The organism is Achromobacter sp. CSND-B12 (assembly GCF_052906545.1).
Map to the genome: position 1 here is coordinate 1 of NZ_JBREGJ010000001.1, position 224,597 is coordinate 224,597.

General features: G+C 68.9%; 202 protein-coding genes and 1 pseudogene (1 of these 203 running past the window's edge). 100 read left to right on the forward strand and 103 right to left on the reverse strand.

Annotation, left to right across the window (positions count from 1 at the left end; translation table 11 throughout):
* Window positions 1-534 (reverse strand): serine hydrolase (locus ACUTAG_RS00005; RefSeq protein ID WP_446649925.1); only part of this gene is annotated, 534 nt, incomplete at its 3' end.
* Window positions 535-700: 166 nt separating this feature from the next.
* Between ACUTAG_RS00005 and ACUTAG_RS00010 the strand changes: the two genes are divergently transcribed.
* A complete protein-coding gene (locus tag ACUTAG_RS00010; RefSeq protein WP_020927978.1) occupies window positions 701-1,675 on the forward strand; it encodes a tripartite tricarboxylate transporter substrate-binding protein in 975 nt (324 codons plus the stop codon).
* Between the two features lie 84 nt (window positions 1,676-1,759).
* On the opposite strand, the gene ACUTAG_RS00015 is transcribed toward ACUTAG_RS00010, so the two are convergent.
* Complete coding sequence (locus ACUTAG_RS00015; RefSeq protein WP_223821418.1) at window positions 1,760-2,323, reverse strand: TetR/AcrR family transcriptional regulator; 564 nt, start codon at window positions 2,321-2,323, stop codon at window positions 1,760-1,762.
* Window positions 2,324-2,427: 104 nt separating this feature from the next.
* On the opposite strand from ACUTAG_RS00015, the gene ACUTAG_RS00020 reads away from it, so the two are divergent.
* Window positions 2,428-2,964 carry a carboxypeptidase-like regulatory domain-containing protein gene (locus ACUTAG_RS00020; protein ID WP_006384564.1) on the forward strand — a complete coding sequence of 179 codons (537 nt, stop codon included), beginning with the start codon at window positions 2,428-2,430 and terminating at the stop codon, window positions 2,962-2,964.
* A gap of 114 nt (window positions 2,965-3,078) precedes the next feature.
* Entirely contained in the window at window positions 3,079-3,612 is a 534-nt protein-coding gene (locus tag ACUTAG_RS00025; RefSeq protein ID WP_049055420.1) for a hypothetical protein, read from the forward strand.
* 110 nt (window positions 3,613-3,722) lie between these two features.
* Here the strand turns inward: ACUTAG_RS00025 and ACUTAG_RS00030 are convergent, their stop codons facing one another.
* The 3 genes from ACUTAG_RS00030 to ACUTAG_RS00040 form a co-directional block, all read right to left on the reverse strand.
* The gene (locus ACUTAG_RS00030; RefSeq protein WP_020927981.1) at window positions 3,723-4,049 is read right to left on the reverse strand and encodes a hypothetical protein; all 327 of its coding nucleotides are present in this window, start codon (window positions 4,047-4,049) and stop codon (window positions 3,723-3,725) included.
* Window positions 4,039-4,545: a DUF523 domain-containing protein gene (locus ACUTAG_RS00035; RefSeq protein ID WP_148318746.1), complete on the reverse strand. Its 507-nt coding sequence runs from the start codon at window positions 4,543-4,545 to the stop codon at window positions 4,039-4,041. The genes ACUTAG_RS00030 and ACUTAG_RS00035 overlap by 11 nt, the downstream gene beginning before the upstream one ends.
* Before the next feature lie 120 nt (window positions 4,546-4,665).
* A complete protein-coding gene (locus ACUTAG_RS00040) occupies window positions 4,666-4,923 on the reverse strand; it encodes a hypothetical protein (protein ID WP_024069077.1) in 258 nt (85 codons plus the stop codon).
* Window positions 4,924-5,053: 130 nt separating this feature from the next.
* Between ACUTAG_RS00040 and ACUTAG_RS00045 the strand changes: the two genes are divergently transcribed.
* Window positions 5,054-5,860, forward strand: a complete 807-nt coding sequence (locus tag ACUTAG_RS00045; protein WP_110134686.1) for an AraC family transcriptional regulator — start codon at window positions 5,054-5,056, stop codon at window positions 5,858-5,860.
* Between the two features lie 144 nt (window positions 5,861-6,004).
* On the opposite strand, the gene ACUTAG_RS00050 is transcribed toward ACUTAG_RS00045, so the two are convergent.
* Window positions 6,005-7,528 carry an NYN domain-containing protein gene (locus tag ACUTAG_RS00050; protein WP_110134685.1) on the reverse strand — a complete coding sequence of 508 codons (1,524 nt, stop codon included), beginning with the start codon at window positions 7,526-7,528 and terminating at the stop codon, window positions 6,005-6,007.
* Window positions 7,529-7,650: 122 nt separating this feature from the next.
* On the opposite strand from ACUTAG_RS00050, the gene ACUTAG_RS00055 reads away from it, so the two are divergent.
* From ACUTAG_RS00055 to ACUTAG_RS00110, 12 genes are all read left to right on the forward strand, one after another.
* The gene (locus tag ACUTAG_RS00055; protein ID WP_054471378.1) at window positions 7,651-8,220 is read left to right on the forward strand and encodes a GNAT family N-acetyltransferase; all 570 of its coding nucleotides are present in this window, start codon (window positions 7,651-7,653) and stop codon (window positions 8,218-8,220) included.
* A 177-nt stretch (window positions 8,221-8,397) separates the two neighbouring features.
* On the forward strand, window positions 8,398-9,264 hold the full coding sequence (locus ACUTAG_RS00060; RefSeq protein ID WP_006384312.1) for a motility protein A: 867 nt from the start codon (window positions 8,398-8,400) through the stop codon (window positions 9,262-9,264).
* Complete coding sequence (locus tag ACUTAG_RS00065; protein ID WP_148318744.1) at window positions 9,261-10,259, forward strand: OmpA family protein; 999 nt, start codon at window positions 9,261-9,263, stop codon at window positions 10,257-10,259. The genes ACUTAG_RS00060 and ACUTAG_RS00065 overlap by 4 nt, the downstream gene beginning before the upstream one ends.
* Before the next feature lie 128 nt (window positions 10,260-10,387).
* Window positions 10,388-10,774: a hypothetical protein gene (locus tag ACUTAG_RS00070; RefSeq protein WP_006384314.1), complete on the forward strand. Its 387-nt coding sequence runs from the start codon at window positions 10,388-10,390 to the stop codon at window positions 10,772-10,774.
* Window positions 10,771-10,962, forward strand: a complete 192-nt coding sequence (locus ACUTAG_RS00075) for a helix-turn-helix transcriptional regulator (RefSeq protein WP_148318742.1) — start codon at window positions 10,771-10,773, stop codon at window positions 10,960-10,962. Before ACUTAG_RS00070 ends, ACUTAG_RS00075 begins: the two co-directional genes overlap by 4 nt.
* Window positions 10,963-11,070: 108 nt before the next feature.
* Window positions 11,071-11,424, forward strand: coding sequence for a YciI family protein (locus tag ACUTAG_RS00080; protein WP_006384316.1), 354 nt, complete (start codon window positions 11,071-11,073; stop codon window positions 11,422-11,424).
* 157 nt (window positions 11,425-11,581) lie between these two features.
* The gene (locus tag ACUTAG_RS00085; RefSeq protein ID WP_020927989.1) at window positions 11,582-11,995 is read left to right on the forward strand and encodes a YciI family protein; all 414 of its coding nucleotides are present in this window, start codon (window positions 11,582-11,584) and stop codon (window positions 11,993-11,995) included.
* A complete protein-coding gene (locus ACUTAG_RS00090; protein ID WP_446649926.1) occupies window positions 11,992-12,444 on the forward strand; it encodes a VOC family protein in 453 nt (150 codons plus the stop codon). Before ACUTAG_RS00085 ends, ACUTAG_RS00090 begins: the two co-directional genes overlap by 4 nt.
* Complete coding sequence (locus ACUTAG_RS00095; RefSeq protein ID WP_148318740.1) at window positions 12,441-13,730, forward strand: RNA polymerase sigma factor; 1,290 nt, start codon at window positions 12,441-12,443, stop codon at window positions 13,728-13,730. Before ACUTAG_RS00090 ends, ACUTAG_RS00095 begins: the two co-directional genes overlap by 4 nt.
* 93 nt (window positions 13,731-13,823) lie before the next feature.
* Entirely contained in the window at window positions 13,824-14,714 is an 891-nt protein-coding gene (locus tag ACUTAG_RS00100) for an AraC family transcriptional regulator (RefSeq protein WP_080684540.1), read from the forward strand.
* Between the two features lie 110 nt (window positions 14,715-14,824).
* Window positions 14,825-15,778 (forward strand): DMT family transporter, encoded by a 954-nt coding sequence (locus tag ACUTAG_RS00105; protein WP_446649927.1) that lies wholly within the window; start codon window positions 14,825-14,827, stop codon window positions 15,776-15,778.
* Window positions 15,779-15,860: 82 nt separating this feature from the next.
* The gene (locus ACUTAG_RS00110) at window positions 15,861-16,244 is read left to right on the forward strand and encodes a c-type cytochrome (RefSeq protein WP_024069084.1); all 384 of its coding nucleotides are present in this window, start codon (window positions 15,861-15,863) and stop codon (window positions 16,242-16,244) included.
* A 51-nt stretch (window positions 16,245-16,295) separates the two neighbouring features.
* On the opposite strand, the gene ACUTAG_RS00115 is transcribed toward ACUTAG_RS00110, so the two are convergent.
* Entirely contained in the window at window positions 16,296-16,964 is a 669-nt protein-coding gene (locus tag ACUTAG_RS00115; RefSeq protein WP_054471375.1) for an HAD family hydrolase, read from the reverse strand.
* 72 nt (window positions 16,965-17,036) lie between these two features.
* Complete coding sequence (locus ACUTAG_RS00120; RefSeq protein ID WP_148318738.1) at window positions 17,037-18,245, reverse strand: MFS transporter; 1,209 nt, start codon at window positions 18,243-18,245, stop codon at window positions 17,037-17,039.
* Window positions 18,246-18,352: 107 nt separating this feature from the next.
* Here ACUTAG_RS00120 and ACUTAG_RS00125 point away from each other — a divergent pair, with 107 nt between their 5' ends.
* A complete protein-coding gene (locus tag ACUTAG_RS00125; protein WP_020927996.1) occupies window positions 18,353-19,255 on the forward strand; it encodes a LysR family transcriptional regulator in 903 nt (300 codons plus the stop codon).
* 70 nt (window positions 19,256-19,325) lie between these two features.
* Here ACUTAG_RS00125 and ACUTAG_RS00130 read toward each other — a convergent pair whose 3' ends face one another.
* The 3 genes from ACUTAG_RS00130 to ACUTAG_RS00140 form a co-directional block, all read right to left on the reverse strand.
* On the reverse strand, window positions 19,326-20,144 hold the full coding sequence (locus ACUTAG_RS00130; protein ID WP_020927997.1) for a DUF169 domain-containing protein: 819 nt from the start codon (window positions 20,142-20,144) through the stop codon (window positions 19,326-19,328).
* A gap of 85 nt (window positions 20,145-20,229) precedes the next feature.
* Window positions 20,230-20,658: a GNAT family N-acetyltransferase gene (locus ACUTAG_RS00135; RefSeq protein WP_020927998.1), complete on the reverse strand. Its 429-nt coding sequence runs from the start codon at window positions 20,656-20,658 to the stop codon at window positions 20,230-20,232.
* Window positions 20,659-20,738: 80 nt separating this feature from the next.
* Entirely contained in the window at window positions 20,739-21,614 is an 876-nt protein-coding gene (locus ACUTAG_RS00140; RefSeq protein ID WP_148318736.1) for a LysR family transcriptional regulator, read from the reverse strand.
* A 197-nt stretch (window positions 21,615-21,811) separates the two neighbouring features.
* On the opposite strand from ACUTAG_RS00140, the gene ACUTAG_RS00145 reads away from it, so the two are divergent.
* Both ACUTAG_RS00145 and gstA read left to right on the forward strand, forming a co-directional pair.
* Window positions 21,812-22,939 (forward strand): retroviral-like aspartic protease family protein, encoded by a 1,128-nt coding sequence (locus tag ACUTAG_RS00145; protein WP_148318734.1) that lies wholly within the window; start codon window positions 21,812-21,814, stop codon window positions 22,937-22,939.
* 131 nt (window positions 22,940-23,070) lie between these two features.
* The gene (gene gstA / locus ACUTAG_RS00150) at window positions 23,071-23,676 is read left to right on the forward strand and encodes a glutathione transferase GstA (protein WP_148318732.1); all 606 of its coding nucleotides are present in this window, start codon (window positions 23,071-23,073) and stop codon (window positions 23,674-23,676) included.
* Window positions 23,677-23,739: 63 nt separating this feature from the next.
* Here the strand turns inward: gstA and ACUTAG_RS00155 are convergent, their stop codons facing one another.
* Both ACUTAG_RS00155 and ACUTAG_RS00160 read right to left on the reverse strand, forming a co-directional pair.
* A complete protein-coding gene (locus ACUTAG_RS00155) occupies window positions 23,740-24,510 on the reverse strand; it encodes a DNA alkylation repair protein (protein WP_446649928.1) in 771 nt (256 codons plus the stop codon).
* Window positions 24,507-25,040 (reverse strand): MarR family winged helix-turn-helix transcriptional regulator, encoded by a 534-nt coding sequence (locus ACUTAG_RS00160; RefSeq protein ID WP_054449361.1) that lies wholly within the window; start codon window positions 25,038-25,040, stop codon window positions 24,507-24,509. Before ACUTAG_RS00160 ends, ACUTAG_RS00155 begins: the two co-directional genes overlap by 4 nt.
* Before the next feature lie 135 nt (window positions 25,041-25,175).
* On the opposite strand from ACUTAG_RS00160, the gene ACUTAG_RS00165 reads away from it, so the two are divergent.
* Both ACUTAG_RS00165 and ACUTAG_RS00170 read left to right on the forward strand, forming a co-directional pair.
* Window positions 25,176-25,985 (forward strand): nucleotidyltransferase domain-containing protein, encoded by an 810-nt coding sequence (locus ACUTAG_RS00165; RefSeq protein ID WP_049054960.1) that lies wholly within the window; start codon window positions 25,176-25,178, stop codon window positions 25,983-25,985.
* A 65-nt stretch (window positions 25,986-26,050) separates the two neighbouring features.
* Window positions 26,051-26,347, forward strand: a pseudogene (locus ACUTAG_RS00170) (GNAT family N-acetyltransferase); the annotation flags it as partial.
* A 194-nt stretch (window positions 26,348-26,541) separates the two neighbouring features.
* Here the strand turns inward: ACUTAG_RS00170 and ACUTAG_RS00175 are convergent.
* Window positions 26,542-27,342 (reverse strand): IclR family transcriptional regulator, encoded by an 801-nt coding sequence (locus ACUTAG_RS00175; RefSeq protein WP_047990978.1) that lies wholly within the window; start codon window positions 27,340-27,342, stop codon window positions 26,542-26,544.
* Window positions 27,339-27,971 (reverse strand): flavin reductase family protein, encoded by a 633-nt coding sequence (locus tag ACUTAG_RS00180; RefSeq protein ID WP_053498443.1) that lies wholly within the window; start codon window positions 27,969-27,971, stop codon window positions 27,339-27,341. The genes ACUTAG_RS00175 and ACUTAG_RS00180 overlap by 4 nt, the downstream gene beginning before the upstream one ends.
* Before the next feature lie 230 nt (window positions 27,972-28,201).
* On the opposite strand from ACUTAG_RS00180, the gene ACUTAG_RS00185 reads away from it, so the two are divergent.
* From ACUTAG_RS00185 to ACUTAG_RS00215, 7 genes are all read left to right on the forward strand, one after another.
* Window positions 28,202-29,164 (forward strand): Bug family tripartite tricarboxylate transporter substrate binding protein, encoded by a 963-nt coding sequence (locus tag ACUTAG_RS00185; RefSeq protein WP_054471368.1) that lies wholly within the window; start codon window positions 28,202-28,204, stop codon window positions 29,162-29,164.
* Window positions 29,165-29,172: 8 nt separating this feature from the next.
* Window positions 29,173-29,589, forward strand: coding sequence for a RidA family protein (locus ACUTAG_RS00190; RefSeq protein ID WP_148318730.1), 417 nt, complete (start codon window positions 29,173-29,175; stop codon window positions 29,587-29,589).
* 9 nt (window positions 29,590-29,598) lie between these two features.
* Complete coding sequence (locus ACUTAG_RS00195; protein ID WP_047990981.1) at window positions 29,599-30,471, forward strand: amidohydrolase family protein; 873 nt, start codon at window positions 29,599-29,601, stop codon at window positions 30,469-30,471.
* Complete coding sequence (locus ACUTAG_RS00200; RefSeq protein ID WP_047990982.1) at window positions 30,468-31,331, forward strand: fumarylacetoacetate hydrolase family protein; 864 nt, start codon at window positions 30,468-30,470, stop codon at window positions 31,329-31,331. The genes ACUTAG_RS00195 and ACUTAG_RS00200 overlap by 4 nt, the downstream gene beginning before the upstream one ends.
* A 9-nt stretch (window positions 31,332-31,340) precedes the next feature.
* Window positions 31,341-32,123 (forward strand): 2-oxo-hept-4-ene-1,7-dioate hydratase, encoded by a 783-nt coding sequence (gene hpaH, locus ACUTAG_RS00205; protein ID WP_054484247.1) that lies wholly within the window; start codon window positions 31,341-31,343, stop codon window positions 32,121-32,123.
* 11 nt (window positions 32,124-32,134) lie between these two features.
* Window positions 32,135-32,911, forward strand: coding sequence for an aldolase/citrate lyase family protein (locus tag ACUTAG_RS00210; protein ID WP_047990984.1), 777 nt, complete (start codon window positions 32,135-32,137; stop codon window positions 32,909-32,911).
* A 144-nt stretch (window positions 32,912-33,055) separates the two neighbouring features.
* A complete protein-coding gene (locus tag ACUTAG_RS00215) occupies window positions 33,056-33,535 on the forward strand; it encodes a DUF6882 domain-containing protein (RefSeq protein ID WP_020928004.1) in 480 nt (159 codons plus the stop codon).
* A gap of 72 nt (window positions 33,536-33,607) precedes the next feature.
* Here the strand turns inward: ACUTAG_RS00215 and ACUTAG_RS00220 are convergent, their stop codons facing one another.
* Complete coding sequence (locus tag ACUTAG_RS00220) at window positions 33,608-34,819, reverse strand: citrate synthase family protein (RefSeq protein ID WP_054449356.1); 1,212 nt, start codon at window positions 34,817-34,819, stop codon at window positions 33,608-33,610.
* A 183-nt stretch (window positions 34,820-35,002) separates the two neighbouring features.
* Here ACUTAG_RS00220 and ACUTAG_RS00225 point away from each other — a divergent pair, with 183 nt between their 5' ends.
* Entirely contained in the window at window positions 35,003-36,436 is a 1,434-nt protein-coding gene (locus tag ACUTAG_RS00225) for a CoA transferase (protein ID WP_054484246.1), read from the forward strand.
* A gap of 54 nt (window positions 36,437-36,490) precedes the next feature.
* Here ACUTAG_RS00225 and ACUTAG_RS00230 read toward each other — a convergent pair whose 3' ends face one another.
* Both ACUTAG_RS00230 and ACUTAG_RS00235 read right to left on the reverse strand, forming a co-directional pair.
* Window positions 36,491-37,717 carry an SMI1/KNR4 family protein gene (locus ACUTAG_RS00230; protein ID WP_148318727.1) on the reverse strand — a complete coding sequence of 409 codons (1,227 nt, stop codon included), beginning with the start codon at window positions 37,715-37,717 and terminating at the stop codon, window positions 36,491-36,493.
* Window positions 37,718-37,817: 100 nt separating this feature from the next.
* Window positions 37,818-38,039, reverse strand: coding sequence for a hypothetical protein (locus tag ACUTAG_RS00235; protein WP_053498435.1), 222 nt, complete (start codon window positions 38,037-38,039; stop codon window positions 37,818-37,820).
* Window positions 38,040-38,343: 304 nt separating this feature from the next.
* Here ACUTAG_RS00235 and ACUTAG_RS00240 point away from each other — a divergent pair, with 304 nt between their 5' ends.
* The 6 genes from ACUTAG_RS00240 (at window position 38,344) to ACUTAG_RS00265 (ending at window position 46,067) form a co-directional block, all read left to right on the forward strand.
* On the forward strand, window positions 38,344-39,561 hold the full coding sequence (locus ACUTAG_RS00240; protein WP_148318725.1) for a helix-turn-helix domain-containing protein: 1,218 nt from the start codon (window positions 38,344-38,346) through the stop codon (window positions 39,559-39,561).
* 37 nt (window positions 39,562-39,598) lie between these two features.
* Window positions 39,599-40,243 carry a Vgb family protein gene (locus tag ACUTAG_RS00245; RefSeq protein WP_148318723.1) on the forward strand — a complete coding sequence of 215 codons (645 nt, stop codon included), beginning with the start codon at window positions 39,599-39,601 and terminating at the stop codon, window positions 40,241-40,243.
* A gap of 222 nt (window positions 40,244-40,465) precedes the next feature.
* Complete coding sequence (locus ACUTAG_RS00250; RefSeq protein ID WP_058664619.1) at window positions 40,466-41,368, forward strand: DUF3348 domain-containing protein; 903 nt, start codon at window positions 40,466-40,468, stop codon at window positions 41,366-41,368.
* Window positions 41,369-41,378: 10 nt separating this feature from the next.
* Window positions 41,379-44,678, forward strand: coding sequence for a DUF802 domain-containing protein (locus ACUTAG_RS00255; protein ID WP_054449400.1), 3,300 nt, complete (start codon window positions 41,379-41,381; stop codon window positions 44,676-44,678).
* Window positions 44,675-45,331, forward strand: coding sequence for an OmpA family protein (locus ACUTAG_RS00260; RefSeq protein ID WP_024069100.1), 657 nt, complete (start codon window positions 44,675-44,677; stop codon window positions 45,329-45,331). The genes ACUTAG_RS00255 and ACUTAG_RS00260 overlap by 4 nt, the downstream gene beginning before the upstream one ends.
* The gene (locus ACUTAG_RS00265) at window positions 45,321-46,067 is read left to right on the forward strand and encodes a DUF2894 domain-containing protein (protein WP_308196600.1); all 747 of its coding nucleotides are present in this window, start codon (window positions 45,321-45,323) and stop codon (window positions 46,065-46,067) included. Before ACUTAG_RS00260 ends, ACUTAG_RS00265 begins: the two co-directional genes overlap by 11 nt.
* 116 nt (window positions 46,068-46,183) lie before the next feature.
* Here the strand turns inward: ACUTAG_RS00265 and ACUTAG_RS00270 are convergent, their stop codons facing one another.
* From ACUTAG_RS00270 to ACUTAG_RS00350, 17 genes are all read right to left on the reverse strand, one after another.
* Window positions 46,184-47,518 (reverse strand): carotenoid oxygenase family protein, encoded by a 1,335-nt coding sequence (locus tag ACUTAG_RS00270; protein WP_054517733.1) that lies wholly within the window; start codon window positions 47,516-47,518, stop codon window positions 46,184-46,186.
* A 77-nt stretch (window positions 47,519-47,595) separates the two neighbouring features.
* Entirely contained in the window at window positions 47,596-48,507 is a 912-nt protein-coding gene (locus tag ACUTAG_RS00275) for a DUF6708 domain-containing protein (RefSeq protein ID WP_233639532.1), read from the reverse strand.
* 249 nt (window positions 48,508-48,756) lie between these two features.
* The gene (locus ACUTAG_RS00280; RefSeq protein WP_053500771.1) at window positions 48,757-49,494 is read right to left on the reverse strand and encodes a putative type VI secretion system effector; all 738 of its coding nucleotides are present in this window, start codon (window positions 49,492-49,494) and stop codon (window positions 48,757-48,759) included.
* An 87-nt stretch (window positions 49,495-49,581) separates the two neighbouring features.
* Window positions 49,582-50,619: a hypothetical protein gene (locus tag ACUTAG_RS00285; protein ID WP_238867193.1), complete on the reverse strand. Its 1,038-nt coding sequence runs from the start codon at window positions 50,617-50,619 to the stop codon at window positions 49,582-49,584.
* A gap of 7 nt (window positions 50,620-50,626) precedes the next feature.
* A complete protein-coding gene (locus tag ACUTAG_RS00290) occupies window positions 50,627-51,622 on the reverse strand; it encodes a hypothetical protein (protein WP_230846664.1) in 996 nt (331 codons plus the stop codon).
* A gap of 88 nt (window positions 51,623-51,710) precedes the next feature.
* Window positions 51,711-52,787, reverse strand: a complete 1,077-nt coding sequence (locus ACUTAG_RS00295) for a hypothetical protein (RefSeq protein WP_238867191.1) — start codon at window positions 52,785-52,787, stop codon at window positions 51,711-51,713.
* On the reverse strand, window positions 52,772-55,936 hold the full coding sequence (locus ACUTAG_RS00300) for a toxin VasX (RefSeq protein WP_148318719.1): 3,165 nt from the start codon (window positions 55,934-55,936) through the stop codon (window positions 52,772-52,774). Before ACUTAG_RS00300 ends, ACUTAG_RS00295 begins: the two co-directional genes overlap by 16 nt.
* Window positions 55,920-56,906, reverse strand: coding sequence for a DUF4123 domain-containing protein (locus ACUTAG_RS00305; RefSeq protein ID WP_187378317.1), 987 nt, complete (start codon window positions 56,904-56,906; stop codon window positions 55,920-55,922). The genes ACUTAG_RS00300 and ACUTAG_RS00305 overlap by 17 nt, the downstream gene beginning before the upstream one ends.
* Complete coding sequence (locus tag ACUTAG_RS00310; protein ID WP_446649929.1) at window positions 56,899-59,592, reverse strand: type VI secretion system Vgr family protein; 2,694 nt, start codon at window positions 59,590-59,592, stop codon at window positions 56,899-56,901. The genes ACUTAG_RS00305 and ACUTAG_RS00310 overlap by 8 nt, the downstream gene beginning before the upstream one ends.
* 16 nt (window positions 59,593-59,608) lie before the next feature.
* On the reverse strand, window positions 59,609-62,293 hold the full coding sequence (gene tssH, locus ACUTAG_RS00315; protein WP_148318713.1) for a type VI secretion system ATPase TssH: 2,685 nt from the start codon (window positions 62,291-62,293) through the stop codon (window positions 59,609-59,611).
* A 19-nt stretch (window positions 62,294-62,312) separates the two neighbouring features.
* Window positions 62,313-63,413, reverse strand: a complete 1,101-nt coding sequence (tssG, locus tag ACUTAG_RS00320; protein ID WP_187378316.1) for a type VI secretion system baseplate subunit TssG — start codon at window positions 63,411-63,413, stop codon at window positions 62,313-62,315.
* Entirely contained in the window at window positions 63,377-65,215 is a 1,839-nt protein-coding gene (gene tssF, locus ACUTAG_RS00325; RefSeq protein ID WP_054517727.1) for a type VI secretion system baseplate subunit TssF, read from the reverse strand. The genes tssG and tssF overlap by 37 nt, the downstream gene beginning before the upstream one ends.
* 53 nt (window positions 65,216-65,268) lie before the next feature.
* Window positions 65,269-65,754 (reverse strand): type VI secretion system baseplate subunit TssE, encoded by a 486-nt coding sequence (tssE, locus tag ACUTAG_RS00330; RefSeq protein WP_006384075.1) that lies wholly within the window; start codon window positions 65,752-65,754, stop codon window positions 65,269-65,271.
* 70 nt (window positions 65,755-65,824) lie between these two features.
* The gene (locus ACUTAG_RS00335; protein WP_006384074.1) at window positions 65,825-66,328 is read right to left on the reverse strand and encodes an Hcp family type VI secretion system effector; all 504 of its coding nucleotides are present in this window, start codon (window positions 66,326-66,328) and stop codon (window positions 65,825-65,827) included.
* A 40-nt stretch (window positions 66,329-66,368) separates the two neighbouring features.
* A complete protein-coding gene (gene tssC, locus ACUTAG_RS00340) occupies window positions 66,369-67,859 on the reverse strand; it encodes a type VI secretion system contractile sheath large subunit (protein WP_148318709.1) in 1,491 nt (496 codons plus the stop codon).
* Entirely contained in the window at window positions 67,852-68,376 is a 525-nt protein-coding gene (gene tssB, locus ACUTAG_RS00345; RefSeq protein WP_006384072.1) for a type VI secretion system contractile sheath small subunit, read from the reverse strand. Before tssB ends, tssC begins: the two co-directional genes overlap by 8 nt.
* Before the next feature lie 67 nt (window positions 68,377-68,443).
* On the reverse strand, window positions 68,444-69,136 hold the full coding sequence (locus ACUTAG_RS00350) for a hypothetical protein (protein ID WP_232066894.1): 693 nt from the start codon (window positions 69,134-69,136) through the stop codon (window positions 68,444-68,446).
* A gap of 156 nt (window positions 69,137-69,292) precedes the next feature.
* Between ACUTAG_RS00350 and tssJ the strand changes: the two genes are divergently transcribed.
* The 5 genes from tssJ to ACUTAG_RS00375 all read left to right on the forward strand — a co-directional run bounded on the left by tssJ (window position 69,293) and on the right by ACUTAG_RS00375 (window position 77,875).
* Window positions 69,293-69,910, forward strand: a complete 618-nt coding sequence (tssJ, locus tag ACUTAG_RS00355) for a type VI secretion system lipoprotein TssJ (RefSeq protein WP_223308493.1) — start codon at window positions 69,293-69,295, stop codon at window positions 69,908-69,910.
* Window positions 69,911-69,987: 77 nt separating this feature from the next.
* The gene (gene tssK / locus ACUTAG_RS00360) at window positions 69,988-71,334 is read left to right on the forward strand and encodes a type VI secretion system baseplate subunit TssK (RefSeq protein WP_020928029.1); all 1,347 of its coding nucleotides are present in this window, start codon (window positions 69,988-69,990) and stop codon (window positions 71,332-71,334) included.
* A gap of 68 nt (window positions 71,335-71,402) precedes the next feature.
* Complete coding sequence (gene icmH, locus ACUTAG_RS00365) at window positions 71,403-72,182, forward strand: type IVB secretion system protein IcmH/DotU (protein ID WP_024069116.1); 780 nt, start codon at window positions 71,403-71,405, stop codon at window positions 72,180-72,182.
* Window positions 72,183-72,207: 25 nt separating this feature from the next.
* Window positions 72,208-77,253, forward strand: coding sequence for a type VI secretion system Vgr family protein (locus tag ACUTAG_RS00370; RefSeq protein WP_148318707.1), 5,046 nt, complete (start codon window positions 72,208-72,210; stop codon window positions 77,251-77,253).
* On the forward strand, window positions 77,234-77,875 hold the full coding sequence (locus tag ACUTAG_RS00375) for a hypothetical protein (protein WP_049057663.1): 642 nt from the start codon (window positions 77,234-77,236) through the stop codon (window positions 77,873-77,875). The genes ACUTAG_RS00370 and ACUTAG_RS00375 overlap by 20 nt, the downstream gene beginning before the upstream one ends.
* A 12-nt stretch (window positions 77,876-77,887) precedes the next feature.
* Here the strand turns inward: ACUTAG_RS00375 and ACUTAG_RS00380 are convergent, their stop codons facing one another.
* From ACUTAG_RS00380 to ACUTAG_RS00405, 6 genes are read right to left on the reverse strand one after another with little or no spacing between them, the layout of a single operon-like run.
* Window positions 77,888-78,652 (reverse strand): DUF3304 domain-containing protein, encoded by a 765-nt coding sequence (locus ACUTAG_RS00380; protein WP_080944985.1) that lies wholly within the window; start codon window positions 78,650-78,652, stop codon window positions 77,888-77,890.
* 20 nt (window positions 78,653-78,672) lie between these two features.
* Window positions 78,673-80,973, reverse strand: a complete 2,301-nt coding sequence (locus ACUTAG_RS00385) for a DUF2235 domain-containing protein (protein ID WP_026382006.1) — start codon at window positions 80,971-80,973, stop codon at window positions 78,673-78,675.
* Window positions 80,966-81,745: a DUF3304 domain-containing protein gene (locus ACUTAG_RS00390; RefSeq protein ID WP_054484236.1), complete on the reverse strand. Its 780-nt coding sequence runs from the start codon at window positions 81,743-81,745 to the stop codon at window positions 80,966-80,968. The genes ACUTAG_RS00385 and ACUTAG_RS00390 overlap by 8 nt, the downstream gene beginning before the upstream one ends.
* Window positions 81,738-82,715, reverse strand: coding sequence for a DUF4123 domain-containing protein (locus ACUTAG_RS00395; RefSeq protein ID WP_112957680.1), 978 nt, complete (start codon window positions 82,713-82,715; stop codon window positions 81,738-81,740). The genes ACUTAG_RS00390 and ACUTAG_RS00395 overlap by 8 nt, the downstream gene beginning before the upstream one ends.
* An 11-nt stretch (window positions 82,716-82,726) precedes the next feature.
* Window positions 82,727-85,597 (reverse strand): type VI secretion system Vgr family protein, encoded by a 2,871-nt coding sequence (locus tag ACUTAG_RS00400; RefSeq protein WP_148318705.1) that lies wholly within the window; start codon window positions 85,595-85,597, stop codon window positions 82,727-82,729.
* A 26-nt stretch (window positions 85,598-85,623) separates the two neighbouring features.
* Window positions 85,624-86,550: a hypothetical protein gene (locus tag ACUTAG_RS00405; protein WP_148318703.1), complete on the reverse strand. Its 927-nt coding sequence runs from the start codon at window positions 86,548-86,550 to the stop codon at window positions 85,624-85,626.
* 191 nt (window positions 86,551-86,741) lie between these two features.
* Between ACUTAG_RS00405 and ACUTAG_RS00410 the strand changes: the two genes are divergently transcribed.
* The 5 genes from ACUTAG_RS00410 to ACUTAG_RS00430 all read left to right on the forward strand — a co-directional run bounded on the left by ACUTAG_RS00410 (window position 86,742) and on the right by ACUTAG_RS00430 (window position 94,668).
* Window positions 86,742-87,593, forward strand: coding sequence for a M15 family metallopeptidase (locus tag ACUTAG_RS00410; RefSeq protein ID WP_026382340.1), 852 nt, complete (start codon window positions 86,742-86,744; stop codon window positions 87,591-87,593).
* A 70-nt stretch (window positions 87,594-87,663) separates the two neighbouring features.
* Window positions 87,664-89,061, forward strand: a complete 1,398-nt coding sequence (locus tag ACUTAG_RS00415) for a hypothetical protein (protein WP_070668538.1) — start codon at window positions 87,664-87,666, stop codon at window positions 89,059-89,061.
* Window positions 89,062-89,180: 119 nt separating this feature from the next.
* On the forward strand, window positions 89,181-92,891 hold the full coding sequence (tssM, locus tag ACUTAG_RS00420) for a type VI secretion system membrane subunit TssM (RefSeq protein ID WP_045953190.1): 3,711 nt from the start codon (window positions 89,181-89,183) through the stop codon (window positions 92,889-92,891).
* Window positions 92,888-93,871: a type VI secretion system-associated protein TagF gene (gene tagF / locus ACUTAG_RS00425; protein ID WP_006385166.1), complete on the forward strand. Its 984-nt coding sequence runs from the start codon at window positions 92,888-92,890 to the stop codon at window positions 93,869-93,871. Before tssM ends, tagF begins: the two co-directional genes overlap by 4 nt.
* Before the next feature lie 2 nt (window positions 93,872-93,873).
* On the forward strand, window positions 93,874-94,668 hold the full coding sequence (locus ACUTAG_RS00430) for an OmpA family protein (protein ID WP_020928045.1): 795 nt from the start codon (window positions 93,874-93,876) through the stop codon (window positions 94,666-94,668).
* A gap of 89 nt (window positions 94,669-94,757) precedes the next feature.
* Here the strand turns inward: ACUTAG_RS00430 and tssA are convergent, their stop codons facing one another.
* Window positions 94,758-95,870 carry a type VI secretion system protein TssA gene (tssA, locus tag ACUTAG_RS00435; protein ID WP_053497257.1) on the reverse strand — a complete coding sequence of 371 codons (1,113 nt, stop codon included), beginning with the start codon at window positions 95,868-95,870 and terminating at the stop codon, window positions 94,758-94,760.
* Between the two features lie 175 nt (window positions 95,871-96,045).
* On the opposite strand from tssA, the gene ACUTAG_RS00440 reads away from it, so the two are divergent.
* From ACUTAG_RS00440 to ACUTAG_RS00465, 6 genes are all read left to right on the forward strand, one after another.
* Window positions 96,046-96,297, forward strand: a complete 252-nt coding sequence (locus tag ACUTAG_RS00440; protein WP_020928047.1) for a hypothetical protein — start codon at window positions 96,046-96,048, stop codon at window positions 96,295-96,297.
* Between the two features lie 36 nt (window positions 96,298-96,333).
* Window positions 96,334-97,494 carry a PAAR domain-containing protein gene (locus ACUTAG_RS00445; RefSeq protein WP_024069127.1) on the forward strand — a complete coding sequence of 387 codons (1,161 nt, stop codon included), beginning with the start codon at window positions 96,334-96,336 and terminating at the stop codon, window positions 97,492-97,494.
* An 87-nt stretch (window positions 97,495-97,581) separates the two neighbouring features.
* A complete protein-coding gene (locus tag ACUTAG_RS00450) occupies window positions 97,582-97,827 on the forward strand; it encodes a ParD-like family protein (protein ID WP_006385163.1) in 246 nt (81 codons plus the stop codon).
* The gene (gene map, locus ACUTAG_RS00455; protein ID WP_053497256.1) at window positions 97,828-98,619 is read left to right on the forward strand and encodes a type I methionyl aminopeptidase; all 792 of its coding nucleotides are present in this window, start codon (window positions 97,828-97,830) and stop codon (window positions 98,617-98,619) included. It begins immediately after the preceding gene.
* A 100-nt stretch (window positions 98,620-98,719) separates the two neighbouring features.
* On the forward strand, window positions 98,720-99,940 hold the full coding sequence (locus ACUTAG_RS00460) for an MFS transporter (RefSeq protein WP_054473543.1): 1,221 nt from the start codon (window positions 98,720-98,722) through the stop codon (window positions 99,938-99,940).
* 183 nt (window positions 99,941-100,123) lie between these two features.
* Complete coding sequence (locus ACUTAG_RS00465) at window positions 100,124-100,765, forward strand: glutathione S-transferase family protein (RefSeq protein WP_070781451.1); 642 nt, start codon at window positions 100,124-100,126, stop codon at window positions 100,763-100,765.
* Window positions 100,766-100,815: 50 nt separating this feature from the next.
* Here ACUTAG_RS00465 and sodC read toward each other — a convergent pair whose 3' ends face one another.
* The 3 genes from sodC to ACUTAG_RS00480 form a co-directional block, all read right to left on the reverse strand.
* Window positions 100,816-101,343, reverse strand: coding sequence for a superoxide dismutase family protein (sodC, locus tag ACUTAG_RS00470; protein WP_049055431.1), 528 nt, complete (start codon window positions 101,341-101,343; stop codon window positions 100,816-100,818).
* A 191-nt stretch (window positions 101,344-101,534) separates the two neighbouring features.
* On the reverse strand, window positions 101,535-102,779 hold the full coding sequence (locus ACUTAG_RS00475) for a DUF445 domain-containing protein (protein WP_109433421.1): 1,245 nt from the start codon (window positions 102,777-102,779) through the stop codon (window positions 101,535-101,537).
* 150 nt (window positions 102,780-102,929) lie between these two features.
* Window positions 102,930-103,799 carry a LysR substrate-binding domain-containing protein gene (locus tag ACUTAG_RS00480; protein WP_047991631.1) on the reverse strand — a complete coding sequence of 290 codons (870 nt, stop codon included), beginning with the start codon at window positions 103,797-103,799 and terminating at the stop codon, window positions 102,930-102,932.
* Window positions 103,800-104,020: 221 nt separating this feature from the next.
* Here ACUTAG_RS00480 and eno point away from each other — a divergent pair, with 221 nt between their 5' ends.
* Both eno and ACUTAG_RS00490 read left to right on the forward strand, forming a co-directional pair.
* Window positions 104,021-105,301, forward strand: coding sequence for a phosphopyruvate hydratase (gene eno / locus ACUTAG_RS00485; protein ID WP_020928054.1), 1,281 nt, complete (start codon window positions 104,021-104,023; stop codon window positions 105,299-105,301).
* A gap of 85 nt (window positions 105,302-105,386) precedes the next feature.
* Entirely contained in the window at window positions 105,387-105,833 is a 447-nt protein-coding gene (locus tag ACUTAG_RS00490) for a DUF2000 family protein (RefSeq protein ID WP_024069134.1), read from the forward strand.
* A gap of 28 nt (window positions 105,834-105,861) precedes the next feature.
* Here the strand turns inward: ACUTAG_RS00490 and ACUTAG_RS00495 are convergent, their stop codons facing one another.
* The 4 genes from ACUTAG_RS00495 to ACUTAG_RS00510 all read right to left on the reverse strand — a co-directional run bounded on the left by ACUTAG_RS00495 (window position 105,862) and on the right by ACUTAG_RS00510 (window position 109,795).
* On the reverse strand, window positions 105,862-106,614 hold the full coding sequence (locus ACUTAG_RS00495; protein WP_446649930.1) for a hypothetical protein: 753 nt from the start codon (window positions 106,612-106,614) through the stop codon (window positions 105,862-105,864).
* An 85-nt stretch (window positions 106,615-106,699) separates the two neighbouring features.
* Window positions 106,700-107,263 carry a hypothetical protein gene (locus ACUTAG_RS00500; protein ID WP_035181746.1) on the reverse strand — a complete coding sequence of 188 codons (564 nt, stop codon included), beginning with the start codon at window positions 107,261-107,263 and terminating at the stop codon, window positions 106,700-106,702.
* 26 nt (window positions 107,264-107,289) lie between these two features.
* Complete coding sequence (locus ACUTAG_RS00505) at window positions 107,290-108,588, reverse strand: hypothetical protein (protein WP_020928058.1); 1,299 nt, start codon at window positions 108,586-108,588, stop codon at window positions 107,290-107,292.
* Window positions 108,589-108,868: 280 nt separating this feature from the next.
* Window positions 108,869-109,795, reverse strand: coding sequence for a LysR family transcriptional regulator (locus ACUTAG_RS00510; RefSeq protein WP_020928059.1), 927 nt, complete (start codon window positions 109,793-109,795; stop codon window positions 108,869-108,871).
* Between the two features lie 282 nt (window positions 109,796-110,077).
* Between ACUTAG_RS00510 and ACUTAG_RS00515 the strand changes: the two genes are divergently transcribed.
* The 6 genes from ACUTAG_RS00515 (at window position 110,078) to ACUTAG_RS00540 (ending at window position 118,791) form a co-directional block, all read left to right on the forward strand.
* Window positions 110,078-112,198 carry a 3-hydroxyacyl-CoA dehydrogenase NAD-binding domain-containing protein gene (locus ACUTAG_RS00515; protein ID WP_148318699.1) on the forward strand — a complete coding sequence of 707 codons (2,121 nt, stop codon included), beginning with the start codon at window positions 110,078-110,080 and terminating at the stop codon, window positions 112,196-112,198.
* A gap of 25 nt (window positions 112,199-112,223) precedes the next feature.
* Window positions 112,224-113,405, forward strand: coding sequence for an acetyl-CoA C-acyltransferase (locus ACUTAG_RS00520; protein ID WP_148318697.1), 1,182 nt, complete (start codon window positions 112,224-112,226; stop codon window positions 113,403-113,405).
* An 11-nt stretch (window positions 113,406-113,416) separates the two neighbouring features.
* Entirely contained in the window at window positions 113,417-114,613 is a 1,197-nt protein-coding gene (locus ACUTAG_RS00525) for an acyl-CoA dehydrogenase family protein (protein ID WP_148318695.1), read from the forward strand.
* Between the two features lie 9 nt (window positions 114,614-114,622).
* Window positions 114,623-115,756, forward strand: coding sequence for an acyl-CoA dehydrogenase family protein (locus tag ACUTAG_RS00530; RefSeq protein WP_054515047.1), 1,134 nt, complete (start codon window positions 114,623-114,625; stop codon window positions 115,754-115,756).
* A gap of 17 nt (window positions 115,757-115,773) precedes the next feature.
* A complete protein-coding gene (locus ACUTAG_RS00535) occupies window positions 115,774-117,717 on the forward strand; it encodes an acyl-CoA synthetase (RefSeq protein WP_148318693.1) in 1,944 nt (647 codons plus the stop codon).
* An 87-nt stretch (window positions 117,718-117,804) separates the two neighbouring features.
* Entirely contained in the window at window positions 117,805-118,791 is a 987-nt protein-coding gene (locus ACUTAG_RS00540) for a tripartite tricarboxylate transporter substrate binding protein (RefSeq protein WP_006385083.1), read from the forward strand.
* A 56-nt stretch (window positions 118,792-118,847) separates the two neighbouring features.
* Here the strand turns inward: ACUTAG_RS00540 and ACUTAG_RS00545 are convergent, their stop codons facing one another.
* The gene (locus ACUTAG_RS00545; RefSeq protein ID WP_148318691.1) at window positions 118,848-119,909 is read right to left on the reverse strand and encodes a D-cysteine desulfhydrase family protein; all 1,062 of its coding nucleotides are present in this window, start codon (window positions 119,907-119,909) and stop codon (window positions 118,848-118,850) included.
* Window positions 119,910-120,188: 279 nt separating this feature from the next.
* Between ACUTAG_RS00545 and ACUTAG_RS00550 the strand changes: the two genes are divergently transcribed.
* Both ACUTAG_RS00550 and ACUTAG_RS00555 read left to right on the forward strand, forming a co-directional pair.
* A complete protein-coding gene (locus ACUTAG_RS00550; protein WP_148318689.1) occupies window positions 120,189-120,875 on the forward strand; it encodes a GntR family transcriptional regulator in 687 nt (228 codons plus the stop codon).
* A gap of 133 nt (window positions 120,876-121,008) precedes the next feature.
* The gene (locus tag ACUTAG_RS00555) at window positions 121,009-121,455 is read left to right on the forward strand and encodes a universal stress protein (protein ID WP_020928068.1); all 447 of its coding nucleotides are present in this window, start codon (window positions 121,009-121,011) and stop codon (window positions 121,453-121,455) included.
* 74 nt (window positions 121,456-121,529) lie between these two features.
* On the opposite strand, the gene ACUTAG_RS00560 is transcribed toward ACUTAG_RS00555, so the two are convergent.
* Entirely contained in the window at window positions 121,530-122,405 is an 876-nt protein-coding gene (locus ACUTAG_RS00560) for a LysR family transcriptional regulator (RefSeq protein ID WP_006385087.1), read from the reverse strand.
* 152 nt (window positions 122,406-122,557) lie between these two features.
* On the opposite strand from ACUTAG_RS00560, the gene ACUTAG_RS00565 reads away from it, so the two are divergent.
* The gene (locus tag ACUTAG_RS00565) at window positions 122,558-124,096 is read left to right on the forward strand and encodes an MFS transporter (RefSeq protein ID WP_020928069.1); all 1,539 of its coding nucleotides are present in this window, start codon (window positions 122,558-122,560) and stop codon (window positions 124,094-124,096) included.
* A 127-nt stretch (window positions 124,097-124,223) separates the two neighbouring features.
* Window positions 124,224-124,691, forward strand: a complete 468-nt coding sequence (locus tag ACUTAG_RS00570; RefSeq protein ID WP_148318687.1) for a MarR family winged helix-turn-helix transcriptional regulator — start codon at window positions 124,224-124,226, stop codon at window positions 124,689-124,691.
* 96 nt (window positions 124,692-124,787) lie between these two features.
* On the opposite strand, the gene ACUTAG_RS00575 is transcribed toward ACUTAG_RS00570, so the two are convergent.
* The 4 genes from ACUTAG_RS00575 to ACUTAG_RS00590 all read right to left on the reverse strand — a co-directional run bounded on the left by ACUTAG_RS00575 (window position 124,788) and on the right by ACUTAG_RS00590 (window position 130,988).
* The gene (locus ACUTAG_RS00575; protein ID WP_006385090.1) at window positions 124,788-126,104 is read right to left on the reverse strand and encodes an MFS transporter; all 1,317 of its coding nucleotides are present in this window, start codon (window positions 126,102-126,104) and stop codon (window positions 124,788-124,790) included.
* Window positions 126,105-126,313: 209 nt separating this feature from the next.
* Entirely contained in the window at window positions 126,314-129,259 is a 2,946-nt protein-coding gene (locus ACUTAG_RS00580) for a c-type cytochrome (protein ID WP_446649931.1), read from the reverse strand.
* A complete protein-coding gene (locus ACUTAG_RS00585) occupies window positions 129,256-129,786 on the reverse strand; it encodes a (2Fe-2S)-binding protein (protein ID WP_047991022.1) in 531 nt (176 codons plus the stop codon). Before ACUTAG_RS00585 ends, ACUTAG_RS00580 begins: the two co-directional genes overlap by 4 nt.
* Before the next feature lie 44 nt (window positions 129,787-129,830).
* Window positions 129,831-130,988, reverse strand: coding sequence for an FAD-dependent monooxygenase (locus ACUTAG_RS00590; RefSeq protein ID WP_020928074.1), 1,158 nt, complete (start codon window positions 130,986-130,988; stop codon window positions 129,831-129,833).
* A gap of 314 nt (window positions 130,989-131,302) precedes the next feature.
* Between ACUTAG_RS00590 and ACUTAG_RS00595 the strand changes: the two genes are divergently transcribed.
* From ACUTAG_RS00595 to ACUTAG_RS00610, 4 genes are read left to right on the forward strand one after another with little or no spacing between them, the layout of a single operon-like run.
* Window positions 131,303-132,136, forward strand: a complete 834-nt coding sequence (locus ACUTAG_RS00595) for an alpha/beta fold hydrolase (RefSeq protein WP_020928076.1) — start codon at window positions 131,303-131,305, stop codon at window positions 132,134-132,136.
* A 36-nt stretch (window positions 132,137-132,172) separates the two neighbouring features.
* On the forward strand, window positions 132,173-133,246 hold the full coding sequence (locus ACUTAG_RS00600; RefSeq protein WP_148318683.1) for a 2,5-dihydroxypyridine 5,6-dioxygenase: 1,074 nt from the start codon (window positions 132,173-132,175) through the stop codon (window positions 133,244-133,246).
* Window positions 133,243-133,896 (forward strand): isochorismatase family protein, encoded by a 654-nt coding sequence (locus tag ACUTAG_RS00605; protein ID WP_047991025.1) that lies wholly within the window; start codon window positions 133,243-133,245, stop codon window positions 133,894-133,896. Before ACUTAG_RS00600 ends, ACUTAG_RS00605 begins: the two co-directional genes overlap by 4 nt.
* A gap of 38 nt (window positions 133,897-133,934) precedes the next feature.
* Window positions 133,935-136,247 (forward strand): xanthine dehydrogenase family protein molybdopterin-binding subunit, encoded by a 2,313-nt coding sequence (locus ACUTAG_RS00610; protein ID WP_148318681.1) that lies wholly within the window; start codon window positions 133,935-133,937, stop codon window positions 136,245-136,247.
* 33 nt (window positions 136,248-136,280) lie between these two features.
* Here the strand turns inward: ACUTAG_RS00610 and ACUTAG_RS00615 are convergent, their stop codons facing one another.
* Window positions 136,281-137,567: a cystathionine gamma-synthase family protein gene (locus ACUTAG_RS00615; protein WP_024069149.1), complete on the reverse strand. Its 1,287-nt coding sequence runs from the start codon at window positions 137,565-137,567 to the stop codon at window positions 136,281-136,283.
* 179 nt (window positions 137,568-137,746) lie between these two features.
* Between ACUTAG_RS00615 and ACUTAG_RS00620 the strand changes: the two genes are divergently transcribed.
* The 5 genes from ACUTAG_RS00620 to ACUTAG_RS00640 all read left to right on the forward strand — a co-directional run bounded on the left by ACUTAG_RS00620 (window position 137,747) and on the right by ACUTAG_RS00640 (window position 142,862).
* Window positions 137,747-138,226, forward strand: coding sequence for an Lrp/AsnC family transcriptional regulator (locus tag ACUTAG_RS00620; RefSeq protein WP_026385073.1), 480 nt, complete (start codon window positions 137,747-137,749; stop codon window positions 138,224-138,226).
* A gap of 137 nt (window positions 138,227-138,363) precedes the next feature.
* Entirely contained in the window at window positions 138,364-139,482 is a 1,119-nt protein-coding gene (locus tag ACUTAG_RS00625) for a porin (RefSeq protein WP_070541254.1), read from the forward strand.
* Window positions 139,479-140,192 (forward strand): ABC transporter ATP-binding protein, encoded by a 714-nt coding sequence (locus ACUTAG_RS00630; protein WP_054444553.1) that lies wholly within the window; start codon window positions 139,479-139,481, stop codon window positions 140,190-140,192. The genes ACUTAG_RS00625 and ACUTAG_RS00630 overlap by 4 nt, the downstream gene beginning before the upstream one ends.
* A 43-nt stretch (window positions 140,193-140,235) precedes the next feature.
* The gene (locus ACUTAG_RS00635) at window positions 140,236-141,165 is read left to right on the forward strand and encodes an ABC transporter substrate-binding protein (protein ID WP_197602761.1); all 930 of its coding nucleotides are present in this window, start codon (window positions 140,236-140,238) and stop codon (window positions 141,163-141,165) included.
* Between the two features lie 41 nt (window positions 141,166-141,206).
* A complete protein-coding gene (locus ACUTAG_RS00640; RefSeq protein ID WP_148318679.1) occupies window positions 141,207-142,862 on the forward strand; it encodes an ABC transporter permease in 1,656 nt (551 codons plus the stop codon).
* A 42-nt stretch (window positions 142,863-142,904) separates the two neighbouring features.
* Here ACUTAG_RS00640 and ACUTAG_RS00645 read toward each other — a convergent pair whose 3' ends face one another.
* The 11 genes from ACUTAG_RS00645 to ACUTAG_RS00695 form a co-directional block, all read right to left on the reverse strand.
* The gene (locus tag ACUTAG_RS00645; protein ID WP_020928086.1) at window positions 142,905-143,948 is read right to left on the reverse strand and encodes a response regulator; all 1,044 of its coding nucleotides are present in this window, start codon (window positions 143,946-143,948) and stop codon (window positions 142,905-142,907) included.
* 36 nt (window positions 143,949-143,984) lie between these two features.
* Window positions 143,985-145,001, reverse strand: a complete 1,017-nt coding sequence (cheB, locus tag ACUTAG_RS00650) for a chemotaxis response regulator protein-glutamate methylesterase (protein WP_024069154.1) — start codon at window positions 144,999-145,001, stop codon at window positions 143,985-143,987.
* Entirely contained in the window at window positions 144,998-147,259 is a 2,262-nt protein-coding gene (locus ACUTAG_RS00655) for a hybrid sensor histidine kinase/response regulator (RefSeq protein WP_054500190.1), read from the reverse strand. Before ACUTAG_RS00655 ends, cheB begins: the two co-directional genes overlap by 4 nt.
* Window positions 147,256-147,945 carry a chemotaxis protein CheW gene (locus ACUTAG_RS00660; RefSeq protein WP_006385139.1) on the reverse strand — a complete coding sequence of 230 codons (690 nt, stop codon included), beginning with the start codon at window positions 147,943-147,945 and terminating at the stop codon, window positions 147,256-147,258. The genes ACUTAG_RS00655 and ACUTAG_RS00660 overlap by 4 nt, the downstream gene beginning before the upstream one ends.
* Window positions 147,938-149,248 carry a CheR family methyltransferase gene (locus tag ACUTAG_RS00665; protein ID WP_081005719.1) on the reverse strand — a complete coding sequence of 437 codons (1,311 nt, stop codon included), beginning with the start codon at window positions 149,246-149,248 and terminating at the stop codon, window positions 147,938-147,940. The genes ACUTAG_RS00660 and ACUTAG_RS00665 overlap by 8 nt, the downstream gene beginning before the upstream one ends.
* The gene (locus ACUTAG_RS00670) at window positions 149,245-149,760 is read right to left on the reverse strand and encodes a chemotaxis protein CheW (RefSeq protein ID WP_006385137.1); all 516 of its coding nucleotides are present in this window, start codon (window positions 149,758-149,760) and stop codon (window positions 149,245-149,247) included. Before ACUTAG_RS00670 ends, ACUTAG_RS00665 begins: the two co-directional genes overlap by 4 nt.
* A 4-nt stretch (window positions 149,761-149,764) precedes the next feature.
* Window positions 149,765-151,384 carry a methyl-accepting chemotaxis protein gene (locus ACUTAG_RS00675; RefSeq protein ID WP_006385136.1) on the reverse strand — a complete coding sequence of 540 codons (1,620 nt, stop codon included), beginning with the start codon at window positions 151,382-151,384 and terminating at the stop codon, window positions 149,765-149,767.
* Window positions 151,385-151,659: 275 nt separating this feature from the next.
* Complete coding sequence (locus tag ACUTAG_RS00680) at window positions 151,660-153,132, reverse strand: amidase (RefSeq protein WP_058664652.1); 1,473 nt, start codon at window positions 153,130-153,132, stop codon at window positions 151,660-151,662.
* Window positions 153,133-153,264: 132 nt separating this feature from the next.
* The gene (locus tag ACUTAG_RS00685) at window positions 153,265-153,816 is read right to left on the reverse strand and encodes a PaaI family thioesterase (protein WP_020928093.1); all 552 of its coding nucleotides are present in this window, start codon (window positions 153,814-153,816) and stop codon (window positions 153,265-153,267) included.
* A 107-nt stretch (window positions 153,817-153,923) separates the two neighbouring features.
* Window positions 153,924-155,501, reverse strand: a complete 1,578-nt coding sequence (locus ACUTAG_RS00690; RefSeq protein WP_058666060.1) for an enterochelin esterase domain-containing protein — start codon at window positions 155,499-155,501, stop codon at window positions 153,924-153,926.
* 168 nt (window positions 155,502-155,669) lie between these two features.
* A complete protein-coding gene (locus ACUTAG_RS00695) occupies window positions 155,670-156,554 on the reverse strand; it encodes a LysR family transcriptional regulator (RefSeq protein ID WP_020928095.1) in 885 nt (294 codons plus the stop codon).
* Window positions 156,555-156,740: 186 nt separating this feature from the next.
* Here ACUTAG_RS00695 and ACUTAG_RS00700 point away from each other — a divergent pair, with 186 nt between their 5' ends.
* Complete coding sequence (locus tag ACUTAG_RS00700; protein ID WP_054507371.1) at window positions 156,741-158,270, forward strand: MFS transporter; 1,530 nt, start codon at window positions 156,741-156,743, stop codon at window positions 158,268-158,270.
* A 125-nt stretch (window positions 158,271-158,395) separates the two neighbouring features.
* The gene (locus ACUTAG_RS00705) at window positions 158,396-158,800 is read left to right on the forward strand and encodes a group III truncated hemoglobin (protein ID WP_006384516.1); all 405 of its coding nucleotides are present in this window, start codon (window positions 158,396-158,398) and stop codon (window positions 158,798-158,800) included.
* A gap of 69 nt (window positions 158,801-158,869) precedes the next feature.
* On the opposite strand, the gene ACUTAG_RS00710 is transcribed toward ACUTAG_RS00705, so the two are convergent.
* The 3 genes from ACUTAG_RS00710 to ACUTAG_RS00720 all read right to left on the reverse strand — a co-directional run bounded on the left by ACUTAG_RS00710 (window position 158,870) and on the right by ACUTAG_RS00720 (window position 163,386).
* Window positions 158,870-161,140: a helicase C-terminal domain-containing protein gene (locus ACUTAG_RS00710; RefSeq protein WP_020928097.1), complete on the reverse strand. Its 2,271-nt coding sequence runs from the start codon at window positions 161,138-161,140 to the stop codon at window positions 158,870-158,872.
* The gene (locus tag ACUTAG_RS00715; protein WP_058664653.1) at window positions 161,137-162,801 is read right to left on the reverse strand and encodes a VRR-NUC domain-containing protein; all 1,665 of its coding nucleotides are present in this window, start codon (window positions 162,799-162,801) and stop codon (window positions 161,137-161,139) included. Before ACUTAG_RS00715 ends, ACUTAG_RS00710 begins: the two co-directional genes overlap by 4 nt.
* A 66-nt stretch (window positions 162,802-162,867) precedes the next feature.
* Window positions 162,868-163,386: an AAA family ATPase gene (locus ACUTAG_RS00720; protein WP_054436511.1), complete on the reverse strand. Its 519-nt coding sequence runs from the start codon at window positions 163,384-163,386 to the stop codon at window positions 162,868-162,870.
* A 243-nt stretch (window positions 163,387-163,629) separates the two neighbouring features.
* On the opposite strand from ACUTAG_RS00720, the gene ACUTAG_RS00725 reads away from it, so the two are divergent.
* Both ACUTAG_RS00725 and ACUTAG_RS00730 read left to right on the forward strand, forming a co-directional pair.
* On the forward strand, window positions 163,630-164,145 hold the full coding sequence (locus ACUTAG_RS00725) for a GNAT family N-acetyltransferase (RefSeq protein ID WP_054445042.1): 516 nt from the start codon (window positions 163,630-163,632) through the stop codon (window positions 164,143-164,145).
* 93 nt (window positions 164,146-164,238) lie between these two features.
* Window positions 164,239-164,484, forward strand: a complete 246-nt coding sequence (locus ACUTAG_RS00730; RefSeq protein ID WP_026382867.1) for a hypothetical protein — start codon at window positions 164,239-164,241, stop codon at window positions 164,482-164,484.
* A gap of 47 nt (window positions 164,485-164,531) precedes the next feature.
* On the opposite strand, the gene ACUTAG_RS00735 is transcribed toward ACUTAG_RS00730, so the two are convergent.
* A complete protein-coding gene (locus ACUTAG_RS00735) occupies window positions 164,532-164,966 on the reverse strand; it encodes an SgcJ/EcaC family oxidoreductase (RefSeq protein ID WP_058664654.1) in 435 nt (144 codons plus the stop codon).
* A 151-nt stretch (window positions 164,967-165,117) separates the two neighbouring features.
* Here ACUTAG_RS00735 and ACUTAG_RS00740 point away from each other — a divergent pair, with 151 nt between their 5' ends.
* The 3 genes from ACUTAG_RS00740 (at window position 165,118) to ACUTAG_RS00750 (ending at window position 166,873) form a co-directional block, all read left to right on the forward strand.
* Window positions 165,118-165,855, forward strand: coding sequence for an SDR family oxidoreductase (locus tag ACUTAG_RS00740; RefSeq protein WP_058664655.1), 738 nt, complete (start codon window positions 165,118-165,120; stop codon window positions 165,853-165,855).
* Window positions 165,856-165,920: 65 nt separating this feature from the next.
* Window positions 165,921-166,238 (forward strand): DMT family transporter, encoded by a 318-nt coding sequence (locus tag ACUTAG_RS00745; protein ID WP_054506321.1) that lies wholly within the window; start codon window positions 165,921-165,923, stop codon window positions 166,236-166,238.
* Window positions 166,235-166,873, forward strand: a complete 639-nt coding sequence (locus tag ACUTAG_RS00750; protein WP_058664656.1) for a TetR/AcrR family transcriptional regulator — start codon at window positions 166,235-166,237, stop codon at window positions 166,871-166,873. Before ACUTAG_RS00745 ends, ACUTAG_RS00750 begins: the two co-directional genes overlap by 4 nt.
* A 108-nt stretch (window positions 166,874-166,981) precedes the next feature.
* On the opposite strand, the gene ACUTAG_RS00755 is transcribed toward ACUTAG_RS00750, so the two are convergent.
* From ACUTAG_RS00755 to ACUTAG_RS00765, 3 genes are read right to left on the reverse strand one after another with little or no spacing between them, the layout of a single operon-like run.
* On the reverse strand, window positions 166,982-168,298 hold the full coding sequence (locus ACUTAG_RS00755) for a c-type cytochrome (RefSeq protein WP_148319507.1): 1,317 nt from the start codon (window positions 168,296-168,298) through the stop codon (window positions 166,982-166,984).
* Window positions 168,299-168,308: 10 nt separating this feature from the next.
* A complete protein-coding gene (locus ACUTAG_RS00760; protein WP_020928105.1) occupies window positions 168,309-170,084 on the reverse strand; it encodes a GMC family oxidoreductase in 1,776 nt (591 codons plus the stop codon).
* Between the two features lie 3 nt (window positions 170,085-170,087).
* Complete coding sequence (locus ACUTAG_RS00765) at window positions 170,088-170,801, reverse strand: gluconate 2-dehydrogenase subunit 3 family protein (protein WP_054470405.1); 714 nt, start codon at window positions 170,799-170,801, stop codon at window positions 170,088-170,090.
* Between the two features lie 345 nt (window positions 170,802-171,146).
* Between ACUTAG_RS00765 and ACUTAG_RS00770 the strand changes: the two genes are divergently transcribed.
* Window positions 171,147-171,746, forward strand: a complete 600-nt coding sequence (locus ACUTAG_RS00770; protein WP_148319505.1) for a hypothetical protein — start codon at window positions 171,147-171,149, stop codon at window positions 171,744-171,746.
* Between the two features lie 59 nt (window positions 171,747-171,805).
* Here ACUTAG_RS00770 and ACUTAG_RS00775 read toward each other — a convergent pair whose 3' ends face one another.
* Genes ACUTAG_RS00775 through ACUTAG_RS00785 form a run of 3 tightly spaced genes read right to left on the reverse strand, consistent with a single transcriptional unit; the run spans window position 171,806 to window position 175,769 of the window.
* Entirely contained in the window at window positions 171,806-172,564 is a 759-nt protein-coding gene (locus ACUTAG_RS00775; RefSeq protein WP_020928107.1) for a GntR family transcriptional regulator, read from the reverse strand.
* Window positions 172,561-174,282 (reverse strand): glycerol-3-phosphate dehydrogenase/oxidase, encoded by a 1,722-nt coding sequence (locus ACUTAG_RS00780; RefSeq protein WP_047991046.1) that lies wholly within the window; start codon window positions 174,280-174,282, stop codon window positions 172,561-172,563. Before ACUTAG_RS00780 ends, ACUTAG_RS00775 begins: the two co-directional genes overlap by 4 nt.
* Window positions 174,279-175,769: an FGGY family carbohydrate kinase gene (locus tag ACUTAG_RS00785; protein ID WP_026382874.1), complete on the reverse strand. Its 1,491-nt coding sequence runs from the start codon at window positions 175,767-175,769 to the stop codon at window positions 174,279-174,281. The genes ACUTAG_RS00780 and ACUTAG_RS00785 overlap by 4 nt, the downstream gene beginning before the upstream one ends.
* A gap of 190 nt (window positions 175,770-175,959) precedes the next feature.
* Between ACUTAG_RS00785 and ACUTAG_RS00790 the strand changes: the two genes are divergently transcribed.
* The 6 genes from ACUTAG_RS00790 (at window position 175,960) to ACUTAG_RS00815 (ending at window position 183,611) form a co-directional block, all read left to right on the forward strand.
* A complete protein-coding gene (locus ACUTAG_RS00790; protein ID WP_020928110.1) occupies window positions 175,960-176,994 on the forward strand; it encodes a substrate-binding domain-containing protein in 1,035 nt (344 codons plus the stop codon).
* Entirely contained in the window at window positions 176,991-178,514 is a 1,524-nt protein-coding gene (locus tag ACUTAG_RS00795; RefSeq protein WP_148319503.1) for a sugar ABC transporter ATP-binding protein, read from the forward strand. Before ACUTAG_RS00790 ends, ACUTAG_RS00795 begins: the two co-directional genes overlap by 4 nt.
* Window positions 178,515-178,549: 35 nt before the next feature.
* Complete coding sequence (locus tag ACUTAG_RS00800; RefSeq protein WP_047991049.1) at window positions 178,550-179,542, forward strand: ABC transporter permease; 993 nt, start codon at window positions 178,550-178,552, stop codon at window positions 179,540-179,542.
* Window positions 179,539-180,519 carry an aldo/keto reductase gene (locus tag ACUTAG_RS00805; RefSeq protein WP_020928113.1) on the forward strand — a complete coding sequence of 327 codons (981 nt, stop codon included), beginning with the start codon at window positions 179,539-179,541 and terminating at the stop codon, window positions 180,517-180,519. Before ACUTAG_RS00800 ends, ACUTAG_RS00805 begins: the two co-directional genes overlap by 4 nt.
* 32 nt (window positions 180,520-180,551) lie before the next feature.
* Window positions 180,552-181,403: a class I fructose-bisphosphate aldolase gene (locus ACUTAG_RS00810; RefSeq protein ID WP_020928114.1), complete on the forward strand. Its 852-nt coding sequence runs from the start codon at window positions 180,552-180,554 to the stop codon at window positions 181,401-181,403.
* Between the two features lie 105 nt (window positions 181,404-181,508).
* Window positions 181,509-183,611 carry a DNA/RNA non-specific endonuclease gene (locus ACUTAG_RS00815; RefSeq protein ID WP_054506314.1) on the forward strand — a complete coding sequence of 701 codons (2,103 nt, stop codon included), beginning with the start codon at window positions 181,509-181,511 and terminating at the stop codon, window positions 183,609-183,611.
* Between the two features lie 20 nt (window positions 183,612-183,631).
* Here the strand turns inward: ACUTAG_RS00815 and ACUTAG_RS00820 are convergent, their stop codons facing one another.
* Entirely contained in the window at window positions 183,632-185,032 is a 1,401-nt protein-coding gene (locus ACUTAG_RS00820) for an MFS transporter (protein ID WP_148319501.1), read from the reverse strand.
* A gap of 172 nt (window positions 185,033-185,204) precedes the next feature.
* Between ACUTAG_RS00820 and ACUTAG_RS00825 the strand changes: the two genes are divergently transcribed.
* Window positions 185,205-186,095, forward strand: a complete 891-nt coding sequence (locus tag ACUTAG_RS00825) for a LysR family transcriptional regulator (protein ID WP_020928117.1) — start codon at window positions 185,205-185,207, stop codon at window positions 186,093-186,095.
* Between the two features lie 128 nt (window positions 186,096-186,223).
* Here ACUTAG_RS00825 and ftrA read toward each other — a convergent pair whose 3' ends face one another.
* Entirely contained in the window at window positions 186,224-187,186 is a 963-nt protein-coding gene (gene ftrA, locus ACUTAG_RS00830; RefSeq protein ID WP_006387130.1) for a transcriptional regulator FtrA, read from the reverse strand.
* A 127-nt stretch (window positions 187,187-187,313) separates the two neighbouring features.
* Here ftrA and ACUTAG_RS00835 point away from each other — a divergent pair, with 127 nt between their 5' ends.
* Window positions 187,314-187,721 carry a rhodanese-like domain-containing protein gene (locus ACUTAG_RS00835; RefSeq protein ID WP_006387128.1) on the forward strand — a complete coding sequence of 136 codons (408 nt, stop codon included), beginning with the start codon at window positions 187,314-187,316 and terminating at the stop codon, window positions 187,719-187,721.
* Window positions 187,722-187,840: 119 nt separating this feature from the next.
* On the opposite strand, the gene ACUTAG_RS00840 is transcribed toward ACUTAG_RS00835, so the two are convergent.
* On the reverse strand, window positions 187,841-188,875 hold the full coding sequence (locus ACUTAG_RS00840) for a helix-turn-helix transcriptional regulator (RefSeq protein WP_148319499.1): 1,035 nt from the start codon (window positions 188,873-188,875) through the stop codon (window positions 187,841-187,843).
* A 382-nt stretch (window positions 188,876-189,257) separates the two neighbouring features.
* Between ACUTAG_RS00840 and ACUTAG_RS00845 the strand changes: the two genes are divergently transcribed.
* Window positions 189,258-189,749, forward strand: coding sequence for a GNAT family N-acetyltransferase (locus tag ACUTAG_RS00845; RefSeq protein ID WP_006387124.1), 492 nt, complete (start codon window positions 189,258-189,260; stop codon window positions 189,747-189,749).
* 38 nt (window positions 189,750-189,787) lie between these two features.
* Here ACUTAG_RS00845 and ACUTAG_RS00850 read toward each other — a convergent pair whose 3' ends face one another.
* The gene (locus ACUTAG_RS00850) at window positions 189,788-190,765 is read right to left on the reverse strand and encodes a Bug family tripartite tricarboxylate transporter substrate binding protein (RefSeq protein WP_148319497.1); all 978 of its coding nucleotides are present in this window, start codon (window positions 190,763-190,765) and stop codon (window positions 189,788-189,790) included.
* A 49-nt stretch (window positions 190,766-190,814) separates the two neighbouring features.
* Window positions 190,815-192,335: an argininosuccinate lyase gene (gene argH, locus ACUTAG_RS00855; protein ID WP_020928124.1), complete on the reverse strand. Its 1,521-nt coding sequence runs from the start codon at window positions 192,333-192,335 to the stop codon at window positions 190,815-190,817.
* Window positions 192,336-192,443: 108 nt separating this feature from the next.
* Between argH and ACUTAG_RS00860 the strand changes: the two genes are divergently transcribed.
* A complete protein-coding gene (locus tag ACUTAG_RS00860) occupies window positions 192,444-193,343 on the forward strand; it encodes a LysR substrate-binding domain-containing protein (protein ID WP_026382886.1) in 900 nt (299 codons plus the stop codon).
* Between the two features lie 14 nt (window positions 193,344-193,357).
* Here the strand turns inward: ACUTAG_RS00860 and ACUTAG_RS00865 are convergent, their stop codons facing one another.
* Window positions 193,358-194,584, reverse strand: a complete 1,227-nt coding sequence (locus ACUTAG_RS00865; RefSeq protein ID WP_109842609.1) for an MFS transporter — start codon at window positions 194,582-194,584, stop codon at window positions 193,358-193,360.
* 110 nt (window positions 194,585-194,694) lie between these two features.
* On the opposite strand from ACUTAG_RS00865, the gene ACUTAG_RS00870 reads away from it, so the two are divergent.
* Window positions 194,695-195,675 (forward strand): LysR family transcriptional regulator, encoded by a 981-nt coding sequence (locus tag ACUTAG_RS00870; RefSeq protein ID WP_054436526.1) that lies wholly within the window; start codon window positions 194,695-194,697, stop codon window positions 195,673-195,675.
* Window positions 195,676-195,709: 34 nt separating this feature from the next.
* Here ACUTAG_RS00870 and ACUTAG_RS00875 read toward each other — a convergent pair whose 3' ends face one another.
* The 6 genes from ACUTAG_RS00875 to ACUTAG_RS00900 all read right to left on the reverse strand — a co-directional run bounded on the left by ACUTAG_RS00875 (window position 195,710) and on the right by ACUTAG_RS00900 (window position 201,050).
* Window positions 195,710-196,120 carry a MerR family transcriptional regulator gene (locus tag ACUTAG_RS00875; RefSeq protein WP_049052543.1) on the reverse strand — a complete coding sequence of 137 codons (411 nt, stop codon included), beginning with the start codon at window positions 196,118-196,120 and terminating at the stop codon, window positions 195,710-195,712.
* A 98-nt stretch (window positions 196,121-196,218) separates the two neighbouring features.
* Window positions 196,219-196,986, reverse strand: coding sequence for a hypothetical protein (locus ACUTAG_RS00880; RefSeq protein ID WP_020928129.1), 768 nt, complete (start codon window positions 196,984-196,986; stop codon window positions 196,219-196,221).
* Between the two features lie 471 nt (window positions 196,987-197,457).
* Window positions 197,458-198,798 (reverse strand): ATP-binding protein, encoded by a 1,341-nt coding sequence (locus tag ACUTAG_RS00885; protein ID WP_148319495.1) that lies wholly within the window; start codon window positions 198,796-198,798, stop codon window positions 197,458-197,460.
* Between the two features lie 136 nt (window positions 198,799-198,934).
* Complete coding sequence (locus ACUTAG_RS00890) at window positions 198,935-199,495, reverse strand: PaaI family thioesterase (RefSeq protein ID WP_148319493.1); 561 nt, start codon at window positions 199,493-199,495, stop codon at window positions 198,935-198,937.
* Between the two features lie 119 nt (window positions 199,496-199,614).
* Window positions 199,615-200,340 (reverse strand): siderophore-interacting protein, encoded by a 726-nt coding sequence (locus ACUTAG_RS00895; RefSeq protein ID WP_187378336.1) that lies wholly within the window; start codon window positions 200,338-200,340, stop codon window positions 199,615-199,617.
* A gap of 5 nt (window positions 200,341-200,345) precedes the next feature.
* Complete coding sequence (locus ACUTAG_RS00900; protein WP_026382891.1) at window positions 200,346-201,050, reverse strand: O-methyltransferase; 705 nt, start codon at window positions 201,048-201,050, stop codon at window positions 200,346-200,348.
* A gap of 144 nt (window positions 201,051-201,194) precedes the next feature.
* Here ACUTAG_RS00900 and ACUTAG_RS00905 point away from each other — a divergent pair, with 144 nt between their 5' ends.
* Complete coding sequence (locus tag ACUTAG_RS00905; protein WP_054445057.1) at window positions 201,195-202,028, forward strand: AraC family transcriptional regulator; 834 nt, start codon at window positions 201,195-201,197, stop codon at window positions 202,026-202,028.
* Window positions 202,029-202,073: 45 nt separating this feature from the next.
* Here the strand turns inward: ACUTAG_RS00905 and ACUTAG_RS00910 are convergent, their stop codons facing one another.
* Window positions 202,074-203,048 (reverse strand): alpha/beta fold hydrolase, encoded by a 975-nt coding sequence (locus ACUTAG_RS00910; protein ID WP_054506310.1) that lies wholly within the window; start codon window positions 203,046-203,048, stop codon window positions 202,074-202,076.
* Window positions 203,049-203,131: 83 nt separating this feature from the next.
* Here ACUTAG_RS00910 and ACUTAG_RS00915 point away from each other — a divergent pair, with 83 nt between their 5' ends.
* Window positions 203,132-203,575 (forward strand): RrF2 family transcriptional regulator, encoded by a 444-nt coding sequence (locus ACUTAG_RS00915; protein WP_148319489.1) that lies wholly within the window; start codon window positions 203,132-203,134, stop codon window positions 203,573-203,575.
* Between the two features lie 24 nt (window positions 203,576-203,599).
* Here ACUTAG_RS00915 and ACUTAG_RS00920 read toward each other — a convergent pair whose 3' ends face one another.
* On the reverse strand, window positions 203,600-204,463 hold the full coding sequence (locus ACUTAG_RS00920) for an SDR family oxidoreductase (RefSeq protein WP_006387112.1): 864 nt from the start codon (window positions 204,461-204,463) through the stop codon (window positions 203,600-203,602).
* Between the two features lie 168 nt (window positions 204,464-204,631).
* On the opposite strand from ACUTAG_RS00920, the gene ACUTAG_RS00925 reads away from it, so the two are divergent.
* Window positions 204,632-205,570, forward strand: coding sequence for an AraC family transcriptional regulator (locus ACUTAG_RS00925; protein WP_006387111.1), 939 nt, complete (start codon window positions 204,632-204,634; stop codon window positions 205,568-205,570).
* Between the two features lie 4 nt (window positions 205,571-205,574).
* Here ACUTAG_RS00925 and ACUTAG_RS00930 read toward each other — a convergent pair whose 3' ends face one another.
* The 6 genes from ACUTAG_RS00930 to ACUTAG_RS00955 form a co-directional block, all read right to left on the reverse strand.
* On the reverse strand, window positions 205,575-206,783 hold the full coding sequence (locus tag ACUTAG_RS00930; RefSeq protein WP_446649932.1) for a hypothetical protein: 1,209 nt from the start codon (window positions 206,781-206,783) through the stop codon (window positions 205,575-205,577).
* A 75-nt stretch (window positions 206,784-206,858) separates the two neighbouring features.
* Window positions 206,859-207,872 carry a hypothetical protein gene (locus ACUTAG_RS00935; RefSeq protein ID WP_054498783.1) on the reverse strand — a complete coding sequence of 338 codons (1,014 nt, stop codon included), beginning with the start codon at window positions 207,870-207,872 and terminating at the stop codon, window positions 206,859-206,861.
* Window positions 207,873-207,875: 3 nt separating this feature from the next.
* The gene (locus ACUTAG_RS00940) at window positions 207,876-208,469 is read right to left on the reverse strand and encodes a hypothetical protein (protein WP_054444000.1); all 594 of its coding nucleotides are present in this window, start codon (window positions 208,467-208,469) and stop codon (window positions 207,876-207,878) included.
* A 110-nt stretch (window positions 208,470-208,579) separates the two neighbouring features.
* Window positions 208,580-209,239, reverse strand: a complete 660-nt coding sequence (locus ACUTAG_RS00945; protein ID WP_006387107.1) for a glutathione S-transferase family protein — start codon at window positions 209,237-209,239, stop codon at window positions 208,580-208,582.
* Window positions 209,236-209,715, reverse strand: a complete 480-nt coding sequence (locus ACUTAG_RS00950; protein ID WP_006387106.1) for an SRPBCC family protein — start codon at window positions 209,713-209,715, stop codon at window positions 209,236-209,238. The genes ACUTAG_RS00945 and ACUTAG_RS00950 overlap by 4 nt, the downstream gene beginning before the upstream one ends.
* On the reverse strand, window positions 209,712-210,092 hold the full coding sequence (locus ACUTAG_RS00955) for an ArsR/SmtB family transcription factor (protein ID WP_148319487.1): 381 nt from the start codon (window positions 210,090-210,092) through the stop codon (window positions 209,712-209,714). Before ACUTAG_RS00955 ends, ACUTAG_RS00950 begins: the two co-directional genes overlap by 4 nt.
* Before the next feature lie 146 nt (window positions 210,093-210,238).
* Between ACUTAG_RS00955 and ACUTAG_RS00960 the strand changes: the two genes are divergently transcribed.
* Both ACUTAG_RS00960 and ACUTAG_RS00965 read left to right on the forward strand, forming a co-directional pair.
* Window positions 210,239-210,541, forward strand: a complete 303-nt coding sequence (locus ACUTAG_RS00960) for an ArsR/SmtB family transcription factor (protein WP_026382898.1) — start codon at window positions 210,239-210,241, stop codon at window positions 210,539-210,541.
* Window positions 210,542-210,701: 160 nt separating this feature from the next.
* Window positions 210,702-211,664, forward strand: coding sequence for a zinc-dependent alcohol dehydrogenase family protein (locus ACUTAG_RS00965; protein ID WP_049053418.1), 963 nt, complete (start codon window positions 210,702-210,704; stop codon window positions 211,662-211,664).
* A gap of 166 nt (window positions 211,665-211,830) precedes the next feature.
* Here the strand turns inward: ACUTAG_RS00965 and ACUTAG_RS00970 are convergent, their stop codons facing one another.
* Window positions 211,831-212,727, reverse strand: coding sequence for a methylenetetrahydrofolate reductase (locus ACUTAG_RS00970; RefSeq protein WP_148319485.1), 897 nt, complete (start codon window positions 212,725-212,727; stop codon window positions 211,831-211,833).
* A 56-nt stretch (window positions 212,728-212,783) separates the two neighbouring features.
* Window positions 212,784-213,701, reverse strand: coding sequence for a LysR family transcriptional regulator (locus tag ACUTAG_RS00975; RefSeq protein WP_026382901.1), 918 nt, complete (start codon window positions 213,699-213,701; stop codon window positions 212,784-212,786).
* 125 nt (window positions 213,702-213,826) lie between these two features.
* On the opposite strand from ACUTAG_RS00975, the gene msuE reads away from it, so the two are divergent.
* The 4 genes from msuE to ACUTAG_RS00995 all read left to right on the forward strand — a co-directional run bounded on the left by msuE (window position 213,827) and on the right by ACUTAG_RS00995 (window position 217,982).
* Window positions 213,827-214,408, forward strand: coding sequence for an FMN reductase (gene msuE / locus ACUTAG_RS00980; RefSeq protein ID WP_148319483.1), 582 nt, complete (start codon window positions 213,827-213,829; stop codon window positions 214,406-214,408).
* Between the two features lie 171 nt (window positions 214,409-214,579).
* Window positions 214,580-215,563, forward strand: a complete 984-nt coding sequence (locus tag ACUTAG_RS00985; protein WP_006387099.1) for a DUF1852 domain-containing protein — start codon at window positions 214,580-214,582, stop codon at window positions 215,561-215,563.
* Between the two features lie 39 nt (window positions 215,564-215,602).
* Window positions 215,603-216,631, forward strand: a complete 1,029-nt coding sequence (locus ACUTAG_RS00990) for a methionine synthase (RefSeq protein ID WP_047991068.1) — start codon at window positions 215,603-215,605, stop codon at window positions 216,629-216,631.
* Between the two features lie 163 nt (window positions 216,632-216,794).
* Window positions 216,795-217,982, forward strand: coding sequence for a TonB-dependent receptor (locus ACUTAG_RS00995; RefSeq protein WP_251200915.1), 1,188 nt, complete (start codon window positions 216,795-216,797; stop codon window positions 217,980-217,982).
* A gap of 288 nt (window positions 217,983-218,270) precedes the next feature.
* Here ACUTAG_RS00995 and ACUTAG_RS01000 read toward each other — a convergent pair whose 3' ends face one another.
* The 4 genes in view from ACUTAG_RS01000 to ACUTAG_RS01015 are tightly spaced (at most 22 nt apart) and all read right to left on the reverse strand, a layout consistent with a single transcriptional unit that may run on beyond the window.
* Window positions 218,271-219,227 carry a COG2958 family protein gene (locus tag ACUTAG_RS01000; RefSeq protein ID WP_148317911.1) on the reverse strand — a complete coding sequence of 319 codons (957 nt, stop codon included), beginning with the start codon at window positions 219,225-219,227 and terminating at the stop codon, window positions 218,271-218,273.
* 22 nt (window positions 219,228-219,249) lie between these two features.
* Window positions 219,250-222,318, reverse strand: coding sequence for a type I restriction endonuclease subunit R (locus ACUTAG_RS01005; protein WP_251200914.1), 3,069 nt, complete (start codon window positions 222,316-222,318; stop codon window positions 219,250-219,252).
* Window positions 222,318-223,427 carry a PDDEXK nuclease domain-containing protein gene (locus ACUTAG_RS01010; RefSeq protein ID WP_148317915.1) on the reverse strand — a complete coding sequence of 370 codons (1,110 nt, stop codon included), beginning with the start codon at window positions 223,425-223,427 and terminating at the stop codon, window positions 222,318-222,320. Before ACUTAG_RS01010 ends, ACUTAG_RS01005 begins: the two co-directional genes overlap by 1 nt.
* Window positions 223,414-224,597 carry the 3' portion of a restriction endonuclease subunit S gene (locus tag ACUTAG_RS01015; protein WP_148317917.1) on the reverse strand. It continues 187 nt past the right edge of the window, so the window shows 1,184 of its 1,371 coding nt (coding positions 188-1,371); the start codon falls outside the window, past its right edge; its stop codon occupies window positions 223,414-223,416. Before ACUTAG_RS01015 ends, ACUTAG_RS01010 begins: the two co-directional genes overlap by 14 nt.

Genomic DNA, 224,597 nt, shown 5'->3' on the forward strand with positions numbered 1-224,597 from the left:
GTTGATGCGCACGTCGTTGTATTCCCAGTACGTGCCGGGCGCTTGCAGCGGACGCGCCTCGCCCTTCCTGCCGTCGGGCGGCGCGCCGAAGGTGACGGCGCGGTAGCGGTCGGCCTGGTCGGAGACGCCGAAGCGCTCGCCTTCCCATTCGCTGGTCTGCTGCAGCAGATGGCGCCAGGTGATCCGCGCATTGCGGCCGTGGTCGAAGCCGATGCCGGGCACGCGCTTGCCGACCGGTTCATCGACATCCGGCAACAGGCCGCGGTCGTGCGCCAGTCCGGCCAGGATCGCCAGGTACAGCTTGGCCACGCTGAAGGTCAGGTCGGCGCGGTCGGGCTCGCCCCACGATGCGATCTCGCGGCCCTCGCGCAGCACCACGCCCGAGACCGGGCCACGGTCGTGGATCGGCCCCAGCAGGCGGTTCCAGGGCGGCGGATCGTTCTGGTGCACGCCGAAGACACCATCGACGCTGCGGTCCCAGGCGGTTTCGTGATCGTTGGCGAACTCGATCGCCTGCTGCATGAGCGCGTTCATTGATTTCCCTTGTCTTGTCGTAGGCCAGTGGCCCTGGGAGTATATCCATCCGCCCGCCGGGCGATATCGCCTGCGGCAATAAGCAAGGCGTGAATCAATCGTTGGCGCGGCGGCGCGCGGCCGGTAGAGTCCAACGCCCCGCATCATCGAACCCGTTGCCAATTCCATGTCCCTTGCCGCCCGCGTGCCTTCCCGTCTTTCCGCCCTGCTCCTGGCCATCGCCGCCACCTGTGCCGGCGCCGCCCATGCCGAACAACGCGTCATCCGCATCGTGGTGCCGTATGGCACGGGCGCGGTGCAGGACACCATCGCCCGCGCCATCGGCGACGAGCTGGGCCGGACCCTGGACGCGTCGATCGTGATCGAGAACCGCGCGGGCGCCGGCGGCACCGTGGGCACCGCCCAGGTGGCGCGCGCCGCGCCCGACGGCAATACGCTGGTGCTGGCCGCGGCCAGCCACCACATCGCCGGTTATCTGTACAAGAACCTGAGCTATGACCCCTACAAGGATTTCACCGGCGTGGCCTACCTGGGCAACACCGGCTACGTCATCCTCGCGTCGGCCGGGCTGAAGGTGGCCAACACGGCCGAGTTCATCCAGGCGGTCAAGGCAAAACCGGGCGCCTACGATTACGCCTCCGCCGGCAACGGCAGCGCCTCGCACCTGGGCATGGCGTCGTTCCTGAGCGCCGCCGGCGCGCAGATGCAGCACATCCCCATGAAGTCCACCGGCGACGCCGTGACCGAGCTGCTGGCCGGCCGCGTGCAGGCCGTGACCGCCGCCACCATCGGCGTGACCGGCTACCGCAACGATCCGCGCGTGACGTTCCTGGCCTACACCGGCAAGCAGCGCTCGCGCTTCGCGCCCGACCTGCCAACCGTGGCCGAGAGCGGCCTGCCCGGCTATGCCTTCGATTCGTGGCTGGGCCTGCTGGCCCCCGCCGGCATCGCGCCGGCCGAGCGCGACAAGCTCAACGCCGCCGTCAACAGCGTGCTGGCCGATCCCAAGGTGCAGGCGCGCCTGGCGGCGCTGGGCGTGGAGGCCGAAGCCAGGTCCCCGGCGCAGTTCCAGGAACTGCTGAAAGCGGATTGGGACGCGGCCGGCAAGCTGGTGGCGGCCTCGGGCGCGCGGGTGGAATAGGCGCCGGGCCACGGGCCGGCCACGGCGTCAAGCGACGCGGCCGGCACAGGCGGCCTGGACCCGGGCGGCGGCCGGGCCCGCCTGTCAGCGCTGGCGCACGCCTTCCAGGAACATGTTGGTGATGAATTCGGCCAGCGCCTCGCGCTCCTCGGCGTCGGGACCGCGGCGCGCAAAGCGCTCTATCACGCCCATGAAGGCGTGCGACAGCCATGCCGGCGGGATGTCCTTGCGAAACACGCCGGCGCGCTGGTCGATGCGGATGTTCTCGGCAATCATCTCGACCAGCTCGTCCTTGAGCGACTCGGCCGCATCGACCTGGAAAAAGCCGATGCGCGTCAGGTTGGGGTCCTCGCCCAGGATGTCCAGCCAGTTGGTCACGCCCCGGCGCACGCGTTCCTCGACGGGCAGATTCTGCTGATCCTCATAGAGGCGCGCCTGGCAGACTTCCTGCCGCAGGCGCTGGGCGAACATGCCCACGAGTTCATCGTAGGCCGCCTGCTTGCCGGCGAAATACTGATAAAACACCGGTTGCGTCACGCCCGCCCGGGCGACAATGTCGCTGATCCGGGTGTGCTGGAACCCGCGCTCGGCGAACTCCGCCGCCGCGACCTCCAGAAGTTGCAACCGGGTGCGCTCACCTTTCGTCAAACGCTTTTCTTGCGGTACAGAGGGGGGTAGTGCCGTCGTCATCGCGTGAAAATACTATCCTTCGGCCCTTTTAGCCATACATTCCTGCATACATAGAAACCCTGATGATCCGATTGCCGCGCCTGCTTCGCCTTGGTTGCGCCGCCGCGTTCACGCTGGCCCTGTCTGGCTGCATACCCTACCCGGCCCACAAGACTCTGCAGCCGCAGTCCGCCATCACCGTCCAGGACGAAGCCGGACGGCCGGTGGCCGACGCGCGGGTGGTGCTGATCGCCGCCGCCTATCCCTATGGCTATGACCGGTTCCGCAACGAGCAGCGCACCGACGCCGAGGGCCGCGCCAGCTTCGAGGCCCGCCATGAGTGGCGTGTCGAAATGCTGGCGATCCATGGCGCGGAGGTGTTCTTCTGGAACTGGTGCGTCGAGAAGCCGGGTTACGTCACCCACGCCACCCATGACCGCAATGCCGAGGCCTTCGACCCGCGCCCGGTGGTCCGCCTGCGGGCCGGCGAATCGACGACTTGTGACAATCCGCGGGGATCGCCCTTCATGCGCGACCAACCGGCGGCGCCCAGGCCGGCCCAGGCCGCGCCCGCGCGGGAAACGGCAGGCGGCAGCGCCGGCCCGTCGCCAAGCCCCTGAAATCACTTGAAATCTTCATAAATCTTGACACACCTGCCGCGTGGCGGCGGCGGTACATTACGGTATCGCCAGCCTGCGCAGCACGCGCACGCCTGGCGGCTCAGGAGCAAGATCATGAAGCGGTTCACGGGTCGCATGGTCGGCGTTGCGCTGGCCCTGGCCTTGGCAAGTTCCCCCGCCCTGGCGGGCGGGTATCGCGGTGGCCACCATGGGGGCTACCACCATCATCACGGCGGCGGTGGCGGCGGCAGCGGCTGGTGGATCGGCGGCGCCTTCGCGCTCGCGGCCACCGGGCTGATCCTGGCGGCCAATTCCGGCCCCTCTTACGCGCAGACCGGCGTCTATGCGCCGGGCGTGTCCTACACCAGTCCGCCGGTGTACGCGGCGCCCGTCTATGAGACGCCGCCGGTGTACAGCGCGCCCCCGGTCTACCAGGAGCCGGCGCAATACGCGCCGGTGCAATACGAGGCGGCGCCGCCCGCCAACACGGCGCAGGCCAGCGCCTCGACCGATTGCCAGCGCTGGGCCATGAACCAGAGCGGCTACGACCCGGCGACCATCTCGCAATGGACCACCCAGGTCATGGTGGACAGCTACAACCACGCCATGGATTCCTGCATGAACAGCCGCGGCTACCGCGCCAACTGAGGCTGGCTTGCCCGGACACGACGAGCGCCCCGCGGGGCGCTCGTGGCAATTGGCGCCGACGCCGCGGCACCGCGAACGGCCGCGGGCGGCACGGCGGACAGCCGTGGGCCTCAGGCCCGCCGGCCGCCCCAGCCGCGCCAGGCGAAGAACAGGCCGGCCGCCAGGGCCAGCGCGGCCGGCAGAATCCAGACGAAACCGCTGTCGGTGTAGACCACCTGGTCGACCGGGTCGTAATAGCGGCCCAGTTCGTTGAAGTCCCATTTCAGGTATTGCTGATACCAGAGCCAGCCGAAAAAGGCCGCGCACGACAGCGACACCACCGCGCCGACCCGCGCCAGCAGGCGCCCGCGGCCAAGCCCCGCGAGCAGCCGCCAGGCCGACAGCACACCGGCCGCCACCGCCACCAGCACCAGCCAGTCGCCGACGTTAAAGCCCATCGCCGGCCTCCAGCCGTGCCAGACAGGCGTCGGCCTCGGCCCATTGGTGTTCGCTGAATACCCGCAGGCCCGCGTCCGCCAACAGCCGCGCGGTGACGCCGACGCCCGCCTGCCGCTGGCCGGAGAAGCTGCCGTCGTAGACGTAACCGCTGCCACAGGAAGGGCTGCCCTCCTTGAGCACGGCGATGCGGATGCCGCGTCGCCGCGCCGCCTCCAACGCCTGTTGCGCGCCGTCGACGAAGGGCCGGGTCGCGTCCTCGCCGGACACCGTCATCACCCGAGCGCGCCCGGACAGAACCGCGGTCGCGTCGGCGCCGGGTTCGATCTCGGCCGGCGGACGCGGGATCGGCAGGCCGCCGGCCACCTCGGGACAGACCGACACCACCCGGCCGGCATCGAGCCAGCGGGCCAGCACGTCGTGGCCGCCGGTCACCGAGCGGCCGTCGTAACGCACGGGATGGCCGAGCAGGCAGGCACTGACAAGAACGTATTGCATGGGGATTTCCGGGCTGACGAGGCGGGCGCATTCGGATATGCGCCCATGGCAGGCGTCATCATAGAACAGCCCGGCGCCGTGCCCGGCACGGCTGATCGCCGGATGCCGGCCCGCGCGGGCTCACTCCCGGGCCGTCTCCAGCCATTGCCGCAGCGCCGGGTCGCGCACCTGCAGCACCTCGAACAATCCCAGCGCGCGCAAGGCCGGCAACGCCTCGCGCAGGTCGGCGGCAGCGCGTTCACGGGCCGGCGGCGTGGTGGCGGCGTCGCACCACAGGCGCGCGTTCGCCAGGAACGCGCCCACCGTGCCCTTGCGCACGGTCACGCCCTGGAACTCCGCGCTGTCGCGGTCGTCGGGCAACACATCCTGAGCTTTCATGGTTTTCTCCAGTGGGTGGGTACGGAAACCAGCTTAGTCGCGCGCGGCCGGCAAATCTGCGGTATTTTGGTCAATCCATACCGTTTTTTTGCCATTCATCCATGCCGTCCCTGCCCCGCCGCCCTTTCGCATGACACGTCCCGACGATCCCGCCTCGCCCCTGGTCGCCCCCGGGCTGGCCGCCGCTGGCGGCGGGCCGCGCCTGCTGGCGGTGCGCCGCCAGGACAAGGCGGTGCGCCAGACCGCCTTGCACCGGCATGCGCGCGGGCAATTGTTCGGCGCCTACCAGGGCTTGCTGACGGTGCAGGCCGGCGACCGCCAATGGGTCGCGCCGGCCGCGCACGCGCTGTGGGTGCCGCCCGATTGCCCGCATGGGTTGCGCTCGCATGGCCCCTATGCCGGCTACAGCGTCTACCTGAGCGCGGCGGCGTGCGCAGGCCTGCCCGATGCGCCGTGCGCCTTGCAGGCCTCCGCGCTGCTGCTGGCGGCGGTCGAGCGCGCCGCCGCTTGGCGCGACGAAACGTGGGATGCGGCGCGCCTGCGCATCGTCGAGCTGATCCGCGACGAGATCCGCACCCTGCCGCGCGCCGGCGACGGCCTGACGCTGCCACGCGATCCGCGGCTGCAGCGGCTGGCGCGAGCGCTGTCGGACGCGCCTGCCGACACGCGCCCGCTGGCGGCATGGGCGCACTGGATCGGCATGGCGCCGCGCACGCTGGCGCGGCGCTTCCAGGCCGAGACCGGCCTGACGCCGGGCGCCTGGCGCCAGCGCGCCCGCTTGATGCGGGCGCAGCAGATGCTGGCGGCCGGCCGCGGTGTGACGGCGGCCGCGCTGGAAGCGGGCTACGACAACGTCAGCGCCTTCATCGCCATGTTCAAGCGCGAACATGGCGTCACGCCGGGTCGTTATGCGGAGCAAGCGCCGCTGTCCGAATGAACGCGGCGCCCGATCGCGGCGATTGCCGCGAACCCGGATACCGGGCTTGGCGGCAGCGGCGTCCCGGCCGCTGACCCGCCCCGGCGGCAGGCGTGGCCGGCGAGGACAAATCGCCATGCCGGCCACGCCTGCCGCGCGGGCGGCTTATTCGGGATCGGCGCTCTTGCTTGCGGCGGTCTTGCGGGGCCGGCGGGCGCCGGTGGCCGTCTTGCGGGCGATTTTGCGAGCGGGTTTGGCGGGCGCGGCCTCGACGGCCTCGGCGCCCGCTTCGGCCGGGGCGGCTGGCGCGGCGACGCGATCTTCCGCCGCCCCGGCTTGGGCCGCGCTGTCGGCCTCCGCGCCCTTCGCGCGTGCCGAGCGCGTCGCGCCGCGGCCGCCACGGGCGCCGCGACGGCCCTTGGCCGGGGCCGCGTCGGTCGGCTCGACCGGTTCGTCTGGCACCTGCGCGTCGGCTCGCTCCGGTGCGCCTATCGCGTCGACCACCGCTTCCAGCGGCGGCGCGTCGGGCAACGCGGGGGCCGCCGGCGAAACGTCGAACAGCGGCGCCTGCGCCGTTGCCACCTCCGGCCGCCCCGGTCCGCCCTGCCATGCCTGGCCGGCATCGTGGAATTGCGACTCATCCACGGACGCGCCGCGCTGGCCATCCGACCGCGCGCCCTCCTGGCGGCCGCCCCGGCTGTTGGCGCCCGCGTTCTTGCGGCCGCCGCGCGTGCCGCGCGCCGGCCGGGTCTCGGTGGTATCGGCCATGGAACCGGCCGGCTGCGCGTCGGCGGCGTCATGCGCCTCGACCGCCTGGACCCGCGCGGCGGGCCTGCCGCCCGCGCGCGCGGCCGCGCCGCCGGCGCTGTCGCGATACACGTAGGTGCCGGATTTTTCCTCGCGCCCGACCTCCAGGAAGCCGCGCGACTGCGCCTCGTCCAGCAGGTTGCCGAAGGCGCGAAAGCCGTAGTACGACTCGTTGAAGTCCGGCCGGCGGCGCTTGAGCGCGTCCTTCAGGGCCGAGGCCCAGATCTTGCCGCTGTCGCCGCGCTCGGCCATCAGCGCCTCGAAGGTCTCGACCACCATGTCGACCGCCTGGGTCTTGCGGGCCTCCAGTTCTTCCTTGCGGCGGCGCTCCTCGTCGGGCGAACGGCGCTGGCCGGCGTTGCCGCCGCCGCGATTGTCGCGGCGCGCGTCGGCGGCGCGCTGGCCTTCGCGGGCCAGGTCGTCATAGAAAATGAACTCGTCGCAGTTGGCGATCAAGAGGTCGGAGGTGGACTGCTTGACGCCCACCCCGATCACCTTCTTGTCGTTCTCGCGCAGCTTGGACACCAGCGGCGAGAAGTCGGAATCGCCGCTGATGATGACGAAGGTGTTGACGTGCGACTTGGTGTAGCAGAAGTCCAGCGCATCCACCACCAGCCGGATGTCGGCGGAATTCTTGCCCGACTGGCGCACGTGCGGGATTTCGATCAGCTCGAAATTGGCCTCGTGCATCGGCGCCTTGAATTCCTTGTAGCGCTCCCAGTCGCAATAGGCCTTCTTGACCACGATGCTGCCCTTGAGCAGCAGGCGTTCCAGCACCGGCCGGATGTCGAACTTCTGGTACTTGGTGTCGCGCACGCCAAGCGCCACGTTCTCGAAGTCGCAAAAAAGCGCCATGCTGACGTTTTCGTTGGCTGCATTCATGTGTTTTTCTCCGTTGCCGCGGCCGCCCCGAGCCGGTAGCCCGGGGGACGATTGGCCGCCGATTGGCTGTGTCCAGGCCGACCATGATATACATTCCCGTCCCTCCCCCCACCCGGACCGCCATGCCCGCCGTGCCCGACCTGCCCGCCCTGGACACCCGACGCCTGCTGCTGCGCCCCTTGAGCCTGGACGATGCGCCCGCCATCCAGCGCATCTTTCCGCAATGGGAAGTGGTGCGCTACCTGGCGGACCAGGTGCCCTGGCCCTATCCTGAGGACGGCGCCCGTACCTACGTGGAACAGGTGGCGCTGCCGGCGATGCGGCGCGGCATGCAGTGGCATTGGTCGCTGCGCCCGCGCGCCGAGCCGCAACGCCTGATCGGCATCATCAGCCTGATGCGCGACGAACCGGGCAACAACCGCGGTTTCTGGCTCGACCCGGAATACCGCGGCCAAGGCTACATGACCGAGGCCAGCGAGGCGGTCACCGCCTATTGGTTCGACGTGCTCGGGCAGCCGGTGCTGCGGGCGCCCAAGGCGGCGGCCAACGAGGGCTCGCGCCGGCTGTCGGAGCGGACCGGGATGCGGCTGGTGGCGACCGAGGAACGCGGTTTCGTCTCGGGCCGCCAGCTGGCCGAGATCTGGGAGATCACGCGCGACGAATGGCGCGCCCGGCATCCGCCGGCCGTCTGAAACCAAATCCGGCCCCGATTATTCTCCTGGGGCCCCGCGCCCGGACGCCGGTTCAAGCCGGCGCTTACCGCCCCTTTCGCCCCGTTTTCCGACGGATTGGCGCGACCCGCCCGTGGCTAGAATTTGCCACCATCCCGCATTCCGTGAACCGGATGCGCTAGCTATCGGGCAAGATCCATGAATCCGTCTACCGTCATCGGCGCCGTTGTCGGCCTGCTCACCCTGGTCATCGTCATCGCGCTGGCCGCCACCAACCCCGGCATGTACTTCAACCTGCCGGGCCTGGCCATCGTGCTGGGCGGCACCTGCGCCGCGCTGTTCATCGCCTACCCGCTGTCCGAAGTGATGCGGGTGTTCAAGCTGGTGGTCACGGTGTTCCGCAGCGACCAGCACGACCAGCAGCGCGACATCGAGGAGCTGGTCAACATGGCGCAGCTGTGGATGAACACCGACGTCCACAAGGTCGAACAGGAACTCAAGAAGGTCAGCAATCCGTTCCTGCGCACCGGCGTGCAGCTGATCATCGACAACACCCCCGAAGACCAGATCATCGAACTGCTGCAATGGCGCGTGGCGCGGCTCAAGGCCCGCGAAATGGCCGAAGCGCAGATGTTCCGCGTGATGGCCACCTTCGCGCCGGCCTTCGGCATGCTGGGCACGCTGGTCGGCCTGATCAACCTGATGTCGGTGCTGGGCGACGGCAGCATGACCACCATCGGCCAGCAGCTGGCCATCGGCCTGATGACCACCTTCTACGGCATCCTGCTGGCCAACCTGGTGTGCAAGCCCATCGCCGTCAAGCTCGAACGCCGCACCGCCCGCCGCGTCGAGTCCATGAACATGGTGCTGCAGGGCATCTCCATGATGTGCGAGAAGCGCGGCCCGGCCGTGGTGCGCGAAACCCTGAACTCGTTCGTCATGCACGTCGAGGACGAAATCTACGACGGCGGCGCCGCCGCGCCGCGCGCCAAGGCCGAGGGCCAGGTGTCCGCCGCCGCCAACAAGCCCGTGTCCATCACCCGCCCCGCCGCCGCGCGCCAATGAGCCTGATTTCCCCCTCCCTGGCGCAGCGGATCGAGCAGGCCCGCCAGGCCCAGTTGCGCGCGCAGAAGGCGGCCGCCAACAGCGGCTGGCGCCCCAGCAAGAGCGACCGCAAGGATCGCTACGCCCGCTGGCACGTCGATGAAACCGTCGAAAGCGATGCCGAGAACTGGCTGCTCAGCTACCTGGACCTGATCACCCTGCTGCTGGCCATGCTGGTGGTGATGCTGGCCGTGGCGCGCCTGCACGGCGGCTTTCCCGAGCCAGGCGAAACGCAGGTCGACATCGTCGGCAGCCTGGCGGCCAAGGGCCTGCCCGCCTACGACGGCGAATACGCCGAATTCGACATGCCGGCCATCCCCGCCAACTGGGCCGAACCCACGGCGCCGGCCGCGACGGCCAGCGCCGCCGCCGATGCCGCGGACAGCGATGGCGAGGTGGTGGCGCAAGCCGCCCCGCCCCTGAAGGCGCCGTCCAAGGAATCGCTGGGGCTGGCCGACCTGGGCAATTCGGTCGACGTCATCATCAACGAACAATCGGTCAGCTTCCGCATCAGCAACGAGCTGCTGTTCCCCTCGGGCCAGGCCACCCTCAGCCCGTCGGGCCTGGACGTGATCAAGCGGCTGGCCGCCATCCTCAACAAGAACGACTACCAGGTCTCGGTCGAGGGCCACAGCGATCCGGTGCCGATCCAGACGCGGCAGTTCGCCTCCAACTGGGAACTGTCCAGCAGCCGCGCCACCAGCGTGCTGCGCGAACTGGTGCGCGACGGCGTGGCCGGCAGCCGCCTGCGCGCGGTGGGCTACGCCGAGACCCGCCCGATCGAGTCCAACGACACCCCGGCCGGCCGCGCCGCCAACCGGCGCGTGGAACTGATCATGGACATCACCGCGCCGGCCAAGCCGGCGCAGGCCGAGGCCAAGGGGGACGCGGGCAAGCCGGCCAGCGCCGCCAACGGCAAGGCCGGCGCCCCCGCGCCGGCCGCCGGCAAGTCCTGACGCGCCAGCGTCTACCCCGAACCGGCCGCGGCCGGTTTTGTTTGACCGCGGATGTAAAGCAAACTTGACATCCCGTTCTGGCCCCGCCACAATGTCAAGCACGCTTTACACACCCGGAGAGGTCCCCCATGAATCAAACCCAGGCCAGGCGCCGCTACCTGAAGGAATTCGGCGCCGCCATCGCGCTCTACGTGGCCCTGGTGGCGCTGTCGGTGTATGCCGCCACGCTGCTGGAGCCGGGCGCGCCGCGCACCGCCCTGCTGGCCAGTCCGGTGCTGGCGATCCTGCTGGTCATCCGCGCGGTGGCGCGCCAGGTCCGCCGGGCGGATGAGTTCGTGCGCAAGATCACCGCCGAACACCTGGCCATCGCCGCCGCCGTGACCGCCGCCATCACCTTCGCCTACGGCTTCCTGGAGCTGGCCGGCTTTCCGCGCCTGAGCATGTTCTTCGTCTGGCCGCTGATGGCCGTCGCCTGGCTCGCCACCACTATCATCGACTACCTGCGCCATCGATGAAGAACCGGATCCGCGACCTGCGCGCCGAACGCGGCTGGAGCCAGGCGGCGCTGGCCGAGCAATTGGATGTCTCGCGCCAGACGGTCAACGCCATCGAGACCGGCCGCTACGATCCCAGCCTGCCACTGGCCTTTGCCATCGCGCGCGTGCTCGGCCAGCCCATCGAGGCCATCTTCCAGGAAGGCTGACGCGAACCTGTCCGGCGCGCCGCAAACAGCGTAATCTGGCGGCTGCCGGCGGGGCGCGACGCGCGCCAGCGCCGGCACATACGCCGACCTTGCCACCAGGAACCGTCCATGCCGTACATGCTTCTCATCGTCGAGCCCGCCGGCCAGCGCGCCGAGCGCACCCCCGAGCAAGGGCGCGACGTCTACGCCCAGATGGTGCGCTACGCCGAAGGATTGCAGGCGCGCGGCCTGCTGGCGCGCGCCGAATCCCTCAAGTCCGACGCCGACGGCGTGCGGCTGCGCGTGCGCGACGGCCAGCGTACGCTGGTCGACGGCCCCTTCGCCGAGGCCAAGGAGATGATCGGCGGCTTCTTCCTGCTCAACTGCGAGGATCGCGAACAGGCGCTGGCGCTGGCCGCCGAATGCCCGGCGGCGCGCTGGGCCACGGTGGAGGTGCGCGAGCTGGGGCCCTGTTTCATGTAGCGCCGGGTCGCTGCCGCGCGGGCTGGCGTAGCGGCCGGACTAGGTGTTTACCCTGATCCGCACGTCTCCCTGTCGATTCGCGCCCGCCTCATGCGTCGTGCCAGTACCGACCCTGCCGCGCCTTGTGGCCGGGCCCATCGATACCAGGAGATCCCCGATGCGATTCATGATCATCGTCCGCGCCAACGCCGACAGCGAGGCCGGCAAGCTGCCCGAGGCCAGCCTGCTCGACGCCATGGCGACCTACCACGAAGGCCTGGCCAAGGCCGGCGTGCTGCTCGACGCCAGCGGCCTGCAGCCTTCGTCCAAGGGCTGGCGGGTGCGCTACGACGAGCGCGGCCAGCGCCAGGTCATCGACGGGCCGTTCGCCGACACCAAGGAGCTGGTGGCCGGCTACACCATGATCCAGGTGCGTTCGCGCGAGGAAGCCCTGCAATGGACGCTGCGCTTTCCCGACCCCTTCCCCGGCCAGCCCTGCGAAATCGAGGTGCGCCAGCTGTATGAACTGGACGATTTCGGCCCCGGCAAGGAAATCGACCGCTTCCGCGAACTGCCCGGCAACGGCCAGTGAGCCGCGCCGCCCCTTCAACGCCCCACGCCACGAGACCCATCACGCACAAGCAGATCTTCGTCAATCTCCCCATCGCCGACATGGCCAAATCGCAGGCCTTCTTCAAGAGCCTGGGCTTCAGCTTCAATCCGCAGTTCACCAATGACCAGGGCGCCTGCATGGTCGTCAGCGACAACATCTACGTCATGCTGCTGGTAAAGGACTTCTTCCAGGGCTTCACCAACAAACCGGTCGTCGATGCCAAGGGCGCCACCGAATCCCTGATCGCGCTTTCGTGCGAAAGCCGCGCCGAAGTCGACGACCTGGTCGCGCGCGCCAAGGCGGCCGGCGGCACGGCGCCGCGCCCGCCGCAGGACCATGGCTTCATGTACGGACACGGCTTCGACGACCTGGACGGCCACATCTGGGAAGTGTTCTACATGGAACCCGGCGCGACGCCGCAGGCATGACCACGACGGCCGGATCGGCGGCAACCCACCGCGCCATCGAAGCCGTCTGGCGCATCGAGGCCGCCAGCGTCATCGCCGGCGTCGCGCGCCTGGTGCGCGATGTCGGCCTGGCCGAGGAACTGGCCCAGGACGCGCTGGTGGCCGCGCTGGAGCGCTGGCCGGCGACCGGCGTGCCGGACAACCCGGGAGCCTGGCTCATGACCACCGCGAAGAACCGCGCCCGCGACCGCTTGCGGCTGGACGCCATCCATCGCCGCAAGCACGAGCAGATCGGCCACGAACTGGAGGCGCTGCGGGCCGACGTCGAACCCGATTTCGTCGAGGCGCTGGACGCCGCGCGCCAGGACGACATCGGCGACGACCTGCTGCGCCTGGTGTTCACCGCCTGCCATCCGCTGCTGTCGACCGAGGCGCGCGTGGCGCTGACGTTGCGGCTGCTGGGCGGGCTGTCCACCGCCGAGATCGCGCGCGCCTTCTTGGCCTCGGAGTCGACCATCGCCCAGCGCATCGTGCGGGCCAAGCGCAGCCTGACGGCGGCGCGCGTGCCGTTCGAGGTGCCCGGGCCGCAGGAACGCGCGGCGCGGCTGGCCTCGGTGCTGGAAGTGATCTACCTGATCTTCAACGAAGGCTATGCCGCCACCGCCGGCGAAGACTGGATGCGCCCGGCGCTGTGCGACGAAGCGCTGCGGCTGGGCCGCATCCTGGCCCAACTGACGCCCGACGAGAGCGAGGTGCACGGGCTGGTGGCGCTGATGGAACTGCAGGCCTCGCGCCTGCATGCGCGCAGCGACGCCGAAGGCCGGCCGGTGCTGCTGCTGGAACAGGATCGCGGCCGCTGGGACACGCTGCTGATCCGGCGCGGCCTGGCCGCGCTCGCGCGCGCCGAAAGCCTGGGCGGCGCCAGCGGCCCGTACGCGCTGCAGGCCGGCCTGGCGGCCTGCCACGCCCGCGCGCGCCAGCCGCAGGACACCGACTGGGCGCGCATCGTGGCGCTGTATGACGCGCTGGCGCAGGCCATGCCGTCGCCCGTAGTGGAACTGAACCGCGCCGTTGCCGTGGGCATGGCCTTCGGCCCGCAAGCCGGGCTGGACCTGGCGGATGAGCTGGCGCGCGACCCGGCGCTGGCCAACTACCACTGGCTGCCGAGCGTGCGCGGCGACCTGCTGGCCAAGCTCGGGCGCCATGCCGAAGCGCTGGCCGAATTCGAGCGCGCCGCCGGTATGACGCGCAACGCCCGCGAGCGTGAAATGCTGCTGGCGCGGGCGCGGGCCATGCGCGCGCCTTGATGCCCCCGCCGCGCCGGATCGCCGCGGCCCGCCCGCCGGTCGGCGCCCGCGATGGCGCATGCCGATCCCGGGCGGACGTGCTTAAATCCCGCCATGGCCTCATCCCATCCCGCCGCCGGCGGCCTCCGCGCCGCGCCTGACACGCACGCCGAACCGCCGCTCGCGGGCGTGCCGCAGGCCTTCGACCATGCCGATGACCGCGCCGAATTCCGGCGCCTGGCGCAGCGGCCCGGCATCGAGCTGTACCGCGCCCACATCATCCGCCACGCCTTCGAGCCGCATACCCACGAAGCCTTCGGCCTGGGCGCCATCGAAGCCGGCGTGGAGCGTTTTCGCTACCGCGGCGCCGAGCACCTGGCGCCCTCGGGCTCGGTGGTGCTGATGAATCCCGACGAACTGCACACCGGCCGCGCCGAGACCGCGGGCGGCTGGCGCTACCGCATGGCGTACATCGACCCCGACGTGGTCGAGCAGGTGACGGGCGAGGCCGCCTGGTGGTTCGATTGCGCGGTGGGCCACGACCCCGCCGGCGCCCAACGCGTCACCGCCCTGCTGGACACCCTGTGGCGCGCGCGCGAGCCGCTGGCGTTCGATAGCGCCTTGTTCGCGTTGCTGGCCGAATTCCGCCGCCACGCCCGCGTGCCGCGACCGCCGCGCGCGCAAGGCGCGCCGCGTTTCGCGCCGGTCATCGACTACCTGCGCGCCAACCTGGCGCGCCGCCTGACGCTGGAGGAACTGGCCGCCGTCGCCGGCCTCAGTCCGTTCCACTTCCTGCGCAGCTTCCAGGCGCACTACCACGCCACGCCGCAGCAGACGCTGATGGCGCTGCGCCTGTTCGAGGCCAAGCGCCTGCTGGCCGCCGGCGAAACGCCGGCCCAGACCGCCCTGGCCGCCGGCCTGACCGACCAGGCCCACCTGACCCGCGCCTTCACCCGCCGCTACGGCGTCACGCCCGCCCGCTACCAGAAGCAGGTGCGGGCCTGAGCCGCCCGGCAGCCGCGCCAGGGTCGCGGCGCGCAGCAATCTGGTACAAGACCGGCCTCGCCAGCCGCCGCTAGACTGCCCCGTCTATCGCATACACGTAGGGAATCTTCATGTGGGCAGGAACCTTGTACGCCCTGGCGGCCGGATTGATGTGGGGGCTGGTTTTCGTCGGTCCGCTACTGCTGCCGGAATACCCCGCCGCCCTGCAATCGGTGGCGCGCTACCTGGCCTTCGGCCTGATCGCCCTGCCGCTGGCCTGGCTGGACCGCAAGGCGCTGCGCCAGCTCAGTCGCGCTGACTGGATCGAGGCCCTGAAGCTGGCCGCCATCGGCAACCTGCTGTACTACCTGTGCCTGGCCAGCGCCATCCAGCGCGCCGGCGGCCCGGTGCCGACCATGATCATCGGCACGCTGCCAGTGGTGATCGCCATCTGCGCCAACCTGCGCAACGCGCGCCGCGACGGCCGGCTGCCCTGGAAGCGGCTGGCGCCCTCGCTGGCGCTGATCGCGCTGGGCATCGCCTGCGTCAACCAGGCGGAACTGCAAGCCCTGCGCCAGCAAGCCGATGCCGACCTGTCGCGCTACGCGATCGGCGCCGTGCTGGCGCTGGGCGCGGTGGCGTGCTGGACCTGGTATCCGCTGCGCAACGCCGACTGGCTGCGCGACCATCCTGGCCGCAGTCCGCGCACCTGGGCCACCGCCCAGGGCGTGGCCACCCCGCCGCTGGCGCTGGCCGGCTATGGCCTGTTGTGGGGCGGCATGGCCGCCACCGGCAGTGGCTTCGACATGCCGCTGGGCCCGCGTCCCGAGGTGTTCCTGGGGCTCATGATCATCATCGGCCTGTTCGCCTCGTGGCTGGGCACGCTGTGCTGGAACGAAGCCAGCCAGCGCCTGCCGACCGCGCTGGCCGGGCAACTGATCGTGTTCGAGACGCTGGCCGCGCTGGCCTATGCCTTCATCCTGCGAGGCAGCCTGCCGCAGCCGTTGACGCTGGCCGGCATCGTGCTGCTGATGATCGGCGTACTGCGCGCGGTGCGGGTCAAGCCCGAGCCGCTGCCCGCCTAGCATCGGCGCGTGGCGAGGCCGGCGGCCACGGTCTAGAATGCCGGGCGCCCGTCCTGGGGCCCGATCGATACGACACGACGACATGAAAACAAAAACAGCATGCATCGCCGCGCTGGGATTCTCCGCGCTCATTCAAACGCCGCCGGCCCTGGCCGAGAACATCAACGGCAGGAATCTCTTCCAGCAGCGATGCGCCATGTGCCACGGCGCGGACATCAAGGGCACCGGGCCATTGGCCAGGAAAAGCAATCCGCCTACCCCGGACCTCACCACCGCGGCGTTCAAGAAGCGGCTGATCGACTATCCGGGTGTCATCGTGTCCTCGGTCATCCTCCGCCCCAACGGCGACCTCATTCCCAGGACATTGCGCGAGAATGGCGTGAAGGTGCCTCCGCATGCCTGGACGGTCAAGGATTTCCGGGATCTGCACGAATACATGACGGGCGTGATCGCCAAGAGCCGCTGATGGGCGCGTCGCCACCGCGCCCATGCCAGGCGGCCCGGGCGCGTGGCGGCCCTAGATGATCTCCGACAGGCGCTGCAGGTCGCTGATGACCTCGAACGCGCCTTCGTCCAGCAGGCGCTTGCGCTGGTCCGGCCCGTTGTGCGAGGCGCCGATGTAGCCCACCGCCCGCATGCGCGCGGCGCGGGCGGCGCGCACGCCGGGCACGCTGTCCTCGACCACCACGCATTCCAGGATCGCGGTGCGCATCTGGCGCGCGGCGAACAGGAACACATCCGGCGCCGGCTTGCCATGCGCCACCTGCGCGGTGCTGAATACATTGGGCGCGAACGCCTCCCACAGCCCCACCAGCTTGAGCGCCGCTTCCAGCTTGGACGGCGTGCTGCTGGAGGCCACGCAATACTCGATGCCGCGCTGGCGCAACGCCGCCAGGGTCTCGTGCACGCCGGGCAACGCGCGCAATTCCTGGCGGAAGGTGTCCTGCAGGCGGTCGGCGTACTGGCGCGGGAATTCCGGCGGCAGCGGCCGCGCGTTCTCTTCCTGCAGGGTCTGCCACATGTCGGCATCGGGGATGCCGGCGAAGCGCCGCGCCGCTTCCTGCGGCGTGATGGCGATGCCGTGTTCGGCCAGCGCGCGCGACTGGGCGCGCGCGGCGATGATTTCGCTGTCGATCAGGACGCCGTCGCAATCGAAAATGACCAGGCGCGGGGCAGGCGTAGGCATACGGACTCCACGGAAGACGAAGCCCCATGATAGGCCGTCCGCATGACAGTCGGCGCAGCCCCCCGGTGCCGCCTACAGGCGCGCGCCATTCAGCCGTCGCAGGCGCCAGGCGATGGCCACGCCGCCCAGCGCCGCGGCCGCCACGATCAGCGAAGCCTGCGCCCAGCCATAGCGGTCGATCACCCCGCCCACCGTCACCGGGCCGATCACCTGCCCCAGGTTGCTGCCCATCATCACCAGGCCCACCGTGGCCGCCGTGAGCGTCGGCCGCGGCGCCACCAGTGGCGCCGTGCCCAGCAGCGTCGCCGGGATCAGGCCGCCCACGGCCGAGAACAGCACGCACAGCAGGAACGTCGGCATCGCCGCGAACACCGATCGGAAGATCAGCAGCGCCACCACGCCCATCGCCACGCTGGCGCAGGCAATCAGGGTCGAACGGCGCCAACCGCGCGACAGCAGCACGCCGGCGCCCAGGTTGCCGATGATGTTGGCGGCGCTGGCGACCGCGCTGTAGAGGCCGGCGGTGGCCAGCGGCAGGCCCAGCTTGTCCATCAGCAACACCGGCAGGAAGGTGAACAGCGCGAAGAACATCAGGCTGTAGAGCGTGAACGAGGCCGCCAGCAGCATCGGCCCGGCCGCGCCCAGGGTGTCCGTGGTGTCGCGGCGCAAACCGTTCCAGGACAGGGCCGCGCCGCCCGGCACCGGCGGCGCCAGCGCGGCGATACAGCCCAGCGCGATCACCGCGGCGGCGCCGGCGCACCACCAATAGGCGTGCCAGTCTCCAAACGCCTGCGAGGCCAGCATGGCGATCGCCATGCCCGCCGGCATGTAGCAGCTCCAGAGCGCGAACGCCAGGTCGCGGCTGGACGGCAGCACCAGGCGCTGCAAGGCCGCCGGCCCGGCCACCGTGATCAGCAGGAAGCCCAGGCCCTCGACCACGCGCGAGGCCAGCAGCACGCCATAACCCGGCGCCAGCGCGCCCGCCGCCGTGCCCGCCGCGACCGTGGCCAGGCCCCACAGCAGCATGCGGCGCGCGCCAAAGCGCGCAATGACGCCGCCGGCGGCGATACCGCCGACCATCCCCAGGATGGAGAACACCGCCGTCAGCGTGCCGATCGACGCCAGGTCCAGTCCCAGGTCGCGGCGCAGCAGCGGCGCCGCGATGATCACCTTGCCCACCTGCAACGACGCCACCACCCCGGCGCCCACGATCGCCAGCACCGCCCCCCAACGGGTCGCCGCCGGCCGGCCGGCCCGCGCCGCGCCTTCCACCTTGTCCATCCTTGCCTCTCCTCGCTTGCAATGCCGCCAGCATGCCGGCCGGAACCGATTCTGATAAGTGATAATCTTTTGATGGAACCGATCTTGAAAATAGATCAGGACGCACGATGATAGACGCCCTCACCCTGGATCAGCTACGCGTGTTCGCCGCCGTGGCCGACACCGGCAGTTTCCGCGCCGCGGCCAAGCAGCTGGCGCGGGTGCAGTCGGCCGTCAGCCACGCCATCGCCAACATGGAAACGCAGCTGGGCGTGAAGCTGTTCGACCGCGGCGGCCACCGGCCCGTCATGACACCGGAAGGCCAGGCGCTGCTGGCCAACGCGCGCGACATCCTGCTGCGGGTGGACGCCATGCGCGCCCGCGCCCAAGGGCTGGGCGAAGGGGTGGAGCTGGAACTGTCGCTGGTGGTGGACACCCTGTACCCCATCGCCCAGGTTGGCGCCGCGCTGAACCGCCTGCGCGCCGCCTATCCGTCCGTGGCCACGCGCGTCGCGGTGCTGCCGCTGGGCGGCCCCATCGCCGCGCTGCTGGACGGCAGCCATCAACTGGGCATCATCGCCGGCGAGCATTTCCGCCATCCGCGCATCGCCATGCAGGCCTTGTCCTCGGTGCAGATGGTCGCCGTGGTCGGCGCCAGCCATCCCCTGGCCGCGCGCGTGGCCGACGGCGCGCCGCTGGCCACGCCCGAACTGGCCGACCACCTGCAGGTGGTGCAGATCGACCCATCCACCCTCAGCGCCGGCCGCGACTTCGCGGTGCTGTCGCCGCAGACCTGCCGGGTCAGCGGGCAGGACACCAAGCATGCGCTGATCCTGGCCGGCGTCGGCTGGGGCCGGCTGCCGCTGTGGCTGGTCGAACGCGACCTGGCCGAGGGCCGGCTGCTGCGCCTGCCCACCGGCAGCCTGGGGCGCGGCAGCCAGGTGGCCACCGAGGTCTACCTGGCGCACCGCATCGACCAGCCGCTGGGGCCGGCCGCGCGCACGCTGGCGGCGGCGCTGGCGGGCGCCTGACGGCCAGGGCCACGGCCCGGTCCGGGGCCAATTCAGGCCAGGCGCGGCGCCCGTGGCTGGCGGCTTCGCCTCAGGCGCGCGGCGGCTGCGCGTAGCTCACGCCCATGCCGGCGCGCACGTCGTTCTGGATGCCATACGGCGGAATCGGATAGCGCAGGCCATTGGCCGACAAGGCCTTCATTCCCTCGATCGCCATGGGCAGGTAGCGCGGCGGCAGCGCCATCAGCATTTCCTCGTCCGGCACGCCGCCGTAGCGGCGCTCGGCATAACAGGGCAAGGACAGGCTGGGCTCGCCGGTGGCCAGCGCCCGCCCCCAGGAATCGGCACAGGCGGTCTCGCCCACCACGCTCCAGTCGAAGCGCCGGTAGTTCTTCCATTGCAGGCCGTTGATCAGAATGATCATCTGCCCGGGCGTGGCGTACACCAGGCAGATGTCGGGCGGATCGAGCCGGCCCGAGGCCAGCGGCGACACCACCATGGCCCGATACCTGCCCGCCGGCACACAGGACAGGGCTTCCTGGCGGGCGCGCGCGTCGGCCTCGGTGGCGTGCCAGACGCCGACGTATTCCTTGCCGCTGCGCCAGGCCTCGTCCTGCGGCCCCAGGCCGATCACCGCGCGGCACTGCGCCCCGACCAGGTCATCGCCGGTGATGCCGACGGTCCAGCCCAGCCGCGCCGCCATGCCGACGATCTGGTCGGTGGTGTGAGTGGCCTTGGGCCGCCGCAGTCCCTTCACGCCGGCCAGCGCCGCTTCGTCCTGGTAGAGCTTCATGCCGATGACCGTGGTCTTGAGCCGCAGCAGGCGGTTCAGGTCGTCGACCAGCGCCGCCCAGTCGAGCGGCTGGCCTGGGATGGCCTCTTGATTTGTCTGTTGGGTTGTCTCTTCCATGCCCGTCCTTTGGACTTGTCGTTGGTACGGGCAAGACTACACGAGAGCAAGGCCGGCAGGCCAACCTGTCCGCCCCCGCCGCCGCTCAGCGGCGGCAGGACTTCATCAGGTACTTGGGCGATTCCGCGTAGCCCTGGCGATGGTAGAAGCGGTGCGCGTCGACGCGGCGCTCGTGGCAATGCACCTCGATGCGGTCGCAGCCGCGGGCGCGCGCCAGCGCTTCGGCCGCCTCTTCCAGGGCCCGCCCCACGCCGCTGCCGCGGGCCGCGTCGCTGACGCAGAAATAAGTGATGCGGCAGAAGTCCCCCGGCAGCGCCAGCTGCACCATGAAATGCAGGCCGATGAACCCCAGCAGCCGGCCGCCGTCCTCGGCCACCAGCAGTTCGGCGTCGCGGTGCCCCAGCAGGCGCTCGATCTTCTCCGGCACGAAACCCGCGGTGCCGGGATAGCCCAGCTGGGCCAGCAGTTCAACGATGTCGGCGCTGTCGCCGGCTTGCGCATTGCGGATGATCATAGGGCCTCGGCCAAAAGCGCTGATCGTAGGCGGCCACGATGTCGCCGCGATGACCGCGCGCGGCGCCGCGCCCCGCCGCGTCAGGCGCGGCTGTCATCCTGGCGCAACATTGCGAACAAGGCCTGCACCGCCGGCGAGCCGGCGGCCTGTGGTGATGCCGCCAGCGCGAAACGCCGCCGCACCGGCGCCGCCAGGGGCAGCACCCGCAGGCCCCGGCGATTCCCCGGCAGCGTCAGTTCGGGTACCAGGGCCACGCCGACGTTGTCGCGCACCAACGCATAGGCGCTGGACCACTCCATGACCGTGGCGCGCACGTCGGCCAGCGCCAGGCCAGCGTCCGCCGCGACGCTGGCCGCGTGCACGCTGCAACCGCCCGTGGCCAGCACGAACGGCTGCGCCGCCAGTTGCGCCAACTCCACCGAGGCGCCGCGCGCCAGCGGATGTGAGGCCGGCAGCACCGCCACCCAGTCGTCCTCGCCCAGCGGACAGGTGGCGCGTCGCGCGGGCGGATTGAGCACCACCCCCACGTCCACGGTGCCGGCCGCCAACAAGGTCTCGATCTCGGTGTCGCTAGCCTCCAGCGGCACCACGTCGATGGCCGGATGCAATTGCCGGAAACGCCGCAGCACCGACGGCAGGATGGTCGAGAACACCATCGGGAAACTGGCCAGCCGCAGGACGCCGCCGGCCAGGCCGGCGTTTTCGCGCGCCAGCGACTGGATGCGGCCCAGCGAGGCCAGCATAGCGCGGGCCTCGTGCGCCACCCGCAGCCCGAGCGCGGTCGGCACACTCTGGCGCCGTTCGCGCGTGAACAGCGGCGCGCCCAGATGGTGTTCAAGCTGGGCAATGGCCTGGCTGGCGCCCGACTGCGTCATGCCCACCTGCCGCGCGGCATGGGTGATGTTGCCGGCGTCCACCACCGCCAGCAGTAGCCGCCAATGGATCAGGTTCATCATGGCATGGAAAAGATAACGGATCGTCTCGAGACCGGAAATTCTACCCACGCCCGCCGCAGGATGAGTCAAGTAGACAGCGCCCCGGGCAGCGGCGCCCCTGGTCTGTCTTTTTGCGGCCATTCGCATGGCATCATCAAAACGTTATAACGTTTTCATATACTTTCCAGGCTCACGCAATCGTCAACGGAATACTGGAAATGCGGTTCGACCGGCCTGCCTCCCGCCTGGTGGCGCGCTTCGCTCTCATCGCCATGGGCGTTCTCGCCTCGGGTTGTGATTCATCAACGCCCGTTGCCCCGGCGGCGCCAGCCGCGAATGTGCCCGACCCGCTGCGAGCACCGCTAGCCCGGCTGGGCATGCTGGGCATCGCCCGCGGCGACTTGGCCAAAGCCGAGATCCAGCGAGCCCTGCAACAGTTGGCCACCGTGCCCTGCAACAGTCAGGCCATGGGCACGCTGGCGCCGCAACTCAAGGCCATGGGCTACCGCAAGGAGGCCGCCCAGGCATTGATCACGTTCGCCGACGAATGCGGCAATGCCGACGGTTTCCTGCTGTCCGCCGTGGGCGATCTGCTGATGATCCGCGACTATCCGCAAGCCATTGCCGTTTCCAACCGGCTGGTCGCTGCCCACCCCACCGACATGCGCATGCGATACACGCGGGCGCAGGCCTATAGCCAGACGCAGCAATACGAGCAGGCGCTGGCTGATTACCTGGAAGTCATCGCACTGTCGTCCAACCCCCAGCGGCTGGCCTCGGGCGTGTTCACCGACACCGCTCAGGCGCAGGCGAAGCTCGGGCGCTATTGCGAAGCCGCGAGCACCGTACGCATGTGGATGTCGCTCGACCCCACCCACACGCAAAACCCGCAAGGCAAGCGGCTCGTCGCCGAGTACGAACGCCAGCGCGATTGCCCCGCCTCCTATGCCTCGGGCAAGGACGCGTTCCCCCGCAAACCCGACCAGGTCATCCTGGCGTCCGTCGAGATCAACGGCAAGAAAGGCACGTTCGTCGTCGATACCGGCGCCAGCGTGGTCGCCCTGACCCGGGCCTTCGCCGAGCGCGCGGGCATCGACTATCGCAGCGGCCGAAAGATCGCCGTACAAACGGCCAATGGAAACGCCGAGGTGCATACCGGCATGGCAAAACGCATCCAGCTTCGCCACGTTGCCGCCACTCAGGTCTCGGTCGTGGTGCAGGCCGGCACGGAATCCGCGTTCGGTCCCGGTATCGACGGCTTGCTGGGCCAATCGTTCCTGTCGCGTTTCGATACCCACTTCGGGCCTCGCCAATGGTCCATCGCTGCCCCGGCAGTGGATGGCTAGCGCGATTGCGGGTAGCCCTTCAGCAATCAGTAATACTTATTTCTTGTTGCTGAAGAAGTAATTTTACGAATATTCCGTACCGGGCGATCCTGGGCTTCCTTTCCCTGATCGGGACACTCCCGAACGATCCCATGAAGCTCTACTACGCCCCCGATACCTGCTCGCTGTCGCCCCACATACTGCTGCGTGAACTGGACCTGCCGTTCGACCTGGTCCGTGTCGACAACCGCGCCAAGCGCACCGCCGACGGCCGCGATTTCCTGACCATCAACCCCAAGGGCTACGTTGCCGCGCTGGAGGTCGAGGACGGCCGGGTGCTGACCGAAGGCCCGGCCATCAGCCAATACCTGGCCGACCTGCGGCCCGAAGCCGGCCTGGCGCCGCCCCCTGGCAGTTGGGGCCGCAGCCAGTTGCAGGAATGGTTGAATTTCATCTCGGCGGAAATCCACGGCGGCTTCGGCCCGCTGTTCAACCGCGATCTGCCCGAGGCGGCGCGCGCGTGGTGGCAGACGCGCCTGGAAAAGCGCCTGGACTACGTCGCCGCCGCGCTGCACGCGCGGCAGGCCCTGGTGCAGGACCGCTACGGCGTGGCCGACATCTACCTGTACGCGGTGCTGCGTTGGGCGCCCCAACTCGGCGTGGACCTGGCGCGCTGGCCGGACCTGGTGCATTTCCAGCGCCGCATCGAATCGCGCCCCGCCGTGCAGGCCGCGCTGGCGGCCGAAGCGCAGGCTTGAGCGGCGCGCGGCCGGTCCGTAATGGCGATCGATAGCCGCGTGGCCTGCGCGGCCCGCGGCGCGCTACGCCCCGATGGTGCGCAGCGCCCGCTGGCAGATGCGCCGCGTCGCCGCGACCGGGCTGTGCGTCAGCCAGCGCGCGCACACCCGCCGGACCCAGTCCGGCTGGTCCTTGCTGGCGTCGTTCAGCCAGTTCGCCACCGAATCCTGCACATAGACCGCCGGATCGGCGCGCAGCGGCTCCAGCAGCGGCAGCGCCTGCCCCGGATCCGCCTTGAGCGCGGCGATGTGCGCGCACCAGACACCGCGCGGCCGCAACGCCTCGCTGGCAAAGCGGCGCAGGCGCTCGGACGGCAATGCCGTCCACGCCTGCAGTTGCGCGATGGCCGCGTCCAGGTCCGCCGCCAGCGCCGGCCGCACCGCCAGCCAGGCCCATTCGCGCACGCCGAAATGCGCGTCGTCGGCCAGCGGCCGGATCCGCGCCAGGCGCTGCGCCAGCGACAGGCCCGGCGCGGCCCCGACCATGAAGCAGGCCCAGCCGCGCGCGGTATCCGACGCCTGCGCCGCCATGCGCGCCATGCCGGGCTCGCCCAGGCTTTCCCCCAGGATCCGCGCCGCCAGCGCCATGCGCCGGGAAATTCCCAGCGCCGCCGCGGCCCGCATGCGCGCGATGCCTGCGGCGCCGACCTCGGGCGCCAGCGCCTGCATCAGGCGGGCGAAGTCCACCGCCAGGCATTCGGTCAGGTGCGTGGCCGGCGCGCCGGCGTTCAGTTGCGCGAGGCGATCGGCGCCGATGTCCTTGACGCCGCGGCCGGCGGGTTTCGCGGCGCTCATGGCGCGGCTCCGGCCGGCGCCGCGCGCCCGCTGTCGGTGCCGCGCCAGACCTTGGCCAACAGGTCGCCAAGCTGGCGCCGCTCGGCTTGCGACAGGCCGTCGAACAGCGAGCCGATCCATTGCGCGTGCTCCTTGAACAGGCGCGCCGCCGCCGCCCTGCCCTTGGGCGTCAGCGTCACGGTAACGCGGCGCCGGTCGTCCTGGCCCGGCTGGCGCAACACGAAGCCATCGCGTTCCAAGCCGTCGAGCAGGCCCGTGACGGTGGCGCGGGTCACGCCCGCGCGCGCCGCCAGCTCGTGCGGCGACAGGCCGCCGGCCTGGGCATGCAGCAGGAACAACAGCACGAACTTGCCTTCGGACAACTGCCGTGGCGCCAGGCGCGCGGCGCAGTCGCGGTCGATGGCGCCGGCCAGGGCCAGCACCTGGAAGCACAGCCGGATACCGTCGGACGAAGGCAGCCCGCGACGGGCGGCCTCGTCGAGCAAGGCATGGTGCTTGGGTTCCAACATGGCGGGATGAACGGCTGGCATGTGCTTTCGGAAAATTTATATGGAGGCATATGATATGCCGCCTAATCATTGAATGGCAAACGCGCGCGGGACCGCAACGCGCCGCCCCTAGCCACGCGCATCGCGCCCGCGGGACGAAGTGCTAGCATTGGACGCATGACCTCGATCCTGCATGCCCATCCCATCGATCCGGCCGTCCGCGAACGCGTCATGGCCACGCTGGAACACATCGAACAGCGTCACGACGTGCGCGTCCTGCTCGCCTGCGAATCCGGCAGCCGCGGTTGGGGCTTCGCCTCGCCCGACAGCGACTACGACGTGCGCTTCCTGTACGTGCACAAGCTGGACTGGTACCTGCGCGTGGCGCCCCAGCGCGACGTGATCGAACTGCCCATCGACGACGAGCTGGACGTGTCCGGCTGGGAATTGCGCAAGGCGCTGCAACTGCTGCGCGGCTCCAACCCCACCCTGTTCGAGTGGCTGGATTCGCCCGTGCTGTACCGCCAGGACGAGGCCACCAGCGCCTGGCTGCGGCACTTTCGCAGCGCGTATTTCTCGCACATGAAAGGCCGCTGGCATTACGTGTCCATGGCCGGCCGCAATTTCCGCGAATCGCTGCAGGGCGACACGGTGCGGCTCAAGAAATACCTGTACGTGCTGCGTCCGGTGCTGGCCGCGCAATGGATCGACAGCGGCCGCGGCATCCCGCCGATGCGCTTTGCCGACCTGGCCGATGCCATGGTCACCGACCCCGCGCTGCGCGACGAGATCAACGCGCTGCTGGCCATCAAGATGCAGGCCGGCGAGGCCGAGCACGGCCCGCGCTTCCCGTTGATCCACGCCTACCTGGAAACCACGCTGCCGGCTTTGGAAAAAGCCCCCTTCTTCGACCGGCCCGATGGCCAGACCGAGCGGCTGGACCGGTTCCTGTACGAAGTCGTGACCGGCGCGCCGCTGACGTATTGAGCGCCGCCACAATGCCGCCCGCCCCGACCGTCACGCTGCGCCGCCTGCGCGAAAACGACGTGCCCATGATCCTGGCCCTGGAATCCGACCCCGAGGTCATGCGCCACAGCACCGGCGTCAAGCCCGCCACCCAGGCGCGCCGCCAGGAACTGCTGGATTGGCTGAAGACGCCGCCCGACGCGATCGGCCACTGGGCGGTCGTCGATCCTGACGGCGTGGCGGTGGGCTGGATCAGCCTGACACGGCTGGAAGACACTGGCGCGTTGCAGCTGGCCTACCGCCTGCAACGGTCGGCCTGGGGACGCGGCTATGCCACCCGGGCGGCGCGCCAGCTGTGCGATTACGCCTGGCGCGCGCTCGACTGCGCGGAGCTGCTGGCCGTCACCTGGCCCGACAACCTGGGATCGCAGCGCGTGCTGCAAAACTGGGCTTCACCTTCCGCGCCGTCGAAACGCATTACGGACGCGCTACCCGCGTCTACGCGCTGGCGCGTCCCCCAGGCTGACCGCAACCGCCGCTTACGCCAGGGCGGTGCGCGCCTGAGGCTCCGGCCCGCTCACCGCCGCCGCTCGCTGACCTCCGCATGGCGCCGCGCGATCGCCTGGGCGCGGTCGCGCATGCGTTCGACCACCTGCGCCAGCCGCCCGCCTGCCAGGCGCTCGGCCATCGCCGTCACCGTCACCGCGCCCAGCGGCTCGCCGCCTTCGGCGCGGATCGGCAGCGCCACCGCGCTGGTGCCCGGCATCAAGCCGGCGGGCGCGTGGGCGATGCCGCTGGCGCGCGCCTGCGCGACCCGCGCCAGAATGTCCTCGGCCCGCTCCCCGGCCACCGCCAGCCGCGCGGCATTGGCCTGCACGATGGCGGCGCTCTCGGCCTCGGGCAGGCACGACAACAGCGCCACGCCGGACACGCCCAACCCCAACGGCCGGCGCACGCCCACTTCGATCGACAGCACCTGGATCGGATGATGGCCGGTCTTGCGGCCGATGCAGATCGAATCGTGCCCATGCCGCACGCTCAGGAACACCGTGTCGCCGACCTGGTCGGCCAGTTCCGCCAGATAGGGATCGGCCAGCGTCAGCAAGGGAAAACGGCGCGTGCGCGCCAGGCCCAGCAGGCTGATTTCCGGACCGATCAGGTAGCGGCGCGTGGCCGCGTCCTGCTCCACCGCGCCTTCCTGGATCAGCGTCTTGAGCAGGCGATGCACCGTCGGCCGGTTCAGCCCCGACATGCGCTGCAGGTCGATCAGGCGCACGCCGCGTTCCTGGCCACAGGCCACCAACCGCAGGATGGCCATGGCGCGGCGCACGGTCTGCGCGCCCGGCTGCGCCTCGTCGGCCGCGGCGTCGACGCTCATGCCGGATCCTTGCCCATGACGGATTTCGGCGTCTGGCGCAGCGCCTGCTTGGTCACCAGGGGGCCCAGCAGCGCGTAGTTCGGCCCGGCGATGCGGCATACCGGATCGAGGGCCAGCGTGTCGATCTTGCCGTCGCGCGCCAGGCCGTCGCGGATGTGGAACAGCTTCACCTCGCCGACGAAGAACTCCGCCCCCGTCTCGCCGAACGGGATCACGCTGTGCAAGGTGCATTCCAGGCTGACCGGCGCCGCGGCCAGCCGCGGCGTGGCCACGCTCTCGCCGGGCAGCACCGCCAGTTGCAGCACCTCGGCCTCGCTGACCTCGGGCGGGTGTTCCTCGGCGCTGGCATGGATGGCGTCGAGCAGGCTGGCGTTGCCGATGTTCACCACGAAGTGGCCGTGTTCCAGGATGTTGTTGGCGGTGTCCTTGCGCCGGCCGGCCTTGCGGCCGATGTTGATGCCCAGCATCGGCGGCGTGTTCGACACGAACGTGAAGCAGCTGAACGGCGCCAGGTTGACCTTGCCCGCCGGCCCGAGCGTGGTGATCCAGGCGATCGGGCGCGGCACCACGATGCCGCTCATGAGCTTGTAGGTCTGTTCGGGATTGAGTTCCGGGGCGGCGATACGCATCAAAGGGACGTCCATATGTTGAACCTGGCTGGGCGGCGCGGCATTGCCGCCGGCCCAGGCTTTCACGGCATTTTCCCGGGTTTTCGGCTGGCCAGTGAATCGGGGCAAACCGCGATTGCCGCAATAAGTCCAACATCCGGACTTTTTCGGATTTTTGGCGTTGTCGCCGCGCGGCCAAGTTTCTAGAGTCTCCCAAAACAACAACACACCCACGCACTGGAGACAAAACCATGACCCCGCTTGCAAAGGCCGGCGCCGCCCTGGCGCTGATGGCCGCGACCACGCTGGCACACGCCTGGCCGGACAAACCCGTGAAGATCGTGGTGCCCTACCCGCCCGGCGGCAACGTCGACGTGGCCGCGCGCCTGATCAGCCCCGGCCTGCAGGCCGCCTTCGGCCAGCCCTTCATCGTCGAGAACAAGCCCGGCGCCGGCGGCATGATCGCCGGCGAGCAGGTGGCGCGCGCCGAGCCCGACGGCTACACGCTGTTCATGGCCGCCAACGGCCCGCTGCTGTTCAGCCCGCTGATCTTCAAGCGCCAGGCCTACAAGTGGGACAAGGACTTCGAGCCCATCAGCTCGGTGTCCTACACGCCGCTGGTGCTGCAAGTGCGGCCCGGCCTGCCCGTGAAGACCCTGGGCGAACTGCTGGCGCTGGCCAGGAAGGAACCCGGCAAGCTCAACATGGCCTCGCCCGGCGCCGGCACCACCAACCACCTGGTGAGCGAACTGCTGCAATCGCTGACCGGCGCGCGCTGGACCACCGCGCAATACAAGGGCAACGCGCCCGCCACCACCGATCTGCTGGGCGGCCAGGTGGACTTCAACTTCGACCAGATCTCGGTGTCGCTGCCCTACATCAAGGAAGGCCGCACCCGCGGCCTGGCCGTCACCACCGCCAGGCGCGTGCCGTCGCTGCCCGACATCCCCACCTTCGCCGAGGCCGGCGTGCCGGGCATGGAAGCGGCCACCTTCACCGGCCTGCTGGCGCCCAAGGGCACGCCGCCCGAGGTGCTGGCGCGCCTGAGCCAGGCGCTGGAGAAGATACTGAGCCAGCCCGAGATCATCCAGCGTTTCCAGGAGCTGGGCGCCGACGCCCAGGCCAGCTCGCCCGCCGACTTCACCCGCTACCTGGCCGCCGAGGATGCGCGCTGGACGCCCATCATCGAGCGCGCGGGCATCACCGCCAACTAAGGTCCGCCATGACACGACAAAGCACACGACAAAGCACACGACAAAGCACACGACAGAGCATCTACGCCGAAGGCTTCAGCCACAAGAACCCCATTCCCGCCGCCTGCCGCGTCGGCGGCATGCTGTATTCGGGCAGCATCCAGGGCACCGACCCCGCCACCGGCGCCTATGGCGACACGCTGGAACGGCAGTGCGAACTGATGTTCGGCCACGTGCGCCGCATCGTCGAAGCCGGCGGCGGCTCGCTCGCCAACATCGCCAAGATGACCGTGTGGATGCGCGACCGATCACAGCGCGCGGCGCTCAACGCCGTCTGGCTGCGAGCCTTCCCCGATCCCGCCGACCGGCCCGCGCGCCACACCATGCAGGCCGACCTGGACGGCGACAAGCTGATCGAATGCGACTTCGTCGCCGTGCTGGACTGAGGAAGCGACATGCCGCAATACCTGCCCTTCAACCCGCATCCCACCGCGCCGGCGCGGCGCCTGCCGCCCGGCGCCTGCGACAGCCAGTTCCACGTGTTCGGCCCCGCCGAGCGCTACCCGGTGCGCCCCGGCGCCGCCTACGAAATGCCCAGCGCCACCATCGAAACGGCGCTGCGCCTGCACCGCCTGCTCGGCATCGAGCGCGGCGTCATCGTGCAGGCCACCACCTACGGCGCCGACCACCAGGTGGTGCTGGACGGCCTGGCCGCCGCCGGCCCCAACTATCGCGGCTGCGCCAACGCGCTGGTGCTGGCCGAGCGCGACGACGCCTACATCGCCCGGCTGCACGACGCCGGCGTGCGCGGCGCGCGCTTCACCCGGCAGGGCCTGGGCATCAGCATGGAGCCGGCCGTGTTCGAACGCGCCATCGCCCGCATCCGCGAGCTGGGCTGGTACGCCAAGTTCCAGCCCGAGCCCGACGGCATGATGGCCCAGGTGACGCAGTTCGAGCGCCTGGACATCCCTGTGCTGATCGACCACATGGGCCGCGCCGACCCCACCGCCGGCGCCGCCGATCCCACCCGCCGCGCGCTGCTGGACCTGCTGGCGCGCGGCAACTTCTGGGTGATGCTGTCGCTGACCGAAAAGCTGTCGCGCAGCGGCCCGCCCTGGGACGACGTGGTGCCGCTGGCGCAGGCGCTGATCGCCGCCAACCCCGACCGCGTGGTCTGGGGCAGCGACTGGCCGCACCCGGTGTCGGTCAAGCAGCCGCCCGACGAAGGCCGCCTGCTGGACCAGTTGGCGCGCTACGCCGGCGACGACGCCATCCTCAAGAAAATCCTGGTCGACAACCCGGCCCGCCTCTTTGGATTCGACGCATGAAATTCCTGTCCTTTGAACACCAGGGCCGCGCCGGCTTCGGCCTGCTGCGCGGCGACGCCGTGGTCGACCTGGGTGGTCAAGGCCACGCTGACCTGCAGGCGGCGGTGGCCGCGGGTGCCCTGCCGCGCCTGGCTGCGGCCGCCGAACGCCTGGACGCCACGCTGCCGCTGTCCGCGCTGATCCTGCTGCCCCCCATCGCCAACCCCGGCAAGATCATCTGCGTAGGCGTCAACTACGGCCACCGCAACGAGGAATACAAGGACGGCAGCGCGCCGCCGCAATACCCCAGCGTGTTCCCGCGCTTTCCCGAATCGTTCGTGGGCCACGGCCAGCCGCTGCTGCGCCCGCCCGAATCCGAGCAGCTCGACTACGAAGGCGAGATCGCCATCGTCATCGGCAAGGCCGGCCGCCGTATCGCCGCCGAGGATGCCTGGTCGCACATCGCCGGCCTGACCTGCCTGAACGAAGGCACGGTGCGCGACTGGCTGCGCCACGGCAAGTTCAACGTGACGCAGGGCAAGAACTGGGATGCCAGCGGCTCCATGGGGCCATGGCTGGTCAGCGCCGACGCCTTCGATCCGCAGGCGCCGCTGACGGTCACCACGCGCGTGAACGGCGAGGTGCGCCAGCACGACAGCACCGCCAACCTGATGTTCCCGTTCGCCGAACTGATCCGCTACATCTCGATCTGGACCACGCTCAAGCCGGGCGACGTCATCTCGACCGGCACGCCCATCGGCGCCGGCGTGCGCTTCGATCCGCCGCGCTTTCTCAAACCTGGCGACGTGGTCGAAGTGGAAGTTTCCGGTATCGGCACGCTCTCCAACCCCGTGGCCGACGAAACGGCCGCGCGCCCCTGAGGACACCCCATGTTGAACGACGCACAACGCCAGCAGGCGGCCACGCTGCTGATCGAGGCCGAACGCACCGGCGTGCCCACCACGCAACTGGACCAGGCCTTTCCCGGCATCGAGATCGCCGACGCCTACGCCATCCAGCAGCACATCATCGCCAGCAAGCTGGCCGCCGGCGCGCGCCTGCGCGGCCACAAGATCGGGCTGACCTCCAAAGCCATGCAAAGCACCGTCGGCATCGACGAACCCGACTACGGCCATCTGCTGGACACCATGTTCTTCCAGGACGGCGACACCATCGCCACCGAAAAACTGATCGTGCCACGCGTCGAGGTCGAGCTGGCCTTCGTGCTGGGCAAGCCGTTGCGCGGTCCGGACGTGACGCTGTTCGACGTGCTCGACGCCACCGACTACGTGGTGCCGGCGCTGGAACTGATCGACGGCCGCAGCAAGTACCCGCGCCGCATCGTCGACAACATCGCCGACAACGCCGCCTGCGCCGGCATCATCCTGGGCGGCCGCCCGGTCAAGCCGCTCGATGTCGATCTGCGCTGGGTCGCGGCGCTGCTGCTCAAGAACGGCGTGATCGAGGAATCGGGCGTGTCGGCCGCGGTGCTCGGCCACCCGGCCATGGGCATCGTCTGGCTGGCCAACAAGCTGGCGGCGCACGACACCGGGCTGGAAGCCGGCCAGATCGTGCTGGCCGGTTCGTTCACCCGCACCGTGGCGGTGGCCAAGGGCGACACCATCCATGCCGACTACGGCCCGCTGGGCAGCATCTCGGTGCATTTTTCCTGAAGAGGCCGCCGATGCAACTTCCCGCCAATCCCTTCAAGCGCGCGCTGCGCGAACGGCGCCACCAGACCGGCCTGTGGGTCACGCTGGCCAATCCCAACAGCGCCGAATTGGTGGCCGGCTCCGGCTTCGACTGGCTGCTGCTGGACACCGAGCACACGCCCGCGCTGCTGCCCACCGTCATGGCGCAACTGCAGGCGGTCGCGCCCTATCCCACCCACGCGGTGGTACGCCCGACCTGGAACGACAACCTGCAGATCAAGCGCTACCTGGACATCGGCGCGCAGACCCTGCTGCTGCCTTATGTGCAGAACGCCGACGAGGCGCGCCAGGCCGTGGCCGGCACGCGCTACGCGCCGCGTGGCGTGCGCGGCGTCGGCGGCACGGTGCGCGCCACCCGCTATGGCCGCGTCGCCGACTACATGCGGCATTGCGAAAACGAACTGTGCCTGCTGATCCAGGCCGAAACCGGCGAAGCACTGGAGCAACTGGACGCCATGGCCGCGGTCGACGGCGTGGACGGCATCTTCATCGGCCCGGCCGACCTGGCCGCCAGCCTGGGCTATCCAGGCGAGCCCGGCCACCCGCAAGTCGTGGCCGCGGTCGAAGCCGCCATCGCCCGCATCCGCAAGGCCGGCAAGGCGCCCGGCGTGCTGACCGTGGACGAAACGCTGGCGCGGCGCTACATGGCGGCCGGCAGCCTGTTCACGGCGGTCGGCGTGGACGCCGCCCTGCTGGCGCGGCACTGCGATCAATTGGCGCAGCGCTTCGCCTCGCCAAACGCCGGTTAACGCGGGCCAAGGCGCGGACGATCGAACCGGCGGGCTGCCACGCCGCCTGCCCGCGCCAATTGCCCCGCTCGCCATCAGTGCCAAGCGGCGGCGCCAGACCTTTGCGGGTACCCTATCGGTTTTCCATCACCCGCAAAGCCCCGCATGTCCGACACCACGCAGCCCTTCGACGTTTCCGCCTACATCGCCCAGAGCCTGGAAGGCATGCGCGCCGCCACCTCGGCGCACTGCGCCACCTGGCACCTGGACGAGGCCGGGCAATGGTCCGTGGACATGGACAGCGGCCTGATCGTGTTCCAGCTGCCCGGCGGCATCACCGCGCAAGCGCCGGTGCAGATCGTCGGCACCTCCAACAGCGAGGACGGCAGCTTCCTGTGGGGCTGGGATCATCCCTCCGTGCCAGCCGAACTGGCCGAACACGCGCAGCTGGCGCTGGCCTTCGGCAAGGCCCATGGCCTGGAGGCGTACACCCACCGCAAGGTGCCCTGCGACGACGCCCTGGCCTGGGAATTCACCGCCGTCGCCATGCGGCTGGGCGAGGCCAGCGGTTCCTACCGCGCGCAGGCCTCGGACACCGCGCACGTCTGGATGACGTTTGGCCAGGTCACGCTGTCCAAGGCCTGACGCCCGCGGCGCGCGCCGTACCGCGCCCCACGGCGCCGACACGGCATGCCGTGTCAGCGCCGGACGCCGCGTTCAAGCCGCGTCGGGATGCGCGCCGGTATAGGCCGCGCGCGGCCGGATCACATCCTGGCTGCCGCGCTGCTCCAGCCCGTGCGCCAGCCAGCCGATGGAGCGCCCCAGCGCGAACAAGCCGAAGGCCGCGCCCAGCGGCAGCCCCAGGTGGCGCCGCACCGCCACCAGCGCGAAGTCCACCGACGGCCGCTGCCCGGCCAGCTGGAACGCCTGTTCGATCAGCGCCTGCCAGTCGGGACGCCGCGGCAGTATCCGCGCCAGCAAGGCGCTGGCGCGCGGATCGCCGGCCGGATACAGGTGATGCCCGAAACCCGGCAGATCCTCGCCCCGCGCCAACCGTTCGCGCAAGCCACGCGCCAGCCGCTGGCCGGCGTCCGCGCCGGCATCGCCGCGTTCCAGTTCATCCCACATCGCCTCGGCGCGCGCCGTGGTGCCGCCGTGGCGGCCGCCCGTCAGCGCCGCCAGCCCGCCCACGATGCCGGCGCGCAGGCTGGCGCCGGTGGACGCGATGCAGCGCGCGGTGAAACTGGAGGCGTTCAATTCGTGGTCGGCGCACAGCACCAGGGCCATGCGGATCAGGTCCGCGCCCGCCTCGTCCACGCCCCAGGCGCGGGCGCATTGCGCGTGGATCGGCGCGTCGTCTGGCGGGGTCTGCAACAGGCAGGCCGCCAGCGTGCGCACCAGCGCGCCGCAGCCCTGCGCCTGGCGCTCGGGCGAGCGCTGCCACAACGCGGTGGCGTCGTCATCGCTGGCCGCCGTGAATAACGGCAACAACGCGGCCTCGGCGCGCTGGCCGCGATGCCGCGCGAACAACGCCGCCAGGTCGCCCGGCAACACCGGCGCGGGCGCGCCGAACGCCATGGCTTGGTCGCACTGCCAAAGATGCGCCGCCACCGCCTCCACCGAACGCGAACCGGCCAACGCCACGGCGCTTTCCCCGCGATAGAACAGCTGCCCGTCATCGATCAGCGTGATGGCGGACTCCAGCACCGGCAGCCCCCAATTCAGCGTGGCCTTGGCCACCTCCCTGGGCTTGCGCCCGCGCGTGCGCTGCGCCGCCAGCCGGTCCACATCCTCGGCCAGGTAGCGGCTTTCACGCGGGGTGGCGCCGGACTCGGCGTGCAGCAGCCCGCGGCTCACATAGGCATACAGGGTCTGGCGCGATACGCCCAGACGGGCGGCCGCGGCGGCGGAAGTCAGGTAATCGGGCATGAGGGCGGACGGTGGCAGACAGCGTTCAGCTAAGGGGGAAACGAAGGGGAAACGAGGCCCGGGCACGGCATGGCGACCGCGATGCCGTGAGGCTGAACCAATAAGTTGATTAGATTAATCAATATTGACAATTAATACGAGAAGAATAATCCTGGCGGCATTCTCAGACGACCAGGAAGCCTCATGTCCGCCAACGCCCTCCCGCCCTCGCCCGCCATTGCCGACTATCTGCGCCAGTTCTGGCTGGCGGCCGGCGGCGCCCCCGCGCACCTGGCGCGCGTGGCCATCACCGGCGAAGGCGCCTTGCCATCCGTCTTCGCCGTCACCGAATTCGCCACCGCCGCCATTGGCGCGGCCGGGCTGGCCATGGCTGAATTCGCGGCGGCCGGCGCGACCGGCCCGGATTCGACCGGTCCTGGCGCCATCGGCCAGGTCACGGTCGACCGCCGCCTGGCCTCGATCTGGTTCGGCACCACCTTGCGTCCGGTCGGCTGGAGCGCGCCGCCGCTGTGGGACGCCGTGGCGGGCGACTACCGCGCCGCGGACGGCTGGATCCGGCTGCATACCAACGCGCCTCATCACCGCGACGCCGCCCTGGCGGTGCTGGGCGTGGCCGCCGACCGCGACGCCGTGGCCCAGGCCGTGTCGCGCTGGCGCGCCGACGAACTGGAAGCGGCCGTGGTCGCCCGCAACGGCTGCGCCGCGGCCATGCGCGGCATCGACGCCTGGCGCCAGCACCCGCAAGGCCGCGGCGTGGCCGAGGAGCCGCTCCTGCACCGCGACGCCGGTCCCGCCGCGGCCAGGCCGCAATGGCGCGTCCGCCGGCAACGGCCCCTGCAAGGCCTGCGCGTGCTGGACCTGACCCGCATCCTGGCCGGCCCCGTCGCCACCCGCTTCCTCGCCGGCTATGGCGCCGACGTGCTGCGCATCGATCCGCCCGGCTGGGAAGAGCCCGGCACCGTGCCCGAAGTCGTGCTGGGCAAGCGTTGCGCGCGCCTGGACCTCAAGTCCGCTGAGGGCCTGGCCACGCTGGAACGCCTGCTGGTCGGCGCCGACGTGCTGATCCACGGCTACCGCGCCGACGCCCTGGCGCGCCTGGGCCTGGACGCCGAGCGCCGCCGCCAGCTGAACCCGACACTGGTGGACGTGTCGCTCGACGCCTATGGCTGGAGCGGCCCCTGGCAGGCGCGCCGCGGCTTCGACAGCCTGGTGCAGATGAGCACCGGCATCGCCGAGGCCGGCATGCGCGCCAAAGGCGCCGACCGTCCGGTGCCGCTGCCGTGCCAGGCGCTCGACCACGCCACCGGCTATCTGATGGCGGCCGCGGCGATCCGCGGGTTGACCGAACGGCTTGCGACGGGCGCCGGCGGCAGCGCGCGCGCGTCGTTGGCCCGCAGCGCGCAATTGCTGATCACGCATGGCGGCATGCTGGAAGGCGGGCCGGCGCTGGCCCCGGAAAGCGAAGCGGACTGGTCCGCGGCGATCGAGGAAACGTCATGGGGCCCGGCCCGGCGCGTCAAGCCGCCCATGTGGATCGAAGGCACGCCCGAGTCGTGGGATTACCCGGCGAGCGCGCTGGGCTCATCCGAAGCGGCCTGGCGGGACGCGGCGCGATAGGGATACGTGGGATGCGCGGGATGCGCGCAAGATGCGCGGCGTCCGCGCACAGCCTCAGATCGAAAACGCGCGCAGGTTCGCGATGCGCTCGGCCAGGCCGTCCGCGCCCAGGTAGTGCCCCAGCTTGCCGGCGCGCACGCGGCGCAGGTCTTCCTCGTAGCGTGTCAGCATGGCGTCGCGCGCCTCGGCATACGCGGCGCCCATCCCCTCGCCACCGGCGGCAACGATGAGGCGCGCGGCATCGGGCGTGCCGCATGCCACGCAACGCGCCGCGCCCAGGCCGTCGGCCCGCGCCCCGCGCGCCAGCAACTGCGCCACCAACTCGGCGGGCGGCTGGCGATCGAAGCGATGCAACGCATCCGCGCTGACCGGCGCGTCGGCCCGCAACAGCGCCTGCGCCGCCGCGTGGGCATGCTGCATCAATGCCACATCCAGCGCCGTCGCGCTGCCACGCAACGGCTGATCCAGGCGCATGCCCTGCGCCGCCAACTGGCCGACCAGCGCGCCGTCATCGTTGGCCAGCGCGTGCCTCAATGCCAGATTGGCCAGCCGCGGCGATCGCCCCAGCGTCCCGGCCGCCAACGGTCCGCGCCAGTCCACCAAGGCGCGCCGGTAGAACGCCGTCAGCTTTTCCGCCAAAGCCTGCGGCATGCCGTGATCCGCCACGCGCTCGCCCAGATACTCCAGCAGGCGTATCCCGGTGCTGTCGGGGTCCTCGGGATCTTCCTCCAGGCACAGCTCGGCAAACGCGCCACGCAGATCGGCCGCGATCGTCGCAACGCCATCCTGTTGCAGCGCGTGCGTCCAGCCCGGCAGCCCCTGCTTCCAGGCCACGATGCCGCCGGCCTGCGCGCCCGGCTCCAGGCACACATAAATGCGGTCGCAATATTCGAAACCGCCGATGGGCAGATAACGCAGCTTGCCGTCCCAGGCCTCGCCGCTTTCCCCGGCGGCCTCTTCGGCGCATTCCTGCTCGTGCTCGATCCAGCCCGCCAGGTCGCGGTAGTGGTCGCTGCCGTCATAGAACAGTTCGGACCAACTAAGCGCTTCTTCGTTGCCGTCCATCCGCGCATGCAGGTCATAGGCCAATTCACCGCCGGCGGTCAGGCGCCACAATTCGCGCAGCGCATCGGGCAAGGGGCCGGCGCACATCGCTTCGATCTCATCGATGCGCGCCTCGCTCATGGGCGGTTGGACCGCGATCAGGACACGGTCGGAGAACAGGGCGATGCCGTGTTGTCGAAGCGACTGGATTTCGTCGTCGGAAAAATGCTCGCTCATCTTGGATGCTTCATGGATATGGCGTATCGGATTCTACCCGTGGCTGCCGCGGGGATACCGCCGCGGCTGACGGACTCCGCGCCAGACCAGCACCATTCGGCTAGCCGTCGCCGCGGTGGGTCGTTCCCGGGCAATCCAGAATGATCTGTGCCGGCCAGGCGTAGTCGGCTGCCTCGGCCGCATCGCACGCTTGGTCGGCGCTCAACGCATCCGGCTTGCCCTTGCCTTTCGAGGCGGGCGTCTTGCCATCGGCGGGCTGCAACTGGCGGAACCGCAGGCACGCCTGGGGGGTTTTCCAGCAAAAGACTTTCAAGACATGCATGGGTTTGATACACCTTCGATATTTCCTGGTTTTCCCCGGCCACCGGCCTGCGCCGCGGCGATGCGCGATTGGCGGAACGACGCGCGGGCATGCGGATTTCGCAATAAGTGATTGCCCGCCCAACTTATCGAACGCCTCCGCGGCCGACGATAGGAACGGGTCCGAGAAGCCGCGCGATAGACCTCGCTATCCGGCCGCCGGCCGCAATAGCGGACCAACTCCCCGCGCCCGCAGCGCGGTGGTAGATTGGCGGCATCCACGGATGGACGTGGCAAGGGGGAGCGGCAACGATGGCGGGATCGTCATGGACGGGCTGATCATGGCCGCGGCGCGGGCGCTGGCCAGCGGCGACCCGCTGGGCGCGCTGGCGCGGGTGGCGTTGCGCGACGACGCGCCGGGCCTGGCGCTGCGCGGCATCGCGCTGGCGCAGTTGGGCGATTTCGACCGCGCCCGCGTCCTGGTGCGGCGCGCCGCCCGCGCGTTCGGCGCCCGGGAACCGGTGGCGCGGGCCCGCTGCGTGGTGGCCGAGGCCGAGATCGCGCTGGCCTCGCGCGACCTGGGCTGGCCCGCGGCGGCGCTCGATGCCGCCCGCGCCACGCTCGAGCGCCATGGCGACCGGCGCAATGCGGCCTATGCCGGCTACCTGGCCGGCCGCCGCCTGATCTTGATGGGACGCCTGGAGCAGGCCGAACAGGTGCTGTCGGACCTGAACCCCGCCCCCTTTCCGCCCGCCTTGCGGGCGGTGCACGAGCTGGCCCTGGCAGGCATCGCGCTGCGGCGCGTGCAAGCCACGGCGGCGCGCGCCGCGCTGGCCCGGGCCGCGCGGGCCGCGCGCGCGGCCGGCATCCCGGCCCTGCGGGCCGAGGTGCGCCAGGCGTCGCTCGTGCTGAAGGCGCCGGCCGCCCACCTGCACCGCGCCGGCGACACGCAGGTGCTGCGCCTGGAGCAGGTGCAAGCGCTGCTCGCGTCCGACACACTGGTGATCGACGCCTGCCGCTATGCCGTGCATGGCGCGGGCCGCACCCTGGCCCTGGCCAGCCGGCCCGTGCTCTTCACCCTGGCGCAGGCGCTGGGCCGGGCGTGGCCGGGCGACGCGCCGCGCGACGCATTGATTGCGTTGGCTTTCCGCACCCGCCATCCGGATGACTCGCACCGCGCGCGGCTGAGGGTGGAAATCGGCCGTTTGCGGGCGGTCCTGGCACCCTTGGCCGAGATCCGGGCGACACGGCAAGGCTTCGCATTGACGCCCGCGGCGGGCGCCGTCGCCGTGCTGACGCCCCCGGTGCAGGACCGCCACGCCGCCGTGCTGGCGCTGCTGGCCGACGGCCAAGCGTGGTCCAGTTCGGCGCTGGCGCTGGCCAGCGGCGCCAGCCAACGCCAGGTGCAGCGCGCCCTGGATGCGCTGGCGGCCTCCGGCCAGGCGCATTCGCTCGGCCGCGGCCGGGCGCGGCGCTGGATCACGCCGCTCCTGCCCGGTTTCGCGACGACATTGTTACTCCCGGCTCCGCTGCCGAATGCCTAGCATGGAAGTGTCATTCCCCCCGAACAAGGACACCGTCATGAAAACCAAGCCCGCAGAAATCCTCCGTGAATACGGCCCGTTCCCTGGAGTCACCGACGTACACGGCGTCTCGTACGACGGCAGCCGCATCTGGATCGCGGTCGGCGACAAGCTGCACGCCCTGGACCCGGCCAGCGGCGACGTGGTTCGCACGATCGACGTCATCGCCCGCGCCGGGACCGCCTTCGATGGCAAGCACCTCTACCAGCTGGCCGACAGCATCATCCAGAAAATCGACCCGGCATCGGGGCGCGTGCTGGCCACCGTGCCGGCCCCGGAAGGCGGCGGCAATTCGGGCATGACCTGGGCCGAAGGCTTGCTCTGGATCGCCCGCTACAAGGACCGCAAGATCCACCAGGTCGATCCCGCCACCGGCGCCATCCTGCGCACCATCGAGTCCGACCGCTACGTCACCGGCGTCACCTGGGTCGATGGCAGCCTGTGGCACGGCACCTGGGAGGATGACGCCAGCGAGCTGCGGCGGCTGGACCCCGCCAACGGCGAGGTGCTGGAACGCTTGGCGATGCCGCCCGGCGCCTACGTGTCCGGCCTGGAATCGGACGGCGGCGATGTGCTCTATTGCGGCGGCGGCTCCAACAGCAGCCGGGTCCGCGCGGTGCGCCGGCCGCGCGCCGGCGCCTGATCTTCGCCACTCCGCGACGCCCGCCGGCATCCCCGGCGGGCGTTCTTCTTTGCCTCGCTTATCGTCCACTTCCGAGATCGCGGCGCCAGCGCCGCGGGTTTCCCGCGACCCCTGCCGCCGCGCTGTCCTGACAAATTGTTGCAGGCGCTAGCGCGGCGGCCGCTTTCCGACCCAGCGAGCCCCCGCCAGCGTGTAAACTCCCCCCTTTTTGACTCTGGTGGTATGTTGCAAGCCCCACAGCGCACAGGTTTAAGCGGCCCGACGCTCATTCGCTTGCTGACTCGCCTGACGGATGTCGACGTGCCGCAATCGCGGCAACCGTTGTCGGATCATCTGAGCCAATGGCTCGGCTGGACGGACGCGATTGCCCTGTCCGCCGCCCTGAACAACCGCCCGCCGGCGATCGCGCCCGGCGCGCGCGCGTTCGGCAGCGCCGAGGAGCGCGAGTGCGAGCGCGTGCGCACTACGCTGGCCGATGCCATCGCCAGCGACACCGCGGCCACGGCCGCCAAGCGGCTGCTGCCGGGGCAGGTGCCCGCCAAAGTGGCGGCGCTGCAGGCCGACGACGCCGATTACTCGAATTTTCGTCAGCGCTATCTGTCGTTGCAGCACACGATGGAGACCAGCATCGGCAACCTGCGCAGCCGCCTGCGCGGCATGGTCGCGGCCAAGACGCCCGAGATGACGCGGCTGGCGGTGGTGGACGCCATCATGGACCGCGCCCTGCTGCCGCGCGAGCGGACGCTGCTGGGCGCGATTCCGAAGCTGTTGCAAGGACATTTCGACCGGCTGCGGCAGGCCGAACAAGCCGCGCTGGAGGCGGCGGCGCAAGCGCAAGCCGAGGCGCAGGCGCACGCCGAGGCCCAGGCCGGAAGCGGGGACGAGCCGCGGGCCGATGCCCAGGCGCAAGCCGCGCCGGGGGACAGCGCGCCTGATGACGCCCCCACCGGCGCCGCCGCGCCCGCGCAGGCCGCGGTGGCGGCGCCGCAACCCGCTTTACCCGCGCCCACGCCGGGCGCGTGGCTGGAAACGTTCCGCAAGGATATGCGTAGCGTGCTGCTGGCCGAACTGGATATTCGTTTACAACCGGTGGAGGGGCTGCTTGCCGCCCTTCGCGCCAGCTAACCGGGACACTATGTCCAAGTATCTGATCAATATCGTTGTTTTCCTCAGCGGCCTGGCCGTGGCCGGCTGGATCGGCGCGGGCTATGCGGGCACCAACCCGCTGGCGCTGGCCGTCACCCTGCTGATCTGCGCCTGCTACCTGGCCGGGGCGCTTGAATTGCTGCGCTACCAACAGGCCACCTCGTCCTTGAGACGCGCGGTCGGCAACCTGTCGGAAGCCCCCGCCAGCCTGGGCGGCTGGCTCGAGCAACTGCCGGCCGGGCTGCGCAACGCGGTGCGGCTGCGCGTCGAGGGCGAGCGCGTGGGCCTGCCCGGCCCGGCGCTGGCGCCCTACCTGGTCGGCCTGCTGGTGCTGCTGGGCATGCTGGGCACCTTCCTGGGCATGGTGGTGACGCTGCGCGGCACCGGCACCGCCCTGGAAAGCGCCACCGACCTGGCCGCCATCCGCGCCTCGCTGGCCGCGCCGGTCAAGGGCCTGGGCTTCGCCTTCGGCACCTCGATCGCCGGCGTCGCCACTTCGGCCATGCTGGGCCTGCTGGCGGCCCTGTGCCGCCGCGACCGCATCCAGGCGGCGCAACTGCTCGACGCCAAGGCCGCGACCACACTGCGTCTGTACACCCAGGGCCACCAGCGCGAAGAAAGCTTCAAGCTGCTGCAACGCCAGGCCGAAGTGCTGCAACGGCAGGCCGAGGCCATGCCGGCGCTGGTCGACCGCCTGGACGCCATGATGCGCAACCTGGAACAGCAGAACCACACGCTGAACGAGCGCCAGCTCGCCAGCCAGGACGCGTTCCAGGGCAAGGCCGAGGCGGCCTACGCCCGCCTGGCCGCCGTGATGGAACAATCGATGAAGGAAAGCGTGGCCGAAAGCGCCCGCTCGGCCGGCGCGGCGCTGCAGCCCGCGGTCGAGGCCACCATGGCCGGCCTGTCGCGCGAGACCGCCTCGCTGCACGAAAGCGTGACCCAGGCGGTGCAACGGCAGCTGGACGGCATGACCGCCGGCCTGCAGGCCGCCACCAGCAACGTGGCCGGCATCTGGAACCAGGCGCTGGCCGGGCAGCAGCGCGCCAGCGAAACCCTGGCGCAGGACCTGCGCGATTCGCTGGACCGCTTCGCCCAGACCTTCGAACAGCGCTCGGCCGCCCTGCTGGACAGCGTGTCCGAACGCCTGGAGGCGTCCTCGGGCAGCATGTCCGAGGCCTGGAACGTGGCGCTGAGCCGCCAGGAGCGCGCCAGCGAGAAACTGGCCGGCGACAACCTGCAGGCGCTGACGGCCGCCGCCGCCAGCTTCGAGCAGCATTCGGCGTCGCTGCTGCGCACCCTGAACCAGTCGCACACCGCCCTGCAATCCGAACTGGCCTCGCGCGACCAGCAACGCCTGGCCGCGTGGACCGAAACCCTGGGCGCCCTGTCGGCCACCCTGCGCCAGGAATGGCAGCAGGCCGGCGCGCAGGCCGCCGAGCGCCAGCTGGAAATCAACCAGGCCCTGGCCCGCAGCGCGCAGGAGCTGACCGAACACGCGCAGACCCAGGCCGGCCTGCTGGAGAACGTCTCGGCGCGCCTGGAAAGCGCCGCCGGCAACGTCTCGGCCCAATGGCATGAGGCGCTGGAGCGCCAGTCGCAGGTCAGCGACAAGCTGGCCGGCGACAACCGCGAAGCCCTGGCCGCCGCCGCCGCCACCTTCGAGCAGCACGCCTCGACGCTGCTGCGCACGCTGGACCAGTCGCACGCCGACCTGCAGGCCGCCCTGGCCTCGCGCGACGAGCAGCGCCTGGCCGCCTGGGCCGGCACCCTCGGCGCCCTGACCGACAAGCTCGGCCGCGAGTGGGAACAGGCCGGCGCGCAAGCCGCCGCCCGCCAGCAGGAAGTCAGCCAGACGCTGGCGCGGACCGCGCAGGACCTGGCGAGCCGCTCTGAAGCGCAGGCCGCGCTGCTGGACACCGTGGCCGCCCGCATCGAATCCGCCGCCACCGGCGTGACCCAGGCCTGGACCGAGGCGCAGGTGCGCCAGGAGCTGACCAGCGAGAAGCTGGCCGGCGACACGCAACAGGCCCTGGCCACCGCCGCCGCCGCCTTCGAACAGCATTCCGCGTCGCTGCTGCGCACGCTGGACCAGTCGCATGCCGACCTGCAGGCCGCCCTGGCCTCGCGCGACGAAGCGCGCCTGGCCGCCTGGCACGCCTCGCTGGGCGACATGGCCGCCGAACTGGGCCGCCAATGGCGCCAGGCCGGCGAGCAGACCGCCGCCCGCCACCAGGAACTGGAACAGTTGCTGGCCCGCACCGCGCACGACCTGACCGCCCAGACCCAGGCGCAGGCCGCGTTGCTGGAGAACCTGTCGACCCGCCTGGAAACCGCGGCCGGCGGCGTGACCCAGGCCTGGACCGAGGCGCAGGTGCGCCAGGAACTGGCCAACGAGAAACTGGCCAGCGACAACCAGCAGGCCCTGACCACGGCGGCGTCCGCCTTCGAGCAGCATTCGGCATCGCTGCTGCAGACCCTGGGCCAGTCGCAGGCCGGCCTGCAGGCCGAACTGGCCGCGCGCGACCAGGAACGCCTGGCCGCCTGGACCGGCGAGCTGGGCCGCATGGCCGAGGCGCTGCGCCAGGAATGGGAACAGGCCGGCGCCCGCAGCGCCGCCCTGCAGCAGGAGATCTGCGCCACCCTGGCCCGGACCGCGCAGGACATCGCCACCCAGACCGAAGCCCACGCCAGCGGCACCATCGCCGAGATCGGCCAGCTGGTGCAGGCCGCCTCCGAAGCGCCGCGCGCGGCCGCCGAAGTCATTGGCGAATTGCGCCAGAAACTGTCGGACAGCCTGGCCTACGACAACGCCATGCTGGAAGAACGCAACCGCCTGCTGGACACGCTGGCGACGCTGCTGGATGCCGTCAACCACGCCTCCAGCGAACAGCGCAGCGCGGTCGATGCGCTGGTGTCGTCGTCGTCGGACCTGCTGGACCGGGTCGGCGCGCAGTTCACCGAGCAGGTCGAATCCGAGACCGCCCGCCTGGACGACGTGGCCGCGCAAGTGACCAGCGGCGCGGCCGAAGTGGCCAGCCTGGGCGAAGCCTTCGGCGCCGCGGTGCGCCTGTTCGGCGAGTCCAACGACAAGCTGGTGGCGCACCTGGAACGCATCGAGGCGGCGCTGGACAAGTCCATCGCCCGTGGCGACGAACAGCTGGCCTACTACGTGGCGCAGGCGCGTGAAGTGGTCGACCTGAGCACCATGTCGCAGAAGCAGATCGTCGAGAACCTGCGCGAGCTGGCCAGCCAGCGCGCCGCCACCGCCGGAGCGCAGGCGGCATGAGCGCGGGCGAGGACATCGACGGCGGCGTGGAACCCGCGGTGCCGGCCTGGGCCGTCTTCGGCGACCTGATGTCGGTGCTGCTGGGCGCCTTCGTGCTGATCCTGGTGAGCGTGGTGGCCGTGCAGCTGGAGCTGTCGACCCAGCTGGAACAGGAGGTCAAGCAGCGCCAGGAAGAGACCCAGCGCCGCCAGACGCTGGAGCAGGCCCTGGCCGCGCCGCTGGCGGCCGGCCGCGTGACGCTCATCAACGGCCGCATCGGTATCAGCGGCAGCGTGCTGTTCGCGCTCAATTCCGACCAGTTGCAGCCGGAAGGCCGCGAGGTGCTGAAAAGCCTGATCGAACCGCTGTCGGCCTACCTGAAGGCCAATGACGAGATCCTGATGGTCAGCGGTTTCACCGACGACCAGCAGGTGCGCGAAGGCAACCGGCGCTTTGCCGACAACTGGGACCTGTCGGCGCAGCGCGCGCTGACGGTGACCCGCGCCCTGATCGACGAAGGCGTGCCGTCGTCCCTGGTGTTCGCCGCCGCCTTCGGCGCCGAGCAGCCGGTGGCCTCGAACGCCGACGAGGAAGGCCGCGCGAAGAATCGCCGGGTCGAGATCATGCCCCTTCCCAAGCCGTCCAACGGCACGGAGGCCGCGCGTGGCCAGTGATGGCGGCCTGGGCCTGGCGCTGACGGCCGGCGCGGATGCCGCGCCCGACGCCGCCCCGCCCGCCGACGCCACGTCCGCCATCTTGCAGGCCTGGCGCGAGCGCGGCGACGACCGGCTCGATCCGGTCGGCTTCCAATTCATCGAGGCGCTGGCCCGGCGCGCGGCCGCCCACGCCGGCGCCGCCCGCGCCCGGCTGGACGAGCGACTGGCGCAGTTGCTGCAGGCGTATGCGGCGCGCATCGCCGCGGCCAGCGCGGCCAACACCGCCGCCGAAGGGCTGGACGATGCCGCTACGCCCGACGCCAGCCCCGCGCCGGCCATGGCGGTTCCCAAGCCCGCGCGCGGACCGCTGGCCGAGCTGGCGGCGTATCTCGCCTACCCTGGCGCCCCCGGCGAAGATCCCGACGCCATCGCCGCGCAGGCGCGCCGCGACGCTTATCCGGACATGCCGGTGCTGGACGGGCTGCGCGAGATCTGGTCCGGCCTGAGCGCCGACCGCCAGGTGCGCCAGTCGCAGGAGCAGGTGCACAAGAACGCCGGCCCGCTCAATTCCAACCAACTGGTGCACCGCGCCCTGTCGCTGATGCGCGAGCTGTCGCCGGGCTATCTGCAGCAGTTCGTGACCTACACCGAGGCGCTGGCCTGGATGGAACAGGTAACGGCGGCCGCCGCGCCGCCGGCCAAGGAGACGTCGCGCGCGCCCGCCAGGAAAGGCGCGCGCGCCAAGGGCCGCTAGGACACCTCCCGCCCGCAACCGCGACAGGCAACGCTGGCCATGCCGGCCCAATGCCCCGCCGGCGCGCGCCTTCAAGCGGCCTCCCGGCGCGGACCGCCCCCGCGCCGCCCTCGCCTTCAGCCCGCCTCGCGTGGCAGCCAGGCGCCATGGAAACCCGCCGGTATCCGCCGCGGCAGGCGCACCGTGGCCAGCGGCCCGGCCGTCAGGTCGCGGGCATCGAGCACCACCACGTCGCTGCGGTCGCCCTCCTGTCGATAGACGCACACCAGCACCCAGCCGTCGTCCTCCGACTGCGCGCCGGGGCGCGGCACGAACACGGGTTCGCTGTTCTGGTCGCCCGGCGGCACCTCGTACCGCTGCCGCGCGCCGGTCTCCAGGTCGTAGCGCACCACCCCGCGCATCTCGCGATTGTTGGGTTGATGCACGGCGTAGGCATAGCGGTAGGCGTGGCCGGTGCGGCCATCGTTGATGCGCGGCAGTTCGATGCCGGCGTCGTCCAGCTGGCGCTCGCTGACGCCGCCGCCGGCCAGGTCGATCACGTAGCGCCACAGCACCCCCAACGGGCTGTCCTCGAAGCCCGCGCCGTCACGCGACAGCCGCAGGTATTCCGGATAGCGCACCACGTCCAGCACCAGCGTGGCGTCATCGGCCTCGTAGGCGTTGACCACGTGCTGGATGAAACACGGCGCCACCTCGAACCAGCGTACCGGCCCGCCATGGCGCGGGATCACGCCCAGCCGCGATTGCCGCTCGTCGTGCCAGCGCAGCGGCATGCGGTAGCCGCGTGACAGCATCGAGAAGTCGTAGGCCACGTTCAGGTCCAGCAGGATGCTGTGGCGGGCGGTGATGGCCATGTCGTGCATCATCGACGGCCCGGGCACCTCGATCAGCTGGTCCAGCAGCGGCCGACCGTGGGCATCCGTCACGCCATAGCGCAGCCAGGGTCGCTCCCAATGGGCGCGAAAGCTCATCAACTCGCCGGTCGCGGGATCGATCTTGGGGTGCGCGGTCATGCCGCCCGCCAGGCCGGGATGGCGGCCGCTGGCGCCCAGGAAGTCCAGCCCCGCCGTCATCGCCAGCGGCGCGCCGCCTTCGGCCAGCGCCAGGGTTTCGCCGGCATGGCGCAGCACGTTGACGTTGGGATTGGTGTCGGGCAGGTCGGCGGCCAGCGCGGGCGCGTATTCGCGCGCCCACAGGCGGGTGCGAGCCCAGCGGTTGCGGTAGCCCGTGGCGCGGCCGTCGCGCAAGGTGATGGCGTGCAGCATCGCCGGCTGCGGCCACCAGGACAGCACGTCGTTGCCCTCGAAACGGCCGCGCAGGGGGTTGGGACCGTTGCGCACCAGCGCGCCGTCCAGCTCGGGCGGCAACGTGCCCGTCACCGGCAGGTCGGTCAGGTCGGTTTCATCGGCAAGCGGCGCGGTGGCGCCGGTGTTCAGGTCGAATCGGGTCATGCCTTGCATCCTTCGGGTTGGAGAAGGATGCAATTTTTACCCGGATTAAATTATTCGTCAATATTACCCGGGTTTAATTAACGCAGGTCTTCCGGGTTCATCGAGGCGTCGCGAACATACGGATCGCCTGGCTCAGGCCGCAGCGTCGCCTCGATCTCGGGCGAAAACGCCGGGATCCTGCTGGTGCGCATGACAGCCCAACGCATGATCGCGTGCAGGTAGTTGACGGGCGCCAAGATCAGGCAGGCCAGGCCCGGCTGTTGGGCATCGTTGGCGAAGATGCGCTCCTTGCTGAAGGCGAAACTCTCGCGCTTGCCGTCGACCGGCATGCAGAACAGCACCGCGTCCAGCACCGCTTGCGGGCCCTCTTCCATGTAACGGCGCAGGAACTCCCAATGCGAATATGCGTTTTCGATGCGGCTGGTGGCGATGCAGAACGCAAAGGTCTCCCTGACCGTGACCCCGTCCTGATCGAGGATCAGTCCGCGGATATCCCAGTTGAGCAAACCGAAGCTGCCCCTGCCCCGTCCCAGCGTGAAATGGATCTTGTCCCACGCTGCGGTCAGCACGGTGCCGTCCAGCCGGAACACATGCACCAGGCGGCGCTTGCGATCCAGCGCGATGGGATAGTAGGTCCAGCGGAACATTTCCTTGTGGGCGACCCAGGCGCTCGCCGCGCCCAGCGCCGCGCAAATGGCCATGCCGAAGAAGACGGCTTCCCACAGGCCGTTTTCATTGGGCAGCCGGTCCACCACCAGGATCCAGGCCAGCATCAGGACGCCGCCGATGCCGAAGGCCAGGCCGATCGCGCCCAGCAGCGCCACGAAGCCACGCCAGGCATACCAACGGTCGACCGACAGCAGGCTGTTGGAATTCATCCTCACCACGCACAGTTGCGCCAGCAGCGGGACATCCAGCCGCTTTTTCTGCAGCAGTCGGTGCTCACGGTCGAATTCCGTCAGTGGACGGTCGTTGGGAAACTTGGACATGAGTCCGTTGAAATCCATCGGGCCCCTCCTGGGTCAAGGAAAAACGCCGGCAAGGCGCCCCCCGGCACCGAGCGGGGAATACTCTCGCGTCAGGCGCAAGCGAGTCGGCGTCAACGCGCCAACTACAGGAAAAACGCAAATACCGACACGAACCCGATGGGCAGCGCCACCCAGATCAATAGCCCGAAAACGCTTACCAAGCGCCACCGGCCCAGCATATGCGGCAGCTTGCCTTCAATCGCCAAGCGCTCACCTGTAGCGGAAATAGAGCGCGCCATAGTCGCGCCCATCACCGTCGCGACGCAACGCCCTGGAGGTCTTGCGCAAATTGATGCGGCTGGCATCCCGCCAGCCAAAGCCGGTGAAAATGGTCTCTGCCATCCGCGCAAACCCTTCCGTCTTGCGGCCGCCGCGCCAAGCCAGGAACCCGAAAACCAGCAACAACGCGGGCAATCCGTAGGCCAGGTAGACCGCATACGCGGACAACTGCCCTGCGAAGCTGAATGTGCCCTTGAACATCGCGAAGATCGCGTCCAGAAACATCATGAACAGAAAAACCGCCCCTGCCATGATGCCCCAGAAGCGGAACGTGGAAGCGTAGTGTGCCCGGCGCCCCTCGAAGCAGTGCGGATACACCGCCACCAGCGCGTCGGCCGCGCGCCGGGCACCATAGGCGATCCAGGCCTGTCCGTCGTGCTCGGCCACCAGTTCGATGTCATCACTCTCGTCAAAGGGGAACCGCCAGAACCAGCCTCTAACCGGTTCCCCATCGAGCGTGAATTCGACGAAGTCCGCCTTCTCCGTACTGTCGAGGGTAGCGATCGCAATGGCCGCGCCACCCATCCCCGCCAGGCCCGCCGACACCGCCGACGCGCCGACGCCACCGCCCAGCTGCTCCATCACGAAATCACGCGAGCGCCTGACGCGGCGCAGCCCCGCGATCTTGCCGGCCAGCTTGCTGACCTTGTCATGCCGCTCAGCCGTCATTGCTACCCATTCCGAATATCCCGTCGATTGCTCTGTACTCATCGAATGCATGCCGCCGGCGTGGAACCGGCCTCCGTCAATACCCGCCTACCAGTTGGACACCACGACGCCCGCGAAAAACAGCGGCAGGGCAACCCAGAGCGCCAAACCGAAAATACTCGCCAGCCGCCATCGCCTTTTCATGGACGGCAGATTCCCGGCCCGCGCCAGCAGTTCTTCCTGCGTCGGCGGGACGATTCGATACGGGTTGTCGCCTTGCCAGCCCGCCACCGCCGCCAATTCCGCCGGCAGCGCGGGGCGGCGTCCGAATCGGCGAATCCAGCACTCCATCCAATTCGGCACGTAATAGGCGCCGCTGAAGAACCAGAACGCGAACGGCCGCACCAATCTGTGGTGACGATCGATCGCGTAGGGAAACAGTTCTCTGTCCATCCACGCGTAGGCGTTGACGCGATGATCCGGCACCAACGCGACCGGCGGCAATGCCGCGGGTTCGGCGTCCATGTACAAGCGGATGAACTCCCAGAGTTGCGCCGCGGCTTCCGGACGATCAAAGGGCGCGGTAAGGGCCACGCCCTTGAGGATGCGGCGCGAATCGGGCGCGATCTCGACGACACGCAATGGATAAGCCGCGCCCGCCCCGGTCGTGGTGACCACGTGATAGTTGCCCACGTAGGCCTGCGCGCGATCAAAGTCGACCGACGTCCAGCCGGTCCGTTTTTCCCACGCATACAAGCGCCGCAGTGCCCGACTGACGATAGTGGTCTCCTGGATGGGTGAAAAAACCGATCGATAAGCGCAGACCCAGCCAATCAACGCACAAACGAGATAACCTGCCATCATGACCGCAAGGCCCGTATCCAGGGTGGTCCTACCCATACGGAGATCGATCAGCGCGGTGAAAAACAGCAATGTCAACCCGACCGCCGCCGCCAACGAGACGCAGGCCACGTAACCGCGAGACGCCTCGAAAGGTCCCGTCAGACGCAAGCAGGCCGGCGTCAATTCGGTAACCATGCCCTCGGCGGCCGGCTGCACGCCAGACCGTCCCGACAGCAGCCAGCCCCAGGTGCCGGTGCGTTCCGGCAGTACTTCCAGATCGCTATTTTTTCTAGTAGTTGTCAACGGAGAGCTACCACTGCGCTACCGAGACGCCGACGAACGCCAGCGGCAGGAAGCTCCAAAGCAATATCCCCCAAACACTGACCCGCAGCCACCGCTTCTTCATATGCGGCAATTTCCCCTGCATCGCCAGCGTCTCCTCGGGCGTCGGCGGCAATATGCGATAAGGGTTCTCGCCCTCCCACTCCAGCGCCGCGGCCAGTTCCGATGGCAGCGCCGGTCGCCGGGCATAGCGACGGATCCAGTACTCCATCCAGTTCGGCAGGTAGTACACGCCGCTGAAGAACCAGAAGCCGAATGCGGTGTAGGCATTGGTCAGATGGTGTTGCCGATCGATCATGTCGGGATAGAGTTCACGGTCCATCCATGCAAAGGCGTTCGTGCTGTGATCCGGGGTCAGCACAACGGGAGGCACTTCAGCCGGCGTGTCGTCCATATAGCGGCGGATGAATTCCCAAATCGCCGCACCGGTCTGCGGCGCCGCATACGCGCGCGTGGGCGCTACAAATCGAGCGATCCGGCGGGATCCTGGCACCAGTTCCACCACTCCCAACGGATATGAGGAGGAAGCGCCAGTGGGCGTTACCGCCTTGAAATTGGAAACGAAGGCGACCGCGCGATCATAATCAACGCCGACCCACCCGGTCCTCTGATTCCACGCATAGATGCGGCGCAGGCGCCGGCTGATGATGGTTGTGTCCTGGAGCGGGCGGGTGATGATGCGATAACCGATCCACAGTCCCAGCAGGGCCAGCGCCGCTCCGCCCCCGACCACCAGGAGATACGGCCCTCCATAGCCTCGATCGGCCACGTCGTAGATCATCGCGAAATTCAAGGCGATGAACGCCATGGCCAGGCCAAACACGATCGCGGCCGAAGCCGCGATGCCACGCATGTTCTCGACCGAACTCGTCAGCCGCAAACAAGCCGGGGTAATCTCCACCACGCTGCGGTAGGGGAAAGCGTCAATCGATGTGCGCACTGGCGCGGACGGTTGTAGGAGCAACCATCCCCATCTCCCGCTTCTGTCCGGGACCACGGTGAGGCCCGGCCGGCCCTTTGTTTCCCCCACTGGCGCTCCCCGCTTCAATAGGTTACGTAAACAGTACGAACGCCACCATGGACGACACCGGCACCACCGCCCAGATGAACAGTCCCACGGCACTGACCGCGCGCCAACGCTTCATCATGTGAGGCAGCCTGCCCTCGATCGCCAGTTGCTCCACCTGCGAGGGAGGGATGATGCGATAGGGATTCTCGCCTTCCCACGCCAAGGTATCGGCCAGCTCCGGCGGCAACGCCGGCTGATTGCCACGTCGTCGAATCCGATATTCCAGCCAGTTCGGCGCGTAGTAGACGCACGCGAAGAACCAGAATGACAGCGCCCCGAACGTGCCTTTCAGATGATGCTGCCGATCCACTGATCCCGAAAACAGCTCTCGGTCCATCCACGCATAAACGCTGGTTCGATGATCTGGAAGCAACGATACCGGTGGTACTGCCTTGGGATCGCCATCCATGTAACATCGGATGAACTCCCAAAGTTGAGCCGCTGATTGAGGGTCCGCAAACGGAACCGTGGGCGACACACCAGTATGCACGCGCCGAGTTCCGGGCAGGAATTCCACCACCCGCAAGGGATAGAGGACATTGGACCCGGTCGTCGTCGTTATCCTCAGCTTGGGCACAAACGGAGTCGCGCGATCGTAGTCGACCGACTTCCACCCTCCCTTTTTTTCCCAATAGTAGATACGGCGCAAGCGCCGGCTGAAAATGACCGAGTCAAATGCCTTGGAGAAAGTCAGTTTGAATCCCGAGACCAAACCGATCAGGGCAAGCCCAATGCTCAGCGCCGAAACCAGAATGAAATCTAAAGAGTCATATCCGCGCGTGGACGCGTCGAACTTGACCATGAAGAATACCGCGCCAAAGGCCATCCATATGCCCAGCGCATAGGCGCCCACCGCTGCGAATCCGCGCAAGGCATCGGAAGGAGTTTGCAAACGCAGGCAAGCGGGTGAAATTTCCACCACCGTGCCATGAGCAGCTGGCGTTTCCTTCCCGGGGGCGCGCCCAGCGGGCAACAACCATCCCCATGCCCCGCTTTCTTCAGGAACAGTCTTTCCCGAAAACCGCATCGACCCCGCCTTTCTCATCAGATGTACACCCACGATTCAAATCCGGTCTCCAGGCCGGGACGCTGGACCTCGTCCGGCCAATATTGGACCTTCATGCAATAGAACCCGCCCTGCCCCCGGAAAACCTGGAACTGACCCGAGATCTTGACACTCTTGCCCGCATTATCCACCTGCATATCCATGGACCGAAACGAAGGCGCCGGCACAAAAGACGGCGAGTCAACCACGATAGGTTGCTTCGCTTCCCTTGCCGCAGTCAATTGGCGGAAGGTGTTTGGCCCCGCACGTTCATTTCGGAAAAAAACAACCTGAATTCGACTGGTAGCGACATAGCGCGGCACAGCAATGTGAAAGTGAATATAGGCATATCCGCCGCCCACGGCACCTGGCATAAGATAACCGCTGGCCACCAGGAGAATCCGCTCCAGGCCCAGCAACTCAGCATCCAAGCTGGCGAACGGCACGGCGGGAGCTCCCTTCTGGCTGCCTGCTGCCTTTGTCGCAAACGGATTGCTTTGTGAATTCGAGAGCAGTGCGCGCTTTCCGAACACTCCGTTGTCCAGCCAATACTCGACCGGGAGTCGACTGGACTCGTCCGTGCCTGCCGCATTGACCGCCGTCCATATTGCTACTCCCAAGGCCGCAACCAGCAGCAGCGTCCAACCGACAGGCCCCATGCTGATGCCGAAAACCGTGACACCAGCTGCCCCAGACGTCATTGCCACCGTTAGTCCCAGCGATGCTCCACCCGCCACGACTGTCGCGAGACCTGAGGCCATACTCCAGTATGCCGATCTTGTGTTCTTGCCCTGCGCTATCCTGTAAAAGGATGCCAGCATGGTTGCCACACCCTCGACCAATCCCGCATAGAACCCGAGACGAGCCCCCGCAAGAACGACCTTGAAGCCCAGTTCTTTCGACACCAACTGCACGATCGGCTGCGTCATACTAATGCCGACACTAACCGTTCCCATCGCATTTGCCACGGCACCGGCCCCCCCGACGAACCTTTCGTCGATGGTGGCATCGTCCTTCGCCATTGCCGCGACCGCGTTCATGGCCCCCTGCGCCTGGAAGAACATGATGCCCACATTGAGCACCATGCCCGCAAACTCACCTGTTATCGCGATTCGATTCTGCAGGTAGGGGTTCACCTGGGCTGGGCCGTGCATGGGCAACTCCAACTCCTGCAACAAAGTACCCTTCGTCAGAGTCTTGCTCAACGTTTGCCCCTGCTCCATTTTCTGTATTGTGAACGCCACCACACTCGAGATAGTCGCCTTGTCGGAGGGCAGGTCCAGGTAAACACTCCTGCCGATGGATTCAGACAGTGCCAGCCCTTTCTGGCCAAGATTACCCGGCTGAGACAAATAGCCACGGCCAGGAGGCAACGACGCCCCGAGGGAGACCGGAGCCACTCCCTTGATGGGCTTTGTAGCTGCCTCCTCGATCAAGCGTTTGATTTCGCTCAACGGCCCGCTCAATATCGTGGGCCTCACCAGCAGGTCCTCCCGAGTCACCAGAGTCATGGCGATGCCACGCATCAATCGGTTGTAGGTCTTGATATCCTTCACCAACAACCTCGCCAAATGCCCTGACACCGTATCCACCAGGGCCGCGGTGGCCTCGTTGAAACGGCGTTTGGCTCGCAGGATTTCGCGTAAGTCGTCTATTTTTTTTGCGTAATCCGGGCTGAACTCGGCAGCCAGGTCGACTGCTGCCTTGACCGTGTTGAGCGCCTCGTCAACAGACGAAGTGGCGGCCAATACCTGCAGAAATTCTGGCTGTCCCGCCGCCAAGCTGCGGTAAAACCAGTTATCGGGCGATTCGATAGGAAGTTTCCATAATCCGCCCCAGAGTTGAGTCCGTTCCCGCTCCGTATGGCCCGACCCGGCAACACACGAGGCTGTCATGAACTCGTGCCGCACCCCTGCGGCTTCATCCTTGACATGAAAATCCGAGCGTTGCTGCTGCTTCCAACAAGGACTGTTCATCCAAGTACAAAACAGCGCACTCACGCTCTCGATCTGGCTCATCAAGGAGGTCATGCCCTCACTGTCCGCCAGCGCACTCTGCCATGCATCGGTATTGATATTGCGCTGATAGCGCTCGGGCCCGTAGCTTTGGTCCCAGAAAGGGCCCGGATTGGCCTTCGCGCTCAGGCACATGCCTTGGATGATATCGGCGATGACACGCTTGCGGGCGCGCTCCGGGTCAAGAACGCCGTTAAGCACCGAAGCCCGCGCCGCCGCGATATTGCGCCGCAGATTCAACTCCTGCACGATCCCCACCGGATCCGGCAGCACCAGCCCCACTCCCCACTGCAACGCTGGTAGTTTCGAATTCACCGCCCACATGAACGACGTCAGCAACTGCGGTTCCGGCTCGGCGCGCAGCTGCAGCGGGTTGTGCAGCCCCGCGTTCAGGCAGCGCTGCACGTCCGCCGGCGCGTAGTCGGCGACGATCTCCGTGATGTCGGGCATGGTCAGCTTGCAGGTATTGGGCGCGGTGCTGCCCGGCCCCACCTTGCCGTCGGCAATGTCCTTGAGGTTCAGCTCGGTCATCCGCGCCGTGCGGCAGCCGTCCTTGTCGTCTTCGTAATCCTTGCGGGTCTCCCTGTCCCAGACGTAGCGGCTGTAGGCGATCCAGACCTTGGGGCTGCGCACGTGATCGATGGTGATGAACTGCGTGGCGGTGTTGTTGTGCCCCTCCGACGAGCAGGCCTCGGACAGCGGCTTGGTGGTGTCGGCGTCTTCCGGCATCTTGGCGACGGGGATCTTGCGGTAGTAGCCCTTCTTGTCGAGCAGGTAGCCGTCCCAGGTCTTGTCCTGCTTGAGCACGTACAGGTAGCCGGCGGCGGGCACGCGCACGAAATAGGTTTCCACCGGCAGCCCGGCGGGGTCGAAGCGCGGATCGAACAGCCGCACCTTGGCGTGCGCGTTCAGCTTTTTTTCCAGCCAGGTGCTGTACATGCGATGGGCGGGAATCTCCCATTGCGTATTGCTGGCGCCGCCATGCTCGCTATTGGCCCAGGCTTCGCGCACCATGGGGCGCGGCAACGGCGCCGGCACCAACGGCATGATCGCCACGCCGCCCTGCTTGTCGCAGTTGATGCACTTGCCCTTGGTTTCGCCGCAGGTATTCGCCGCGGCGGCGCAGCGCGCGTTAGAAAGCTCGGCCATCCCTCACCTCTGTCTGCTCCGATTCGGATGCCGCGCCGGTCCATTGCCGCACGCGGTTCCATTGTTCTTGCGTGATGTCGTTCAAGGCCGCCACCGCCGCGATGCCATTGGCCTGCATGGTCGCCATGGCGTGGCGGATGTCGGGGTGCTGGTCGAAATGCGGGTGCACCAGCAGGCCGTGCAAGGTGTAGTCGACGATGTCGGTGTCCGTCTCCAGCCCCCAGCGCGCCTGGGCGCGCGCCACCAGCCGGTCGGCGCGCGCCCGCAGGCGGGCCTCGCCCATGTCGTGGCCAGCCTCGGCCAGGGCGTCGAGCGCCTGGTTGACCCAGCCGGCGCGTTCGAGCACGGCGCATTGCGCGCGGTCGAGCACCAGCGGCGCCGCCGGACCGGCCTGCGGCGCGCCAGCGGCCGCCGACCGTTCATACTGGAGCGCCAGCTCGCCGGCGGCGCGGCCCGGCCGCCAGCAGGCCCGGACCGGCGCCAGCCATTGGGCCATCTGGTCTTCGGACAGCACTTCGGCCAATACCTCGGCCACGCGCGGGTCCCAATGACGCAGCGTCACGGGGTCGGCGCGGTCCGGCACCAGGCAGCGCGCCATGCGCGCCAGATGCCGGGCCAGCGCGGCGGGCGCCACGGGGCTGGCGATCCAGCCGCAGATCGGCCGCTGCGTTCGGCCCGGGCCGGCGGCCGCGCACGCCGCTTCGACGGCCATTTCGATCGCGTCGTCGCGGCCGAACTCGCCCAGTTCGAGCAGGTAGGGGCAATGTTCGGCGAGGAAGCGGCTGCGATCCAGCGGCAAGGCGATGGCCTGCCCCCGGCGCCTGGCATGCGCCAGCGGATCCTCGATGGTGGGGTCGACCAGAACGTACAGCCGGTCTTGCGGCAGGTCCGAGGCGGCGGCCAGCAGTTGTTGGTAGAGCCGCGAGGCGGCAGCCCGGTTCGCGGTTTGCGGAAAGTCGCCGTCAAACAAAGGCCGACCCTCCCGCCGCGGCGCTGTTGACCTTGCTCGGGCAATCCTTGAATTCACCCGAGGGCGGGGCCAGGTTGCCGCTGGCCGTCTGCGGCCCGACCCAGCTGTGCGCGCCGGCCTTCAACTCGACCTTGCCCGGCGCATGCAGCTGGATGCCGCCGCCCTCCAGCCGCAGATAGGCGCCGGCGGCCGTGGCCAGCACGCGCTGCTTGCCCTCGACCAGCACGTTGGCGCCGGCGGAGGCGAAGGTCACGGCTTTTTCGGCGCTCAGGGTCATCCTGGCGTCCTGGCTGTGCAGGCGCAGCTTGCCCCCGGCCGCATGCAGGCGCAGGCCCGCGTCCTTGACCGGCCGGCCGCCGCCGGCCGCGTGGCCGGCCGTGAACAGCAAGGCGCCGCCCGCCACGCCCACCGCCAGGTGCGCGCTGCTGGCCCAGTTCACGTCCGGCGCGATCTGCGCGAAGGTGGCGCCGGCCACCAGGAAGGCATTGGCCGGCGTGTACTGGCCGATGCCGCTGGGCGCGCTGACCTGGATGTGCGGTTCGCTGTAGGCCGCCACCTTGACGGCGGCGCCCTGGGGATTGGGATCGTCCTGGGTGGCCTCGACCACTTCCAGGATGTGTTGCAGGCCCTCTTGCGCCGGCAGCGCTTGCGGGTCGCCATCCAGGATGGCCTTCTGCCTGACCGCGACGTCGGCCAGTTCCCTGGCCGCTTCCAGCGCGGCCTCGATCTGCTTGGATGCCTCGGCGCTGTCGAGCAGCGGCCCTTCGGCGTTCTCGCGCAGGTCGGCGCTCAGCAGCAGTCCCGAGCCGCCGCGCAGCGCCACGGCCTCCTTGGTCGACAGCTCGGCGCCATGGCCCAGGTCCTGCAGCCGCTCGTTGTCGCGCTGCTGCTTGACGTGGCCCAGGTTCAGGCGCGCATCGGCCTGGGTGGTCGAGGCGGTCAGGCGCGACTGGCCCGGCGTGTCGTCCTGCACCAGCTGGTTGTAGCCGCCGGTGCCGGCGCCGCTGCTGGCCAGGGCCTGGGTCTTGAAGCCGGACATCACCGCGTTGTGGGCGTGGCCCTCGTTGGCGCCGGCGAACCAGGCCGGCGCATTGCCGGTGGCGTTGGCGCCGCCCGCCTGCACCTTGTTGTGCGAGGCATCCTCGGCGCCCTCGCCGTTGTAGAGCGCGCCCACCACCACCGGCCGGTCGATGTCGCCATGCAGGAATTCCACCAGCACCTCCTGGCCCACGCGCGGCACGAAATGGCCGCCCCAGTCGCCACCGGCGACGGGCTCGGCCACGCGCACCCAAGTGCCCAGTTCATCCTTGGCGGGCGCGTTCTCGTCCCCCGACGGATGCGCCATCCGGCTGCTGGAGGCATTGCCGCGCTGCCAGTGGAACTGCACCTTGATGCGGTGGTCGCGGTCGGTGTGCACCGGTTCCTCGGCGCCGATCACCAGGGCGGTCTGCGCGCCGAACACGGTGGGACGGGGGTGCAGGCGCACGCCATGGCCATCCTGCGTAGCGGGGCGGAATTCGGTGTCGCTGCCGATGCAGGTGAAGGCGTTGCGATAGAAATCGGCGTCGTCGCTGTCGCCGCCCCCCAACGCCTCGCTCACGGCGCGGCCCAGGTCGGCGTCGAAGTTGTTGCGGGCCTGGTGCGTGATGGCGATCACCACGAAGGCGGACGCGCCGCCCTGCTGGTAGTGGCCGGTCAGCTCGAAACGCTGCCCCGGCGCCAGCGTGCGCACGGTGCCCGCGCCTTCGATGCTCTGCTGGCGCACGCGCAACGCGGCCAGCACATTGTGCGCCAGCCGCTCGCCCTGGGCGCTGTCCTCGTAGGCGTACTGGCCGGGATAGTCGTCGCTGACCAGCTCGATCGCGTTGGCCAGCTTGCCGGCGTCCGCCTGCGCCGAGACCGGCCGCGCCTGGGCGCTGCGGTAGTCCCAGCTGGCCATGCGCACGGCGTTGGTCTGCCAGCGCTGGCGCGGACTCCAGCGCTGGATGCTGTCTTCGGTTTCGGTGACGTCGGCGCGCGCGAAACGCACGCTGGTCTGCGGGCCGGGCTTGAAGGCGCCGTTGTGGTCGGCGATGACCAGGGTATGGCCGTCGTCGGCGTGCTCGACCCAGTAGAACAGGCCCTCTTCGGCCAGCAGGCGCTCGACGAAGGCGTAGTCGGTTTCGCGGTACTGGATGGCCAGGCTGCGCTTGGCGTAGGCGGCGCGATCCTTCACTTCCCAGCGCCATTGCGGCGCCAGCGCGCCCTGGCCCTTGTAGTCGCCGAAGATGCTGTCGACGATGTCGATCACCGTCTTGTCCTGGTAGGCGAAACTGTCGCGCCGCGCCCGCAGGAATGCCAGCCACGGCTCCACGGTCAGCCCATAGCGCGCCAGGCCGCCATTGGCGCCCAGGAAACGCGCCGCCGTGGCGTGGCCGTGCCACAGGCGCGGCTGCTCGCGGTCCAGCGCGGTCTGCAGGCGCAGAGTGACGGGCTGGCCCATCAGGGCCTTCAACGGGATATGCGCGTCGTCGGACAGCGCGGTGATCTCCAGGCGATAGGCGCCGCCGCTCAATTGTTCGGTGGCCGACAGGGTCTCGGCCACCAGGCGGTTCTCGCCCAGCGGCGTGCGCAGGTCCAGCAGGCGGTTGACCTGCGCGATGCCGGCGGTCGACAGGCGGGACAGTCCGGAAGAATCCTGGGGCATGATCGCGGCTCCTGGCTCAGGTCAGGCGGTAGCGGAAGTCGCCGTTCTTGCCGGCCGTGACGCGGATGCGCGCGATCGCCTCGCCCTGCGCCATGCGGCCCAGCACCTGTTCGGCGATCTGCGGCAGCAGCGTGCCGTTCAGGATGTGGTCGACGTTGCGCGCGCCCGTGTCCACCTCGGTGCAGCGCGCCAGCACGGCCTCGACCAGCGCGTCGTCCCAATCGAACACGGCGCGGTGGTTGGCCTGCACCCGCTCGGCGATGCGGGCCAGCTTCAGGCCAATGATGCGCGCCAGGGCGTCGTCATCCACCGGGTAGTAGGCGATGGTCTTCATGCGGCCCAGGAAGGCGGGCTTGAAAGCCTTGTACAGCTGCGGCGCCAGCAATTCCTGCAAGGCGTCCGGATCCGGCCGTTCCTCGGCGGTCTTGTTCAGGCAGGCCTGCATGATGGTCGACGAGCCGACGTTGGAGGTCAGGATGATGAGCGTGTTGCGGAAGTCGATCTCGCGCCCTTCGGCATCGTCCATCACGCCCTTGTCGAACACCTGGAAGAACAGCTCCAGCACGTCGGGATGGGCCTTCTCGATCTCGTCCAGCAGCACCACGCTGTAGGGCTGGCGCCGCACGGCCTCGGTCAGCACGCCGCCTTCGCCGTAGCCGACGTAGCCTGGCGGCGAGCCTTTCAGGCCCGAGACGCTGTGGGCCTCCTGGTATTCGCTCATGTTGATCGTAACCAGCTTGCGCTCGCCGCCGTACAGGATGTCGGCCACCGCCAGCGCGGTCTCGGTCTTGCCCACGCCGGAGGGGCCGACGAACAGGAACACGCCCTTCGGCTTGTTCGGGTCTTCCAGGCCGGCGCGCGCGGTGCGCACGCGCTGGGCGATGGCGTGCAGCGCGTGATCCTGGCCGATGACACGCTCGGCCAGCAGCGGCTGCAGTTCCAGCACGGTGCGGATTTCGTCGTTGACCATGCGGCCCAGCGGGATGCCGGTCCAGGCCGAGACGATCTCGGCGATCACCTGCGCGTCGACATAGGCGGGCACCAGCGGCGCCTCGCCCTGCAGGACGCGCAGCTGTTGCTGCAATTCGGCCAGTTGCGCCTGCGCGGGCGTCGGTTCGGCGGCCTTGCCGCCGCGGCGCTTGCTGCTGGTTTCGGGCTCGGGTTCCTGGCCCGCGGCTTCCAGCTCTTCGCGCAGCGCGTGGATCTGCCGCACCAGCTCGCTTTCCTGGGCCAGGCGCGCTTCGGCGTCGGCCAGTTGCTGGCGGATGGCGTCCATTTCCTCGTCCAGCTCGCGCAGGCGGGCCGATTGCGCGGCGCCGGCGGCGGCCTCGCGGCGCAGGGCGGCGCGCTCGGTTTCCTGGCGCGCCAGGCGGTGGCGGGCGTCGTCGATCAGGGCCGGCGTGGCGCTACGGCCCAGCGCCACCCGGGCGCAGGCGGTGTCCAGCACGCCGACGGCCTTGTCCGGCAGCTGGCGGCCGCTGATGTAGCGGTGCGACAGGCGGGCGGCGGCGACGATGGCTTCGTCCAGGATGCGCACGCCGAAATGGCTTTCCATCAATGGCGCCATGCCGCGCAGCATGCTGGCGGCCAGCGTCTCGCTGGGTTCTTCCACCTTGACCACCTGGAAGCGCCGCGCCAGCGCGGCGTCCTTCTCGAAGTACTTCTTGTATTCGCTCCAGGTGGTGGCGGCGATGGTGCGCAGTTCGCCGCGCGCCAGCGCCGGCTTGAGCAGGTTGGCGGCATCGTTCTGGCCGGCCTGCCCGCCCGCGCCGATCATGGTGTGGGCTTCGTCGATGAACAGGATGATGGGCGTGGGGCTTTGCTTGACCTCGTCGATCACGCTTTTCAGGCGGTTCTCGAACTCGCCCTTGACGCTGGCGCCGGCCTGCAGCAGGCCCATGTCCAGCGTGCGCAGCGCCACGCCGGCCAGCGCCGGCGGCACGTCGCCGGCCACGATGCGCAGCGCCAGGCCTTCGACCACCGCGGTCTTGCCGACGCCGGCCTCGCCGGTCAGGATGGGATTGTTCTGGCGCCGCCGGGTCAGGATGTCGATCATCTGCCGGATCTCGGCATCGCGGCCGATCACCGGGTCGATCCTGCCTTCGCGGGCGCGCTCGGTCAGGTTGGTGGTGTACTGGTCCAGCGCCGGCGTCTTGGACAGCCCGGCGGCGGGCGACGCCGCCTCGCCCTGCGCCGCGCCGTCATCCAGCGCCACGGATTGGCCGGCCTCTTCCGAGCCGGCCGTCAGGGCCGCGAAATCGTGCTTCAGCTCTTCCAGGCGGAACGACTCGAACAGGCGCGAGCCGCGCCGCGCCAGCGCCGCCAGATCCGGCTCGGTCAACAGCGCCAACAGCAGGTGGCCGGAACGAATGCGGGTCGTCTGCGTGTCCAACGAGGCGATCAGCCAGGCATGCTCGAACAGGCGCGGCAGGTGCGGCGAAAACACCGGGGTGCGGGTATTGCCGTTCTTGAAGCCGCGGATCTCGGCGTTCAGGTCGGCCTCCAGCACCGAGGCCTCGATGCCGCTGCGGCGCGCCACGATGCTGAAATCGCTGGCGGGCTTTTCCAGCAGCGCCAGGAACAGGTGTTCCAGGTCCACCTCGTAGTGGCCTTGCGCCATGCACAGGCTGGCGGCGCGCTCGGCAGCCTGGCGGCAGGTCTGGTTCAGTTTCCCGATCAGGGTTTTCAGGGGAGTGGCCATGTTCTGGGTTGTCTTGTTCTCAGTGGATGGTGTGCAGTTCGTAGCTGGCGTCGTCGCGGTCCGACGCCGACGGTTCGGTGCAAAGAAAGGAATTCCAGCCCAGGCGCGCGCCGCCGCCCTCGGCGTCGCCGCCCAGCGCGCTGCCGGCGACGTCCTCCTTGGCCATCACCAGCCGCACCTCGTATTCGAAGCTGAGCCCGCCGAACATCGTCAGCAGTTTCTCCAGCGCCTGGGCGCGGGCGCCGCCGGGCAGGAAATCGGCGAACGCCGACCTGGACAGCGGGCCGATCCACAGCCGGATGCGCAGGTCGCGCTGCCAGATGCGCTCGCCCGCCATGGCGGACACGCCCAGCACCGCGCCGGGACGGCCCAACTGAGTGCGGTTTTCGGGCGGCACGTGATACCAGCGGCCGACGAACTGTTCGACCCGCAAGCTCACCTGGAAATAGTCGGCCAGCACCCGCTGCAGGTACGCGGCCGACACCGGCCGCTGCCGCGCCGCCGCCGCGTAGTGCGCCAGCGATTCGTCGAACACGCGTCCCTCGCCGGCATGCAGGCGGTCGCGCAGCGCCGGATGCCCTACCCCGCCCAACGCCAGCAGCAGCGGCAGGTAGTGATGGCCCTGTTCGGTTTCGTGCCGCAGCGGCATGCGGTACTTCTTCCAGGCCGCGTAGAACAGCGCCGCGGCCCGGTTCGAGAAGATGTCGAAGAAGGCGCGGGCGCCACGGTCGCGCGTGGCGCTTTCGCGGTGGCTCAGGATCTCGGAGTAATGCAGCGGCAAGGCCCCCTGCCCGCCCAGCAGGCCGAAGAAGGCCGGCTCGATCTCCACCCGTCCCAGCGTGCCGGCGGCCAGCGCCGCCAGTCGCGCGTCGGCGTCGTGCAGGGCCTGGCCGTTCTTGTCGAAGGCCGTCAGCCCCGCGATCTCGCTGGCCGGAAAGCCCAGCGACGACGAGTTGACGAAGCGCAGGTGCGCCGGCACGGCATTCCTGGCGCGCGTGCCTTCCTGGCGCGCGAACCACAGTTCCAGCACCCGCACGGCCTGGAAGAACTTGAAGCGCTGCGGCTCGGCCAGCAGCGATTCGATTACGCTAGGATCGCGTCGCCGTTGCATGGGGGGCACCGTAGGATTTCTTCCGCGCCGCGGCGCGACAGCACCACCAACTGCACGAAGCTGTTGGCGTGCACGTAAAGGCCGAAGAAGCGGTTGAGCACCGCCACGAAGGCATGCAGGCTGGTGCCCACGAAGTTTTCTTCATTGATCGTCAGCCGGATCTCGATGCCGCGCACGAAGGTCGCGAACGGCTCGCCCGGCATCCAGTGGGTGGCGGGCTTGTAGTCCAGCCCCACCAGCCCTTCGATCTGGCGCGCGGCCACCGCCGCGTGCGACAGGTCGTACAGGCGCAGGGTTTCCTTCAGCGCCGGCAGGCCGCTGTGCACCAGCGACAGGTGGTTCAGCGCCAGGTGCGAGATCAGGCGCCAGTGCGCCGCGCGGCCCTGCTGGAAGCGGTGCGTATGGGTCGGGCGGCGCAGCATGCGGATCTCGCGCGCCACCGAGCCGCCCTCCAGGAACAGGTCGCCGCCCGGCTGGCCCACCGCCAGGTGCGACGGCAGGTCGCGATTGGTGCAGGTCAGCTCCAGGCTCAGCGTTTCGGTCTGCGGCAGGGCCGGATTGAAGTCGATGTCGACGATGGACATCTCCATTTCGTAGCCCGGGCTGCGCTCGGCCACCATCGAATCGCGCCGCGCGGTCCAGTAATGGCTGGCGCCCTCGGGCGTCTCGCCGTGGTGCAGCGAATAGAACGGCCGGAACTCCACCACCGAATCGCCCTGCGCGTTCTGCCGCACCAGCCGCACGCGGTCGATGGAATAGACCTCGTAGCCGTAGGCGCGGCGCGCATCGGCCACCACCGGATAGGAGGCCGCCGCATGCGTGACGCGGATGGGATCGGCGCGCTGCTCGAACAGGTTGATCACCGGCGTGCAGCCCAGCCGGAAGTTGTCGGCCGAGGCCGATTCCAGCAGGCGCGCGGTATTCGAATCGGCGCGCAGCCCCTTGACCGGCAGGTGCAGCGTGAATTCGCGCGCCGGGCCGACCGCGCGCCGCAGCGCCGCCAGGTCGATGTCGACGAAATTGAATTTTTCGGAGAAGACGAAGTACTCGGCCAGCAGCCGATAGGCCGGATGCGAGCTGGCCGGAAAGTCGATCAGCGCGTCGTCCTCGGCCAGCCCCACTTGCGCCAGCGGCACGTCAGGCAGCCGGTTCCAGCGGCCGGGTTGGGTCTCGATGTAGGCCGCCGCGGTGCGCAGGAACAGGCAGTCGCGCAGCGCCGCCACGAACGACGGCTCGCCATGCAGATAGACCCGCAGGCGGTCCACGGCCAAGGTGGCAAAGCTCTGCGTTTCGGCCAGGCAGGCCAGCGTCAGCGACAGGCGGCCGGTCACGCCCGGCGGCAGTTGCGTGGCCGATGGCGCGTTGGCGGTCGAAGCGAACGTGGCCTGGCGGATGGCCACCGGCGCCAGCGTCACGTCGTAGGCCGTGCGGAAGCGGCAGGCCACGCCGCGCACGGCGTGCGATTTCAATTCGGTGCCCCGCGCCACGCGCACCGGCGCGGTCAGTTGGGCCGCCACCCCGCCCATGTCGAACTGCGCGATCGAACACGCCGGAAACGGCCGCAGGTAATGCGGATACATCACTTCGAACAACGCTTCCGTGAATTCCGGATAGTCGTCGTCCAGCTTCTTGTTGATGCGCGCGCCCAGCAGGGCGAACGATTCGATCATCCGCTCGACGTGCGGATCCTCGCAGGTCTCTCCCGACAGCCCCAGGCGCGCGGCGATCTTCGGATAGCGCTGGGCGAAATCCCGCGACGAGCCGCGCAGGAACCCCAGCTCGCGTTCGTAATACGGCAGCAGTTCTTCCATCTTTCCCTTCCTCGCCGGCGGCTGGCCGCCGGCGCCCGCGTGCGTTTATGTTGTCAGGCGGCCGCCGCGGCCTTGGCCCAGCCCTTGCTGACCGAATACTGCAGCGTCGACGGCTGCAGGGTCGCGTCGAACGTCACCGGCTCGTGGGCCGGGCCGACGTCCAGCATCGCGGTGATCGCGAAATACAGCACCGACGTGGCGCGGCTGTCGACCTGGAGCACCACGCGCACGTGCGTCAAGCGCGGCTCGTGGCGGGCGATGGCCTGCTCCAGCGACCGGCAGATGAATTCCCGGTCGTAGTGGCTGGCCAGGCTGAGCCCGGAGAAATCCGACAGCCCGTAGGTCAGGATCGACCGCTGGCAGTTCGGATAGCGCTTGAGCGACTCCTCGGTGAAGACCATGCGGGTATTGAGCAGGGCCTCGATGTCGCGCGCGACGGTTTCCTTGATTTCCTCGACGGACAGGCGCCGCAGCGCGTGCGGCGCCGGGCCGTCCCCGTCGAACAGCTTGTCGAACAGGCTGGGTTCGAATCCCTTCATCACGGACCTCTTTCAGGAAAACCGCGGCCCGGGGACGAGCCGCGGCCTTCGCCTTGCCGCGCGGTCGGGATCAGACCGAGTAGGTCTTGTCGTTCTTGGTCAGGCTCCAGGCGCCCTGGGAATTGCCGCCCTGGTTGCCGCCGACCTTCTGCTGCGTGTACTTCCACTGGACCGCGGCGTACTTCAGCGAGAACGATTCGTGCGGCAGGCCTTCGCTGACCACTTCGGGCGCGACGCGCGAGATGATCACGTACTTGAGCTTGATTTCCAGGTACTTGACGCGATTGCCCTCGCCGTCGGCGCGCAGGAAGTCGATGGTCACTTCGTCAAAGGTCGTGCCGCCCGAAGCGTGCTGGTAGAGCAGCGGGCTGACCACGTCCAGGTCCTTGGTGAAGACCATTTCGCCATGCTCGGTGCGCTCGGCGGTGTGGCCGCCCGAGGTCGAGGCGGTGGCCGAACGCGGCTGGATGATCTCGTGGCGCCACGAGCCCACTTCGATCCAGTCCGGGTGATCCTTGTCCTGGGACTCGCCCTTGAGCGCAGGATTGCCGAATTTGACGTAGATGTCCTTCATTAAAGTACTCTCCGGTTAAAAGCTTTGGATCAGACGGTCATCACGATTTCTGGGCCTGGGCGGGCAGTTCCGCCACCAGACGCAGGGAAATCGACAGCTCGTCGAGTTGGAAATGCGGCCGCAGGAACGCCACGGCCCGGAACACGCCAGGACGACCCGGCACTTCGGCTACTTGCACCGATGCTTCCCGCAGGGGGAATTGCGCTTTCTGCTCCTGGTTCGCGTTGTCGTCCAGCAGCACGTACTGCGAGACCCAGCGGTTCAGGAAACTCTCGACCGATTGCGCGGACGCAAAACTGCCGATCTTGTCGCGCATCATGGCCTTCAGGTAATGGGCCACGCGCGACACCGAAAAGATGTACTGCAACTGCGCCGACAGCACCGCGTTGGCATTGGCGCTGTCGGTGTTGTACTTCTTGGCCTTCTGCACCGATTGCGCGCCGAAGAACGCGGCGTAGTCGGAGTTCTTGCAGTGCACCAGCGGGATCAGGCCGAGGTCGCTCAGCTCCTTCTCGCGCCGGTCGGTGATGGCGATTTCGGTGGGGCACTTGAGCGCGATCTCGCCATCGTCGGTCTTGAAGGTGTGGGTCGGCAGGTTCTCGACGAGGCCGCCGCCTTCGACGCCGCGGATCGCCGCGCACCAGCCAAAGTCGGCAAAGGCCGCGGTCAGGCGCGCGCCGAAGGCCCAGGTGGCGTTGCACCACAGGTACTTGGCATGGTCGGTGCCGTCGACGTCCTCGACGAAGTTGAAGCCTTCCACCGAGGTGCCCTCTTTCGGGTCGTACGGCAGGCGGCCCAGGAAGCGCGGCATGGTCAGGCCGACGTAGCGCGAGTCCTCGGAGTCGCGGAAGCTGCGCCACTTGGTGTATTCGACCGTGTCGAACACCTTGGCCAGGTCGCGCGGACGGCCCAGGTCGGCGAAGCTGTCCAGGCCCAGCAGCTCGGGCGAGGCCGAGGCGATGAACGGCGCGTGCGAGGCCGCGGCCACGTGCGACATCTGCTCGATGAAGTACATGTCCTCGGGCTGGCGGGTGATCTCGAAGTTGCCCAGCAGCGCGCCAAAGGGCGAGCCGCCGAAGGTGCCGAATTCTTCCTCGTAGACCTTCTTGAACATCAGGCTCTGGTCGAAGTCGATGGCGGTCTGGAAGTCGCGCACCAGGTCGCGCTTGGTGACGTTGAGCACCTTGATCTTGAGCATCGGCCCGGTATTGCTTTCCTGGCACAGGTAATGCAGGCCGCGCCAGGTGCTTTCGAGCTTCTGGAACTCGGCGCCGTGCATGACTTCGCTGAGCTGGGCCGAGATCAGGCGGTCCAGCTCGGCCACGCGGGCGTCGAGCATGGCCGACAGATTGTCCGACACCACCACGGTGCCCTTCATGACTTCGCGCGCCAGTTCGCCGATCAGGTCCTTGGCGCGATCGTGTTCGGCAGTGGATTTGGCCACCCGGCTCTGCTCGACGATCTGGTCGAGCAGGCCCGAGTCGGCGGCGGCCGGGGCGGCCGCGTTCTGCGCGGCGGCGGAATTACTCATTGCTGCCTCCCTTGCCGTCCTTGCCGGCTTCGCTGGTCAGTTGCTGCAGTTTTTCCGTGCTGCTGAGCACTTCGCCCAGCAGGTCTTCCAGCTTGTCGTTGCCGGCCAGCTTGTTGCGCAGGTCGGCCAGCTTGGTGCGGATCTCCAGCAATTCCTTGAGCGGTTCGATCTGCTGCACCACGGCCTCGGGGCGGAAGTCCTCGATCGAGCGGAACTTCAGGTCGACGCCGAAGGTGCCGCCCTCGTCGGTCAGGCGGTTCTTCACGCGGTACGCGGCGCGCGGCTCGAGGCCGCGCATCACGTCGTCGAAGTTGTCGACGTCGATATTGACGAACTTGCGGTCCTTCAGGCGCGGCAGCTCGGCTTCCGACTGGGCGCTGAAGTCGCCCACCACACCCACGACGAAGGGCAGTTCCTTCTGCTCGATCGCGTCGCCCTTCTCGACGTCATAGGTCAACTGGACGCGCGGCGGGCGTACTTTCTGGAGTCTTTTCTGAACGCTTTCTTTCTTAGCCATGGGGGCTCCAAGCGGATGCGTATTGACGAAGGCGAGCGGTCCCGGCCAGCCGGGTCCGGCGGGCCGATCAGGGTTTGAGGAGATTGCCGAACGGATCCGGCGCGCGGCCCGCGGGAGGGGCAGAAGTCTGGGCCGGCGGCGTGGCGCCGCCGGATTGAGCCGGCTTGGCCGCGGCGCCGGCGTTGGCGGCCGGCGTGCTTGCGGCGGGGGTGCCCGCGGCGGGCGTGCCCGTGGCGGCTGCGCTGTCGTTGCGCGGCTTGGGCGGCGGGCGCGTGCCGCCGCCGCGCGGCGGCTTGCGGCCCTCGGGGAACAGCACGTCCTGGCCCAGCGTTTCACGCATGGCGGCGGCCAGCGCCACCGCGTCGCTGCGGGCGTTGCCGGCCAGCAGCGCGTCGGCGCGCAGGTCGGCCAATGATTGCATGGCGACTCGCAGGCCGCCCACGGCGCGCACGGTCTTGGCGGTGAAGTCGTTCGAGTCGCGATTCAGCGCTTCGTCGGCGGCAACGATCGCTTCCCCGTATTTCTGCTCATCGAACCGGATCTTGGCGATGTACGACCAGGGTTCGCCGCGCGACGGGTTGCGCTGCGCGATCTCCTGGAATTGGGCCACGGCCTCGTCGCCCCCCTTGTTGGCCAGCGTCTCGGTGGCCTGAGTGATCGACTGCTTGTATTCAGCGTCCGTCTGGGGCTTGTTGGTGGTGGCACAACCGGCCATTAACGCCACCATGCCACCTATGAGGAAATACCGGGAAAGTTGCATTTTTTGGGCACGTGTCTGATGTAACCAAGGGCCGCGTATTTCAACAACTTTTTGTTAGTACACCACTACAGAGGATTACGTCATGTAACTTGCGTCGAAATGTCGTGCAACGTGCCGTCATCTGTATGTTGTCGCAATCATCCGGTATAAAGAGCCATGTCAAAACATCTCAATTTATCGCGATGCTTGGCGGCCACGATGCTCATCGCGGCAGTGCCCGTCATTAATGGTTGTGCGGCGGTTTCCGCCCTTGGCGCGGTCGCCGGAATCACCGGCACGGCGCTCGATGCGGCGGGCCTGAAAAAGGACCCGAATGCGCCCACCGATGTGAAATTGGCGATACACGCCGGAGAAAATTTGAATGCGAGCAGCGGCCAGCCAACCGCCGTCGTTACGAAAGCATACTATTTGAAGAATGCCGAGGCATTTCAGCGCGCGCCGCTCACTCAATTGGTTGATACTGCGCAGGAAAAGGCGGCATTGGGCGACAGTCTCATCGCGTCGCGCGAAATCACCCTGACGCCGGGCCAGCGTTTCGAGAACGTCGAAAAGGTGCCGAAAGGCGCCGCATATATCGCCGTTGCCGCCTTGTTTTACGCGCCCGCGCCGCAGCGCTGGAAATACGTGTTCGAGGTCAAGGAAGTCGAAGACACCGGCATCGTGCTGGGCGCGCATGCCTGCGCCATGACGGTCGCCACCGGCAAGATCGTGCTGCCGCCGGGCATGCCCGCGTTCGATCCGTCCCGGCTCGGTTCCCTGCAATGCCCGAACTGATTCCGGCGCGAGCCGAGCGCGTTCACCGCAACGTCCTCTTCATATATATAGATAGTCAATAACGAGAGCCCGCCAACGTGAGTTATTCAGCGAAGATCCTGTGGGGAGAGGGCCTGTTCCTGCGGCCCCAGCATTTTCAGCGCCAGGACGCCTACCATGAGGCCCGCCTGGCGGAAATGAGCCGCGCGCTGCATCCGTATTCGTGGGGCCTGCGCGCCGCGCGTTTCGACGCCGCCGCGCTCGCCAATGGCATGTTGCGCGCCACCGAACTGTCGGCGATCTTCCCCGACGGCGAAATCTACAACGCGCCGCACAACGACGACCTGCCGCCCGCCGTGGCGCTGGACGGGCTGGACGGCGCCAGCGAGGCCGTGTTCTACCTGGCCCTGCATCCGATGAAGGACATCGGCGGCAACTACCGCGACGCGCAGCAGGCGCAGGGATTCGATGCCCGCTACGCGCACCAGGACAGCCCCGCCCCCGACCTCTACACCAATGCCAGCACCGCCGAGCTGGCGTTCCTGCGCAAGAACGTGCGGCTGCTTTCCGAACACGAGCCGCGCGATGCGCTGCTGACGGTCCCGGTGGCACGCGTGCGCCGCACGGCCAGCGCCGGTTACGAGCTGGACACCGGCTTCATCGCGCCCAGCCTCACGGTGCAGGCCTGCGGCGCGCTGTTCGAGCAGTTGCGCCGCCTGCTGGACGCGCTGCAGGCCAAGGTCAACGCGCTGTACGGTTTCCATCGCGAGCCGAACAAGAACATCATCGAGTTCCGCTCGGGCGACGTGGCCTCGTTCTGGCTGCTGCACACCGCCAACGAAGCTTATTCGGCGCTGTCGCACCTGTTCCACAACCCGCAGCTGCATCCGGAACGCCTGTTCCAGGAGATGCTGCGGCTGGCCGGCGCGCTGATGACGTTCTCGAAGGTGCACACGCTGGCCGACCTGCCGGTGTATCGCCACGAGCAACCCGGCGCGGCCTTCGCGCAGCTCGACACGATCCTGCGCGACCTGCTCGACACCGTGATCTCGACGCGCTACTTCTCCATCGTGCTGGAGGAGCTGCGCCCCTCGTTCCACGTGGGCCGCCTCGATTCCGACAAACTCGACGAGACCACCGCGCTGTACCTGTCGGTGTCCGCGGCGACGCCAGCCAGCGAACTGGCCGAAACGGTGCCGCTGCGCTTCAAGGTCGGCGCGCCGGACGATGTCGAGAAGCTGGTGCTGTCGGCCATGCCGGGCGTGCAACTGGCCTACACGCCACAGGTGCCGCCGGCCGTGCCGGTCAAGCCGGGCGCCTGCTATTTCACCCTGCAGACGCGCGGCTCGCTGTACGACCGCATGCTGCAGGCCCGCAGCATCGCCATCTACGCGCCGTCCGGCATACCCGAGCTGAAACTGGACCTGATCGCCGTCACCCGCTGACGCGCGCCCTGTCCGACCCTTCCCGACCCTTCCCGACGCCACCCCGACATCCAACGACAGAGCCCGCCATGAACACCGCCGCGCCCTCTCTGATGCCCGCCGCCTCGCTCCCGCCGCGCGCCGCCGATTTCTACGGATCGCGCCCCGCCAAGTCACTGCTGGACCTGCTGTACGACGGCTTCCTGATGCTGTTCCTGCTCAAGAGCGGGCAGGAACCGGCCAGCGCCGCGTCGTTCTCGGCGCGGGTGCAGCAGTTCCTGGCGGACTTCGAGCGCAGCGCCAAGAAGCTCGACATACCGGCCGAGGACGTCTACGCCACCAAGTATGCGTTCTGCGCGGCGGTCGACGAGACCGTGCTGAATTCGGGCTTCTCGATCCGCGACGCCTGGATGCTGCAACCGCTGCAGCTGACGCTGTTCGGCGAGCAACTGGCCGGCGAGAACTTTTTCTCGCGGCTGGAGGACCTGCGCGCCCAGGGCGCGCCGCGGCTGCAATCGCTGGAGGTGTTCTACATGTGCCTGCTGCTGGGCTTCCAGGGCAAGTACATGATCGAGGGCCAGGAAAAGCTGGGCTACCTGACCGCGCGCCTGGGCGACGAGATCGCGCTGCTGCGCGGCAAGCGCGCCGGCTTCGCGCCGCACTGGCCGCTGCCCGACAAGATCGCCCACACGCTCAAGCGCGACGTGCCGCTGTGGAGCATCGGCGCGCTGTTCGCGTTGCTAGGCCTGCTGGCCTACCTGGGCATGGCGCATTTCCTGAACGGCGACATGCAGACCGCCATGGCGCCGTATCACGACATCGTCAAGCTCGGCCCGCGCGCCGCCCACCTGACCATCTCGCTGCCCTGACGGCACACGCACACCGCCACGCACCATGATCGATCGTTCCTCCCCGCCCGCGGGCTACAGCAGCCTGGATGTCGCCGCGCTGTCCCAGAACGCCCGCCTGCTGCAAGTCGAAACGCCTTTGGGCGAAGCGCTCGTCGTCGAACGCCTGCGCCTGCGCGAAGGCGTTTCGGAACTGTTCGCGCTGACCCTGGACTGCCTGTCCGCGTCGGCCGAGCTGGACGTCGAACCGCTGCTGGGCAAGGAGATCAGCGTCAGCCTGCTGCTGGCCGACGGCGGACGGCGGCGCTGGCATGCGGTGGTGGAAGGCGTGGACGCGCTCGGCGCCGACGGCGGGCTGGCGCGTTACCGCCTGCACGCCGCGCCCTGGCTGGCCACGCTGCGGCTGCGGCGCGACAGCTTCGTGTTCCAGGACAAGTCGGTCACCGATATCCTGACCGACGTGTTCGCGGACTACCCGCTGGCCGCGTTCGCCTTCGACATCGCCGAACCGCTGGCGTCGCGCCCGGTGCGCACCCAGTACCGGGAAACCGACCTGGACTTCGTGCTGCGGCTGATGGCCGAGGCCGGCCTGAGCTTCCGCTTCGACCACCAGCAGGGTGACAGCAAGGCCGACGGCGGCGGCGCGCGCCACCGCCTGGTGGTGTTCGATGCCCGCGCCGCGCAGCCGGCCAACCCCGCCGCCTCGCTGCGTTTTCATCGCAGCGATGCCACCGAATCCGAAGACAGCGTCACGCGCTTCGGCGCGGCGCGCGAGGTCCGCGCCAACGCCGTCACCCGCGTCGCCTGGAACGACCGGACGCTGCTGGCGCACGGCGCCCATGCCGAATCGGCGCTGGACGCCGGCGCGCTGCCGCCGCTGGAAGACTACGACTACGACGGACACGGCCGCCACCCGGACGACGCCGCGGCCGAACAGCTCGCCAACCGCGGGCTGCAGGCGCACGAGGCGCGCGCGCTGCGCTTCGAGGGCGGCGGCAGCGCCCGCCAGATGATGCCGGGCCACGTCTTCGCGCTGACCCAGCACGACCGCTACGCGCAAGGTGCGGGCGCGGCGGGCGACGAGCTGGGCGGCAACCGCTACACGCTGCTGTGGGTCGAGCACGAGGCCGCCAACAACCTGGGCAGCCAGGCCGCCCAGGCGCTGGCCGCCCCCGATCTGGAGCATGGCGCCTACCGCAACGACTTCACTGCCCAGCCGGCCGCCGCGGCGCTGCTGCCCGCCTGGCGAGCCCGGCCGACGGCGCCCGAAGGCGTGACCGCCCTGGTGGTGACGGCGCAGGATGCCAGCATCACGACCGGACGCGACCTGCGCGTCAAGGTGCAATTCCCGTGGCAGCGCGGCGAGCGGCCGCTGCCGGGCGGCCTGCGCCACCGCAGCCACGGCGACGACGCCGGCAACGCGCCGGGCGACGATCGCTCCGGCACCTGGCTGCGCGTGGCCGGCGCCCAGGCCGGCCCCAACTGGGGCGCGCATCATCTGCCGCGCCAGGGCACCGAAGTCGTGGTGGAATTCCTGGATGGCGACATCGACCAGCCCGTGGTGGTGGCGCAGCTCTACAACGACAGCGATCTGCCGCCGTGGAGCGCGGGCGTGGATGGCCAGGCCAATCATCCCGGCACGCTCAGCGGCTGGCATAGCCAGGGCCTGGACGGCCAGGGCCACAGCCAGTGGCTGTTCGACGACACCGCCGGCCAGGTGCGCACGCGCCTGTCGAGCTCCATCGCCGCCTCGCAGCTGGGATTGGGCTATCTGGTCAAGCAGGCCGCCGATGACGCATCGCGCGGCGAATGGCGCGGCAGCGGTTTCGAGCTGCGCTCGGACGCCTGGACCGTCGTGCGCTCGGGCCAGGGCATGCTGCTGTCGGCCAACGCCCGCGAGGACGCGCGCTCGACGCAGGCCGATGCGCAGGAGGCCCTGGCACTGCTGCGGGGCGCGCGCAACGCGGCGGGCCGCATCAACGATGCCGCCACCCAGCGCCAGGCGCGGCCGCTGGCGGCCAACGAGCAATACGATGCCCTGATCAAGGCGGTCGATCCCAAGACCGACGGCCGCTATCCCGGCAGCGTCGGCGGCCAGCAGGCGGTCAAGGCCGCCGGCGGCGAACGCGGCGGCAGCGATCCGGTCGAGCGCATCGACGGGGCCCGCATGCTGATCGACGCGCCTTCGTCGATGAACCTGGCGACACCGGCCTCGGCCGTGCTGCACGCCAGCGAAAACCTGCACGTCACCGCCCAGGCCGACGGCCACATCGCCGCGCGCCAGACCTTCGCCAGCGCTTCCGGCCGCTCGACCAGCCTGTTCGTGCAGGATGGCGGCCTGCGCGCCATCGCCGCCAACGCGCCGGTGTCGCTGCAGGCCCATACCGACATGCTCGAAATGCTGGCCGGGCAGGACATCACCATCACCTCCACCACCGACAGCATCGAAATCCTGGCCAACCAGCGCATCACCCTGCAGGCGGCCGGCGGCGCCATCGTGATGGACGGCGGCGACATTGTCTTCAAGGGGCCGGGCATGTTCTCGGTCAAAGGCGCCTCGCACAACCTGATCGGCCCGGCCAGCGACGCGGCCGCCCTGCCGGCCCTGCCCTCGAGCCAGGTGGGCGATCCGATGCTGGTGACGGCGGAACTGGTGCACCGGCCGAACGCGCTGCTGCAAGCCCTGAATGGCTCCGGCCAGGCGCTCAACGCCGCGGGCGCGGCCGATGCCGCGGCAGCGGGCGCCGCGCTCCCGGCGGCGGGCACCGCGACGGGCGGCGGCTCCATGCTGGGCGGCCTGGGCGCCACCCTGGCCAGCGGCGCAACGGCCGTCTCCGGCGGATTGCAGAGCGCAACGCAGACCGCGTCCGGCATGGTGGACAAGGCCAAATCCATGGCCAACGCCGCGCTCAAGCCGGTCCAGGACGTGGGCGCGATGGCGGGCAAGGCCATGGGCTCGGTGACCGAGGCCGGCTCGGGCCTGGTGTCCGGCGCCGCCGCCAGGGCCGGCGGCATGGCGCAATCGGCGCTGGGATCGGCAACGCCCTCATTGATGGGCGGCGCCACGCCTTCGTTGATGGGCGGCGCGCTTGCCAGCGCGGCGCCGATGCCCGCCGGGTTGGCCGATGCGGCCGGCGCAGCCTCCGGCGCGGCGGCATCGTCGCCGGGCGTGGCGGCGCAGGCGGCCGGCATGGCGTCGTCGGCCACCGGCGTGGCCGCGCAGGCCGCCGGCGCCATGGGCAATGCTTCGGCCGCCTCCGCGCTGTCGGCGGCCTCGGGCCTGACGGCCGCGGGCGGCGGCGGTGTCGGCGCGGCCATCGGGCCGGTAATGACGCAGGCCATGGGCGCCCTGGGCGACCGCGGCGCCGCGCTGGGTTCCGCGGTGAACACCCTGCTGTCGATGCCCGACGTCAACCAGGGCAACCTGCCGGCGGTGGCCGGCGCCATCCTCGGCACGCCCGGCCTGACCGATTCGGCGGTGCCCACGGTGGTGGGCGCCATCCTGCAATCGCCCAGCATTTCCAGCGTCACCTTGCCCAAGGTGGCCGAGACCATCATGAACATCCCGGCGGTGGCCAACTCGCCCTATCCGGGCCTGGCCAAGCGGGTGATGGAAGCGGCGGGCATCAGCCTGCCGGGAACCGCCGCGCGGCCGGCCGGCCAGGACGCGGGCGCGGCGCCGGACCCGGCCCCGACCTCGGCCACGCCGTCGGCCTACCGGGCCCGCAACGGCGCCAAACTGCAATACGTCAACCTGACGGAGCCTTCCGAACGCTGGAACGACGGCCAGGCGCTCAACAGCCTGGATCGCCAGACCAACAAGCCCAAGATCCATGTGAAATTCAACAAGGCCGGCCAGCACCGCTTCACCGTAAAGGTCAGCCCGCGCCCCGGCAACGCCGTGTATTCGGCGCGCGAACAGAGCCGCCAACCCCTGTACCGCGAACCCACCCAGCGCACGTACAGCTACGTCACGGACGCCGATGGCACCAAGACCGTCGACGACATCGCGCTGCCGGCCGCCGGCCTGAACACCTACCTGTTCGAAGTGATCAACGACAAGAACCAGATCATCTCGACCGAAGTGGTTGAAACCGTCCGGCGCCTGTATCTGCAGGAAATCATGCTGCCCGGCCCGGAAGCGCTGCCGCGTCCGCACGGCTTCCAGCCGACCGCCACCGAGTACGCCCGCCATGGCGTCGACGTGCTGCAATTGCCGCCGGTGAGCACTCCCGGCGATGCCAATTCCGACGTCTTCACCGAAGACGGCGAGGCGCGCCTGCGCCAACTGGCCGGCTCGGTCTATCCCCGTTCGCAGGGCCCCTCGCACGCGCCCTACACCATCGTGGTCTGCCACGTCGACCGGCTGGCGTCGATGCTGCCCGTGCAGCCGATCTACGTGCAGGCCAGCGCCGGCCCCGGCGCGCCCGACAAGGAAGTCCAGTTCGTCAGCGCCGACGGCAACGTCAGCTTCCTCTGGCACAACATCGAGCCGAATGTCGACTGGTTCCTGGAATGCCTGTTCGAATACACCGACCCGGCCGCGGGGGTGCGGCGCGTGCCTGTCGCGCGCGACCGCTTGACGCCGCTGCCCTACGATCCGGCCGAGCCCAAGGCCTGCCATGCCGTCAATATCCGCCTGGCCGGGCTGCTGCCGATACCGGCCACCGGCAGGTTGATCCTGCGCGTGCGGCTCATGGAAAGCGCCGCCGCCGGCGCGGCCTTCTACGACACCAACCTGCTGTGCGTCGCGGCCCTGTCGCCCTTCGAGCCGGTCACCATGAACTACCAGCAGGAAACGCTGGTGCACGAGATCGGCCACTTGATCGGCATGGTTCCCAGCGGCCCGGAATGGGCCCAGGCCCATCCGGACGAAGCCGACATGGATTCGTCCAGGCTCGACAAGGGCCCGTTCTTCTATTCCCAGTTCGGCAACCATTGCCACTTCGGCCTGCCCGCCAGCCAGGCCGATCCCAGCCACACCGGCGCCTGCGTCATGTTCGGCGGCGACTGCCAGAGCATCCGCTATTGCGTCCATTGCGCCAAGGCCGTGCGTAAAGTGGACATGTCCAATGGCTGGCCGTCGTTCTGACGGCCGGCGCCGACTGGCGCCGGCCCTGGCCCTGCTGCTCGCGGCCGCGCTGGCCGCCGCGCCCGCGTCGGCGCGGACCGTGGGCGGTCCGCGCGCTCCCTCCCAATCCGCTACCCAGACCGCTTCCATGAATACCGACTGGATCGACCCGCCCGCCTTCGCCACCGCGCCCATCGGCACCGTGCGCGACCATGCCTGCATCCCGCCCAACCAGGGCAGCGACGACCAACTGAACATCGCCGCGCCCGCCCGCGTGCGGCCGCAGGCATCGGGCGCCTTGGTGATTCCCGTCTGCGCCCAAGGCATCATCCCGGTTTCGCAAGACCAGAAGCTGCCGCGCTTTGTGGCGGTCGACACGCTGACCGGCAAGACCTACGAAGGCGTGGCCTACGAGTACAAGCGCCGCAGCCCGCCGCCGGGCGTCGAGGTCGACGAGATCGCCAGCTCGCGCCCGCCCAAGGGCATCCCGATCAGCCCGGGCATCAGCGTGGGCACGCAGTTCAGCACCGACCTGGCGGCGCAGGTGGGGCTGCCGAAGGAGCCGGCGAAGTACGAGGTGTATATCGAATCCAACGGCGTGCGGTCGAACACCGTGACGATCGAGGTCCAGGCGGCGCGGTAGGCCGCGCCGGTATCAGCCGCGCTTGTCGCCCGGCGGCGTGCCTTGGGCTTTCAAGCGCGCGATGCTCGCTTCCGGTAGCGCGGCAACGGCTTTGGCGAAGTCGCCCGGCTGGCGACCGGGCTGCGACAGCAGCGCGGCGATTTCCGGATCGGAGTCGAAGTCGGAGGCGACGGTGAAGTACAGGCGCATGTATTGGCGCATGTCCTGCTCCTGCACGATGCGATACTTGATCCAGGCCGTCCTGGCGACTTTGCCAAGTACGCGCAGGACCTCATGGCCATCCCGATAATCCTCGAATGCGCCGCGGTATTCCCGGTAAAGCCAGTCCGTCGTATCGACCAGCGGGAACCGCGTCTGCCCGAGCAGCTTGCGGCTCAGGGCCAGCTCCATATGTTCATCGGGATAGATGTGCAGTTCGAGGTACAACGGCCCGTCGCCAGCGGGTATGGGCGTCGGGTCAAGATGCACCGTGGTTTCCTTGTGGAACATCAGGCTGTCCATCGTGCCGTCGTAGAGATGCTTGATCGCCTCTTCGCCGTCCACGCCCGACCATTGGACCTTGAATTCCGTGCCCTTCAAGGCATAGCAACACGTCACCGATCCCTCCCCGCCGCCGACACCCATGGCGCCGCTGCCGGCGGTCCGCCCCGATTTGTCGGAAATACGGATGGTGTCGATATCCCAAGGCGTGTAGTTGTAGGCGATCATATTCAGCCCGCGATACTCGGGCTCTCCGCCGCAAGCGGCCGATGCCGTCACCAGCGCGATTGCCAACACCCGACTTGCGTATCGTCCAATCATGGCCGGGCCGGCGCCAACCCGTCCAGGTTCGCCCGCATCTGCTCCACGCGCGCCGCCGAGGCGGTGTCGGTCTTCATCTTGGCCTCCTCGGCCTTGAAATCGGTCTTGCCGAAGATGTCCTTGTCGCGCGTGCGGAAGTACAGCGTGGTGCTGGCCAGCAGGTGATCGGGCCAGCTGCTCAACATGGCGTCGTGCACCAGGAAGTCGAACAGCGCCATCACTTTGGGCGGCAGCGGATTCCTGCCGGCGCTGGCCTCGCGCCACACGTTCAGCAGCCGCTGCTCGGTGGCGCGCCTGGCCTTCATGTCGGCGAACGGATCCTTGGGCTTGTCTGCCTCGGTGAGCGTGCCGCCACCGCGGGTGATGAGCTCGTTGCGCATGTTCTGCATGTCGAGCTGGTCCTGCTCCATCCGCTCGATGGCCCGCACCGTATTCGGATTGTTGCGGCGGAATTCTTCCTTGTGGCGCTCCATGGCGGCGTCCTGGCGCTCCGCGTCCTCCAGCGCCCGGTACTCTTCCTCCAGGCGCTGCCACAGCGGCTTGAAGCGCTGCGGCGGCAGCTCGCCACGGCTGGCCACGGCTCGATCCCAGCGTTCGTTCTTGAGCGCCTCCAGTTCCTTCAGGCGGGCCGTGTTCTCCGGCTTGGCCTGCTCTTCCTTGGACAGCCCCAGCACGCGGCGGTACTCCTCGATATAGGCCTTCTCGGGCGTATAGAAGTCGCGGTCCTGGATCCACTTCTCGGCGGGATCGGACAGCTCGCTCTTGAATACCGGATCCTGGTAGCGCACGGCCAGCCAGCGCAGGAACACTTCCATGTGCGGCATGAAGTCCACGCCCGGCTCGTACTTGACCACGCCGCGATACGCCTCGACCAGCTCGGTGATGCGGTAGCTCTGGCCACCGTCCTGGATGGACATGCCCATGCTGAACTTGGCGTACGTCAGCGGGCGCTTGTCGAACAATTGCTCCATGCTGTAGAAACCCACGCCATGGCACAGGCCGAGGTTCAGCATGTCGCGCAGCGGCACCCGCGACAGTTCCGCGCGCGAGCCCAGCGACCCCTCGGGGCTGACCCCGGTGACGTCGCCGCTGGATCCCGGATAGAGATACTGCTCGCCCCGGGTCTTCTCCAGGCTGTCCAGGCGCTGGTTGGCGCGCAACTCCTGGGCGGCGGCGAAATGCACGCATTTGTCGACCGCGCCCGGCACCGTCAGGGTACGATCCTTGTGCGTCTGCTTGAGCAGATCGGTGAAAGGCAGAAAGCCCAGGAACGTGTTCTCGTCCATGATCGAGGACACCGAATCCAGCAGCCCCAGGAAGCGGATGCGGATCTCGGCCTCGCGCGCGCCGTTCTTGCCCGGAAACACCAGGTCCTTGTCGTGGCGCCGGCGGTACTTCTTGACCACGTCGTTGATGAACTGGCGCGCCATGACCCCGCCGCGGTCGCCGCCGAACACCGAAATCTCGATCCGCCGCACGTTGTTCATCTCGGCGCTGACCGCTTCATGCGTTGCGCGCAGCTGGCGCAGCGCGGCGTCCACCCGCACGTCGACCCCAGTGCCCATCAGGTAGGCCACGGTCTCGTTGTCGCGGATGACGGGCACGCCTTCCAGCGCGGTGCTCTTGGCCACTTCCTTGGCCGCCGTCCAGCCCACCTTCAGCGGGTTCTTCTTGAAGCCGGCCCAGAACCCGCGCACGGTGCCCTTGGCGCGGTTGGCCAGGCGTTCCGGATCCCAGGCATTCCAGATTCGCACGACCTTGTCGGGCAAGGTCTTGACGTCTTTCACCACGTCCTTGTACGCCTTGACCATAGGCTGGAATGACCCCTCCTTGATCATCTTCTGCGTGGCGCTGCGCAGGCGCTTCAAGGCATCCGTCTCGGGGATCTCGTCGGTACGGGTAATGTTCTTGATCGCGCTCTTGGCATTGCTGGCCGCTTCGCTGAGGATCTTCCGGCCGGCGACGGTCGCGCCGTAGATGAGATCATCGTTCTTGGCGTCCTCGTTGAGCTCGGTGCCCAGGCCGGAATAGTAGAACCGGAACCAATACTGGTTCACGGGACGGTCTTCATCGTCGTGGGCATAGTGCGCTTCCCAGAGCCGGCAGACGTTCGAATAGAACGTGGGGTGCTGGCTGTCCACATCCCGGCTGCGGCCGAAGCCGTCAAAAAAGAACCCGATGCGGATCACGGCGCCGCACTCCTGGCAATCCTGCCTGGGATAGGCGGCCTCGCTTTCGGCCATTTTCTTCAGAACGCTGGCGGGGGTGCGATCCACCGGCGGCAGGCTGTCAGCCATTCTTGTCTCCTGGCGCGGTTCCCGTGGCTTTCAGGTGCGCGATCTTTTCAGCCGGCAGGGCCTGCACGGCCTTGGCGAAGTCCCCGGCTTGCCGGCCGGATCTGGCCAGCAGCGCCGCGATGTCGGGATCGGCGTCGAAATTCGATGCCACCGTGAAGTAGAGGAACATGTATTGCTGCATGTCCTGCCTGTCTTCGATTCGGTATTTGGTCCAGGCCGTCCTGGCCACTTTGGCCACCACCCGACGCACTTCGGCGCTGCTGCGGTAATCGCCCAGGGCATCGCGATGCTGGGCGTACAGCCAGCGCGTGACCTCCACGATGGGGATGCGCACCTGCCCCAGCAACTTGCGGCTCAGCGCCAACTCCATGTGCTCGTCGGGATAGATATGCAATTCCAGGTACAGCGGGCCGTCGCCCGGCGGGATCTCGGCCGCCGGGAAATGCACTGGCGTCTCTTTGTTGAAGATCACCTGTTCCAGCTTGCCGTCGAACATGTGCTGGCGGGCTTCCTCGCCGTCCGCGCCGCGCCATGCCACCTTGAAATCGGTGCCCTTGAGGCTGTAGCAGCAGGTTACCGAGCCCTCGCCGCCTCCCGCGCCGATGGAACCGGTGGCGGCCGAGCCTCCGTGGGTATCGGTGATCTGGACGCGGTCCAGGTCCCAGGGCGTGTAGTTGTACGCCACGAACGACAGCCCCTGATAACTGGGCTCGCCATTGCATCCCGCCAACATCCCCAGCCACAGCAGCAGGACGACCAAGCCCTTACGCATGCAAAACTCCCTGTTCCGCTTCCCGTTCCTGTTCCGCCCGCAGCAGCGCATCCCACACCGCGTCGGGCACATGTGCCAGCGCCTGCGACAGCCCCTCGCCCTGGAAGTCCCGCAGCGCCGGCGCGATCGCCTCATGTTCGTCAAAGCGCGGGGAAATGGTGATGCCCCACGCCACGTAGTCCAGCATGTCGCGCTCGCTCTCGATACCGTAGGCCCGCGCCCGCGCCATCTGTTCGGCCACGCGCGCCACCAGTTCGTCCTGCCGCAGTTCGCCGCCCAGCACGCCCAGGTAGATGCGGCGGATCTGCACGGCCAGCTTGTCCGGATAGTCCAGGTCCAGCAGCGCCTGGTGCTGCGCCAGCGTGAACGGCTGCTGCCGCGGCGCATCGGCGGCCGGTCGCTGGCCCGGGCCGGTCCACTGTGCCATGGTGCCGTCGCGGCGCGCGTAGCGCAGCAGATTGAACGGCGCCAGGAAGCGCGCGCGCTCGGACGGCGTCCAGACCTGGAAGGCGCGGTCGAGGATGCGGCTGTCGTACAGGTGCAGGTAGTACTCGCGGCCGTCAGGCAAGCCGTATTCGCCGTGATAGGCGAAATGCGCCATCAGTTCGGCCAGCGGCAAGGGCGACACGAGATGCGTCAGCGCGTACGCGCCGCCCTCGGCCTGGTGCAGCCGCTTGAGCAGCCGCAGCAGTTCCGAGGTCCGCGGCTGCGACGGGCCGCGCCACAGTTCGAAGCGGCTCAGGTCGTCGACCTCGATCAGCAACGGCGCGATGTCTTCGTAGATCGCCAGCTCGGTGCCGACCCAGATCGAGCCAAAGCTGAGGTCCGCGCTGGCCCGGATCGGGCCTGCCAGTTCGGCGTGGCCGCGCAAGTCCACCAGCAGGTAGGTGTTCAAGCTGGCGCCGCCGCCGGTGGCCAGTTCGCCGGCCTGCGCCAGCGTGTCGTTGAGACGGGATTCCCAATCCATCATGCCGCGCCCCCTCACGCCTTGTCGGTGATGGACTGCACGCCATCCTGCGCGTCCAGCACGCACTGCTTGCAGACGGTGAATTGCGGGAAGGCGTAAGGCAACCGGTCCGGTCCGGCGAACTGCTTGTTGCCGGTCTTGACGTCGATGCGGCCCGGCGCGGTGACGGTGATGTTGCCGCCTTCGAGCACGATGCTGGCGCCCGCCGCCGTGGCAATGCGGATGCGCTTGGGCGCGGCGTATTCCACCGCGCTCTGGGCGCTGCCGATCTTCAGGTCCTGCTGCGCCTGCACGCGCAGGACGTCGTGCTGCGCCTGGATGTCGACGTTGCCCTTGGCCGAGATCAGGTCCAGGCCCGATTCCGCGCCGCCCTGCTGCAGGCCGGCCACGATGCCCAGGCCCTGGCCGGTATGCAGACGCAGCGCGCCCATCACCGCCAGGTTCTGGTCCTTGCCCGCGGACCAGTGCACCGCCTCGCCGGCGGTGTACTGCAAATGCTGGCCGGCGACCTGCGCCAGGCCGGCGCGCGCCGCCATCAGCACCACCGGGTCGGTGGCATGCGGCACCTTGCCCTGCGCCGCGGCGGTGTGCTTGGCCGACGCGTCGCCGCGCGCCCCGCCCAGGCTCTCGCCCGCCACGGTGCCGGAGACCGCGCGGTGCATCGCCGCCAACGGCGCCTTGTCGCCATCGAGCACGCTGGCGCCGGGGCCGCGCGTGCCCTGCACCGTCGCCAGCCGCATGCCCTGGTGCGCGCCCACCACGCCATCGAGCGAACGCGCCATCTGGTCGGTCTGGCCGGCCAGCGCCTGCACCCCGGCGGCGTCGCCGATGGCGTTGGCGCCGGTGGCGCTATAGGTGCTCAGCAGCACGCCGGCGCCGCCGCGCACCGCGCCATAACCGTCGGTACGCAATTCCGCGCCCAGGCCGCGCAGGCCGCCGCGATAGTTGCCGGCCTGGTGGATCAGGTGGCCCAGGTTCAGTTCGCTGGCCTGCTCGCTGCTCTTGATCTGCATGCGCAGCTGGCCGTCGGTATCGTCGAACACGATCTGGTTGTAGCCGGAGCCGCCGAATTCCTTGCTCTTGAAGCCGCTCAACGCGGCCGCGTTGCGGTGGTTCTCGTCGCCGCCGGCCGCGCCATGCCAGGCCGGGGCATTGCCGGACGCCAGGTTGGCCTGGGCGCTGGGCGCGCCATCGCGGGCCGCGGCGTAGACCTGCGTGTCGGCCTTGGCGCCCTGGCGGCCGCCGGGCGTGGCCGGCGTGCCACCTTCGCCGCGGCCGTTGTACAACGCGCCCACGACGATGGGCTGGTCGATGTCGTCATCCAGGAAACGCACCAGCACCTCCTGGCCGATGCGCGGCACGAAACTGATGCCCATGCCGGCGCCCGACTGGCGCTGCGCCACCCGTACCCAGCGGCTGCGGGCTTCGCCATCGGCGCCGCCCCCCTGCCAATGGAAGCGGATGCGCACGTCGCCGCGCTTGTTGCGCAGGATCTCGTCCTGCTCCTTCGGCTGGGTGCCGCCTTCGGCATCCGTCACGACGGCGGTATGCACGCCGTGCACCGAAGGCGCGCCCGCCAGCCGCGCGCCGCGGGCGCTTGGCAACGGCGGCCGCCAGGGGCGGTCGCAGCGCACGGCCTCGAAGCGGTTGGCGTAGCCGACCTCGCGCGCCTTGGCCAGCACCGCCGGGTCCACGCGCAGCGACACGGCTTCATGCGGTTCGGCGCCGGGCGCGGCCAGCGCGTCGCCGTCCAGCACCAGGTGCGCATCCAGCCCTCCCAGGCGCTGGGCCAGCGAGGCCCGCGTTTCAGGCGGCAGGTTGTTGATGCCCACGTGTTCGACGCGATCGAGCGCGAACTCCGGTTCGAAGCCGCCTTCCCCGGCCGGCCCCAGCGGCGACAGATCCCGCAACGTAAAACGCGTGCCGGAACGGAAGGTGCGCACCACCCCCAGGCCGACGAAGGTCTCGGCGCGGGCTCGCAGGGCTTCGGTCGCCAGATTGGCCTGGCGCCGCGCCTGCGCTTCATCGGCGAAACCACCGTGGCCGGCGACCTCGTACCAATCCAGCCCCGCGGCGTCGTCCTGGCCGCTGGCCGGGTTGACCAGCGCCTGCGCCGCCACCGCGCGCTTGCCGCTGTCGTGCCAGCCCAGCACGGTGATGCTGTCGGGCACGCGGCGGCGCAGGCGCGCCAGCATCTGCACGGTGTCGCGCGACTCGGTCGCGGCGGCCCGCTGGAAGCGGATGCCGCCGCCGGCGGACTCGGCGTCTTCGGCCAGGCCGCGGCTGTCGGCGAACAACTGCACCACGTGGCGCGCCGGCACGCCGGCGTCTTCCAGCACGGTCCAGCCCAGGCCGGCCTCGGCCAGCAGGCGGGCAATGAAGTCGTAGTCGGTCTCGCGGTACTGCGTGGTGTAGGGACGCGGCGCCAGGTCGGCCAGCGCCGCCTCCACGTCGCCGGCGACGCGGTAGACATACCCTTCGTAGCCGTCCAGCACATGGCGCACGATGTCCAGCACGGGCTTGGCCTCGAACACGCGGCTGGCGCGCCGCTGCGTGGCCAGCCACAGCCATGGCACCACCGTCAGCCGGTAGCGCGCCAGGCCGGCGTCGCCGGACAGCAATTCCGCTTCGCGGACGACGCCGCTGCGCCCGGCGCGGCTGCCGTCGGCGCGGGTGGTCCACAGCGTGACGGGCCGCGAGATCATGTCCTGCAATGACAGGCCGGCGTTGTCGGACAGCGCCACCACGCGCCATTGCCCCACGCCCGAGAGCGCTTCGCGCGCGACCCAGCCCTCCACCTGCAACGACGCGAGCGCGCCCTCGCCCTGCAGGCCGTAAAGGCGGGCATCGGAATTGAACAGGCCGGTGTTCGCGGTCGGATCCATTGCGGGAAAACCTAGGTCAGGCGCGCTCACGGCTCGATGTGAGCTTGCGCATTGGGACATTCCGGAGCAGTGCCCCAGTGGCCCGCGCAAACGCGCAGGCGGCATTGTTCGCTTTCAAGAAAGCCAAGCTTGCGGCATTCCGCCAGGCGCGCCGACAGCGGCGACCCCGGCAGCTCGCGGATGAAGATACCGTCGGTCTTGTAGACCTTCGTGCCCGGCGGCGATGCGGGCGGCAGGCCATACGACATCAGGGTCGCCAACAAGGCGGCGTCGCTGTCGTTGCGGGGCGCCGCCTTGCCGCGCGCCGGCGCGGTCTTCGAAGTGGCGGCCGGCGTGGCCGCCGCGATCAGCGCGCCGTCGCGCGCGCGCTCGCCGCGCGGCGCCGCGGTCGGACCGGGGGCCTTGGCGGTGGCCGCGCGCGGCGTGGCCGAGGCAGGCTTGGGCGGGGCCGCCGTCACCGCCAGCGCGGCCAGCGGGTTGGGCACGTCCGCCTCGGACGGGCGGGTCAGTTGCGCCAACGGATGATCGTCGATGATGGCCGCGGCATTCGAGGGCGCGGCATCGGCATCCGCGGGCATGCTCGCGCGCGGCGCGGCCGGCATGCCGGCCGCGCCCGCGTTGGCGGCGGGCGCCTGGGTCTGAGTCTGGGTCTGAGGCTGGGATGGGCGCGGCGCGTCGCCATCCACGCGCGCCACCACCACCGGCAATTGCGCCGTGTCATACACCGCCCACAGTCCCGCGCCGGCGGCGCCCAGGAACAGCAGCAGCAACACCAGCAGCGGCGTCCTGGAACGTTGCCGGACAGGCAGGTGCTTGACCTCGGCATCGGGCACGCGGCCTTCGAGCGAGGCAAGAATGCGCGACGACTGCGGCTCGTCCACGGCGGATGAACGCCCCGCCAGCAAGCTGGGAATGGCGGGCGGAGGTCGCGATTTTTTTTCGTCTTCTGCCATGCGAGGTTCCGTGTCGGCAGGGGCTTGGTCGGCCCCTATTAACCAAGGTGATCGAGAATACCCGATGACATCTTTTAGATCACGGCATCTTGTTACGATTCCTAAAGCATCGACGCTGTCTGCAACGCCCTGGCGCTTGCCTCAATCACGAATAGAACAAAAGATTACGCCTTCGTGATTGAGGGATACCGTTGCTACTTCTACTGCCCCTATATTTTCTGCTCGCGATCGGCGTCTCCGCGCTGCTGGTGTTCCCGTCTTTCAGGGCCGGGACCGCGCGGGGCGCGCGCGCGTTCGCACAGGGAATACGCCGCCGCGTGGCGCGCGGCGCGGGGCAGGCGGGCGGCGTGGTGGGCGGCTCGGCGCAAGTGGTGCGCGCCGGCGTCGGCAAGGCCGGCAACACGTTTTCGGCGTACCGCTGGCAGATCGCCGCGGGGCTCGCGGTGGTGCTGCTTCCGTCCCTTTTCGCTTTCGTCATGCGACACAATCACACATTTATTTACGAGGATCGGATGGCCGGTCCGGACCCGCGCATCCAGGCGCTGTTGACGGGCGAACGGCTGGTGCCGCCGCCACCGCTGCCGCCCGAAGTGTTCACCACGCGCGAGGTGGAACTGGTGCGTCCCAACCTGGGCGGCGCCAGCCGCGACTGGAATCTGCTGGACGCCGACTACCGTCAGCGCCTGCTGGCGGCCTACCGCGTGATGCGCGAAGAACATGGCTATGAAATGGTGTTGATCGAGGGCTACCGCAGCCCCGAGCGCCAGGAGGAATTGGCGAGCAAAGGCTCGCACGTGACCAACGCCGGCGCCTACCAGAGCTATCACCAGTACGGGCTGGCCGCCGACAGCGCGTTCCTGCGCGACGGCAAGGTGGTGGTCTCCGAGAAGGACCCGTGGGCCATGCGCGGCTACGAGCTGTTCGGCGAAACCGCCGAACGCGTCGGCCTGACCTGGGGCGGACGCTGGAAGCTGATGGACTTCGGCCACACCGAGCTGCGCCGCCCGGGCGTCATGCGCCGCGATACGGGGGCCGCGCAATGATCCGATCATGTTGCGCCGCTACCCTGCCCCTCACGCTTACTCGAACAACCGACCACCGCTACGAACCCACATGACCCGCTTTCTCAAAACCGGCCTGCTGCTGGCCCTGGTCTTCGGTGTGGTCTGGCTGGCCGTCATCATCTGGTGGCAGGAATCGCGCACGCTGCCCACGGGGCTCGACATCGGCCTGTACCTGTTCGCGCTGCCGCTGGCGCTGATCGCGGCCGGCTGGGCCGGCCTGCGCATCGCGCGCGCGCGCCGCGAAGCCCGTGCCGCCGCCGCCGCGGCCCCCGCCGACGCACCGGCCGCGACGTCCGCCGCGGCGCCCGCCATTACCCGGCTGGTGGCCCTGGCCGGCGCCGCGCGCGCCGCGCCCGGCAGCGACCCCGCCGCCATCCACGCCGCGCTGGCCAAACAGCAGCGCCCGGACCTGGACGAAACGCTCAAGAATGCGCGCGGCTATCCCGTCTTCAGCGCCCGTGCCGCGCACCTGGACAGCGATGCCCTGCGCGAGATCGCCGAAACCGACGACACGCCGGCGGCGGCGCGCACCGAGGACTGCCTGCGCGCCACCGCCCTGTTGTGCGAAGTGATCGAGACTCTGTCACGCGATGCCCGCGCCCATGTGCTGGAGCACGGCACGCCGGAGCGCGACGACGACTGGCCCCTGTTGCAGCTGGAACTGCTGCTGCCGGCCCAATGGCCGTCGGCCGCGCGCGAACACGCCCAGGCGCGGGCGCGGCAGGCCGCGGCCTGGCCCGCGGCGCGCCTGGGCCTGCGGCCGCACGAGGCGCGCGACGCCTTGGCCAGCGACGGGCTGCTGCGCGAACTGGCGCTGGAGCCAGCGACGGCCGCCCGCGCGCCGCTGCGCATCGTGGCCGCGGCCGATTCGTTCATCGACAGCCACGTGGTGGGCGAATGGGACGCCGGCGGCCTGCTGGTCGGCAACGGCAATCCGCAAGGGCGCGTGCCCGGCGAAGCGGCCGCCGGCCTGCTGCTGGACCTGAACCTGGCCGCGCCCGCGACGCCCGGCAATGGCGCGCCCGCCGCGCCGCCGGCGGGCGCCTTCGCGCTGACGCTGTCACCCATGGCGCATCGCGCCACCGGCGCCGATGACCGCGGCGCCGCCAACGAACCGATGCTGGCCGAGCTGACGACCCGCTTCCTGGAGCAACATGAACGCCGCGCGCAGGACATCCGCGCGCTGGTCAGCGACGCCGACCATCGCGGCAGCCGTCCGCTGGAAGCCGCGGGGCTGGCCAGCACGCTGTTCACCACCCTCGACCCGAACCAGGATTGCCTGGCGGTCGGCGGCGCCTGCGGCTATACCGGCGCCGCCGCGCACCTGCTGACGTTGTCGGTCGCCGCTGAAGCCTGCGCCCAGGCCGAGGCGCCGGTGCTCGCCGTGATGACCCAGGACCCCATGTTGCGTACGCTCGCGCTGCTGTCCCCTTCCCCCTCCGCCTGACCCCCATAAGAAAAGCCAGAATCATGCGTAGCCCTTCAGGTTTCTTTTCCGGTATCTCCAGCGCCCTGAGCGAAGGTCGCCATTGGACCTCCCGCGCCCTCGGCAATCCGCGCCTGTTCATGGCGATCGGCCTGATCGCCCTGGTCGTGTTCCTGTTCCTGTTTGCCGACACCGTCGAGATCGGCCTGGCCTGGGCCGGCATCGCGCTGGGAATATTCCTGTTGCTCTGGCTGTGCGCCTATCTGTGGCGCCGGCGCCGCGCGCGCCGCGCCAACAAGAACCTGGGCGACATGCTGGAGCAGCAGGTGCAGACCGGCAGCGCGGCCGCCAATCGCGGGGACGTGGACGCGCTGCGCACGCGCCTGGTGCAGGCGGTGCGCACCATCAAGACGTCCAAGATCGGCCAGGTGTCGGGCAACGAAGCGCTGTACGAACTGCCCTGGTACATCGTGATCGGCAACCCCGCCGCGGGCAAGAGCAGCGCGGTGATCAATTCCGGCCTGCAATTCCCCTTCGCCGACAAGAACGGCGCGGCGGTGCGCGGCGTGGGCGGCACCCGCAACTGCGACTGGTTCTTCACCACCGAAGGCATCCTGCTGGACACGGCCGGCCGCTACTCGGTGCACGAGGAAGACCGCAACGAATGGATGGGTTTTCTCGACCTGCTCAAGCGTCATCGCCCCAAGGCGCCGATCAACGGCATCATCGTGGCCGCCAGCATCGACGAGCTGACCGGCGCCGGGCCGGAATTCGCCATCAACCTGGCCAAGAACCTGCGCCAGCGCGTGCAGGAACTGACCGACCGGCTGGAAGTGTTCGCGCCGGTCTACATCATCTTCACCAAGGCCGACCTGATCTCGGGCTTCAGCGAATTCTTCTCCGACAGCGACCAGCGCGAGCGCGACCGCGTCTGGGGCGCCACCCTGCCCTACGGCGCGGAAGAAAACCGCGACGTGCTGGCCCTGTTCGACGAACGCTTCGATGAACTGTACGAAGGCCTCAAGGAAATGGGCACGGCGCAGATCTCGCTGCGCAACAACCGCGAACTGCCGCCGGGACTGCTGACCTTCCCGCTGGAATTCGCCGGCATCAAGCCGGCGCTGCGCACCTTCCTGTCGACGCTGTTCGAGACCAACCCGTTCCAGTACAAGCCCGTGTTCCGCGGCTTCTACTTCACCAGCGCGCTGCAGGAAGGCGTGTCGCAAAGCACCTCGACCGAACGGCTGGCCGAACGCTTCGACCTGCGCCCGGCCGCCCGCGGCCAGGCGCGCAACGTGTCCTCGCACAACGGCTTCTTCCTGCGCGACCTGTTCTCCAGCGTGATCTTCGCCGACAAGAAACTGGTGCGCCAGCACGCCAGCCCGGCCAAGACCCGCATGCGCTACCTGACCTTCTTCGGCCTGGTGCTGGCGCTGGGCCTGGTGCTGGGCGGCTGGAGCTGGTCATACCTGGGCAACCGCCAGCTGGCGCAGAACGTGCAGGCCGACCTGGACAAGGTGGTGCGCCTGCAAAGCGAGCGCACCGACCTGCAGAGCCGCCTGGAGGCCATGGAGATCCTGCAGGACCGCATCGAGCAGCTGGACCGCTATTCGTCCAGCCGCCCGTGGTCGCTGGGCCTGGGCCTGTACCAGGGCGACGTGCTCAAGGAGCGCCTGCTGGCCGAGTACTACAACGGCGCGCGCCAGTTCATGCTGAGCCCGGTCAAGGCCAGCCTGGAGGACTTCCTGGCCAAGGTCGACATGTCCGGCGCCGCGGCGGCGGCCGGCGGCGCGCAGCAGCCGGCGCCGCAGGCGGTGCGCGCCTCGCACGTCCCGGGCGGCGACACGCTGTTCCAGGATGCCTCGCCGACCAATGCCGACGACGCCTACAACGCGCTCAAGACGTACCTGATGATGGCCAATCGCCAGCACGTCGACCCCACCCACCTGTCCGACCAGATCACGCGCTTCTGGCGCGGCTGGCTGGAGACCAACCGCGGCGCCATGCCGCGCGACCAGCTGATCCGCAGCGCCGAACGCCTGATCTCGTTCTACGTCAGCCGCGCGCCCGACGCCGGCTGGCCGCAGATCGACACCAACCTGGCGCTGGTGGAAAAGACCCGCGCCAGCCTGCGCGCCGTGATGCAGGGCATGCCGGCGCGCGAACGCGCCTACGCCACGCTCAAGGCGCGCGCCGCCACGCGCTTCCAGACCATGACGGTGGCGCGCATCGTCGGCGAGAACGACGCCGGCGTGGTGGCCGGCAGCTACGCCATCCCCGGCACCTTCACCCGCGAGGCCTGGGAGCAGTACATCCAGCCCGCCATCAACGAGGCCGCCAAGAAGGAAGTGCAGACCAGCGACTGGGTGCTGGGCGTGAACGCGCGCGACGACCTGACCCTGGACGGCAGCCCCGAACAGATCCAGAAGAGCCTGGCGACGATGTACAAGACGGAGTACGCGCAGGAATGGCAGAAGTTCCTGCGCGGCGTGACCATCAAGCCCTTCACCAGCTTCGAGCAATCTGTGGGCGCGATGAACCGCCTGGGCGACCCGCAGACCTCGCCCATCGCCAAGCTCATCAACACGGCCTATGAACAGACCTCGTGGGACAACCCGTCGCTGGTCAACGCCGGCCTGCAGCAGGCGCAGAGCGGCGTGGTCGGCTGGTTCAAGCGCGTGATCCTGCGGCAGACGCCGCCCGCGCCCACGCCCGCCACCACCGCCAACGGCGAAGCCATTCCGATGGGTCCGGTGGGCCGCGAGTTCTCGGACGTGGCGCGCCTGGTGGTCACGCGCGAGAACCAGTCGCTGCTGGGCAACTACATGGGCGCGCTGTCCAAGATCCGCACCCGCTTCAATCTGCTCAACAACCAGGGCGACCCCGGCCCCGGCTCGCTGGTGCTGCTGCGCCAGACGCTGGAGGGCAAGGATTCGGAGCTGGCCGACGCGCTCAAGCTGGTCGACGAGCAGATGCTGGCCGGCCTGTCGGCGACGCAACGCGAGACGCTGCGCCCGCTGCTGGTGCGGCCGCTGATCCAGGCCTACGCCGTGGCCATGCAACCGGCCGAACGCGAGTTGAACAAGGTCTGGAACGCGCAGATCTACCAGCCCTTCAACCAGACCCTGGCCGAAAAGTATCCGTTCGCCGCGCGCGCCAGCGTCGAGGCCAGCAGCGACGAGATCGGCCAGGTGTTCGGCCCGCAGGGCAGCATCGCCAAGTACGTCAACGACACCCTCGGCCCGCTGACCGTGCGCCGCGGCGACATCCTGACGGCGCGCACCTGGGGCGACATGGGCATCAGCCTGCAGCCGACCTTCACCGCCAACTTCGCGCAGTGGGTGGCGCCGCTGTCCGGCGGCGCGGGCGCAGGCTCGGCCAGCCAGCCGCAGACGCTGTTCCAGATCCAGCCCAAGCCGGCCTCGGGCGTGACCGAGTACACCATCGAGATCGACGGCCAGCAGCTGCGCTACCGCAACACGCCGCCGCAGTGGGTCAACTTCGTCTGGCCCAACGCCCAGGGCGCGCCCGGCGCGCGCATTACCGCCACCACCTTCGACGGCAGCGTGGTCGAGATCGTCAACGAACCGGGACGCTTCGGCCTGGAGCGCCTGATCGCGACCGCCCAGCGCACCGCCAACGCCGACGGCAGCTTCAACATGAGCTGGGGCAAATCCAACGTGACGGTGCCGGTCAAGCTGCGCATCATCAGCAACGCCCAGGCGCCCGGCGCCGGCGGCAGCGAGCCCGGCGGCAGCCAGGGCCTGCGCAACCTGCGCCTGCCCTCCTCCGTGGTGGGCGCATCCCCCGAATCCTCCTCCGCCCAGACGCGACCCGGAGCGCCGCAATGAGCAACTTGCAGTCCCCCCTGTTCCGCACGGCCTACTTCGGCAAGATCCCGGCCCGCGGCGACTTCGTCAAGAACACCTCGCATCCGCAGCTGATGAGCACGCTGGACGGCTGGGTCGCCAGCACCATGGAGCTGCTGGCCCAGGACCCGCACTGGAAAACGCTGTACGACGAGGCCGAGCCGATGCCGTTCGCCATTCTCGGCTCGCGCGGCAAGCTGGCCATCGCCGGCCACCTGCAACCCAGCCGCGACCAGTCGGGCCGGCGCTTTCCGTTCCTGTCGGCGACCTCGGTCGAAGTGCAGCGGCCGCTGGCCTTCATCGCGCGCAGCCCGATGGCTTTCAGCCGGCTGTGGAACCGCATGAGCGGCGCCGCCGCGCTGCTGATGACCGACGCCGACCCCGGCCCGGCGCTGCAGACGCTGAACGAACTCGAAGGCGAGATCCGCACCGAGGCCGACGACGGTTTCGATGCCTTCGTCGACCTGCAAAGCGTCGAGCGGCTGCAAACCATGCTGCGCGGCAATGGCCACGCGGCCAACGTCCACGACATCATCCTGGCGCTGGGCATCCTGCTCGAACCGGTCATGTCCAGCGGCTCGTCGCAGCTCGATCGCGGGCTGGCGCTGCCGCTGCCGGACGATCCGCTATATATCAATCTGGTGGCCTCGTACTGGATGACGCTGATCGCGCCGTTCCTGGCGCGCGCGGATTTCGAGATCACCGTGTTCATCGGCCGCATCGGCGGCAAGCATCGCCTGGTGGCGGGCTTTCGCGGCGCCTCGCCGCAGACGCTGGCCAGCCTGCTGTCCACGCCGCAGGCCTTCGCCGAGCAGCACATCGTGCTGGAAGACGCGCCCTGGGTGCGCGACCACGTGTCGGCCAGCCACGGCCTGGCCAAGCTTTCCAGCTACCTGGACCAACCCCGGCTGTCCCTGCGCATGGCGCTCGACACCTATCTCGAAGTCTTCACCGGAGCCTGACCATGCGCGTCTCTCTCCTGATCATGGCGGCGCTGTTCTCATGCGCCGCGGCGGCGCAGGACGCGGCCACCGTCGTCCCCGCCAACGTCATTCCGCAGCCCGGCCAGGTCGTGGCCAGCGGCGCCGTGCCAGACGAGGCCACCAAGGCCGACGTGCTGGCCCGGCTGCAACAGGTCTACGGGGTGGGCAACGTCATCGACCAGATCGAGGTCGGCGGCGTGGTGGCGCCGCCCAACTGGTCCGAACACGTGGGCAAGCTGATCGGCCAGCCGCTCAAGCAGATCAATCGCGGCCAGCTGGAAGTCGACGGCACCCAGATCCGCCTGCTCGGCGAAGTGCAGAACGAAGCCTCGCGCCAGCAGATCGCCAGCACCTTCGCCACCTCGCTCAACCCGACCTACAAGATCGTCAACGGCCTGCGCGTGGCCGCCGGCAAGGACGAACAAGGCCTGCTCGACAAGGTGCTGACCAACCGCGTGGTGGAATTCGAGACCGGCAGCGCCACGCTGACGGCGCGCGGACGCGAACTGCTCGACCAGGTGGCCGACGTCATCCCGAAGCTGCACAGCGACAAGGTGCAGATCATCGGTCACACCGACAGCTCCGGCAGCCGCAGCACCAACCTGGCGCTGAGCCAGGCGCGCGCCGACGCGGTCCGCGCCTATCTGGTGGACAAAGGCCTGCCGCCCGGACGTTTCGAGACGCTGGGCGCGGGCCCGGACCAGCCGGTGGCCACCAACGCCACCGCCGAGGGCCGCGCCAAGAACCGCCGCATCGAATTCCGCGCCAGCCGCTAGCCGGCGCGCGGCTGCCGCTGGGCGCGCGCCGTCGCGCGCCCAATGCCGCGGGCCGCGATGGCCCTTGCGGCCATCGCCGGGCCCCGCTTTCAGCCGTTGTTCTCGGGCGCCTTGGGAACGCCCAGCAGCTCTTCCAGCCCGGACAGGGCGTCGTTGTTCTTGAGCACCGTGCGCAGCCACAGGTGCAGCGACATCTCGCCCCAGCTGGCCGCCTTGTCGGCCAGGTAGGCCACCGGGCTGTGCGGCTCGGTGCGGCGGAAGAACTCGGCCACTTCGCGCAACTGCGCCAGGGCCTGGTCGCGCGTTTGCAGCGGGCCACGCGTGGCCGCCAGCGGCGCGGTGGAAGGCAAGTCGACGGCGGTCAAGGTAGGCTCCATGCGGGTGACGGCCGCGCCGGCGGGCGGCGTGGCCTGGGCGGCCGGCGGCGCCAGGTCGGCCCGCACCAGCAGGCCGGCCTCGCGGGCAAAGCGGTGCGCCAGCTCGGTCACGTCCTTCAGGGCGGTGCGCAGCGGCGTGAAAGCCGGGCCTTCCTCGCCCAGGCGTTCGGTCAAGGTCCGCTCGAGCACGTCGACCGCGCCAAAGCAGCCCTGCAACTGGCTTTCGAGTTCGGAATAGAACGCCGGCGGCGTATCGCGGCGCGCGGCGTCGAACTGGTCGAGCGTAACCTTGCCGCGGGTCAGGTCGGCGGCGTTCTGCGGCGCGCGCTTGATGGCGTTGGCCAATTGCGTGGCGCTGTCCCACAGCACCGCGCCGAAACGCCCGCCCTCGGACTGCGTCAAGGGCAGTTCCCGCACCAGCTGCTGCGACCGCGACAGCAGCCACGCCAGGTTGCCCACGCGCTGCTGCACGTCGCCCTCGTCCGGCACCGGGTGCAGGCCGTCCCAATAGCGTTGGCACAGGCCGTCCACCAGCAGGAAGCCGTCGCGCAGGCCGGCGAAGCCGCGCGTCTTGGCCCAGGCTTCGGCCAGCCAGGCGGCCACGCGCACGTCCTTGCTGCGCTCGGTCAGCACCTCGGTGCAGATGCGGATCACCTGCGGCCAGTCGGCCTCCTTGATGTCGATGACCCAGTCGCCCTGGTCCAGGTGCGGGTCATCGTGGCGGCGGGCCTCGCGGATGGCGTCGAATTCGGCCGAAAAGACCATGTCGGCGCCACAAGGCGCCTCGCCCGCAATGGGCTGCAACAGTGCGTCGATATCGCTCATAGTTTCTTGGGTCGTTGCGGATGGCGGGCCTTGCGCAAGCGGCGCGCGGCCCGGCGGCAAAGCAGCGATGATCCCATATCTGTAACCGCGTTACGTTGGAACATGACACGCCCTATTACAAAACGCATCAGGGACCATCGCTATCATGCAAGCTCTCCAAAAACAGGGAGTCGCGATGAACAAGTCCTTTCACATGATGCCCAATGGCCGCTTCATCAATGGCGCGCCGCGGCGCTGCCCGGACGGCACCTATGTCGGCGACGGCGGGCCCATCACCCGCGCGCCCGACGGCACCTACGTCGCGGGCACCCCACAGCGCGCGCCGGATGGCCGCTACCTGGGCGGCGGCGGGCCGGTGCGCATGGCGCCCGACGGCAGCTTCGTCGTGGGCACGCCCCGCATGGCGCCGGACGGCACCTATCTGTAAGCATAAATAACCATCGTTTGGGAGCAACGGACGGCCATGGCGCAGCGATCCGTAATACGCAAGGGTGACCGCACCTCGCATGGCGGCGTGGTGGTCACCGGAGACGAGTCCGTGCAGATCTTTGGCCAGCCCATGGCGCGCGTCGGCGACCGCGTCACCTGCCCCAAGTGCGCCGGCCAGCACACCATCGTCGAAGGCGTGCAAAGCGTCAGTTCCGATCGCCGCACCGCGCTGGAAGGCATGAAGACCTCCTGCGGCGCCACCCTCATCGCCAGCCAGCAGTTCTACCAGTTGGAGCACGGCGGCGGCGATGGCGCCGGTGGCGGCGTGAACGATGCGCCGCAGGCGCTGCAGGCCGGCGCGCCGGCGGCACTGGCCGCGGTGGTGCCGGTGGCGGCCGACGAGGCGCCGCAGCAATGCGCCCAGGTCCAGGACACCCTCAAGCTCACCGAAGCCATGTTCGACGCCAAGCGCGCCCCGGTCAGGCTGACCGGACCGTCGGCCTACAAGCCGCCGGCCGCGCTGGCGCGCGCGGGCGATGACAAACTGGTCATGTATGAAGCCTGGCCGGCCGGCCAGCGCGTGCCCGTGGTGCTGGAACCGCGCAAGCCGCTGTGGACCGGCGACCTGCTGCAGCGCTCGCCCCACGAGATCAGCGAACGCCTGACCGAGGAACCGCAGCCGCAGCCCGAGCAGGTCGCCAAGAGCCTGGGCGTGGCGCCCAAGGCGCTGCTGCAGGGGCGCGACCTGCAGATCACCATCGCCAAGGGCATGTCGGTGGACGACAGCGTCAAGCGGCTCGACGCGCAATGGGTGAAAGGCCCGCCCTGGGCCGATCCCACCCGCGAGGTCCACACCGTGGGCGAGACGATGTTCTCGCGCATCACGCTCTACAGCATGCCGGGCGAGCAGGCCGTGATCGACCACGCCGTGCTGCACGAGCTGGCCCACAGCTACGCCAACAACGCCCGTGTCGACATGAAGGCCTGGGGCGCCGCGGCCAAATCGGATGGCAATTTCCCGTCGGACTACGCCAAGGCCGGCCCACCCGAGGATTTCGCCGAATTCGTGGTGATGGCCATCGCCACCCAGGGCACGCCTTGCGAGAACTACGCCCGCTCGATCTACCCGGCCCGTTACCGGCAGTTGGACGCGATGGACCTGCTGGAGAAAAGCCCCGCCGCCCAGGCCGCATGACCCTGCCGCGCGGGTGGCGGGTTGCACCCGTCCCCGCAGGTGCGATACCATACGTTCCATATACAAACCATATATGGAACGCTCCCTATGGGTATCGTCAAGATTTCCGAGCAGATGCACGAGAACCTGCGCGTGGCCAGCAGCGCGCTGAGCCGCTCGATCAACTCGCAGGCCGAACACTGGATGCGCATCGGCATGCTGTCCGAGCTCTACCCCGAGCTGCGCCACGCCGACATCTGCCAGCTGCTGATCCGCATCGAGCAGGCGGAAGGGTTCAGCATCGCCGCCCTGTCCCAGGGACAGGCGTCCACCGGCCAGCAGGAGGCCGCGTAAATGGCGCGCAAGGTCTCCATCAAGTCCGCCGCCGACATCGCCATGGCCCGCCAGGCCGGCGCCCTGGCAGCGGAGGTACTGCACATGATCGCCGAGCACGTGCGCCCCGGCGTCACCACCGACGAACTCGACCGCATCTGCCACGACTACATCGTCAATGTGCAGAAGGCGATTCCGGCCAACGTCGGCTACCACGGCTTTCCCAAGACCGTCTGCGCCTCGGTCAATCATGTCATCTGCCACGGCATCCCGTCGGCCAAGGTGCTCAAGAACGGCGACATCCTCAACATCGACGTGGCCGTCATCAAGGACGGCTGGTACGGCGACACCAGCCGCATGTACTACGTCGGCCAGCCCAGCCCGCTGGCGCGGCGCCTGGTAAACACCACCTACGAGGCGATGCGCGCCGGCATCATGGCGGTCAAACCCGGCGCCACGCTGGGCGACATCGGCCACGCCATCCAGACGGTGGCGCACCGCGAGCACTTCAGCGTCGTGCGCGAATACTGTGGCCACGGCATTGGCCAGATCTACCACGACGAACCGCAGGTGCTGCACTATGGCCGTCCCGGCGAAGGCCTGGTGCTGCAGCCGGGCATGATGTTCACCATCGAACCCATGATCAACGCCGGCAAGCCGCAGACCAAGCAGTTGCCCGATGGCTGGACCGTGGTCACCAAGGACCGTTCGCTGTCGGCGCAGTGGGAGCACATGGTGGTCGTCACCGACACCGGCTACGAGGTCCTGACGTCCTGGCCGGACGGCTTCGGCGACTATCCGCCGATCCCCTGACGCACCAGGCCGGCGACGGCAATTAACGGAGTGCGACACGCGCGGGGCCCGGTCATGATCGGGCCCTTGCCGTTCTTGCGGCCCCGCCGCCCGTCGCCCCATGTCCGCCCTGCCCCCGGCCTTCCGCCGGCTCGCCAGCTCCAACCTGGCCGCCCAATTCTCCGAACAGATCGCCCTGGCCGCCGCGCCGCTGGTGGCCGTGCTGGCGCTGGGCGCCACGGCCGCCCAGACCGGCTACCTGCAGACGGCGCAGACCCTGCCGTTCCTGCTGCTGTCGCTGCCCGCCGGCGTGCTGGCCGACCGCCTGCCGCGCCGCACCCTGATGACCAGCGCCGAATGCGTGCGCGCCGCCAGCCTGCTGGCCCTGCTGGCGTTGCTGGCGCTGGGCGGCCTGAACCTGGGCTGGCTGGCGGCGCTGGGCTTCCTGGGCGCGGTGGGCACCGTGGCCTACAACGTCGCCGCGCCGGCGCTGGTGCCGACGCTGGTGCCCGCCCCTGCCCTGGGCCAGGCCAACCGCTGGCTGGAACTGGCGCGCAGCGCGGCCTTTTCCGCCGGGCCGGCGCTGGGCGGCGCGCTGGTCGGCGGCATCGGCGCGGCCGCGGCCTACGGCCTGGCGACGCTGCTGTCGCTGCTGGCCGCGGGCCTGCTGGCCGGCCTGCCGCCGCAAGCGCCGCGCGCCGCCGCGCGGCGCCACCTGTGGCATGAATTGCGCGATGGCGCGGCCTTCGTGACGGGCCACCCGCTGCTGCGGCCGGTGCTGGTCACGGCGGTGTTCTTCAACCTCGCCTGGTTCGTGCTGCAGGCGGTCTATGTGGTGTACGCGGTGGAACGGCTGGGACTGGGCGCGGCCGGGGTCGGCGTCACGCTGGGGGTGTACGGCGCGGGGATGCTGGCCGGCGCGCTGGCGGCACCCTGGCTGGCCGGGCGGCTGTCGTTCGGCGCCCTGATCGCGGCCGGCCCGCTGTGCGCGCTGGCGGCCAGCCTGATCCTGCTGTCGACGCTGGCCCTGCCGTCTGGCCTGTGGGCCGCGGTGGGCTTCTTCCTGTTCGGCGCCGGGCCGATATTGTGGACCATCGCCACCACCACGCTGCGCCAGGCCATCACGCCCAATGCGCTGCTGGGGCGGGTGTCCGCCGTGATCCTCACCGCCACCTTCGGCGCGCGGCCGCTGGGCGCGCTGATCGGCGCGGCATTGGCTTCGCGCCTGGGGCTGGAGGCCTGCCTGTGGGTGTCGAGCGCCGGCTTCGCGGCGCAGTTCGCGGTGCTGGCGGCCTCGCCGGTGCCGCGGCTGCGAAGCCAGCCGGAGCCTGGGATGGGCTGACGCGGCGGATGGCCGCGGCGGGCCGCGGCTCGCGTGACGGTCCGGCCCAATCTGTTGCGCACGCGCAAGGACCGATCTGTATCTGTTGCCGGCCTGCGATGGCCGATAGACTGGGGGGCCGCCAAGCGCGGGCCTGAGGGCCCGCCCCGGCTTCCCCACGCCCACGTCCGCGTCGCCTCCGCCATGCTGAACATCCTCGGAAAAGCTACTTCCATCAACGTCCGCAAAGTGCTGTGGACCTGCGTCGAACTGGATCTGCCATTCGCGCGCGAGGACTGGGGCTCGGGCTTTCGCGCCACCAGCGAACCCGCCTTCCTGGCGTTGAATCCCAACGCCATGGTGCCTGTGCTGCAAGACGGCGATTTCGTGCTGTGGGAGTCCAACAGCATCATCCGCTACCTGGCCAACCAGTACGGTGGCGCGCGCAATCCGGACTTGTATCCGGCCGAAGCGCGCCGCCGCGCCGGAGTCGACCAATGGCTGGACTGGCAGGCGAGCGACCTGAACCGTTCGTGGAGCTATGCCTTCATGGCGCTGGCGCGGCAGTCGCCCGCGCACCAGGACGCGGCCGCCATCGCGGCATCCAGCCGCGAGTGGGGGCGTTTCATGGGAATACTGGAACGGCGCCTGCGCGAAACCGGCGCCTATGTGGCCGGCAAGGCGTTCACGCTGGCCGACGTCGCCGTCGGCCTGTCGGTGAACCGGTGGTTCCAGACGCCGCTGGACGATGCGCTGCGACCCGACCTGCCGGCGGTGGCCGCCTATTACGACCGGTTGGCCCAGCGGCCGGGCTACCGCGAGCACGGCCGCAACGGCACGGTGTAGCGCGGTCCGGCCTGCCCGGCCCGCCGCGCGCCTTGCCCGGGGCGTGCCGCTTACTTGATCACGCCGCAGATCATGCGGCCGCCTCCGCCGCCCAGCGGCTTGGGGGTATCGCTGTAGTTGTCGGCGCCCACGTGGATCATCAGGGCGCGCTGCTTGACGTCGGCCAGCTTCAGGCGCGGCGCCACCACGGCGGTCTTGGCGGAGCCGTCGGCCGCCACGGTGATGAACGGCAGGTCGCCCAGATGGCCATCGGTGGCCAGCGGGCCCTTGTGGGCCTTGGTGTTCTGCGGATCGAGGTGGCCGCCCGCGGCGCCGCCCGGCATCACCTTGCCGTCGACGGTGGTCGATTCGCACGAGCCTTTTTCATGCACGTGGAAGCCGTGCTCGCCGGGCGGCAGCCCTTTGAGGTCGGGCGTGAACTTCAGGCCTTCCTTGGTCTGCTCCAGCGCGACGGTACCGGCGCTCTTGCCCACGGAGCCGTCGTCGTTCAGGAATGACATCGTGACGCTCTCGGCCTGGGCAACAGCCGAGCCGCCGGCCAGCGCCAGCGTTGCAACGAGAATCGAGAATTTCTTCATGGACTTGCCTCCTGGGAGTGATGCGCGTGATACGGGCCGCCCGAAAGGGCGGCGGGCGTCCCCGGAACCCGAGGGCAGGCCGGAGACTGCCAAAGACAATAGCATCGCGCCACGGCGCTTCGCCAGCAATCTTGGTTCCTGATACATCGGATACGTCCGCAAATCCGCGATGTTTGACCGCCTCGGCATGACTAGCCCGTCGCCAGCAGCACCGCCGCGTGCAGCAGCACGCCGATCAGGCCGCCCACCAGCGTGCCGTTGAAGCGGATGTATTGCAGGTCGCGCCCCACGCTCAGCTCCAGTTCGTCGACCAGATGGCGCTCGTCCCACAGCTTGACGGTGCGCGAAATGTGCTCGGTGACACCGATGCGCAGCCGTCCGGTCAGGCGCCGCGCCGCGCCCAGCACATGGCTGTTGACGGCCTCGCGCAGGTCCGCGTCTTCGCCCAGCTTGCGCGCCAGCGCCAGCAAGGCGCTTTCCAGGTGCGCGGCCAGCGCCGAATGCTCGTCGCTCAGGTCGCGCCGCAGCGCGGCGTGGATGTCGTCCCACAGGCCCTGCACGTATTCCTGCACCTTGGGGTGGTCGATGGCGCGCTGCTTCATGGCTTCCACCTGGGCGGCCAGCGCCGGGTCGGTGCGCAGGCGCGCGATGTAGTCCAGCACCCAGGCCTCGTAGTCGCGCCGCACCGGATGGTCGGGCTCCGACAGCACGTCGCGCAGTTCCTGCACCAGCGCGCGCGCCAGCCGGTCGGCCAGGTTGTCGGCGATGCCCTCGACCGAGGCGATGACGTCCACCGCCTTGATGATGCGCGGCCATTCCTTGCGCGCGAACTTGACCAGCAGCGCCGAAGCGCGCTCTTTGACGTCCTCGTCGCCCAGGTAGCCGCCCAGCCGCTCCATGGCGGCGTCCAGCAATTCCTGGTGGCGGCCGTCGCGGGTCAGCAGGCCCAGCACCTCGCCAGCGGTGCCGGCCGCGTCCCAGCGCCGCAGGTTCTTCACCACGAATTCCTGGATCACCCCGCGCACGGCGTGGTCGTCCAACAGGTCGAGCGTCTGCAACGCCACCCGCCGCGCGCCGTCGCTGAGCGCATGCGCCTGCTTCGGCCGCGCCAGCCAGCGCGACAGGCGCGCGGCCGGGTCGAAGCCGCGCAGCTTGTCCATCAAGGTGTCCGGATCGAGGAAGTGGTCGCGCACGAACACCGCCAGGTTGTCGCCGATGCGATCCTTGTTGCTGGGGATGATGGCGGTATGCGGAATGGGCAGCCCCATCGGCCGGCGAAACAGCGCCACCACCGCGAACCAGTCCGCCAGCGCCCCAACCGTGGCGGCCTCGCAGAAAGCCCGTACCCAGGCCCAGGCGCCCTGCCCGCCCATCAGATGACTGGTGATGAAACCGCTGATCATGGCCACCAGCAGGGCCAGCGCGGCGATCTTCATGCGCCGCAGCTGCGCGCGGCGCGCCTGCGAGGCCAGCGCCGAGCGCGTGACGAACGCCTTGGCGGACGGACTGGCGGACTGCGGCGTATCGGTCATGGGGTCTCCGGCGGGAATGCGCGTCCAGCATACCAAGCCCGTTGCGTCGCTGCCTCAGTCGCCGGCCTCGGCCAGCGCGCCGCGCAGCCAGGCGATGAAGGCGTCGGCGTGGGCGGTGCGCGCGCGGCCGGCGGCCGGCACCGCGCGCAGGCCGCCTTCGAAAGGCACGAAGCCATGGGGCGCCACCAGCAGGCCGTCGTGCAGTTCACGCGCGATCAGGCGCCGCTCGACCAGCGCCACGCCCAGGCCCGACAAGGCCGCCTCGATGCACAGGTGGGTGTGCGGGAACGCCAGCGTGTCGCCCCGCGCCGCCGGTTGCCCGGTGATGGCCTCCCATTGGTTCCAGGCGCTGGCGGTGTATTCATGCGCGATGCGGGCGCGCGTGGCGGGCTTGCGGCGCGCATAGGCCGGCGTGCAGACCGCGCCGAAATGCACGGGGGCCAACGCCAGCGCCCGGGCCCGGTCGGCCTCGGCATAGCCGGACAGGTCCCAGGCCAGGATCAGGTCGGCGCCCTCGTTGCGCATCTCGCGCGCCGAGGTCATCGACAGGCGGATGCGGATCTCGGGATGCCTGCGGTAGAACACGGCCAGTTGCGGCACCAGCCAGCGCATGGCGAAGGTGGCGCTGCAGGCCACGTGCAGCCCCGGCGCCTGCGCTTCGCGCGCCAGCCGCTCGTAGGCGTTTTCCAGCTGGTCGAAGGCGGCGCGCACCGACGTGTAGAAGGTGGCGCCGGCGGGCGTCAGGCGCAGGCCGGTGCCGTCCTTCTCGAACAACGCCGCGCCGGCGTGTTCCTGCAACAGGCGCAAGTGGCGGCTGACGGCGCCGTGGCTACGGCAGAGTTCCTCGGCGGCGCGCGTGACCGAGCCGCTGCGGGCGACGGCTTCGAAGGCGCGGACGGCGGACAAGGGTGGCAATTGGCGCATCAGGTTCATTCGTCAGGAAAACTGACATATCCGCAGAAAAACTGCATTGTCGGATCGTGACTCCGTTTTTAGCATGGCGGCGTCGTCATCGAACATTCACCGTAGCTTTCCGGGCCTGGTCGTCCGCGATGAGACGGTGGACGGATTCGACCCAGCGCCTCTCCCGAGCCGGGCCCTTGCTTGAATTATCTGACCATTTTCCTGACATTCCGGAGCCTCCCATGCACATCACCCATCTCGCCGCCCACGAAGCGCTGGACAGCCGCGGCAATCCCACCGTCGAAGTCGAGGTCCGCCTGGACGATGGCGCCCGCGGCCTGGCGCTGGTGCCCTCGGGCGCCTCCACCGGCAAGCGCGAGGCGCTGGAACGGCGCGACGGCGACGGCGCCCGCTACCTCGGCAAGGGCGTGCTCGGCGCCGTCGGCGCGGTCAACGGCGAACTGCGCGCGGCGCTGCTGGGCCTGCCGGCCGACCAACAGGCCCGCATCGACCAGGCCATGATCGAGCTGGACGGCACGCCCGACAAAAGCCGGCTGGGCGCCAACGCGCTGCTCGGCGTATCGCTCGCGGTGGCGCACGCCGCGGCCGCCAGCCAGGGCCTGCCGCTATGGCGCCACGTGGGCGGGGTGCAGGCCCAGACACTGCCGGTGCCGATGATCAACATCATCAACGGTGGCGCGCATGCCGACAATCCGCTCGACTTCCAGGAGTTCATGATCCTGCCGGTGGGCGCGGACAGCTTCCGCGAAGCGCTGCGCATGGGCGCGGAGGTGTTCCACACCCTGCGCCACGCGCTCAAGGCCGCGGGCCACAGCGTCAACGTCGGCGACGAAGGCGGCTTCGCGCCGACGCTGCGCAACGCGCCCGAGGCGCTGGACTTCATCATGGCGGCGATCGAACGCGCCGGACTGCGTCCGGGCGTCGACGTCGCGCTGGCGCTGGATCCAGCCGCCAGCGAATTCCACGGCGCCGACGGCTACCGCTATCAGGGCGAGAACCTGCTGCGCACGGCCGAGCAGCAGGTGCAATACCTGGCCGGCCTGGCGCGCGACTACCCCATCGTGTCGATCGAGGACGGCATGGCCGAAGACGACGCGGTCGGCTGGAAGGTGCTGGGCGCGACGTTGGGCGGCGCCTGCCAGTTGGTGGGCGACGACGTGTTCTGCACCAATCCGCGGTTGTTCCAGGCCGGCATCGAACAGGGCATCGGCAACGCCATCCTGGTCAAGATCAACCAGATCGGCACGCTCAGCGAAACCTGGCGGGTGCTGGCGCTGGCGCGGCGCGCCGGCTACGGCGTGGTCATGTCGCACCGTTCCGGCGAAACCGAGGACACCAGCATCGCCGACCTGGCGGTGGCGGCCAATTGCGGCATGATCAAGACCGGCTCGCTGTCGCGCGCCGACCGCACCGCCAAGTACAACCGCCTGCTGCGCATCGAGCGCGAACTGGGCGCGGCGGCGGTGTACGCCGGCGCCAGCGCCCTGGCGCGGCAACGGTAGCGCGAGTCGTCGCCCGCGTTCACAGGCGTTCAAGACGGCGTCCGCGGCACGGTGGACGATAACGCCTTTTGTCCAGGAGTCCGCCATGCCCGAACCGTCCGCCCCTCTTGCCGCCGCCGTGCCGGAAAAAGTCGTGATCGTGCTGGCGGCGGGCCTGGGCGCCGGCCAGGCCGCCAACGCCGCGGCCTGCCTGGCGGCCGGACTGGTGGCGCGGCAGCCCAACTGGGCCGGCCAAGCCCTGCGCGATGCCGATGGCATGCTGTCGTCGGCGATCTCGCACCTGCCCATCATCGTGCTGACGGCCGACGAAGCGCGCATGGCGCAACTGCGCGAGCGGCTGTCCCTGCCCATGCCGGGCGACGCCGGCATGACGCTGTTTCCGGCCTATGCGCGCGAGATCCACGAGGCCGCCGAATACTGGGCCCGGCATCGCCAGACTTCGCATCGCGACCAGCCCCTGCTGGGCGTGGGCCTGGCCGGCCCGCGGCGCTGGGTCAATGCCCTGACGGGCAGCCTGCCGATGTTGCGTTGATCTTGTCGGGCGGCGCCCTGGCGCCCGCTCAGGCCTCGGCGCGCTCGCGGTACGCCGTGCCGCACAGGATGGCGAAGAACAGGACCAGAACCAGCGTGATCACCAGGCCGCCGCCCGCCGTCGCAATCGCCTGCGGCCAACGCAGCAGCACCGATTTGCGCAGCGCCACGCCCGTCACCTCGGTGATGCCGGTCAGCAACAGCAGGAGCCCCGCGAACGGCCAGACCCGGCCACGCAGCGCCTGGCGCGAGCGGGCCAGGCCATACCGATCGGTCAGCGCGGCCCGCGGCAGGCTCAGGGACCACGCCCCCAGCCAATACATCACCGGCAGCCACAGCGCCAGCCATGCCACCAGCGCGATGGCAAGGAACACGGTGCTGGAGACGCCCGGCAGCTTGAAGTAAAGGGCCAGCCCCAGCGTCAGGCTCACCGCTTTCAGGGCCGCGATGGCGCAGCAGGCCAGCACCAGCAGCGCCAGCACCCGCACATACGCGCCATCGATGCGCCCCAACGCGGCGGCCGGCTTGATGTCGGAGGCCCGGGCCAGCCGGCGCTGCCAGGCCAGCGCCAGGCGGGCCAGCGCCAGCAGGTTGATGGCGCCGGCCAGCATGAACCAGCCATCGAGACGGCCGTCGAGCTGGCCCAGCAGCAGCGCCCCCGGCAGCGACAGCGCGAACAGCACGAAAGCCAGCGGCGCGGCGGCGAGCAGGCCGGGAACCTGCCGGGTGAATTGCGTCGCGGCCAGGGCAAGCAGGCGTCGGGCGGTCAGCGGTTGCGGCACGGGCGATTCCCTTTCGATGGGTCGAGGGGTCCGCCGTGATGGCGGGACCCTCGACCTTATACCAGAGGCCCCGGCGTGGCGCCTGTCAATCGGCGAACAGGGCCGGCACCAGGGTCACCAGTGTGCCGATGTGTTGGTCCATTTTCTTCGCCTGGGGATTGCCGATATTGGCGGCGCCCGCGGTGCGCAGGCGCAGCGTCAGGGTGCGGCCGCCGCCGTCCACCGTGAACTGCACCCCGAACACCCAGTCGACGCCCTGCGAACTGGCGATCAAGGTCAGCCAGCCTTCGTTCGGTTCCAGGTAGCTGTGCGCATCGAACAGGCCGCGTTGCGCCAGCGCGGCTGGCGCGGCTTCGGCGAAGCGGCGCATGGCCGCCTGCAGTGTCGGCGTCTTCGCGCCCAGGTCGATCTGCGTCAATTGCAGCGGCGGCACCATCACGCGGTGCGAAAACAGCCTCGGCAGGGACGCGACGGGAAAGGACCACGGCACCGCCAGATCGGCGGGGGGCGGGGCCGGCATCGACATGACATCATTGCCGCCGGCGGGCGCCGCCGCCGGGTTGCGGGCCGGACCGGGAGAGGAGGCACAGCCCCCGAACAGCACCGCGGCCAGCGCCGGCAACAGCCAGCGAGGCAGCAAGCGCAGCATGCCGCCGCCCTCCGTGTGTCGCAATGCTAGGATCGCGCGGCGCATTTCTTGCCCCCCGGGGTGGCGTAGTGGGTCAGGAACGCGTCCAGGTCCGCCAGCGGCGGTTGCAGCCGGTAGCAGGCATTCAGGCCGCGCAGCAACAGAAACGCTTCCTCGCTGCCAAGCGCCTTGGGAAACTCCTCGTCATTCAGTTTCTCGGAAATCTCGGTCAGCGTCTGTTCATCCCGATAGCGCGCCAGCCGCTCGCCCAGCGTGTACGCCGTCAACGCCGCCTGCAGCCGCTCTTGCGCGTCGCTGACCTGCTCGATCGAAGCGCTGGTGCCGACCTTGCCCAGTAGCGAGGTCAGGGCCACCGACTTTTCCAGCACCGACTTGGGCACGATGCTTTCGAAGGTGCCGACCGACACCAGCGCCGTCGGCACGTTCAGCGGCGTCGCCCCATCGAACACCTGGTTGGTGCGCGTGTTGTAGACCAGCGATTTGTCCCAGAATGCGCGGGAGTCGCCCTCGGGCCGTCCCACCACCACGTAGGTGCCCTGCTTGAGCAGCCCCAGGTTGGATCCGGCCGCCTGGCTCACCGCCGACTGCGAATAGAGCTGCACGCTGTAGTCCAGCACCATGCGGTTGCGCTGGTTCGCCAGCACCAGTTCGGCGGCGGTGAAGGCCACGCCCACCAACGGCGATACCAGCGGATTGTTGGCCAGGCTGGCGGCGCCGTTGGCCACGCCCTGCGCGCGTTGCAGGGCACGCAGCGTCTCGGCGTTGCGCTCGGTGGTGACGTCCATCACGCGCAGGCGGAACGACGGCGCCACGCGCTCGTCCCAGCGCTGCACGTAGTAGACCAGCAGGTTCGAGAAGTTCAGGGACTGGTCCGGCTGCACGCCGCGCTGGTACCAGACCACGATGGACTGGTTGCTGCCGTCGTCGCGGGCCGCGACGTCCAGGATCACCACGTAGTCGGCCGGGCCGTCGATGCCGGCGGTTTTCCTGCCTGCGGCGTCCTTGAGCGCCGGGATCTCGACCGAGCGCATCATGATCGACAGCGGCGCGTTGGCCGGCACCGCCAGTTGGCGCTCGTCCTGCGTGGTGGCCGGCGCGCCGGTCTGCTCCAGCACGCGGGCGCGCTCGTTGCTGCCGGGCTTGAGATAGAAGATGCGGTTGTCCGCGTAGATCGGGGTATGCACGGTGTAGGCATCGCCGATGCGCGGCTCGCCGCCGGCGCATCCCGCCAACAGGCCCGCCAGTCCCAACATGCCCCACCGCAAGGCGGCGCGTTGCCGCCGCCGCAGGCCGGCCCCACGCCGGCGCATGAACACGAAAGCCATACTTGCTCCGCAAGAAAAGGCCCGCAATGGATCGGAACAACGCCTGCCCCGGCGTGGCGATCAGGCGGCGGTCAACGCCGCCCGTCCCTGGTCCGAGGCTTCCCGCCAGGACGGCGCGCGGGAATGGTCGGCATTTTTATCATTATGTTTCTTTTTGTCAAACTTTCGCGCGGAGGGTGATGCCCCCCATGGCGCCGGGCGGATGCGAGAAAACTCCAATCGGCGTCCGACATGGCGGCATCCTGGGACGGGGACGCCGATGATAGCCAGCGGGCCGGACCTATGCCGCGCCCAGCAGTCCGGGCCGCCCTTCATGCGCGGCCTGGGCACGCTGCTGGATGAACTCGATCATCATCGCGATGGCGCGCGGATGGTGGCGGTTGGGCATATACAGCATGTACATCGCACGGCCAAAGATGCTGAGTCGCCAATGCGGCAAGGCGGCGATCAAATCGCCGCGCGCGATGTCGTCGTGCACCACGTAGTCCGGCACCACGCCGATGCCCAGCCCGGCCAGCATGGCGTCGCGCAGGAAGGCGTAGTTGCGCGAGATGATGGTGGGTTCCAGCACCACGTGCTGGCGCGGCTGGCCGCCGTAGTACGCCGACAACCGCAGCGGCCGGCCGATGACGGCGGCGCTGATGACGGGCAGTCGCGCCAGCTCGGCCGGCTTGTCAGGCAGGCCGCGTTCGCGCACGAAGGCGGGCGAGGCGCAGGCCACGTAACGCACCTGGCCCAGTTCGCGCGCCACCAGATTGTGCGGCGGCTCGGACATGATGCGCACGGCGATGTCGACCTCGTCGCGCAGCAGGTCGTCGACGCTGTTCTCGAACAGCACGTCCAACACGATGTCGGGATAGGCGCGCTTGAATTCCAGCAGCCACGGCGTCATCACGAACTGGCCATAGCCGCTGGGCACGCTGAGCCGCACCTTGCCCTGCGGCGTCTTGCCCAGGGTCTCGACCGCTTCGCGCGCGGCCGCCAGCTCGTCCTGGATGCTGCGGCCATGCTGGTACAGCTTGAGTCCGATTTCGGTGGGCTCGACGTGGCGCGTGGTGCGCCGCAGCAGTTGCATGCCGACGGCGCGCTCCAGCTGGGTCAGGTGATAGCTGACGTTGGCCCGCGTCATCTTCAGGCGGCGCGCGGCTTCGCTCAGGTTGCCGGCGTCCAGGATCTCCACCAGCAGGGTCAGCGCTTTCGTGTCCATGTCGAGTCTCCAGGGGCGGCCGGCATTCCTTCATTGCAACGCGGCGCCCGCAGCCGATTGTCAATTTTTTTTATCGTCAATGTCAATTCTTGATGGCATTGTCAAGACTTCTTTGCTGGGAAAGAATAGACGGCTACAAGACGGGCCGTTCCTGGCCCGCCAGGCGCCGCGACTGCGCCGCGTCCGCCCCGGGACGCGCCGGCCTCGCCAGAGCCCCGCTCTGCGATGCCGCCGTGCCGGCCTGGCCGGCGCGGGCGGCGACCCTACCGGAGACACTGTCCCATGACAGCCAGCGCACCCGCCGGCGCCGTCCACGCGCGCCGCGACGGCGACGTACTCGTCGTCACCATCGATCATCCCCCCGTCAATGCCCTGAGCGCCGATGTGCGCGCCGGCCTGGCGCGCGCCATCGACCAGGCTCAGCGCGACCCGCAGGTGCGCGCCGTGCTGCTGACCGGCGCCGGCAACAACTTCATCGCCGGCGCCGACATCCGCGAATTCGGCAAGCCGCCGCGTCCGCCCGCCCTGCCCGACGTCTGCAACCAGATCGAAGCCTGCGCCAAGCCGGTGGTGGCCGCGCTGCATGGCGCCGCACTGGGCGGCGGCCTGGAAGTGGCGCTGGCGGCGCATTACCGCGTGGCGCTGCCCGGCGCCAAGCTGGGCCTGCCCGAAGTGACGCTGGGCCTGCTGCCCGGCGCCGGCGGCACGCAGCGCACGCCGCGCCTGATCGGCGCCGCCGCGGCACTGGACCTGATGCTGTCGGGCAAGCCGATGACGGCGCAGGCCGCCGTCGCGGCCGGGCTGGCCGATGAACTGGCGGCCGGCACGGATCCGCTGGCCGCCGGCCTGGACTACGCCCGCCGCCTGCTGGCGCAAAACGCCCCGCCGCGCCGCAGCCGCGACGGCCAGGCTTTGGCCGACAAGGCCGCGTCCCTGGCCGCGATCGACGCCGCCGGCCAGCGCATCGCCGCCAGCACACGCGGCCTGTTCTCGCCCGCGAAGATCCTGGACGCCGTGCGCGCCGCCGTCGAACAGCCTTTCGACGAGGGCCTGCGCGCCGAGCGCGCGCTGTTCCTGCAATGCCTGGACAGCCCGCAGCGCGCCGGCCTGATCCACGCCTTCTTCGCCGAACGCGAGACCGCCAAGATCCCTGAATTGAAGCAGGCCAAGCCGCGCCGGCTCGACAGCGTCGGCGTGATCGGCGGCGGCACCATGGGCGCGGGCATCGCCGTGGCGGTGCTGGACGCGGGCCTGCCGGTGGTCATGGTGGAACAGGACGAGGCCGCGCTGGCGCGTGGCCGCCAGCGGGTCGAACACGTCTACGACCTGCTGGTCGGCAAGGGCCGCATGACGGCCGACGAGCGCGCCGCCCGGCTGGCGCGCTTCACCGGCGCCACCGACTATGCCGCGCTGGGCGAGGCCGACCTGATCATCGAGGCCGTGTTCGAGGACATGGACGTCAAGCTGGCGGTGTTCGCGCAGCTTGACCGCGTCGCCAAGCCGGGCGCGGTGCTGGCCACCAACACCTCGTACCTGGACGTGGACCGCATCGCCCAGGCCACGCGCGGCCCCGCCGACGTGCTGGGGCTGCACTTCTTCTCGCCCGCCAACATCATGAAGCTGCTGGAGGTGGTGGTGGGCCGCCAGACCGCCGCCGACACCGTCGCCACCGGCTTCGAGCTGGCGCGCCGCCTGCGCAAGATCCCGGTGCGCGCCGGCGTCTGCGACGGCTTCATCGGCAACCGCATCCTGGCGGTGCACCGTCAGGCGGCCGACATGATGATGGAGGACGGCGCCTCGCCCTACGAGATCGACGCGGCGGTGCGCGACTTCGGCTATCCCATGGGTCCGTACCAGATGGTGGACCTGGCCGGCGGCGACATCGGCTGGGCCACGCGCAAGCGCCGCGCCGCCACCCGCGACCCGGCGCTGCGCTACGTGCAGATTCCCGACCGTCTGTGCGAGCGCGGCTGGTTCGGCCAGAAGACCGGCCGCGGCTTCTACCTGTATCCGGATGGCGCGCGCCACGGCACGCCCGACCCGGAAGTGCTGGCGATCATCGACGCCGAGCGCCAACGCGCGGGCGTGACGCCGCGCCCGTTCAGCGCCGAGGACATCCAGCGCCGCTACCTGGCGGCCATGATCAACGAGGCCGCCAACGTGCTGCACCAGGGCATCGCGCTGCGGCCCTCGGACATCGACATGGTTTTCCTGTCGGGCTATGGCTTTCCGCGTTATCGCGGCGGGCCGATGCATTACGCCGACCGCGTCGGGCTGGCCAACGTGCTGGCCGACATCCGCGCCTTTGCCAAGGAAGACCCCGCGTTCTGGAAGCCGTCGCCACTGCTGGTGGAACTGGCCGAATCCGGCCGCGATTTCGCCAGCCTGAACCAGGCCGCCTGACCCCATTCACCCAACGGAAACCGACATGCGAGAAGCCGTCATCGTCTCCACCGCCCGCACGCCCATCACCAAGGCGCAGCGCGGCGAATTCAACCTGATCGCCGGGCCGACCCTGGCCGCCCACGCGGTGCGCGCCGCGGTCGAGCGCAGCGGCATCGACCCCGCCCTGATCGAGGATGCCTTCATCGGCTGCGGCTACCCCGAAGGCGCCACCGGCCGCAACATCGGCCGCCAGGCGGTGATCCGCGCCGGCATGCCGGTCGGCATCGGCGGCGCCACCGTCAACCGCTATTGCGCCTCGGGCCTGCAGGCCATCGCCTCGGCCGCGGCGCGCATCGTCATGGACGGCGCGCCCGCCGTCATCGCCGGCGGCGTCGAGCTGGTGTCGCAGATCCGCACCCGCGACGACGGCGTCAGCGGCATGGACCCGTGGATCGTGGCGAACAAGCCCCAGCTGTACCTGCCCATGATCGAGACCGCCGACATCGTCGCCGCGCGCTACGGCATCAGCCGCGAGGCGCAGGACCGCTTTGCCGCGCAGAGCCAGGCGCGCACCGAGGCCGCCCAGGCCGCCGGCCGCTATCGCGAGGAGATCATCGCCGTCACCACCACCATGGCCGTCACCGACCGCGCCACCGGCGCGGTGTCGGAACGCGAGGTCACGGTCGACAAGGACACCTGCAACCGGCCCGGCACCACCTACGAGGCGCTGGCCAAGCTGGCGCCGGTGCGCGGCCCGGACCAGTTCGTGACCGCCGGCAACGCCTCGCAGCTGTCGGACGGCGCCGCCGCCTGCGTGCTGATGGAAGCGGGCGAGGCGCAACGCGCCGGCATCCGCCCGCTGGGCGCGTTCCGCGGCCTGGCGATCGCCGGCTGCGAGCCCGACGAAATGGGCATCGGCCCGGTCTACGCGGTGCCCAAGCTGCTGGCGCGCCACGGCCTGAAGGTCGAGGACATCGACCTGTGGGAACTGAACGAAGCCTTCGCCTCGCAGGCGCTGCACTGCCAGGAACGCCTGGGCATCCCGATGGAGCGCCTGAACGTGAATGGCGGCTCGATCGCGCTGGGCCACCCGTTCGGCGTCACCGGCGCCCGCCTGGCCGGCCACGTGCTGCTGGAAGGCCGCCGCCGCGGCGCGCGCTACGCCGTCGTCACCATGTGCGTGGGCGGCGGCATGGGCGCGGCCGGACTGTTCGAAATCTACTGAGGAATCGCCCGATGGATCTGGAATTCACCCCCGAAGAAAACGCCTTCCGCGACGAGGTCCGCGCCTTCCTGGCCGCCAACCTGCCGGCGCGGCTGTCAGCCAAGGTCGCGCAGGGCAAGCTGCTGGCGCGCGCCGACATGGTCGAGTGGCACGCCATCCTCAACCGCCAGGGCTGGCTCGCCAGCCACTGGCCGGTGGAGTACGGCGGCACCGGCTGGAGCACCACGCAGAAGTTCATCTTCGACAACGAGTGCGCGCTGGCCGGCGCGCCGCGCATCGTGCCGTTCGGCCTGAGCATGCTGGGTCCGGTGCTGATCAAGTACGGCAACGAGGCGCAGAAGCGCTACTGGCTGCCGCGCATCCTGGACGGCTCGGACTGGTGGTGCCAGGGCTATTCCGAGCCCGGCGCCGGCTCGGACCTGGCCTCGGTCAAGACCACCGCCGTGCGCGACGGCGACCACTACGTCGTCAACGGCCAGAAGACCTGGACCACGCTGGGCCAGTACGCCAACATGATCTTCTGCCTGGTGCGCACCTCGAACGAGGGCCGGCGCCAGGAAGGCATCAGCTTCCTGCTGATCGACATGGCCAGCCCGGGCGTGCAGGTGCGCCCCATCATCACGCTGGACGGCGAGCACGAAGTCAACGAAGTGTTCTTCTCGGACGTGCGGGTGCCGGTCGAGAACCTGGTGGGCGAGGAAAACCGCGGCTGGACCTGCGCAAAATACCTGCTGACCTATGAGCGCACCAACATCGCCGGCGTCGGCCAGTCGACCGCGGCGCTGCAGCGCCTGAAGACGGTGGCCGCCAGTCAGAAGAAGAACGGCCATCCGCTGGCCGAGGATCCCGACTTCGCCGCGCGCCTGGCGCGGGTCGAAATCGAGCTGGCCAACATGCGCACCACCAACCTGCGCGTGGTGGCGGCGGTGGCCGGCGGCGGCGCGCCCGGCGCCGAAAGCTCGATGCTGAAGATCCGCGGCACCCAGATCCGCCAGGAGATCACCGCGCTGAACCGCCGCGCCATGGGGCCCTACGCCCGCCCGTTCGTGGCCGAGGCCCTGCACGACGGCTACGACGCCGCGCCCATCGGCCCGGAGGGCGCCGACAGCGCCGCGGCGCAATACTTCAACAACCGCAAGCTGTCGATCTTCGGCGGCTCCAACGAAATCCAGAAGAACATCATCTCCAAGATGATCCTGGGACTGTAAAGGCCGGCCATGAACTTTGAACACACCGAAGACCGGCGCATGCTTTCCGACATGCTGCGCCGATTTGTCGCCGAACAATACGATTTCGCCACGCGCGAACGCCACGCCAGGATGGCGCAGGGCTACAACCCCGAATTCTGGCGTCGCTATGCCGAACTGGGCGCCATCGGCGCGCTGTTCGCCGAGGAACACGGCGGGCTGGGCGGCGCGGGCTTTGACATCAGCGTGGTGTTCGAGGCGCTGGGCCGCGGCCTGGTGCTGGAACCCTTCCTGGACGCGCTGATGGTCGGCAGCGCCATCGCCCGCGCCGGCAGCCCGGCGCAGCGCGAGGCGCTGGACGGCCTGATCGCGGGCGGCATCACCGCTGCGCTGGCCGCGGCCGAGCCCACCTCCGGCTACGCCCTTAACGACGTGCGCACCCGCGCCGAGCGCAGCGGCGACGGCTGGGCACTGAACGGCGCCAAGGCCGTGGTGACGGGCGGCGAGCATGCCGACCTGTTCCTGGTGTCGGCGCGCACCGGCGGCGCCGACGACGACGAGTCCGGCATCAGCCTGTTCCTGGTCAGCGCCGGCACGCCGGGCGTGACGGCGCGCGGCTACGACCTGATCGACGGCGGCCGCGCCGCGGAACTCACGTTCGAGAACGTGGCGCTGGGCGCCGACAGCCTGCTGGGCGAGGCCGGCGCCGGCCATGCGCTGCTGGAACACGCCACTGGCCGCGGCATCCTGGCGCTGTGCGCCGAGGCCGTGGGCGCGATGGACTGCGCCCGCGACGCCACGCTGGAATACCTGCGCACCCGGCGCCAGTTCGGCGTGCCGATCGGCAGCTTCCAGGCGCTGCAGCACCGCATGGCCGACGTGCTGCTGGAGATCGAGCAGGCGCGCTCGGCGGTCATCAACGCCGCCGCCGCGCTCGACCACCCCGACCGCGCCACGCGCGAACGGGCGCTGTCGGCCGCCAAGTACACCATCGGCCGCATCGGCACGCTGGTGGCCGAGGAAAGCATCCAGCTGCACGGCGGCATCGGCATGACCTGGGAGCTGCCCCTGGCGCACTACGCCAAGCGGCTGGTCATGATCGACCACCAGCTCGGCGACGAGGACCACCACCTGCGGCGCTACATCGCGCTGGGGCGGGCGTGAGCGGCGAGGACGGCATCATGACGCAGGCCCCCATAGCCTCCCCCACCGCCCCTCCCGTCGCCCCGCCTTTCGCCGCGCCGTTCCCGGTGCGTTCCATCGACGACGTGCGCCGCCTGGCGGCCCGGCCGCTGGCCGAGACGCTGACGGTGCAAAGCACCTACGAGATCTTCCGCAACTCGGCCGCCGCCTTTGGCGACCGCACCGCGCTGACCTTCCTGCGCAACGCCGATCCCGACGAGCCGGCCATCAGTTGGCGCTACGACGAGCTGCTGGCCGGCATTCACCAGACGGCCAACCTGCTGCACAGCCTGGGGCTCGGCCCGACGGACGCCGTCGGCGTGCTGCTGCCGGGCTGCCTCGAATACCACCTGGCGCTGTGGGGCGGCGAGGCCGCCGGCATCGTGCAGCCGCTCAACCCGCTGCTGACCGACGACAAGCTAGCCTCGCTGCTGACCACCGCCGGCGCCAAGGTGCTGATCGCCTACGGCTCGGACACGGAATGCGAGTCCTGGTCCAAGGCCCTGCGCCTGCGCGAGCGGGTGCCGACATTGCGCACGCTGCTGCGCGTCGCGCCGCACGACGAGCCGCCGTCGCAACGCCCGGCGCTGCCCGACTTCGCGCTCGACTTCAACAGCGCGCGCGCCGCCCAGCCTTCGGACCGGCTGGTCAGCGGCCGCGTGATCCGGGCCGACGACGTGGCCGCCTACTTCCATACCGGCGGCACCACCGGCGCGCCCAAGCTGGCCATCCACACCCACGCCAACCAGGTCTTCACGGCCTGGGCGGCGGTGCAGTTGCAGGGCGCGGGACCCGGCGACGTGGTCATCAACGGCTATCCGCTGTTCCACGTGGCGGGCGTGCTGCCGGCCTCGCTGGCGGCGCTGTCGGCCGGCGTGCAGACCGTGATCCCGACCACGCTGCTGCTGCGCAACCGCGACGTGCTGCGCAATTACTGGCGGCTGGTCGAGCGCCACCGGGCCACCTCGCTGCAGGGCGTGCCGACCATCCTGGCGGCGCTGGCTGAGATCCCGCTGGACGGCGCCGACATCTCGTCGCTGCGCTACTGCCGCACCGGCGCCGCGCCGTTGCCGGCGGAGCTGGCGGCGCGCTTCGAGCGCCTGTTCGGCCTGCACGTGAACGAAAGTCTGGGCATGACGGAGATGGCCGGCATCACCTCGATCACGCCGCCCGGCTCGCGCTTTCCGGTCAACTGCGTGGGCTTTCCGCTGCCCTATGTGCAGGTGCGCGTGGTCGGCCTGGACGCGCCCGCCGGGCAGCCGGCGCGCGACCTGCCGCCCGGGCAGGCTGGCATGCTGCTGTTCAAGTCGCCCAACGTGATCCCCGGCTTTCTCGACCCCGAGGACACGGCGCGTGCCTTCACCGAGGACGGCTGGCTCATCAGCGGGGATGTCGGTTTCCTGGACAGCGAGGGCCGCCTGCACCTGCAGGGCCGCGCCAAGGATCTGATCATCCGCGGCGGCCACAACATCGATCCCAAGACCATCGAGGATGCACTGGCCTCGCACCCGGCGGTGCGCATCTGCGCCGCGGTGGGCGCGCCCGATCCGTACGCGGGCGAACTGCCGATCGCCTTCGTGACCCTGGCCGACGATGCCGAGGTCTCCGAAGCCGAGCTGGTCGCCTACGCCGCCGCCCACGTCGACGAAGCGCCGGCGCGGCCCAAGCGCGTGATCGTGCTCGAGCAGATGCCCATGACCAATGTCGGCAAGATCTACAAGCCCGATCTGCGCCGCCTGGCCACGGCGGTGTCCGCGCGCGCCGTGGTGGAGCGCGTGCTCGTACAGGCCGGCCTGCCGCCTGACAGTTCCCTGCTGCGCGTGCTGTCCGACGCGCAGCCCGACGTCGCCGTCGAGGTCGACGCCACCGCCCCCGCGCCGCTGAAGGAGCAGCTGCGCGAGGCGTTGCAACGATTGCCGGTCAAGGTCGCGCTACGCGACTGACCGGCGCCATTGCAAAGCAACACAGCCGTAAAGCAGCCCCCGAAGCGACAAGACTACAAAACCATAATCACATTGGAGACAAGCCCCATGGCCCACCAACCCCTGCGCCGCGCCTGCCTGGGCGCCCTGCTGCTAGCGCTGGCCGGCGGCGCGCTGGCGCCCGCGGCGTCCGCGCAAAACGCCTTTCCCAACAAACCCATCACCCTGATCGTGCCGTTCCCGGCGGGGGGCTCGACCGATCGCCACATGCGCATCGTGGCGCAGGACGCATCCAAGTACCTGGGCCAGCCCGTCATCGTCGAGAACCGTCCGGGCGCCGGCGGCACCCTCGGCACCGCGACCATGTCGCGCACCGCCAAGCCCGACGGTTACACCGTCGCGCTGTACACGCTGGCCATGCTGCGCATGCCGTACATGCAGAAGACCTCGTGGGATCCGATCAACGATTTCACCTTCATCATCGGCCTGTCGGGCTACACCTTCGGCTTCACGGTACGCGCCGACTCGCCCTACAAGACCTTCAACGAGTACATCGAAGCGGCGCGCAAGAACCCAGGCAGCGTCGACTACGGCTCGACCGGCGTGGGCTCGTCGCCGCACCTGCTGATCGAGGAAATCGCCATCAACGCCAAGGTCAAGCTGAACCACGTGCCCTACAAGGGCAACGCCGACATGCAGCAGGCGCTGCTCGGCGGCCACGTCATGGCGCAGAGCGACGCCACGGGCTGGGACCAGTTCGTGGACTCGGGCAAGATGCGGCTGCTGGTGACGTTCGGCGAAAAGCGCACCACCCGCTGGCCCGACGTGCCGACCGCGCAGGAGCTGGGCTACAAGGTCGTATCGACCTCGCCCTATGGCCTGGCCGGCCCCAAGGGCATGGACCCGGCGGTGGTCAAGACGCTGCACGACGCCTTCAAGAAAGCCTTGTTCGACCCGGCCAGCATGGAGGTCATGAAGCAGCTGAACCAGGAACCCGCCTACCGCGACAGCGCCGACTACAAGGCCTGGGCCCAGGCCACCTACGTCAAGGAAAAGGGGCTGATCGAATACCTGGGGCTGATGGCCAAGGATTGACGCCCCCTGCTTCGCCCCGGGGCGGGCCAGACGCCTTACGGCGACCGGCCCGCTTTTCATTGGAACGCCGGCTTGTAGGCGTACAGCCCCGGCGCGCCGCCCGTCATCACGAACAGCACGTCGCTGCCGGGTGCATGGCGGCCGGCGCGCACGTCGGCCAAGAGGCCGGCGAAGGCCTTGCCCGAATACACCGGGTCGAGCAGCAACCCTTCGCTGCGCGCCAGCAGGCCGACGGCCTCGAGCATGGCGGGCGTGGGCACGCCGTAGGCCGGACCACGCTGGCTGCCGTCCACCAGGATGTCGTTGGGCGCCGGCGCGGCCACCTCGCCCGTGGCCGCGCCGTGTTCGCCATCCACCCGGCCCAGCAGCGCCAGGGTGGCGGCCGTCAGGTCGCGCGTCTTCGCGTGCGCAACCTCGGTGTCGGCCAGGGTGGTGAACGACTGCACGCGGGTTGCCGGCAGGCCCGCCGCGACCATGCCGGCGACCAGCCCGGCGTGGGTGCCGGCGCTGCCATTGGCCACCACCACCCGCGCGAACGTCACGCCCAGGGCGCGCTCCTGCTCCAGGATCTCCTGCGCGCAGGCCGCATAGCCCAGCGCGCCGACCGGCGTGGAGCCGCCCAGCGGCGCCAGGTAGACGCGGCGCCCCGCCAGCTCCAGCGCGCGCACCCGTTCCAGGGCTGCCGCCATGGCGTCGGCGCCGACCGGCAAGGCGTGCACGGTGGCGCCGAGCAGCCGGTTGAGCAGCATGTTGCCGTTTTCTTCGTAATCGGCGTCGGCGCGCGGCACCACCCGCCCCAGCATCAGCTCGCAGGCCATGCCGGCGCGGACCGCGGCCGCGGCGGTCAGGCGCGCATGGTTCGATTGCAGACCGCCCACGGTCACCACCGTGTCGGCCCCCTGCCCGCGCGCCTCGCCCAGCAGGAACTCCAGCTTGCGCAGCTTGTTGCCGCCCCCGCCCAGCGCCATGTGGTCATCACGCTTGGCGTACAGGCGCACGCCGTTGGCCGCCGCGCCCAGCGCCGCCTCCAGCCGGGCCAGGCGCTGGATCGGCGTCGGGCCATCGAGCAGGGTGTAACGGGGAAAGCGTTGCAGAGCGGACGACAAATCTATGGACATGGGCGGATTCCTGGATACGTTGACAGCCGGCCGGCAACCGGATGCCGCGCCGGTCCGGGCGCGAAACGGGGATGGCCAGCAGGATACGCCAGGACCGCCGCGGGATTCATCACTCTTGGCGGGGCGATTGTGCGGAATCCGGCATGAATCGCCTCAGACCGGCGCGCCCGCGAGGGGCGCAGAAGGCCGGTTCGCCAACAATTTTCGTATGCAATAAATGTTGCCAGCCCGGGATTTTGATAGACTGGCTGCCCATACAGTCTTTCCGCCCCGCGCTTCATGACCCAGGAAGTTCCCGCCGATCCCAGCGCCGACGATATCGCCAAGGCCATCGCCGCCGCCATCGTGGCGCACCGGCTGCCGCCTGGCACCCGCCTGCGCGAGGAAGCCCTGGCGCGCGTCTACAAGGTCAGCCGCACCAAGATCCGCGCCGCCCTGCTGATGCTGTCCAAGGACAAGCTGATCAACATCGTGCCCGACAAGGGCGCCTTCGTCAGCAAGCCCGACGCCAACGAGGCGCGCGAGGTCTACGCGGTGCGCCGCATCCTCGAAGCCGCGCTGGCGCGCGAGTTCGTCACCCGCGCCACGGCGGCCGACTACCGCCGCATCGACGCCCACCTGGCCGAGGAACGCGCGGCCGTCGAAAGCGGCGACGTGCAGGCCCGCAACCGCCTGCTGGGCGACTTCCACATCCTGCTGGCCGAGGCCGTCGGCAACTCGGTGCTGACCGGCATGCTGCGCGAGCTGTCGGCGCGCAGCGCCGTGATCACCGTGCTGTACCAGAGCTCGCACGACGCCAGTTGCTCATCGCGCGAGCACCACGCCTTCATCGAAGCGGCCCGCGCCGGCGACGTCGACCGCGCCTGCGCGCTGATGGACGAGCACCTGGAACACGTGCAGACCGCGCTCGACTTCAGCGAGGGCGACCGCGCCGGCGGCGACCTGGTCGCGGCGCTGTTGAGCTGACGCGGGGCCGCGCGTGGCGGTTTGACCGCGCGCAACCCTTGATTACGCGCAAACGGCGTCCGTCTCCCGCCCGATACAGTGTTACGTGACCGCCGCAAGTCGCGACGGCCGCTGCACAAACACGGGAGACACCATGTACAAGCACATCCTCATTCCCACGGACGGCTCGCAATTGTCCTCGGAAGCCCTGGTCGAAAGCCTTGATCTGGCCAAGTCGCTGGGCGCCAAGGCCACCATCCTCACGGTCGAGGAACCCTTCCACGTCTTCGCCATGGGCGCGGCGCAAGTGGCCCACAGCCTGAGCGAGTACCAGGACCAGATCCGCGCCCAGGCCGAACGCCTCTTGAGCGCGGCCGCCACCCAGGCGCGCGAGGCCGGCGTGCCTTGCGAAACGCTGCGCGCCACGCACGAAGATCCGTACCAGGCCATCATCGACGCGGCCCGCGAGCGCCACTGCGACCTGATCGCCATGGCCTCGCACGGCCGCCGCGGCATGGCCGCCGTGGTGCTGGGCAGCCAGACGCAGAAGGTGCTGGCGCATTCCACCACGCCCGTGCTGGTGTACCGCAAGAAGGCCTGACGCGCACGGGCCCGAACCGCCGCGGTCGCCTTCCGGAGGCGGCCGGCGCCGGCCGCCCGGCCACCCCGACCTGCTCAGGCCGCCGGATGCAGCAGTTGCTCCATGCGATCCTGGATCCAGCGCTCGGTGGCCGTCGGCGTCCGGCCCTGCAGCCAGAGCGTGCGCACCGACAGCGGCGGCAGCGACAGGCCGACGCACGGCACATTGGCCAGGTCCTCGCGGTAGCCCTCGTACTCGGCGATGTTCAGCGGCAGAATGGCCCAGCCCAAGCCATCCACGGCCATGGCGGCGATACTGTAGAAACTGTCTGAACGCCAGGCCGACGGACTCATCACCACATCCTCCACCCCTTCCATCCGCATCACCAGTTGACGATGGCGCGCCAGGTCGTTGCGCGTGACTTCGGGCAACGCGGCCAGCGGATGGTCGCGCGCCACGAAGATGCCCTGCCCCACGTCGCCCAGGTAGCGATGGGCGAAGGCCGCGCCCGGATCGCCGCGATCGTAATGGAATGCCACGCTGGCGCGCCCCTGCGAGACATAGTCCGCCACTTCGGTGGCCGTGCCGTTCAGCTGGGTCAGCTCCAGCGCGGGAAAGCGCGCCGAAACCTCCTTCACCAGCGCGCCCAGCACCCGATCGGGCAAGGCCTCGTCCAGCGCCAGGCTGAGGTGCGCGTCCTGCCCGGCCGCGAATGACAGCGCCCGCTGCTCCAGTCCCGCCGCCTGGCGCAACAGTTCGCGCGCCTCCTGCAACAGCACTTCACCGGCCCGCGTCAGCGTGGCATTGCGGCGCGAGCGGTCGAACAATTCCACCCCCAGGTCCGCTTCAAGCAATCCCAGCGAGGTGCTGACGGCCGATTGCGCCCGGCCCACCTGGCGCGCCGCCGCCGAAAACGAGCCGGCGTCCGCCGCCGCCACGAAATGCCGCAGTTGTTCCAGGGTCCAGTGCATGGTTGCCTCCAGTCGTGGCCAAGCAAGCCTTCAAAAGGCCGTCGCCGCGCGAGGCGGCGGAGCCGTCAGTGATACATCTATTTTATAGATGGATTCCAACTTCTTATCCATGCTTCCTAGATTGAAAATGTCCGCGTTACAGGAGTAAATGCATGACGCAGCGCAATCCCTCCCCCGCTGTCGCCGCGCCCGCGCCGGGTCGCTGGCTGGTGCTGGCCATCGTTTCCAGCGCCCTGTTGCTGATCGTGGTCGACATGACCGTGCTGTACACCGCCCTGCCCCGGCTCACGCACGACCTGGGCGTGACGGCCTCGTCCAAGCTCTGGATCGTCAACATCTATGCGCTGGTGGTGTCCGGCCTGCTGCTGGGCATGGGCACGCTGGGCGACCGACTGGGCCACAAGCGCCTGTTCATGATGGGCCTGGCGGTGTTCGGCGCGGCCTCGCTGGCGGCGGCCTATTCGCCCAACCCCGCGGCGCTGATCGCGGCGCGCGCGGTGCTGGCCGTGGGCGCGGCCATGATGATGCCGGCGACCCTGTCGATCCTGCGCCTGACCTTCGCCGACGAGCGCGAGCGCGCCATCGCCATCGGCGTCTGGGCCTCGGTGGCCTCGGGCGGCGCGGCGCTCGGACCGGTCATCGGCGGGTTCCTGCTGGAGCATTTCTGGTGGGGGTCGGTGTTCCTGATCAACCTGCCCATCGTGCTGCTGGCCCTGCCGCTGGCGCGCCGCTACATCCCCGCCGGCCAGCCGGATCGCCAGCGCCCCTGGGACCTGGTCGGCTCGCTGCAGGTGATGGTCGGCCTGATCCTGACCGCCTATGCGCTCAAGGAGCTGGGCCGCGCCCAGCCCTCCTGGCTGGACGCCGCGCTGGCCTGCGCCGGTGGCGCGGCGATGCTGGTCGTCTTCGCCCGGCGCCAGCGCGGGCGGGCCCATCCGCTGATCGACTTCGCCATCTTCCGCAACCGCAGCTTCAGTTCGGCGGTGGCCTCGGCGCTGTTCGCGGCGGCGGCGCTGCTGGGCATGGAGCTGGTGTTCAGCCAGCGCCTGCAACTGGTGCTGGGCATGTCGCCGATCCAGGCCGCGCTCTACATTCTGCCGTTGCCGCTGGCCGCATTCATCGCCGGGCCGCTGGCGGGCTGGCTGCTGCCGAAGGTGGGCAGCGCGCGCCTGCTGTTCGTGGCGCTGCTGACGTCCGGCCTGGGCATGGGCGGCTACCTGTTCACCTACGACGGCGCGCTGGCGGCGCAGATGGCCAGCCTGTGTGTGCTGGGCGTGGGCATCGGCGCCACCATGACGGCCGCATCCAGCACCATCATGCAGAGCGCCACGCCGGAACGCGCCGGCATGGCCGCCTCGATCGAGGAAGTGTCGTACGAACTGGGCGGCGCGCTGGGCGTGACGCTGATGGGCTCGATCCTGTCGGGGGTGTACGCGCACACGCTGGAGGTGCCGGCGGGCCTGCCCGCGGCCGGCGCCGGCGCGGCCCGCGACAGCCTGGATGAAGCGCTGATGGTGGCCGAGGGCCTGTCCAGCGACCTAGGCGCCTCGCTCTCGCAGCTGGCCCGCGATGCGTTCGACGCGGGCTACGCGGCGGTCATCGCCACCGCCACCTTGCTGTTGCTTGGCACCGCGTTGCTGGTGCTGGTGAACCGCCGGCGCGGCAACACCCGCGAGGCCGCGGCACGTTGATCGGACGACGGCCCTGACGCTGCGAAAAACCTGATCCCTGTCGGCACAAAGGCGGCAAGCCCCGTAAACTTCCGGACATCCCATTGAGATAGATCATCGTACCCAGGGTATGGCTTCGGATAGGCTTATGCGAAATGTGAAAAACAAGTCCGCCCCCGACAAGGACAGCTATTTGTTCTCCGACCAGATTGGACACCTGCTGCGGCGCGTGTACCAACGGCATACCGCCCTGTTCCAGCAGTACATCCCCGACTCGCAGTTGACCGCGGCGCAGTTCGTCGTGCTGTGCTCGGTGCGTGACAACCAGGGCAGTTCGCTGGCGGATATCGTCAAGGCCACGGTCATCGACCAGGCCACGGTGCGCGGCGTGGTGGACCGGCTCAAGCAGCGCGAGCTGGTGCGGGTCGACCACGACCCGCACGACCGCCGCAAGGTGGTGATCAACCTGACCCCGGTGGGCCAGGAGCTGGTGCGAAAAATGGAACCCTTCGCCCTGCAGATCAGCGAAAGCACCTATGGCACGCTCAATCCCGCCGAGCGCGTGGCGCTGGAATTCCTGCTGCGCAAGATGATCGAGGGCGACGCCGGGGAATGAGGCGTCCGGGCGTCCGGCGTCCGGGCTTCCGGCGTCCGGGCTTCAGGCGTGCGAGCGGCACGCGTCCTCCCGGATGCGCGCCGCCCTTCTGACGGATCAGTCCAGCGCGCGGTTGCGCGACTCGACGTCGACCGCCCGGATCGACAGCGCCGCGGCCAGCAGCATGGCCGCCAGCACCGCCAGCGCCAATGTGAAGTGGGTGGCCATGATGGGTGCGATGATGGCCGGCGCGAACAGCCCGCCGAAACGCGCCACCGCGCCCGCCAGCCCCATGCCGCTGGCGCGCAGGTCGGTCGGATAGACCTCGGGCGTGAACGCATACAGCGCGCCCCAGGTGCCCAGCAGCGCGAAGCTCATGAGCAGCGTCGAGCCGACCACCAGGAAGCTGGAGGTGCCCAGGCTGTACAGCATGCAACCCACCGCGCTCAGGATCAGGAAGCCGACCAGCGTGGGCTTGCGGCCCCAGCGTTCCACCCCGTAGGCCGACAGCGCGAAGCCGGGCAACTGCACCAGCGCCAGCAGCACCAGGAATTCCTGGCCGCGCATGAAGGCGAAGCCCTGGCTGCTGAGCTTGATCGGCAGGTAGACGAACACGCCGTAGTAGGCGATGGAGATCAGCGCCCAGGCCAGGCACAGCGCGATGCTGCGGCGGCGCAGCGCGTTCGAGAACAGCGCCGACAGCGGCTTGCGCTCATGCAGTTCCGGCTTGAGCTCGGGGATGTCGGTCGGACGGCCATTGACGCGGGCCACGCGTTCGAGCACCTTGCGCGCCTGTCCCGACTTGCCGTTGCGGTTCAGGTACATCGGCGACTCGGGGATGTAGAAGCGCAGCACCACGCCGATCAGCGCCGGCAGGCCGGTGACGAAGAAGATCACGCGCCAGGCATCGTCGCCCCACGACAGCGCGGCCAGGGCCAGCAGCGCCAGGCAGATGGTGCCCAGGGCCCAGAACGATTCCAGCAGCACCAGCCAGCGGCCGCGGCGCTCGCTGGGCAGGAACTCGGCCATCATGGTGTAGTCCACCGGCAGCGTGCCGCCGACACCGATGCCGGTGACAAAGCGCAGCAACAGCAGCCAGGCGAAATCCGGCGCGAAGGCCGAGGCCACGCCGGCGCAGGCGTCGATGACCACGGCCATCATCAGCACCGGGCGGCGGCCGATGCGGTCGGCCAGCCGGCCAAACGCGAAGGCGCCGATCAGCATGCCGACGAAGAACGCGGTGCCGGTCTGCAAGGCCTCGGGCACCGGAATGCCGAAGGTGCGGGCGATCGAAGGCGCGCTGAAGCCGATCGACAGCACCTGCATGGCGTCGGCCAGCCAGACCAGCCCGAAAATCATGAACAGCCGGTACTGGAACTTGCCGACGCCGGCGGTCTTGATGCCTTGTTCCACCGTGATGAATGAAGCTGACATATGCGTGATTCCCTTTGTGTGCCGCGCGCGGGATCCGCGCCTGGAAAGGCGTCGGGCCCCGGTTCGGCGCATGGCCGGCTTCGCGGATGCGAAGGTCGACCGCGCCCTTCGGCGCCGGGCAGGCGTCGATGGAAAACCGATGCGCGCGATGTTGTGTCGCGAGGCGCGGCCGGACCCGCCATGGGTCGATCCGCTGCCCCGTCTTCCCCTTACTGCTGCTGCGCGTGCTGGCGCAGCCTGCCTATGGTCGTTGTGTCAACTGGCCAAGCCTCTTCCTCCGGCGCGAACCGCGCGCGCAAATAGTCGATCAAATCGCCGATCTGCCTGTCGTCCAGGCTGTTGCCGAACGCCGGCATGTAGCCCAGGGCATCGTCGGCCGGGGCCTGGATGCCATGGAGGATCACCTGGATCAGGTTGTCCGGCGATGCGGCGTGCAGATTGGTGTTCTGGCCCAGCAGGGGCTTGACCCCGAACAGGGTCGGCCCGCTGCCGGCCTCATGGCAGACGGCGCAGGCGTTCTGGTAGATGCGTTCGCCGCTGGCGCGGCGCAGCGTGATGGCCTCGCTGACGGCCGCGGGCGCGGGGACCGCGGTGATGGCGGAGGCGGTAGCGGTAGCGGTCGTGGCCGCCGGGGCGGAGACGACGCTGGCCGACGTGGCGGCGCTTGCCGTGGCCGTGGTCGTAGCCGTGGCCGTCGCGCGCGCCGACGACGGCGTCCGCCCCGGCACCGCCATCAGATAGGTGACGATGGCCTTCAGGTCGCTGGCCGGGAGTTCGGCCAGGCCATGGATCACGGGTGCCATGGGGCCCGCGGCCACGCCATGGCGCGGCGAATAGCCGGTGCGCAGGTACTGGAACAGCTCCTCGCCCGACCAGGCCCGCTCGCCCGTGGCCAGACGGTTCAGCGCAGGCGCGTTCCAGCCCTCGGCCTGGCCACCGGCCAGGTAGGCCGGGCCGCCCTTCTCCGCGCCCAGCGCGTTGCGCGGCGAATGGCAGGCGGCGCAATGGCCCACGCCTTCCACCAGATACGCGCCGCGATTCCATTCGGCGTCCTGCGAGGGATCCGGCGTGAATGGCTTGGGATCGTGGAACAGCAGGTTCCAGCCGGCCAGCAGCGGCCGCAGGTTGAACGGAAAGCCCAGCTCGGTGCGCGGCGGCGTCGCGGCCACCGCGGGCTGCGACATCAGGTAGCCGTACAGCGCCTGCAGGTCGGCGTCGCTGAGCTTGGCATAGGCCGTGTACGGAAACGCCGGATACAACTGACGGCCGTCCTGGTGGATGCCCTGGCGCATGGCGCGTTCGAAGGCCGCGTATGACCAGCGGCCGATGCCGGTCTGCGCATCCGGGGTGATATTGGTGGAATAGATCACGCCGAACGGCGTCTCCAGCGCCAGGCCGCCGGCGTTGCGCGCGCCGCCCGGCGCGGTGTGGCAGGCCACGCAGTCGCCGGCCGCCGCCACCAGCCGGCCGCGCTCGATTGCCTGCGCCGAATACAAAGAAGCGTCGGGCCCGGCCGTCAGCGGCAGCGCCGGCTTCAGTGGCCACAACGCGGTGGCCATGGCCGCCAGTCCGGCTGCGCCGGCCGCCAGCCAGCCCCAGCCCCGGCGCAATGCGCCCTTCCCGCCGGCCGCGCGCCGGTCCGCCAGCGCCAGCCGCAGTTGGCCGGCGTCGAACGGCGCCTGCCGCAGGCGCACGCCGGTGGCGTCCTGGATGGCGTTGGCGATGGCGGCGGCGGCGGGCAGCGTCAGCACGCCATCCACGTCCAGCAGTCCTTCGCGCAACGGGCCGGGCACGTCCGGCGCCGCGATGGCGACCGCATCCAGGCCCGCGGTCGACGGCATCGGTTCGACGCCGCGCCAATCGTCGAACGCCGCCGGGCCGGCAATGAGACGGCGGGCATCGGCCAGCCGCTCGGGTTGCTGGCGCGTGATGGCCAGCCGCGTGGTCGCGCCTTGCGCCGCGCGCAGGTCCTGGCTGTCGTGGCCGGCGACGACGCGCGTCACCTCGATCCGCCCGGTGGCGGGCTGGATCGCCACGTCGGCCACCCAGGCGCTCCAGACCATTTGCGCCGAACCATCCTCGGCCTCGCAGCGGACCTGCGCCGTGGCCAGGCCGGTGCCGCGCAGCAGGCCGTCGGCGGCCGACGTGGCGTCCTGCGCCGTGGCCGCCCGCGCCTGTTCCACCACCTGGCGCGCCAGTTCGCGGCCGCGATCATCGGCCATGTGCCGCAGCCGCCAGCCCACCGGATCCTCGCCCGCCGCCAGCGCCCGCTCGTGCCACAGGCTTTCGCCGGCGAACACCTGGGCCGCGTTCAATTCGTCGACGCTGGCGTGCGGCAGATCCCGCGATGCCGCCGGCGCCAGCACCGGGCCGTCGCCCTGCACCGTGGCCTGGCCGCAGGCCTGGGCGTGACCGGGCCGCGCCAGCAGGCGCGCCAGGCTGGGACGCACGGCCCAGGGGTGGCGCGAACGCAGCGCCGGCCCCGCCGCCAGGTCCGCTTCGCGCAACGCCAGGGTGGTCGCGGTCGCCGGCCGGCAGGCCACGCACACCGGCCGCCCCACCGCCTCGGACAGCAGCGCGGCGTCGGCGGCGGCGTCCAGCAGATCGAGCGCGTGCGGCGGCAGGCCGGCCTCGGCCGCGCCGTGCGGCCAGTCGGCCAGGCGCACCGCGTGCCCGGGACAGTCCATCAGCGCCGCCAGCTCGCGCCGCAGCCAGGCCTGCGAGGCGGCCGCCCGCGGCGGCAGCCACAGCGTCAGGCGGCCGTTCAGGCACCATGCCGCGACACGCGCGCCGGACGCCGTTTCAGTGGATCGCCATAGATACTCACGCTGGTCGTCCGGATCGACTTCCGAACGGATCACGGTTGCCTCGCGCGCAGGCGGGCCATCGCCGCGCCACACGGGCGCCATGCAGGCCAGCGCCTGCCGCGCATGCGCCGGCGTCACCGCCACCACGCCGACAAAGTGCTCCCGCCGCACCACGGCCACCACGCCCGCCTGGGCCCGCGCTTGCTCCAGGTTCACGCTCTCGAGCGCGCTGCCGCGATAGCGCGTGCCGTCCCAGCGGGCCGCGGGCGGGCACAGGGCCAGTCCATGCAGCAGATCGGACGGCGGCGCGATGGCGCCCGCCGAGGCCTCGGGCAGCAACGCGCTCATGCGCCAGCCCCTTCGGGCCCGCGCGGCGCCGCCTCGGCCCGCAATTGCACCGCGCGCAGCGCCGCCTGCATGATCTCGACATGCGTGCCGCAGCGGCACAGGTTGTGATGCAGCTCGCTGCGCAGCGCCTGCTCGGACGGCGCCGGGTCGCGGCGCAGCAATGCCTCGACCGTCATGATCATGCCGTTCAGGCAGTAGCCGCACTGGGCCGCCTGGCATTCGATGAAGGCGCGCTGCGTCGGCCCGGGCCGCTCGCGCGAACCCAGGCCTTCAAGCGTGGTGACCTCGCGCCCTTGCGCCGCCCTCACCGGAATCACACAGGACCGCGCCGCCACGCCGTCGATCAGCACCGTGCAGGCGCCGCACTCGCCCAGGCCGCAGCCGTACTTCGGTCCGTTCAGGGTCAGGTCGTTGCGCAACACCAGCAGCAGCGAGGTCGCCGGCGGCGCCGCCACGCGCGCGACGCTGCCGTTGACCTTCAGGCCGATCGGCTCGGCGGCGGGCGGGGTGTTGGCGGGATGTCCCATGGTGTGCGTGGCGAAGGTCTGGTGGATGAGGGACGGCAGGCGCGTCAGGCCGCCGCCTTGGCCTTCGGTTCGACCAGCGGCTCGCTGAACACGTCGTAGCCGAAACACCAGCTGGGGTCCTCATTGGTCCGCAGCCAGGTGTTGTCGTGCGAAATGCGCTGCACCTTGCTGGCGCGCTCGGCGCGGTTGGCTTCGTACAGCGCGAAAGCCAGTTCGTGATTATGCGCCCCCACTTCCTTGAAGCAACGCACCAGCATCGCGCCGTCCTCGATGGCCATGGCCGCGCCCTGCGCCATGTGCGGTTTCATGGGGTGGCAGGCGTCGCCCAGCAGCACCAGGCGGCCGCGGCTCCACAGCGGCAGCGGGTCGCGCTCCAGCAGCGACCACTTGGTGACCTCGACGGTGGCGTCGATCAGCGCCTGCACCGTCGGATGCCAGCCCTGGAACGCCTCGCGCATCTCGTCCTTGCTGCTGGGCAGCCAGCGGTCGTTCAGGTCCCATTGCTCGACCGGCACGCCGGTCACGTAGTAGAGCTCGTCGGCCTTGCTGGTGACGAAGTACGTCATCATGTGGCGGTCATCGGTCCACCACTTCACGCAGGCGTCGAACGGCAGCATGCCGGCCTTGACTTCGGGCGTGGGGAACACCGCGCGGTGGGCCAGGTAGCCGGCGTACTTGGGAGGCTCGGGCCCCAGCAGTTCCTCGCGGATGCAGGAATTGACGCCATCGGCGCCGATCACGATGTCGGCATGCTCGACGCTGCCGTCGGCAAAGCGCATCTCGACGTCGTTGCCGCGGTCGGTGACGCCGACCAGGTGCTTGGAATACGCCATCACACGCTCGGGCAGCGCCTCGATCAGCAGGGCGTGAAAGTCGCCGCGGTGCACCGTCAGGTACGACGCGCCGTAGGTCTTGACCGCGTAGTCGCCCAGCGGAATCTGCGCCAGCACGTCGCCGGTCAGGCCGTGGCGGCTGTACCAGTAGTCGGGGTGCGACCCTTGGGCGTTGAGCGCGTCCTCGATGCCGATGCGGCGCAGGATCTTCATGACGTTGGGACCGACGTGGATACCGGCGCCCAGCCGCGAAAAACTCGGCGCCTGTTCGTACACGCGCACGTCGAAGCCTTCCTGCAGCAGGAGCGAGGCGGTGGCGGCGCCACCGAGGCCGGCGCCGATCACGGCGATGCGGGGGGATTTAGACAAGAGGCTCTCCTACTTTTCTATGCATACACTCTATTTTTTCCAGATGGAAAACCGCACCATCGTGGATCCGAAACTGTTCGCCTGCGTCCAAAACAGTGCATTTTTATGCACATATAGGTAAAAACCACTATGAACATCGGCTTTGCGATTCACCTCGCTGTTTGCAAGAATAGAGCGTCTACACTGTTTTTTTAATTTATCGAAAACCCTAAGATGGATCCGCGCTTCACGTCATCACGCTCGATCCGCGCCCTGCGCGGCGCAAGCGATGGCCGCCGGATCCCGTCCTGGCATCGACCCACCCGGAGCACGGCATGAGCCAACCATCCAGCACCTTCCTGTACGGCGCCAACGTCCACGCCAACGGCATCCGCCAGCACTACCTGCGCTACGGCGGCGCGGACGGCGCGCGCGCCGAACGCGACGCGCTCATCCTGATCCCCGGCATCACCAGCCCGGCGGTCACCTGGGGGTTCGTGGCCGAGCGCCTGGGCCAGCGCTACGACACCTACGTGCTGGACGTGCGCGGCCGCGGCCTGTCCAGCGCCGACCCCGGCCTGGACTACAGCCTGGACGCGCAGGCCGCCGACGTGCTGGCGCTGGCGCAGGCGCTGGGCCTGAAGCGCTATGCGCTGATGGGCCATTCCATGGGCGGGCGCATCGCGGTGCGCGCGGCCCGCAGCCACCCGGCCGGCCTGACGCGGCTGGTCATCGTCGACCCGCCCGTCTCCGGCCCGGGCCGCCGCCCCTACCCCGCCAAGCTGGCCTGGTACGTCGACTCGATCCGCCAGGCCACGCACGGCATGGATGCCGAGGCCATGCGCGCCTTCTGCCCCACCTGGACCGAGGAACAGCGGCGCCTGCGCGCGCAATGGCTGCACACCTGCCACGAGCCCGCCATCGTGCGCAGCTTCGAGGACTTCGGCCGCGACGACATCCATGCCGACTTGCCGCGGGTGCGCGTGCCGCAGTTGCTGATGACCGCCGAGAACGGCGGCGTGGTCGGCGACGAGGACGTGGCCGAATGGCAGGGCCTGGCGCCCGACACCCTGCACCGGCGCGTGCCCGCCGCCGGCCACATGATTCCATGGGACAACGAAGCCGGCTTCCACGAGGCGCTGGGCGACTTCCTCGAACCGCGCGGCTGAATCCCCTTTTCCCCCTTTACCGGACAGGAGTCCGCCATGCCCGTCAGCGACATCGACCTGATCCGCGCCTGGAAACAGGTGCTCACGCTTTCCCGCCTCGAAGCCGGCCAGACCGTGACCGTGCTCACCGGCGCCGACACCCATCCGCAGACGCTGCGCTGCGCCATTGCCGCCGCCAGTGACATGGGCGCGCGGGTCAACCGCCTGGATCTGCCGCCCGTCAACGGCGAAAAATCCCTCAGCCGCGACTCGCTGGCCTACCTGGGCACCACGCCGCTGACCGGCAACCCCGCCGCCATCGCCGCGCTCAAGGCCAGCGACCTGGTGCTGGACCTGATGACGCTGCTGTTCTCGCCCGAGCAGCACGAGATCCTGCACGGCGGCACCAAGATCCTGCTGGCGGTCGAGCCGCCCGAGATTCTCTGCCGCCTGGTGCCCACCGAGGCCGACCGCGCCCGCGTGCGCGCGGCCGCCGCGCAAATCGCCGAGGCGCGCCAGATGCGCATCACCTCCCGGGCCGGCACCGACCTGCAATGCCGCCTGGGCAGCTTCCCGGCGATCTCGGAATACGGCTTCGTCGACGAACCCGGCCGCTGGGATCACTGGCCCAGCGGCTTCGTGCTGACCTGGCCCGACGAAGGCCACAGCAACGGCCAGGTGGTGCTGGACCGCGGCGACATCCTGCTGCCGATGAAGGACTACGTCACCGACCCGATCACCCTCACCGTGGAACGCGGCTACGTCACCCGCATCCAGGGCGGCCTGCAGGCCGAGGTGCTGCGCGACTACATGGCGTCGTATGAAGACCCGGAAGCCTACGCCGTCTCGCACATCGGCTGGGGCCTGCAACCGCGCGCCCACTGGTCGATGCTGGGCCATTACGGCAAGGAGACCCACATCGGCATGGACGCCCGCGCCTTCGAGGGCAACTTCCTCTGGTCCATGGGGCCGAACAACGAGGCCGGCGGCCAACGCACCACCGCCTGCCATATCGACATCCCGATGCGCCATTGCACGGTGATGCTGGATGATCGCGCCGTCGTCATCGACGGCGTGGTGCAGGACGAACCCGGGCTGGCCTACGCCGCCCGCCGCAAGGAGCTGGCATGACCCACACCGTTCCCGCCGGGGATATCTCGGCCTACGCCCGCCAGGGCTTCGGCACGCCGCTGCCGTTGAAGGCGCCGTTCGGCCTGCTGATCATCGACTTCGTCAACGGCTTTGCCGACCCCGCCGTGTTCGGCGGCGGCAACATCCCGCCGGCCATCGAGCGCACCCGGACGTTGCTGGCGCATGCGCGCGAACAAGGGTGGCCGGTGGCCCACAGCCGCATCGTGTTCTCCGACGACGATGCCGACAGCAACATCTTCTGCCTCAAGGTACCGGGCATGCTGACCCTGAAGGAAGACAGCCACAACAGCGCCATCGTGCCGCAGCTGGCCCCCGTGCCCGGCGAATACGTGGTGCGCAAGAGCACGCCGTCGGCGTTCTACGGCACCATGCTGGCGCCGTGGCTGGCGCAACGCGGCGTGCAGACGCTGGTGGTGGCCGGCTGCGTCACCAGCGGCTGCGTGCGCGCCAGCGTGGTCGACGCCATGCAGGCCGGCTTGCGGCCACTGGTGGTGTCCGACTGTTGCGGCGACCGCGCGCTGGGGCCGCACGAGGCCAACCTGTTCGACATGGCGCAGAAGTACGCCGCCGTCATGCCGCTGGAGCAGGCGCTGGCCGACATCGCCGCGCTGCCCGGCGCGGCGCGATAGCGGCATAATCAGCCAATCCGCCCGGATCGCCTTCGCCCATGAACCTGCCCCATCCCCGCGCGCAGCACGACGCGCTGCTGAGCCACCCCGGCGCGCTCCTGGTCGTGCGCGCGCCGACCGCCCCGCCGCGCCCGGCGCCCGGGCAGCCGGGCGTGGTCTCGGATTACGTCCAGGACACGCCAGAGATCTTCGTGGCGGTGCTGGCAGATGATGCCGCGCCTGATGGCTGGCGCGCGCTGGCCTTCAACGGCCACGTCGACCTGGGCACCGGCATCCGCACCGCGCTGGCGCAGATCGTGGCCGAGGAATTGCATGTGCCGATGGCGCGGCTCGAAATGGTGCTGGGCCACACCAACGCCACCCCCAACCAGGGCCCCACCATCGCCAGCGCCAGCATCCAGATCTCGGCCGCGCCCCTGCGCCGCGCCGCGGCCCAGGCGCGCGAGCAGCTGCTGGCGCGGGCCGCGCGGCAATGGGGCGTGGCGGCGGACACGCTGCGCTTGCGCGACGGCATCGTGCGCCCCGCCGATGAGCGCGACGAACGCGCGCTGCGCTACGGTCAACTGGTCCAGGGCCAGCACACCCGGCTGGAACTGGCCGCCGATGATTCCCAGGTGCGGCTCAAGCCGGCGGGCGACTACACCCTGGTCGGCAGCGCCGTCGCGCGCGTCGACATTCCCGCCAAGGCCACCGGCGAACTGAGCTTCGTGCACGACGTGCGCGTGCCCGGCATGCGCCACGGCCGCGTGGTGCGCCCGCCGCATCCCGGCCGCGATGCCGGCGACTTCATCGGCCGCTGCCTGCTCGATGTCGACACCGGTTCGGTCGCGCACCTGCCCGGGCGCGTCCAGGTCGTGGTGCAAGGCGATTTCATCGGCGTGGTGGCGGACCGCGAGGAGCAGGCCGAAGCCGCCATGCGCGCGCTCAAGGTCCGCTGGAAGCCGGTGCCGCCGGCGCCGGCGCTCGACGATCTGGCCAGCGCCATCCGCGCCAACCCGGCGCGCCGCCGCCTGCTGCTGGAGGAAGGCGACGTCGACGCCACCTGTGCCGGCGCAGCGGTGCACCTGCGCCGCACCTACGTCTGGCCCTACCAGATGCACGCGTCGATCGGGCCTTCGTGCGCGGTGGCGGATCATCGCGATGGCCGCCTCACGGTCTGGGCCGGCACCCAGAATCCGCACATGCTGCGCGCAGACCTGGACCGCCTGCTCAAGCTGGGCGAGGACCGCATCGACATCATCCGCATGGAAGCCGCCGGCTGTTATGGCCGCAACTGCGCCGACGACGTCTGCGCCGACGCCGCGCTGCTGTCGGCCGCCGTCGGCGCGCCGGTGCGGGTGCAACTGATGCGCGACCAGGAACACCAGTGGGAGCCCAAGGGCACGGGCCAGCTGATGGACGTGGGCGCGGCGCTGGACACCGAGGGCAGGCTGCTGGCGTACGACTTCCAGGTGCGCTATCCGTCCAACGACGCGCCGCTGCTGGCGCTGCTGCTGACCGGCGGCGTGTCCGGCGAGCCGCGCGTGCTGGAAATGGGCGACCGCACCTCGGTGCCGCCGTACCGCTATCCCAGCCGCCGCATCGTCTGCCACGACACCGCGCCGCTGGTGCGCGCCTCGTGGCTGCGCGGGGTCTCGGCCCTGCCCAGCTCGTTCGCGCACGACTGCATGGTGGATGAACTGGCCGAGGCGGCCGGCGCCGACCCGGTTGCGTTCCGGCTCGCGCACCTGGACGATGCGCACGCCACCGCGCTGCTGGAGGCGACCGCGGCGCGCGCCGGCTGGCACGAGCGGCCGCCCGGCAGCCGCGGCACGCCGGGCGCCGACGGTATCCTGCGCGGACGCGGCGTGGCCTACGCGCGCTATGTGCACAGCAAGTTCCCGGGCTTTGGCGCCGCCTGGGCGGCGTGGGTCATCGACCTGGGCGTGGACCCGGCCAGCGGGCGCATCGCCATCACGCGGGTGGTGGTCGGCCAGGACACCGGCATGGTCGTCAACCCCGACGGCGTGCGCCACCAGATCCACGGCAACGTCAACCAGACCCTCAGCCGCTGCCTGCTGGAACGCGTGCGGTTCGATGCGGCCGGCGTGGCCAGCCGCGAATGGGGCGGCTATCCCATCATCGGTTTCAAGGACCTGCCGCCCATCGACGTGCTGCTGATGCCGCGCCAGGACGAAGCGCCCATGGGCGCCGGCGAGTCCGCGTCGATTCCCGGGCCGGCGGCCATCGCCAATGCGCTGTTCGACGCCACCGGACGCCGCTTCCACCAGGCGCCCTTCACGCCGGAAGCGGTGCGCGCCGCCCTCGCGGACCGCGCTGCCGCGGCCTGCGCGACACCGTCCGCGGCGTAGCGCAGGCCGCCAAACCGGCATTGCGCCCGTCGCTCAGAGCACGCTGCGCATGGCCTGGTCCATGTCGGCGATCAGGTCTTCCTCGTGCTCCAGGCCGATGGAAATGCGGATCAGGCCTTCGGACACGCCGGCCGCGTCGCGTTCGGCCGCCGGCACGCCGGAATGCGTGGTCGAGGCCGGGTGGCAGACCAGCGATTCGGTGCCGCCCAGGCTCACCGCCGACTTGAACAGGCGCAGCGCGTTGATGAAGCGGAACGCCTTGGCGCGGCCGCCGTCCAGCACGAATGCGAAGGTCGAGCCCGGCCCCGTGCACTGGCGCTTGTAGACCGCCTGGTAGGCCTCGTCGGCAATGGTCTCGGGATGGTAGATGCGCACTTTCTCGTGCGGATTGCCCGCCAGCCATTGCGCCACGCGGGTGGCGCTGCGGGCGGCCTGCTTCATGCGCAGCACCACGGTCTCCATCGAGCGCGTGATCATCCAGCACGAATGCGGATCGAGCTGCGAGCCGAAGGCGCTGCGGATGGCGCGCACCTTCTTGATCAGGTCTTTCGAGCCGGTGACCGCGCCGGCCACCAGGTCGCTGTGGCCGCCCACGTATTTGGTCAGCGAATACACGCACAGGTCCACGCCATGCTCGGCCGGCTTCTGGAAGATCGGGCCCAGCAGCGTGTTGTCGCACACCGAGATCGGGCGATAGCCGTGGCGCGCGGCAAACGCGTCCAGCTCGGCCTTCATGGCCTGGAAGTCGATCAGCGCATTGGTGGGATTGGCCGGCGTTTCCACGTAGAACAGCTTCACCGGCCCCTTGGCGGCGGCCGCTTCCAGCGCATCGCGCATGCTCTGCGCCGACAGGCCGTCGTGGATCGGGTGCGAGCCGATGCCCCATTCCGGGAAGATCTTGGCGATCAGGGTCTCGGTGCCGCCGTACAGCGGCACCGACTGCACCAGCTGGTCGCCCGGGCGCAGGAACGCCAGGAACACCGCGCTGATGGCCGACATGCCGCTGGAGGTCACCGCCGCGTCCTCCGAGCCATCCAGCAGCGACAGGCGGTCCTCGACGATCTCCAGGTTGGGATGGTTGAAGCGGCTGTACACCAGCCCGGCCGACTCGCCCTGCGGCAGCGGCTTGCGGCCCGACACCAGGTCGAAGAACTCGGCGCCGTCCTCGGCCGAGCGGAAGGCGAAGGTGGACGTGAGGAATACCGGCGGCTTGACCGCGCCTTCGGACAGGAAGGGATCGAAGCCGTACGACATCATCTGCGTCTCGGCGTGCAGCGGACGGCCGGAGATGTCTTTCTTGTGATAGCTGGAGTAACTCATGGCGTGCCTCTCAATGGGGGAAGTGCGGCCTACCTGACGGCGATATCACGGATTCGGACACGATAGCGCCGCCGGCCGGGGGATGCAGCGAGTATGGGCGCGTCCGGCCACAATATTCTTTCCATTTCTACTCTTTGGATCGGATAATGGGAAATATCGTTTCCCATACCTTCGAAACCATGAAAGAGACTGCCTTGTTACATCAACTTGACGCGATCGATTGGAAAATCATGAAAATCCTTCAAGAAGATGGCCGGCTCTCCAACGCCGAACTGGCCGAGCGCGTGTCGCTGTCGGCCTCGCCCTGCTGGAAGCGCCTCAAGCGCCTGGAGACCTCGGGCGTCATCCGCGGCTACCAGGCCATCCTGGACCGCCGCGCGCTCGGCATGGGGGTGGTGGCGTTCGTCAGCATCTCGCTGGAAAACCACACCGAAAAAACCTGCCGCGCGTTCGAGGCGGCGGTGGCCGCCATGCCCGAAGTGCTGGCCTGCCACAACACCACGGGCCAGCACGACTACCTGCTGCACATCGTGGCGCGCGACTTCGACGCCTATTCCGAATTCGTGCGCAACCGGCTGCGCACCCTGCCCGGCGTCAAGGAACTGCTCAGCACGCTGTCGATGCACGAAGTGAAGTCGTCGACCAAGCTGCATCTTTGAACCCGCAATGACCGGCGCCCGGACCGTTCCAGCGCGGCCCGGCGCCTGCCCGCCAAATGCCAGGGAGTGTCACGAAGCTGTAGCGACCCGTGCCTAGAGTGTCGATTCCGATTGAATCCCAAAGAGGACTTCCTGTCATGAAATCGACTCTCCGCATCGCGGCGGCTGGCGCCTGCCTGTCCGTCTTCAGCTTCTCCCCCGCCCTCGCGGCGACGGCCACTTCCAGCTCGGTCCAGCTCTACGGCCTGGTCGACACCGGCCTGCAATACCTCAGCAACGGACCCAGCGGCAACAGCAAGACGGGCATGAGCACGGGCAACCTGAGCGGCTCGCGCTGGGGCCTGCGCGGCACCGAAGACCTGGGCGACGGCCTGTCGACCGTGTTCGTGCTGGAAAACGGCTTCGACTCCGGCAACGGCACCACCATGCAGGGCGGCCGCCTGTTCGGCCGCCAGGCCTACGTCGGGCTGTCGAGCAAGAGCCTGGGCCGCCTGACGCTGGGCCGCCACAACACGCTCATGATCGACTGGATGAGCAAGTACAACCCGTTCGACAACGCCAATTTCTCGATCAAGCGCCCCGACGCGGCCTTCTCGGACCGCACCGACAACGCGGTGATGTACGTCGGCAAGTTCGGCCCCGTGTCCGTCGGCGGCTACTACAGCTTCGGCTGGAACAACGAGCAGTCGTTCGACGACAAGACGCTGGGCCGCATGCTCGGCGGCGGCGTGCGCTACCAGTCGGGCGGCCTGGACGCCGGCCTGCTGTACCACTCCAAGCATGCCGACAAGCCGGCCAAGGGCGCCAACAGCGACAACCGCGAAGACCGCATCGTCGCCGGGCTGTCGTATGACTTCGAGGGCGTGAAGGTCTACGCCGGCTACCGCTGGCTGGAACAGAAGCTGACGCAGCGCACCTACAAGAACAACCTGACCTGGCTGGGCGTGACCTACCTGCCGGTGCAGAACAACCGCCTGTCGTTGGCCGTGTACCACCTGAACGACTCGGTCTGCGACGACATGAACAATGCCGTCTGCCCGGCCGCGCAGGCCGCCGGCACCGGCCAGAAGTCCACCATGTTCGTCCTGGGCAACGAATACGACCTGTCCAAGCGCACCACCGTCTACTCCGTCGCGGCCTACGCGGTCAACGACGACAAGTCGGCGCAGAGCGTGGTCGGCGGCAAGTACGGCGCCAACGTCGAGCCGGGCAAGAACCAGTTCGGCCTGAACCTCGGCCTGCGGCACCGGTTTTGAACGCGCTCGAATCCTCCGCGGGCGGCACGGCGATCGCCGTGCGCGGCCTGCGCCACGCCTTCAACGGCCACACCGTGCTGGACGGCGTCGACCTGGACGTGCCCGCGGGCGCCGTCCTGGCGCTGCTGGGCCCGTCGGGCTGCGGCAAGAGCACCCTGCTCAAGTCGCTGGCCGGCCTGCTGCGGCCGCAGGGCGGCAGCATCGCCTTCGGCGATGCCGTCGTCTGCGACGCGCAGCGCCATGAACCGCCCGAACGCCGCGACCTCGGCATGGTGTTCCAGGACTACGCGCTGTGGCCGCACATGAGCGTGGCCGGCAACGTCGCCTTTCCGCTGGAAATGCGCGGCGTCGCCCGGCGCGAGCGGCCGGCCCGCGTACAACAAGCCCTGGCCCTGGTGGGCCTGGACGAGCACGCCGCGCGCCGCCCGTCGGAACTATCGGGCGGCCAGCAGCAGCGCGTCGCGCTGGCCCGCGCCATCGTGGCGCGGCCGCGTGTGCTGCTGTTCGACGAACCGCTGTCCAACCTGGACCGGGCCCTGCGCGAATCGCTCTGCGTCGAGATCGGCGCCCTGCTGCGCCGGCTCGGCACCACCGCCGTCTACGTCACCCACGACCACGAGGAAGCCCATGCCCTGGCGCACACCATCGCCCGCATGGAACACGGCCGCATCGCCGACCTCGCCGTGTCCAAACCCCAGGACTCTGCCTAAAATGCCCCACGCACCCCTTTCCAAACTACTTGCCACGTTCTTTATGACGCTTTCGTTCGGATTGGCCGCCGGCCAGGCCAAGGCGCTGACCGTTTACACCGCGGGCCCAGGCGGCCTCATCAAGCAACTGGCCGCCGGCTTCCAGGAGAAGACCGGCATCAAGGTCGACGTGTTCCAGGCCACCACCGGCAAGGTCATGGCCCGGCTCGAGGCCGAGTCCGCCAACCCGCGCGCCGACGTGCTGATCTCGGCCTCCTGGGACACCGCGCAGGACCTGGACCAGCGCGGCTGGCTGCTGGCCTATGACAGCCCCAACGCGGCCCAGGTGCCGGCGCGCTTCAAGGCCCCGACCTACGTGGCGCAGGGCATCTCGGCGCTGGGCATCGTCTGGAATTCGCGCAGCGGCACGCCCGAACCGCGCGACTGGTCCGACCTGACCGGCCCGCAGTTCAAGCAGAAGGTCACCACCCCCGACCCGGCCCTGTCGGGCGCCTCGCTCGACCTGCTGCTGGGCCTGCAGAGCGCCCAGGGCGAATCGGCCTGGAAGCTGTTCGAGACGCTGCGCGACAACGGCATGACCATCTCCGGCCCCAACGCCCAGGCGCTGACGCCGGTGCTGCAGGGCGCCAAGGCGGCGGTGTTCGGCGCCGTCGACTACGTGTCGTACGCCAGCGTCGAGAAAGGCGAATCGATCAAGGTGATCTTTCCGTCCAGCGGCACCGCCATCGCGCCGCGCCCGATGATGATCCTGAAGACCACCAAGGCGCCCGACCAGGCGCGCCAGTTCATCGACTATGTGCTGTCCGAGGACGGCCAGCGCGCCGTCGCCGACGCCTGGCTGATGCCGGCGCGCCAGGACGTGGCCGGCAAGCGGCCGCTGTTCAAGGACCTGGCGCTGCTGCCCGAGACCGCGCCCGGCGCCTCGCGCGCCGAGGTGCTGGCGCGTTTCGCGCGCCTGTTCGGCCAACACTGACAGGCCGGGATGCCGGCCCGCCCGGCATCCCCACTCCGACCATGAAAAGTGTTTTCATCCTGGCGGCCATCACCGTGGCCGCCCTGGGCGTGCTCGTCGCCCTGCCGATGGCCTTCGTCGCGTTGCAGGCCGTCTTCCCGCATCTGGCCGAAGGTTCGCTGCGCGATCCCTTCGGCGCCTGGGCCGCCACGCTGGCCACGCCGGCCGCGCTGACACTGCTGGGCGGCACGCTCAAGCTGGGGCTGGGCGTGGCCGCCGTCAGCGCGCTCATCGGCATTCCGCTGGGCGCCCTGCGCGGCCTGTTCCAGGTGCCGCTGGCGCGGCTGTGGGACCTGTTGTTCCTGGTGCCGTTCCTGCTGCCGCCCTACATCGCGGCGCTGTCGTGGACCATGGCGCTGCAGCCGCGCGGCTACCTGGAACAACTGGCCGGCTTCAACCTTGGGCCGTTGCTGTTCTCGCCCGCTGGCGTGACGCTGGCGATGGGCCTGGCGATCTTCCCGGTGGTGTACTTCGCCGTCTCGCGCAGCATGGCGGCCAGCGGCGCGCGGCTGGCCGAGGTGGCGCGGGTGTTCGGCGCCGGCCCCTGGCGCGCCTTCCTGCGCGTGACCCTGCCGCTGGCCCTGCCGGCCATCGGCGCCAGCCTGCTGCTGGCCTTCACGCTGGCGATCGAGGAATACGGCGTGCCCGCCGCGCTGGGCGCGCAGGCCGGCGTGGCCGTCATGACCACCGCCATCGAGCGGCGCCTGGCGGACTGGCCCATCGACCTGCCGGGCGCCGCGCTGCTGTCGCTGGTGCTGGTGGCGCTGGCGCTGACGGCCTACGCGGTGCAGCGCGCGCTGGTCGCCGGACGCGGCTTCGAGACCACCACCGGCAAGCCCGCGCCGCTGGCGCGCGGCCGGCTCGGCGCCTGGCGCTGGCCGGTGCTGGGCCTGTTCGCGGCGGTGGCGCTGATTGCGGTGGCGGCGCCGCTGGCATCGATGCTGGCCGCGGCCCTGACGCGCCACGTCTCGGCCGGCCTGGCGCCGGACAACCTGACACTGGCCAATTTCGCCGCGCTGTTCCGGGCCCGCGGCGAGGCCTGGCAGGCGCTGTCGACCAGCCTGCTGCTGGCCACCGGCACCGCGCTGGCGGCGGGCGCGGCGGGCCTGCTGGCGGCCTGGTGCGTGGCCGGCCGCCACGTGCCGGGCGCGGCCGTCATCGACGCGCTGGCGCTGCTGCCCGCGGCGCTACCCGGCGTGGTGGTGGGGGTGGGCCTGATCCTGGCCTGGAACCAGCCGTTCTGGCCGGCTTCGCCGTACGGCGGCTGGGGCATCCTGCTGCTGTCCTACACCTGCCTGCTGCTGCCGTATCCGGTGCGCTACGTCAGCGCCGCGCTGGCGCAGCTGGGCGCGAACCTGGAAGCCGCGGCGCGGGTGCATGGCGCCAGCGCGGCAACGGCGCTGCGCCGCATCGTGCTGCCGCTGGTGCTGCCGGGCCTGGCGGCGGCCATGCTGATGGTGTTCGCCGTGGCCTCGCGCGAACTGGTCACGTCGTTGCTGCTGGCGCCCGCCGGCGTGCAGACGGTGTCGGTGTTCGTGTGGCGCCAGTTCGAGCAGGGCTCGGTGGGCGAAGGCATGGCGATGGCCGCGATGGCGGTCGGCGTCAGCCTGGCGCTGATGCTGGCGGCGACGTCGCTGCGGCGCGGCGGGCGCGCCTGAGCGATCGCGCGGGTCCGGCGGCCGGCGCCCGCCGGCATCGCATCAGACCGGATCCGGCGTGTCCCCGGCCGACGGCAGCGGCCCCTGCACCACGCGGTTGCGGCCCTGGCGCTTGGCCTGGTAAAGACCGCGATCGGCGATCTGGATCAGATCCGTGCAGGGCTGGTCGACCACGGGCACGGCGGTGGCGGTGCCGATACTGACCGTCAGCCAGGGGCCGCCGCCGTTGTCCTTCTGCGGAATCTGCATGGCCTCGACCGCGCGCCGCAGTTTCTCGGCGGCCAGGCGCGCGCTACCTGCCGGCGTGCCCGGCAGCACCAGCGCGAATTCCTCGCCGCCAAAGCGCGCGGCCAGGTCGGTGGAACGGTCGCAGCTGGCGAAGATGGTGTTGGCCACGCGCTTGAGCGCCTCGTCGCCGGCGATATGGCCGTAGGTATCGTTGTAGGACTTGAAATGGTCCACGTCGATCATCAGCATGCTGATTTCGCGGCCGTCGCGGCGCGCGCGCAGCCATTCGGCGTTGAGGTATTCGTCGAAATAGCGGCGATTGCCCAGCCCGGTCAGGCCATCGGAATTGGTCAGGCGGCGCAGTTCCATATTGCTTTCCAGCAATTGCTGCTGGCTCTGGCGCAGCGCCTGGTAGGCCTCGTCGCGCTGCACCAGCGCCAGGTACGAGCGCGAATGGTAGCGGATGCGCGCCACCAGCTCGATCGAATCGGGCAGCTTCACCAGGTAGTCGTTGGCGCCGGCCGCGAAGGCGGCGCTCTTGATGGCGGGGTCTTCCTTGGTCGACAGGACGATGATGGGAATATCGCGCGTGACCGGATGGCTGCGGTATTCCTGCACCAGGCTCAGGCCGTCCACCCCGGGCAGCACCAGGTCCTGCAGGATCACGGTGGGCCGGGTCTGCACCGCCACCGTCAGCGCCTTGTACGGATCGGAGCAGTAATGGAAGTCGATATTGCCCTCCGTGGCCAGGGCCCTGCGGATCGCCTCGCCGACCATGACCTGATCATCGACCAGCAGCACCATGGCCGCGTGCGAGTTCAGGTCGGCCGAAGCCGGGCTGTCAATGGGAGGGTGCATAGTGTCTTTCCTTGATTGCTAGCAATGTCCGCCGCCTCAGGCAAAAGCCTGGATCAAGCGGGGTGCGATCCTGTCCAGCGGCCGGATTTCGACCGCGGCCTGTATCGCGGCGGCCGCCTTGGGCATGCCATAGACCGCGCTGGTGGCCTGGTCCTGGGCGATGGTCAGGCAGCCGCGGTCGCGCAGCGCCTTCAGGCCACGGGCGCCGTCCTGTCCCATGCCGGTCAGCAGCACGCCGACGGCCAGCCCGCGCCAGTGCTGCGCGACGCTATGGAAAAATACATCGATGGAGGGACGGTACAGGCTTTCCTTCGGATTCTCGGTGTAACGCAGCGTACCATCGGCCACCAGGTGCAGATGGTCGTCGGTGCCGGCCAGCAGCACCTGCCCTGGCGTCGGCCGCTCGCCTTCGCGCACCAGCCGCACGGGCAATTCGACCTGATCGTTGAGCCAGTCGGCCATGCCGGCGGCGAACGAGGCGTCCACATGCTGCACCAGCACGATGCCGGCCGGGAACGTGACCGGAATATCGCGTAACAACTGTGCCAGGGTCGCCGGACCGCCGGCGGAGGCGCCAATCACCAGCAGGCCCTGCGACGGCCCCGCTTGCGCCGCGTCGCGGACCACCGGCGTGAGCGCGGTGCGGTTATTGCCATAGCGTCCGATCAGCCAGCCGATATTGCGGATCTTGCGCAGCAGCGGCGCGGCCGCGCTGCGCAGGTCGGCGCCGCCCACCACCGGCGTGTCGGCGGCGTCCAGCGCGCCGTAGCCCATGGCGTCGAACACGCGCGCGGTATGGCGTGCCACGTCCACCGTGACCACCACGATGGCGCAAGGCGTTTCGGCCATGATGCGGCGGGTGGCCTCGACGCCGTCCATGACGGGCATGACGAGGTCCATCAGCACCACGTCGGGCCGGTCCTGCGCGCATTGCTGCACCGCCTCCAGGCCGTTGGACGCGACCCAGGCGACCTCCAGCCCTGGTTCCAGCGCGATCACGCGCCTGAGGGTTTCCACCGCCATCTGCATATCGTTGACGATTCCGACTCTCACGTCCGCGCCTTTCCGATCAGGTCTTCCACGGCGTCCAGCAAGGCGTCGTCGTGGAAACTGCCCTTGGCCAGGTAATAGTCGGCGCCCGCGTCCAGCCCGCGCCGCCGATCCTCTTCTCGATCCTTGTAGGACACTACCATTACCGGCAGGCTTTGCAACTTGGGATCGGCCTTGATGCGCGACACCAGTTCGATGCCGTCCATGCGCGGCATGTCCACGTCGGTCACCACCAGGTCGAAGGCCTCGTTGCGCAGCATGTTCCAGCCGTCCATGCCGTCCACCGCCACCGCCACATCGAAACCGCGGTTCAGCAGCAACTTGCGTTCCAGCTCGCGCACCGTCAGGGAATCGTCCACCACCAGCACGCGCTTGCGCCGGCGCGCCTGCGCCACCGGACCGCCGCCATCCACCCGCGCCAGGCGGCCGCCCTCGACCAGCTTCTGCACCGACAGCAGCATATCCTCGACATCCAGGATCAGCAGCGGCGTGCCATCGTCCATCAGCGAGCCGGCCATCACGTCCTGCACCTTGCCCAGGCGAGGATCCAGCGGCTGCACCACCAGGGTGCGCTCGCCGACGTAGCGGTCGACGGCGATGCCGTAGAGCCTGTCGTGGTCGCCGACGACCACCACCGGCAGGGTTTCAGCGGCCGGCGCCGGCGCGCCGGAGCGCAGGATCTGGCGCGCCGACACCAGGCCGATCTGGCGGTCCATGAAGCGGAAATGCTGGTGCCCTTCGAGCTGCTCGATGTCCTGCGCCCGCACCTGCAGCGCGTGGCTGACGTAGGCCAGCGGAAATGCGTAGATCTCGCCCTGCACTTCGACCAGCAGGCTGCGCACCACCGACAGCGACAGCGGCATCTCCAGCACGAAGCGCGTGCCCTGGCCGGTCTGCTGGTGGATGCGCACGGCGCCGCGCAGTTGCCGCACCATGGTCTGCACCACGTCCAGCCCGACACCGCGGCCCGAGATCTCGGTGACCTCGCCGCGCGTGCTGAAGCCGGACAGGAACAGGAATTCCAGCAGCTCGGCCTCGCTCAGGCGGGCCGCGGTCTCGGCATTGGTCAGCTTGCGCTGCACCACTTCGACCCGCAGGCGATCGAGCGAAATGCCGGCGCCGTCATCGCTCAGTTCAATCAGCAGCATGCCGGCGGCGTGACGCGCCGACAGCCGTATCAGCCCTTCGGCCGGCTTGCCGGCCTCCAGGCGATCCATCGGCATCTCGATACCGTGGTCGACCGCGTTGCGCAGCAGGTGCATCAACGGGGCGTCGAGTTTGTCCAGGATGTCGCGGTCGACCTGGGTCGAATCGCCCTCGACCTCCAGCCGCACCTGCTTGCCCAGCGAGCGTCCCAGGTCGCGCACCATGCGCGCCATGCCGCCCAGGCCGTCGCCGAACGGCCGCATGCGGCAGGCCAGCGCGGTGTCGTACAGGCGCTGCGCCAGGTGGCCCATGCGCCAGCCGAATTCATCGACCTCGCTGGCGCGCTGCGCCAGTTCCTGCTGGCAGGCCTCGACGATGCGCTGGGCGTCATCCAGCGCCGCCTGGCTGCGGGCGTCGATGTGCACGCCGGCCAGCGAGGCGCGCAGGCTGTCCAGCGCCTGGCCGGCGCCGGATTGCAGCCGCCGCAGCCGCAGCATGGAGGCGCTGAACGGCGCGATCCAGTGCGATTCGACCAGGGTTTCGCTGGACAGGCCGAGCAGTTTGTTGAGCGTATCGGCCGTGACCCGCAGCACCCGCTCACCCTCGCCCAGCGTCTGGTCCGAACTGCGGCGCGCCGGCGGCGGCGCGGGCGGCGGATCACCGGGCTGGTGGATGGGCGGCAGGAAATCCGAAGGCTTGGGCGGCCGCTCGACCACCGGCGCGGCCGGCGGCGCATTGGGCGCATTCGACAGGCGCGTCACCAGCGTGTCGATCTCTTCGCCCAGTTCGACGCCCGGGGTGGCAACCCGCTGCAGCAGGTCCGCGCCCAGCAGCAGCGCATCGATGTCGGCGGCCTGCAGGCGCAGCCGGCCTTCCTGCGCGGCCACCAGGCAGTCCTCCATGGCGTGCGCGATGCGCACCGCCGGGTACAGGTCGACGATACGCGCCGCGCCCTTGAGCGAATGCGCCGCGCGCATGCAGGCTTCCAGCTGCGGCGCCGAGGTCGGGTCGTGCTCGAGCGCCAGCAGGCCGTTGTTCAGCACCTGCACCTGATTGCGGGTTTCCAGCTGGAACAGCTCCAGCAGCGAGGCATCGCGCATCTGGTCCGGGTTCACGCCAGGCTCCGTTCCAAGGCTTGCATCAACAGGGTCTCGTCCAGCACGCCGACGCTGCGGGCGCCACAGCGAACCACGCCGCGCGAGTACTTCAGGCTGGCGCCTTCGATGGTCGCCGGCAAGGCTTCGAGCGCCTCCAGGTCCACGCCATGAATACCCTCCACCTCGTCGACCGGCAACACCACGGCGCGGCCCGCGCCGCCGAAAATCAGCATGCGCGCCGCGGCCGGCCGCTCGCGGCCGCTGTCGACCGCCGCCCCCTCCAGGCCCAGCAGGCGGCCGAGCGAGACACAGACCGTCAGCGTGCCGCGCATGTTGGTAACCCCCAGCACCGCGGGGTCGCGCCGGTGCGGCAGGGTCAGGATCGGGCGTGTGCCCGCCACTTCGTCCAGCGCCTTGGTCGGCAGGCCCAGCCATTCCCCCTGCAGGCGGAACACCAGCAGCGATGACAGCCGCCCCCGGTCGGCCTGGGCCGCGCCGGCGCCGTCGTCCACGCCTTCGGCCTGCGGCGGCAGGCGGTCGAGGATGCGCTTGGCGGCGTCGGCGTACACCGGGCAGTTGCGGCAATGCACGTAGCCGGCCAGGCGCTCGCAGCGCTTGTCGCCGCGGATGCCGATGCGGTTCCAGCAGTCGTCCACCTCCGCCAGTCTGGCCAGCGAATCCAGCGAATCCGGAAAATCACTCACGGCGGGCCTCCTGGCGCGCGGCGCGCGCCTGCAAGCGGCGGGCGCCTTCGTGGTCGCCTTCGGCCGCGATCAGCGCCGCCAGGTGCAGCAACGCCTCCCGGTGCGCGGGGTCCAGGTACAGCGCCTTGCGGTAGGCAGCCTGGGCCGCGCGCGTGTCGCCGTCGGCGTCCTGCAGCAGGCCCAGCAGGTACAAAGCCTCGGCGCTGGCGCCATGCCGTTCGAGATGGGCGCGGCATTGCGCCAGGGCGTCCCGCACCCGCCCCTGGTCGGCCAGCGCCGCGATCTCGCGCAGGGCTGCCGCGGTGTCCTGGCCCGCTTGCGCGGGCGTTCCGTGCGGCGCCGGGGATGCCGCATGCGGCCGCGCCGGGGCGGCCGGCGCGTAGGGCTGTGGACGCGCGGCCGGCATCCAGGGCCGGGCCGCGCGCGGCGCCACGACGGGCGGCGGCGTGGCACGGCCGCTCGCCGCGCCCGCCGTCCGGGCCGGCGCGGCCTCGGTCGGCGGCGCGGGCTCGGCGCGAAAGGCGAACGCCCGCGCCAGCGGCACGGCCGGCAGGCGCCGGCCGGTCATCAGGCTGGTCTCGGCCGGCCCCACGAACAGGATGCCGTCGTGGCGGGCAAAACGCCTGAGCACCGTCACCGCGCGCTCCTGCGTGGGCGCGTCGAAATAGATCAACAGATTGCGGCAGAACACGAAATCGTACGGCGCCGCGTTCGGCAGCAGGGCCGGGTCGAACAGGTTGCCGGCCAGCAAGCGCACGCGCGCCGTGACATGCTCCGTCAGTTGATGGCCATCGGCGGTTTCGGTGAAATAGCGGTCACGGTACGACAGCGATTCGCCGCGGAATGAATTGCGGCCGTAGCAGGCGCGTCGGGCAAACGCCACCATGCGTTCGCTGATGTCCACGGCGTCCACCTGGAAGCGCTCCGCCGGCACGCCCGCGTCCAGCAACGCCATGGCGATGGAGTACGGTTCTTCGCCACTGGAACAGGGAACGCTCAGCACGCGCAACTGGCGCGCCTCGGCGCCCGGCGCGAAGAGGCGCTCGCGCGCCAGCGCCGCCATCGCCGCCTGGGATTCCGGATACCGGAAGAACCATGTCTCCGGCACGATCACCGCTTCGATCAGCTGCTGCATTTCGGCCGGCGAAGTCTGCAGGCGCATCAGGTAGTCGTGCTCGTCGTCGCTGCCCACCGACTGCATCCGATGACGCACCGCGCGCTCGACCGCGGCCGCGCCGATGGAACCGCTGTCCAGCCCCATCTTGCGCTTGAGCACCGCGCTGAAGTCGTCCACCAGCATCATGGCTGCGCTCCCCCGGCCGGGAACAGCATCGCCCGCACCGGCTCCGGCAACAGGTCGACGACCCGCAGCGCCTGCACCATGCCATGGCCGTCGCTCAGCACCGGGCCCAGGTAACGGGCCTGCGGCATATCCAGGCCCACCGGCTGAAAGGCGGCGGGGTCATAGTGGACCGTTTCCGTGGCGCGCTCCAGGATCAGCCCCAGCAGGCGCGCGTCGCGCTCGCCGGCGGGCCGATAGCGCACCAGCGCCAGCCGCGTGCTGGTCACCTTGGCCGCCGCGCCCGCTCCGGCCAGCGCGCTCAGATCGATGGCCGGCACCGCCGCGCCGTGGCAATCGAACATGCCCGCCACCCAGGCCGGCGTGCCCGGCACCTGCTTGAACGGGCGCATGCCCAGCACCTCGACCACGTCGGCCGCGTCCAGCGCATAGCGGTCGGCGCCGATGCGGAACAGCAGGTACAGCCGGCGGCCGGCGCCGGCCCCCGCGGACGGGATCGGGGCGAGGTCGGGCATGGAATCACACCTTGAAGCGCGACACGCCGCTGCGCAGGTCGTTGGCCACCAGCGTCAGTTCCTCGATCGCCAGGCTCGACTGGCGCAGCGATTCCACCGTCTGCTGGGCCGCATCGCTCAGTTGCTGCAATGCCTGGTTGATCTGCTCGGCGCCGGTGGCCTGCGCCTGCATGCCTTCGTTGACCATCTGCACGCGCGGCGCCAGCGTCTGCACCTGCTGGATGATCTGCGACAACTGGTCGCCGACCTGCTGCATGTCGGCCATGCCGCGGCGCACCTCTTCCGAGAACTTGTCCATGCCCATGACGCCGGCCGACACCGACGACTGGATCTCGCGCACCATCTGCTCGATGTCGTAGGTGGCCACGGCGGTCTGGTCCGCCAGCCGGCGGATCTCGGTGGCCACCACGACAAAGCCGCGGCCGTACTCGCCGGCCTTCTCGGCTTCGATGGCCGCGTTCAGCGACAGCAGGTTGGTCTGGTCGGCCACCTTGGTGATGGTGGTGACCACTTGCGTGATATTGCCCGCTTTCTCGTTCAGGATGGCCAGCTTGGCGTTGACCGAGCCCGCCGCCCCGACCACGTTGCGCATGGTGTCTTCCATGCGCGCCAGGCCCACCTGGCCGCTGCCGGCCAGCGATGCCGTCTGCTCCGCCGCGCTGGAGACCTCAGTCATGGTGCGGACCAGTTCGCGCGAGGTCGCGGAAATCTCGCGCGAGGTCGCGCCGATCTCGGTGGTGGTGGCCGCCACTTCCGATGCGGTGGCCTGCTGCTGCTTGGACGTGGCCGCGATTTCGGTCACCGACGTGGCCACCTGCACCGCCGAGCGCTGGGTCTTGCCGACCAGGCCGGTCAGCTCGTCCACCATGCCATTGAAGCCGCTCTCGATGGCATTGAACTCGTCCTTGCGGGCCAGCGTCAGGCGGCGTGTCAGATCGCCGCCGCCGGTCGCCTCGAGCGTCTTGACGATGGCGCTCATGGGGTTGACGATGGCGCGCAGCAGCAACACGCCGCAGATGATGGCGGCCACGATGGCCAGCCCCAACGACACCAGCATGCCGACTTCGGCCTTGTCGACCGCCTTCTGGATGCCGATCGCCGACTCGTCGGCCTGCTCCTTGTTGGCCGCCACCATCGTGGCCAGCACATCGCGGCCGGCGTAGAACGCGGGGCGCAGGTCGCTCTTGATCTTGGCCTGGGCCCGCGCCGGATCGGCCAGCATGGCCGGCTCCAGGATTTCCGCGCGGATGCGCATGTACGTCTGCAGCGCCTTCTCGAAATCGGCGAACATGCGCTGGTCCTCGCCGCGAACCACGGTGCGGCGGTATTGCTCGATGTCGTCCTTCAGGTGCTGGTCGTTCTTGGGCAGCGCCGCCAGGCCGGCCTGGCGCTCCTGTTCGGTATCACTGTTGAAGGCGTCCTGCACCGCCACGAAGCCGGCAAACCACGACGCCCGTATCGAGGTGCTGTAGTAGATGCCGGGCACCGCGTCGGTATTGATCGACTTGGCCTCGGCTTCGACCTGCAACAGCCGCTGGTAATCGACCACGACCATCAGCGCCATGATGGCCAGGATCACCAGGAAACTGGCGATGATGCGCTCGCGGAGTGTCAGATTCTTCATACCGGGGACCCTTGTGCAATGTCGGCGCCAGCATCCGCGCCAGCGCCGTCGACTTTTTTCCGGCGGCCGTTTCGGCCCGCCTTCCACCCGTTTCTGACGGAGTGTGGGAATAGTCAGCAATTATTGCAAAGGCGCGGCCTCTCAGCTACGGAAAAACAGGGGAAACCCCGTATTCCCGCCGCGCTCCGTCGGGAAAAAGCAAAGCCTGCTTACACGGGACTTGTCTTTTGGTGTGACAGGGCGTACGAAATGGCCGCAAGCCTGCAGCCTTTCTCCTACCCCCACAGGCCTTGCGGCGGACGGGACCCGACCCAGTCGCGCAGTTGATCGTGGGCGTGGGCCAGTTGCAGCACCGCCAGGTCGCCGCGCGGCGGCCCGATCAACTGCATGCCCATCGGCAGGCCGGCCGCGCCGAATCCCACCGGCACGCTGATCACCGGGCAGCCGGCCAGCGTCCAGGGCGTGACGGTTTCCATCCAGCGGTGGTAGGTGTCCATCGGCCGCCCCGCGATCTGCCTGGGCCAGTCGAGCTTGGCGTCGAACGGGAACACCTGCGCCGATGGCACCGCCAGGTAATCGACGTCCTCGAACATCCGCAGCACGGCCTGGTACCAGGCGCTGCGCTCCTCGGTGGCCTGGTAGACCTGCCGCGCCGTCATGCCGTCCAGCCCCTCGACTTCCCAGATCAGCGCCGGCTTGACCAGCTTGCGGGTTTCGGGGTTGCGCACCAGGTCGTGGTACTGGCCGCCCACCATCAAGTGCCGGTGCGCCAGCCAGATGCGCCACAGCCGCTCGCCGGCGAACGGCACGCGGTAGTCGTCGACCCGGCAGCCGGCCGCCTGCAGGTCGGCCAGCGCCTGCGCGCACAGGTCCAGGATGCCCGGCTCCATCGGCAGATAGCCGTCCCAGTCGCCCAGCCAGCCGATGCGCTTGCCGCGCAGGTCGGCGTCCAGCGGCTGCGCGAAAACGGCGGGATCGTCGCCCAGCGACAGCGGCGCGCGGGCGTCGTGGCCCGCGATCACCGACAGCATGCGGGCCACGTCGCGCGGCGTGCGGCCCATCGGGCCCTCGTACGACAGTTGCTTGAGGAACACTTCCGTGGACGGCCCGTTGGGCACGCGGCCGGCCGACGGCCGCATGCCGTAGACGTTGCAGAATGCCGCCGGATTGCGCAGCGAGCCGCCGAAGTCGCTGCCATCGGCCACCGGCAGCATGCGCGCCGCCAGGGCCGCCGCCGCGCCGCCGCTGCTGCCGCCGGCGCTCTTGCTGGCATCGTAGGGATTGACGGTGGTGCCGTAGACGGGGTTGTAAGTGTGCGAACCCAGGCCGAACTCGGGCACGTTGCTGCGGCCGATGAAAATCGCGCCGGCCGCCCGCATCCGTTCGACCAGGATGGAATCCTGCTGGCTCACCTGATCCTTGTAGACCAGCGACCCCATCGACGTGACCATGCCGCGCACGGCGGTCAGGTCCTTGGGCGCCTGCGGCATGCCGTGCAGCCAGCCCAGCCACTGCCCGGCGGCCAGTTGCACGTCGCGCTCGTCGGCTTCGCGCAGCAGTTCAGCGCGCTCGCGCAGCGCCACCAGCGCATTGAGCGCGGGGTTGACCGCATCGATATGGTCCAGGTAGGCCGCCATGACCTCGCGGCAGGATACCCGGCGCTGCCGGATCGCGTCCGACAGCGCATGCGCGGGCATGGCGACGATATCGTTCAGGCGGCCGGCGGCCGCAGGCGTGGCTGCATTCATGGTGTTGTCTCCGCTTTTTTTCTTGGCAGGCCGACGATACTACGCCAATGCCGTGGCGGCCGCGCGCGGGGCGGCCGATGCCCGCCGGGCCCGGCCCCTGTCTTGGCCGCGTGCCCGGCACGGCCGAGGCCTTCAGGCCGGCGGGCGGGCGAACACCAGCAGCGTTGACGTGGCCGAAGCCAGCAGGCGGCCTTCGGCGTCGGTCAGCTTGGCTTCGGCGTAGGCCACGCGCTGGCCGAACGACAGCACCCGGCCCTCGGCCCGCAGCCGGCCGCTGTGGCGCGTGATGGCCTTGTGATAGGCCACCTTCAGCTCCAGGGTGGTGTAGGCCTGCTCGGCCGACAGGCGCGAATGCACCGCGCAGCCGCAGGCCGAATCCAGCAAGGTCGCGGCATAGCCGCCGTGCACCGTGCCGATGGGGTTGTAGGCATGCGGGCCGGGCGTGCCGGCGAACACCGCCAGCCCTTCCTCGGCTTCGACGAAATCGAAATCCAGCGACACCAGGATGCCCGGCTTGCGCCCCGATGCCAGCAGCGCGCGCAATTGCGCCAGGCCGTCCAGGCCGGCGCCGGTCTGGTCGACCAGGCTGGGTTCGCGCCGCGCGGCGCGGTTGGCATCGGTGGACGGGGAAGAGGCGGTCGCGTCGCGGGCGGCGGCGTCCGCGCGGGTCGAATCGGAGGTCATGCGCAATGCTCCGGCAAAGGGAATGGGAAAGCCCGGGAATGGGGAAGCCCGCGGGCGGAAGTATTTATATGACAATCATCATATAGCATCCTTCCCCGCCCGCCGCTTCACCGCGCCTGCGCGCCCTTGCCGATCAGATCGATCAGGCCGTCCGACAGCGTGCCACGCCAGCTCAGGTAGTCATGGCCGCCGGCCACCTCCTTGTGCGTGACGACATAGCCCTTGGCCCGCAGCACATCGCGCAGGTGGCGATTGGTCTCGAAGATGCCCGGCTGGCCGGCGCGGCCCGTCTCGAACCGGCCCGCCACGAGGTAGAAGCGGATCGGCAGCTTGCGCACCGCCGCGTATTGGCGCGTCAGCCACTGGTCTTCGCCGCCAGGCTGGCCCCACCAGTAAGAGCCCGACTGGCTCAGCACGTTGCCGAACACTTCCGGGTGGCGCAGCGCGGCGTACGAGGACGCCAGGCCGCCATAGCTGGAGCCGCCGATCACCGTGCGCGCGGCCGGCCCGGCGATGCCCTGGCGCGCGGCCCAGGGCATCAGTTCGCGCGCCAGGAACTCGGCGAAGTCCGGATTCGGCGGCAGTTCGACGCCACGGGATTCGGCGGTGGGGTTGGAGATCAGCAGCGCCGCCGTCGGCGGGATCACGCCGGCCGCGATCATGTTGTCGAGGATGGTCGGCGTGGGCACGCGGTTCAGGTACGGACCGGCGTCGAACAGCACCAGCACGTGATTGTCCGCCGCGCCGGGACGCCAGCCGGCCGGGCGATACAGCTGGATATCGCGGGTATTGCCGAGGATGGCGCTGGTGATCGACCGCGTCTGCACCTCGCCCGGCGTCACGCCGGCGCGCGGCGCCACCCAGGGTTCGGGCGCGGCGTCGGCCAGCTCCAGCACCGAGGCGTACTGGAAGGCGTCGATGCCGCGCGCCGGATAGGCCTTGGGATTGAGCGGGTCGGCCTGCGCCGTCGCCAGGATGGCGCGCCGCCGCGCCGTGTCCGATGCGGGCAGTTCCGGCACGTCGGGCGCCAGCTTGTACGAAAGCCGCGTCGAGCGCGGCAGCACGAAGCTTGCGTACCAGACATCGGACGCGCCCAGGCGGGTCAGCATGGTGTGGTCCTGCCCGGGACCGCCGAACAGCCGCACGTTGCGTTCGGCGCCGCGCCACAGGAAAGTCACCCGGTCGCGCCCGGCGTCGACCGGCTCCACCAGCGGGGTGCCCTGCCCCGCGATCTCGCGCCAGAACGCGTCGGTATTGCCGCCCCGCGCCAGTTCGCGCGCCAGCGCCGCCAGGCGCGGGCTGTCGATGGCGGGCGCCGGCGCGCGCTGCGCCGCCAGCGGCACGCGTTCGTTCAACGTCCAGCGATAAGCGCCCTGCCCGCTGGCCCGCACGGTATAGCGGCCGTCGGCGGGCGCCACCAGCATCAGGCCGCCGGCGGGCCGCTCGGCATCGCTCAGGCGCCGCAGGTGGCGACCGTCGGCGTCCAGCAGGTCCAGCGTCACGCCAGGCGCGGCCTCCCACTGGCCGGCCACGAATTCGCCCTTGGCCAGGGCCAGCGGCGTATCCGCCGGCGTCCCGGAAGCCACCACGCCTTGCGCGCTTTGGGCCGACGCGGCGCCCGGCCCCGCCGCCAGCGCCAGCGCGAGCCAACCGGCGCGCCATAGATTGTTTTTTCTGGAATGCATCTTGTTGTTCCCCGGGCGCAGGCCGCCCGCGGCGCGCTGGCGCCGCTGCGCGGCCTGCGCCCGGTTTGAGGTTGTCGAAAACGAAATACGTATCATTATTGCCCGAAAGCGGGCCGCGCCATTGAACGGCCCCGCGCCGGGCGCGGGAATTGCCGCGCCGCCGGGGTCTCAATCGAACAGGTGCCGCGCCAGATGGTCGACGAACACGCGCAGCTTGGGCGAGGGATGGCGGCTGGCCGGCCACAGCGCCCACATGGTGGCGTTGCCGCGCGTGCGTTCATCCATCACGGTCACCAGCCGGCCCGAAGCCAGCTCTTGCCTGATGGTGAAATCCGGCAGGCAGACGATGCCCAGGTCGCCCAGCGCCAGGAAGATGCGGGTCTCCACGCTGTTGCAGACCAGCGTCAGCGGCAGTTCGGGCGCAGGCGCGCCAGCCGCCGTCTTCAAGGGCCATTGCTCCAGCTTGCCCGTGCTGGGATAGCGGTAATGCAGGCAGCAATGGCGCTGCAGGTCGCTGGCGCGCCGCGGGGTTCCGTGGCGCGCCAGGTAATCGGGCGAGGCCGCCAGGATGCGGCGGAACTGCCCCAGGCGCCGGCGCTTCAGGCCCGAGTCCTGCATCTCGCCGGAACGCACCACGGCGTCGTAGCCCTCGCCGATCACGTCGACCATCCGGTCGGTGAAATCCAGGTCCAGCCGCACCTGCGGATACTGCTTCATGAACGTGGCGATGGCCGGCTCGAACAGGCGGCTGTAGCGCGGCAGGCTGACGCGCAGGCGGCCGCTGGGCGTGCCGGCGGCCTCGGACAGCTCCAGTTCGGCCGCCTCCACTTCGCACAGGATGCGGCGGCACCGCTCCAGGAACTTCTCGCCTTCGGGCGTCAGGGTGATGTGGCGCGTGCTGCGGTGGAACAGGCGCACTTTCAGGTGCGCCTCCATCCGCGCCACGCTCTTGCCCACCGCCGACGGCGACACGCCCAGGGTGCGCCCCGCCTCCGCGAAGCTGCGGGTGTCCGCCACCAGCACGAAAACACCGATACCGCTCAGGCTGTCCATGGCCGGAATCCTTCAGTACGGACTTCAATGTCCGGAATATCCGGAATCCTAGCCTATTTTTCTTTTATCCATGGCTGCCTATCCTGCCGGCACCGTGTTCCCCGGCGCCATGCCCGTCGGGAGCCGACGCCGTTTCCCCCTGTTTGCCGGCCGACCCGGCCGCCCTCCTCGTTTGACGTGATCGACATGACTCGCCTGCCTCCTTCCCGCATGACCAACCGCTGGCTGCAATTGCTGGCCGCCTGCCTCACCGCGGTGCTCATTCCCCTGTGCTTCACCGGCCCCGCCGTGGTGCTGCCCGCCATCAGCCATGCGCTCGGCGGCACGCCGGTGCAATTGAACTGGATCCTCAACGGCTACATCCTGGCCTATGGCAGCGTCATCATGGTGTCCGGCAGCCTGACCGACCTGTACGGGCCGCGCCGCGTCTGGCTGGGCGGATTGGCGTGGTTCTGCGCCTTCACCTTTCCGATCGCCTGGGCGCCTTCGGCCGCCTGGATCGATTTCCTGCGGCTGATGCAGGGCGTGGGCGGCGCGGCGGCCTTCGCCGCCGCCATGTCGTCGCTGGCGCCGCTGTTCCACGGCGCGGCCCGGGCCCGCGCCTTCAGCCTGCTGGGCACCACCTTCGGCATCGGCCTGTCGTTCGGGCCCCTGGTGTCGGGCTGGCTGGTGCAGACGGCCGGCTGGCGCTGGGTCTTCCACGGCACCGGCCTGGTCGGCCTGCTCGGGCTGACGCTGGTGGCCGCCAGCGTGCGCGCCACGGCGGGCGCGGCCAGCGGACGTTTCGACTGGCGCGGCGCGCTCAGCTTCACCGGCGCGCTGGGGTTGTTCACCTACGGCATGCTGCTGGCGCCCGAGAACGGCTGGCGCGACGCCGCCGTGGCCGGCTCGCTGCTGGCCAGCGCGCTGCTGGCCATCGCTTTCATCGCCACCGAGATGCGCGCATCGCATCCGATGCTGGACCTGTCGCTGTTTCGCGGCGCGCGCTTTGTCGGCGTGCAGGCCCTGGCCGCCTCGCCGGCGTTTCTGTTCATCGCCCTGATCGCCATCCTGCCCGGTCGCTTCATCGGCATCGACGGCCACAGCGCGTTGCGCGCCGGCCAGCTGATGATGGGCCTTGCCACGCCGCTGCTGGTGGTGCCGTTCCTGGCCGCGCTGCTGACGCGCCGCTTCAGCCCCGCCATCTTGTCCAGCATCGGCCTGGCGCTGGCCGCCGCCGGCCTGGCCTGGTTGGCCCGCGACCTGGGCGGCGACGCCGGCCGGCTATGGCTGCCGATGAGCCTGATCGGCATCGGCATCGGCCTGCCCTGGGGGCTGATGGACGCAATGGCGGTCAGCGTGGCGCCGCCCGAGCGCGTCGGCATGGCGACCGGCATCTTCAACACCGTGCGGGTATCGGCGGACGGCGTGGCCATCGCGGTCATCAGCGCCTTGCTGGCCACGCTGATCCACGCCCGCGTCGCCATCGACCAGCCGGACGCGGGCGCCCAGGTGCTGTTGCAGGCCGCCAACCGCGCGGCGCTGGGCCAGCTGGACGTCGCCGGCGCGTTGCTGCCCGGCGCGGGCGGCCTGCTGCACCAGGCCTACGACGTGGCTTTCGGGCAGGTGCTGTACGCCCTGTCCGGATTCGCGCTGTTGCTGGCCGTGCTGGTCTACGCCTTGCTTGCCCGGCCCGAGGCGGCGCCCATGGCGCCCGCGCGGCCCCAGCCGCATTGAACGCCGGCCGCGTGATCCGGATGCCGGCGCGCGCGGACCGGCAGCGGTTTGCGCCAGATCAATCCGCCCCTGCGCCGCCGCGCCCTACTATTCGCGCTGCCGATTCACGCCGCCAGGAGACCCATTTGTCCGAACCCGACATCTGCACCGAAGCCGAGATCCGCGATCTGGTGCATACGTTCTACGCCAAGGCGCGCGCCGACGCCGCGCTCGGGCCGGTGTTCGAATCCCAGGTGCACGATTGGGACGAGCATCTGGCGACGCTGTCGGACTTCTGGTCCGCGGTGCTGCTGGGCACGCGCCGCTTCACCGGCATGCCCATGCCCAAGCACGTGGCAATGCCGCACCTGAGCGCCGAACTGTTCGAGCGCTGGCTGGCGCTGTGGGGCGAAACCCTGGCGGCGCTGCCCAACCGCGCGCTGGCCGACGCCGCCGGTGAAATGGCCAAGCGCATGGCGCGCAGCCTGTGGTACGGCTACCAGCTCAGCCGCGATCCGAACCAGCCGCTGACGGAATTGCGTTCGGCCTGAAGCCATGGCCCCACGGCGCCGCCAGCGGGGCGTCTCCCGCGCCGCGTCCGGGTGGAAATCGGCGCGCGCTCAGTCCACCCGCCACCAGCTGGGCAGCAGGTTGCGCACCTTGGCGCGGCGATAGCGGTCGTCGATCAGGTGCACCGTGCCCACGTCGTGCTCGGTGCGGATCACGCGCCCGGCCGCCTGCACCACCTTCTGCATGCCCGGATAGAGATAGGTGTAGTCGTAGCCCTGCGCCTCGCCGTAGCGGCGCTCCATGGCGCGCTTGATGTTCTCGTTGATGGCGTTCACCTGGGGCAGCCCGAGGGTGGCGATGAAAGCGCCGATCAGGCGCTTGCCCGGCAGGTCCACGCCCTCGGAGAAGGCGCCGCCCAGCACCGCGAACCCCACGCCCTGCCCGCTTTCGGTGAATCGCGCCAGGAAGGCGGCGCGGCCGCTTTCGTCCATGCCCGGCGTCTGCAGCCAGATCGGCACTTGCGGATGGCGTACCCGCATCAGCTCGGCCACCTGCCGCAGGTAGTCGAAGCTGCTCAGGAACCCCAGGTAGTTGCCGGGCCGGCGCGCATACTGGTCCGCGATCAGGTCAGCGATCGGCGCCAGCGAACGCTCGCGGTCGCGATATCGGGTGGATACGTTGCCCACCACCTTCACCGCCAGCTGCTCGGCCTGGAACGGCGCGGCCACGTCGATCCAGGCCGCCTCGGGCGGCAGGCCCAGCGTGTCGCGGTAGAACTGCTGTGGGCTCAGGGTGCCCGAAAACAGCACCGTGGCATGCGCCGCCGCATGCCGCGCGGCCAGGTACGGCGCGGGCACCACGTTGCGCACGCACAGCGTCGACGGCGGCGTCCTGGCGCCCCATGCGCCGCCTTCGGCCCGCGTCACGTCGAACAACGCGTGCGGCCCGAACTGCTCGGCCAGGCGCATGAAATGCAAGGCCTCGAAGTAAAAGGCCAGCACCGGGTCGTCCTGGGCCAGCGGCGCCTCGCCGAGGTAGTCGGTGATGGCCGCCACCGCCTTCTGCACCGCCGCCAGCACGCCGGCCGGCGCCTCGTCGTAGGCCTGGTAGGCCTCGGCCTGCTTCTTGTTGAACGCCGTCCAGGAGCGCTGCAGCCCGTCCAGCGGCTTTTTCAGCGCCTTGGGCGCGGCCTGCCGCGCCGCCGCCAGTCCCAGCTGGTTCAATTCCCCGGTGTACATCCGGCGCGCGCGATCGACCAGGTTGTGGGCCTCGTCCACCAGCACCGCCACCTTCCATTGGTGGGCCTGCGTCAAGGCGTACAGCATGGCGGTGGCGTCGTAGTAGTAGTTGTAGTCGCCCACCACCACGTCGCTCCAGCGGATCAGTTCCTGCGACAGGTAGTACGGGCATACCTGATGGGCGCGGGCGGCGGTGCGCACCGCCGGCGCGTCCAGCCGCCCCTGCGCCAGCGCCGCCTCGCGCGCCGCCGGCAGGCGATCGTAGAAGCCCTGCGCCAGCGGGCAGGATTCGCCATGGCAGGCCTTGTCCGGATGCTCGCAGGTCTTGTCGCGCGCCTGCAGGTCCAGCACCCGCAGCGCCGGTTGCGCGGGCTGGGCGTTCAGGGTGTCCAGCGCCGCCAGCGCCAGCCCGCGCCCCGAGCCCTTGGCCGCCAGGAAGAAGACCTTGTCCAGCCCGCTGCCCGGCGCGGCCTTGAGCAACGGAAACAGCGTGCCCAGCGTCTTGCCGATACCGGTGGGCGCCTGCGCCATCAGGCAGCGGCCGTCGCGCGCGCTGCGGTACACCGACACCGCCAGCTCGCGCTGGCCACTGCGGAAATCGCCATGGGGAAACGCCAGCCGTTCCAGCGCCGCGTCGCGCGCCTGGCGATGGGCCAGTTCGGTACGCGACCAGGCCAGGAAGCGATCGCATTGCTCATGGAAAAACGCCGCCAGCCACGCCGCGTCGCGGCTCTCGGACAGCACCGTCTCTTCTTCGGTCGCCACGTTGAAATACACCAGCGCCACGCGGACCTGCGCCAGGCCGCGCGCCACGCACAACAGGTGGGCGTAGACCCGGGCCTGGGCCCAATGCGCGGCACGATGGTTGTCGCGCACGCTGTCGAGCCGCCCCCGGTAGGTCTTGATCTCTTCGACCTGGTTGGCCACCGGGTCATAGCCGTCGGCGCGTCCGCGCACCAGCAGGTTCTCGTATTGGCCGGCCAGCGCCACTTCGGTCTCGTAGCCGGGGCCGCGCCGGCTCGTCACCGCCGTGTGGCCCGCCATGCCTTCCAGGCCGCTGGGCGCCGGCGTGAAACGCAGGTCCAGGTCGCCCGCGCGGGCCGTGAATTCGCACAACGCGCGCACCGCCACGGCGTAGGTCATGGCCGCGGCTCCCGCCAGCTGACGTGGCAGACCCGCACCGGCATGCCGTGCTCGGCGCAATACGCCAGCCAGCGGATCTGGTTGTCCTGCAGCTTGTCGCCTGGCCCCTTGATCTCGATGAGTTCGTAGCCGGGCGCCTGGGCCTGGAAGCGGATCAGGTCCGGCAGGCCCGAGCGGTTGGCCTTGACGTCGCGCAGCAGCCGCGTGAAGAACAGCTTCAGGTGGGCCGGCGGAAAGTGATCCAGCGCCCGCTGCAACAGCGATTCGTCAAGCGCGCCCCAGAACACGAAGGGGGACTGCACGCCCTGCTTGTCGGCATAGCGCCGGCGGATCGTGTCGCGATATTCGCCCGTATCCAACTGCGCCAGGCAGGCGGCGAACAGAGCCTGTCGCCGCGCGTGGAAATCCGGCGCGTCGAGGTCGGCGGGCCCGCGCTGGAAGGGATGGAAAAAAGCCCCCGGCAAGGGCGCGAACACCGCCGGCCAGCACAACAGGCCGAACAGGGAATTGATCAACGTGTTTTCCACGTAGTGCACCGGCGCGTCGTCCCGGTGCAGGTGGTCGCGCGCGGCGAACTCCACCGGCATCGGCGCCGCGGGCCGGTCCAGTTCGAGGTCCAGCCGCGCCACCGGCGCCGCCGCGCGCCGCGCCGCGTGCTGTCCCAGCTTGCGGCGCAGCCGCGGCAGCATGCGCGCCAGCCGTTGCGATTCTTCCTCGCTTTCCGGCGCGGCCTCGGCGCGCAGGGCCAGCGCCAGGGCATCCTGGAAACGCGCCATGCGCTCGTACACGCGGATACGGCGATGACGCGCGCCGGGGTAGGCGCACAAGGCATACACCCGCTCGGCCGCCGCCCAGTCCTGCGCGCGTTCGCACGCTTGTCCCAATCGCAGCAACACCTTGGCGCGGCGCTTTTCCAGCCAGGGGTTGTCGCTGGCGCAGCCGGCCACCGCGCGCAGCTGCGCGTCCACATCCAGGCCTTCGTCCAAGGCCTGTCGGCACGCCTGCAAAGCCAGGTAGCGGTCGACGTCCTGGCGCGCCTGGAACGCGCGCGATGACGGTTCGAACGGCACCACCTCGTACTGGAACACGCCCAGGTCGGCCAGCACGAACTCCGACCAGTCCTGGTGCAGGTTGCCGAAGAACATCAGCCGGAACCGTTCGCACAGATCGGAGATGGCGACCCGCCAGGCCGCATCGGCGCACGCCGGGTCGGGCTGCGCGCGCGTCCCGGCGCGCCAGCGGGCATAGGGCTGGGCGTCGGGCTGGGAGGCGCGCAGCGCTTCCAGCAGGTCCGCCTTGCGCGCCGCTCCCCGGCCCACGACACCCGCAAAGAGACGATCCAGTTCGGGCCGCGTATGCAGGCCAAACAGCTCATCGAGCGTCATCGGCGCGTCCGCGTCCAGCCAGCCCAGCGCCAGCAACGGCGCCGCGGCGTCCAGGGTGTTCGGGATTTCCTCGTACACCAGGCGGCTGGCGCGGAACCAGGGCCCGCGCCGCATCAGCATGCGCGTCAGCAAGGCCTGCGACGCCCGTGGCAAGGCCGCGAAATCGGCCATGAAAAGGCGTTCGCGTTCGTCCAGCAGATCCGCATAGCGCTCGCCGACCCACGCGAGCGCGCGCTGGAAATTGTGCAGGTAGTAGTAGCGGTGCGGGGGCAGCATCGGCCGGAAGGACAACTGGCTATTTATCCAGTAATCATAGCAGGCCGCCCGCCCCGCCGCCCGGCCTTATTCCTGTCCGTGCCGCACGATATGGAAGCCCTCGTCGTCCTGCGGCGCCACGAAATACGCGGTGATGGCGTCGTACTGGGCTTCGCTGGTGGTGAACGGATGCGTGCCCGACGCGTTGCGCGCGCGCAGCCGTGCCTTGCAGACCTCATCGGGAAGGTCGAGAAAATGCAGTTGATGGCGACAGCCCGCGGCCTGCGCGACCTGCCGCAGCCATGCGCGGCTTGCGCGCGTATTGGCCGGGAAATCCAGCACCACCGACAGCCCCGCCGCGACCACGGCGGCGATATGCCCGCCCATCGCGTCGCGCAGGCGGCCGGCGCAGCGGCCATAGTCGGCCACGCTGAGGATTTCGCCCGGATACAGGGCCGCCAACCACGCGTCCTCGCTGATCAGCAGGGTGTGCGGCCGCGACGCCAGGCGGGCCGCCAGGGTGGATTTGCCGGCGCCGATCTTGCCGCACAGAAAGTGCAGCATCGGCGTGGAGGAAGGGGACAGGGAAGACGGATTCGATTGCATGGCTTGCCTATGAGAAAACCAGCGGCGGGCCAACAAAAAACCCGCCTTTGGCGGGTTGATGCAGCGATGATCCGACGCGCGCTAACCCACCATGTTCCGAATGGTGGTAATAATCAGGGCGAACGAAAGCGACGGGCGGTTCATGCGTCGATCATGCGCGAGCCCGCCCGACCTGTCAAACCGATCGCGCCCCGACCGCTGCCGCGCCAGCGCCGTCGCGGCCGGACGCGCCAAGGAATCCCGATGTCCGACCACCCCGTCACCCTGCGCCAGGCAACCGCCCGGGACGCCGACGCCATCGCCGCCATGCATGCGGCCAGCTGGGCCGCCACCTACCGCGGCCTGCTGCCCGACGGATTCCTCGACGCCGGACTGGCCGACGACCGCATGGTGCACTGGCAGGACAGGATGCGGGAATCCAACCTCGACGCCCGGGCCGTATTCATCGCCGAACAGGACGGGCAGCCGATCGGCTTCGTCTGCGTGCAGCAGGAACACGACCATCCCGGCGAAGTCCTGCTCGACAATCTGCACGTCCTGCCGCCCTACCAGGGCGCCGGCGCCGGCAAGCTGATGGTGGCGCGCGCCGAGGCCTGGGCCCGCGCCCGTGGCGCCACGCGCCTGTACCTTTACGCGCTGGAAGGCAATGCCCGCGCCATCGCCTTCTATGAACGCCAGGGCTGGCAATACACCGGCAGCGAGATCGACCGCATCGGCGGCATCGAGGCGCGGGCGCGGCGCTATGTCCGGCCGCTCTAGCGCGGAAAGCCCGCGATCGGGAGTAAGGTACAGGGTAGAAATCCCGATTGCCCCGGCATGCCACCGTGTGCCGCCAGCAGGAATCCGAACACCATGAAGACTTCTCGATCAGTGCTGCGCCCTCTCCTGGCCATGCTCGCTTGCGCATCGATCACCGCCTGCGCCGACAACCCGCCGCGCCAGGCCACCGATCTGGACTACCGCAGCCGCCCCTCCCCCTCCATGCGGGGCGCGACCAGCTCGCCGGACCAGCGCTTGAGCATCCAGTCCGGCGAAGGGGAAAGGTTGAATCTGCCCTGGTTCATCCAGGATACGCAGGACTGGATCAACCGCAACTGAGCAGCCGCTGCGCGGCAACCGGCCACTCGCCCTCGCCCGCCGCCGGATCAAGCCGGCGGGCTGTCCCTCAACACGGCTTCGCCCGTGCGTGGATTCGTCAGGGTGACGTTTTCCAGCGCCTTGATCCGCCACCCGTCGCCCTGCCGCGTCAGCACGGCCAGGATCAGCGTGTCGACGACGTGGCGGCCCGCGGGATGCGCGGCACCGGCCGACAGGCGGCTCCAGAAATGGATGATCGCCGCCTCGTCGCCGATTGCGGTCACGTCGATCAACTCGTTGCGCAGCGTGGAATCGCGATAGATGGTCTGGTGGATCGGCGCGTGCAGCTTGACGATCTCACCAACGCCGCGCACGTAATGGCCAAAGCGATTCACGAACGTCGCATCCGCATGGAACAGGGTTCCAAGCGCTTGCATGTCGTGGTTGTTCCAGGCGGCTTCAAATGCAATGGGCGCGTCTTCGGGGCGTTCCAGTCCGGGCATGGGAATCCTTGATGGGGTTGAGGTCGGTGCTTGCCGATGCGGGGGCGTCATCCCACGCCATAGTCGCTTCGACACCATTGTCCGCGCTTTTTGACGCGAGATTCCCGTTCGCATAGAATTTTAACCGATCGGTACAAAAGGAGCTGTCGACATGGAATTCAAAGGCAAGGCCGCCCTCGTCACCGGCGGCACGCGCGGCATCGGCGCGGCCATCGTCCGCGGCCTGGCGCAACGGGGCGCCGCCGTGGCCTTCACCTACGCCAACTCGGACAGCGCCGCAAACGAACTGAGGCGCGAACTTGGCGCGAGCGGCGCGCGGGCCCTGGGCATCAAGGCGGACAGCCGCGATCCGGCCGCGGTCCGGGCGGCGGTGGACCATACCGCCCGGGAACTGGGCCGGCTGGACATTCTCGTCAACAGCGCCGGCGTGTTCCCTTCAGGCCCGATCGAGGACGCCACGCTGCAAGAGATCGACGACACCTTGGCGATCCACGCGCGCGCGGTCTTCGTCGCTTCGCAGGCGGCGCTGGCGCATATGGGTTCCGGCGGACGCATCATCTCCATCGGCTCATGCTTCGCGCAGCGCGTGCCCTACGGCGGCGTGACGCTGTACGCGATGAGCAAATCCGCGCTGATCGGCTTCACCAAGGGACTCGCGCGCGAGGTGGGCGAGCGCGGCATCACGGTGAACATCGTCGATCCGGGCTCGACCGATACCGATATGAACCCGGCCGACGGGCCGGCGGCGTCCGCCGAACTGGCGCTCATGGCGGTCAAGCGCTATGCCCGGCCGGCGGAGATCGCGGCCGCCGTCGCCTATCTTGCGTCGGCCGAGAGCCAGTTCATCACCGGATCATCGCTCGCCATCGACGGCGGCTTCACGGCATAGGGCGGGCGCCGCACGCGGCTGGCCGCCACGGATACACTGACAATCAGAAAGAAGCGAGGCTTTCGATGGCTTGGGCACTCCTGGTTCTGGCCGGCCTGCTCGAAATCGTGTGGGCGCTGGCGCTCAAGCGGGCCGATGGGCTGACCCGGTTCTGGCCGAGCCTGATCGGTGTCAGTGTTGCCATGCTGAGCCTTGTGCTGCTTGGCCTGGCGCTCAGGCATCTGCCGGTCGGTACGGCGTATGCGGTCTGGGTGGGCATCGGCGCCTTCGGCGTGGCGGCGTTTGGAACATGGGTGCTCGGCGAAGCCATGTCACCGGCCAAGCTGCTTTGCCTGGCCTTGATCGGCTTGGGGGTGGCGGGTCTGCGGATGGTTGAATCATGAATGCTGGCGGCGGGAAAAAATCGGCGAAATCGGCTCCCGCGCCAAGGATCGGGCGCCCCCGGGCCTTCGACAGGGACAACGCCCTGCTCGCGGCCATGCGGACCTTCTGGACGCAAGGCTATGAAGGCACCTCGATCCAGGACCTGGTCGCCGCCATGGGGGTCAACAAACCCAGTCTCTATGCAACCTTCGGCTGCAAGGAAGATATTTTCCGGGAAGCGGTCGAACTCTACGACCGCCTCGAGGGCCGCGCCACCTCGCACAGCCTGGCCAGCGCCCCTACCGCGCGCGAGGCGGTCGAAACCATGCTGCGGGCGAACGCCCGGGCCTACGTCGTCCAGGACGGTCCGCGCGGTTGCATGATCGTGCTGTCATCGCTGCTGGGCGCTCCCGAGAACGAAAGCGTGCGCGCGTTTCTGGCAAGCAACCGATTGCATGGCGAAACGCTGCTGCGCGAGCGCCTTGCGCAAGGCATCGCGCAGGGCGACCTGACCGCCGCGGCGGACATCGCGCAGCTTGCCGCCTTCTACACCACCGTTCTCGAAGGGCTGTCGATCCAGGCGCGCGACGGCGCCGGCGTGGACAAGCTCAACCAGATCATCGATGCCGCGATGCTCGCCTGGCCTGCCGGCTAGCGGCGGCAGGCCATCGCGGGCGCCGCGCGCCAACGCCCCAAGAAAAATCCGCCCGGCAAAGCGGGCGGATCCAGGAACCGCGCAGGCATGCGCCTGCTGGCAAAGCGCCTACCTTACCGGCGCCTTCGCCGCCCCCACGTCCTTGCGCACCTTTGCCACGTCGGACGCGCTGACTGCCGCGCCCTGGTTGCCCCAGCTGGCACGCACGAAGGTCACCACGTCGGCGACTTCCTTGTCCGTCAGGCGCCAGTCGAAGCCCGGCATCGCGTACGCGGTCGGCGCCGCCGCCGTGCCCGGCATCTGCGCGCCCTTGAGCACGATGTGGATCAGCGAGGCGGGATCGGCCGAATTCACGGTCGAACTCAGGGCCAGCTGCGGGAAGGTCTCCGCGTAGCCCTTGCCTGTGCTGCGGTGGCAGGCCGCGCAGTTGTTCAGGAACGTCATGGCGCCGTCGCTGGTGTCCTTGCCGGTGCGCAGGGCCTGCGCCACGGTGTCGTTGTACGCGAGCGGCCTGGTGGCGCCCTTGTTCACCGGCGGCAGGCTCTTGAGATACACCGCGATGGCGTTGACGTCGGCGTCGCTCAGGTGCTGGGTGCTGTCCTGCACCACCTGCGCCATGCCGCCGAACGCGGCCGAATGGCCGTTGCGGCCGGATTTCAGGAAGGCGGCGATGTCTTCCTTGCTCCAGCTGCCCAGCCCGTCGGCCATGTCGCCGCGCAGGTTCTTGGCGAGCCAGCCCTCGACCACGCCGCCGGACAGGAAGGCCGAGCCATCGGCGTCGGTCAAGGCCTTTTCCTGCAGGGCGAAGCCGCGCGGCGTGTGGCAGGTGCTGCAATGGCCCAGGCCTTCGACCAGGTATTGGCCGCGCAGCAGCGCCTGCTTGTCCGCGTCGTTGGCGGGCGTGGCGCTGACCGGGGCCGTGGCGACGTCCGGCGCGAACATCCAGCGCCACACGCCCAGCGGCCAGCGCATCGACAGCGGCCAGGTGATGTCGGTGTCCTTGTTGGCCTGCTTGACCGGCTCGACGCCGTGCATGAAGTAGGCGTACAGGGCCTTGACGTCATCCGGCGTGACCTTGGCGTAGGCGGTGTACGGCATGGCCGGATACAGCGAGTGGCCGTCCTTGGCCACGCCATGGCGGACGGCGCGGTCGAAGTCCTCCAGCGTGTAGTTGCCGATGCCCGTGTCCTTGTCGGGCGTGATGTTGGTGGAATAGATCGTGCCCAGCGGCGACTCGATGCCCAGGCCGCCGGCGAAGGGCTTGCCGTCCTTGGCGGTATGGCAGGCGATGCAGTCGCCGGCGCGCGACAGGTACTCGCCCTGCTTGATCAACTGGGCATCGGCCGTCGCCGGCGTGCCATCGGCGGCCCAGGCCGTGCCGCCGGCCAGGATCGAGAGCGCGGCAACAATGGTTTTCTTCATCATTGTCGACTCCTTACGCCTGGACCAGCGGACCGGGATTCTTCAGGTACTGGTCGCGGATCGCTTGCGCGGACCAGAACGCCAGGGCGCCCACCAGGCCGGTCGGGTTGTAGCCCATGTTCTGCGGAAAGGCACAGGCCCCCATCACGAACACATTGGGCACGTCCCAGCTTTGCAGGTACTTGTTGACCACGCTTTCCTTGGGGTTGGAGCCCATGATGGCGCCGCCCGTGTTGTGCGTGCTCTGGTAGACGCGGGTGTCGTAGCGCGCGCCCTTCTTGCGCACGGCGACGAAGTGCTTCTCGGGTTTCATGGCCTTGGCCACTTCCTCCATCTTGTTGCCCATGTGGCCGAGCATGTCGAATTCGTTGTCGTGCCAGTCGAACGTCATGCGCAGCAGCGGCTGGCCGAAGCTGTCCTTGTAGGTCGGGTCCAGCGACAGGTAGGCGTCGCGGTACGACATCACCGAGCCGGAAATGCCGATGGTCATGAAGCGCTGGTAGGCGTCCTGCACGCCGGCCTTCCAGGCCGTGCCCCAGGTGGGCGTGCCCGGCGTGGTGGGCGTCATCTTGATGGGACGGCCACCGTAGCGCACGTGGCGGATGCTGGCCCCGCCAAGAAAGCCGAGCGGGCCGTGGTCGAACTGGTCGCCGTTCAGATCGTCCATGCCGACGCCGCCGGCGCCGGTGCCCACGAACGGGTTGAGCTGGGTGCCCTTGGGCAGCAGCACGTTGACCGCGCCGTTCATCTGGTAGGCGTAGTTCTTGCCGACCACGCCTTCGTTGGTCTTGGGATCGTATGGCTTGCCGATGCCGGACAGCAGCAGCAGGCGCACGTTGTGCATCTGGTAGGCCGACAGGATCACCAGGTCGGCGGGCTGTTCGACCTCGCGGCCCTGGGCGTCGATGTAGGTCACGCCGACCGCCTTCTTGCCGGTCGAATCGAGGTTGACCTTGATGACGTGCGAATGGGTGCGCAGTTCGAAATTGGGCTTTTTCAGCAGCACCGGCAGGATGGTCGTCTGCGGCGAGGCCTTCGAATACATGTAGCAGCCGTAGTTCTCGCAGAACCCGCAGAAATTACAGGGGCCCAGGCGCACGCCGTACGGGTTGGTGTAGGGCCCCGACGCGTTGGCCGCGGGCGCCGGATACGGATGGAAGCCCACTTCGCGCGCGGCCTTGTCGAACAGCTGGGCGCCGTAGGTGGTGGCCAAGGGCGGCAGCGGGAATTCCTTGCTGCGCTTGCCTTCCAGCGGGTTGCCGCCCTCGACGATCTGGCCGTTGAGGTTACCGGCCTTGCCCGAGGTGCCGCAGACGTATTCGAACTTGGTGAAGTACGGTTCCAGCTCGTCGTAGGTAACGCCGAAGTCCTGGATGGTCATGCCCTCGGGGATGAAGCTCTTGCCGTAGCGCGTTTCGTAGCGGGTGCGCAGTTCCAGTTCCTCGGGCAGCACGCGGTAGTGCATGCCGTTCCAGTGAAAGCCCGCGCCGCCCACGCCGGTGCCCAGGAGGAACGAGCCATTCTGGCGGTACGGCACGGCCACGTCGTCGACGCCATGCCGTATCGTCACGGTCTCCTTGGACAGGTCCTGGAACAGCTTGCCGCGCACGGAGTACGCCAGCTCGTCGAGCACCTTGGGATATTCCGCCTCCTTGGGCGTGTCCTGCATGGCGCCGCGTTCCAGCGCCAGCACGTGCAGGCCGGCCTCGGTCAGTTCCTGGCCCATGATGGCGCCGGTCCAGCCAAAGCCCACCAGCACCGCATCCACTTTGTCTTTCTTGATCGCCATCGCTTACCCCTTTTCCCCGGAGATCGACACGGGCCCGTAGGGATACTTGACGTTGGGCTGGTCGGCCCAGTCCATGTAGTCGCCGCGCGCGCCCGGGAAACCCACCATCTTCCAGCCCACCATGTTCTTGTTGCCGCCGTACATCGGGTCGGCGAAGAAGCCTTCCTTGGTGTTGGCCAGCAGGAAGCTGAAGAAGGTCCTGGCGGGAACGGTATCGAACTCGATCTTGCCGGCCTGCAAGTCCTTCAGGATCTGCTCCTGCACCGGCTTGTCCAGTTCGGCGTAGCGCTTGCCGTGGGTCTTCGTGCACCAGGCGTCACAGGCCTCGATGCCGTGGCGGTAGACCTCGCGCGGGTTCTGGTTCAGCTGGTAGCCCAGTTCCGGCGCCACGTCGGGGTGGAACGGCCCCTGCATGTACCAGAGCTTGCCGTGGCCGTAAGGCGTCTCCATCTGGCGGTCGATGAACTCGGGCACGCCGGCCTCGATCGCGCCGGGGCCGTACTGGTCCGCGGGGATCAGGTGGTCGACCGCGGCCACGATGAAGTCCCATTCGGGCTTGGTGAAGTAGGTGGGCTCGTAGGCCTTGGCCGCGCGCGCCGCGCCGCCGTCGGCGGCGTTGGTACAGCCCGTGGCGACCACGCCCACCGCCAGTGTCGAGGCCGGCACGATGGCCAACGCCTGCAGAAACCGCCTGCGCGGCTTTGCGTCTTGTGTCATAGACATCTCCGTGAGAATTCCAAGTTGTCCTGGCACAGCCGAACATGAACCCCTGGAAACACGAACTGCCGGGCCGCGCCCTGGTGACAACGCGCTTTTCTTGGTGACAGAAAAGCAGACCCGTCTTACAAAGGGACGGGCCCTCATTATGCGCTTTTCAGCCCATCTGATCTGCTCCAAGGACCGTATCAGATCGATTTTCTTGACTTGGGATTTACTTTTGCATTAAGGACACTGTCAGACGAATTCAGGACTGCACCTTGGTTGTATAGTGCGCAGGCGCTGCGCCGCTCGCCGCCCGCCTTCTCAGCGCCGATAAAAGACGTTACCCATGGAAACCATTCGATGACGGAAAAAAGCAAGACGTGGCGCAGCACCACCACGACCCGCAGCTGGTCGATGTCCGGCGACGCGGCCGGCGGCCAGGACGATGTCCTCCAGGCCCTGCGCAACGCGGGCGGCGAGAACCGGGTCAGTGTCAGCGAACAGTGGAGCTACGAAGGCGGCGATGGCGAAGACGCGTTCAAGGTCGCGATCAAGGATGGCGCGGTCACGGTGAACGGGCGCCGCTACGACAACCTGGACGCAGTGCCGCGCGCCGAGCGTGAGCGCATCGAGGCGCTGCGCAAACAGCTGGCCGACGGCGGCCTGTGGGATGCGCTGCGAGGCGCCGGCCTGGATATCGGCGGCCTGGATGTCGGCGGCCTGTCGGGACTGGATCCGCAGACGGCATCGGCCAAGCCGGAATTCATCATGGAAACGGACATCCCGGACGTACGCAGCGCAATGCCGGCGAGCGCGCCGGCCGCGCCCGACCCGCGCGCCAAGGACACGCCGGCGCCGGGCGCGGTGCCTCGGGCGGGCGGCGGCCTGCGCCGCATCGTGCTGTTGGCCGTGGCGGTGGGACTGGCCTGGTGGATCCTGCGGCTGACGGGCGCGGCCTAGGACATGGCCACGCCGCGGCAGCGCGCGACGCCGAGTCGCGCAAAGCCGCGCGTGGCGCGTCAGGTGGTGGTCTGCACGTGCAGCCGGCTGGACTTGCAGCGATGCAAGGCGCGGTAGTGTTCCAGCGGCCGGCCGTTGGCGCCGTAGGCGATGGATTCGATGCGCAGCAGCGGTTCGGGTTCGGTCATGCCCAGCAAGGCGCAGGTCTCGGCGTCCGGCAGCACCGCGTCGATCCAGCGTTCGGCGCGCACGATGCGCAGGCCGTACTGGCGCCGCAGCACGTCATACAGCGACCGGTTATCCAGCCGGGTGCGGTTCAGGCCCGGCGCCAGGTCGGCCGGCACCGCCGTTTCCACCAACAGCTGCAACTCGCCGTCGACACTGCGCAGGCGCTTGAGCGCCACGACCTGCGCATCTTCGGCCAGGGCCAGCGAGCTGGCCTCGCGCGCATTCGGCGCGCGCAGCTCCTGCAGCAGCACCTGGGTGCGCACGGTGCGGCCCTTGCGTTCCATTTCGTCGGAAAAACCCAGCACGGTCGACACGAAGTCTTCGTCGCGCTCGCGCGCCGAAACGAAGGCGCCCTGCCCGCGGATCTTGTAGATCAGGCCGTTGCGCACCAGGTCGGCCAGCGCCTCGCGCACCACGATGCGCGAGATGCCGTACTGCTCGCCGAACTCGGCCTCGGTCGGCAACTTGGCGCCGACGGCCAATTCGCCCTGCAGGATCTTGCCGCGCACCACGTCGCGGAACTGGGCCCACAGCGGGGCGCCGGCGCTGCGGTCCAGCACGGTTTGTTCGGTCGGGGTGAAGCTGCTCATAGCGTGATAGGACTTGGAATCGAAGCGGGAAATTGAACACGGTGCCGGTCCCGCAGCGTGGCGATGCAGGCCTGCAATTCTTGCTCGCGCCGCGCCGCGTTCCAACCCAGCTCCGCCGCCGCGATGGCGGCAAGCTCGGCCGCGAGCGCGGCGGTGACGCGGCCGCGGATGGCCAGCAGCGTGCGGCGGATCAACAGGTCCGCCAGGTGCTGCACGGCCGTCTCGCGGCACAGGAAGCGGATTTCGGCCGCCGAATGATCCGGCGCATGCCGCAAGGGCGCATCGCCTTCGGCCGCGAAGCGCGCCGCCAGCGCCTGCGCACGCGAGCCGTAGCGATTGACCAGTTCGGCCACGCGCGCGCGCCCCAGTCCGCTGGCCCGTTGGATGCCATCGACATAGCGTTCCAGGGCCGCCGCGTCGGCCGGCATGCCGGCGCCGCCGCCGATCGCCAGGCCTTCGGTCGAGCGCGCGCGTGTGCGGCCCAGTAGCCGCAGCACCGCGTCGGCGGCCAATTGCGCCAGCGAACGGAAGGTGGTCCACTTGCCGCCCACCAGGCACACCAGCGGCACCTCGCGCACGGCGTTGGGCGGATCGATCGCCACCGCGTGATCGCGCGAGATCTGGCCGGGCTTGTCGGCATCGGACTGCGCCAGCGGCCGCACGCCGACGTAAGTGTAGACCACGTCGCCGCGCGCGAACGCCAGCCGCGGGAACACCTCGCGCAACACGTCGAGCAGGTAGTCGACCTCGGCAGGTTCGGTGGCGGCCAGGTCGGGATCGTCGACCGGAATATCGGTGGACCCCACCAGCACGCGGTCCAGGAACGGATAGACGATGCAGACGCGGCCGTCGGAAGCCTCGAAGTACGCCATGCGGCCATGCAGGGCCTCGCGCAACGCGGGATGGTCCAGGATCAGGTGCGAGCCCTTGGTGCCCATGACGCGCGAGCCCGCGCCCTGCAAGGCGCCGGCCGAACGGTCGAGCCAGGCGCCGGTGGCATTGACCACGGTGTCGGCGGTGACCTGCACCGATTCGCCGGTCAGTTCATCCCGCAACGTCACGCTGCGCCCCTGGCAGGCCGTGACGCTGCAGTAATTGGCGGCGGCGCTGGCCGGCTGGTCGCGATGGCCGTCATGGATCAGTTCCAGCACCAGCCATTCGGGATGGCGGATCCAGGCATCGTAGTAGGTTGCGGTCCAGCGCACCGCGGCGCCGAACAACGCGCCGTCGGCCTCCGGCACCCGCGCGATACGGTGTTCCGGCATGACACGCTGGCGCCGGCCCAGGCGGTCATACAGGCGCAGCCCCAGGCCGACCACGCACAGCCCGCGGGCCCCCGGCGAAGCCCTGAAGCCGGCAAAGCGCAGCACGCTGCCCAGCAGGCCGCCGAAGCGGCTCGACAGCGGCACCACGGTTTCCAGCGGCCGCACCAGGTGGGCGGCATTGCGCAGCAGCAGGTTGCGTTCGCGCGTGGCCTCCGCCACCAGCGAAAACGCCCCGCTTTCCAGATAGCGCAGGCCGCCGTGGATCATGCGCGACGGCGCGCTGCTGGCGCCGGCCGCGATATCGGCCTTGTCGACGATCAGGCAGTCCACGCCTTGCAGCGACAGGTCGCGGAACACGCCGGCGCCGTTGACGCCGGCGCCGACGATCAATGTCGAGAAATGCCGGCCCGCCAACGCCGCCGGACGCGCATAGGGAGAGCTGCCGGGCATCATCGCGCCGCCCCCGCCAGGTGGCCGAAGGCCGGCGCAAGGCTGTCCACGACACTGTGGAAATGCGCGTAGAAATCGCGGTGCGCGGCCTGCTGGCGCGGATCAGGCTCCACCCGCTCGCACGGCGCCGGCAGGCAGTCGGCGGCGTCCTGGCCTTGCGACAGGGCCGCGTAGCCCGCCGCGCCCCGGGCGCCGGTTTCATCGTCGCCGCAGCGTTCGACGGCGTGGCCCAGGAAACCGGCCAGCAATTGCGCCATGCGCCGGTCGCGCGCCCCGCCGCCCAGCGCCGCCACCCTGCCCGGCGCCCCCAGGCCCCGCTCGGCCAGCCGTTTCAGGTGCCAGGCGTGCCAGGCCGCCACGCCGTCGACCACGGCGCGCGCCAGGTGGGCGCGCGTATGGTGCGCCTGCAGGCCGACGAAGCCGGCGCTGGCGCCGGCGGGCCAGTTGCCGCCATTGATGAACGGCAGGAAACGCAGCCCCTCGGCGCCCAGCGGTTCGGACATGGCGCATTCCACCACCGCGGCGGCGTCGGCAAACTGCAGCGCGCGCGCCGCCCAGGCAACGTTGGCCATCGACGACGGGCTGTTCTCCAGGTACAACCGCCGCGCCGGATCGCCAAAGCTGACGATGGCGCCGACCTCGGGCTTGGGCTCGCGGACTGGCGCCACCACGGCATTGACGCACCAGGTGCCCAGCACCGCCACCGCGTGGCCCTGGCGTTCGGCGCCCACGGCGCGCAGCGAGGCCAGCAGGTCGATCGCGCCCATCGCCACCGGCACGCCCGCCGGCAGGCCGAAAGCCGCGGCGGCCCCGGCCGAAACCCGGCCAATCACCTCGCCGGCCGCCATGATGGGCGCCGGCGCCCGCGCGCCCAGGTCGGCCAGACCGGCGGCCTCGAACGCCATGGGCGACCAGCCGCCGCCGCGCAGCGCCAGCAGGCCCGCGGTGCTGGCATCGCTGGCGTCGGTGGCGATCTCGCCGGTCAGGAGGAACGCCAGGTAGTCCTTGGCGAACAGCAGGTGGCGCGCGCGATCGCGCAAGGCGGGATCGCCCCCCAGCAATTCAGCCGCGATCATCGAAGACTGGCCCGACCAGGGCCGGCAACCGACTTCGTCATACAGCGCATCGCCCAGCCGGTCACCCAGCGCGCGCGCCCGGGCGGCGGCGCGCTGATCGGTCGAGGCCACCGCGCGGGCGCCCAGCAGGCGGCCCTGCTCGTCCAGCAGGTACAGCCCCGCGCCATGGCCGGTGCAACTCAGGGCGCGGATGTCCCGCGCCCGCGCGCCAAGCTGTTCCATCACGCCCTGCAACGCCCGCGCCAGCGCGGCTTCGATGGCGTCGGCGGCCAGCTCGCATCCGCCTTGCGGCAACTGCCGATAAGGCAGCGCGCCGCCCGCCGCCGCCAGCGTGGCTCCGCTCCCGGCCGCGAAGGCAACCGCCTTCAGGCCCGTGGAGCCCATGTCTATCCCGAGGTAGATGTCTGTTCTCATGTCATAACATTGTCTACGGAATTTTTTTGCAGAATAGCAGTGTTTCCCCTAGTAATCTAAAAATTTCGGCTGCCATATAGTGCAGCGACCAGGGCAACGATGTCATAACAACTAAATCGCCCCAAGACGCATCAGCAGGTTCCCGGGCCGCGAGGCCGTTGGATCAATGCAAGGACGAGGAGCGAAGACCATGAGACGAGATTTCCTGAAGACCGTGGCGGCGGCGGGCGCGGGCCTGGCGAGCGCCAATGCCTTTGCGCAGTCCGCGCCGCAGACACCCGGGCTGCGCGGCAATCCCAACGACGTCTACGTGATGAACGTGATGGTGTCGGGCGTGGAGTACTGGTTCCCGGTGTACGAAATGATGAAGCAACTGGGCCAGTCGCTCGGAGTGCGCACCCGCTATTCCGGCACGCCGGAATACGACGTCAACAAGCAGCTGGCCTCGTTCGAGCAGGAACTGGCGCGCAAGCCGGCCGGCATCCTGCTGCATCCGATGAACCCCGACCCGTTCATCGAGCCCATCAACCGCGCCGCGGCCATGGGCATCCCGGTGGTGACCTTCGCCGCCGATTCGCCCAATTCCAAGCGGGTCTCGTTCGTCACCTCGGACAACGACCGCGAAGGCGCGCAGGCCGCCGACGCCATCGCCGCCGCGCTCGGCGGCAAGGGCGAATACGCGGTGCTGGAGAACCCCGGCCAGGACAACCACGACCGCCGCATCGCCGCCTTCATCAACCGCATGAAGACCAAGCATCCCGGCATGAAGCTGGTGGGCCGGGCGGCCAGCAACCAGGATCCCAACAAGGCCTACCAGGCCACGCTGAGCCTGGCGCAGGGCAACCCCGGCCTGGGCGCGCTGTTCATGCCCGAGGCCAATTCGGCGCTGGGCGCGGCGCAGGCCAGCATCGAGACCAAGAAGAACATCAAGGTGCTGTGCTGCGACGTCAACGCCAAGATCCTGGACATGATCAAGTCGGGCGAGGTCTACGGCTCGGTCAACCCGAACCAGGGGGTGCAGGGCTACATGGGCATGATGCTGCTGTTCCTGGCGCGCAACCAGCAGTTGATCGACCCGATGAACGACGCCAAGCGCAACGGCACCAACCCGATGGCGGTGCCGTTCCTGGACAACGGCCTGTCGATCGTCAGCAAGGCCAACGCCGACGACTTCTACTGGGACAAGTACCTGGCGCGGCGCGGCACCAAGGGCATCAACGAATGACGGCGGCCGCGCCCCTGCTCGAACTGCAGGGCATCAGCAAGCACTTCGGCGCATCGCAGGCCTTGGCCGGCGTGCGCTTCTCGCTGCAACGGGGCGAAATCCACGCCCTCTGCGGCGAGAATGGCGCCGGCAAGTCGACGCTGATGAAGATCATCGACGGCATCCACCAGCCCGACGGCGGCACCATCCTGCTGGAAGGCCAGCCCGTGGTCATCGACGGCCCGGCCCACGCCATGCGGCTGGGCATCGGCCTGGTGCACCAGGAAATCGCGCTGTGCGGCGACGCGACCGTGGCCGAGAACATTTTCATGCCGCACATCAATACGCAGCGCGGCGCCTGGATGGACTACGCCGGCCTGAACCGGCGCGCCCGCGAGGTGCTGCGGCGGCTGGGGCAGGACATCGATCCGGCGTCGCGGGTCGAACGGCTGGGCATCTCCAGCCAGCAGCTGGTCGAGATCGCGCGCGCCCTGACGCTGGACTGCAAGGTGCTGATCCTGGACGAACCGACGGCGGCGCTGACCGATATCGAATCGGCTGCGCTGTTCCGAGTGCTGCACGGCCTGAAGGCCCAGGGCATCGGCATCATCTACATCAGCCATCGCATGGCGGAGATCTTCGAACACGGCGACCGCGTCACCGTGCTGCGCGACGGCCGCGACGTGCACTGCGGCGCGCTGTCGGACCTGACCCCCGACGCGCTGGTGCGCAGCATGGTGGGCCGCGACCTGGGCAACTATTACCCGCCCGGCCAGGGCAACGACGGCCAGCCGCCCGAGGCCTTGCTGGAGGTCGACGACCTGGGCGACGGCGCCTGCGTGCATGGCATCTCGTTCACGCTGCGGCGCGGCGAGATCCTCGGCATCTCGGGGCTGATGGGTGCCGGCCGCAGCGAGCTGGCCGAAACCGTCTGCGGCCTGCGGCGCGCGCGCCAGGGCACGGTCAGCCTGCGCGGCAAGCGCCTGCGATTGCGCCGCTACGCCGATGCGCTGCGGCACGGCATCGCCTATCTCAGCGAGGACCGCAAGGCCGCCGGCCTGTTCCTGGACATGCCGATCGCGCAGAACGTGGCGTCCATGGCGCTGGCGCGCGTCAGCGACCGTTTCGGCCTGCTGCGGCGCCAGGCCGAACGCCGGCTGGCCACGGAACTGGGCGCGCGCCTGCGGCTCAAGGCCGCCAGCGTCGACCTCGACGCCGGCTGCCTGTCGGGCGGCAACCAGCAGAAGGTCGCCATCGCCAAGCTGCTGGCCACCCGCCCCGCCGTGCTGCTGATGGACGAACCCACCCGCGGCGTGGACGTGGGCGCCAAATCCGAAATCCACCACCTGCTGCGCGAGCTGGCCGACCAGGGCGTGGGCGTGGTGGTGATCTCTTCCGAATTGCCCGAAATCATCGGCCTGTGCGACCGCGCGCTGGTGATCCGCAACGGCAGGCTGGCCGGCGAGCTGGCCGCGGCCGACATGACTGAAGAAAAGTTGCTGAGGCTGGCCTCCGGCCTGGGCGCACAGGAGACGGCATGATGACCCTTCCCCCCTCCCCGCCTTCGGCCGGCGCGATGCTGGCGCCCGGCGCGTCCGCGGCCGACGCCCCGCCGCGCCTGCGGCACCGGCTGGCCAGCCTGCGCGAGGCCGGCCTGCTGCTGATCATCGCCGGGCTGTGCGTGGTCATGAGCTTCGCCTCGCCCCACTTCCTGACCTGGGAGAACGTGCGCGCAATGCTGCTGTCGTTCTCCATCGAAGGCATCGTGGTCGTCGGCATGACCTTCCTGGTCATCGTCGGCGGCATCGACCTGTCGGTGGGGTCGGTGGTGTGCCTGGCCATGGTGGTCACCGGCAAGCTGTTCCTGATGGGGCTCGATCCATGGACCGCGGGCCTCGCGGCGATCGCGGCCAGCGCCGCCATCGGCGCCATGATCGGCGGCTGCGTCACGCGCATCGGGCTGAGCCACTTCATCGCCTCGCTGGCCTTCATGGTGATCGTGCGCGGGCTGTGCCTGGCCATCACCCAGGGCACGCCGCAATCGCTGTTCTCGCTGCCGCCGTCGTTCAAGTTCATCGGCCAGGGCACCATCGCCGGCATTCCGGCCGTGATCCTGATCTTCGGCGCCATCGTCATCGCCAGCGACTTCGCGCTGCGCCGCTCGGCCCTGTTGCGCAAGGTGTTCTACACCGGCAGCAACGAAAAGGCCGCGCTGTATGCCGGCATCCGCACCGGCCGCGTCAAGTTCTGGGTCACCGTGCTGTGCTCGGCGCTGGCCGGGCTGGCCGGCGTGGTCTACACCGCGCGCTTCGGCGCCGCCACCCCGACCTTCGGCGTCGGCATGGAGCTGAACGTGATCGCCGCGGTGGTGATCGGCGGCGCCAGCCTCAAGGGCGGCTCGGGCACCGTGCTGGGCGCGGTGCTGGGACTGGCGCTGCTTTCGGTGGTGACCAGCTCGCTGATCCTGCTGGACGTATCGCCGTATTGGCAGGACGTGGTCAAGGGCCTGATCCTGCTGGGCGCGGTGACCGTCGACCATCTCATGAACGTCAAGAAGGAACACCGATGAACACCATCACGCTGGGCACGTCCGGCATCCGTTGCCAGTCCGTGGGGCTGGGCACCTGGGCCATGGGCGGCTGGATGTGGGGCGGCAACGACGATGACGCCGCCGTCGACGCCATCCGCGCCTCGCTCGACGCGGGCGTGCAACTGATCGACACCGCGCCGGCCTACGGCCTGGGCCGCGCCGAAACCCTGGTCGGCCGCGCGCTGGCGGGCCGCCGCGAGCAGGCCGTCGTCGCCACCAAGTGCGGGCTGGTCTGGCACACCCGCCAGGGCCGCCACTTCTTCGACGAGGACGGCCAGGCGGTGCACCGCCACCTGGGCCGCGACTCGATCCTGCACGAGGTCGAACAGAGCCTGGCGCGCCTGCGCACCGACTACATCGACCTGTACATCACCCATTGGCAGGATGAGACCACGCCCGTGGCCGAGACCATGGACGCGCTGCTCGATCTGAAGCGCCAGGGCAAGATCCGCGCCATCGGCGTCAGCAACGTCGACGCCGCCACGCTGGCCGAGTACCTGCGCCACGGCGCGGTCGACGCCATCCAGGAACGCTACAGCCTGATCGACCGCGAGATCGAATCGACCTTGATGCCGCTGTGCCGCGACCGCCGGGTCGGCATCCTCGGCTACTCGTCGCTGGCGCTGGGGCTGCTGGCCGGCCCCATCGACCCGGCCCGGCAGTTCAGCGGCGACGACCAGCGCGCCGCCAACCCGCGCTTCGGCGCCGCCAACCGCGCCCGGCTGCAGGCCTTCTTCCAGGAACTGGAGCCGCTGCGCCAGCGGCTGGACTGCCCGTTTTCGCAACTGATGATCGCCTGGACCACCCGGCCCGGCGGCGTCAGCGTGGCGCTGTGCGGCGCCCGCGACGCGCGCCAGGCCAGCCAGAACGCGCGCGCGGCCCTGCTGCGGCTCGAGCCCGCGCACCTTGCCGCCATCGACGCGGCCGCTCAACGCCACCTGCACGCGCTGGATTGAACAAACCTAAGACTGAACCAGGAACAACCCGCATGCCCCACCTCAAACAAGCCCGCCTGAACCGCCTGTTCCACGCCGGCCGCTGCCTGGACATCGCCGTCGACCATGGCGTGTGCAACGAGCCCAGCTTCCTGGACGGCCTGGAAGACATGCCCGCCGTCATGGCGCAACTGCTGGCCGCCGGCCCGGACGCCATCCAGCTCAACTACGGCCAGGCCGACCTGCTGCAGCAGCACCCCGCCCGCGCCAAGCCCGCGCTGGTGATGCGGCTGGACATGGGCAACCCCTACAACGCCACCATCCACCGCGTCATGTGGGCGGTGCTGCAGAATGAGCACGACCCGGTGCTGCCCGCGGTGCGCATGGACGCAGCCTGCGTGGTCGTCAACCTGTTCATGCTGCCCGGCGAGCCGGACCTGTTCCGCCAGTGCGTGGCCAACATCGCCCGCGTGCGCGCCGACTGCGAGCGCTACGGCATGCCGCTGATGATCGAGCCGCTGGTGATGGCGCCGCATTCCGAGCGCGGCGGCTACATGGTCGACGGCGACGCCGACAAGATCGTGACGCTGGTGCGGCTGGCGCGCGAAATGGGCGCCGACGTCGTCAAGGCCGACCCCACCACCCACACCGCCGACTTCCACCGCGTGGTGCAGGCGGCGCGCTGCCCGGTGCTGGTGCGCGGCGGCGGCCGCGAAGACCTGCGGCAGGTGTTCGGCCGCTCACGCGAACTGCTGGACCAGGGGGCCGTCGGGCTGGTGTATGGCCGCAACGTATACCAGCACGCCGATCCCTCGGCCGTGGTGCGGGCGCTGATGGCCCTGATCCATGACGACGCCGACGCCGCGCGCGCCTGGGATATCTACCAGGCGGGCGGCGGGCGCTGAACGGCCAGGGTAAGCCGGCGCGATGGCGCCGGATATCCCCCTTTTTGGCAATAGTCCTGTCATGGGCGGCACGCTACCCTTTTCGCACCCCTGGACGGAGGTGCCATGAAGCTGCCGATCGAACTGCTCGCCAAGGCCGTCGCCGCGTTCCCCAAGCGGGCCGACGAGATCACCGCGCTACGCCAGCGCAATGCTGCCGAATCCGCCCGCCAGCTGGACGGCCCCGAGCATTTCGCGCGGCGTCGCGCCATGATCGCCGCCACCGCGCGCGAAAGCGCCGATCTGGCGTTCGAGCGCTATATCGGCAGCAACGACCTGCTGCCCAGCAATTACCTGTTGTCGGGCTACCTGCACGCAACCTCGGTCGGCCGCATCCGCTACCTGGACAGGACCACGCGGCGCACCGCCTACGCCACCGGCTTCATGGTGACGCCGGAACTGATGATCACCAATCATCATGTCTTCCCGGTATCCACCGCCGCCGAATTCGCCGCCTTCGCCGAAGACGCGGCGATCGAGTTCGGCTACGAATACGACCTGCTCGGGCGCCGCCAGGAACCCGTGGCGTATGCCCTCGATCCCGAGACCTTCCTGCATACCCATGCCGCGCTGGACCTGGCCGTGGTGGCGGTGCGGTCCATGGACGTGAGCGGCCAACGCCGCCTGGCCGACCAGGGCTACCTGGTGCTGGACGGCACACTCGGCAAGGCCGGCGCCGGCGACTACGCCACCATCGTGCAACACCCCGACGGCCGCGAAAAACAGGTGGCGCTGCGCAACAACGAGATCGTCGACAACAGCCTGGCCGACGTCCTGATCTACCAGAGCGATACCGCGCCCGGCAGCAGCGGCGCGGCGGTCTTCAACAACGAATGGCAGGTCATCGCGCTGCACAGCGCCGGCGTGGCCAAACAGGACGGCGCGGGCAACTACCTGGACCGCGACGGCCAGGTCATCCCGGTCGAGAACGGCCGGGTCGACGAATCGCGCCTGGTATGGCTGAGCAACCGCGGCATCCGCGTCAGCGCCATCGTCGCCCACCTGCTGTCGCCCGCCAGCCAGGTGGACCAGCACCCATTGATCCAGACCTTGCGCAGCCCCGCCTATACCAACGCGCGGCCCTTCACTCGCGCGGCCCTGCCGCAACTGCATCCACAGGAACTGGGCCTGGCCCCCGCGCCCCCGGCGCCGGCCGCGCCAGGCCCGGCGCCGCTGGAGATCCGCCTGCGCATCAGCGCCGACCCGCCCGTCACGATCCAGACCCTGGCGGACAACGCCCCCGCCCGTCCACAGGCCTTCGAGAAGAAGCTCGAGGACGAGCAGGACTACTCCGCCTGCCTCGGCTATGACGACGAATTCATGGGCATCCGCCTGCCACTGCCCGCGCCCAATGCGGCCCTGCGCAAGAAGCTGGCGCGGCGCGGCGACGCCCCCGGCGACTTCGTGCTGAAGTACCACCACTTCAGCACGCTGCACCACGCCGTGCGGCGCGTGCCGGTGCTGAGCGCCATCAACGTCAATGGCAAACAGCGCTATGCCGAGCTGGACGACAGCACCCGCAAGGATCGCTGGCTGCGCGACAACCGCATCGACTACGCCGCGCAACTGGACGATGCCTGGTACGCCAAGAGCGGCTTCGACCGTGGCCACCTGTCGCGCCGCGAGGACGCCGAATGGGGCCCGACGATGGCCTTCGCCAAGACCGCGGCCGACATGACCTGCTCGTACGCCAACGCGGTGCCGCAGGTGCCGGCGTTCAACCGCGCGATCATGGGATACCACGGCCAGTGGGGCCGGCTCGAACAGATGCTGCTGGAACAGGGGGTGGCAGGCGAAAGCGGCAAAAGCGCGCGTATCTGCGTCTTCAGCGGCCCGATCTTCCTGCCCGGCGATCCGGTCTACCACTCGGTTCAGGTGGCGCTGAGCGGCTTCAAGGTGGTCGCCTGGTTCGACGCGCAGGGCGCGCTGCGCGCCACCGGCTTGCGCCTGTCACAGGAAAAGCTGGTGGATGGCATCGACTTCGAGGTGCTGCACTTCGACAAACTCTTCAAGTTGCAGCAAAGGCCCCTTGCCTGGATCGAGAACGCCACCGGCCTGGCGTTTGCGCAGGCATTGCGCGACGCCGACACCTATGACGGCGCGTCCGAGGCCGTGGACGATGCCGCCATCGAACGGCTGCTGTCCCTGCCCGAACGCCCCCGCGCCTGAGCGCCGTCTGCCCGGGGCCTCTAGCCCCCTCGGCCGCGCCACGCGATCAGCCACGCGCCCGCCCCCAGCAACGCGGCCACGCCGAACGTCACCGCCATCCCCCGCGCCACCGCCGCCGGCGCCGCCGTCAGGTCCGGCGCGCCCGCGCCCAGCGCGAACACCGCGCCCATCACCGAAGCGCCGATCACCAGCCCGAGATTGCGCGACAGGTTCAGCATGCCCGCCACCAGGCCGCGCTGCTGCGCGCCGGTGGTCGCCACGACCGCGGTGTTGTTGGCCGCCTGGAACGAGGCGTAGCCCGCCGTCAATAGCGCAATGGGCACGATGTATCCGGCCGCGCCGAACGCGACGGGCACGGCCGCCAACAGCGCCGCGCCCATGGCGACGGCGGCGAGCCCGGCGCGGCTGACGCGGCCGGCGCCAAGGCGGTCCACCAGCCTCCCTGCCGGCACGCCGCATAGCGCGCTGACCACCGGCCCCGCCGACATCACCAGCCCGGCCGCCGCCGCGCCCAGTCCCAGCGCCTGCGTCAGGTAGAACGGCCCCACCACCAGCGTCGCCATCATCACCGTCGACACCAGCGCGTTGGTCGCCAACCCGGCGCGCAGGCCCGGCCGCCGCAACAGCGCCGGGCGCAGCAGCGGCGCCGGCGCCCGCGCCTCGACCCACAGGAACAGCCGGCCGCCGACCAGGGCCGCCAGCAGCAGGCCGGCATTGAGCATGCCGAACCGGCCGCGCCCCAGCGTCATGGACAGCGCATAGGCGGCCAGCACCGCCGCCAGCAGCAGCGTGCCGGCCAGGTCGAAACGCGCCGGCGGCCCGTCGCGCCGCCGGTCCGCCGGCAGATGGCGGTATGCCAGGCCCATCGCCGCCAGGCCCAGCGGCAGGTTCAACAGGAAGATGGCGCGCCAGCCCGGCCCTGCGATCAGGGCGCCGCCCAGCGTCGGGCCCAGCGCCGTGCCCACCGCCGACATCGTGCCCAACAGCCCCATGGCGCTGCCGGCGCCGCCCTTGGGCAGCAGGTCGCCGACAAAGGCCATGGTCAGCGCCATCATCACCGCCGCGCCCATGCCCTGCGCGACACGCGCCGCCACCAGCTGCCACAGGGTGTCGGCCATGCCGCAGGCCAGCGACGCCAGCGTGAATACGGCGATGCCAAGCAACAACAGGCGACGCCGGCCCGCCACGTCGCCCAGCCGGCCCGCCCCCACCACGCAGGACGTGATCGCCAGCAGGTAGGCCAGCACGATCCATTGCGCCTGCGAAAAGGACGCGTCCAGCGCCCGCGCCAGCGTCGGCAGGGCGACATTGGCGCTGCTGGTTCCCAGCGAGGACAGCAGCATGGACAGCGCCAGCGCGGCCACAGCCCAGGCGGCATGGCGGCCGACCATCGGCGCGGGATTCGGTAAAGCGTGCGACATGAGGCTCTCGGGTCGAAAGGGGAATCGGAGACGGGCGGCGCACCAGGAGGCCCCTGACCCGTTGCAAGCCTCCCAGCGTAGGCGCGCGCCACGCATGGCGGAAGGCGCAGCATTTGCACTTTATCCATGCACCAGACGCCATCTCACGGCAACGCCGTGCTATGTTCGCGCCATGTCCCGTCCCGACCTGAACCTGCTGCTCACGCTCGACGTCCTGCTGACCGAGTGCAACGTCGCCCGCGCCGCGCGCCGCCTGCACCTGAGCCCGTCGGCAATGAGCCGGGCGCTGGCGCGCCTGCGCGACACCACCGGCGACCCGCTGCTGGTGCGCGCCGGCCGCGGCCTGGTGCCGACGCCGCGCGCCCAGGAACTGCGCGAACAGGTGAGCCGGCTGGTGCAGGAGGCGCAAGGCGTGCTGCGTCCGGCCGAACTGCTCGACCCGTCGCGGCTGTCGCGCCACTTCACGCTGCGCACCAGCGATGGCTTCGTGGAGTATTTCGGCCCGGCGCTGATCGCGCTCGCGCAGCGCGAAGCGCCCGGCGTGCGGCTGCGCTTCGTGCAGAAATCCGACAAGGACAGCGCGCCGCTGCGCGATGGCAGCGTGGACCTGGAGACGGGCGTGATCGGCGCCGCCAGCAGTCCCGAGATCCGCACCCGGGCGCTGTTTCGCGACCGCTTCATCGGCGTGGTGCGCGCCGGCCATCCGCTGGCCCGTGGCAAGGTCACGGCGGCGCGCTACGCCGCCGGCCAACACGTGCTGGTCTCGCGCCGCGGGCTCGACAAAGGCCCGATCGACGAGGGGCTGCGCGCGCTCGGCCTGGCGCGCGAGATCGCCGTGATCGTGGCCGGGTTTTCCGACGCCCTGTCGCTGGCGCGCGGTTCCGACCTGATCGCCAGCGTGCCCGAGCGCCATACCGGCAACCTGCGGGCCGGGATGCACAGCTTCGCGCTGCCGGTCGAGGTGCCGGCCCTCACCGTCTCGATGCTGTGGCATCCGCGCATGGATGCCGATCCCGCGCACCGCTGGCTGCGCGAGTGCGTGCGGCAGGTGTGCGCGGCCTGACGCCGCGCCGCGGCCCTGCGCTCGCGGATCGCCGCCCTCAATCTACCTACCCTCGCCACGCGCCGCGACGCGCATGCGGTGTTCGTCGGACGCTGAGCAGCAGACGGCCCCAGACGAACGAGCGCGCATCACCTCGCGCTCTGACCGAACTTTGCCCGGTAGGCGGTAGGACTCGTCAGTGCGATACGCCGGAAGTGCCTGCGCAGCGACTCTTCCGAGCCGAAACCTGCCAATTCGGCAATGCGGCCGATTGGCAAGGGAGTCTGCGCTTCCAGCATTTCACGGGCTGCTGCCACGCGCTCGCGCACGAGCCATTCGTAGGGTGCCATGCCGGTGGCGTCGTGGAATTGCCGTTGCAGTGTGCGCGGACTCATCGCCGCGCGTTCCGCGAGCGAGCGCAACGTGTGCGGCAAGGCGGAATGCTGACGCATCCAGTCCATCAACTTTGTCAGGCGCCCGCTCTCGTCGTGCGGCACGGGGCGAGGCACGAACTGCGCCTGTCCGCCCTCCCGATGCGGCGCCACCACAAGTCGCTGCGCGACCCGATTAGCCACGGCCGCGCCATAATCCCTGCGCACCAGATAAAGCAACATATCCAGCCCGGCCGCGGAACCGGCCGAGGTAATGACCTGGCCTTCGTCGACATATAGCGCATCTGGCTCGACGCGCACTTGCGGGTAACGCTGCCGCAGCATATCGGCATATCGCCAGTGGGTAGTCACCGTCTTCCCGTCCAGCACACCCGCGGCAGCCAGCACGAACACGCCGGAACAGATCGAGCAAAGCCGCGCCCCGCTCCGATGAGCCTTTCGAAGCCGTTTCAGCAGCGGCTCGGGCGGCAATTCGTCAGCATCGCGCCACCCGGGCACCACGATCGTGTCCGCAATGTCGAGCATTTTGAGCGAATAGGGTGCGGCGACCATGATTCCACCCGCGGCCCGCAGCGGGCCAGGCTCGATCGCGCAAACGGCAAAACGGTACCAATCCACACCGAGCTCAGGGCGTTCTAGCGCGAACAGCTCAGTCACGCACCCGAACTCGAAAGTGCACAGCCGATCGTAAGCGAGGGCAACGACGAGATGGTTTTTCATGGCGCAATATTACCGAATATTGTCTATCGCGCCACTTATCGGGACGGTCCGTGGACGCCAGAATGCGTCTCCTGGATTCCTTTTCCCAGGCGATTTTCATCCGACGATCCACTCAGGCTTAATCAAAATGTCGACTACCAACGCTGTCACCGCCATCCCCGCCGCCGCCCCCGCCGCCGCACTCTCCCACTTCCGCGCTGCGCTTCAGTTCGAAACTGATTGCTCCGACGTCGCCAGCGCGCTCGCAAGTGGCACGCCCGGCTTTATCCTGCTCGACGTGCGGGGTCCAGCCCTGTTCTCGCAGGGCCATGTGTCGGGCGCGATCAATCTGCCTCACGGCAAGATTGTCGAATCGAAGCTGGTGGACTATCCGGCCGACACACTCTTCGTCACGTATTGCGCCGGCCCGCACTGTAACGGCGCGACACGTGCGGCCTTGCGCCTCGCTCAACTGGGGCGACCGGTGAAGATCATGATCGGAGGGATTACAGGATGGCTGGACGAAGGCTTCAACTTGTCCGCGAATGAGGACTGAGATCGCACCGAGGGCACGCAACCAGGTGGTGGTCAGCATGACACGCTCAGGAACCCCAAAAAAAGCCGGGCTGCGCGAGTGCGTGCGGCAGGTGTGCGCGGCCTGACGCCGCGCCGCGGCTAGGCGCGCGGGACGGCCCGCCCGGGCCAGCGCCATGACTGTTCGCGGAATTCCTGCGGCGGCATGTCGTAGGCGCGGCGGAACGCGCGGGCAAAGTCCGATGCGCTGCCGAACCCCAGCCCATAGGCGATTTCCATCACCGTCAGGTGCGGGTAGCGCGCCAGTTCCTCGGCGGCCAGGCGCAGGCGCAGCTGGCGGATGTAAGCCCCCAGCCCGCCTTCGTGCTGGAACAGGCGGTACACCGTGGGACGCGGCAGGCGCAGCGCCTGGATCACCGATTCCGGCGTCAGCCCGGCCTGGTGCAGATTGGCCTGCACGTAGCGCCGGACCTCCGCGACCATGGCCGCCCGCCCCGCCGCGCGCGCATTGCCAGCCAGGCGCGCGTCCTTGCCGAAGGCGGCCAACAGCAGCCGCACGCAGGTGATGATGTCGGCCTGCGCTTGCCGCGCGTCCAGGCCGCGCATCGTTTGGCCCAGCGCCGCCACCTGGCCGATCGCCAGCGGCAGCAGCGGCATGCCATCGTGCAGCGTGCGGCCGTGGATCGCCTGCGGATCGGGAAACACCTCCTGCACCAATTCCGTCGGCACGAAAAAGGTCAACATGCGACAGGCGTGGCGCCACAGCCGCACCGGCTGGCCCAGGTCCACCGCCAGCACCCGCGCCGCGCCGCGCGCATCCGGCGGGCGCGGCGCGTTGCGCAGCGTCACGTCGTCCACCCCGCCTTCCAGGAACACATGGAAGGCGAAGTCGCGGATGTTGTCGCGTGAAATGCGCACCAGCGAACGTTCCAGCCGCAGGGCGTCGGAACGGCAATCGGTGAACATCAGCCCGCCGATGCGGTAGCGATCGATGGACGCGTTGAAAGGCTGGCGCAGCGCGTCGCGGTCGGGCAGCACGTCGACCACGTGCCCGACCTGGTCGCGCCATGCCAGCAGGCGGCGTTCGGGGGCCTGCGCCGCCACGTCGAAATGATGGTGGGCGATGGCGGGAGGCATGCGCGGCGGTTGGCCGGCCGGATAAGCACTTGGGTTCATGCTTGCATGGGTGCCGCGCGGATGGCGCGGACGGGGCGCGTCAAGTATGACAAAAAGTAAATAACCGGCAGACCCCGGAAAACTGAGACGCGCGGTATAGCCACGAGACTAACAGTATCTAAGCTTGCCAGGAGATTCCGCAAGACGTACGCGGACTCGGGCCGAAGTACCGCAAGCAAGCGGGGCGCCGCGCCGGCCCGGCCGGCACGGCGCCGCACAGCGACTTTGCGCATTCCCCTTCGCGGGGAATGCGCATTTTTTTAACGCCGGGGGGCTCCCAGGACGCCCGTTCGGTCCGGCGCGGCCTCCGGGAATACCCGTGTGGCGCGCGCGGAACAGCTACCATACCGGCTTCGCTGTCATCCCCCGCTGTCGTTTCGCCATGCCTTCCCTGACTTTCCGTTCCCCCACCCTGGCCGACACCGATCGCTGCTTCGCGATCGAAAGCACCGCCTACGAAGGCGACGAGGCCGCCACCCACGCCAAGATCGCCACCCGCATCGCCGAGTATCCGCAGGGCTTCCTGCTGCTGGAGGAGGATGGCGCCATCGTCGGCTTCATCAACAGCGGCTGCGCCCACGACGTGGTCATGTCGGACGAGGCCTTCAAGGAATTGGTCGGCCATGACCCGGCCGCGCCCAACGTGGTGATCATGTCGGTGGTGGTCGATCCGGCGCACCAGGGCAAGGGCCATGCCGCGCGCTTGATGCACCGCTTCATCGACGACTGCCGCCGCCAGGGCAAGCAGACCATCCACCTGATGTGCAAGGAACGCCACGTCGAGCTGTACCGCAAGCTCGGCTACCGCTACGTGCGGCCGTCGCCGTCCGACCATGGCGGCATGGCCTGGCACGAAATGGTGATGGCGCTGTAGCGGCCGGGGCGGCGCCCGCCCCCTTGGCCGCCCAAGCCTCAATCCAGCTGGATCCTGGCGCTGTCGATGATCTGCTTCCAGCGCCGGGTTTCCTCGGCCGACAACCTGGCCAGGTCCTCGCTCGTGCCCGGATACGGCACCGCGCCCTGCTCGGCCAGCTGCCCCACCAGCGTCTTGTCGTTGGCGATGGCCAGTATCGTGTCCTGCAACTTGCGCAGCACCTGCGGATCGGTCCCTGCCGGCGCCATCACCCCGTACCAGGACTCCACCACCGCGTCCTTGACCCCGGCCTCGGCCAGGGTCGGGATATCGGCGATGGCATCGCTGCGCTTGTCGCTGGCCACCGCCAGCACCCGCACCTGCCCCGACTTCACGTACGACAGCACATTGGGCAGGTTGGCGAACAGCACCTGCACCTGTCCCGACAGCAGGTCCGACGTGGCCGGTCCGGCGCCGCGATACGGCACGTGCTCGAAGCGCGCGCCCGAGCGGAACATGAACAGCTCTCCGGTCAGGTGGTTGACCGAACCGATGCCGGCGGACGCCATGTTCAACTTGCCGGGATTGGCCTTGCCATAGGCCACCAGCTCGGCCACGGTCCTGGCCGGCGCATCCCTGGACACCGCCAGCACATTGGGCACCGTCGAGAACAGCGCCACCGGCGCGAAGTCCTTGTCGGCGTTGTACGGCAGGTTCTTCGATATCAGCGGCAGGATCGACTGCTGCCCCATCGTCGCCAGCAGCAGCGTGTAGCCGTCCGGCGCCGCCTTGGCCACGAAGTTGGCGCCGATGCTGCCGCCGCCCCCGGGCTTGTTCTCGACGATCACCGTCTGCCCCAGCGCCTCGGACATGCGGTTGGCCAGCAGGCGCCCCATCAGGTTGACGGTGCCGCCCGGCGCGAACGGCACCACCATCGTGATCGGCTTGCCTGGATAGTCCTGCGCGGCCTGCGCGCCCGGGCTGGCAAACAGGGCCGCGGCCAGCGCCACGGCGAATTTCGGTATTGCCTTGAACATATCGGTATTCCCCTTGGTGTGATTTATACGGCGTGATGGGCGCGGCGTCTCAGGTGGCCGCGCCGGTTTCGGTATCGACCAGGGCCGCCACGCGGCGCTGCAGCGCGGCGTGCGCCGCAGCGCTACGCTGGCGCGCGGCGTCGATGGCGGCCTGGCGCAGGTCCAGCAGGGTCTGCTGCTCCCGCAGATGCGCGCGCACCGATTGCGGCGCCGGCCCGCCGAGCGACAGGCGCGCGGCCACGTTGCGCACCGGATCGAGGCAGGCGGCGACGTCGTCGGCCGCCAGCGCCACCGGCCGGCCCAGTTGTTCCCGCGCCGCGGCCGAGATCATCGGCGGCGTGATGGCGCGCGCCGGCAGCCCCTGCTCCAGGGCCTGCCGCACCACCGCGCCGATGACGTGGTGCGCGTCGCGGAACGACATGCCGGCCTTGCGCACCAGCAGGTCCGCCAGATCGGTCACGGTCGAGAAATCGTCCGCCGCGCGCGCCGCCATGCGCGCGCGGTCCGGCTCGACCTGCTCCACCAGCAGCTGCATCAGTTCCAGCGCCTTGAGCGCCTCCTCGCACGCTTCCCAGCAGGTACGGGTGCTTTCGCGGCTGCTGTCGCCGGAGTGAGTGAAATGCGTGGACTTGACCGTGGACAGCGCCGCGCCGGTCAGGCCGATCAGGTGCCCGGTCTTGCCGCGCAGGTATTCCAGCACCGCCGGGTTCTTCTTCTGCGGCATGATGCTGGAGGTGCTGGCGATGCTGTCCGGAAACGACAGGTAGCCGAACTCGGGCGTGGACCAGATATAGAAATCCTGCACCATGCGGCTGCAGGTGACCATCATGATCGACAGCGTCGCGCTCAGCTCCAGCGCGAAGTCGCGCGACGCCACCCCGTCCAGCGCATTGGCCAGCGGCGCGCTGAAACCGAGCATGGCGCTGGTGGCGGCGCGGTCGATCGGAAACGACGTGCCCGCCAGCGCGCAGGCCCCCAGCGGCGAGGCGTCCGCCGTTTCCAGCGCGTGCGCCAGCCGGCCGATATCGCGCGACCAGGCATCGACCAGCGCCGACAGGTAATAGCCGTAGGTGATGGGCTGCGCCGCCTGCATGTGGGTGTAGCCCGGCATGACCCAGTCGGCATAGCGTTCGGCCTGGGCCAGCGCGGCGCGCGCCACGCCGATCAGCGCGGCGCCGATGCGGGCGGCGAAATCGCGCGCCCGCATGCGGTCGATGGTGGCGCCGATGTCATTGCGGCTGCGCGCGGTGTGCAGGCGGCCGCCCAGTTCCTGGCCAACGGCCTTGATCAGGTGCGCCTCGTAGTTGAAATACGCTTCCTCGCGCGCCGGGTCCAGTTCCACCGCGTGCGGACCGTCGACCTGCATCTTGAGCAGCGCCCGCGCCAGGCGCTGTGCGGCGTCGTGATCGAGGATGCCCTGCTCGCGCAGCATCAACAGGTGCGCCAGGTTGATCTGGGTGAGCATCTCGAAGTTGGCGAAGAACTCGCGGTTCAATCGCGGCAGGAAAATATGCTGGAGCACCTCTTTGGCCAGGGGTTGCTTGAGGCGGGCGCTGACTTTGGATTCCATATCGGTCCAGGGATACAGGGGCTGAAAACCGTAGTCTCCCGCCGGGCCAATTCATACGTCAAATCAGATATTTACGACTTCTCATACAAAACTGATATGATTTGAATCATGAATTTCAAGCAAGTCGAAGCCTTCCGCGCGGTCATGATGACGCGCTCCATGACCACCGCGGCCGGACTGCTGCACACCTCGCAGCCGAACGTCAGCCGCTGGATCGCGCTGCTGGAAAAAGCGCTGGGCTTCGTGTTGTTCCAACGGGTCGGCACCCGCATCATTCCCACGCCCGAGGCCGAGGCTTTCTACGCCGACGTCGAACGCGCCTTCATCGGCCTGGAATCGCTCAACGACAGCGCCAGCTCCATCCGCCGACGCGGCACCGGCCTGTTGCGGGTTGGCGCGGTGGGCTCCATCACGCAGTGCGTGCTGCCGGACGCCATCGTGCTGCTCCGCCAGAAGTTCTCGGACATCCCCGTGGTGGTCAACACCGGGGGCTCCGACGTGGTCGCCAAATGGCTGGCCACCGGCGTCTGCGACATCGGCTTCTGCTCGCTGCATACCGACCTGCCCGGCCTGCGCTACGAGCGCATCAACACAGCCCATGGCGTGGGTATCGTGCCGCGCGGCCACAGGCTGGCCGGCAAGAGGCGATTGACGCCCGCGGACTTTCGCGACGAGAACTTCATCTCGCTGCCCGCCGGCAGCTTCAACCGCGCCGCCATCGACCGCCACTTTCCCGACGACACCCGCGTGCTGTCTATCGAAACGCCCTACGCCACGACCATCTGCGGCATGGTCGCCAAGGGCCTGGGCGTTTCCATCGTCAACCCCGTGGTGCCGCGCGCGCTGGGCATCGCCAACCTGCGCGAAATCCGCTTTTCGGAAAAGGTCGAATTCCACAGCTACGCCGTCACCTCCGACCATTTCCCGGTCAACACGCTGGCGCGGCGCATGGCCGACTGCGTGCGCGACACCTTCGCCGCGCTGGGTCGGCCGGCCACCGCGGCCTGACACGGCCGCCGGCGTCAGGCCGCGCGCCGCCGGCCCGCCACGAATCCATGGTGGCGCGCCCGCCAGGCCACGGCCAGCGCGACCGCCAGCAACACCACAATGGTGCGCGGCAAGGCCGGCGCCCCCGCCGTCTCCAGCACCACGCCGCCGATCGCGCCGCCGGCGGCGAACGCCAGGTTGAACACCGTCACCAGCATCGATTGCGCCACGTCGGCCCCGTCGCCCGCAGCGTCCGCCAGGGCGGTCTGCAGCAGCGTCGGCGCGCCGCCGAAGCTCAGCCCCCACAGTGCAATGGCGGCAAACACCGCGCCCGTCGACGTTGCGCCGTGTCCCAGGGCCAGCGCCACCAGCGCAAACAGCGCCAGGCTGGCCAGCACCAGCGGACGCAGTCCGCGATCGACCAGCATGCCGGTCATCCAGATGCCGCCCAATGACGCCACCCCGAACACCAGCAAGACCGCATCGACCCGCGCCGCCAGTCCGAACGCGGCCATCAGCGGCGCGATATAGGTGTACAGCGTGTAGTGCGCCAGGATCCACGTCAGGATCACGGCCAGCACCGGCCGCACGCCCGGCGTGCGCCACACCTGGCGCATCGGCATCCGCCGCGCCGCCGCCTGGCCGGGATAGTCGGGCACGCGCCGCGCCACCCACAACATCAGCGCCAGGCTCATCCCCGACAACACGCCAAAGACCGCGCGCCATCCCGCCAGGGCGCCGAGCCAGGCGCTCAATGGCACGCCTAGCGCCAGCGCCAGGGGAATCCCCACCATCGCCACCGCCATCGCGCGCCCCTGCAAGGCCGGCGCCACCATGCGCCGCGCATAGCCCGCCAGCAGGCTCCACGCCAGCCCCGTCGCAATGCCCGCCATGAAGCGCGCGCCCAGTGTCAGCGCGTAGTACGGCGACCACGCGGTAATGGCGTTGCACAGCAGGAACCCGCCCACAGCCAGCAGCAAGGCGGCGCGCCGCCGCCAGCCGCGCATGGCGATGGTCAGCGGAATCGCCGCCAGGCCCGAACCCAGCGCGCACAGGGTCGCCAACTGCCCCGCCCAGCCCTGCGACACGCCGAAGTCGCGCGCCATCTGCGGCAACAGGCCGGCGGGCACGCTTTCGTTGGCGGTCGCGATGAAGCTGCACATCGTCAGGGCCAACAGGCCCGCCAGCGGCAGCCGTGCGGTAGTGGGGGTGGCTGTGGCGGGGTTGGCGGTGCTGCCCTCCAACGCCGCCGATCCGGACATCTCGCTCATGAGTCGCGCTCCTTGCATATGAAAGACGCGACAGTCTGGAGCTAACCATCAAATTTGATAATTAGCCTAGAATTTGAAGGATCTTCAAATCTGGATTTCAAATGGCGACCGACAGATTGGGCGACATGCGACTTTTCGTGGAAACGGCGGCGGCAGGCAGCCTGTCGGCGGCCGGCCGCAAGCTGGGGCTGTCGGCCGCGGCGGCCAGCGCGCGGCTGATCAAGCTGGAATCCGCGCTGCGCGCCAGGCTGTTTCACCGCAGCACCCGGCAGTTGCGCCTGACCGAGGAAGGCCGTGTCTACCTGGCGCATTGCGAGATCGCGCTACGCGCCATCGACGATGCCGAGGCCGCGCTGCAGGCGGGCCAGCAGGCCGTGCGCGGCAAGCTGCGGATTTCGGCGTCGGCCGACTTCGGCCGCAACCTGCTGAACGACTGGCTGGAAGAATTCAGCGCGGCGCACCCTGACCTGAAGATCGCGCTGACGCTGTCGGACTCGCTGTCGAACCTGCTGCACGACGACATCGACCTGGCGATCCGTTTCGGACGGCCGCAGGATGGCGCCCTGGTCGCGCGCCATCTCGCCCCCAACTGGCGAGTGCTGTGCGCCTCGCCCGACTACATCGCCCGGCGTGGCGCGCCGCGCACGCCCGAAGACCTGGCGCGGCACGATTTCATCGTGCTGGTCACCGCCGCCGGTCCGCTCAACCAGTTCCATTTCATCAAGAACGAAACCGCGGCCAGCTTCACCGTGCCGCTGGAGCGCGCGTGGGAAACCAACGACGGCGCGCTGGCGCGCCAATGGGCCATCGCCGGCCATGGCATTGCGCGCAAGACCATCTGGGATGCCGCCGACGACCTGCGCGCCGGGCGCCTGAAGGTGCTGCTGCCCGACTATCGGGTAAGCGAGGATGGCGTGCATGCCGTATTCCACGGCACCCGCTACATGGCGCCGCGGGTGCGGCGGTTGCTGGACTTCCTGGTGGCGCGCTTCGCCGATGCCGGCGCGGCGTTGACGCGCGATTTCGATATCGAGGCGGGCCGGCCGCGCCAGCCGCCGGACGTCGCCGGTCCCGTGGCCTAGGCCTGCGCGCGCTGAAAGCGCCTCGCACAGCGCACTAGTCCAGCTTGCTCAGCACGCGCGACAGCACGCGCCGGGCGTCGGACAGGTTGTCGGCATCTCCGGGCCTGGATTCGACATCCCGCATCAAGCCCATCAGTTGGGCCTTGCTACGGGCCAGCCGCGCCTCCAGCGATTCGATCTCGCCCACCTTGCGCCGCAGGGCGGCCAGCAGCGCGTCATGATTCCAGTCGTCGCCCGTCGCAGGCAGCAGCACGCGGATCTCGTCCAGGCTGAAACCGACCTGCTGCGCGGTGGTGATCAGTTCCAGCGCCAGCATCGCCTCGGGAGAAAACGTGCGGTAGCCGTTGGGCCGGCGGGCCACCGTCTGCAGCAGCCCCGCGCTTTCATAGAAGCGGATACGCGACGGGGTCAGTCCGGTGCGCTTGGCCAGTTCCCCGATATTCATGTCCTTGTCCTTCTCGGTAACGATCAATGGGATCGCGGCGGGCGACCGCCGCGATACGGTCCGGGCCGCGCCTGGCGGCGCCGGACCGACGGCCAGCCCTACTTGGCGGGCGCGGACGCCGGCGCTGCCGCGGGCAGCTTGTTGGGCGGCACCACCGGGCCGGCGGGCAGCGGCATGACGCCATCAGGCTTGACGAAGGTCAGGGTTGCCACGTAGCCGACGGCATCGTAAGGCTCGGCCCCCTTGGCGCCCTGCCGCTCGCCCGGCGTCTTGTCGATATGCATGGTGCGCAGGACGTATTGCGCCTTCCACGGCAGGTCGAAGCGCGCCTTGCCTTGCGCGTCAGTGTAGGCCGTTTTTTCCCAACCGGAATCCACCATCGCGACCAGCTTGGCCTTGGGCAAGGGCTGGCCTTTCAGCACCACCTGGAATTCACCTGCCTGGCCGGTTGGCACGATATCCAGCGTCAGCTTGGGCGCCACCGCGGCGGACGGGTTGGCGACATAGCGCGCGCTCATGTGGAACCAGGCATTTATCGATTCACCGCCATGCTTGAACTTGCGCAACGTGTCCATGGGGCTATCCAGCACCAGGCTCTCGTTGCCGCTGGCCTTGCCCGACAGCGTGAAGCCATCGGCGGTCTTGGTGACCGTCAACGGCGATTCGCCCTTGGCCGAGACCAGGCTCGCCGACATCTTGCCGAAGCCATCCAGGTAGCCAGGCGAGGCCTCGCGCAGGTTCTCGGCGAACTCGCCGAAACGCGCAATGGCGGACTTGCCGCCGGACTGCTCGATCCAGACTTGATGGGCTTGCGCGGTGGCGGTCAGGCACAGGGCCGCGATCGCCAGGGATAGGGTCTTCTTCATGGAAAGCTCCGGAAAGTGAGGAACGGGGTTGAACAGCTCCCCCCTCCCGCCTGCCCGCGGCTTGCCCGCAAATCGGCCCGAGGCGTCGGGACGATCGAAGATGTTGGCACCGAAGATGTTTGCGCCGAAGACGCTTGCACCGCAGAGGTCCGCACTCGTGCGGCCATGAATTCTGGCATTCGAAGGCTATCCACAAATAACAACGAGAATCGCCCTGGATTATGTGGAACGACCCGGCGATGTCAAGAACACGCGGTGGACGGCAACGACGGCCGATCCGCTCGCGCAGGCAGCCACGACACGCGGTTTTCATTGGAACGATGGCTGCGCGCCGGGCGCGCCTGACCCGCGCGGGACGACCAGGAAGCGCGTCGCAAAATCGGACTGCGCGTCAGCGGTCCACGACCGTCATCAGGCCGAGTCACCCCGCGCTTGAAGGCCTGGCGCCTCGATCGCCGCAGCCAGCTTCGCTCACGCGTGGCAGGCCAGCGTCCGTACCGTGTCGCCCGCCCCCGCCGTGTCCGGCCACCTGAGGACGAAACGGGCGCCGCCCAGCGGGCTGTCGCACACACGGATGCTGCCCCCGTGGCTGGCCGCCACGCGCTGCACGATCGCCAGGCCCAGGCCGGCGCCGCCGGTGCCCCGGTCGCGGCTTTCGTCCAGCCGGATGAACGGTTCGAATACCCGCTCCCGGTCCGTGGGCGGGATGCCGGGGCCGTCGTCGTCGACGATCAACTCGAATCCGCCGTCACAGGTGGGCAACAGCGCCACCTCGACCCGCTCGCGCGCATAGCGCACGGCGTTCTGCACCAGGTTCGACAACGCCCGCGTCATGTTGCGCGGGTGCAGGCTCACGTGCGGCGGATGGCCATCGCGCACGCTGCAACGCACCTGCCGCGCCTCGGCCTGGTGCTCGATCTGGGCCAGCGCTTCGCCCAGCCAATCGCGCGCATCCACCGTGTCCAGCTGGGTGGCCTCTTCGTTGGGCCGCTCCAGGCGCGCATAGATCAGCAGTTCGCCCACCATGCTTTCCAGCTCGGCGATGTCGGCGCGCATGTCCTGGAAAGTCTGGCGGTGGCGGGAACGCAGCTTGCCGCGGTCGACGATGTCGAGCTCGAACGACAGCCGCGCCAGCGGCGTGCGCAACTCGTGCGAGACCGCGTTGGTCAGGCTGCGCTGGTTGTCGATCAGCGCCGAAATGCGCTCGGCCATGTGGTTGAAACTCTCGCCGACGTGGCGGATGCCCGAGACCCGCGACAGGCGCACCCGCCTGCCGAGATCGCCCTGGCCCATGCCGAGCGCGGCATTGCGCAAGGTGTCCAGGTCGCGCCAGACCGGCAGCGCCCACAGCAACAGGAACGCCGTCGCCATGATCAGGGTCAGCATGGTCCAGGCGCCCCACGTCATCAGCTTGTCCAGCATGCCGTCGCCCGGCAGGCGCAGTTCCAGCCATTGCCGCGGCGCGCCCGGCAGCGGGATCAGGTAGGTGTTGTATTCATCGCGCATGATGAAGCCGGCCTGCTCCATCTGCTGGCGTTCGCGCTCGTCCGGGCGCACCGCCTCCCAGGGCAACAGGCGCAGGTCGGCGCCATAGTGCGGCAGCAATTCCTCGCGCAGGAAGGCTTCGCGCGCCTGCGGCGCCACTGGATCCAGCTCTTTGTGCAGGGCATGCACCTGGCCGCGTATCGAGCGTTCCGCCAGATCGTCCAGCCTGGGCGAAAACAGCGTGACGAGTCCCTTGTCGACGACCTGGAAAGCCGCCGTCAGGCTGATGACGGCCACGACAAAGAGACGCAGGATGAATTTGAGCATGGCGTTGGACGGGGAGCGGGCACCGGCAGCTTACGCACAAAACCGGCGGCATTCCGCCGCGCTTTGTACGAGATATGTGAAAACAAGTGAAAAAACGCCGGGGCCCACGGCGCCCCCGCCCGCCCTGCATCGCGCGTCAGCGGCGCGGGCGCAGTCGCTTGAAGGTCAGCGAGGCCTGGGCGCACAGGCGGGTTTCGCCGCGCTCCACCACGTACACCTGGGCGTCGAAAAACGCGATGCTCTTGCTGTGCGACACCACCTGCGCCACGCAACGGATCGTATCGCCCGCGGCGGGCAGCAGGAACGCAGTCTTGAATTCCAGCGTCGCCATATCGTCGCCCTCCTGGCCGGCGCCGCCGTCGATCAGCGTCAGCGCCGCATAGCCCGCCGTGGCATCCGCCACCATGGCGACGATGCCGCCCTGCACCGCGCCGCGGTGATGCAGCAGGGCGGGCACGATCCTGGCCGATGCCTGGCAGCGCCCGCGCGCCAGATCCTCCAGGCACAGGCCGACGTGGCGATAGGCCGGCTCGTCGGCGAACTGCCGGGCAAGCAGCCGCATCCGGTCCGGATGCAAGGCCGGCTGCGCCTCGGCCGGCGCCGGGCGCCCGTGCGAAAGCGACGCCGGATGGGCGTGGATGACCTCGATCATGGAAAAAGCCTCTTCGATCCTGATGGGAGATCGAGTATTGGCCATGCGTACGCCGGCGTCTTGAACGCTAGTGACATCGACACCGTCCACGTGCCGCCCCGCGCCGGCGCCGTGTCAGCCAGCCGCCTTCCCCCGCCCGGAGCGGGCCCGGCATGCCGCGCCAGTCAGTCCAGGCCGCGCTTGCCGGGCGCCCAATAGGCCTTGGCCATGATGCGCGCGCCCGGCACGCCCTGCGCGGCCAAGGTCCGGCGCAGCCGCTGGATCGACGGCGCCCTGCCTGTCAGGATGTAGCCGCGGTCGGCGCCGGCAAGCACGGGCAGGCGGCGCGCGATCGCGTCCAGTTGCCCGTCGTCGCCGCAACGTTCGAACAGTTCGACCGCCTCCAGCCCGAGCCGTCTCGACACCGCCCGCGCCTCGGCCAGCGCCGCCACTTCGAGCAGGCAATGCGGCGCGTCGGCGGCAAAGTGGCGGCTGATCGCGTATGCCAGGCCAAGCGAAGTCTCGTCGCCAAGCAGCACGCAACGTCCCTGCACGCGGCCCGGATCGAGCGAGGCGCGCGGACCGAAGACGTCGCATTCGTCGCCCGGCGTCACCTGCCGCGCCCATGCGCTGCCCGGTCCGCCGCCGTGGCAGCACACCAGCAGCCGCGTGCGCCCGGCCACCGCATCCCATTCGATCGGCGAATAGGTGCGGGCCACGAACGCCGAACCCATCGCGATCTGCACCTTCTGCCCCGGCCGCCACGACGCTTCACGAAACGCCGGGCTTTCCAGCGTGATCAAGCGAAAGCCCAGCGCCGGCGTCTCGGCCCGCGCCACCCGCGCGCGCGTCATGAATAGCCGGGTCAGCAGGCGGCTGACCCGGCCTGGCTCCGGCCTCGGATCGGTCATGGCGGTCATCCTGCATACACCGTGAATTCGTTGCCACGGCCCGGGTCGATCTCCAGCGGTTGCGACACGTATCCATTGGCCGGATCGCGCACGTAGTCGAGGTACTCGTTGTCGTGGTCCCACGCATTCTCGGCCAGGATCGGCGTACCCGGCTTCAAGCGCGGCTCGAGCAGCCTGAGCACCGGCAGATAGAGGCTGATCGCGCCGTCCAGCAACACCAGGTCGATCGGGCCGCCGACATCGGCCAGCGTCTCGCGGGCATCGCCGACGCGGATCTCGACCCCTTCCGCCAGCCCCGCCGCCAGCAGGTTGGCCCGCGCCCGCTCCGCCTTGGCCGGCTCCAGTTCGGTGCCGATCAATTGTCCGCCGCCCATGTCGCGCAGCGCCGCGGCCAGATGGATCGTCGACACGCCCATCGAGGTGCCGAACTCGACGATGCGCGTGGCGCGGCGACTGCGCGCGCATTGGTAGAGAAAGCGACCATAGGCCGCCGAAACGTTGAGGAAATTGCCGGCATAGCCGCGATACACGGCGCGCAGGTCGCGCCGCTCATCGGCCAGCGTACTGGCGATGGCTTGCGCGTACATCTGCCCGGCGTCCTCGTCCGGATTCGCGCCGAACTGATCCATCAGGCCCCGGTCGGCCTCGGCCGCCTCCTGGAAAAGGCGCCGCAGGGTCTGCGCGACGCGGTCGCTATCGAGTGCATTCATGAGTCGTCCTGTTGGGGTGCGGCGGCCCAGCGCCAGCCGTACCGTCATGGTAGGAAGCCTCGTACCTGGCAGCATTGGTAAACTACGCCATCAAATTCCATAATCCTGCCAACCTGCCGGCGCCCTCGGCTCCGGCGCCCCGCCATGCCCGTGCTGACCAACCTGGTCGATCCCGTCCAATGGTTCGACCCCGACCTCGTGCCGCGCCCGGTCGTGACCGTCGGCGCGGCCGGCATCGATCTGGCCGACCTCGACGAGCATGGCCTGGACCGGATCGAAAAGGACTTCCACCGCCACCGCAAGGGCCAGCTGCTGCTGTTGCTGCGCGGCGTGCTGACCTGCGAGATCGCCGGCAGCCTGTGGATCGTGCCGCCGCAGAGCGCCCTGTGGGTGCCGGGCGACCTGCTGCACAAGATCACCGCGGCCGGCACGATCGAGGTCTACGTCGCCTTCATCGAACCGGCCGCCGCCTCGGCGCTGCCCGCTGCCTGCTGCGCCGTCACCACCACGGCCCTGCTGCGCGAACTGGTGGTCCGCTCGGCCAGCCTGCCCCTGCTGTATCCGGACGACGGCCCCGCCGCGCATCTGGTGACCCTGCTGCTGGACGAACTGGCGGCCGCGCCCCTGGGCACGCTGCAACTGCCCATGCCCACCGACCGGCGCCTGCGCAAGATCGTCGACGCCCTCATGACCGAGCCGCGCGAACGCGGCACCATGCAGGGCTGGGCGCGGCGCGTCGGCCTGAGCGAACGCACGCTGGCGCGGCTGCTGATGCAGCAGACCGGCATGAGCTTCGGCCGCTGGCGCCAGCAGTTGCACCTGATGCTGGCCGTGAAATGGCTCAGCACCGGCATGTCGGTGCAACAGGTGGCCGACGACCTTGGCTATGAAAGCGCTGGCGGCTTCGTGACGATGTTCCGCAAGGCCCTGGGCACCTCGCCGGGCAGGTATATGGCGCAGCGGCGGCCGGCCGGCTGAAGCGAAAAGCGATGCAATGCGTTCCCGCGCCCCGGGGCCGTCAGGTCACAATGCCCGCAGGAATGCCACCAGGGCCGCATTGACGGCGTCGGGCGCCTCCTGCTGCAGCCAGTGCCCCGCCTGCGCAATCACCTGCGAACCACGCAGGTCCGGCGCCAGCAGGGGCATGGCGTCGATGATCTGCCGCATTCCCGGAATCGCCAGACCCGTGTCGTATTCACCGACGAGATACAGCGCCGGCACCTCGATGCGCAACCCCGCGAAGGCCGCTTGCGCTTGCCAGTTGCCATCCAGGTTGCGGTAGTAATTCAGGCCGCCCCGAAACCCCGACCGCGTGTAGGCCTGGACAAATCGCTCCAGATCCGCCGCGCCGAGCCAGGGCGGCAAGGCCGTCGGGTCTGTCAGCGAGTCCAGCAGCCCGCCTCCCCGCGGCACCATGCCGAACGGATTGGGCGTGCCACCATCGCGCGGTCCCATCGCCCCGGAGGCGCAGAAGTAGATCTTGCGCAACGTCGCCGGGATATCGCGCTCGAACTCCGCTTCGGCCACGCCCGGCGCCGAGAAATAGTGCGTGTAGAACCACGCCTGTTCGTTCTGAGGAAACAGCCGGCTGGGCGCCATGGGCGCGCGTCCCATCATCGGCACCCCCAGCGCCGCCACCGCGCGGAACCGGTCGGGCCGGACCTGCGCCGCCTGCCATGCGATCGACGCGCCCCAGTCGTTGCCGACCAGCACGGCCTGCCGCTCCCCCAGGGCGTCGAGCAACCCGACCAGATCGCCGATCACGTCCAGCGCCGTGTACTGCCCCGCGTCAGCCGGGCAGTCGCTGGCGCCGTAGCCGCGCAAATCCGGCGCAACGGCGCGATAGCCCGCCTGCGCCAGCGCTTCGAGCTGGTGCCGCCACGCATGCGCGGTCTCGGGAAAACCGTGGCACAGGATCACCAAGGGGCCGGCGCCCTGCTCCACCACGTGAAGGCGGATGCCATTGGTCTCGATAAAACGTTGGCGGGGTTCAAGCATGCGGGCTCTCGATGGCAAGGGATTACACAATCTCTGGCCAAAAGAGTAACATCAAAAGTTGCACATTTTCAAACTGGGGTTCCATGCAACGAGACACCCGCCTGGCGCGCCTGCTGCACGTCCTGGTCCACATGCATTTGCGCGGCGGCGCCACCACATCGCAGACCATCGGCCAGATGCTGCACACCAACCCCGTCTTCGCGCGCCGCACGATGAGTGTGTTGCGCGATGCCGGCTTCGTCACCTCCACCGGCGGTCCGGGCGGCGGCTGGACGCTGGCCTGCGAACTGGATCGCCTGACCGTCGGCGATGTATGCGACGCCATCGCGCACGCCACGCTGTTCGCCTTGGGACCGGCGCAGGACAATGCGGCGTGCCCCGTGGAAGCGGCGGTGAACCGGCGTCTTCGCGCCGCGCTGGCGTCCGCGGAGCTGGCCTTGCTGCAGGCGTTCAGGGAAATGCCGCTGTCGGAGATTGCCGACGAAGTCCTGGCGTCGGGCGCGGGCCCCAAATCGAGCCGGCGATGACGACGCCGCGCCCTTGACGCGGGGTCACGCGAAGTCCGTCGCCTCGCCCGCCTCGCGCCACGCCTCGATATCCCTGCGCACCTGCGCCAGCTTCTGCTGCGCGAAATCGTGGGCGATCCTGCCCACGAACAGATGCAACGGCGGCTCGGCCATGCCGGCCACCCGCAAGATCAGCGCGGCCAGCCGTTCCGGGTCGCCCGCCTGCTTGCCGTTCATGCCGTCGCGATGCAGGTCCAGCGATGCCTGGGCCGCGGTGTAGTCGGCGATGCTGCGCCGGGCGATGACCAGGCTGTTGTCGTTCAGGAAGTCCGTGCGCACCGGTCCCGGGTACACCACGGTGGCCTTGATGCCCACCTCCGCGCCCTCGGCGGCCAGGGTCTCGGTCAGGCCGGCCAGCGCGAACTTGGTCGCCACGTAGCTGCCCCAGCCCGCATAGCCGCCCTGGAATCCGGCGATGGACGCGACGTTGAAGACATGCCCGCCGCGCTGTCTGCGCAGTTGCGGCAGCGCGTGGCGCAGCACGTGCAAGGGCGCGAACAGATTCACTTCGACATTGCGCCGCACCTCGTCGTCGTCCAGCGCCTCGAGCGTGCCCTGCTGGCCATAGCCGGCGTTGTTGACCACGCAGTCGATGCGGCCGAACGTGGCGATGGCGCGCTCGATCGCGGCCTGGACACTGGCCTCGGACACCAGGTCGACCTCCAGCGCCAGCAGGCGCGGATTGTCCTGGCCCAGCGCCTGGCGCAGGCTGGCCAGCGTGCGCGACGTGGCCGCCACGTTGTCGCCGCGCGCCAGCAATTGGCGCGCCAGGGAAAGCCCGATGCCGCGCGCGGCGCCGGTGATGAACCACGTTTGATTGCGCTGAGTGTTGCGTTGAGTGTCTTGCATTCCTGTACTCCCGGTTTGGTCGGATGACAGGACAGATGCTAGGCGCGGGCGGGCGGAGCGGATAGGCACAGCGCTATTGGATCATTGCCTATTCCTACTCGAACGCCATATTCTTTGACGAATCAGGAGCAAAATGATGCCTAAGACTCTTACCCAAGCGATAGCGCAATGACGGCACCGCAAGCCCTCCATGACCAGATGACCGCCCTGCTCGACCGGCTCGCCCCGCACGAGGGCTACACCCTGTCGCGCCTGGACGGCGTGCGCTTCATGCGCGCCAACCAGCCGCTCGGCCGCACGCCGGTGCTGTACGAACCCAGCATCGTCATCGTGTGCCAGGGCAGCAAGCGCGGCTACCTGGCCGACAAGGTCTATCGTTACGACGCGCAGCATTACCTGGTGCTGTCCGTGCCGCTGCCCTTCTCCACCGAGACCGACGCCACGCCCGAGGAACCCCTGCTGGCGATCCAGTTGCGGCTCGATCCGACCACCCTGGCCGACCTGGTGCTGTCGCTTGACGGCCACGACGGGCCGGCCGCGCCCGCCCCCACCGGCATCACGTCCACCCCGCTCGATCCCACGCTGGCCGATGCCACCTTGCGACTGCTGCGGGCGCTGGCCTCGCCGCTCGAAGCCAGGGTGCTCGGGCCGGCAATCGTGCGGGAGCTGTGCTTTCGCGTGCTGGTGGGCGAACAAGGCGGCGCAATCCGCGCCGCGCTGGCCAGCCAGGGCAACTTCGGCCGCATCTCGCGCGCGCTGCGCCGCATCCACGATGACTACAGCCAGCCCATGGAAGTGGCGACCCTGGCGCGCGAGGCCGGCCTGAGCGCGCCCGCCTTCCACGCGCACTTCAAGACCATCGCCGGCACCTCGCCCATCCAGTACATCAAGTCCATCCGGCTGCACCAGGCGCGCCTGCTGATGATCCGCGACAACCTCACCGCCGCCGCGGCCTCGACGCGCGTGGGCTACGAAAGCGCGTCGCAGTTCAACCGCGAGTTCAAGCGCCTGTTCGGCCGCAGCCCGGGCGAGGAAGCGCGCCAGATGAAGGCGATGTTCGCGCTATTGCCCGCGGCGCAACTGGAAGGCGTGGCGGCGACGCACTGAGCGGTCAGTAATCCCGCGCTTCGTCAAACCAGCGCTGCGCCTGCGCTTCGGTCACGCCCAGCTCGACCACCCGCGCCAGCTGGCTGAACTGCCACACGGCTTCGCCGATGTCCTCGCGCTCGGCGGTCTCGATGCCCTTCATGCCGTTGAAATGGCGCGCGAACACCTCGATGGCGGCTCGCGCCGCATCGACCGTGGCCGCCCCTTCAAGCGCCTGGCGGGCGGCGTCGTACGCGGTATTGGCCGCTTTCGCCATGCGGCCGCTCCAGGCGGAAAAAGGTCGGCCATACTCGGTTTGCCACCAATCCGGCTTGCGCAGCTTGCTGACCGAGCTATAGCCGGCCCACGGCCGCAGCTTCTCCCGCGCCTTCATCTGCGCCTTCAGCCACTTGCCTCCGGCGTCATCGATGTTGAAGCCGATGAACCGTTCCAGCGACGGCCAGGTGGCCAGCGCCGGCAGGCCTTCCAGGTCGGGAGCATGGCGGATCTCCAGGCTCTTCAGGCCGGGCAGCCGGGCCAGCGCGTCCCAATCGATGAAAGCGCCCCATAGCGAAAGGTGTTCCAGCGCGGCAAAGCGCTCGATCCCCCGCAGCGAAATCGCCTGCGCCACCGGCTCGCCATACAGCGCCAGGGTCGACACGCCCTGCAGCGCGCCCAGGTCGGGCAAGGCATACGGCGCCAGGCCGGGCCGCCGCCCCAACGCGGGATGCAGCGACAGCAGGTCCGGCAGCGCGCCCGACACGGTAATCCGCGCCAGATCGCCATGCAGGCCCAGGCGCGTGTCCCTGGGCAACACGATGTCCAGGTGGTCCGATACCGCCGCCAGGCGGATCTGGAGCATCTGGATCCTGGCCGGGCGCGCGTCGATCCGGCGCGCATCGGCAAACGCCGGCGCCCAGGAGAACTGCTCGATCGCGCGTTGCGCCGACCAGCCCACAAAGCCGCTGTCATTGCCGTGGTAATCGATATGGCGCGGCCAGGGCGAGCCGGCGGGCGTGGCGAACGGCTCGAACGCCGGCCAGAGGATCACGTCGTCGGACGCCACATGCAGATCCGCCTTCGCGCCCATGCTGGCCGGCCCGATGATCAGGTTGCCGCGCCCCGGCTCCCTGACGAGCACGTGACTGCCCGGCCCGGTCAGGCCCAGCAGGTAGCGGCCATCCCCCGTCACCGAACCCGCGGGTTGGCCGGACACATCGATCGGTTGGGACACACAGCACTCCTCTTGGTGGTCAACGAAGGTGGGGCAACGGACGCAGCCTCGTCGCGCGGCTCGCGCAACGCGCCGTCACAACGTCATCGGGGGCTGGTCTTCGATGCGGAAGGACAGCTCGCGCTGCCCCAGCAAGCCGGCGTCGACATACTCGAACTCGACCCGCTGGCCCGGCGCCGCGACCGGCCCGAGATGATAGACCCGATACATCACGCCGCCCACACGATAGTTCGGGATCAGCGACACCGTGGGCGAATTCGGCGTGCGCTGGCGATACGTCACCGCCTCCTCGACCACGCCGCGCACGCCATGCTTGCAGTGCGCGCGCTTGAGCCGCGGGCTGCGCATGCCAAGCACCCATCCCAGCAGCACGAAAACCATCGCCAGCAGGATCAAGGGCAGTAAAAAGAAACTCGCGGCCAGCGGCGCCAGCGCTGCCACGAAAAAGAACTTGCGCACGCCCAGTTCCTCGCGGCGCGCGTTGGCGCGGTCGGCGTCGCTGATCTCCTCGACGGACGTCCAGGCCTGGCCGCTCATGGGATAGTCCACCCGCAGCAGCAGCCCCGGCGCATCCGGCATCAGCGTCAGCACGTGCAGGCGCACCGGCAGGTCCGTCAGCGCCACCGCGGCGTGCGGCCGGGCGCCGCTGCGGGTATCGCCGGCGCCCTCGTTCCAGAACGGCACCGCCACTTCCACGCGCTGCTCGCCAAACGCATAGCTGACGCCCGGCCGCCCGGCCGGCCCGAAGCCGGTGAGGTGACCCGACAGGATCTGCTTGGGCACGCGCCCCCGGAGCGCGCGATCGATGCTGCGCCAGGCGCGCGGCAGTCGCAACAGCCGGCGTCCGAAGAAAAAAGCCGCCGCGCCCACCCCGGCGCCGATCAGCAGCAGCATCAGGCCATCGCCAGCGCGCAGCGAGCGCCAGTCGGACAATGCCAGCCCGAAGATCGTCAGCACCGTGCAGGCCAGCAGCAGGAACACGATCAGGCCGAATACGGCGGCCAGCCCCTTGCCCCGGCTGCATCGGCGCAGCAGCGCAAGGTCATCATCGGTCAGCGGGGCTTGCTCGATCCGCAGGGTATCGCCCATGCGTCAATACGTCGCGAAAGGCACTTCCACCGTCAACGCCTTGCCGCCCGCGGCCGGACGCAACGTGTAGGTGGCCACGCCGCCGTCATCGTCGGCCAGCGACGCATCCTTGCGCGATACGGCGTAGCGCTGGCCGCCGACCTCCAGCGCACCCCGCGCCGGCGCGCGGGCATCGGCCGGCACCAGCAAGCCTCCCAGCGCATCCACGCTGTCCGCGAATTCGTATGTGTCCAGCGCCCCCTCGGCGCGCAGCCGCTGCACGCGCGGCCGGTACGGCGCCGCGTCGAGGTTCCAGCCGTTGGTCAGATCGGTAATCCACGGGCCGGGAATGTCGTAGGTACCCTCCAGTTCGGCTTCCGTCACGGCTTCGCCTTGCACCACCAGGCAGCACACCACCTTGCCGGCCTTGGCGTCGAAAGCCGCCCACTTGCTCGCCACCGGCGCGGCGCTGGGCAGCATGGAAAAATGGTATTGCTTGTCGAGCTGAGAATCGGAAACCTTGCGCCAGGCGCCCACTTGCGGCGACTGGGCGAGGCAGGCGGCGGTCAGCAGCAGGCCTGCTGTCAGGACAATGGCGCGGGACACGGAATGGGTCATCTTGGGTAGCTTGTTCCAGACCAGGAAAAATCATCGAATCGGGGTCAGCGACGTAGTCTATTCCAAGTTGCCGTGTCCTTGGCTCGTGCCGTCGACGCCCCCCGCCCCGCTCAATCCCGGTCCGGCGCCCCCAGCGGAAAGAAGCCGCGGTACGGACGCGCCTCGTCGACCACCCGGGCGATCGACGGCCGCGCCAGCAGCCGGGCCCGATACGCCGCCAGCGCGGGAAACCGCCCGCCCATCGGATGCACCCAATCGCCATAGAACAGCGCCGGCGCCGCGGCGCAGTCCGCAATCGTGAAGCGGCCGCAGGCGGCCCACGGCCCGTCCTGCAATCGCGCCTCCAGCCAGGCATAACACCGCGCGATGACGCCATGCGCTTGCTCCACGCCGAACGGATCGCGGCTGTCTTCGGGGCGCAAGGCGTTACCGACGATGCGTTGCATCGGCACGTGCACGTAGTCGTCGAACACCTGCGCCATCATGCGCGCAGCCAGCGCCTCGCGCGGGTCCAGGGGCACGAGCGGCGCGCCCTTGCCGTGGTGCAGGTCGAGATACTCGATGACGGCATTGCTCTGGACCACCTCCGTGACGCCATCCACCAGGGCCGGAAACTGCCCGGTCGGCGCCAGCGTCGCGATGCGGGCCGCGTGCTCGGGATGATCCGGATCGATCATGCGGAACTCGAAGTCCACCTCGCGTTCATACGCCGCGATCAGCGCCTTCCAGGTGAAGGACGAAAACGGATGACCGTAGATCGCGACCGTCATGGCAGCGCTCCGCCCGCTTGAAGCAGCGTCTCGATCATGTCGAACTGCAGCCCGGTCCCATGGCGGCGCGACTCGACGCCGTCGTTGCCGTCCGTGAACACGATCTGCTCGGTGTACGCCACGCGCGTGGCATTGCCGGCCGGCTCGATCTCCAGGCTCGACAGCGTCACGGAATGCAGCCTGCCCGAATGGAACAGGTCATAGGCGTAGACCAGCCGGCTGGCGGGCTCGATCACGTGATAGCGCGCATCGAAGCACGACACCATGCCGCTCTCGTTGAAACGCCCTTCCAGCACCTCCCGGCCGCCCACGCGAAAGTCCATTTCGCGGCGCGACAGCGTCCAGCGATCCGGCGGGCCGGTGAACCACTGCGCCTTGACGCGCGGATCGGCCCACGCCTCGAAGACCCGCTGGGCCGGCGCGTTCCACGTGCGCCGCAGCGTGAACGTGCCATGGAAAAACGGCGTGAAAGTCATGATGTCTTCCCTCCCTGATCGGGCGCGGCGCTCAGCCCGCCCGGGTGATTGCCGGCTTCGCCTTCGAGCAATTGGCCGAGGCGGTCGAATCGGTCTTCCCAAAGCTGGCGACGCTCGCTCAGCCACTGCTCCACCCGCATGACCGCCTCGGCCGAAATCCGGCATTCGCGCGTGCGTCCGCGCTTTTCCGTGACGATCAGTCCGCTGGCTTCCAGCACCCGGACATGTTGGTGGATGGCTGCCAGCGTCGAGTCGTACGGCGCCGCCAGCTCGCTGACCGAAGCCGGACCGCGGGACAGGCGCTCGAGCATGCCGCGCCGCGTCGCGTCGGCAAGCGCATGGAAGGCCAGGTCGAGTTGGGATTGATACTCAAGCATTCGCTTAAGTTAGAGAGGACGACGCGGAAAGTCAAGTATTCACTTAAGTATTTTGGTCGCTGCCTGTCCGCGTCCCACCCGGCGCGTCCCCATACGCCACGCTCGGTCATATTGACATATCGGGAATTTCCGATATCATGCCCGCCATGGACCTGCTCGACGTCTTCAAAGCCCTCTCGAACCGCACGCGCCTTGAAATCCTGAAGGGTTTGAAGGACCCCGTGAACAGCTTCCCGCCGCAGGACGAAGGGGACGTGCATACGGTCGGCGTCTGCGTCAGCAGCATCCAGGAAGGCGTCGGACTGTCCCAGTCCACCGTGTCCGACTACCTGGCCACGCTGCAACGCGCCGGCCTGGTCGAAGCCACGCGCATCGGCTCGTGGACGTATTACAAGCGCAATGAAGCCACCATCCGCGCTCTGGCCGAGATCATCGGAAAAGAGCTGTAGCTGGCGGTGGCCGAGGTCGGGCATGGCCGCCCGTGCTTATCTGGCGCCAGCTTGCCGCGCGCTTGCCTCGCCTTTTGCCTTGCCCTGTTCTTCGCATTTTTTTGTTGTTTTAAATCGACAATTCCCGATATCCCGTTTTACCGAAATAAGGAGCCATCCAATGAAAGCCCTCGTCCTCACCGCCTTTGGCGGCCCGCAATCCTTCGAACTGCGCGACGTCCCCAAACCCGTGCCGCAAGCGGGCCAGGTCCTGGTCCGCGTCCACGCCACTTCCATCAACCCGCTGGACTACCAGGTCCGCCGGGGCGACTACCCCGATCTGGTCGCCCTGCCCGCCATCACCGGCCACGACGTCTCCGGCGTGGTCGAAGCCGTCGGGCCCGGCGTGAGCGCCTTCGTGCCGGGCGATGAAGTCTGGTACACCCCGCAGATCTTCGACGGCCCCGGCAGCTACGCCGAATACCACGTGGCCGCCGAAAGCATCGTGGGCAGGAAGCCCGCCTCGCTGAGCCATCTGGAAGCGGCCAGCCTGACGCTGGTCGGCGGCACCGCGTGGGAAGCGCTGGTCGTGCGCGCCGGCTTGCGTGTGGGAGAGAGCATCCTGGTGCACGGCGGCGCGGGCGGCGTCGGCCACGTCGCCATCCAGCTCGCGAAAGCCGTCGGCGCCAGGGTGTTCACGACCGTGCGCGACAGCAATGTCGACTTCGCGCGCAGCCTGGGCGCGGACGTCGCCATCGACTACGAAAAGGAAGATTATGTCGAGGCCATCCTGCGCGAGACCGGCGGGCGCGGCGTCGACGTGGTGTTCGACACCATCGGCGGCAACACGCTGGCGCGCAGCCCCGACGCGCTGGCGCAACTGGGCCGCGTGGTGAGCATCGTGGATATCGCGCAGCCGCAGAACCTGATCCAGGCCTGGGGCAAGAACGCCAGCTACCACTTCGTTTTCACGCGGCAGAACCGCGGGAAGCTGGACGAGTTGAGCGCGTTGGTGGCGCGTGGGCAACTACGGCCGCACGTGGGCGCGGTGTATCCGCTTGCCGATATTCCGGCGGCGCATGCGCGGTTGGAGAGTGCGAACAACGGGCTGCGGGGAAAGATCGCGATCGCGGTGGCCGATTGACGCATCGGCGGCAAGGCGAACTCACGCTACCTATGACGAGTCATCGCCCGAGACAGTGCCGGATTGCCGGCATGGTCGGCCGTCGGCGACGCCAGGCTGACAACCGCGGCGCGCAACTTGCCGGGCGGCTGGCCAAACGCGGTGAAATGGGCAAGGCCGCCAAATGTCACGGCAGGGATGCCGTGGCGCAACCCGGTTGCCCGGAGCGGGCGCGATACCGTTCCAGCCAACTCACGGACTGCGCGATCCCTCCGAACGGGAAGAAATGCAGGCTCACCTTACCATGCGCGTCCGTCAGTCCGGCGGCCAGCCGATCCACGAAAACGTCCGGCCCCGCGGTGCCAAACAGCTTGCCCAGGGAGATACCGTACTTGGCCCACATCGATGCGCAGGCGCCGACCCCGCACAAGGCGGCATAGCGCGCCAGCACCGCGATACCGGCGGGTCCCGGCACGCCCACGCGCACGGGGTGTTCGAGGCCGCGCGCGCGCAGCGCTTCGAGCCACGCCAGCACGATGTCGGCATCGAATCCAAACTGCGTGACGATCAAGGGCGACATGCCGCGTGCGCCGATGCCGCGGCACTTGCGTTCCAGCACCTCCCACCGCTGGGCCGCGCTCATGACCGGATGGCCATCCGGATGCGCGCCTACGCCGACCACCTTGATGCCCGCGCGCTCGAAAACGCCCGTCTCGATCAGCGCCGCGCTATCGGCAAACGGCCCCGCCGGCGTCGACGGATCGCCCGCGATCAGGAAGCAGCGCTCAACGCCGGCCTCGGCCACCGCCCGCGAGACGAACGCCTCCAGGTCGGCCAGCGAGGCAATGCGGCGCGCGGACAGGTGCGGCATGGGTTCCAGGCCCAGTCCGCGCACGGCCCGCGCGGCGGCCAGCCGGGCCTCATCGTCCTGGCCCGGCAGGTAGGGAATGGAAATGGTCGACCCGGGCGGTAGCCGCGACGCTGCCGCGGTCAGCGCGGCAATGTCCTTCACGCTGACTTCCAACGAACAGTCGTCGGTGATGTTGCCGGGAAAGAAAGGGGTACCGCGAGGAATCAAGGACATCGATGAAAGGCAGGCCGAACGGCTCGGCGCGCGGCCTGTGTACGAAAAAAACGGGTTCAACCGTTGGCTTGTTGCGCAACGGTGGCGGCGGCGGCCGGCTGGCGGGCCAGCTCGATGAAGGCGCGCACGTAATCGATGGCCGTGTCGGCCTCGCGCGCCCCCAGGAATATCTGTTTGGCGATGCCGCGGGCGCCCAGCCGCACCGGCACCACGTCCATCCGGGCGGCGTATTCCTCCACCAGCCAGCGCGGCAAGGCGGCCACGCCGCGGCCGCTGGCCACCATCTGCACCATGATGTCGGTGGTCTCGATGGCCTTGTGGCGCCTGGGCGTGACCCCGGCCGGCAACAGGAATTGGTTGTAGATGTCCAGCCGCTCGATGTCCACGGGGTAACTGATCAGCACCTCCTGGGTCAACTGCTGGGGCTTCACATGCGCCACCGACGCCAGCGGATGGCCCTTGGCCACCACCAGCACCTGCTCGTAGTCGAACACCGGCTCGAACTTCAGGCCCGGCTTGAACAGCGGGTCGGGCGTGACCAGCAGGTCGATCTCGTAGCCGAACAGCGCGCCGATCCCGCCGAACTGGAACTTCTGCTTGACGTCCACATCCACGTCGGGCCACGCGGCCAGATAGGGGGAAACCACCTTGAGCAGCCACTGGTAGCAAGGATGGCATTCCATGCCGATGCGCAGCGCGCCGCGCTCGCCCTGCGCGAACTGGCCCAGGCGCTCTTCGGCCAGGTCCAGCTGCGGCAGCACGCGGTTCGCCACCGCCAGCAGGTACTGGCCGGCCTGCGTCAGGCGCAGGCTGCGGCCTTCGCGCAGCCAGACGTCGGTTCCCAGCTGCTGCTCCAGCTTCTTCATGCTGTGGCTCAGGGCGGACTGGGTCAGGCTCAGCACGCCCGCGGCGGCCGTCAATGAACCCTGCTTTTCGACCTGCTGGACGATGCTGAGATGGATGCGCTCAAGCATTCAGATGATTTCCGCTCATGGATTCGTGAAATAAAACCATTTTACTTCATCGCTTCCCGCCCCTAGTATGCGCTTCCGTCGTCTGCGGGCGCGGCGCCGCATAAATCAATTCCAGTGAAGCAAAAATGACACGTCCACTCCGTCTAGTAGCCGTTTCCGGCGGACTGCAACGCCCCTCCAAATCCGCCGCCCTGGCGCAGCACCTGATGGACCTGATCGCCGACGACGTCCCGTGCGAACAGCGCCTGGTCGAACTGGGCCAGCTCGTCCCGCACCTGGCCGGCGCCACCTGGCGCCCCCACCTGCCCGACACCGTGGAGCGGGACCTTGACGCGGTCGAACAGGCGGACGTGCTGGTGGTAGCCACCCCGGTCTTTCGCGGCTCCTACACGGGGCTGTTCAAGCATTTCTTCGACTTCATCCACCAGGACGCCTTGATCGACAAGCCCGTCCTGCTGGCTGCCACCGGCGGCAGCGAACGCCATGCCCTGATGATCGACCACCAACTGCGGCCGCTGTTCAGCTTCTTCCAGGCCCGCACCTTGCCGCTGGGCGTCTACGCGACCGACAAGGATTTCGCCGACTACCGGCTGCGGGACGAAGCCTTGATCGAACGGGCCAGGCTGGCGATCGAACGGGCATTGCCCCTGATCGCGTTGTCGCGCCACGCAGGCGCCGTCGCCGCCGTGGAAGCCATCGCAGCCTGAAGCACGCCTCGGAACGCTGGCCAGGCGGCTCGTTCGCCAGCGCCGTTCCAACCCGACATCCGCCCTTCGAGCGCCCCGCAAAGGCTTCCGTTTCTCCCGCCTTGCGGCCGCCCGAACCGGCTTTTCGTTTTCCGCAGACTTTTTTTCGCAGAATCAGCGCATCCCATCACCATGAGCAACGATTTCACCTTCAGCATCAAGAGCCTTTCTTTTGATGAAAACTATCGTCCCTCGGACAACACGCGCATCACCACCAACTTCGCCAACCTGGCCCGGGGCGAAAGCCGCCAGGAGAACCTGCGCAACACGCTGCGGATGATCGACAAGCGGTTCAACAACCTGGCGCATTGGGACAACCCCAAAGGCGACCGCTACGCCGTCGAACTCGAGATCATCACCGCCGAAATGCATATCGGCGCCGCCAGCGGCGGCGACGTCTTTCCGCTGATCGAGATCCTGAAGACCAATATCGTCGACAAGGCCAACAACGAGCGCATCGAAGGCATCGTGGGGAACAACTTCTCCTCGTACGTGCGCGACTACGACTTCAGCGTGCTGCTGCCCGAGCACAACAACGACAAACCCACCTTCAGCACGCCGGACAATTTCGGCGATCTGCACGGCAAGCTGTTCAAGCACTTCGTCAATTCCAGCGCCTACAAGGAACGGTTCAGCAAACCGCCCGTCATCTGCATCAGCGCGTCCAGCAGCAAGACCTACCACCGGACCGAGAACCAGCACCCCATCCTGGGCGTCGAGTATCAACAGAACGAACTCTCGTCGACCGACGAGTACTTCGAGAAGATGGGCCTGCGCGTGCGCTACTTCATGCCCCCGGGCAGCGCCGCCCCCCTAGCCTTCTACTTCCAGGGCGACCTGCTGGGCCATTACACCAACCTCGAGCTGATCAGCATCATCAGCACGATGGAGACCTTCCAGAAGATCTACCGCCCCGAGATCTACAACGCCAACTCCGCCGCCGGAAAGCTCTATCAGCCCAGCCTGAAGAACCAGGACTACTCGCTGACGCAGATCGTCTACGACCGCGAAGAACGCAGCCAGCTGGCCGTCAAGCAAGGCAAGTTCACCGAAGAACACTTCATCAAGCCGTACAAGCACGTGCTCGAAAGCTGGGCCGCCAACTACGCGCACTAATCCCCCCGCACCAAACATCCAACACGGGACCGCAAGATCATGAAAAAACTACTGCCCACTTCGACCGCCGGCAGCCTGCCCAAACCCTCCTGGCTGGCCCAGCCTGAAAAGCTCTGGTCGCCCTGGAAGCTGCAGGACCAGGAACTGGTCGAAGGCAAGCAGGACGCCCTGCGCCTGGCCCTGCACGAACAACAACACGCCGGCATCGACATCGTCAGCGACGGCGAGCAGACCCGCCAGCACTTCGTCACCACCTTCATCGAGCACCTGGACGGCGTCGATTTCGAAAAGCGCGAAACCGTCCGGATCCGCGACCGCTATGACGCCAGCGTGCCGACCGTCGTCGGCGCCGTGAGCCGCCAGAAGCCGGTCTTCGTCGAAGACGCCAAGTTCCTGCGCCAGCAGACCACGCAGCCCATCAAATGGGCCCTGCCCGGCCCCATGACGATGATCGACACCCTCTACGACGCCCACTACAAGAGCCGCGAAAAGCTGGCCTGGGAATTCGCCAAGATCCTCAACCAGGAAGCCAGGGAACTCGAAGCCGCCGGCGTCGACATCATCCAGTTCGATGAGCCGGCCTTCAACGTCTTCTTCGACGAGGTGAACGACTGGGGCATCGCCACCCTGGAACGCGCCATCGAAGGCCTGAAGTGTGAAACCGCCGTGCACATCTGCTACGGCTACGGCATCAAGGCCAACACCGACTGGAAGAAGACGCTGGGCTCGGAATGGCGCCAATACGAGGAATCCTTCCCCAAACTGCAGCAATCCAACATCGACATCGTTTCGCTGGAATGCCATAACTCGCATGTGCCCATCGATCTGATCGAGCTGATTCGCGGCAAGAAGGTGATGGTGGGCGCGATCGACGTGGCCAGCGACAAGGTCGAAACGCCGGAGGAAGTGGCCAACACGCTGCGCAAGGCGCTCAAGTTCGTCGACGCCGACAAGCTCTATCCCTGCACGAACTGCGGCATGGCGCCGCTGTCGCGCGCCATCGCGCACGGCAAGCTGCTGGCGCTGAGCGAAGGCGCGGAGATCGTCCGGAAGGAATTGCAGGGGTGATGTTGAAGTGAAAATCGGCGCGCCGGACTATGGCTTGTCGGATGCAAAGCATCTGCAAGCCGTCCGGCGCTCACCCAATGGCACCAATATGGCTAGTGCCGGAAAAGCCGATCAGACGCAGGCATCGCAGTATTCAGCGAGCGTAATCCCTCGGTAGTCCTCAATGCCCTCATCGGTGAGTCCGAACGGCGATTCCGGCATCGCCCCCATCCTCATGGACTTGGCCGCATCGAGAAGGCGTCTTCCGGTCAGCCGCGCGACGGTCTACGGACTGCGCCTTGCCATGGAAAGCCAGTTACCCAGCTTCAGCGGCATCCAGGGAACGCTGACCTACGGCGGCGACTACGAACGCGAGCAGTTGACCCAGGATGGCCGGCAATACACCGTGAAAGGACTGGTCTACACCCCCACTGGCCGCACGCTCGAACTAGGTCCCGACATGACCACCCAGACCCGCGCCCTCTTCCTGCAATCCACCTGGGAAACGGAGGATTGGACCCTGCGCGTGGGCGTTCGTCGCCAGTGGATCGACAGCAACGTCAAGGACAGCGTCGCCTATGGCGACATCCAGGCTACCGGCGTGGGCAACATCCTGCCGGGCGCCAACCTCAAGTACAACGCCACGCTCTACAACCTGGGGGTGGTCCGCCACCTGAGCGATGCCCAGGACGTGTTCGTCAACTTCAGCCAGGGCTTCACCCTGCCGGACATCCAGCGCTTCCTGCGCGACGTGCGCAGCGACTACGACATCCAGCAGTTGAACTCGCAGGCATTGAAGGTCGACAGCTATGAGATCGGTTGGCGCGGTGCGTGGGATGCGGTGCAGGCCAGTCTCACGGCCTATCGAAACAACTCGGATGTGACGCAGTTCTACGACGCGAAGGATCGGGTGCTGCGGTTGATCAATCAGAAGGAGCGTGTGAGCGGGGTCGAGGCGAGCCTGGACGTCAATGTCGCTCGTGCTTGGAAGGTGGGCGGCAGTTATGCGTATACCAAGGGTGCGACCAAGCAGAATGGAAGCTGGATCGCGCTGCCGGCGACCCGGATCGCGCCGCCGAAGTTCACGGCTTATGTCAGTTATGCGCCTGGGACGTATAGTGCGCGGTTGCAGGGGGTGCGCGTCGGAGGGTATGACGCGGCGGCTCGGGACAAGAATGGGCGCGAGACCGTGGGGTATACGTTGCTGGATCTGTTGGCTTCGGTGGAGTTGCCCAAGGGGCGGGTGGATGTGGGGGTCTATAACCTGACGAATCGGGATTATTACTCGGTGTTCATGCAGGCGAATGCGCGGGCGCCTTGGCCGCGGGCTCAGGGGAGGACTGTGGCGGTGAGTTATGGGTTGGAGTGGTGAGGGCCGGACATTGTCAATCACCCTTACGATACCCCAACGAGACGGGTCACGATCGAGTCAACAAAGCGATTGTCGAAAACTTGAAAGGAGGTGACTTGCGGGGAACGCTTTGCCCGCAACGGGAGAGCTCTAGAAGACTCAAGAGAAAGCAGTGAGTACGAGATGCCGACGCTGGCGAACGGAAATTCTCCAACTATCGGTTGGAGAGTCAAGGCCAAGATTAAGGAACTTGCACCATTGGTGCGAGCTTTCCCAGAATCAATTTCTACAACTATGGTTACGCTTTGGCTACTGAGATAGCGGCCCCCCTTCTGTATCGGGCAGGTCCCAATCTACCCTGCGCGCTTCGCCGGTCTGGTAGAACTGCTTCACCAGCTTCACATAGTCCAGAAAATCCCGATTCTCCGTCGCCAACCGGTTGGCCATGTCCCAATCGATCTCGTCACGCTCGCGGGCTGGGATCAGTACTTGACTGTCCACCGGATTGTCCAAATCCAGCTTGATGAAGCCAATCCCATGGGCAGCGAACAGCAGCCGCAGCTCCTTCAGCGTGTCCTGCCCGCCAATTTCCGCCGCCACCAAGTAGCCGAAGTTCGACCATGACGAGTTCGACACCGCCTGAAAGAAGCACTCGCGCACGTTCGAACGGTTGATCAGCAGTTTGGCTTCGAACGACCACAGCTTGGTGCGCTTGTCAGAATACTGGTTGACGCAGTCGCGCACCTCCTGGTGCCAGTCCGCGCCCAAATCCTCCATGCCCACCACGTCCGGGTAAAGCCAGCGGTTGCCGTTCGGCCCACGCTTATTAGAAGACCGCTTCTCATCGATGCGCTTGGAATACAGACGGAACTCTTCCCACAGATAACGTGACAGCATCGGATACAGCGCATGTTCACCGATTTTCGGCTGGCTGGTGTCGCCCAAAGGCATGGTGACGGCGCTCTCGACCGCCGCCACCTCGGCACTGTCCGACTTCTCCGAGTAGTAATATTTGCGCGGCCGGCCTTCGGTCGTTTTCAACTCCGGATGACGCTTCTGCAAGATAGGGCGCTGCGAGCTGATTTCGGCAACCAATTGCTGCACCAGCTCCGCGTCGTTGGTGATGAACTTGCTGTTCTCCTTTTTCGCCTGACACTCCGCGGGGAACGCTTCGAACACCCAATCGGCGATTTGCCGTGCGGTGAACTTCTCCCCAGGTCGATCCTTCAAGTAGGTGATCACAGCTTTCGCGAGATTCAGGGTCATTGCATCATTGCTCGAAGGTCACTCACGCCGAAGCCCCTTGCGGCGGCGCGGGCGGGGTCGTGCCAGGGTGGTAAGTCGAGTCGAACACCATGTCCGCTAGCCAGCGTTTGAAGTTGGCGTTATCGCTGAACAGCTTGAACAGTTCAGTGTGGTCATCCAGCAGCTCCAGTACCACGCGATTAAGCGCCTTGTCGTGCTCAAGCCTCGCGTTCTGCTTGCCTGAGTTGGCCTGGGCATTCTGATACGCCTTGTCCCGAGCCACACGTGCAGGAATTTCTTCGATAATGACCTGCTTGATCTTGTCGGCGTCGTGCCATTCGATGTTGCCGAACAGATCATTGAACTGCTTGATAACGTTTGAGAGCTTGTCCAAGTCCGGCTCGCCACTACCGCCACCGGCGCCGAGCGGAGGTGGTTCGACGAATGCATCCGCATCATCCAGCGCCATCTTCATCGCCGCTTGCGCCTGCGCGCGGTAGCTGTCCATGTCGATGGCGTCCAGCACACCCTTGGAGAGATCTTCATCCTTCGGCGCGGGCAGCTTTGGAATCAGGAAGTTCAGGAATATCGTCAGCTTCTCCCACGCCGGATGTCCGTAAGGCAGGATAGCCGAGAGGAAACCATAGCTACGCACGAACGCCTTGGCCTTGCCCTTGAACTTGACTTGCTCGTCTTCGCCAAGCTTGCTGACATATTCCGCCACGCAAACATCAAGAATAGGATCGAGCTTCTCGCGGTCAGCGCCGGACAGATACAGGGCCACCAAGTCATCCACCTGCTGGGTGCTGTAAACCTGCTGCACATCCAGTTCGGCCTTGATGTCGTGCAGCTTGTTCGGATCGGTTTCGCCTTCCTGGATCGTGGCGCGATAGTACTCCTGAAAGGCCGCTTTCACAGCTTCGGCGTTGTCGGCAAAATCCAGAACGAAGGTGTCCGCCTTTTGCGGGTGCGCTCGATTTAAGCGTGACAGCGTTTGCACTGCCAGCACACCCGCCAGCGGCTTGTCCACATACATCGTGTGCAGCAACGGCTCATCGAAACCGGTGACGAACTTGTTGGCCACGATCAAGAAGCGATACGGGTCTTGCTTGAACTTGGCGGGAATATCCTTGCTTGGAAAGTCGTTGAGATCGGCCTCGGTTTTCTTCGATCCAGCGATCTCAAAGTCGCCCGAGTACGCGACTATGGCCCTGTAAGGACTTTTGATTTCAGCCAGGTAGTCCGAAACCTCGCGGAAATAGTCGATGGCGCGCGCGATACCGTTGCAGACGATCATCGCCCGAGCTTTGCCACCGATCTTCTTCGCACCGATCACCTGCTCGGTGAAATGATCGACCATGATCTCGGCCTTGCGGCGAACTGCCTTGTCGTGCGACTCGACGTAGCGTCGGATTTTCTTCAGCGCCTTGCCCTTGTCCACCTGCGGGTCGTCCTCGATGGTCTTGGCGACGTGGTAGAAACTATCCACCGGCGTGTAGTTGGCGATCACGTCAAGGATGAAACCCTCTTGTATTGCCTGCTTGGTGGTGTAGGTCAGATCCTCAGGGGAGCGAAACCGCACTTTGTCCCCCACCACCACCCGCTCACCGAACAATTCCAACGTCTTGGTCTTCGGCGTAGCGGTGAAGGCGTAGTAGCTGGCGTTAGCCAGCAGCTTTCGCGAGCGGATGCGATCCTCGATCAGCGTATTGATTTCGTCCTGAGCGTCGCCACCGGTTTCCTCTTCCTCCCCTCCCGCGCCGCCCAGCGCCTCGTGCATCTTGGCCGTGGTCTTGCCTCCCTGGCTGGAGTGCGCCTCGTCGATCAGCAGCGCGAATTTACGGTCGCCCAAGTCGCCCAGTTCGTCGAGGATGAAGGGAAACTTCTGCACTGTGGTGACGATGATCTTCTTGCCACGACGCAGGAAGTCGCGCAGTTCCTGCGCGTTGTCCGAGTGACCGAGAATCGAGGCCACATGGTCGTAGCCTTTGATGGTCTTGTGAATCTGGGTATCCAGCGCGCGTCGGTCTGTAATGACGACGACCGAATCGAACAGGGCCTGCGTTTCATCCTCTGCCGTCTTCAACTCCACCAACTGGTGCGCAAGCCATGCAATGGTGTTGCTCTTGCCGCTGCCAGCCGAGTGTTGAACGAGATACCGTTTGCCGACGCCATCCTCACGAGAACGACGCAGCAGTGCGCGTACCGTGCGCAACTGATGGAAACGCGGGAATACCGGCTTGCGGATCTTTCTCCGCCTGCCACCGGCATCTTGCTCCTCGTCCTCCACCACCTGCGCATAGTTCTCGATGATGTTGGCCAACGACGCCTTCACCAACACCTGCTTCCACAGATAGTCGGTCTTTATTCCATTTGGGTTCGGCGGGTTGCCCGCGCCGCTGTTCCAGCCCTGGTTGAACGGCAAGAACCATGACGCCTTCCCCTTCAACTCAGTGCAAAAGCGCACCTCCGCATCGTCCACTGCCATGTGGGCGATGCAACGCCCTGACTGGAACAGCAGTTCCTTGGGGTCGCGCGTGATCTGGTATTGGACGATTGCGTCGGCTACGGTTTGCTTGGTCAGCGAATTCTTCAATTCGAAGGTCAGCACCGGCAGACCATTGATGAAGACTACCAAGTCCAGTTCATTGCCCGAGTCATTGCTGTAGCGCACCTGCCGAGTGACGCTGAAAATGTTCTTCTCGAAGGCGTCTGCTGCTGCGGTATTACCCGGCGTAGGCAGCAGCTTGTAAAGATCGACCGTTACCGGCCCATGGCTTACACCCTTGCGCAACACGTCCACTACACCGCGTTTGGCAATTTCACCCTGTAACCGATGCAGGAACTGCGTGCGCTGAATGCCCTCGGCGGCGAGGCTCAGCGTCTCCACTGCCTTGGGTTGGGTGGCGTGCAGGAATTCCAGCAGTTTGGGCACGTCCAGCGCCACGTCGCGGTTGTAGTCGCTCGCCCGGCCCAGCGCGTAACCGCCCGGCGCATACACCAGCACGGGTTCCTGGACCGTGTTCGCCAGAACAGCCGAGTGCTCGCTGATGCCCGCCAAGTGGCGCACGATCAGCCGTTCCAGTTCCTTCTCGCTGGTGTCGGTCACCATCAATCTTTCTCCCGGAGATTTTCCCTTGTCGGAGCCTGCAAAACGCCCTGCCCGGCGCGCTCACGCGCCAGCGCCACGGCGCGATGTAATTGCGCCTGCAACACTTTCATGTCAGGAATATGCGCCAGATACTCCGCCACGCGAATATTCGAAGCCCCCAGATCCAGCAACTCCACCTGTTCGGTGTCCCTGGCGGCGCACAGGATCAGACCGATGGGCGGTTCCTCGCCTGCCGCTCGGTCATGCTTGTCCAACCAGCGCAGGTACAGCTCCATCTGCCCCTTGTGCGCGGGCTGGAACTTCTCCAGCTTCAGCTCCACCGCCACTAGCCGTTTCAGGTGACGGTGATAGAACAACAGATCAAGGTAGAAATCGTCCGCGCCAACGCTGATGCGCTTTTGCCGCGCCACGAAGGTGAAGCCTACGCCAAGTTCTAGCAGAAACCGCTCCATCTCGCGCAGGATGGCATCTTCTAGGTCGCGCTCGCTGTAGTCGTGCGGCAAGCCCAGAAAATCCAGCATGTACGGGTCGCGGAACACCAGGTCGGGCGTCATTTGCCCTCCCGCGCGGAGGTGACTGATTTCCGCCTGCACCACGGCTTCGGGTTGTTTGGCGATGGCAGTGCGCAGATACAACTGGCTGGCGATACGCTCGCGCAGGGTACGCACGCTCCAGCGTTCCACACGGCACAACTCGGCGTAATACGCGCGCTCCAGCGGCTGCTTGAGCGGCAGGATTTCGACAAAGTGGCTCCAGCTCAATTCTCGCGACAGAGCCGCGACAATGGCCTCGTCCGGAAATTCCTCGGCAAATTTGACCATGCGGGTCAGCGCCGACACATTGAAGCCTTTGCCGTAATCTCTCGCCAATTCTTGCGACAGCGTCGCAAGAATCTCCTCGCCATAACCTGCCCGCCCGTCCTTCAGCACCTCTCCGCGAATGCGTTGGCCCACATGCCAATACAACATAGTCAACGTGGCATTGGCTGTTTGCGCGACATGCTGGCGGGCGGATTCGATCAGACCGCGCAGTTCGGTCAGCAATGCGGCGGGTTCGCGCGGCGCCTGCGCGGATGTCTTGCGGGCGGTCGGTTTCTTACTCGTCGCCATCGGCGTCTTCCTCGGCAGGGTCGGCCTCATCATCGCCCAGCGCCGCCAGCTCGTCGTCGCCGGCCACGTCGTCCGGACCGGGCTGCCAGCCGCGCAGATCCACCTGGCCGGTGACGGCATCGGCGATCAGGCGGTCGCGGTATTCGCGGATGAGGGCGATCTCGTCATGAGCACGGGCAATGGTTTCGTCCAAGTCCTTAGTTTCGCGGTCAATAAACGAGAGGATTTCCTCTTGCTCGCCGACCAGCGGGACGGGCAGCTGTACGTTGCCGATGAACGTCCAGTCGGCGCGCGGCATCTTCGCGCCAGCCGTGGAGCTATTGATGAGGTCAATGACACGCTTGCAGCGCAATAGCTGCTCAAGATACGCGGGCAACACGAGATCCTTGCGCGACCTAAGCACGAGGAACTCACTCACGCAAACGCCTGCGCGAACAGCTCGCGTCACCTTCGCCAAATACGGACGGAGCTTGCCGAACAGAACGTCGTCTGCAACAAACTGCTTTGCAGTGCTCGCAAACTCGACTTCACCCTCGAGCGGTCGTGCCACACCTGTCCAGCTTTCGACGTGCTCCAGCGCCAGATAGATTTCGTCGCTCGCCTTCGTCGTAGTCTGGCTCGTAACGTTGCTGGCGAGAAACTTTAAGCGCCGTAGTTCCCAATGCTCCGGCACATCCCCCAGCCACTCGATGCCGGAAGGCTTGAGTCTCACCGAGGCATCGAGGCCACGCGTGACGGCGTGGTCGATGATGCGCAGCTTCTGCTCAGTCAGCAGCCCGATGAGGTCGCGTTTGGCCTTGATGAAGCGGGCGATGTGCGCATCCTGCACGCGCAGGTAGGCGACGATTTTGTCTTGCTCCTCCGGAGGCGGCAACAATGCCGAGACGTCGTAGAAGTCATCCGTATAGAGACGCCAGAAGCCTTCGACAATGCCCTTTGTTCTACGCCGGAACTCACCGACATACATCGGCGTCTTGAAAAGCGATTCGCAATACTGAACAGATGTCCCGCGTTTGGGCCGGAGAACGGTGTAGTCCGGACTGACGACGCCAGCTTGCTTGGCACGCGCAAATACTCCTAGATGCGCCTTCAGGCGATTGAGCACCAAATCGTGTTCTGCGACGAGTTTGCCGCCCGCGTAGTTCTCTGACTGAAGGCTCTTGCGACCCA

What these genes read in the sequence shown, in the direction of transcription:
- ACUTAG_RS00010 (WP_020927978.1), top strand. Translation starts at nt 701, where the DNA reads ATGTCCCTTGCCGCCCGCGTGCCTTCCCGTCTTTCCGCCCTGCTCCTG.
- ACUTAG_RS00020 (WP_006384564.1), top strand. Translation starts at nt 2,428, where the DNA reads ATGATCCGATTGCCGCGCCTGCTTCGCCTTGGTTGCGCCGCCGCGTTC.
- ACUTAG_RS00025 (WP_049055420.1), top strand. Translation starts at nt 3,079, where the DNA reads ATGAAGCGGTTCACGGGTCGCATGGTCGGCGTTGCGCTGGCCCTGGCC.
- ACUTAG_RS00030 (WP_020927981.1), bottom strand. Translation starts at nt 4,049, where the DNA reads ATGGGCTTTAACGTCGGCGACTGGCTGGTGCTGGTGGCGGTGGCGGCC.
- ACUTAG_RS00035 (WP_148318746.1), bottom strand. Translation starts at nt 4,545, where the DNA reads ATGCAATACGTTCTTGTCAGTGCCTGCCTGCTCGGCCATCCCGTGCGT.
- ACUTAG_RS00040 (WP_024069077.1), bottom strand. Translation starts at nt 4,923, where the DNA reads ATGAAAGCTCAGGATGTGTTGCCCGACGACCGCGACAGCGCGGAGTTC.
- ACUTAG_RS00045 (WP_110134686.1), top strand. Translation starts at nt 5,054, where the DNA reads ATGACACGTCCCGACGATCCCGCCTCGCCCCTGGTCGCCCCCGGGCTG.
- ACUTAG_RS00050 (WP_110134685.1), bottom strand. Translation starts at nt 7,528, where the DNA reads ATGAATGCAGCCAACGAAAACGTCAGCATGGCGCTTTTTTGCGACTTC.
- ACUTAG_RS00055 (WP_054471378.1), top strand. Translation starts at nt 7,651, where the DNA reads ATGCCCGCCGTGCCCGACCTGCCCGCCCTGGACACCCGACGCCTGCTG.
- ACUTAG_RS00060 (WP_006384312.1), top strand. Translation starts at nt 8,398, where the DNA reads ATGAATCCGTCTACCGTCATCGGCGCCGTTGTCGGCCTGCTCACCCTG.
- ACUTAG_RS00065 (WP_148318744.1), top strand. Translation starts at nt 9,261, where the DNA reads ATGAGCCTGATTTCCCCCTCCCTGGCGCAGCGGATCGAGCAGGCCCGC.
- ACUTAG_RS00070 (WP_006384314.1), top strand. Translation starts at nt 10,388, where the DNA reads ATGAATCAAACCCAGGCCAGGCGCCGCTACCTGAAGGAATTCGGCGCC.
- ACUTAG_RS00075 (WP_148318742.1), top strand. Translation starts at nt 10,771, where the DNA reads ATGAAGAACCGGATCCGCGACCTGCGCGCCGAACGCGGCTGGAGCCAG.
- ACUTAG_RS00080 (WP_006384316.1), top strand. Translation starts at nt 11,071, where the DNA reads ATGCCGTACATGCTTCTCATCGTCGAGCCCGCCGGCCAGCGCGCCGAG.
- ACUTAG_RS00085 (WP_020927989.1), top strand. Translation starts at nt 11,582, where the DNA reads ATGCGATTCATGATCATCGTCCGCGCCAACGCCGACAGCGAGGCCGGC.
- ACUTAG_RS00095 (WP_148318740.1), top strand. Translation starts at nt 12,441, where the DNA reads ATGACCACGACGGCCGGATCGGCGGCAACCCACCGCGCCATCGAAGCC.
- ACUTAG_RS00100 (WP_080684540.1), top strand. Translation starts at nt 13,824, where the DNA reads ATGGCCTCATCCCATCCCGCCGCCGGCGGCCTCCGCGCCGCGCCTGAC.
- ACUTAG_RS00105 (WP_446649927.1), top strand. Translation starts at nt 14,825, where the DNA reads ATGTGGGCAGGAACCTTGTACGCCCTGGCGGCCGGATTGATGTGGGGG.
- ACUTAG_RS00110 (WP_024069084.1), top strand. Translation starts at nt 15,861, where the DNA reads ATGAAAACAAAAACAGCATGCATCGCCGCGCTGGGATTCTCCGCGCTC.
- ACUTAG_RS00115 (WP_054471375.1), bottom strand. Translation starts at nt 16,964, where the DNA reads ATGCCTACGCCTGCCCCGCGCCTGGTCATTTTCGATTGCGACGGCGTC.
- ACUTAG_RS00120 (WP_148318738.1), bottom strand. Translation starts at nt 18,245, where the DNA reads ATGGACAAGGTGGAAGGCGCGGCGCGGGCCGGCCGGCCGGCGGCGACC.
- ACUTAG_RS00125 (WP_020927996.1), top strand. Translation starts at nt 18,353, where the DNA reads ATGATAGACGCCCTCACCCTGGATCAGCTACGCGTGTTCGCCGCCGTG.
- ACUTAG_RS00130 (WP_020927997.1), bottom strand. Translation starts at nt 20,144, where the DNA reads ATGGAAGAGACAACCCAACAGACAAATCAAGAGGCCATCCCAGGCCAG.
- ACUTAG_RS00135 (WP_020927998.1), bottom strand. Translation starts at nt 20,658, where the DNA reads ATGATCATCCGCAATGCGCAAGCCGGCGACAGCGCCGACATCGTTGAA.
- ACUTAG_RS00140 (WP_148318736.1), bottom strand. Translation starts at nt 21,614, where the DNA reads ATGATGAACCTGATCCATTGGCGGCTACTGCTGGCGGTGGTGGACGCC.
- ACUTAG_RS00145 (WP_148318734.1), top strand. Translation starts at nt 21,812, where the DNA reads ATGCGGTTCGACCGGCCTGCCTCCCGCCTGGTGGCGCGCTTCGCTCTC.
- gstA (WP_148318732.1), top strand. Translation starts at nt 23,071, where the DNA reads ATGAAGCTCTACTACGCCCCCGATACCTGCTCGCTGTCGCCCCACATA.
- ACUTAG_RS00155 (WP_446649928.1), bottom strand. Translation starts at nt 24,510, where the DNA reads ATGAGCGCCGCGAAACCCGCCGGCCGCGGCGTCAAGGACATCGGCGCC.
- ACUTAG_RS00160 (WP_054449361.1), bottom strand. Translation starts at nt 25,040, where the DNA reads ATGCCAGCCGTTCATCCCGCCATGTTGGAACCCAAGCACCATGCCTTG.
- ACUTAG_RS00165 (WP_049054960.1), top strand. Translation starts at nt 25,176, where the DNA reads ATGACCTCGATCCTGCATGCCCATCCCATCGATCCGGCCGTCCGCGAA.
- ACUTAG_RS00175 (WP_047990978.1), bottom strand. Translation starts at nt 27,342, where the DNA reads ATGAGCGTCGACGCCGCGGCCGACGAGGCGCAGCCGGGCGCGCAGACC.
- ACUTAG_RS00180 (WP_053498443.1), bottom strand. Translation starts at nt 27,971, where the DNA reads ATGCGTATCGCCGCCCCGGAACTCAATCCCGAACAGACCTACAAGCTC.
- ACUTAG_RS00185 (WP_054471368.1), top strand. Translation starts at nt 28,202, where the DNA reads ATGACCCCGCTTGCAAAGGCCGGCGCCGCCCTGGCGCTGATGGCCGCG.
- ACUTAG_RS00190 (WP_148318730.1), top strand. Translation starts at nt 29,173, where the DNA reads ATGACACGACAAAGCACACGACAAAGCACACGACAAAGCACACGACAG.
- ACUTAG_RS00195 (WP_047990981.1), top strand. Translation starts at nt 29,599, where the DNA reads ATGCCGCAATACCTGCCCTTCAACCCGCATCCCACCGCGCCGGCGCGG.
- ACUTAG_RS00200 (WP_047990982.1), top strand. Translation starts at nt 30,468, where the DNA reads ATGAAATTCCTGTCCTTTGAACACCAGGGCCGCGCCGGCTTCGGCCTG.
- hpaH (WP_054484247.1), top strand. Translation starts at nt 31,341, where the DNA reads ATGTTGAACGACGCACAACGCCAGCAGGCGGCCACGCTGCTGATCGAG.
- ACUTAG_RS00210 (WP_047990984.1), top strand. Translation starts at nt 32,135, where the DNA reads ATGCAACTTCCCGCCAATCCCTTCAAGCGCGCGCTGCGCGAACGGCGC.
- ACUTAG_RS00215 (WP_020928004.1), top strand. Translation starts at nt 33,056, where the DNA reads ATGTCCGACACCACGCAGCCCTTCGACGTTTCCGCCTACATCGCCCAG.
- ACUTAG_RS00220 (WP_054449356.1), bottom strand. Translation starts at nt 34,819, where the DNA reads ATGCCCGATTACCTGACTTCCGCCGCCGCGGCCGCCCGTCTGGGCGTA.
- ACUTAG_RS00225 (WP_054484246.1), top strand. Translation starts at nt 35,003, where the DNA reads ATGTCCGCCAACGCCCTCCCGCCCTCGCCCGCCATTGCCGACTATCTG.
- ACUTAG_RS00230 (WP_148318727.1), bottom strand. Translation starts at nt 37,717, where the DNA reads ATGAGCGAGCATTTTTCCGACGACGAAATCCAGTCGCTTCGACAACAC.
- ACUTAG_RS00235 (WP_053498435.1), bottom strand. Translation starts at nt 38,039, where the DNA reads ATGCATGTCTTGAAAGTCTTTTGCTGGAAAACCCCCCAGGCGTGCCTG.
- ACUTAG_RS00240 (WP_148318725.1), top strand. Translation starts at nt 38,344, where the DNA reads ATGGACGGGCTGATCATGGCCGCGGCGCGGGCGCTGGCCAGCGGCGAC.
- ACUTAG_RS00245 (WP_148318723.1), top strand. Translation starts at nt 39,599, where the DNA reads ATGAAAACCAAGCCCGCAGAAATCCTCCGTGAATACGGCCCGTTCCCT.
- ACUTAG_RS00250 (WP_058664619.1), top strand. Translation starts at nt 40,466, where the DNA reads ATGTTGCAAGCCCCACAGCGCACAGGTTTAAGCGGCCCGACGCTCATT.
- ACUTAG_RS00255 (WP_054449400.1), top strand. Translation starts at nt 41,379, where the DNA reads ATGTCCAAGTATCTGATCAATATCGTTGTTTTCCTCAGCGGCCTGGCC.
- ACUTAG_RS00260 (WP_024069100.1), top strand. Translation starts at nt 44,675, where the DNA reads ATGAGCGCGGGCGAGGACATCGACGGCGGCGTGGAACCCGCGGTGCCG.
- ACUTAG_RS00270 (WP_054517733.1), bottom strand. Translation starts at nt 47,518, where the DNA reads ATGACCCGATTCGACCTGAACACCGGCGCCACCGCGCCGCTTGCCGAT.
- ACUTAG_RS00275 (WP_233639532.1), bottom strand. Translation starts at nt 48,507, where the DNA reads ATGTCCAAGTTTCCCAACGACCGTCCACTGACGGAATTCGACCGTGAG.
- ACUTAG_RS00280 (WP_053500771.1), bottom strand. Translation starts at nt 49,494, where the DNA reads ATGACGGCTGAGCGGCATGACAAGGTCAGCAAGCTGGCCGGCAAGATC.
- ACUTAG_RS00300 (WP_148318719.1), bottom strand. Translation starts at nt 55,936, where the DNA reads ATGGCCGAGCTTTCTAACGCGCGCTGCGCCGCCGCGGCGAATACCTGC.
- ACUTAG_RS00310 (WP_446649929.1), bottom strand. Translation starts at nt 59,592, where the DNA reads ATGCCCCAGGATTCTTCCGGACTGTCCCGCCTGTCGACCGCCGGCATC.
- tssH (WP_148318713.1), bottom strand. Translation starts at nt 62,293, where the DNA reads ATGGCCACTCCCCTGAAAACCCTGATCGGGAAACTGAACCAGACCTGC.
- tssF (WP_054517727.1), bottom strand. Translation starts at nt 65,215, where the DNA reads ATGGAAGAACTGCTGCCGTATTACGAACGCGAGCTGGGGTTCCTGCGC.
- tssE (WP_006384075.1), bottom strand. Translation starts at nt 65,754, where the DNA reads ATGAAGGGATTCGAACCCAGCCTGTTCGACAAGCTGTTCGACGGGGAC.
- ACUTAG_RS00335 (WP_006384074.1), bottom strand. Translation starts at nt 66,328, where the DNA reads ATGAAGGACATCTACGTCAAATTCGGCAATCCTGCGCTCAAGGGCGAG.
- tssC (WP_148318709.1), bottom strand. Translation starts at nt 67,859, where the DNA reads ATGAGTAATTCCGCCGCCGCGCAGAACGCGGCCGCCCCGGCCGCCGCC.
- tssB (WP_006384072.1), bottom strand. Translation starts at nt 68,376, where the DNA reads ATGGCTAAGAAAGAAAGCGTTCAGAAAAGACTCCAGAAAGTACGCCCG.
- ACUTAG_RS00350 (WP_232066894.1), bottom strand. Translation starts at nt 69,136, where the DNA reads ATGCAACTTTCCCGGTATTTCCTCATAGGTGGCATGGTGGCGTTAATG.
- tssJ (WP_223308493.1), top strand. Translation starts at nt 69,293, where the DNA reads ATGTCAAAACATCTCAATTTATCGCGATGCTTGGCGGCCACGATGCTC.
- icmH (WP_024069116.1), top strand. Translation starts at nt 71,403, where the DNA reads ATGAACACCGCCGCGCCCTCTCTGATGCCCGCCGCCTCGCTCCCGCCG.
- ACUTAG_RS00370 (WP_148318707.1), top strand. Translation starts at nt 72,208, where the DNA reads ATGATCGATCGTTCCTCCCCGCCCGCGGGCTACAGCAGCCTGGATGTC.
- ACUTAG_RS00375 (WP_049057663.1), top strand. Translation starts at nt 77,234, where the DNA reads ATGGCTGGCCGTCGTTCTGACGGCCGGCGCCGACTGGCGCCGGCCCTG.
- ACUTAG_RS00385 (WP_026382006.1), bottom strand. Translation starts at nt 80,973, where the DNA reads ATGGCTGACAGCCTGCCGCCGGTGGATCGCACCCCCGCCAGCGTTCTG.
- ACUTAG_RS00390 (WP_054484236.1), bottom strand. Translation starts at nt 81,745, where the DNA reads ATGCGTAAGGGCTTGGTCGTCCTGCTGCTGTGGCTGGGGATGTTGGCG.
- ACUTAG_RS00395 (WP_112957680.1), bottom strand. Translation starts at nt 82,715, where the DNA reads ATGATGGATTGGGAATCCCGTCTCAACGACACGCTGGCGCAGGCCGGC.
- ACUTAG_RS00400 (WP_148318705.1), bottom strand. Translation starts at nt 85,597, where the DNA reads ATGGATCCGACCGCGAACACCGGCCTGTTCAATTCCGATGCCCGCCTT.
- ACUTAG_RS00405 (WP_148318703.1), bottom strand. Translation starts at nt 86,550, where the DNA reads ATGGCAGAAGACGAAAAAAAATCGCGACCTCCGCCCGCCATTCCCAGC.
- ACUTAG_RS00415 (WP_070668538.1), top strand. Translation starts at nt 87,664, where the DNA reads ATGACCCGCTTTCTCAAAACCGGCCTGCTGCTGGCCCTGGTCTTCGGT.
- tssM (WP_045953190.1), top strand. Translation starts at nt 89,181, where the DNA reads ATGGCGATCGGCCTGATCGCCCTGGTCGTGTTCCTGTTCCTGTTTGCC.
- tagF (WP_006385166.1), top strand. Translation starts at nt 92,888, where the DNA reads ATGAGCAACTTGCAGTCCCCCCTGTTCCGCACGGCCTACTTCGGCAAG.
- ACUTAG_RS00430 (WP_020928045.1), top strand. Translation starts at nt 93,874, where the DNA reads ATGCGCGTCTCTCTCCTGATCATGGCGGCGCTGTTCTCATGCGCCGCG.
- tssA (WP_053497257.1), bottom strand. Translation starts at nt 95,870, where the DNA reads ATGAGCGATATCGACGCACTGTTGCAGCCCATTGCGGGCGAGGCGCCT.
- ACUTAG_RS00440 (WP_020928047.1), top strand. Translation starts at nt 96,046, where the DNA reads ATGAACAAGTCCTTTCACATGATGCCCAATGGCCGCTTCATCAATGGC.
- ACUTAG_RS00445 (WP_024069127.1), top strand. Translation starts at nt 96,334, where the DNA reads ATGGCGCAGCGATCCGTAATACGCAAGGGTGACCGCACCTCGCATGGC.
- ACUTAG_RS00450 (WP_006385163.1), top strand. Translation starts at nt 97,582, where the DNA reads ATGGGTATCGTCAAGATTTCCGAGCAGATGCACGAGAACCTGCGCGTG.
- map (WP_053497256.1), top strand. Translation starts at nt 97,828, where the DNA reads ATGGCGCGCAAGGTCTCCATCAAGTCCGCCGCCGACATCGCCATGGCC.
- ACUTAG_RS00460 (WP_054473543.1), top strand. Translation starts at nt 98,720, where the DNA reads ATGTCCGCCCTGCCCCCGGCCTTCCGCCGGCTCGCCAGCTCCAACCTG.
- ACUTAG_RS00465 (WP_070781451.1), top strand. Translation starts at nt 100,124, where the DNA reads ATGCTGAACATCCTCGGAAAAGCTACTTCCATCAACGTCCGCAAAGTG.
- sodC (WP_049055431.1), bottom strand. Translation starts at nt 101,343, where the DNA reads ATGAAGAAATTCTCGATTCTCGTTGCAACGCTGGCGCTGGCCGGCGGC.
- ACUTAG_RS00475 (WP_109433421.1), bottom strand. Translation starts at nt 102,779, where the DNA reads ATGAAGATCGCCGCGCTGGCCCTGCTGGTGGCCATGATCAGCGGTTTC.
- ACUTAG_RS00480 (WP_047991631.1), bottom strand. Translation starts at nt 103,799, where the DNA reads ATGCGCCAATTGCCACCCTTGTCCGCCGTCCGCGCCTTCGAAGCCGTC.
- eno (WP_020928054.1), top strand. Translation starts at nt 104,021, where the DNA reads ATGCACATCACCCATCTCGCCGCCCACGAAGCGCTGGACAGCCGCGGC.
- ACUTAG_RS00490 (WP_024069134.1), top strand. Translation starts at nt 105,387, where the DNA reads ATGCCCGAACCGTCCGCCCCTCTTGCCGCCGCCGTGCCGGAAAAAGTC.
- ACUTAG_RS00500 (WP_035181746.1), bottom strand. Translation starts at nt 107,263, where the DNA reads ATGCTGCGCTTGCTGCCTCGCTGGCTGTTGCCGGCGCTGGCCGCGGTG.
- ACUTAG_RS00505 (WP_020928058.1), bottom strand. Translation starts at nt 108,588, where the DNA reads ATGGCTTTCGTGTTCATGCGCCGGCGTGGGGCCGGCCTGCGGCGGCGG.
- ACUTAG_RS00510 (WP_020928059.1), bottom strand. Translation starts at nt 109,795, where the DNA reads ATGGACACGAAAGCGCTGACCCTGCTGGTGGAGATCCTGGACGCCGGC.
- ACUTAG_RS00515 (WP_148318699.1), top strand. Translation starts at nt 110,078, where the DNA reads ATGACAGCCAGCGCACCCGCCGGCGCCGTCCACGCGCGCCGCGACGGC.
- ACUTAG_RS00520 (WP_148318697.1), top strand. Translation starts at nt 112,224, where the DNA reads ATGCGAGAAGCCGTCATCGTCTCCACCGCCCGCACGCCCATCACCAAG.
- ACUTAG_RS00525 (WP_148318695.1), top strand. Translation starts at nt 113,417, where the DNA reads ATGGATCTGGAATTCACCCCCGAAGAAAACGCCTTCCGCGACGAGGTC.
- ACUTAG_RS00530 (WP_054515047.1), top strand. Translation starts at nt 114,623, where the DNA reads ATGAACTTTGAACACACCGAAGACCGGCGCATGCTTTCCGACATGCTG.
- ACUTAG_RS00535 (WP_148318693.1), top strand. Translation starts at nt 115,774, where the DNA reads ATGACGCAGGCCCCCATAGCCTCCCCCACCGCCCCTCCCGTCGCCCCG.
- ACUTAG_RS00540 (WP_006385083.1), top strand. Translation starts at nt 117,805, where the DNA reads ATGGCCCACCAACCCCTGCGCCGCGCCTGCCTGGGCGCCCTGCTGCTA.
- ACUTAG_RS00545 (WP_148318691.1), bottom strand. Translation starts at nt 119,909, where the DNA reads ATGTCCATAGATTTGTCGTCCGCTCTGCAACGCTTTCCCCGTTACACC.
- ACUTAG_RS00550 (WP_148318689.1), top strand. Translation starts at nt 120,189, where the DNA reads ATGACCCAGGAAGTTCCCGCCGATCCCAGCGCCGACGATATCGCCAAG.
- ACUTAG_RS00555 (WP_020928068.1), top strand. Translation starts at nt 121,009, where the DNA reads ATGTACAAGCACATCCTCATTCCCACGGACGGCTCGCAATTGTCCTCG.
- ACUTAG_RS00560 (WP_006385087.1), bottom strand. Translation starts at nt 122,405, where the DNA reads ATGCACTGGACCCTGGAACAACTGCGGCATTTCGTGGCGGCGGCGGAC.
- ACUTAG_RS00565 (WP_020928069.1), top strand. Translation starts at nt 122,558, where the DNA reads ATGACGCAGCGCAATCCCTCCCCCGCTGTCGCCGCGCCCGCGCCGGGT.
- ACUTAG_RS00570 (WP_148318687.1), top strand. Translation starts at nt 124,224, where the DNA reads ATGCGAAATGTGAAAAACAAGTCCGCCCCCGACAAGGACAGCTATTTG.
- ACUTAG_RS00575 (WP_006385090.1), bottom strand. Translation starts at nt 126,104, where the DNA reads ATGTCAGCTTCATTCATCACGGTGGAACAAGGCATCAAGACCGCCGGC.
- ACUTAG_RS00580 (WP_446649931.1), bottom strand. Translation starts at nt 129,259, where the DNA reads ATGAGCGCGTTGCTGCCCGAGGCCTCGGCGGGCGCCATCGCGCCGCCG.
- ACUTAG_RS00585 (WP_047991022.1), bottom strand. Translation starts at nt 129,786, where the DNA reads ATGGGACATCCCGCCAACACCCCGCCCGCCGCCGAGCCGATCGGCCTG.
- ACUTAG_RS00595 (WP_020928076.1), top strand. Translation starts at nt 131,303, where the DNA reads ATGAGCCAACCATCCAGCACCTTCCTGTACGGCGCCAACGTCCACGCC.
- ACUTAG_RS00600 (WP_148318683.1), top strand. Translation starts at nt 132,173, where the DNA reads ATGCCCGTCAGCGACATCGACCTGATCCGCGCCTGGAAACAGGTGCTC.
- ACUTAG_RS00605 (WP_047991025.1), top strand. Translation starts at nt 133,243, where the DNA reads ATGACCCACACCGTTCCCGCCGGGGATATCTCGGCCTACGCCCGCCAG.
- ACUTAG_RS00610 (WP_148318681.1), top strand. Translation starts at nt 133,935, where the DNA reads ATGAACCTGCCCCATCCCCGCGCGCAGCACGACGCGCTGCTGAGCCAC.
- ACUTAG_RS00615 (WP_024069149.1), bottom strand. Translation starts at nt 137,567, where the DNA reads ATGAGTTACTCCAGCTATCACAAGAAAGACATCTCCGGCCGTCCGCTG.
- ACUTAG_RS00620 (WP_026385073.1), top strand. Translation starts at nt 137,747, where the DNA reads ATGAAAGAGACTGCCTTGTTACATCAACTTGACGCGATCGATTGGAAA.
- ACUTAG_RS00625 (WP_070541254.1), top strand. Translation starts at nt 138,364, where the DNA reads ATGAAATCGACTCTCCGCATCGCGGCGGCTGGCGCCTGCCTGTCCGTC.
- ACUTAG_RS00635 (WP_197602761.1), top strand. Translation starts at nt 140,236, where the DNA reads ATGACGCTTTCGTTCGGATTGGCCGCCGGCCAGGCCAAGGCGCTGACC.
- ACUTAG_RS00640 (WP_148318679.1), top strand. Translation starts at nt 141,207, where the DNA reads ATGAAAAGTGTTTTCATCCTGGCGGCCATCACCGTGGCCGCCCTGGGC.
- ACUTAG_RS00645 (WP_020928086.1), bottom strand. Translation starts at nt 143,948, where the DNA reads ATGCACCCTCCCATTGACAGCCCGGCTTCGGCCGACCTGAACTCGCAC.
- ACUTAG_RS00665 (WP_081005719.1), bottom strand. Translation starts at nt 149,248, where the DNA reads ATGATGCTGGTGGACGACTTCAGCGCGGTGCTCAAGCGCAAGATGGGG.
- ACUTAG_RS00670 (WP_006385137.1), bottom strand. Translation starts at nt 149,760, where the DNA reads ATGCCCGACCTCGCCCCGATCCCGTCCGCGGGGGCCGGCGCCGGCCGC.
- ACUTAG_RS00675 (WP_006385136.1), bottom strand. Translation starts at nt 151,384, where the DNA reads ATGAAGAATCTGACACTCCGCGAGCGCATCATCGCCAGTTTCCTGGTG.
- ACUTAG_RS00680 (WP_058664652.1), bottom strand. Translation starts at nt 153,132, where the DNA reads ATGAATGCAGCCACGCCTGCGGCCGCCGGCCGCCTGAACGATATCGTC.
- ACUTAG_RS00685 (WP_020928093.1), bottom strand. Translation starts at nt 153,816, where the DNA reads ATGACCTCCGATTCGACCCGCGCGGACGCCGCCGCCCGCGACGCGACC.
- ACUTAG_RS00690 (WP_058666060.1), bottom strand. Translation starts at nt 155,501, where the DNA reads ATGCATTCCAGAAAAAACAATCTATGGCGCGCCGGTTGGCTCGCGCTG.
- ACUTAG_RS00695 (WP_020928095.1), bottom strand. Translation starts at nt 156,554, where the DNA reads ATGGACAGCCTGAGCGGTATCGGTGTTTTCGTGCTGGTGGCGGACACC.
- ACUTAG_RS00700 (WP_054507371.1), top strand. Translation starts at nt 156,741, where the DNA reads ATGACTCGCCTGCCTCCTTCCCGCATGACCAACCGCTGGCTGCAATTG.
- ACUTAG_RS00710 (WP_020928097.1), bottom strand. Translation starts at nt 161,140, where the DNA reads ATGACCTACGCCGTGGCGGTGCGCGCGTTGTGCGAATTCACGGCCCGC.
- ACUTAG_RS00715 (WP_058664653.1), bottom strand. Translation starts at nt 162,801, where the DNA reads ATGCTGCCCCCGCACCGCTACTACTACCTGCACAATTTCCAGCGCGCG.
- ACUTAG_RS00720 (WP_054436511.1), bottom strand. Translation starts at nt 163,386, where the DNA reads ATGCAATCGAATCCGTCTTCCCTGTCCCCTTCCTCCACGCCGATGCTG.
- ACUTAG_RS00725 (WP_054445042.1), top strand. Translation starts at nt 163,630, where the DNA reads ATGTCCGACCACCCCGTCACCCTGCGCCAGGCAACCGCCCGGGACGCC.
- ACUTAG_RS00730 (WP_026382867.1), top strand. Translation starts at nt 164,239, where the DNA reads ATGAAGACTTCTCGATCAGTGCTGCGCCCTCTCCTGGCCATGCTCGCT.
- ACUTAG_RS00735 (WP_058664654.1), bottom strand. Translation starts at nt 164,966, where the DNA reads ATGCCCGGACTGGAACGCCCCGAAGACGCGCCCATTGCATTTGAAGCC.
- ACUTAG_RS00740 (WP_058664655.1), top strand. Translation starts at nt 165,118, where the DNA reads ATGGAATTCAAAGGCAAGGCCGCCCTCGTCACCGGCGGCACGCGCGGC.
- ACUTAG_RS00745 (WP_054506321.1), top strand. Translation starts at nt 165,921, where the DNA reads ATGGCTTGGGCACTCCTGGTTCTGGCCGGCCTGCTCGAAATCGTGTGG.
- ACUTAG_RS00750 (WP_058664656.1), top strand. Translation starts at nt 166,235, where the DNA reads ATGAATGCTGGCGGCGGGAAAAAATCGGCGAAATCGGCTCCCGCGCCA.
- ACUTAG_RS00755 (WP_148319507.1), bottom strand. Translation starts at nt 168,298, where the DNA reads ATGATGAAGAAAACCATTGTTGCCGCGCTCTCGATCCTGGCCGGCGGC.
- ACUTAG_RS00760 (WP_020928105.1), bottom strand. Translation starts at nt 170,084, where the DNA reads ATGGCGATCAAGAAAGACAAAGTGGATGCGGTGCTGGTGGGCTTTGGC.
- ACUTAG_RS00765 (WP_054470405.1), bottom strand. Translation starts at nt 170,801, where the DNA reads ATGACACAAGACGCAAAGCCGCGCAGGCGGTTTCTGCAGGCGTTGGCC.
- ACUTAG_RS00770 (WP_148319505.1), top strand. Translation starts at nt 171,147, where the DNA reads ATGACGGAAAAAAGCAAGACGTGGCGCAGCACCACCACGACCCGCAGC.
- ACUTAG_RS00775 (WP_020928107.1), bottom strand. Translation starts at nt 172,564, where the DNA reads ATGAGCAGCTTCACCCCGACCGAACAAACCGTGCTGGACCGCAGCGCC.
- ACUTAG_RS00780 (WP_047991046.1), bottom strand. Translation starts at nt 174,282, where the DNA reads ATGATGCCCGGCAGCTCTCCCTATGCGCGTCCGGCGGCGTTGGCGGGC.
- ACUTAG_RS00785 (WP_026382874.1), bottom strand. Translation starts at nt 175,769, where the DNA reads ATGAGAACAGACATCTACCTCGGGATAGACATGGGCTCCACGGGCCTG.
- ACUTAG_RS00790 (WP_020928110.1), top strand. Translation starts at nt 175,960, where the DNA reads ATGAGACGAGATTTCCTGAAGACCGTGGCGGCGGCGGGCGCGGGCCTG.
- ACUTAG_RS00795 (WP_148319503.1), top strand. Translation starts at nt 176,991, where the DNA reads ATGACGGCGGCCGCGCCCCTGCTCGAACTGCAGGGCATCAGCAAGCAC.
- ACUTAG_RS00800 (WP_047991049.1), top strand. Translation starts at nt 178,550, where the DNA reads ATGCTGGCGCCCGGCGCGTCCGCGGCCGACGCCCCGCCGCGCCTGCGG.
- ACUTAG_RS00805 (WP_020928113.1), top strand. Translation starts at nt 179,539, where the DNA reads ATGAACACCATCACGCTGGGCACGTCCGGCATCCGTTGCCAGTCCGTG.
- ACUTAG_RS00810 (WP_020928114.1), top strand. Translation starts at nt 180,552, where the DNA reads ATGCCCCACCTCAAACAAGCCCGCCTGAACCGCCTGTTCCACGCCGGC.
- ACUTAG_RS00815 (WP_054506314.1), top strand. Translation starts at nt 181,509, where the DNA reads ATGAAGCTGCCGATCGAACTGCTCGCCAAGGCCGTCGCCGCGTTCCCC.
- ACUTAG_RS00820 (WP_148319501.1), bottom strand. Translation starts at nt 185,032, where the DNA reads ATGTCGCACGCTTTACCGAATCCCGCGCCGATGGTCGGCCGCCATGCC.
- ACUTAG_RS00825 (WP_020928117.1), top strand. Translation starts at nt 185,205, where the DNA reads ATGTCCCGTCCCGACCTGAACCTGCTGCTCACGCTCGACGTCCTGCTG.
- ftrA (WP_006387130.1), bottom strand. Translation starts at nt 187,186, where the DNA reads ATGAAAAACCATCTCGTCGTTGCCCTCGCTTACGATCGGCTGTGCACT.
- ACUTAG_RS00835 (WP_006387128.1), top strand. Translation starts at nt 187,314, where the DNA reads ATGTCGACTACCAACGCTGTCACCGCCATCCCCGCCGCCGCCCCCGCC.
- ACUTAG_RS00840 (WP_148319499.1), bottom strand. Translation starts at nt 188,875, where the DNA reads ATGAACCCAAGTGCTTATCCGGCCGGCCAACCGCCGCGCATGCCTCCC.
- ACUTAG_RS00845 (WP_006387124.1), top strand. Translation starts at nt 189,258, where the DNA reads ATGCCTTCCCTGACTTTCCGTTCCCCCACCCTGGCCGACACCGATCGC.
- ACUTAG_RS00850 (WP_148319497.1), bottom strand. Translation starts at nt 190,765, where the DNA reads ATGTTCAAGGCAATACCGAAATTCGCCGTGGCGCTGGCCGCGGCCCTG.
- argH (WP_020928124.1), bottom strand. Translation starts at nt 192,335, where the DNA reads ATGGAATCCAAAGTCAGCGCCCGCCTCAAGCAACCCCTGGCCAAAGAG.
- ACUTAG_RS00860 (WP_026382886.1), top strand. Translation starts at nt 192,444, where the DNA reads ATGAATTTCAAGCAAGTCGAAGCCTTCCGCGCGGTCATGATGACGCGC.
- ACUTAG_RS00865 (WP_109842609.1), bottom strand. Translation starts at nt 194,584, where the DNA reads ATGTCCGGATCGGCGGCGTTGGAGGGCAGCACCGCCAACCCCGCCACA.
- ACUTAG_RS00870 (WP_054436526.1), top strand. Translation starts at nt 194,695, where the DNA reads ATGGCGACCGACAGATTGGGCGACATGCGACTTTTCGTGGAAACGGCG.
- ACUTAG_RS00875 (WP_049052543.1), bottom strand. Translation starts at nt 196,120, where the DNA reads ATGAATATCGGGGAACTGGCCAAGCGCACCGGACTGACCCCGTCGCGT.
- ACUTAG_RS00880 (WP_020928129.1), bottom strand. Translation starts at nt 196,986, where the DNA reads ATGAAGAAGACCCTATCCCTGGCGATCGCGGCCCTGTGCCTGACCGCC.
- ACUTAG_RS00885 (WP_148319495.1), bottom strand. Translation starts at nt 198,798, where the DNA reads ATGCTCAAATTCATCCTGCGTCTCTTTGTCGTGGCCGTCATCAGCCTG.
- ACUTAG_RS00890 (WP_148319493.1), bottom strand. Translation starts at nt 199,495, where the DNA reads ATGGCCAATACTCGATCTCCCATCAGGATCGAAGAGGCTTTTTCCATG.
- ACUTAG_RS00895 (WP_187378336.1), bottom strand. Translation starts at nt 200,340, where the DNA reads ATGACCGATCCGAGGCCGGAGCCAGGCCGGGTCAGCCGCCTGCTGACC.
- ACUTAG_RS00900 (WP_026382891.1), bottom strand. Translation starts at nt 201,050, where the DNA reads ATGAATGCACTCGATAGCGACCGCGTCGCGCAGACCCTGCGGCGCCTT.
- ACUTAG_RS00905 (WP_054445057.1), top strand. Translation starts at nt 201,195, where the DNA reads ATGCCCGTGCTGACCAACCTGGTCGATCCCGTCCAATGGTTCGACCCC.
- ACUTAG_RS00910 (WP_054506310.1), bottom strand. Translation starts at nt 203,048, where the DNA reads ATGCTTGAACCCCGCCAACGTTTTATCGAGACCAATGGCATCCGCCTT.
- ACUTAG_RS00915 (WP_148319489.1), top strand. Translation starts at nt 203,132, where the DNA reads ATGCAACGAGACACCCGCCTGGCGCGCCTGCTGCACGTCCTGGTCCAC.
- ACUTAG_RS00920 (WP_006387112.1), bottom strand. Translation starts at nt 204,463, where the DNA reads ATGCAAGACACTCAACGCAACACTCAGCGCAATCAAACGTGGTTCATC.
- ACUTAG_RS00925 (WP_006387111.1), top strand. Translation starts at nt 204,632, where the DNA reads ATGACGGCACCGCAAGCCCTCCATGACCAGATGACCGCCCTGCTCGAC.
- ACUTAG_RS00935 (WP_054498783.1), bottom strand. Translation starts at nt 207,872, where the DNA reads ATGGGCGATACCCTGCGGATCGAGCAAGCCCCGCTGACCGATGATGAC.
- ACUTAG_RS00940 (WP_054444000.1), bottom strand. Translation starts at nt 208,469, where the DNA reads ATGACCCATTCCGTGTCCCGCGCCATTGTCCTGACAGCAGGCCTGCTG.
- ACUTAG_RS00945 (WP_006387107.1), bottom strand. Translation starts at nt 209,239, where the DNA reads ATGACGGTCGCGATCTACGGTCATCCGTTTTCGTCCTTCACCTGGAAG.
- ACUTAG_RS00950 (WP_006387106.1), bottom strand. Translation starts at nt 209,715, where the DNA reads ATGACTTTCACGCCGTTTTTCCATGGCACGTTCACGCTGCGGCGCACG.
- ACUTAG_RS00955 (WP_148319487.1), bottom strand. Translation starts at nt 210,092, where the DNA reads ATGCTTGAGTATCAATCCCAACTCGACCTGGCCTTCCATGCGCTTGCC.
- ACUTAG_RS00960 (WP_026382898.1), top strand. Translation starts at nt 210,239, where the DNA reads ATGGACCTGCTCGACGTCTTCAAAGCCCTCTCGAACCGCACGCGCCTT.
- ACUTAG_RS00965 (WP_049053418.1), top strand. Translation starts at nt 210,702, where the DNA reads ATGAAAGCCCTCGTCCTCACCGCCTTTGGCGGCCCGCAATCCTTCGAA.
- ACUTAG_RS00970 (WP_148319485.1), bottom strand. Translation starts at nt 212,727, where the DNA reads ATGTCCTTGATTCCTCGCGGTACCCCTTTCTTTCCCGGCAACATCACC.
- ACUTAG_RS00975 (WP_026382901.1), bottom strand. Translation starts at nt 213,701, where the DNA reads ATGCTTGAGCGCATCCATCTCAGCATCGTCCAGCAGGTCGAAAAGCAG.
- msuE (WP_148319483.1), top strand. Translation starts at nt 213,827, where the DNA reads ATGACACGTCCACTCCGTCTAGTAGCCGTTTCCGGCGGACTGCAACGC.
- ACUTAG_RS00985 (WP_006387099.1), top strand. Translation starts at nt 214,580, where the DNA reads ATGAGCAACGATTTCACCTTCAGCATCAAGAGCCTTTCTTTTGATGAA.
- ACUTAG_RS00990 (WP_047991068.1), top strand. Translation starts at nt 215,603, where the DNA reads ATGAAAAAACTACTGCCCACTTCGACCGCCGGCAGCCTGCCCAAACCC.
- ACUTAG_RS00995 (WP_251200915.1), top strand. Translation starts at nt 216,795, where the DNA reads ATGCCCTCATCGGTGAGTCCGAACGGCGATTCCGGCATCGCCCCCATC.
- ACUTAG_RS01000 (WP_148317911.1), bottom strand. Translation starts at nt 219,227, where the DNA reads ATGACCCTGAATCTCGCGAAAGCTGTGATCACCTACTTGAAGGATCGA.
- ACUTAG_RS01005 (WP_251200914.1), bottom strand. Translation starts at nt 222,318, where the DNA reads ATGGTGACCGACACCAGCGAGAAGGAACTGGAACGGCTGATCGTGCGC.
- ACUTAG_RS01010 (WP_148317915.1), bottom strand. Translation starts at nt 223,427, where the DNA reads ATGGCGACGAGTAAGAAACCGACCGCCCGCAAGACATCCGCGCAGGCG.